Raw genomic sequence first — 230,686 nt, 5'->3', positions numbered from 1 at the left:
GACACGAAAGGATTAAATTCAACAGAATAAATGGATAAGGATCAGCAGGTCGTGTCACCATCACCACAGTATTTATCGTAATCCACAGGCCCAAGAAGATTGCAAAACAAATCAAAAAGGTCCAGCTTCCACCAAAAGTTGCAATTTTATCGGCAAGCCTTTCTCCTAAGGTCCACTTTTGCTCTAAAGTCGTTTCCACATTTTTGGTGATCAGTTCATGCTGATGCATGCTATCAATCACTTCAAACTCAAGATCAGTCACTTCACCCTTTTCCGAACTTAATAATGAATGTACATACTGCATGCGATAGCGGGTTAGATCTGTCTGACAAATATAATCTTGCGGCGTCCAGACTGGAATATCCTTGCCAATCTCTTCAGTAATGACTTTTCTGACCGTTCCCATCGGAGTAAGATCTTTCAGAAGAAAGTGCTTGCCGCACACCAAACATTTATGGCTCTCATTTTTTTCTTTCATGATAATTCTCTTTTTAAACCAGCTCACTCAGCTATAATTCTTATATAGTTGTTTTTATTAAATAAGTTTGATCCCTTGGATATCAATTATATATCAAGTCCGTCTGGTCTTTGGAATAAATGAATTTCACCTCGGTTTTATTTTGGGTTGATAAAATACTTAACCAAGCGCACTATGATCTGATCATTCAAGGTAATTTTCAGATCGATTCAATCCTACTATCTATACATGACTTAAATTTACTATAATCATAATGATAATAAAAAAGGGCTTCATTGTGCGCCATTCATACCATCTTGAAAAACATTATATTGAACGTGCGGGCTGGCTTCGTGCAGCTGTACTGGGGGCAAATGACGGGATTATTTCGGTCACCAGTCTGGTGGTGGGTATCGCAGCCAGTGGAGCATCCACTGAAATTTTACTGGTGACCTGTGTTGCCGGATTGATTTCTGGCGCCGCATCAATGGCGGCCGGTGAATATATTTCGGTTAAATCCCAGCAAGATATTGAAACCAATGATCTACTCATGGAAGAGCGCGAACTGCAACGCCATCCCACGCATGAATTAAATGAACTCAAAACGATTTATATACAACGAGGTCTGGAACCCGCTTTGGCACAACAGGTCGCTGAACAGCTGACCGACCATAATGCCTTGGATGCCCATGCCCGGGATGAAATTGGTATTTCAGCACATACCTCGGCTCAGCCCTTTCTCGCTGCATTTTCTTCGGCTATGGCATTTACGGTAGGTTCATTATTTCCTTTAATTTCAATCATGATTCTACCGGAACACTATCTGGATAAAGGCGTCATGCTGATTGGCGTTTTAAGTTTGGGGATGATGGGTGCACTGGCGAGCTATGCCGGTGGAGTAAGTGTCTGGAGAGGTGCAGTCCGGGTGATGCTCTGGGGAATTATCGCCATGTTATTCAGTGCGTGGATCGGATCATTATTTAATGTGTCTGTTGCCTAAACATCTGTTTATCGTTTAATAGGCATAGCATATGATTGAGCGACTATCATTTTAACGTTCATGAATAAAGTTTTTTCGAAAAACTGCTGTGCTAACAAAATTAGAGTTTATTTTAATTTACGTTCAGTTTTAATTTAGATGCTTAAACCCTAAGATCTATGTCTGAGAGGTATTGTTATGGAAACTACGATCATTCTTGCCATCTTGGCGATCATTATCGTATTGCTGATCATTTTTTATAACAAGAAAAAGTGAAATAGCGATGATTCATTTCTTGCTACTTTGAGGTTTTTTATCGAGCTTAAAATAAATTCCAGAGCTTTAAATCAATCAAATATTAATTCCCTGTCGGAAAACCATGAAATCCCCATTGGATCACATAAAGGATCCCAAGGATTAAAATCATCGAAACCACAATTTCCAATATTTTCATTTTTAAATGATTCCTAAAATCTACCTGAGCCATCTTATCTGAATTTTTCTTTTCATATAAAAACAAAAAACTGCATCATAAAAAAGCCTGATCTTGCTTGATCAGGCTGGTTAACCATTCGTACTAGATAAATTGTATTAGCAGAAAATCATGTGATTCGATTTAAATCAGCTGTTCAACTGTTGGGAAACTATGTGATCCATGTTCAAACATGGCATCATGCCAGATATCAAACATGGGCACTTTCACATCCAAAGCTAAAGGCAATTTTTTTTCATTCAACTGCATATGTCCAAGATCCGGGCCCCAGGCAATTAAATCAACATCCAAAGTAATCTGATGGGATGGACGTACTCGCCCTGATGCCTGTTCCAGCTGTTTGAGCAGCTCAATCATGTCTTCACTAGACACCGAACTTCGCAATAAACATGCTGCATTCCAGTAATCGGCGCCTATGCCATCCCGGCAAGGAATCATATAAATGGGAGAAAACTGAACTTCTCCCCATTCAGAAATACGTTGCTGTGCAGCTTGAAAATGTTGCTGAGGATGACAATTACTCGCTAATGCTAGGGCGAAAATCGTTTCGGTGGCGTTCAAGACGTATCCCTACAGAATTGGCTTGCGCGATAATGGCAGGCTTACGGATCGTAATATTAATCGATTCAATTGCTGTAAAGGTAGTAAAAAGTGCATTCAGCACTAACTTTGCTGCATGTTCAATCAATTCAGGCTTGGCGTCTTGAATGACTTTGCTGGAAATCTCACAAATTTCTGCATAATTCAGCGTATCTGCAAGTGCATCTGAGTTTGATGCCTGTTCTAAATCGGTTTGAATGGTCAAATCCAGCATTAGAGGCTGAATAATTTGACGCTCCCAGTTAAAGCAGCCCACGACTGTCTCAACTTTTAAACCTTCAATAATAATGGCGTCCATTGGATTGCTCGAGAATTTAATACTGACCACATCCCTCTCAAGCTCCTTTACAAAGGGAGGAGCTTTTAAAGTCCCCCTCTTTAAAGGGGGATTTAGGGGGATTTTTCCAAGTCTAGATGAGTTTAAGATTAATGCTTTAACAGCAGATTCGGATCCATGCTTTGCACCATTTGCAAACGCTGATCGGCATAGATATCGGTATACGGCGCCAGAATTCGCATGAAACGATCGAAATACAGCATTTGCTTGAACAGCAAGGCAAAGTCACGCGGGAACCGGATCCCGTGACGTTCACCCACAGCCACCATATCCATCATGATATCGTTCAGATCAGCAGGATTCGACGTTAACAATTCCTGTGGATCTGCCATCAACACGCCACTGAATAAACGCTCCAGATCAGCAGCCAAGATTTTGGTGTCTATCTGCACAGCGGTCATACCCATTTTCAGCATGTTTTGCGCCATCAGCTCATAATTGGTATGTTGCAATGAATCCATAAATGCCATACATGCCGTCCATACTTCAGGCTTGAGCTGACCAACAATACCAAAATCAATAAAACCGACACGGCCATCTTCGAGCAGCATCAGGTTGCCTGCATGCAGATCGGCATGGAAACTGTTACACATCATCAAGCTGCCAAACCAGGTATTCATCGCAGTGATGAGTACTTGAGATGGATCTTTGGATACTTTTTTGACCACTTCAAAATCTGTCAAAGGCACACCGTATAAACGCTGCATGGTGAGCACACGACGGGTCGAATATTGATGATACACCTTAGGTGCAGTTGCTGCCTGATTGTTGGTGATATTCAGGTAATTGACGAAATCATCCAGATTCTGGGCTTCTTCGATAAAATCGACTTCACGCACCATACGGGTTTTGATTTCTTCGACAATGTCAGCCAGTGAAGCAAACTTAACTTTCGGGACTGCTTTTTCCAGCAACTTGGTTGCCCAATGCAGCACATTCAAGTCAGTGTACAAAATGGTTTCTACGCCCGGTTTTTGTACTTTAATCACGACATCTTCGCCAGACACCAGTTTGGCCGCATGCACCTGTGCAATAGATGCAGAGGCTAATGGCGTTTCATCAATTGATGCAAAGATTTCATCTAGGTTACGTCCTGCAAATTCAGAAGCCAACACTTGCTGAATATAGCTAAACGGTAAGCGTGGAGTCTGATCCAGACAGCCCTGAAATTCTTCAACGTATTCACGTGGAAATAGCGACGGTGTGCTGGCAATAAACTGACCCAGCTTGATATAAGTTGAACCTAAGGATTCAAAAGTTTCACGCATCAGTTTGGCATTGCTCGGCTTTTCAGTGGCATATTTAAAGCCCGCCTTTGCCGCGACGACTGCTGTTTCTCCCATACGGGCAACTGAACGTATTCCATCTAACCAGATATTGTTTTTCATAATGTCTTAGGAAAAATTAATTCAATGCAGTGTAGCAAAAAAAATTCACTTTGCAGGCTTATCTTGCCTGACAGATTGGGCAATCTGTATCTTTTTCGAAAGCGAGAATCCGCTGCTTAAAGCTCATACCATCCCACAACAACAGCTTTTGTCGAAGTGGCATCTGGCCCAATCCCAGATATAACAAGGCATGATGTGCCTGCAAGCTGGCCATCACATTCGGTGTGGTCGCCAGTACACCGGAATCTGCACAGCGCAGACTTTCATCGGCCTGATTTTCTGGCGGGAACAGGCAGGCATAACAGGCGGAATCCCCTTCGACCATAAACAGCTGGCCTTGCAAGCCAATCGCAGAGGCACTCAATAAGGGCACATTCAGCTCCACGCAAATGTGATTGACCAGATAGCGTGTGGCAAACTGGTCACAACCATCTAGCACCAGATCCTGATGCTCGATCACACTTACTGCATTTTCAGCCGTTAAGGCCTGATTCACATATTCAACCTGTACGTTCGGATTAACCTGACTTAGTCTTTTGGCCAGAATTTCTGCCTTATAAAATCCAATATCCTGCAGCATAAATGCCAGTTGTCGCTGTAAATTACTCATCTCGATAGTATCTGGATCGATCAGGGTGATTTTTCCCACGCCTGCGCGTGCCAGAAGTTCTGCCAGTGCACAGCCAATCCCGCCACAACCAATAATGCAGATATTAGAAAATTTTAACCGTTCTTGAGCGTCAATATCCCAGCCATCCAGAAGAATCTGACGGCTATACAGATGCAGTTCAGCATCGGTGAGTTCGAATTCTGGGGATATGGTATCCATGTTAAATGTAGACAACGTCTTTCCTTGTTTCGAAAATTTTTAACAATGATCGCAAAAATTAGCTTTAGTGAAGTTTTTAAGGAGTGATAAATCTCTGGAATATCAATCTCACATTCAATTCACAGCACATCAATAAATGGTTCGGCAATCGTTGAGCCAAATAGCATATCAGCTAAATGCTCGGTATCAAGCTGCAGCCGCTATGGCTTGGCAAGATTTTTTGAATCACCTCAATTAAACAGTTCCAGTAAACAGCTCTTTCTCATTTATAAAAGGTGTCAGACCTGAAGTTTTTGAAATCTTTGTTATTGAATTCCCCTGTAAATCGAGCTGTCTTGTTTAGCAATTCTGTAGTCTCTGCCTGTATTTGAGTATGAAAATGTATGAGTTCAGTGAGACCTAAGGCATCTGTCTCTAAATATGATTAATCTGAAAATACCAAGCAATATTTTCAGCTTTCATAAAATCGTATGGAGAACATACATGACCGAGCATAACAATACTCAACATGATAATTGTGAAAAATTATGGGAATTGATCAAGGATGTTCGTTACACCATGATCAGCCATTTAACCGACACACATGAAATACACTCCCAGCCGATGACCATGCTGAACTCCGAGCAGATGAATGAACGCCAAAACTTATATTTCATCCTGCGTAATACCAATGATCTGGTCAAAGCAGCAGAAACAGGCCGTGGTCAAATTGGATTGTCTTTTGCAAAACCATCAGATGGTATTTATGTGTCAATCAGTGCCTATGCCCAGATCAGTACTGACCGCATTCTGATTGAACAGTTGTGGAATCCGTGGGCTGAAAACTGGTTTGAAGGCAAGGATGATCCGACCGTACGGGTATTGATCGCTGAAGCAGTGAGCGCAGAATATTGGAATGTCACAGATAACAAAGTCACACAACTTTTTAAAGCCTTGAAAGGCGGCGTTACTGGTGAAGCGGGCGAACCGCATGCAGAGCATCAAAAAGTGAATTTACAAGGCAATATCTGGTAAGTACCGAGATTTAGCCTCTTAAAATTAAGAGGCTAAATTTTTGATATATTTTATTTTAAATATTAATGTAATTTTACTGTAATTACATAAAAATTATAATTTTAGCTTACCCCAATCTGCTCTCTTAAAAATATAAGCTTAGGAAAATCAGCTCAATATCTGACTAAAATTTAAGTAAAAGATTTAATTCTTAAAAAACCAAAAGGCTGCTATGGCAGCCTTTTAGCATTCAATCAAACAATTAATTTGAAAAATTAGCTGACTCGTTTCATCTCTTGAAGTTTGGCAACTTCCTGCTGTTTGAGTAAATTGCGCTGAATCTTGCCACTCGATGTTTTAGGCAAAGATGCTACAAACTCAATCTCTTTCGGATAGGCATGTTTGGATAAACGTGAACGTACATAACTTTGCAATTTTAACATTAAATCTTCAGTGGCTGGATAAGCCGATTTAAGCACCACAAAGGCTTTCACTATTTCTGTTCGTTCTGGATCTGGCTTGCCGACTACGGCAGATTCAAGCACTTCCTCACATTCAAGCAAAGTACTTTCTACATCAAAAGGCCCAACCCGATAGCCCGAGGTTGTAATGACATCGTCTGCACGCCCAATAAAATCGATGCCACCATATTCATTCAGTTTCACAGTATCGCCAGTGAGATAATACTGCCCGACAAATGACTTGCGGTTATGACCAGCATAGCCTTCAAACCACATCAAAGGTGAAGCTGCACAGTCAATTGCCAAGGTTCCAATCCCGCCTTTTTCTACTTCTTGATACTCTTTGTTCAATACAGCAAAACGATGCCCAGGAATGGCAAAACCGGCTGAACCGACTTTTTTATGATGCTCCAGGCCATGATGATTAGCGATCACCATACCCAGTTCAGTCTGTCCATATTGATCGTAAATATTCACATTTAAATCATGATTGAACCACTGAATCACTTCAGGCGTGAGCGGCTCACCTGCACTGCTTACCACGCGTAAATGTGAGCTGATGCCTGCATTAAATTTTTCTTTAAAGCCAAAGAACATGCGAAATGCGGTTGGCGAACCGGTCAGGTTATTGACCTGATATTTTTGAATGATTTGTAAGGCATTATCGACACTAAAGCCACGTTCATCCATGATGATGCTGTGCCCTAAACTGAGCGGCCCTGCAATACCATAATACAGTCCATACGCCCAGCCCGGATCTGCCAGATTCCAGAAAGAATCTTCATCTCGCAGATCTACAGCGTGCAGCATATAACCCTTAAAGGCCAACAAGGCTTTTAAAGGCACAGGAACCGATTTTGCCAAGCCTGTGGTGCCTGAAGTAAACATCATCAGGAAAATATCATTAAACTGGCAATTTACCGGTTCAAACTCTTCCGGTTGTTGCTGTAAGGCTGTCCAGAAATCAGCATCTTGATAATCATCTGCTGCTGCCTGATGCACAGTCAGAATATTAGGAACATTGAGATCATGAAGTTTCAGTCGCTGCTCTTCATCAGTAACAATCAACTGGGTGCCAGCGGTACTGATGCGATGTTCAATGGCTTTACTTTCAAAGGCAGTAAATAAAGGTTGGTATATGGCACCGATCCGCCAGGTGGCCAATATGGTAATTAAGAGTGCTGGCGTTCTTGGCAGCAATCCTGCAATACAGTCACCGGCCTTTAAACCCAGAGAATGCATATAATTGGCCAGCTGTCCTGAAGCAACTGCCAACTGTTCAAAGGTCCACTGCTCTGCGTTTCCGTTTTTGCCTTCCCAGATCAGTGCAGTTCGGTTTTGACCCAGATAGCGACCACAGCATTCGGTATACGCATTGATGTTCTCTGCACTTCCAACCAGATGTTCCTGAACCATATTTTCAAAATTAAAATCAGCATATGCCTGTTCTAGTGTCTTCATGACGACAACCTCTTTCCTATTGTAGTTTTCAGGCGACCTTGCCTGAGTTTGTCCATTTGTATTTGTTGTTCCTGCTGATTCCATCAGCATACTTTTTTCAAATCTGCATTCATGCCCTAGGACTAGAACATGGATAAGGCTTATTTTTCGATTATTCGTACTGTATGTCTTTAGATCATCATGTTCAGTTGAATCCTGCAATTTCCATATCCATCAATGTAAGTGCAGGCCTTTAACATCAACTAAATTCTCTCTTTCAATCAAAAATAATCAGCGTTGACACACTTCACGTGCAATCACCAGTCGTTGAATATCTGATGCACCTTCATAAATCTGGCTCACTCGCACATCACGATAAATTCGCTCGACCGGAAAATCAGAGACATAACCGTAGCCACCATGAATCTGAATCGCATCTGAACAGACTCGCTCTGCAATGGTCGATGCAAACAGTTTTGCCATCGATGCTTCTTTTAGACACGCCAAGCCTGCATCTTTTAAGGTTGCAGCATGCAAGGTGAGCTGACGTGCAGCTTCAATTTGTGTTGCCATATCTGCGAGTCTGAATGCCACAGCCTGATGCTGCACAATTTCCACACCAAAGGCTTTGCGGTCATTGGCATATTCCACTGCAGCATCCAGTGCAGCCCGCGCCATACCAACAGATTGTGCTGCAATGCCGATCCGACCAGACTCAAGATTTGATAAAGCAATTTTATAGCCTTCACCTTCCTGCCCCAGCAGGTTGGCAGCAGGAATCCGGCAATTATCCAGAACGATGGTCGCGGTATCGGAACAATGTTGACCCATTTTCTCCTCTAGACGTGACACGATATAACCCGGTGCATCGGTCGGCACCAGAAAACATGAAATACCTTTTTTCCCTGCCGATTTATCGGTCACAGCAAAGACTAGTGCAATCTGTGCGTGTTTACCTGTCGTGATAAACTGCTTGGTGCCATTCAATACCCATTGATCACCATCACGTTCAGCTCTACATTCAAGTGCACTCGCATCTGAACCGGCCTGAGGTTCCGTCAAGCAGAAACAGCCAAGCCATTCACCTGTCGCCAGCTTTCTTAAATACTGCTGTTTTTGTGCTTCAGTACCATAACGCTGTGTAATGCCGCAAGGCAAAGAATTCTGCACACTAATAATCGTCGAGATTGCACCATCACCTGCGGCAATTTCCTCTAGCGCCAAGACCAGTGACACATAATCCAGACCTGCACCGCCCCATTCTTCAGCCACTGTCATACCCAATGCGCCAAGCTCACCGAGTTCTTTAAGTTCTTGTGCTGGGAATTGTGCCGTTTTGTCGCGTAAGGCCGCTGTCGGTTTCAGTTTCTGCTGCGAATAATTGCGCATCATGTCCTGAATCATTTTTTGTTCATCATTTAAAATCATTGAACTTCCCTTTCTATATCTATTTATTTACTTCAAGCTTTTTACTATTGAGATCATTGGCACGTCGGATAAAGCGGCAGGGATGTCGCCTGCGAAACTGAGATACAGGGATGTATCTTCAGTTTCGCAAAGGACTTTTGTTTCTTTTGATCCTTCAAAAGAAAATGCATGCTTAAACAAAGTCATTTGAATTCAATGAGAAATTGGTAGCTGTGCAAATCATCATGTCCTATATAAATCGAAGACTTATTTAGGCTGCATGCGAATCGCGCCATCCAGACGAATGACCTCACCATTTAAATAGCTATTTTCAAAGATATGCCCCACCAGTTGGGCGAATTCCTGTGGTTTTGCCAGACGTGGTGGAAACGGCACCATTTGCCCCAAAGCATCCTGGACATTTTGCGGCATGCCTTTCAGCATCGGAGTTTCCATAATGCCCGGCGCGATGGTCATGACACGGATCGCTTCACGAGCCAGTTCACGTGCCAAAGGTAAAGTCATGGCGACGACTGCACCTTTAGAAGCCGCATAGGCAGTCTGGCCAATTTGGCCGTCATAAGCGGCAACCGAAGCGGTGTTCACAATCACGCCACGTTCTTCTTCACCAGCTTGCAGCTCATATTTTGCAATTAAAGCCGCCGCATGACTCAGCATGTTAAAAGTCCCGTTTACATTAATATTCAGCACTTTTTGAAACATCGCCAACTCATGGATGCCGTTTCGTCCCAATACTTTGGCAGACGGTGCAATCCCGGCACAGTTGATCAAGCCATTCAGTTGACCATACGTGCTTTCAACATGAGCGAAGAAAGCTTCAACGGCCTGCTCATCGGTCACATCGAGCTGTACAAATTCAGACTGTGAACCCAGTTGCTGCTGTAATGCCTGACCCTGCTCCTGATTCATATCAACCAGAATTACTTTAGCGCCGTGTGCAACCAAATGAGTCGCTGTAGCTGCACCCAAACCTGAGGCACCACCGGTGATCACAATAACTTTTCCCTGAATGTTCATGTTTATTTCCTAGCGATTTTTCTATTTCAGATACGACTTAATATGCAGAGTAAATAGAGTTTTTATTCTGTACAATTTCCAAATATTGCATCTTGCATGATGTATTTGGACAATGAAAACAAGGATGTCAAACTGAATATGCATAAGCCTGCACTGGAATATAGCAAAGGCACCATCTCGATTGATCTGGTGAATGAAGCATTGCTGGATGCCAAACGGCTGCAATTTGATATCTCTGACATTCTGAAAAAAGCCAATATCCCAGCAGAAGTATTAAATGCTCCCAAGGCACGCGTGTCGGTCAGCCAATTTGCCCAATTATGGACTGTGCTTGCAGATAGCATGAATGACGAATTTTTTGGCATGGACAGCCATGCCATGCGTCGTGGCAGTTTTAAATTGCTTTCGAAAATGGTTATGCAGGCAGATACACTGGAAAAAGCGCTGCAAAACATTCTGCAATTTCTCAACTTGGTTTTGGACGACCTGCAAAGCACGCTCATGGTTGAGGAACACTATGCCTATATCGTGATTTATGATTTAAAAACAACCAAACGTATGTTTAGTTATGCGACTTATCTGATGCTGATTCATACCCTGATCTGCTGGTTAAGTGGACAACGGATTTTGCTTAATCAGATTCAATTGAAATGTGCAGCACCACTGAATGATTTTGATTACAAAGTTCGATTCTGTGAACAGATTGAATATCAGGCCAGCGAAAATTACGTGCAATTTGATGCCAGCTATCTGCAACTGCCGATTAAACAGGACACTCAGTCTTGGTATCAGTTTATTCAGCAAACACCACAAAATTTATTGGTGCGTTTTAAAAACCCCTATGCCTTGAGCACCCAGATTCGCCGAAAATTGCTACAGGTTTCGCCGGCAGAATGGCTGGAACTGAATGAACTAGCCTTAAAAATGAATATGTCTGAAGCCACCATGCAACGACGTTTAAAAAGTGAAGGTGTCAGCTATCAGCAATTAAAAAATGAGATACGCCGGGATACCGCAATTGAATTACTGACCCGTACTGAACAAAGTTTACAAGAGATCAGCGATCAGCTTAACTTTCAGGAATCCAGTGCATTTCATCGTGCATTCAAAAAGTGGACTGGCGTCAGTCCAGGTGCGTATCGGCAAAATAATATTAGATAATTTATATAAATTTAGACTTTAAAAATATCATTCAAAAATACTTACATTCTAAGCATTTATTTTTATTATGATTATATATTTCAAGCCCTGAAACATATATTAGCAGGACTACACAGTCACCCGAAAAGCTTTGCAATTTACCCGATAATAGATTATTTTTCATTCAATTTATAGCACTTTTGCTATTGGCTGTACTCTCCATTTTCCTTTCTAGTTGAAGGTATCTCCATGTTAAAGATGACTGATGTGCTTGGGCAAAATCTTGTCCAAAACTTCTCTAAAGCTTTATTTTCTTCGACTGATCTCATCACAGAACAGTTGAATCAAGGGATTTTAAATGCATCGGATGCAGAACTGAAAGATGCAATTCTGCACTTCTTTAACCAGGTAGATGCTGTGGAAGCGGCTCAGGCCCTTGAAATTCCGGCAGAACGTATCAATGAATTACAACAAGGTATTGCCTTGAAAGATGAAAAATCTCTGGCAGATACTTTAAAAGTTGTGGCACTTTGTCTGGCAATGGAAACTGGTAGTCTGGATCAGGTAGAAGTCTATGACTGTCTACAAGACTATCCAATGTAATTATTTTTAAAAATTCCTCGAAAGCGGTGCTCTGGCATCGCTTTTTTGTTTTTAGTTATGGCGTGATGTTATTAAAAATACTTAAGGTTTCAAATGCAGTCAGGAATTTATAAAGAAAAAATCCAATAAAAAAGCGACTAATGTAGTCGCTTTTTTATAGAAAAGAATTACAGATTAATGCGGCCATTGACCCAAAGTCACGCGATCATTCCCGCTATAATCTTTAACCGTGCGGACTTGCTTATAACCCGCCTGTTTAAATAGATGTTGTACGGCGTCTGCCTGATCATAACCATGTTCAAGCACCACCCAACCATTCACAGTCAAATGCTTCTTGGCTTGCAGAATAATCATTTCAATATCGGCCAGCCCCTTTTTATCTGCCACCAGCGCACGTTCCGGTTCAGTCGCCAGATTCTGCATATGCACATCATCAGCATCGATATAAGGTGGATTCGATACAATGGCATCAAAGAATTGACGGCCAAATGGTTTCAACCATGAACCCAGAACAAATTCCACATTCTCAATATCATGTTGTTCCGCATTATATTTCGCCACCTCAAGCGTAGGCTCGTAGATATCGGAAGCGGTTAGTGTCCAGTTAGAACGTTCAGATGCCAGTGATAAGGCAATTGCACCAGTACCTGTACCCAAATCCACCACACGGGCATCATCAGGCAAATCCAATTTCAACACAGTCTCAACCAGCACTTCAGTATCCGGACGTGGCACCAAGGTATCTTTGGTCACTTTGAGGTCTAAAGTCCAGAATGGCTGTGAACCAGTGACATAAGCCAAAGGCTCACCGGCAGCAATACGCGCCAATCCGTCTTTATACGCCTGTTCCTGTTCCGGCGTTAACTCCTGATCCTTTTTCATCAGCAGATCAAATGAATCAATCTTGGTGATGTGTTCCAGTAACCAGGCATTTTCCTGACGTTCGTAACTTTCAGCTTCGCCGCGTAAAGCCAAGGCTTGTAAAATATTCATTATCCACCATTCTGCTGTGCAAGCATGGCCAATTGATCCGCCTGATATTCGCGATGCAGGCTGTCCAGCAATTCAGTCAAATCACCTTCCATCACGGCATCCAGCTTGTATAAAGTCAGGTTAATGCGGTGATCTGTCATACGACCTTGCGGATAGTTATAGGTACGGATACGTTCTGAACGATCCCCCGAACCCACCAGGTCACGACGCATTTCCGAGGTTGCTGCATCTGCTGCTGCACGTTTGGCATTTTCTAAACGTGATACCAGCAGTGCCATCGCTTTGGCCTTGTTCTTATGCTGTGAACGCTCTTCCTGACACTCCACTACGGTGCCGGTTGGAATATGAGTAATACGTACTGCAGAATCGGTTTTGTTAACATGCTGACCACCTGCACCTGAAGCACGATAGGTATCAATGCGCAAATCAGATGAGTTGATTTCAACCGAGGTATCGACATCAATTTCAGGAAGAATCGCAACGGTACATGCTGAGGTATGCACACGGCCTTGTGATTCGGTCGCTGGTACACGCTGTACACGATGCGCACCACTTTCAAATTTTAGACGACCGTAAACCCCGTCACCATTAATCAGGCAGATGACTTCTTTATAGCCACCATGTTCGCCTTCATTTTCAGAGAGGATTTCAATACGCCAGCCTTGGTTTTCCGCATATTTACTATACATACGAAATAAATCGCCTGAGAAAATCGCAGCTTCATCGCCGCCGGTTCCGGCACGAATCTCAAGATAAGCCGAGTTGGCATCATTCGGATCTTTCGGAATCATCAAGATGTTCAGGTCTGCTTCAAGCGATTCAATTAAAGCTTTATTCTCTTTAATTTCTTCCTGCGCCATTTCCTTAAAGTCCGGATCTGACAGCATGGCCTGAGCTGTTTCAATGTCTTCTTCAGCCTGTCTGTACTTGGTCCAGACATTGGTGATTTCTGTTAAGTCATTATGCTCACGTGACAATTGACGGAAGCGCTTATTATCAGAAATGACTTCTACATCAGCCAGTAATGCGGTCAATTCTTCATGGCGGTCAGAGAGTTGGTCTAATCGTAAACGTAACGATTCTTTCATTTTCTAAAAAATCTCAAACATAGGCTGCGACTAAAAACCGATTTAGCACAGCGAAATCAAAAAATTGCGCCTAGTTTAACGACTCTGGCTTCTAATGAACATCATTATTGAGTAAGTCCGCGTTGCTATCATTCGTGCTCTACAGCATTTGTTAACAAATATGATTAAAAACAGTGGAATTGCTTTTTTTATAGTCGATCTTATTCTTATTTCTTGCTGATTTTACAATTCGCCAAATAAAGCAGGGAATTATGAAGAAACATCTTCATATTGTTTTGGGCATGATTTGTTACATTTTCCGCATCGAAATAACTACAGTCCTGTAGATGGACACGGAGTGATGACATGAAACTCAACGCACTTTTAATGAGTACAGTTTTAGCTGCTGGTTCAATGATGACCGTAAACGCACATGCCGACAGTACAGCGCGTGTTGCAGCAGCAAGTGCTTTAGGTAGTGTTGCAGGTACAGCATTAGGTAAAAACATGGGCGGTAATACTGGTGCAACCATTGGTGCTGCTTTAGGTGGTGCTGGCGGTGCAGCAGTTGCAAGCAGCAAGAAAAACCGTACTGAATCTGCCATTGGTGGTGCCCTAGGTGGCGGTGCAGGTTATACCGTAGGTAAAAATATGGGCGGCACTAACGGCGGTTATATCGGTTCAGCTTTGGGTGCTGCCGGTGGTGCTGCACTAGGTAACAAGATTGCCAAAGATAAAGCAGCTGAAAAACGCTCTAAACACTGGAAAAAACGTTACCGTTAATTTGCGCTCAGGCAGTTTAGACCAGACGCTACATTTAACATGAAAAGCACCTTTTGGTGCTTTTTTTATTGTGGCTTTAATACGTGAATTTTCAATTAATACATGAAATTACCCTGCCCACATCATGAATAAATTAAGGAGATAAAAATCACAATTCGCCAACATTGCCTCCATGCTGTTTGGCGCTTGCTAGATTAAATTTATCTCATCAACAAAATATAGCTAGATATATAAAAGGTGTCCTCATGAACTATAAATCTCTAATGATCGCTGTTGTAGCAACCTCAGCCATGGGTATGACAGCTGCCAATGCAGGCAATACAACCAATACAGCTTTAGCTTCTGCACTAGGTGGTGTTGTTGGTGCTGCAGTAGGTAATAAAATGGGCGGTACCACTGGTGCAACAATCGGTTCAGCGATTGGTGGCGGTGCGGGTGCCGCAGTAGCGGCAAATAAACGTGACCGTAATGGTGCGATTATCGGTGGTGCTTTAGGTGGCGGTGCAGGTTATGCAGTTGGCCGAAACATGGCAGGCACTAACGGTGGTTATATCGGTGCGGCACTGGGTTCAGCAGGTGGTTCAGCTTTAGGTAAAAAAGTTAGCGAAGACCGTCGTTATGATGACCGCAGCGAACGTCGCTATAACTCTTCTCGTAACTACCGTTATAACGATTATCGCTATAACAACCGTCGTCGTTAAGATTCTCTCCCCTTATTCTTTCCTCCTTTATAAGCATCTTCGGATGCTTATTTTTTTGCCTTTATTTTTTATCTTTATCTTTTGGTTTACACTTATATCGATTTTTTTCGATATACAAATACATTCTAAAGTCGTATGCTTTTAGAGATGTTTATTTAAGAGTAATACTATGCGTACGCTTAACGATACCCAGTTCTCTATACTCGAACTGGTTCCTGTTCGTGACGACAAGAGCATTCAATTCGCGCTGAACCATGCGCTGGAACTTGCCCAAACAGCAGAAAAATTGGGTTATCGCCGGATGTGGCTGGCAGAACATCATAATATGGATGGTATTGCCAGTTCAGCAACTGCAGTTCTCTTAGGCTATTTACTGGCGAATACCAAAACCTTAACTTTAGGCTCTGGCGGAATTATGTTGCCCAACCATGCACCGCTGGTCGTGGCTGAACAGTTCGGCACATTGGCGACGCTCTATCCGGACCGGATTGAACTGGGTCTGGGCCGTGCTCCAGGTACCGATCAAATGACCATGCGTGCCCTGCGTCGTGGCCGTCAGGAAACCGAAGATCAGTTTCCACAGGATGTTTTAGAAATTCTGCAATACTTTAAAGACCCGATTCCAGGTCAACGCATTGTGGCAACTCCAGGCCAAAGCACGCATGTACCTGTATGGTTATTAGGGTCCAGTCTGTTTAGCGCACAACTGGCAGCAAAACTTGGTCTACCTTATTCATTTGCTTCACATTTTGCCCCGCGTATGCTGGGTCAGGCCATTCAATTATATCGTGACAATTTCGAACCGTCTGAATATCTCGATCGTCCTTATGTGTCGATGGGCGTACCAACCTGTGTCGCAGATACCAATGAAGAAGCAGAATATCTAGCGACCAGTGCCTATCAGCGGGTTTTATCACTGATTCGTGGGCAAAGCCTAAAACTTAAAGCACCAATTGATTCGATGGAAGGTCTGTGGTCGCCGCCGGAAAAAATGTCAGTCGATAATTTCTTTGCCATGGCCCAGGTCGGTTCCAAAGAAACCGTTAAAGCCGGTCTGGCATCGCTTTTAGCCAAATATGACGTGGATGAGTTTATCTTTACTTGCGACATCTATGACACTGACAAACGCCTACATAACTTTGAGCTGTTGATGCAAATTAAAAATGGTCAGTAAATAAGAGTTGCATCTACCTATTCTCAGCAATGGGTAGATGTTTTTCATCTTTAAAGATAAATGACTAAAAGAAACATCCCAGTAAAATCATTTCTATCGACTACACCATTAAACTGCTTCTTCTTTGACAAATAACTCAACTTTATTTCCTTCGTCGATCTCGTCAAGTTAAAAGTCATTCCTTTTGGATTGCATATAAATCCATTCAGTCTTCAATAAAGTCAGATTTTATATTTTGGTCAAATAGATGACTGTCTAAGTTAAATTTTTCACTTTACCCTGGCTTGAGTTTTTGTTTATATCTCATACAAAGAAAATTAATTATTAAATAAATTCAAGGAATTCTAATGTCTACCAAGCAGGATCCACACGCTGGTATTTTTGAAAATCGCCCCGAACATTTTCAGCAGTTTACTGGAATTAAAGCACCCTCTTCCGAACTGCTAGAATTGGATTATGCAGATAAAGATATTGCTATTATTGGCACAGATCAGTTTACCGTGAGCCAGCTGGATAAAATCAGTCAACATGCCCGTTCGGTAAAAGTTTTCCAGATTAATCCTGCTTTTGTACTGCCCGGTTCCGACCGAATTCTGCAACGAATTATTAATCACCCATTGATTGGTAAAAATCGCCGCTTATTTAACAACCGCATTAAAAGCTTGCTTTCTCTGCGGTTTTTAGAAAATCAGGTGCAGAATTTGTGGCTAAGACGCCAGTTAATGCCAAATCTTGCATCTTCCCGTAAAATTTATCTGAAATCAGATCATTATTATGCTGCCCTACAACGTGAAAATTGCCGCCTGATTACCTGGCCGATTCTGAAAATTTCGGAAAATACAATTCATTGTATTAATGGTGAACAGCATCCGGTCGATATCATTATTCATACTTATTTAGCAGAAAAATAACTCACGCTGGCGAGTAAAAATGAAAAATTGGTAAGCTGATAATGAGATTTTTATTTACGTATCAAGAACCGACATGATGATTTATTCAACAAAATGAGCAAAGAAGACTCTAAGGTATTTTTAAAAATGATACCTGATATTTTATTTAAATTATAAAAATCATACATTATTTCGATTAATCAATGCTTACTTGTAATTTTTAGCTATAAATCAAAGCCAAACCGCAGTTTGGCTCTGGCTAATTTCTTAACCGATTCGACGTTTTAAACCGGTCATTTGCAACACACGTGTTGAGATTTCTTCAATCGACATTTCAGACACATTCAGGTACTTGATGCCTTCCGAAATATAAATGCCTTCAATCGCACGTAACTCCATCTGACACTGACTAAAGCTGGCATAACGGCTATTGGCCTTACGCTCAGAACGAATGGCCACAAGGCGTTCCGCATCAATCATCAGGCCAAACAGCTTGTTTTTATGCGGTCGCAGCACGGCTGGCAGTCGGTTATCATCCAAATCTTCTTCAGTCAGTGGATAGTTCGCCACGCGAATACCGAACTGCAAAGACAGATAAATAGAGGTCGGGGTTTTACCTGAACGCGATACACCAATCAGGATCAGGTCAGCTTTATCATAATGACGGGTACGTGCGCCGTCGTCGTTATCTAAAGCAAAATGAACAGCATCAATACGGGCCTTATAAGACTCAGAGTCGGTCACCGCGTGGGTCTGCCCGACTAAAGTTGTAGGAATCGTGCCTAATTCATCAGCCAACTTACTAATAAGCCCTTCAAATACATCGAGATTTACTGCATTTGCAGTATTAATAATGTCGCGCACATAGGGATCAACTAGGGTATCAAATACCAGCGGTTTTTCACCGTCGATTTGAGCTCTTGCATTGATCTCTGCCACCACATTTGTAGCCGCTTCTTCGGAACTAATGTAAGGGATAATATGAATGTCAAATTTCACATGCGGAAACTGCGCTAACAGCGAGTGTCCAAGGGTTTCAGCGGTGATGGCGGTACCATCTGAAATAAAGAAAACACTACGCTGAATTTGTTTACCTTCCGACATTAAAATTCTCCTCCAACATTTGTCTTAGTGCTATATAATCTTTATAGTAAACCGATCTTACATGACTGTCGCTTAGTAAAATCAAAAACCTAGATGATTTGCTATACTCTCATGCCGAGATAGTGATTAATACTGCAAAAGTGGAGTAACAACTTTGGAAGCGCGCGTAATTGGTCTGGAAAAATTAGGGAAGCACGACGTTGAGCTGGTCGGTGGGAAAAACTCATCACTAGGCGAAATGATCAGCCACTTATCAAATGCTGGTGTATCTGTGCCAGGTGGTTTCGCAACGACTGCCGATGCCTACCGTGAATTTCTCGAGCAAAGTGGCCTAAACGCTAAAATCAATGCAGAGCTTGCTGCACTCAATGTTGATGATGTAAATGCACTTGCTGAAACTGGCGCAAAAATTCGTCAATGGATTGTGGATACTCCACTTACGCCTGCATTAGAACAAGAAGTTCGTACAGCATTTGCAGAACTTTCTAACGGCAACCCTGACATCCCGGTTGCCGTTCGTTCTTCTGCAACTGCAGAAGATTTGCCGGATGCTTCTTTTGCCGGCCAGCAAGAAACTTTCTTGAACATTCGTGGTATCGATAACGTTCTGATCGCAATCAAAGAAGTGTTTGCATCTTTGTACAACGACCGCGCAATCTCTTACCGTGTACACCAAAACTTTGCCCATGATGTAGTTGCGCTGTCTGCTGGTGTACAACGCATGGTTCGTTCAGAAACTGGCGCTGCAGGTGTAATGTTTACGCTAGATACTGAATCAGGCTTCCGTGATGCAGTATTCATTACCGCATCTTATGGTTTGGGTGAAATGGTCGTTCAAGGTGCAGTTAACCCGGACGAATTCTATATTTCTAAACCGCTTTTAAATGCAGGCCGACACGCAATCCTTCGTCGCAACCTGGGTTCTAAGCACCAGAAAATGATTTATGGTGAAGAAGCATCTGCAGGTAAATCTGTTGTTGTCGTGGATGTTGAAAAAGCTGAACGCCAACAGTTCGCTTTAAACGACCAGGAATTACAAGAACTTGCTAAACAAGCGCTGATCATTGAAAACCACTACGGTGCACCAATGGACATCGAGTGGGCAAAAGATGGCGATGATGGCAAGATTTACATCGTTCAGGCGCGTCCTGAAACTGTAAAAAGCCGTGAAAATGTCGGCACCATGGAACGCTACCTGTTGAAACAACGCGGTACTGTGATCTGTGAAGGCCGTTCAATCGGTCAACGCATTGGTTCTGGTAAAGTCCGCATTGTGACGTCTATTAAAGAAATGGACAAAGTACAAGATGGTGATGTTCTTGTATCTGATATGACTGACCCGGATTGGGAACCAGTCATGAAACGTGCAGCTGCGATTGTAACAAACCGTGGTGGTCGTACTTGTCACGCTGCAATCATTGCACGTGAGCTTGGTGTTCCTGCAATCGTTGGTTGTGGTAATGCAACTGAAGTTCTTGTAGACGGTCAGGAAGTGACTGTGTCTTGTGCCGAAGGTGATACTGGCTTTATCTATGAAGGCGCACTAGATTTTGAAATTCAAAAGAATTCAATTGAGTCTATGCCTGCTCTTCCATTTAAAGTCATGATGAACGTGGGTAACCCGGACCGTGCATTTGACTTTGCTCAAATTCCAAACGCAGGTATTGGTCTGGCGCGTCTTGAATTCATTATTAACCGTATGATTGGTGTTCACCCGAAAGCATTGATCAATATTGACAGCCTTCCACGTGAAACACGTGCAGCAGTCATGGCGCGTACTGCAGGTTATGCATCTCCAATTGAATTCTATGTAGAGAAACTGGTTGAAGGTATCTCGACACTTGCTGCTGCATTTGCAGACAAGCCAGTCATTGTTCGTATGTCAGACTTCAAGTCTAACGAATATGCAAACTTGATCGGTGGTAAGTTATACGAGCCAGAAGAAGAAAACCCGATGCTAGGTTTCCGTGGTGCAAGTCGCTACGTTTCTGACAACTTCCGTGATTGCTTCGAACTTGAATGTCGTGCATTAAAAAAGGCACGTGATGAAATGGGTTTAACCAATATCCAGATCATGATTCCATTTGTTCGTACTGTTGCTGAAGCGAAACGTGTCATTGAACTTCTTGCATTAAATGGTCTTAAGCGCGGTGAAAATGGCCTTAAAGTGATCATGATGTGTGAACTTCCAACCAATGCTTTATTGGCAGATCAGTTCCTTGAACATTTCGATGGTTTCTCTATTGGTTCAAACGACTTGACACAATTAACACTTGGTCTTGACCGTGACTCTGGTATTGTCTCTCACCTATTTGATGAGCGCGACCCTGCGGTTAAAGCGTTGCTTTCTCTTGCAATTCAAGCATGCCGTAAAGCTGGCAAATATGTAGGCATTTGTGGTCAAGGTCCTTCTGATCACCCAGATCTTGCACAATGGTTAATGGAACAAGGTATCGACTCTGTGTCTTTAAACCCAGACTCGGTACTTGAAACCTGGTTCTTCCTGGCTGAAGAAAAAGTGCAAAAAGCATAAGCAATTGTGAATAAAAAAGACCCTTTTATAGGGTCTTTTTTATGAGATAGATATTATGATTTACTGTTTGAAAATTAATAATTAAAGGCCTAATCGCAAGATTAACGATTGAATTTATAAATATAATTAAATCAAAGCTTATCAACACATAAAGACTGTAATGACAAACAAATACCAACAGTAAAGTCATATCAAAATGGCAATAATAATGAATAACCATTGAGTGTTCGGGAAGATATTTTTAAGAGTAGAGATCCTTGCAATTTTGTATGGGCGCATTTTTAATGAGAAATATGATTGAAAATCCTCAATTAATCTATATCTTACGATAAGAGGATGTTTGTTTTCAAAATAGAATTCAATACAATCTTGATCAAAGCTATTATCAGTTCACATTTATATATTGAGATTCAGTCTATATGCAGATTTACTTGGCACGAAACAATCAACAAGCTGGTCCATATACGCTCGAGCAATTGAATCAGATGCTGGCGAATCAACAAGTCATGCTGACTGACCTGGCATGGCATCAAGGTATGACAGAATGGAAAGCCTTAGGTGAACTTACCCAAGGAAAATCGGTATATCAACCTGAAGGTTATGTCGCTCCGGCAGTCACACCTGAAACACCGATATTCCAGAACAGCCAGCCAACGACTTCGGCCTACTCACAGCCTCATACTCAAACAGCGACTCAAAAAAATGAACTCGCCAGTATTCCAAGCCGTATCCTGGCCAAAATTGTAGATGTGTTACTGTGGTTACCAGCAACCTTCATTTTGACTGCATTTTTTACGCCTGAACAGGAAACCCGATTTGCACAACTGAATGAAGAGTTCATGAATGTCGTGCTAAGTAGCGATGCAGATCCTGCACTGGCCCAACAATTACAGACTCAAATGTTTGAGATGTTTTCTCAGCAGGCGTGGCTTGCCACAGCGGTCTATTTGATTATCATGCTGGCCATTCAAGCCTTTCTGATTGCCAAATCAGGCCAAAGTATTGGTAAAAAGCTCACGAAAATCAAAATTGTAGATGCAGAATCAGGTGAAAAGCCCAGCCTGTTGCGCGCTTTTACTATTCGTAGCGTATTCTTCATATTTTTAAATATTGTATTTATGCCACTGAGTTTAATTATTGACTGGGCCTTCGGATTGGGCAAAAAACGTCAAACCTTGCACGATAAACTAGCAAAAACGAAAGTTGTGAAACAATAGCGCAGGAATACACAAAATGGGATGAATATCATCCCATTTTGATTACAGAACTTTGAAATTGAAATAAAATTCCCATAAATCCTCCCCAATCCAGACCAGCAAAATCGGTTTTTATTACAGGCATTTAAAGCGCCCTAGATATAGCTTAGTTCGTGAATCTCAGGCATAATGCCCTACAACGTAGCGGTGTATTGTGATTAATAGGATGTTTTGTAAAATTCAGCCTTTTTTGTCATATGCACTTTAATCGCTATCCCATATTAAATTAGGGAATGGGACTCTTCACCGAGGTTGTAAAATGAGACAAACGATTTTAGCTGTATTGTCTTTATCTGCGATGACTGCACTCTTGACCGGGTGTGGTGGTGATATGGTACTTCTGAACTCTAAAGGTCCAGTTGCAGCAGGTCAAAGTAACCTGATGATGACTGCGATTTACTTAATGCTTTTGGTGGTTATTCCATCAATCATCATGGCATTATGGTTCGGTTGGAAATATCGTGCATCGAATAAAGACGCAGACTATAAACCTACATGGACACACTCTACTGCGATTGAAATTGTAGTATGGGGTATCCCTGTCATTATTATTGGTATTTTAGCTTGGTTAACTTGGTGGGGCTCCCACAAGTATGACCCATACCGTCCAATTGAAGCAGATAAAGCGCCATTAACTGTTCAAGTTATTGCTGAGCAATTTAAATGGATCTTCATCTATCCTGAGCAAGGCATTGCAACTGTTAACGAATTGCGTTTCCCAGAGAAAACTCCGGTAAGCCTTCGTTTAACCTCTAACTTCACGATGAACTCGTTCTTCATCCCGGCGTTAAGTGGTCAGATTTATGCAATGGCAGGTATGCAAACTCACCTCAACCTATTAGCTGATGAAACTAGCCCAGCTGAAGGCTACCGTGGTTTCTCTTCAAACTATTCAGGTTACGGCTTCTCACAAATGCGCTTCCGTGCACATTCTGTGACTGATGCCCAGTTTGCCGAATGGGTTTCTGCTATTCAGGCAGGAAACGGTACTTCAGTTAACCCTAATGCAGTACAAAAAACTGTTCTAGACCAAGCTGAATTTGCAAGCTTACGTGACGGTAACCGCGGTGTTCACCAGATCGAAGCGATTATTGCAAGAGCTAAGACTCCTGAAGAGAAGGCTGCTGCTGAAGCAATGAAGCCTTACCCTACTAAGCCACATCCTGTGACTTACTACTCTTCTGTAGAGCAAGGTTTGTTTGAATCTGTGATTCACAAGTATATGAGTAACTACCACGGTGCTGACCATTCAGCTCCTGTAGAAGCTGCAGCGACTGATGCTGTTGCTCATGAAGCGTCTGCTTCTGAAGCTCATGTAGCTGGTGAACATGCGACTGCTTCTCAAGGAGAATAAGACATGAGCTTCTTAGGTAAGTTAGGTCCGGATGCAATTCCTTACGATCCAATCGTATTGGCAACTGTTGCAATGATGATCTTGGGTGGTATCGCAGTTGTTGCCGGTATTACCTACTTCAAAAAATGGGGCTACCTGTGGAACGAATGGTTCACATCTGTAGACCATAAAAAAATTGGTATCATGTACCTGTTCGTATCGATCATCATGCTGGTGCGTGGTTTCGCCGATGCGATCATGATGCGTCTTCAGCAGTTCCTTGCAAAAGGTGGCGGCGAAGGTTATTTACACCCTGAGCATTACGATCAGATCTTTACCGCGCATGGCGTGATCATGATCTTCTTCGTGGCAATGGGTCTTGTTGTTGGTTTGATGAACATCTCTGTACCGCTTCAAATCGGTGCACGTGACGTTGCATTTCCATTATTAAACTCACTCAGCTTCTGGTTATTCGCCGGTGCGGCGGGTCTAATGATGGTGTCACTCGCGTTAGGTGAGTTCGCTGCAACAGGCTGGATGGCATACCCTCCACTGTCTGGCATTGAATACTCTCCAGGCGTAGGTATGGACTACTATATCTGGGCACTGCAAATTTCAGGTCTGGGTACGCTATTAACGGGTGTTAACTTCTTCGTTACCATCATCAAAATGCGTGCGCCTGGCATGAAACTTATGGAAATGCCAATCTTTACCTGGACATCTTTATGTACAGCAGTATTGATTATTGCGGCTTTCCCAGTGTTGACTGCAACAATTGCAATGTTAACGCTTGACCGTTACTTCGGTTTCCACTTCTTTACTAACGACTTGGGTGGTAGCCCGATGTTGTACGTGAACTTGATTTGGACTTGGGGTCACCCGGAAGTATATATCTTGGTATTACCAGCATTTGGTATTTACTCTGAAGTTGTTGCGACTTTCTCGCGCAAAGCATTGTTCGGTTACAAATCAATGGTGTATGCAACAGTAGCAATCACAGTATTGTCATTCGTTGTATGGGTTCACCACTTCTTTACCATGGGTGCAGGTGCCAACGTTAACGCGTTCTTCGGTATCATGACCATGATTATTGCGATTCCTACAGGTGTGAAAATCTTCTCTTGGTTATTCACCATGTACAAGGGTCGTATTGTTTACACTACTCCAATGCTATGGACACTAGGCTTCCTGGTAACTTTCGGTATCGGTGGTTTAACAGGTGTATTGATGGCGGTTCCACCAGCGGACTTCCTGGTACATAACTCTTTATTCCTGATTGCTCACTTCCATAACGTAATTATTGGTGGTGTAGTATTTGCGATGTTCGCAGGTATCATCTTCTACTGGCCGAAAATGTTCGGTTGGAGACTGAATGAGACTTGGGGTAAAGCAGCGTTCTGGTTCTGGTTCTTCGGTTTCTACTTTGCGTTCATGCCACTTTATATCCTTGGTTTCATGGGTATGACACGTCGTTTGAATACATTTGACAACCCAGAATGGGACCCGTATGTAAATATCGCGATGTTCGGTGCAGTTCTGATTGCGCTTGGTATCGTATGTTTCATTCTGCAAATCGTGGTTGGTTTCTTACAACGTGACCAACGTCTGGATTTGACTGGCGATCCATGGGATGGTCGTACCCTTGAATGGGCGACATCTTCTCCTGCTCCGTTCTATAACTTTGCTCATCTTCCAAAGATCAATGGTATTGATACTTTCTGGATCGAGAAAGAAAATGGTGTTGCGTATGCAAAACCAACGAAGTACGAAGATGTTCATATGCCAACTAACCGTGCTGCCGGTTTCGTTATCGCGATGTTCATCACTGTTATGGGCTTCGGTTTAATCTGGCACATCTGGTGGTTAGTAGTTGTTACGTTCCTTGCTTCTATCATTAGCTTCATCGTGTCTTCTTTCACCAAGAAAGTGGATTACTATGTTCCAGCTGCTGAAGTTGAGCGTATTGAAAACGAACGCTATGCGATTCTTGAAAAACACTTGAAGAAGGACTAAGACAATGGCTGAAGTACTTCATCACGATAACCACGGACACGATGAGCATCATCATCACGATGATACTGACATCACCGTCTTTGGTTTCTGGACTTACTTGATGAGTGACCTTGTCCTGTTCGGTACACTCTTCATTGCGTTCGCTGTTTTGAGTAGCCACATTCCTGTGGGTACTCCAAGTGCGAGAGACCTGTTTGGCGACTCTTTAGGTTTCGTTCTTACTGAAACCTTCGCCCTCTTGATCTCTTCTGTAACCTTTGGTTTTGCAGTTCTTGCTGCATACAAAAAAGACGTTGCAAAAGTACTGACTTGGTTAGCGATTACTTGGGTATTCGGTGCTATCTTCATCGGCATGGAACTATATGAGTTCAATCATTTAGTTCATGCGGGTCACGGTCCAAGCACAAGTGCGTTCTTATCTGCGTTCTTTACTTTGGTAGGTACGCACGGTATTCACGTAACTTCTGGTCTGGTCTGGATGATCGTGCTTATGGTTCAAATCAAGAAATATGGTTTGACTCTTGCAAACACGCGTCGTCTAGCTTGCCTAAGCTTGTTCTGGCACTTCCTTGACATCGTTTGGATCTGTGTATTCAGCGTAGTTTACTTGATGGGAGTTCTGTAATGAGTCACGATCATAACGCTGCTGGCGAATCACACGGTAACGTTAAGCAATATACCGTCGGCTTCATCCTTTCTGTCATCCTTACCGTAATTCCATTCGGTATGGTGATGGCAGGCGGTTTTGGCCGTGGTATTTTGATTACTGTCATCGCGATTACTGCGGTTGCTCAGATTCTTGTGCAGTTAATTTACTTCCTGCATATGAACTCTTCTTCAGAGCAACGCTGGAACGTGATTGCATTCGTGTATACCATCTTAACTATCGCTATTCTTTTAGTGGGTTCTGTATGGATCATGAATTACCTACACTACAACATGATGATCTAAACTGGTCGTCATGCTGAAAAAGTATTTATTCCTGACTAAGCCAGGAATTCTCTTCGGTAACTTTGTTACCACTTTGGGTGGCTACTTCGTAGCCACTCAAGGTTCTGTAGATTTCCTTCTCCTGCTTATTACCCTTCTCGGTACTACGCTTGTCGTAGCATCAGGATGTGTGGTCAATAACGTGATTGACCAGGACATCGACCAAAAAATGCAGCGCACCCAAAACCGTGCTCTGGTCACCAAAACCATTTCCGAACCTGTTGCCCTGGCCTTTGCCCTGGTATTAGGCATCGCTGGTTTTAGTCTTTTATGGTTCTGGGTAAATGCGTACGCTTTCTTATTCGCGGTGATTGGTTTTGTCGTATATGTTGGTTTCTACAGCCTATGGACAAAACGAACCACAATTCATCAAACTGTTGTAGGCAGTATTTCTGGTGCAGCTCCGCCTGTCATTGGTTATACCGCAGTGGCCAATCAATTTGACCTCGGTGCGTTACTGATCTTTTTAGGTTATGCGCTATGGCAAATGCCTCACTCATGGGCGATTGCGATTTACCGCTTTGATGATTACAAAAATGCAGGCATTCCGATTTTGCCTGTAGCGCGTTCGATTCATCGTACCAAGATTGAATCACTGGTTTATGTGGTGTTATTTACGCTGACCATGAATGCGTTATTTGTCTTTGGTTATGCCAACTGGTTCTATGCAGTGATTTTAAACTTACTGTGCATTTACTGGTTATATATCGGTGTCATTGGATTTAAAGCTGAAAATGATCAACTTTGGGCAAAGAAATATTTCTTGTTCTCGGTGATCCTGATTACTGTCATCAGTATTATCTTTAGCTTTACCTCAACTGCGCCATCTACACAGATTGTGTTTTTTTAAAAAGATAGAGTTAGTCTCTATCTTTTTTTATTTTGATTTTCCTATCCCCCATTCCAAGTATCTGTAGAGCAGAATCAAAATCTCTGCTTTAGAACCTCCCTCTCTTTTCTTATCTCTGATAAATTTACCGTTTTTTGGTTTTAGCCTGACATTGATAATGTGTATGCAGATTTTAAGTTAGAGAAAGCCACTTGATATTCTCAATAGTACATTTGCTGAATTTAAGCAGTCGAACCCTGCTGTTTTAAAGTTAATGTGGTTTTCTATTAAAAGATCTGACTATAGATATAATTTCGCAAAAATGTCTTATTTGGTTGAAATTATCCCTAAAGATCACTACAATTCCCCCTTCGCAAACACTGCGACACAACTTTGGTTGTGACTCCTTGCTTCAATTTACTTAAATTGGGGCTGTCCAAACCGTAAGGAGCTGACAATGCGTCATTACGAAATCGTACTTTTAGTACACCCTGATCAAAGCGATCAAGTAGTTGGTATGGTAGAACGCTACCTAACTCACATCAAAGAAGCTGAAGGTCAAATTCACCGTCTTGAAGACTGGGGCCGTCGTCAATTGGCTTACCCAATCAACAAGATCCACAAAGCTCACTACATTCTTATGAATGTTGAGTGTGGTCAAACTACTCTTGATGAGCTTGAAGAATTGTTCCGTTATAACGACGCAATCATTCGTAGCCTTATCATCCGTCGTGAAAACGCTATCACTGAAGAGTCATTATTGGCGAAAAGTGCTGAAGAAAAACGTGCGCGTAAAGCTCAACGTGAAGAAGCACAACACGCTCAAGACTCTGCTGAAGCTTAAGGAGAACATAACATGGCACGTTTTTACCGTCGTCGCAAGTTCTGCCGCTTTACAGCTGAGAACGTTACGTACATCGACTACAAAGATATCGACACTTTAAAACAGTACATCACTGAAAACGGCAAAATTGTTCCTAGCCGTATTACAGGTACTAAAGCTCGTTACCAACGTCAATTAGCGTTAGCTATCAAACAAGCTCGCTACTTGTCTTTGATCCCTTACACTGACAATCATAAGTGAGGTTGAGCTGTGGATATTATCTTATTACAACGCATTAAAAACCTAGGTAAACTAGGCGATAAAGTTTCAGTTAAAGCTGGTTACGGCCGTAACTTCCTTATCCCTCAAGGTAAGGCTGTTGCTGCAACTGAAGCAAACACTGCTGCTTTTGAAGCTCGTCGTGCTGAACTTGAGAAAGAAGAAGCTGCTATCTTGGCTGCTGCTCAAGCACGTGCTGACCAATTGAACGAAGTGAACATCGTTATCACTGCGAAAGCTGGTGATGAAGGTAAACTATTCGGTTCTATCGGTACTCGTGACATCGCTGACGCGTTGACAAATGCTGGTCTAGAAGTAGACCGTGCTGAAGTACGTCTTCCAAATGGCGCGCTTCGTCACACTGGCGAATTTAACATCGCAATCCAATTGCACCATGATGTTACTGCAGAAGTTCTAGTTACTATCGTAGCTGAGTAATTTCTCGCCTCAAAAAGAGCATGCGAAAGCATGCTCTTTTTTTATCTCTAAAAAATATAATCTAGCCAACACTGTCAAATTCATTTTATTATTCGTGTTTACAAAAAATTGCACTTCGCATTTTTGATCAGAGCGCGTATCATTTCATTTCGTCGTGAATAAACGCTATTCATCTCCGACGAGATTTAACCATTGTATTTAAAATCAGGGATTTATATGTCACAGGCGAATGCCAGCAAAAAGGTAGCTCCTGCTAAACCAGAAATTGTTACTGAAAATAGCAATCTCAAGGAGTTCCGTACTCCGCCACACAATTTAGCAATTGAACAGGCTGTACTTGCTGCCCTTATGACTGTGGCTGAATCTTTTGAGCAGGTCGGTGATGTACTGACCGAAAATGATTTCTATGCCACCCGACATAAATATATCTTCCGTGCCATTGAGCAACTCTCTAAAGAAAACTCGCCTTATGATGCGGTTCTGGTGCATGACTGGCTCATCAAACAAAACTTGCTCGATGCAATTGGTGGCGAAGAATATCTGATGCAGTTAATGGCAGATTCGCCATCGAGTTTCTATAACCTGGAAACTTATGCAGGCAAAATTAAAGAATTCTCTACCCTGCGTAGTATGATTAAAGTCAGCTCTGAAATTTTACAAAATGCCTATGACACCAAAGGCCGTACTGTCAGTGAAATTCTGGATCTGGCTGAGACCAATATTTTCTCGATTGCCGAACAGCATAATAACAATGCCAAAGCGCAAGGGCCTAAGCCGATCAACTCGGTGGTCGCGGACGTATTCGACAAATTAAATGAACTGTCGCAAATGGAAGGCAGCATTACCGGTTTAACTACTGGTTTTGTGGAACTGGATAACAAAACTTCCGGCATGCAATCCGGTGACCTGATTATTGTCGCAGCGCGTCCTTCCATGGGTAAAACCACCTTTGCCATGAATCTGGTCGAAAGTGTTTTATTCAATAACAACCTGCCTGCTCTGGTCTATTCGATGGAGATGCCAGCCGACTCCATCGCCATGCGTTTGATTTCGTCATTTGGTCGCGTGCACCAAGGGCATTTACGTTCCGGTAAAATGGACAGTGATGAATGGTCAAAAGTCACCAGTACCATTGTGCATTTACAAGAAAAAAATCTGTATATCGATGATTCTTCTGCGCTACCACCAACAGAATTACGTGCCCGTGCGCGTCGTATTGCCAAAATGCATGGCGGAAAGCTGGGCTGTATCATGGTCGATTACTTGCAGCTGATGAAAGTACCCGGTATGGGCGATAACCGTGTCGGCGAGATCTCGGAAATCTCCCGAAGCTTAAAAGCTTTAGCGAAGGAAATGCAATGTCCGGTAATTGCCCTGTCACAGCTCAACCGATCGCTGGAAAACCGTCCAAACAAACGTCCGGTGATGTCCGACTTGCGTGAATCCGGTGCGATTGAGCAGGATGCCGACTTGATCATGTTTATTTACCGGGATGAGGTTTATAACAAGGAATCCAAGGAAGCTGGCACCGCCGAAATTATTATCGGTAAACAACGTAATGGCCCGATTGGTACCGTGCGTCTGGCATTCGAAGGTCAATATACCCGCTTTAGTAATCTCTCACCTGAGTTCTATGCTCAGTATGATGATGAAGAGTAATCAGACTCTCGTCATCACATTTCCATCGTCCCTCTAGGAGTAATTTAGGGTGCGTCAAGCTACAGTTTATATTGACAGCGCTGCGCTGCAATATAATTTAAACCGTGTCAAACAACTTGCCCCAACCGCGAAAATCGTCAGCATGGTCAAAGCCAATGCTTATGGACACGGAGTCAAAGACTGTTTAGCAGCCTTAAGTGAAACCGATGCCTTTGGTGTCGCCTGCCTGCAAGAAGCCTTGGAAATTCGTGAATTAGGCTATCTACAGCCGATCACGCTCATCGAAGGTGTTTTTTCTGCAGATGAGATGCCAATCGTAATCGAACAGAATATTGAAGTTGTGGTACATCATCAGGCCCAACTCGACTGGTTACTGGCTCATAAAGAGACCTATATCGCCAAAGATCTTAAAGTCTGGGTCAAACTGAACAGCGGCATGAACCGATTAGGTTTTAAGATTGATGTGATCAAAGATGTAATTCATACGCTAAAAGCTGAAGGCTTTAGTTGCGTGCTAGCCATGCATTTTGCCAATGCCGATGCCGAGCATCCACTGAATGATGAACAAATCCGTCAATTCTTGGAAATTAAAAATGACTGCGCTCCAATTTTAGCCTCTTGCTGTAACTCGGCTGCAATCTATAAATATCCAGAATTGCATTTTGACTATGTCCGTCCCGGGATCATGCTCTACGGCGCGACGCCTTTTGCAGACCGTGATGTACATGACCTGGATTTGAAACCGGTCATGACCTTTACTGCCGAGATTATTGCCTTGAATGAGATTCAAGCAGGTGAGCATGTCGGTTATGGTTCGACGTTCACCGCAGATCAAGACATGACTTTGGCCATTGTTTCAATTGGCTATGGTGATGGCTACCCTCGCGCTTTCCCTAAACAGAACTATGTCGCGATTAATGGCCAGCAAACTCGCGTGATTGGCCGCGTAGCGATGGATATGATCGCTATTGATGTCACAGGATTAGATGTGCAATTGGGCACAGAAGTTGAACTTTGGGGTAAAACCCGTCTGATTGACGATGTGGCAGAAGCGAATGGCACGATTGGTTATGAACTATTATGCCGACTGAGCAATCGTCCACTACGCAAAATGGTCTGATCTAGTCTTCACACTAAAAAAAGCCCAACTTATGTTGGGCTTTTTCTTTAGGCTGACTTTTGTTCTTCGCCCTGTTCTATGCATAATTGCATTAATAAGGCATCGACATGAGTTTGCTGAAAGGCAAAAGGATTAAAGTCATCAAATCCCATTTCCCGACAGAATTGCTGGATCTGACTGCGTTTGGAAATATATTTCATGGACCAGTCCGGGAAACTTGGATATTCAATTTCCTTGGTTTCAAATAGTTTAATGTCCTGATGGCGAGGATCTTTATTCAGTCGCTCCACCAGCAGACTTTTTAAAGTGGGACATTCACCTTCCAGACATTGAAAAAAATGACCATCTGCGAAATAAAGTACACCTGTCACTTGATGCTGGTAATTAAAATCACGGGCTTCTTTCAAAATATTCGCTAAATCTTCAAGCAAATCAGTTTTGGGAGAAGTACTTTTACTGGCGTAACAAAATTGGTACATGCGCTAACTTCTCTATTTATATTATGCTGGACTGCATAGAAGTTAACACTGTACGCGAAAAGCCTGAACCACGATAGGTTTTTATAAGAAATACTCATTAGAGGGAACAGGAAGTTCTGCCAGTCCTTTTTTTAAGGTCTCTGACCATTGCCGGCTGATTGACGTGAAATACTCATCATCTTCGGCAATACGCTTGCCTCTTGGCATGATCAGACTGTCTTTTTTATAGACCAGCACATCGAGGGGCATGCCGACCGATACATTGGAACGTAGGGTCGATGCAAATGAAATCAGGGAACAGCGCAAAGCTTCATCCAGCGGCATATCATAAGTCAGCGCACGATCCAAGATTGGCTTGCCATATTTACTTTCGCCAATCTGGAAATACGGCGTATCGCGTGTGGCACAGATAAAGTTCCCTTGCGGATAAACATGATAAAGCTGCATATCCTGATCTTTAAGTTGCCCCCCGACCAGCAGATTGCAATAATAATTACTTTGTTCCGAAATATCGCTCGTAACATTGGCAATCACTTTTTTCAGCATACTACCCACCAGCTCAGCGACATCAAACATGGTGTGCAGACTCAAGATATTGGGTTCCTGCTTCAGTTCGAGCTGATTTTTGATATGCCCAATCACGGCTTGTGTGGTTGCCAGATTTCCGGATGCCTGTATGACGATCATACGTTCACCAGGAATACCAAAGGTATACAACTTTCGAAATACAGAAATGTGATCTACTCCGGCATTGGTCCGGGTATCACTGATAAAAAGCATACCTTGCTCTAAACGTAGTGCACAACAATACGTCATTCATTCGTCCTTATTAACATCCTAGCACTTGAACGATGGAATGCATGGATTCCACACCGCCCTTTTCTCTGACACCGCGTACCGGCGCCACATCCCAATAATCCCGTCCAATCGCCACATAAACATGCGAACTTGGAGTAAACAACAGATTACTGACATCAAAACAATACCATGTCTGGTCTACAAACACCTCTACCCAAGCGTGACTGGCCAGATGCGAAGCATTTTGTGCATATAAATAACCAGAAACATAGCGTGCAGGCAAACCTAGATATTTGCACATGGCAATAAAAATATGACTATGGTCCTGACAGACGCCCTGTCTGGACTCAAAGGCATCTATTGCAGAGCCTTGCACTGAAGTACTGTTTGAAATATAAGGCACATGCTCCAGCAAGGCCTGTGCCAGTCCAATCAAATGCTGACGGGTTAATGCAGGAACATGACGTTGTGCAAAGTCTTTCATTGCTGCATTACATTGGGTTGATTCGGTCGGCTGTAGAAAAAGATTGGGATTGATTGAATCATTCAGTCCACTCTGATGCGCAGGATTTAGCTCGACTATTCCTTGCGCCATGATAGTCAGGGAATAATAAGGTTCCCGCTGGCTACAGGTCATCCACAGATTATGAAATGCATCTTTCCGGATTTCTTTATTACCCGGTACACTGATATCCCAAGAATGAACCCGCTGATGCGCATTGCTCGAAGGCATCATTTTAATGTACTGAATACTGTTCCTCACCTCGGCCGTGTACATATAGTGCGTTTGGTGATTCACCATCAATTTCATACATCTGCCTCAAACAGTTGATGAATATGGTCGCTAAACTGATAGAACTGGATCCGGTTCGGCTCTGTACGCAACTGCTCCCAGTACTGTTCCAGATCATTCCAGCCCATTTCCACCAGAATTCTGACCACATAATCAATCTTGCACAGTGTGGTACTGGTTTCTTCACCTAGGCGTAACTGGTGATCCAACTGTTCTACACATTGCCCTAAACTGAAAAACAGAAAGATATCGGAAGATTCTGCTTCCAGAATATCTTCACATTCCGTTACCACTTCACAGATATAACAGGCATTTTTATCAGCGGTTTTGATCAGTTTCATCAGTTCCGCATAGCCTGAAGCAGACAATACACCACGTAATTCCTGAATATTGTCTTTGGCCACTTTAAACTGCTGGCTAAAAGACGCCACTTGCGTAGGATCCAGTACCAGCTCATTTAAGGAACTGGCATCAAAGGCAGGTAAACAAAAGGCATGGGCATACGCTACTGCCGCTTCGTCTTCTAAAAATGGAAAGCGCGCACATAAAAAATGAGTGCGAGATAAATAACGCCCTAACCAAAAAATATGTTGTGCATTGCTATTCAGCAAAACCATGACATTTTCCTTCTTTGGAATCTTATGAATGTAAATTGTCGACTACCCAGGTATCTTTGATACCGCCACCTTGTGATGAATTCACCACCAGTGAGCCGGGCTGCATCGCCACACGGGTCAAGCCACCCTGTACGATTTCAGTACGATAAGGCGAGCTCAATACAAATGGGCGTAAGTCGATATGACGTTCAGCAATACCAAAATTGGTCAAAGTCGGACTAACCGATAAGTCCAAAGTTGGCTGCGCAATATATAAATGCGGCGCAGCTAAAATTTTCTCCCTGAAAGTTTCAATTTGCTGTTTAGACGCTTGTGGTCCAATGAGCATGCCATAACCGCCCGAACCCTGCGCTTCTTTCACCACCAGCTGATCCAAATGAGCCACGACATAGTCTAATTCTTCAGAATTACGACATTGATAAGTCGGAACATTTTTTAGAATTGACTGCTCGCCCAAATAAAAACGAATCATTTTGTCGACATATGGATAAACCGATTTGTCATCTGCCACACCGGTTCCCGGTGCATTGGCAATCACGACATTATTTTGCAAATAAGCTGACATCAAGCCAGCGACACCCAAAGTGCTATCCGGTTTAAAGCATAAGGGATCAAGAAACGCATCATCGACCCGTCTATAAATAACATCGACTCGTTGGCGACCACGTATGGTTTTTACATAAACCTTCGAGTCATCAACAAAAAGATCACGTGATGTTACCAATGGCACATCCATCTCTCTTGCAAGGAAAGCATGTTCATAGTAAGCGCTATTAAAACGTCCTGGAGTTAATACCACGACAAATGGCTTGTCGACGTAGGCATTTTCGATCAGGATTTCTTTCAATAATTGTGGATATTGCTCGATTCCGGCAATCTTGGACTGCTCGAATACTTTTGGCATGAGTTTTTCACTGATCTTGCGGCATTCCAGCATATAAGACACGCCAGATGGCGTTCTGAGATTATCTTCTAAGACATAAAACTCGCCCTTGGAATCACGGATCACATCGATCCCGCTAATCTGGCTATAAATCCCGCCTTTCAAGCTATGTTGATACATATGCGGCTGATAGGCTTCATGAGTTAAAATCTGCAACTCAGGAATGATATTGGCTTTTAAAATGTCTTGTTGATGATAAATATCATGTAAGAATAAATTTAGCGCCCGTACCCGTTGTGCCGAACCTAAAGCCACCATATTCCACTGTTTCCGGTCTATGACTCGCGGAATGATGTCGTAGGGAATGGTGCGCTCTACACCTTCTTCATCGCCATAAACGGTAAAGGTAATACCGTGATGTAAAAAATGTTCTTTTGCTACCTGATTCAGTGCATTGAGTTCATCCAGCGTATGTTGCGATAACCATTCTTCCAGCCTTTGACCTGCCTGACTGGACAGCACATGCTCATCCTGCATTTCATTAAAGAACTTTGAAGACAACTGCTGCAGTAAAAGTTGTGGGTTTGTTGTAGTAGATACCGCTATAGTTTTAGTGTCTATAAAATTTTTTCCAATATTCTGGGAACTAAATTTATCAATTGTTTCAATCACATTTGTATCCTGATTTCCTTTAAGCATACAAACCCCCGTATTATCATCTATTATAATTAAATCAAAGCAATATCCATGCCATGACATCTGTATTTCAATTACCATTAATCTAATAAATGCCCTTTGAACTCAATGCCATTTTCGACCAAGTTGTTTTAGAATTGTAGGACAAATGTTGCACAGAGGGACTTGCGAAAAAATCAGAGTTTTTTTATTGTGTTAAGCTAAGCCTAGATTCCCTCTTCTTTATTGCCAGCAAAATAAATTATGTCAGCACAAGAAAAAGAAACTTCAAACAGTCTGTATCGCCAATGGCAAATCTTGTCGCGCCTTTCTACCGGCAAATGGATGGGAACACGTGAATTACAGGAAATCCTGAATCGTGAAGGCATCGATATCAGTCTGCGCACCATTCAGCGCGACCTGAATCAGATTGCTCAACGCTTTCCGATTGAAAGCAGTAAAACCACGCCGCAAGGCTGGCGTTGGCGTTCAGATGCGCCGCTGCAAAGTTTGCCGCATATGACCAGCTCGCAAGCGGTCACTTTCATGATGGTCGAAGAACATTTAAAACATCTGCTGCCACCGAGCCTGATCGAGGAAATGAATCCGTGGTTTGATCTGGCACGACGCAGTCTTTCTTCCCAGAACAATGTCCGGCAATGGATTAACCGCGTACGCATTGTTCCGGCTACCCAACCCCTGATTCCACCTGTGGTAGATAAGGCTGCGCAGCAAGCGGTGTATGAAGGTCTGTTACAGGACAAACAGCTGGAATGTGTGTATCAGGGCCGCGGTCATAATAGCGAAGAAAAAACCTATATTCTCAATCCTCTGGCATTGGTACAAAAAGGGTCAATCATCTATCTGGTGTGTACCCGTCATGACAAGTCCGATATCCAGACCTTTGCCCTGCACCGCTTTAAATCGGCCGTCGTGCTGAATTCACGTGCCTTGCATCCGGTCAATTTCGATATTGATGAGTATATTGATTCTGGTGCGCTGGGCTTCCGGGTGGACTTCAACCACCCTACTGAAAATGTCACGCTAAAACTCAGGATGTCGGAATCGGATGCACATTATTTTGAGGAAAGCCAGCTCAGCAAAGACCAGAAGATTGAAAAAATGGACAATGGTATGTCGCTGATCATTTCTACCGTGCCATTTACTTCACAACTGGTCTGGTGGTTACGCAGCTTTGGTAAAAAGATTAAACATATTGAACCGAGTATTGTAGCCAATGCAGTCGCTCAACTGGATGAGGAAAACCCTTAACCACACAGGCTTCATCCAGATTCTTTTAGGTATTCCAGAATAAAAAAATCCCCAAATTGGGGACTGGAGAATTATGCTTATATTTTTGTTCTTGTTGTGGTGATCTGCCGCTGTGCCAAGCTGCTTTTCTTTGACACCCCGAAAAGCAGCTTGGATGAAACATCAATATTTAAAAATGACTGAGACATGAGCAAGCCAGCTCAGCATCATTAAAGCGAATGGATTTTTTGGTCATGGTTTAAGACTCCTATGTAGTGAATAAACCGACTATAAAGTCATCTGCCTTACTTGTGAAATAAATAGAATGCATGTCTTTTGCAGATTTTTTCTATAGAACTTTTTCCGTAAAATTTATCTGTAATCGCTGCCGATTCATTGTCTGGCTTAATAGCATTTTCGGCAAGTTTATAAAATCGAATAACAATTCTCTGCTTGTATAAGATACCTCGCTCTGCACATCATAAAGCCCTATAGAAGTAGAAATAGGGACTTAATTTTACAATGGCTAACCCTGCTCAATTAGTACGTCACAAGCTGCTCAATACTTTCTTTTCCCGCCATTCGGTCTGGTTTGCCTGCATTCTGATTGCAGTGATTTTTACTACATTTCATATCGGTTATTCACCGCGTTATATCTATTATTTTATGCCGCAAACGTTAGTGAATACCCTATGGATCCTGAGCATTCTGCTGAGTTTGCTGGGTTTGTATGATGTACTACAAAATAAGCATTCCATTCTGAAAAATTATCCCATTATGGGACATTTCCGCTTTATCTTTGAGGAATTCCGTCCCGAGATTCGTCAGTATTTTATTGAAGCCGACCGGGACGCACTGCCTTTTTCCCGTATGCAGCGCAGTCTGGTGTATCAGCGGGCAAAAAATGAAAATTCTGATAAACCTTTCGGCTCGATCCTGAATGTCTATGAAGATAATTACCGTTTTGTTAGTCATTCCATCACGCCCTGCAAAGTTGCCGATCCGCAGACTTTTCGCATCCTGATTGGAAATGAGCAATGTACCCAGCCCTTTTCAGCTTCTATTTTAAATATTTCAGCCATGAGCTTTGGCAGCATGAGTGCCAATGCAATAAGAGCCCTTAATCTCGGCGCTAAAAAAGGTGATTTTTTCCATGATACAGGCGAAGGCAGTATCAGCCCCTACCATCTGGAATATGGCGGTGATCTGGTCTGGGAAATTGGCAGTGGTTATTTTGGCTGCCGTACTTTAGATGGGCAATTTGATCCGGAACGTTTTGCTGCACAAGCCAAATTACCCCAAGTGAAGATGATTGAAATCAAGCTTTCGCAAGGCGCAAAACCTGGCCACGGCGGTATTTTACCTAAAAGTAAAATTTCGGAAGAAATTGCCCAAATTCGAGGCATCAGCCGTGATCATGATTGTGTTTCACCTTCGAGTCATCCGGCATTTAGCACACCGATTGAAATGATGCATTTCATACAAAAATTACGTGAACTTTCCAACGGAAAACCGGTCGGATTTAAGCTATGTCTGGGCCAGCCGTGGCAGTTTATGAGCATGGTCAAAGCCATGTTACATACCCAGATTTATCCGGATTTTATTGTGGTTGATGGCTCTGAAGGTGGAACCGGAGCTGCACCCATTGAATTAATTGACTATGTTGGCGCCCCTTTAAGAGAAGGTTTGCTGTTTGTACACAATACCCTGGTTGGTGCAGGATTGAGAGATAAGATCAAAATTGGTGCAAGTGGTAAAATTATTAGTGCATTCGATATTGCCAGTACGCTTGCCATTGGTGCGGATTGGGTGAACTCTGCCCGTGGTTTTATGTTTGCAGTAGGCTGTATTCAGGCACAAAGTTGTCATACCAACCAGTGCCCTGTCGGAGTCACCACCCAGGATAAAGATCGCCAGAAAGCTTTACATGTGCCGACCAAGGCAGAACGGGTGTTTCATTTCCATAAAAACACCTTGCATGCCCTATCTGAACTGATCGCTTCCGCAGGTTTAAAACACCCTTCAGCTATTAAGGCGCATCATCTGGCACAACGCGTGAATAATCACGAAATAAAGAACTTTGCGCAGATTCATTTCTGGCTGAAAGAAGGCGAATTATTGTCCTGTGAAAATAAAGATGAGGAGAACTTCTACTTCCGGATGTGGAATTTGGCCCAAATAGAAAAATTTTAATTTGATGCATTTAAAATCAAAAAAGGCGTTTAATTCAAATGCCTTTTTAAATATTCAATTTTCAATCTATCAATAATAAGTTTTGCTGCCATGTGCATGTAAAAAGGCAGGAATCAAACCCGTGAGTGCAGCACGAATATCAGCACGCTCATTGATTAACTGATGCGAACCTTCTTCTAGCATCAGCAAAGTTTGGAGCCGGAATTTACGCCGGATAAATTCGATATTATAACGCCAGTCGACAGTCTGATCCTGTGCACCCTGCGCCAGCCAGACTGGAATACGACAAGCCGGACGCGCTTCCATTTCCAGCATCCAGCGTGACATCGCTAAAATCCAGTCCATGCCCATTATTCGCGGTTGTAATGGATCTTTAAGCCGGATAAAACGCAAAAACTCCGGATTATGGTTATTGCGTCTGAAATGTCGGGGAACTTCACGTTTGATTCGGCTAATAATGCCCAATCCGACCGAATTATGCCACCAGGCAGTTTTAGCGGGACGAATCAATGGTGATAACAATAAGACTCGTTCAACAAAAGGATTTTCACGACGTTCCGCAAACTCCAGTAAATGGTGCATCCAGATCGCACCGCCGGTACTCTGCCCGATGCCGACCCAAGGTTTAGGTAATTGTGAAGCGTGCTGCACATAACGATGTACGGCATGTAAAACCTGCTGATAATGATCAAAATTCTGAATGCTGGCAGGTGAACCATCACTCAGACCATGTCCCGGCAGATCATAGGTTAATACGCTAAAACCCTGTTCCAAAAGCTCTTTGACAATGGGCTGATAAATGCCGCTATGTTCCAGATAACCATGCAGCAAAAAAGCGGTTCCCTGAATCTTATCAAAGCGGGTATTTTCCAGATTTGGCTCAAACACCTGTACATGTAACCTGAATAAAGGCATCTGTACATAGCCCTGCCAGTGTTTGCAGTCCAGTAAGTCAAAACCATAAAGCTTGCGATAGGACTGCAGATCAATCGGCGGTTCATCACTACGATTCAGGTTTAAAGGTGGCAAGAGTTGAGGCGTAACATCCCGACTCGGAATGGGTAAATCCAGCTGTTTCAGAATGGTGGGATTTAAAAATGGGATATCAGACATTATGGCACCTCCCGACAGTCACTGGATCCAAACCACATATCGCGCATGGTCGCCAACATTTCATAATTGGCACGACGACTGTGATCATAATTTTGTGCACTTGGACGCCACCGTGTCAATGGCGTTGGCATCGGTGCTTCTACCGGAATGGTTTGTATGCCATTTAACGCAAATAAACGGCGGGTACGCGGCATATGATAACGATCCGTAATCAGAATCACTGTAGGCGCTCCACCTTTCTTTTGTAATAATAATGAACTGAAACGGGTATTTTCACAGGTGTTCATGCTGCGATCTTCCAGTAATTTGGCATCGACACCATGATTTTTTAACCAGCGCTGCATATACGGTGCTTCGACCCCACTCAGAACAATCGGCAACTGGTAGTGTTTCTCTACTGCCAGCGTGGTTTCCAGACGTAGTCGCGTATAGTTATTGACTACAATTTCTTTGCTTTGTTCATCCAGAGTTAAGCCACCACCCAATACCACAATCGCATAAGGCTGAGAGCGATTCGCGGGTTTAGCCTGCTGTTGCTCTTGCAGTAAAGCCAAGTCTTGCTGGATCTCCTCTCCATCAGTTTCCTGTACCGAACTGGCTTCCCCTTGTTCCAGCGGATGCGTCATCAGAAACTCCATATATTGCTCAATGCGTTCCTTGTTTTCACTACTGTCCCACTCCAGCAACTCCCGGAGATTTGCTGTCGGATCGACTGGTTCTGCATCTTTCTGAGAGGACAATAACGGCACCTGAGCAGGTGGACTTTGCTCTGTTTTTTGATCTTGCTGCTCGCGTTGATATTCTTCAATTACTTGCTGCAGCGCTTTATAACGTGCCTGAATCAGCATCAGGTTGGCCGAGTTATTTTGCTGGATATCCTGTTCCATGACCTTTAAATATGCCTGACGGGCTATCCACAAATCAGATCCAGGTTCTAGATTTTCATGCTCGCTTAATGCTGCCATTTTCTGGCTTTGGGCCGCGACTTCATTTAGCTCTAAGGAGACAAACTGGTTTAAGCCCTTGACGATCATTTTTGAGTAAAAAGGCGTATAAACCAACACCAGTAGACAGCCGCATAGTACAAATAGTCCAGTGACAATTTGTAGCAAACGTACCATCCAATGGGTGTTTTTCATGTTATTCCTCTTCCTGATGAGAACGGATCAAGCCATTTTTATTGAACAATACAGGTTCAGGTTCCAGCATCAGACTAAATTTCTCCCAAACCGATTGCTGTACTGCACGATACGTTTTACGGACATCGGTGAGAGAGGCCTGACCATAATTCACCAACACCAGCGCCTGTTTATGAAACATGCCGACAGGCCCCAACTGTTTACCCTTCCAGCCCGCCTGATCAATCAACCAGCCTGCTGCCAGTTTAACTTGAGCATTCGTTTGCTGGTAATGGGGTAAATTCGGGAAAGATACAGCAATTTGGTCAAAGACCGCCTGATCAACCACCGGATTTTTAAAGAAGCTGCCCACGTTGGGAAATTCTTGTGGATCAGGCAATTTACTCTGGCGAATCTGGATGACCTGTTGCTGCAAGTTTTCTGCTGTGAGCTGATCACCGACCGCAGTCTTCAGATCACCATAATTCAGTTTCAAATCTGGCTGTTTAAGTAATCTAAAAGTCACATGGGTAATCACATAACGGTTGGGATCATCTTTAAAAATACTATGCCGGTAGGCAAACTGACAATCTGCTGCCTGAATCGAAGCAAACTGTTTCAATTGTCGGTCATAGACCTCAACAGAATCGATGAATTCTCCGACTTCGACACCATAAGCGCCAATATTCTGTACTGGCGAAGCACCGACACGTCCAGGAATCAGGGCCAAATTTTGTAAACCATACAGACCTTGTGCTGTAGTCCAGAGCACGAAGTCATGCCAGCCTTGTCCGCCGCCTACACGTAAACGTTGCGACTGATCATCAGCATCCAGCATTTCTATGCCTTGAATATCCATATGCAGAACCAGTGCATCAATCTGCTCCGGCAACAACATATTACTGCCGCCTGACAGGATCAGCAAATTGAGTTGCTGCTGTTCCGCAAAATCCAGTGCAGTTAGCAGATCAGCGGTGGATTGAATCTGAGCATAGTGCGAAGCAACTGCTTCTAAATTTAAGGTATTAAAAGGTTTAAGTTGAACCTGGGTTTGAATCTGCATCGCTTAAACCTTGTGTAAATTCTGTTTAAAAATCTCAATCCAGGCCTGGCTGCTGGACTCACACTGATCAAGCACCCGTTCAAAGCCATCCGCTTCGCCATAATAGGGATCCGGTAAGGCCTGTTTCGGATAGGTCTGATCATGTTCACTCATCAATGCCACACGTGCACGTACATGACCAAACTGAGTTTCTGCCAGACGCTGTATGTTCTGGATATTGGATAAATTCTCCAGATCCATCGCCAGAATCAGATCATAATCAATAAAATCATGCGGAATAAGTTGACGTGCGCGAAGTGCTGAAAGGTCATAGCCACGTTTCAGCGCATGCTGCTGGCTACGCAAGTCCGGTGCCTTGCCCGGATGATAATTACTGGTTCCGGCAGAATCGACCACAATATTCAGTTGCTGTTCATCACAATAATGTCTGAGTACAACTTCTGCCGTGGGAGAGCGGCAAATATTCCCCAAACAAACACATAACACCTTGTATGGCGTTCTGGATGACATAAACAACCTCAGAGCTACTTTATTTTAAGGATTCTTATGTTAAGTTATTTATATACTGATTCCTATCTTACAACCATAGAATAATCTCGTATTTGCAATAAAAAAATCAAGGATATCGCCATGAATCGTTTTCAGTTTCAAACCGTCCCCAATATCATTGCCGGACTAGGCACGATTCAGGAATTATTTAAAATTCTAAAAAATGGCCGTTATCAACGTCTTCTGCTAGTGACTGACCCGGGGATGCTGAAGCAGCAATTACATCTGCCGCTTCTTGATATTATTGAATCTGCCGGGCTGGAGTACGTGATTTACTCGGATGTTCAGGCCGATCCGCCCGATACAGTGGTGCTTGAAGCGGCGGCTTTTGCAAAACAGGAAAATATTGATGTGGTGCTGGGCTTTGGTGGTGGCAGCTCGATGGATGTGGCCAAACTCATTGCAATTTTGGCGCATCCCGAGCAGCATCAGACACTGTCCGATCTGTATGGCGTTGATAATGCTACCGGACCGCGTTTAGCTTTAATTCTGGTACCGACCACCGCTGGAACAGGTTCGGAAGTGACGCCGATTTCGATTGTCACCACAGGTGAAACGACCAAAACTGGCATTGTCGCGCCCATTCTCTATGCAGATATTGCCATTCTGGATGCAACCTTTACCCAAAATCTTCCGGCACAGATCACTGCCGCCACCGGCATTGATGCCATGGTACATGCCATTGAAGCCTATACCTCAAAACACAAGAAAAATCCTTATTCGGATATGCTGGCCAAACAGGCTTTAAGATTACTGAATGCCAATCTGCAACGTGTACTGCAAAACGGTCATGATTTAGATGCCCGCCAAAATATGCTGGTCGGTTCCATGCTGGCCGGACAAGCCTTTGCCAATGCACCAGTCGCTGCCGTACATGCGCTGGCTTATCCACTGGGTGGACATTTTCATCTTTCGCATGGGCATAGCAATGCACTGGTTCTAACTGAAGTATTAAAGTTTAATGCGCCAGCGGCCAAACAGCTCTATGCGGAATTGATGACCTGGCTGGATCCCCGTAGTAAAGGTTGCCATGATGGCCTGACCGATCTGTTTATTGATCATTTTAATAATCATCTGATGCAAAGCGGTTTGACTCTAAAACTAAATCAGTTGAATGTTCCAGAACATATGCTGCAGGTGATGGCAGAAGATGCGATGCAACAAAGCCGGCTGTTGCAGAATAATCCACGTGAACTCAAGGTGGAGGATGCTTATCAGATTTATCAGGCGATCTATTCCTAGATCAATTTCCACCTAAGCCTTATCTAGCTGAGGACTGAATAGTGATGAAAGCCACCATCAAACAGCGTGAACACTATACTTTTTTCCTGCCCATTCAAACCCGTTGGGCAGACAATGATCTGTACGGCCATGTCAACAATGTGACTTATTATAGTTATTTTGATACCGCAGCCAATGCCCTGCTGATTCAGGAAGCTGATTTTGATCCTAAATACTCCCCGATGATTGGCTTGGTAGTCAGCTCCAACTGTCAGTTTAATCAGGAACTGTCTTATCCGGAAATTATTGAAGTGGGCGTGGCCATTGAAAGCATGGGAAGCTCATCACTCAGCTATGATCTGGCTATTTTTAAACGCAACTCAGATACAGCCGCCGCGCAAGGCAATTTTGTCCATGTATTTGTCGATCGTGAGACACGAAAAAGCACCCCGATTCCAGTTGAAATGCGGGATGCTTTATCTCGATTTGTTGTGACTTAACATCCAGCCTATTTCAGCTGAATATTTTGCAGTTCACCGTCAAACTGCTGTAACAGATTGCGTACTGCCGGTTCAGCATGTAACAATTCTTCGGCACGTTTAAAGGCACGTGCCTTACGCTGATGCTGCATGGTATATGGCGTTAACTGGTCCACATTTTCAAATTTCACCTGGAAATTGGTTTGCGGCCATTGCTGTTGCAAAGCAGCTTCCAGATGATGTTGCAACTGGGTCAGCAACTGCTGGTACTGTTCAGGGATATGGAAAACGGATTCGCCATTCATCTGGCCAGTCATGATGCCATACTGTGCCAGTTCCTGTACTGCCGGAGAAAGCTGGCTGTTACGGAACCAGTATTCCCATTTTTCTACGCTCCACTCGCCTTCTAAGGTTTGCTCAGGTATCTTCAAAATATCCTGTGGCATCAGATTCTGCATATTTACATCTTGGGAAATGTCTTCCGGCAAAGCTGTCTGTGCGACTGGCTGAACCGGAGCTATATTTTTAAGAGCAGGCTGATCGGTTGTTTCCTGTGAAAGCTCTATTTCCGGTACAGCAAGACTAAATTCCTCATCAGCAGACATACTGTTTTGTGGTGGCTCACTAGGAATGACAGCATCTGCAGGAATAAACTCTTCAAGCAGCAAATCATCCGAACTGTTGCTGGTAGCAGGTGCTTCTGGCGTACTCTCGATTTCATCAAAACCAAATAAGCCTTTGTCATCATTTGGATCAAAAACAATCTGATCCGCAGACTGAATCTCTTCAATCACTGTTTGAGTTGCTACAGGCTGGACAGGTTCAGGTGCATTGATGTTGGTTGGCTCTTCCTCATCCAAAAAATCATCCGAAGAAGGTTCAGACGCTGATGCGACATCAATCTCCTCATCCGACTCATCGTCCAGAGAGAAATCATCAAATACCGGTTCTGCCTCCAATGATTGTGTTTCTACTGATTCAGATTGAAGTTGTGTCTGAACGGACTGCTGTAGACGTGTTGTACTGGTTGCTGCCTGTTGCGGTGCAGTCTCCTGCATCACCGGAATTTCGCTTGGCTGTAAGGGACAGAAAGCCAATAAACGTAGCACCGTCATCTCAAAACCTTGTTCCTGCGTAACTGCAAGCTGTAAATCGGCACGCCCCTTACAGGCAATCTGATAATAGAGTTGCAGGTCTTGTGCTGAAATTATAGCCGATAATTGCATGATCTTTTGATTGATCTCTGCACTATATTTCAGGCTTAAATCTGGTAAATATTGCAATAAGGCCAGTTCATGCAACGTCGAAATCAACTGGTCGAGCACCAGTGACACATCCAGAGCTTGCTGACGGAACTGCAGCAATAACTGACTGACCTGTGCTTTCTGGTTCTGGTGAATCGCCAGAATCAGGTCATAAATAATGGTGCGATCAATTAGCCCCAGCATGTCTTTGACGTCCTGATGCTGAATCGCACCCTGACCATAGGCAATCGCCTGATCAGTCAGAGACAAGGCATCACGCAGAGAACCTTGCGCAGATTCAGCAATCTGCCAGATGGCATCCTGATCAGACTGAATGCTTTCTTTGCTAAGAATATGGCCCAGATGATCAGTAATTTCATCGACTGCCAATGGACGCAAAGTAAATTGCAGACAGCGAGAAATTACGGTAATTGGCAGTTTTTGCGGATCAGTGGTTGCAAACAGAAATTTGACATGTTCTGGCGGTTCTTCCAGCGTCTTTAACAGCGCATTGAAAGAATGCGTGGACAGCATGTGCACTTCATCGATCAGGTAGACCTTAAAGCGGCCTTGAGTCGGTGCATAAGGAACATTGTCGAGCAGCTCGCGGGTATCTTCGACCTTGGTGCGTGATGCTGCATCGATTTCGATTAAATCAATAAAACGACCTTCATTGACTGCGGTACAGGTCGCACAGACCTCACAAGGCGTCGAGGTAATACCGGTCTCGCAGTTCAAGCACTTCGCCAAAATACGTGCAATCGTGGTTTTTCCGACACCACGCGTTCCCGTAAACAAATAGGCATGATGCAAACGGCCACGTTCGAGCGCGCTGGTTAAAGCACGTGATACATGGTTTTGCCCCACCAATTCATTAAAATTACGAGGACGGTATTTTCGCGCAAGTACTTGATACATGTATGCTCCTTTTTAAAGGTCTAAGCATACTGTTTTTTTATAAAATAGTGAAATGAATGCCGGTTTATAAAGAGTAAAAATCCCTTGATCAAAATCATTGAAAAAGGGATATAAAACAGATGCTTTTTTAAAATTAGACCGATTCAAACAGGATAAAGTCACTTTGCATCTGGTAGCGTTTGCCTGTTTGATCTTCACGAATTTCCAGAACATGCTTTTTCAGATCGACATAGAGCAGATTTCGGGTATCGACATTCAGCAGTTCAATCTTTTGTTGTGATTCATCCTGAAACCGAATCTGCCCGCTCATTGTTTCAATTTCATTATGACCACTTAAACTTTCACGCTGTAAAGTAAAGGTCTGATCTTCATTCAAGGTCAAGGCCACTGCCATGCCTGGACAGTCTTCACAACTTGAAAAACATCCCATACATGGTGTTGTGCCCTGATAACTCCCGACCCAGGCAGGAATCTGAGCTTTGGCTTCCATCACCGTTTTTGCAGCCGGCTGATTCGGCTCCTGACATCCGAACAACGCACTGCTTGCGACCAGAGGAATCACCAGCACTTTTTTCATTACTTCACACCACAGCCATGGACTGCGCGACAAAATAACATATTTAGCTAACGGGCTAAACTCCCAAATCAGGGATATTTAGCGCCAGCCTTTGCGACCGGTCAGTACCGCATCCGCACAGCGCAAGGTTTCTTGCGTCAGGCCCCAAAGACGGTAATCTCCAGTTAATGAACCTGTCGGGAAATTATGCGTATAGGCAAAACTCAAACCGCGCTCAGGATCGCACCAGGCACCAGAGCCATTAAACCCCATATGACCAAAACCTTTAGAGGCTTTTCCTAAAGTGAGAACACGGTGATAACCCAAGCGCCAGTGCATCGGTAAAGGCATGATCCGATCGCGTGTTTTGTACTGCACCTGACTCAGTCGCTGGAACACCTCAGGCGAAATCAGTTGCTGACCTTGCCATTCACCATGACTGGCCAGCATGGCATAGATTTTTGCCAGACTCTCTGCGGTAAAGACACCGTTAGCAGATGGGATAATGGCTTTTAGACCCTTTTCACTAAAGAAACTAAATTTCTTCATGCCTTTGGGAATCATTGCATCCTGAAAATCCTGTGGACTCTGACCGCTCCATACTAAGGCTCGTTCCATCAGGTTGGGTTTTCTTTGCATATTTTTTTTCACAGGCTGTGCTTGAGACTTGGCTACTTTAGGCTTTGAAATGGGTAAAGCCACCCGAGCTAACTCATTCGTCGGTACGCTAAAATAAGCACCATTTAATTGTAATGGTTGAACCAGATATTCCTGCATCAGTGCACCCAGTTTTTTACCAGTCGCTTTTTCTAATGCCCCACCCACCTGCCAGCCAAAAGTCAGCGGTTGATAAGCGGCATCTGTAGCAACCTGAAATCGTGGTTCAGCCGCCGCAATCCGGTCCAGCATCTGTGACCAGTCCGCCATTTCAGTGGCATCATCAATGATATTACGGATATCAAACAATCCGCTTTGATGACTCAGCATATGCGCCAGAGTAATATTTTCTTTACCCTTTTGCGCAAATTCAGGCCAGTATTCTGCAACTGATCTATCATAGTCCAAAAATCCCTGACTCACCAGAATATGCGCTAGGGTTGCTAATACACCTTTGCCAGTGGAATAGCATAGTGACATGGTATCGGGCTGCCAGCTTTCTGTGGCAGACTTCTTTCCGGTATAAATATCGACAACTTTTTGTCGCTGAAAATATACGACAAGTGCTGCACCACCCTGTTCAGTACGTGCATCCTGTAGGCGGCTAAACTGACGAGCAAGGTCGCGAAAACGCGCATCTACATTGCCCTGATAATTATGCTGATCAGCAAACAGATAATCTTTAATTGGCTGCATCATTCTATCCATAGAATATTGATCCCTTAAAATGAAAAAGCCTAAATCAGATTTAGGCTTTTGATTCAGATTTAAATTGCTTTGATATGACCGGTGACATGTGGTTTTTGATTCTTATTGTTTCGAATCAGGAAATCTGTATCATTCGCTGCCTGCGCGGTCAGGAACTCAACTTTAGATGGCAAATACATTGGCAACTTGAACCAGACATCAGCTTCATAAGCATCTGGCAATGACAGATTCGCCAGTGCTTTGGCCTTGCTCCACATGCCATGTGCAATTGCCTGTTTAAAGCCAAAGGCTTTCGCTGTGACTGCATGAATATGGATCAGGTTAAAATCACCTGAAGTCATAGCATAGCGACGACCAGTATTTTCCGAGATGTTCCATTCATTATTGAGTATATATTCTGGCGCTTGGCTTTCTGCAGGTTTGGCAGCAGCTTTAGCATTGGTCTTTTGACGTGACAGATAAGTCGTCAATGCTTCAACTACGACCTCACCTCCCACTTTGACTGTAGTCATGAAATCAAACTGCACACCTTTATCATGTGGCTGTAATTCACCAAATTTGCATGACAGGGTTAAGGTTTCATTGACGCCGATTTTACGGTATTGCTTGACCTGATTACGGATATGTACCAAGCCCAAGATCGGAAACGGAAATGCTTCTGAAGTCATCATGTGCATTTGCAGACTTTGTGAAAGTACCGTCAGATAGATTGCTGGAATATAACCATTATTTTTAAAACCACAAACTTCGTTATAGGCTTTCAGATGTTTCTGATCGACCTTGAATGAATCCACCACATATTCAACTTGCGGTAGAACTTTTTCAGCTTTCGGCTTTTTAAAAATCAAGCCCTGAATCACTTTTGGATAGGCTAAATAAGGTTTTGGAAGTTGACTAAAATGGCGCGTATTCATACTGAACCTTTAAAATATTCTTTTCATTTATATATGAGTGGAGTTCTCTCTCCCTTTGGGAGAGAGTTAGAGAGAGGGCTAAAAAAGGCCCCTAATCTCCCTCTCCTAAATCCTCTCCATGAGCTTTAATTAAACTGCAAGAAAGGACTTGAATGCTTTAAGCCCCTAACAGACTTTGACCACACACACGTACCACGTTGCCATTTAAACCTGTTGATGCAGTAGAAGCGAACATTGCAATCGTTTCTGCAACATCGACAGGTAGGCCACCTTGGCTCATCGAGTTCATACGGCGGCCCGCTTCACGGATCGCAAATGGAATCGCAGCCGTCATCTGTGTTTCGATAAAGCCCGGTGCAACGGCATTAATGGTTATACCATTTTTTAATGTCGGTGCTGTGAATTTCACCACGCCAATGACGCCAGCTTTAGATACTGCATAGTTGGTTTGACCCAGGTTACCTGCAATCCCTGAAATTGAGGATACACAGATAATACGACCATTGGCATTTAGACCATCGTTGGAGATCAAGTAATCATTCACGCGTTCAATTGCCGACAGGTTGATGTTAATCACCAGATCCCATAGTTCAGGCTTCATATTGGCCAATGTTTTATCACGAGTAATCCCGGCATTCTGCACAATGATATCCAGACCGCCATGCTCAGCTGCCGCTACCTTGATCTTTTCACCTGCATCTGCAGCTGTAATATCAATAGCCAAGGTAGAACCACCAATTTCACCAGCGACCCGATCAAGGTCCGCCTGCTGTTGTGGAACGTCCAGACAGATGACATGTGCCCCATCGCGCGCCAATACATGGGCAATCGCTTCACCAATACCTCGGCTTGCACCTGTCACAACCGCAGTTTTACCCGCTAATGGCTTGGTCCAGTCTACGTCTACTTTTTCAGCTGGTGAAACACGGATCACCTGACCAGAAACATAGGCAGAACGCGGAGAAACCGTAAAACGTAATGCAGATTCAAGATTTGCTTCAGCACCTGCATCGACATAGATCAGGTTTGCTGCAATACCTTTCTTGAATTCTTTAGCCACTGATTTCACGAAACCTTCCAGTGCACGTTGAGCAATTGCCTGGCTCACCGATTTTGCTGTTTCAGGTGTTGTACCGACAATTACAACACGACCAGAACTCTGGATCTGACGTGCAATCGGGTTAAAGAAATCATAAAGTGCTTTTAACTGTTCTGAATTTTCGATCCCTGAAGCATCAAAAATGATGACCTTGAATTTTGATTCTTTATCGCCCGGGTTAAACGCACCCAGATTCAGTCCAGATGCTGCAGCTGCCTGTTGCAGTTCAGCATTGTTACCTGCATAGCTGTTGGCATGGATATTTGCCAGAACCTGAGCAATAGCACCCGTCAATGGACTTGCTGGTGCTGCGCCCAATAATACTGCGCCTTTTACCACCGGCGTAGCAGACTCAAAACGGTCTAAAGAAGTTGGGGATGGCAGACCCAAATTTTTAATGACAAATTTACCAATAGGAGATTTTGCAAAAGTTTGGTACTGATCAGTCATGTTTATTATCTCTCATACAAATTAATTTTTGGTTGATCTAAAGTTATCCTTAAACTTCAATATGATGCCAGACACATATATTTCAATAGATCCGCCAGATTCCGCCCAATCATACTTGAGATAATAGGCAGATGACTTGACCTGAGCGCAGTCTGTAATGTCATTGTAGTCAATACAGCCTATCCTCTTCTATGCTAATGTAAGCGCCAAGAAGACGATCTATTTGCCTGGTAAAGCCTTATGAGCAAAACAACTCAAGAAAATCCAGCAGTCGAGAACTCTGCGACAGAAACTGTGTCAAAACCATCAACGCGCACCAAACGTAGCACTAAAAATACTGACACAGCCACTGGGACAGAAAAAAGTCCGACTAAAACCACGAGTACACGGAGCACACTTGCCCGTGCCAAAAATACGACTTCATCTGAAAAAGATTCAACCTCTACAACACAGACTTCTGTTCTACAGGAACCAAACATGAGCCAAAATACAGTTCGCCGCGTTGCGATTATCGGTGGTAACCGCATTCCATTTGCACGTTCTAATGGTGCTTACTTTACGGCATCCAATACTGACATGTTTACAGCAACCCTGAACGGCCTGGTTGAACGCTTTAATCTGCAAGGTCAACGCTTAGGTGAAGTGGTTGCGGGTGCAGTACTGAAACACAGCCGTGACTTCAATATGACCCGTGAATGTGTACTAAATACTGCCCTTGCACCTGAAACGCCTGCTTATGACATCCAGCAGGCATGTGGTACTGGTTTGCAAGCGGCATTTCTTGTTGCCAACAAGATTGCTTTAGGTCAAATCGAAGTAGGCATTGCAGGTGGTGTAGATACGACTTCTGATGCACCGATTGCTTTTGGTGACGGTTTACGTAAAGCATTACTTGAGCTAAACATTGCGAAAACTGCAAAAGACCGTCTGAAAGCACTGACCAAAATCAATGTGAAAGACCTTATGGATGCACCAAAAAATGGTGAGCCGCGTACAGGTCTGTCTATGGGTGATCATCAGGCGATTACTACACTGGAATGGGGAATTTCCCGTGAAGCACAGGATGAACTTGCTGCATCTTCACACCAGAAAATGGCTGCAGCGTATGAAGAAGGTTTCTTTGATGACCTGATCACACCATTCTTGGGTCTTCAACGTGACAATAACCTGCGTGCGGACTCAAGTGTTGAAAAACTGGCGAAATTAAAGCCGGCCTTTGGTAAGGGCGATGCCCGTACCATGACTGCGGGTAACTCTACGCCGCTAACAGATGGTGCTTCTTGCGTGCTCTTGGCTTCTGAAGAATGGGCGAAGGCAAATGGTCATGAAGTATTGGCTTACCTGACTTTCCAGGAAACTGCCGCAGTTGATTTTGTCGAGAAAAAAGAAGGCCTGTTGATGGCGCCTGCTTATGCCGTGCCGCGTATGCTGGAACGTGCAGGTCTGAAACTGCAAGACTTCGACTATTATGAAATTCATGAAGCTTTTGCATCTCAAGTATTGTCTACGCTGAAAGCTTGGGAGGATCCGAAATTCTGTAAAGAGCGTTTAGGTCTGGATGCACCATTAGGTTCAATTGACCGTGCAAAATTGAACGTAAAAGGCTCTTCACTTGCTGCCGGTCACCCGTTTGCAGCAACTGGCGGTCGTATCATTGCGACAGCAGCAAAACTGATTAACCAGAAAGGTTCAGGTCGCGTACTGGTATCGATCTGTGCAGCCGGTGGTCAAGGTGTAACGGCGATTATTGAAAAATAATCTGTTGACCGATCCAATTAAAAAGCCCCTCAAATGAGGGGCTTTTTTTATGTTTTAGGGATTTGGCATCGGGTTATTTTTAAAATATTCATCCACTTTGTTCCACGGTGCAGTCGATGCCACACCTTTCACCATATTCTGGTTCACACCCTGACAAAGCGCGCTGTCGGGTGTTAGGTGGAAAGCATTCACATTTGGGTCCATATAAGGAATTGAGCCTGGACGGCGCTGGAAATAGAAGTTTAACCAATCGACCATAGCTTCAAAGCCATAATTCGACATGGCCCAGGCACTATTATGCCCGCCCCAATGATGACCAAATTCATGTGCAATAATTCGATAACCAGATAATCTGTAATGGCCATAGAATAACCAAGTATCTACTCCTAATACTGCTCCACCACCTAAACCACCACCCATATTGGTAATGCCAAGATTAATTTCATTGCGATTAAGAATTTCCCGATAGATCCGGACATAATCTTCTGGCTGAAAGAAACCATTCGGCCCTTCTACCTGACCATCATTGCCAAAAAAATCGTGTCCCATGACCGCTTTATGGTTAAACCATAAGGTTTCAAATTCTGGAGTACTGAGCATGTAGGCCAGATTGGTCATCATCATGACCCGTTCCCGGGCATAGACCGGCGTAATACGACACCATTTATTCGGTTCATCATAGGTACCAAAATAAATTTTCCATTTGGCTTTAATCTGATTCAGCTTTTTGACGTGCTCATCGGTCTCAGAGCTAATTTTCAGATCAAAAACATTGATTGGGTTTTGCGTGGTCTGACTCAGACCTGCGAGCTGGATCGAGCCTGTGCCATCAAGCAACGGGAAACGGGATTGATCGGTCAACTTGAGACCAAAATTTGCCTTCGAAAATGGCGTCAACTGATCCAGCTTAGCCAGAATCACCCAGTCTTCTGAGTTTTTAATCTTGGCACAAATCTGCAAATCACGTACAGGCACAGCACTGTAGCTTTGCAAATGCAGGCGGTTGCCATTTAGAGTTGCCGATAAAATCTTGTCCATATAGACATGACGCTGGCTGCTATTGGTCAAGGTTTCCCATGATTCACCATCCTGCAAGACATGGCTTCTCTCGCGTGCTTTAGATTCGGTTAAAATCATAGCTTGGTTTAACTGGGTGGATTTATTCTGTTGCAGGGTCAGCATTGGCAGAATATGAATTTTATGATTGGCCATATGCAGCAGATTCTGACCATAAATATAAAGATCGCTGGCCTTGGCTAGTCGGCTGCTCTGGTTTTGCCCTTTTAAAATATAGTCTCGGAAGGTATCCACACTTTTATTGGGTAAGATAGACTCCAAGTTAAAGGATTTTTCCCGGTAGCTTTCTACAGTTCCATCATTTCGTGACACATAGACCAAACCATCATTATGGCGATGTATGACTGCCGACAAATTCGTTTCTGTTAAAATGGGCGCAATATTATTTCCATTTTCCTGAATCTGATTGATATCGTGAACATAAGTCATACCATTGGGCAGGCTGGTATACAGATAGTTGTCCATAACCTCCATACGTGCATTACAGTTGCGTGCACAGCCCGGCAGGCTGAGCCGTGCAAATTTCCGAGCTTTTAAATGGTTTTGCGCTGTCACATCACTTTGACGCCAAACATTGATCCGGCCTTCAATATCAGGTACATACACATAGCGGTCATCGGCAGTCACTGCATTGCTATGTACCAACGCATAATTAAGCGCATCGCCCAACCACACACCTGTACCAAGGGCCATAATGAAGCTCGGCTGCTCGCTATTAATGTCTAAAACATCAATTCGGTTTGAGCCATAGTTGGCCACATACAAACGCCCTGCATGAATTTCCAGATCATTCAGGCTATCCCATTTTTTGGCCAGACCCGAAATTTTCGTAGGATCAATCGCACTGAGTGCACGTTTTTGTTTTAAGTCATAACGCAAAATATTCGATTCGGCCTGACTATTGGCAATATAAAGGACATCGCCATTTACCACCATGACGGTGGGATTCCAGCTGGCCAGACCGAAATTCCCTGCTGTTAATTCTGAACCCACATCCAGAACCTTAAATTCCGCAATTTTGCTCAGTTGCTCACCCGAACCGGGGGGTGTCACTGGATCCGGCAGCGTCTGCTGTGGCGTACTGCTCTCACCTCCTCCACCCCCACATCAGCAACACGATGGACACTGATAAGATCGCGCGTCTAAATAGCATTGAATTCCCCAATAAATTTAAAAATTAAAATAAAAAATCAAAGTCTTATAGCTTAATTTTCAGCTAGGTTCGAGCATAAAAAATGAGGACTTGATCAAGTCCTCATCGCTGAATATTTCACCTTTCGCATTCTGAAAAGGGAGTCTGAACTGTGTGGTATTTTTTATGACGTATTTTATGATGAGATTTTCCGATAATCCGGCTGTAGCCCCAGTCTGGCTTCTAGATGATCATAAATCCACTGAAAAATAAAGGTATACACCAGAATACAGAGCGTTAAAGCCAAATCCAGCAGAAAGGCCTGAGCCAGACTCATGTGCAAAGCATAAGCCACCATCGGAATGGTCGCCAGCATCAAACCGCCTTCAAAGCCAATTGCATGAGCAATTCGCACTTTAATGGTTCTTTTCAAATGATGTCTGGCTTCAAACTTTTCAAAATAATGATTAAACAGCATGTTCCAGAGTACTGAAGTCACGGCCATAGCAATCCCGAGTGCACCGGTGACCTCAAGCGGCATATGCATCAATGTACTTAGCAGGACAGAGATCACGACCAGTAGAATGCCTTCATATAAGGCAGCATGAATCAGTCTTCTTTTGGAAATTAACATATCAAATCAGCTCAATTCATTACATGATGCAAGGATTTTATTTCTTTAAATCTGACTATTCGAGTTAGAATCTATCAATAAAAATGAAATATTAAAGATATGAATGTTAATCAAGAACAGCTGCTGATGTTTAAAACCGTGATGGAAACCGGTTCTTTCTCTGCGGCTGCACGTCAACTGGGCAAAGTACCTTCAGCAGTCAGCATGGCCATTGCCAATCTAGAAATTGACCTGAATCTAGAACTGTTTCAGCGTATAGGTCGTGAACCGAAACCAACTGCGCAAGCGCAGGTATTGTATGAAAAAACCCAGCAACTTCTGGTCGAAATGAATCAGTGGAAACAGCATGCTCAAGCCTTAAGTTCAGGCTTGGAATCTGAACTGAATATCGTAGTGGTCTCAGAATTGCTGCATACGCGCTGGACCGATTATATTGTGTTGCTAGAACAGGAATTTCCTGCACTGCAAGTCAATGTATTCAGTGCACCTCAGGAAGATGCACATCGTATGCTGTTTGAAGGTTCAGCGCAGCTAGCCTTGATGTTTGAACGCGAACAACTGGAAACACGGGAACAGTTTGTGGAATTGAAACGTGAGGTACTGGTGGCTGTAGTCGCCAAACAGCATCCCCTAAGTCAGTTCGATCAAGTCAGTTATGAACAGATTTTGCAAAATAGGCAGATTGTGGTGGCCAGTCGGGATCGCACCATCAAGCCGGAACTACTCTTTTCACGAAATTACTGGCGCACCGACAACCACCACTCGGCTTGCAGCATGATTCAGCAAGGACTGGGCTGGGGGGTTCTGCCACTCGAAATGCTGAATGAGCAGCCACATTTGCAAGATCAGTTACAGGTTCTCAACCTGCTCGATTTCACCCCAAAGTTTGAATATTTTGTTGATCTGGTCTGGAGCAGAGAAACCCGATTAGGCACAGCTGCTCATTTTTTGATTAATCACTTGCGCAAACAACGTAAAACCGGGCATTAATCACAGAAATTCAACGACAGTCTACTTGGTAAACCGGCCATTTATGATATATAAGAAAGCATAAGCAATAACCATAGAACTAGATCGTAATGACATTAACTGCATTAAACCAATTAAAAAACTTGACGACCATTGTGGCAGACAGCAGTGATTTGAGTGCCATTGAAAAATTTCGTCCGCTTGATGCAACCACCAATCCATCGCTGATTACTGCAGCAGCGAAACAACCTGAAAATCAGGCCTTGATTGAAGCTGCTTTTCAGCAAGCCCAGCAAGAAGGCTATACAGATGACGCCCTGATTGAACGTACCATTGATATTTTGACGGTCAAATTCGGTGTAGAAATCTTAAAACTCATTGAAGGCCGTGTTTCAACAGAAGTCGATGCTTCCCTGTCTTTTAATACTGAAGCCACGATTGCCAAAGCCAAAGAGTTGCTGGCACTTTATGCGCAATATGGAATTGATTCAGACCGCATCCTGATCAAGATCGCGTCTACCTGGGAAGGCATTCAAGCAGCAAAAGCACTGGAAGAAGAAGGGATTCATACCAACCTGACTTTATTATTTGGTCAGCATCAGGCCCATGCCTGTGCCGATGCCAAAGTGACTCTAATCTCGCCTTTTGTCGGCCGTATTCTGGACTGGTACAAAAAAGCTGAAGGCGTTGAGTCTTACCCGATTGAACAAGATCCGGGGGTCTTATCAGTTAAGCGTATTTATGAGTTCTATAAAGCACATGGTATTCAGACTGAAATCATGGGCGCCAGCTTCCGAAGTATTGATCAGGTACTGGGCTTAAGCGGCTGTGATCTGCTCACGGTAGCGCCAAATTTATTGGCCGAACTAGAAAATGATCAACGTGAAGTGCGAGCTCAACTCTCAGCCAAAGATATTCAAGTTCAAGGTGAACTCAGTCCAATCAGCCCTGCCGATTTTGAAGCACAACTGAAACAGGATCCGATGGCCAGTGAATTATTGCAAGGCGGCATTGACGGTTTCATTAAAGCCCGTGAGCAACTGGCTGCTTTATTACGTGAAACTTTCCTGAGTACCACTGAGATTTAAAGAAAATTTAGCAAATTTCTCCAAGCCGATGTTGCTATAATGCCGCATCGGCTTTTTTGTTCATGCGAGTTTTTCGTGTTTGGTATCACAGATCTAACGACCTTTATCATTGGAACCACGTTGATTGTGCTACTGCCCGGGCCGAATTCCCTGTATGTCATGTCGATTGCTTCGCGCTTTGGGATTAAGACGGGATATATGGGTGCCTTGGGGGTTTATACGGGCGATCTGATCCTGATTATATGTACAGCATTGGGAGCAGCTTCTTTACTGCATGCCTTTCCGGTACTGTTTATTGCACTGAAAGTTATTGGAGCGATCTATCTCAGTTACTTGGGTATCAAGCTAATCATTGCGGCCTACCAGACTTTCTTTCCGGAAAAGTCATCACAACGCGTCCAGATTAAAAAGACGACTCCAGATACGGTAGAATCTGTTCAGCCCTTTCGTACAGCGCTCACAATCAGTATTTTAAATCCCAAAGCGATTCTGTTTTATCTGTCTTTTTTTGTGCAGTTTGTAGATCCTGCCTATCCTTATCCAGCCCTGACATTCACGCTTCTGGCTGTAATCTTGCAATTGATCAGTATGACCTATCTGTCGATCCTGATTTTTTCTGGTGTAAAACTGGCCTCCTATTTCAATCAGAACTATAAAGTGACTGCCAGCTGTGTCGCGGCGGTTGGGATCCTGTTTTGCGGTTTTGGCCTTAAACTGGCGACTTCAACTTTCTAGCAATGACCGGCTTCAAGCCAGCAGACCTCTGGATAAAATTGTTAAAAACATTGTGTTGATACGTGAAAAGCGTATGATTTAAACGCATTTAAAAATAGTGTCATGGATGATGCCAAAACTTTTACAAGATCTCTCCTTTCCCGCCATCATGGCCGGTTTTATTACCTGCATGATTGGTATCAGTGTTTCTGCCGTACTGGTTATTGAAGCTGCGCAAAGCCTGGGTGCCAATCAGGCACAGATCAGTTCCTGGTTGTGGGCACTGGGTATCGGCATTGGAGTTTCCGGGTTTCTGCTTTCCTGGAAATATCGCTATCCGATTTCAACCGCCTGGTCGACTGCCGGTCTGGCGCTGGTCATTGCTTCTGCCGGTCACTATAGTCTGGGGGAAGCAATTGGCGCTTTTCTGATTTCTGGCATTCTGATCGCTTGTCTAGGATTTTTTGGAATTTTCGAGCGAATTTTCCAGTTTATTCCACAAAGTTTGACCAGTGCTATGCTGGCAGGTGTCTTGCTGAAATTTGGTATCTCTGTGTTTGGTAGTTTGCAACAGTCATGGGAATTTGTGCTTTGTGTACTGGCGATTTATCTGGTTTCCAAAAAACTGAGTACGCGCTATAGCATCGTGATTACCGTGTTAATGGCTATTGCCCTTTGTCCGTTCTTTATTAATTTTACTATTCCACAGCTGAACTGGAGTATTGCCCAGCCGGTATGGATTACACCTGAATTTAGTTTGCAGGCTGTTTTAGGATTAGCCTTACCGTTAATGGTGATTAATCTGGCATCGCAATACCTGCCTGGCTTGGCCGTCATCAAAAGTTATGGTTATCCCCCGAAAGTAAATTCTATTCTAGGCTGGACGGGTATTACACAGACGATGTTGGCACCATTTGGCTGTTTTAGTGTCAATCTTGCCGCAATCAGTGCGGCGGTCAGCCTGGATGTCCAAGCGCATCCTGATCCGGCCAAACGTTATATTGCCGGTATGAGCTGCGGCCTGTTTTATATCCTGATGGGTTTTTTTGCTGCGACCTTGACCAGTGTACTAATGGCTTTTCCGGGGATTCTGATTACAGTATTGGCAGGCATTGCCCTGTTTGGCACCATTGGCCACAATATCGCGCTGGCTTTTCAGGACAGTCATGACCGTGAAGCAGCACTGATGACATTCCTGTTTAGTGCCTCTAATATTCAGTTTTTCGGTATTGGTTCAGCTTTCTGGGGACTGCTACTTGGTTTGACGGTTTATTTGCTGTTTAAGCTTAAACCGCAAGTGGCGTAAGCTTATTGTAGAAATGAGGCAATTACTTTTGCTGCCTTTTTAATGCCCGGCAGTTTGGGAAAACAGGTTAATCACCACCACACCGGAAATGATCAGTGCAATCCCGATAAAAGCGGGCACATCCAGCGCCTGCTTAAAGATTACATAGCCTACGATTGCCGTAAGAACGATGCCTACTCCCGCCCAGATCGCATAGGCAATACCTAAAGGAATTACTTTAATGACCTGAGACAGCAAATAAAACGCAATACAGAATAAAATGACTACTGCCAGAGATGGCCATAATCGGGTAAAGCCTTCTGACTTCACCAGAAATGTTGATCCAGTCACTTCGGCAATAATAGCCAACGCTAACAACAAATATGCCCATGAGACAGGATTCATTTTTTAAACTCCAAACAATTTTTCAATGCTTGCTGTCGGGACGATCTGACATGATCAATCTTGAGAGATTCATTTTGCACCGTTTTCTCTTCAAGGGGAAAGCTGATGTAAAAAATCCAGGGTTCTGACAAAGGTTTGCTGACTTTCCTTTTTTCCCATAAAAAACTGATATTCATGAATGAGCCAGGCCTTAGACTCTGGATAAAATATTTCAGTCACAGGAACCTGCTGTTCCTTCAAAGCTTTTACAAATGGTAGCGACTGAGTATCGGTCAGAAAATCCTTGTTCCCGCCACTGATGAACACTGGCGGATAAGACGGCGTAATATACTGAATCGGAGAAATCTGCTTTAAAAACTCGGCATCATGTTTACGATCGCCGGTATAAGCCTGAATCAGGTTAAAGACACCCCATTCGATAATTTTCATTTCTTCAGGTGCTGTGCTGGCAAATGCTTCCAAGTCATAAATTCCACAATGCAAGATTAAACCTTTAAGCTGCGTAGGTTGCAGATGAGGCTGAATACCGGATTGGTCGGCAAATACAGGATTGGTCAAAAGCGCGGCGTAATGGCTGGCCATATTCGCCCCGGCAGAATCTCCGGCCAGATATAAGTTCTGGGCATCGATTTGGTAGGTGTCTGCATAGGTATCGAGAAATTCAAGTGCCTGATTGATCTGGTGTAACTGGCTTGGATAGGTCACTTGTGGCGCAAACTGATATTGCACGGATACCACGTTATAGCCCTGTGCCGCCAGCAGCTTGAAATAACCCCGTGCATGTTCTTTAGAACCTGAAATCCAGCCGCCGCCATGAATCCAGACAATGGTCGGTCGTGGGCCAATACTGGCAATATTCTGCGGCTGATACAGATCCAGAGATAATTTCTGTTGCGGCGCATAGGCAATATTCTGCTGCACGATAACCGCACTAGGTGCATAACGATCCATCACTTTTTGCTGCAAGCCTGTGGTCAGGTTAAAAGCACCGGCAATGACTTTACTGTTCTGTGCGGTCTGACAGCCGGAAAGAATAACTGAACTTATGAGCAAAAGATGAATGGCAAAAAACCTCAAAACAGTCCCCTATACATGATCTAAAAACAGGCTACGGCAGTTTAAACCATCCTGCTGCAAACGAGGACTATTCATCCTCTTATTTTTGATCATTAAAACTGTAAATCCGAGTTTTTTACTCTGTTTTTTTCATCACTTTTACATGAAAAATATTTGTAATTTAATAAGTTTTTTCAATTTTACCGCTTTTTTGCAATTGCACCCGCCACAGCACTGTGCTATCAATAAACCAAGCCTAAAAATCAGACAACCTGCGGAGAAAAGCCATGGCTTATCAACATATTTTAGTCCCAGTGGACGGTTCAGAAATTTCCTTTTCTGCAGTACGACATGCTGCCAAAATTGCCAAGGCATTCGGTAGTCAGCTTTCCCTAATCAGCCTGATCGCAGAAGATCCTTTTACCGAGGCTGATTTCTATTACAGCTCCTCCATCATGAAGGAATATTTTATCGAGGCACATGCCAATGCCAAAAAGGCCTTGAAAGAAGCCACTGCCATCGCAGCCGGTGAAGGTATTGAAGCGCAATCCCGCATTGTCACAGGTTTAGTCAATGCAGAGCATATTGCTGAAACCGCGGGTGAAGTGAAAGCAGACCTGATTGTTATGGGTTCTCATGGCCGTAAAGGCTTCCAGAAAATGATTCTGGGCAGCTTTGCACAAGATGTATTGGGTGCGAGTGAAATTCCCGTACTGATCGTGAAAAAATAATCCTGACGCTGCGCATCTTCAAGATGCGCAGTACTTGCTACTTTACATTTGAACCTCTAGCAAAACATGCTGTGGAGATTTACTCGCTCAAACCACCCCCCGCTTACTGCAATAATAAATATGAGGAAGCACCATGAATAACTATGATCATCTTCTCGTAGCACTCGATGAGTCCTCGATTTCCTATGCTGCCGCAGATCACGCCCTGGAACTGGCCAAAGTATTTCATAGCCATGTCACTTTACTCAGTGTGATTGCGGTAGATCCCTTTAAGGGCGTAGATTTTTACAAAGTTGCTCCAGCAGTCACAGATTACTTTATGCATGCAGAACAAAATGCACTTGATCGTTTAAATGAACTGAAACTGAACTTTGTTCGTGATGGCATCCAGGTGACGACAAAAATCCTGCATGGCATGGCACCGTCAGAAGGCATTATGCAGGCTGCAAATGAATCCCCGACCGATATGATCATTATGGGTTCACATGGTCGTAAAGGTCTGCAAAAACTTATGCTGGGCAGTGTCGCTCAAAATGTTCTGGCACTTTCCTCTATTCCAGTACTCATCGTCAGACAATAAGATGCTTGATCAAAGCCTGTATGATGCAGGCTTTTAGCGAAGTTTTTGATTTAACTCACTTAAGAAAATTTCAGCATCAAGCTGGCTTTGAAATACTTTTTTGTATTCTCCGACCTGCTGAATGGAATGCGGCGTATATTGAATGGAGATTTCAAGTAAGCCATTTTCAGGATTCTTGCTGACATGTACGGCAATAATATGCTGGCTATTTAAATAAAAACCATCTTCAATTTTCACTAACATATCTTGGACAACCTCTAGTAAGCGAATCTGTAGATCCCTTTACCTAGCTTACAGCTTAATAAACAAATACTCTTTTCCGTATAATCATACTGTAACACCCTTTAGTACTTACCTAAGCCTTTAGAGAAATTCAACTGTATTTAAAGCCAGCGTTTGAAATAAACAGGAAATAAAAAACCGGATCAGGTCGATCCGGTTTTTTATGAATATTGATGTTATACGCTGAGCATACTATTGAGTGTCTCAGACACATTTTTAGATTTAACCAGTGGCTTTAAGGTTTCAAGCTGTGCTTTCACTTCACTGCGTTGCGGTTCTGCCAAGGTATACCAGCGTGACAATACCTGTAGCAAACGTGAGCCTACAATCGGATTTTTCTCGTCCAGATATTTTGCCAGTCCAATAAAATGCTGCACGCCAAAGCTCCAGGTATTGACCGGATTAGCATTCAGCCCCCCGCTCACTGCACGGATACGGTTAGGCACAGCCAGATCATAATCCGGATGCTGGGTCAGATACGCAATCGTTGCATCCGTTGCTTTTGGATGTGCTGCCTGAACCATAAACCATTGGTCTAAAGACAAGGCTTCATCTTCAAAGCGGCTATAGAAATCTGCCAAAGCTTCTTCTGCTTGTGGTGCATCATTCCAGACCAAGACTTTCAGCGCACCCAAACGTTCAGACATATTCCCCGTGTGATATTGCTCATAGGCTAAATCAAAGGCAAATGCATCTCCCTGACGAGCCATCATCGTCAGCATAATATTTCTTAAAGCACGCACACCCATCGCTTGTGAGAATTCAGATTGCAGATCAGGATCCAGATTGAGATAAGTTTCTTTCGCTGTTTCTCCAAAAGCACGTGCCAAGGTATGCAGCAAAGCCTCACGCTTTTCCTGAATCATGACCGGATTATAATCCTGATCAATACGGCTACCTAAATAACCTTCCGACGGTACATCAAACAGACGTGATGCCAACAGCGGATCTTTCTCAATCACATCCGGCAAGGTATTGAGCATAGCCTCGATATAAATTTCTGCAGGCTGGTCATCCAGCAAGATACGCTCGAGTAAGGTCTGAGTTGCTTGCCACTGGTTAAAACCATTCGTTTCATATTGCAACAGGAAAGCCAGCTCTTTTTCTGAATAGTCAAAGTCCAGATTCACTGGTGCAGAGAAATTACGCAGCAAGGACACCACTGGTTTTGCTGTCACACCGCTAAATTCGATCGTTGCCTCATCCTGATCAAACAGATACACGCCATCTTTCACGCCATTTTCAAAGAGTGCCTCAGAGTTCAACGTTAGCTGCTCACCTGTTTCAGCATCAAACAATGCCAAAGCGACTGGAATGGGTACTGCTTTCAGATTCGGGTATTTGGCATGCGGTTTCAGGCTTTGCTTGAAGTGAAGACGATAGATTTGGGTCTCAACATCGTACTCAGCTTTTACTTGCAATTTAGGCGTACCTGGCTGGTTGTACCAGGTCAGGAAGTTTGAAAGATCCACACCTGAACCTGCTGTAAGCGCGGCCACCCAATCCTCAACTGTTACCGCCTGACCATCATGACGGCGGAAATATTCATCGGTTCCCTGACGGAATTTTTCCTTGCCAAGCAAGGTCGCCATCATGCGGTTAATTTCCGCACCTTTTTCATAAACAGTGGCAGTATAGAAGTTGTTAATTTCTACAAAATGATCCGGACGCGGTGGATGCGACAGCGGCCCTGAATCTTCCGGGAACTGATGCGCTTTGAGAACTGCTACATCATCAATACGTTGTACCGCAGCCGACTGTAAATCTTCCGAGAAAGACTGGTCACGGAATACAGTCAAGCCTTCTTTCAAACATAACTGGAACCAGTCACGACAGGTAATCCGGTTACCAGTCCAGTTATGGAAATATTCATGTGCAATGACTGACTGCACTCGCATGATTGCGGCATCAGTGGTGTACTCTTCATCGGCCAGCACGCATGAAGTATTGAAGATATTCAGACCTTTATTTTCCATGGCACCCATGTTGAATGCACTGGTCGCCACGATCATGTAGTTATCCAGATCATAAGGCAGACCATAATGCTCCTCATCCCAGCGCATGGAATGTTTGAGCGCTTCCATGGCGATTTTGCATTTTGGAATATCTTTTTCTTCTGCATAGATTTCCAGAGCTACATTGCGGCCTTCCGATGTGACATAAGAATCTTTCATCACTGCCAAATCACCAATGACACAGGCGAACAAATAGCTCGGTTTCTTGGTCGGATCCTGCCAGATGGCATAATGACGATTGGCATCGACTTCACCTGTTTCCAGCAGGTTACCATTTGCAAGCAAAACCGGATATTTCTTATCTGCTTCGACACGCGTCGTAAAGACCGACAACACATCTGGACGGTCTGGATAGAAAGTAATTTTACGGAACCCTTCTGGTTCATTTTGGGTCACAAACAGATCTGAACTGGCCTGATATAAACCTTCCAGCATCGTATTACTTTCAGGGTGGATTTTAACCACAATTTCAAGCAACACTTGATCAGGTGCATTGGCAATGACCAGCTGTTCAGCATCCAAGTGGTAGTCACTGGCATTCAGGGTTTGACCATTTAACTTAATCGATTGCAGCTCTAGATCGCGGCCAAGCAGAACCAGATCGCCAGCAGTTTGGCGCTGCATCTCCAGCTTGCTGCTGACCAGACTGTGGTCACTATAGACTTGAATATTCAGGTCGATGGAATCAACAATAAAGGAAGGTTTTTGATAGTCTTTTAAATAAATGGTTTGATCCGCTTCGATCACCGGGTTTGCCGCAATATTCATGTCCTGTCCTAATCTTTTATCGTGTTCGACATTGTTCATGTCAAAATCATACGCCAAGTTTTAAACGCTGTCTGTGCATTTGTATTGTTAGATCTAATATGGGCATTTCATGCACCACTTTCAATGCATTCTGCCTAAATGGGCAGCACTCGGCTCTACATAAGAAATATCTGTGCCATAAAAATAGTCAGGATCATAATTTCTGACATTTTCATAAATAACTGATTTAAAAATATATAATTTTATTTGCTGAGTACCGAATAAATTCTGATTAATAAATGAGCACACTTCTTGCTACAGTTAAACTGTGTTTTTCCACACTTCCAATGAAAGAATAATGATAACGATGATGAGGTGAGCCATGTATTTAAAACAGCATGTTGTACGGATCGAAAATATCAAAACTTTGCAGACCCTGGATCAGGCCAATATTGACCATAAAGTGATTGCCCTGTTGATGAGCTGTGAAGGCATTCCGCTTCAGGCCCATGAAGTGACTGCCATTCTCAACACCTACGATGCACTCGGTGCCAAAAAAGTGCCCTCTAAAAAGGTTCAGGCCTTAATTCATGCCAAACACCGCGGCGAGGAGGACGACACATTACCCTGCCCGGTTTAAAAAACGTCATTTCATGTTTTTAAAATCAGAGCTACTTCGGTAGCTCTTCTCTTGTTTGGGTGACTAATTTTGATTTAGAAAAATTGCACCAGTCCACTACGTTTGCATCTCATCAGCCGTGTATAATAAAATGCCCTTCCATTCTAGAGTTGCTCGCGACCATGGTATTCAGTGTTCTGCAAAAACAGCTTGATGAAAGTACTCACTGCCCATTGTGTAAGGCATCGATGTATTGGATTGAGGCAGAACAATATGATCAGGAGCTGAGCTATCATGAATGCAGCCATTGCCAGCATCAGCTTTACTCCGATCAAAAGCACAATTGTTATTGCGAACAATGTCTGGCGCAGCGTAAACGCATGCTCAAGGAAGTCCGTTTACAGGAAAACCGTCAATATCATAAAAAGCAGGATCGGCCGGTTCTTGAGCTGAATCAGCTCAGTTTTATCAATAAACTGTTTTTACTCGCGATTCTGGATGAACAGGTTCAGGAATATAGCCAGCACCGCGAATATATTGACTGGCATCAAATTCGATATTATTCCATCAGTCCCAACTATCTGTTCCAACATGGTCTGGTAAAAAGCCTGATCCGGGATCAGGTTCTGATTCCCAAAGATCTCCAGCAGGAAAATCAGCATTATTATATTAATGTGCGACTGGATGGTTATTCTGAACCGACCCTGTTCAGTATCACCCAGCAGCTGCGCAACTGGTTTTATCAAAACCTGAGCCAAGGTGTGCCCTTTAAAAGTGCAGATGAAGTCAAAGATGCACTCTATTGCCTGCTATATGAAGAAATCATTCAGTTTGCCCAATTCTATTGCCGTAGCTGGAATGTGCAAATTGCCGGAAATCAGAGCTTTCAGACCTTTTGCTATCGTCTTTTGGATGTACTGGCTGTGGGTCAGATTTATTATCTGGTGCAGACCGGGCTGGAATATCTATATAAACAAAAAGCCCTCAAGCCCCGCAATGAAAACTTTATTAATACCAATCTGCTGAAAAAAACCTTGCAGCAGTATCGCGAACGTTCAGTGACGGAAAAATGGGAAACCTCTACCCTGCCACGTCCACCGCAACTGGCATTCAGCAAGATGAGCGAAATCCTGTTTTATCGGTTTTTGGGCTATGATGAAAATATCTTCTTTCAGCCGGTGTGGCGTTCGTGGCACAAAATCGAACCTCGCCTGAAATTCTACTCCCAGAAACGTTGTATGCACTGTGGCTCACAGGAACTGTCGGTGGATTATGATGCCAGTGATTATGTCAGCCTATTCTGTCGTAGCTGCAAGCATCAAGACCACTATTTTACCCGCTGACCGAATACAACGAATCTTTCTCTTATTCTAAATGACCATGATGACCACTTCGATGCAAGCATTACAGCAAACACTTCTGGACCAGATCTGTGAAGCCTGGTTAAAACTTCAGCAACAGCAGCCTCTGGTACATATCATGACCAATACGGTGGCCAGCAACTATGTCGCCAATATTGTACTGGCTGCACATGCGTCTCCGGCCATGATCGACAATCCTTTTGAAGCTGAAAGTTTTGCCAAGATTGCAGCAGCGATCAGTCTGAATCTGGGTACACCAACCACCGAGCAAGTTCAGGCGATGCAGATTGCTGCGAAAACTGCACATCAATTGCAAAAACCGTGGGTGCTTGATCCGGTCGGTTATGGAACAGTTCTGCACTGGCGTTCTGGCATCGTAGATCAGTTGATGCATTCTCAACCTACGATTTTACGAGGCAATGCTTCTGAAATTGGTGCCTTGGCCGGTAAACAGATTGAGTCCAAGGGTGTAGACAGCACGGTAGACAGCGCAGATGTTTATTTACAGGCGCAAAGTTTGCTGGATTATTGTGAATGTATCGCGATCTCCGGTGAATCCGATTACATTATTTCTAGAGACTACCCTGTGATACAGGTGTCAGGCGGTTCTGCTTTACAGCCCCGAATCACGGCGATGGGATGTGCACTCGGTGCACTGATCGCTGCCTATAGTGCAGTAACGTCTCCAGCCCTTGCTGCATTAACGGCACATGTACATTTTGCCATTGCCGGTCAATTGGCATTTGAACGCGCACAACAGTTAGGCAGTTTTAATGTCGCCTTTCTGGATGAAATCCACCAACTCAATACTGAAACAATCCGAAAATACGCCAACTTTAAAATTCTGCCAGAATCCATTTAGTTTACTGGTCGCTTCACAGGGTGTTTATTCTCTTGAATAGATAAACGCCCCTATTTAGATTGATCCTGCTCATTTGCTCTATTGATCTCCTTAGAAATGTTCTGCCTAGCTCTTTCGGAGATCATTTTTGAGTAGTTTTATTCTGAACTGAGTAGGCTTCATGCAACTTATCTAGTGATTTCCACACAAACGGTTTCCATTTTACTTAAGATCTGTTTGCATCATGCAAATCTAGTTCATGTGAATTGTAGTTCAATTTTTTGTCAGTATTTAAATATGACTTTTAAGTTTTGATTAACAGGTTACATGAATCAATATTTGATGCTTGATCATGCTTATTTTCGATTGCTGACTTGACTTTTTCGGCTTCAAAATCTCACTGCAATATCCGGATATTCAGCTCAATCGGGAACATGACTAATAGTATGAATAAACTGATAAAAATCAGTTTAAACGAAGGCTCATATTATTTTAATGAGCCACATTCAACAGACATGCATTAAAAAAGCCAGCTGCCACTAAAGCAACTGACTTTTAGAATTTGAACAAATAACGTGTTTAAAACACCTGTTTAACCTACGTAATGAATGCTGACCGACTTGATACGATTGCTTTCAATTTCAGTGACTTTGAACTGCACACCTTGATAATTTAACTCGGTACCCACTTCAACCGTACTGTTGGTTTTATCCAGAATCAAACCCGCCACACTGATATAACCAGCATCTTCATCAATCAGATCAATCATGCCAAGTTCCAGCTCAAGCTGATACAAGTCTAACATGCCCGATGCGATCCAGTGCGTATCATCCACTTTCACCAGATCCAGCTGTTCGTCTGCATCCGGGAATTCACCAGCAATTGCTTCAAACACATCTAGCGGTGAAATCAGACCCTGCACATTACCAAACTCGTCACTCACCAACACCAAAGAACCTTTAGAAGTACGCAAGGTATTGATTGCATCAATAACTTTCATCTTTTCAAAGATATAAATTGGACGATGACGTTTGATCAGTGCTTTTAACTCTTCCGGCTCTTCCAGTACATCCAGTAATTCTTTGGCACGTACTACGCTAATTACCTTATCCAGGCTACCGCGACATACCGGAAACAGGCTGTGTGGAACAGACAGAATCTTTTCACGGATCTGTTCTGGGCTATCTTCCAGATCAACCCATGAAATCTGACCGCGCGGCGTCATGATCGAAGCGACTGAACGCTCTGCAAGGGTAAGCACCCCACCAATCATATAGCGTTCTTCATCTGCAAAGGTTTCTTGTGCCTGATTATTTTGACTGTCGGTCGTCTCTAGCTTGCCACCCATTAACTTCAGGATCGAGTCAGCCGTACGATGACGCAAAGGAATCTTGGATTCATGTTTAGCAGCATTACGCTGACCGAACTGGTTGAATGCTTCGATTATGATCGCAACACCAATACCTGAATAGATATAGCCTTTTGGAATATGGAAACCAAAACCTTCTGCAATCAGGCTGATACCAATCAAAAGTAGGAAGCTTAAACACAGAATCACCACGGTTGGATGGCGATTCACAAAGTTGGTCAATGGTTTCGATGCCAGTAGCATCACGCCCATTGCGACAATCATGGCAGCCATCATGACATAAATATTGTCGACCATACCAATGGCGGTAATCACTGAATCTAAAGAGAAAACAGCATCTAAAACAACAATCTGTGCAACAACAGCAGTGAAACTTGCATATACCACATTGGTAGACACTGTGACTTCAGGTTTACCTTCAATCTTTTCATGCAGCTCAGTAACGGCCTTATACACCAGGAACAAGCCACCAAATAACAAGATCAGGTCCCGACCGGAGAAGGTCCAGTCAAACACAGTAATCAATGGTTGTGTCAAAGTGACCAACCAGGCAATGGCAAATAACAGGCCTAGACGCATGAATAATGCGAGAGACAAACCAATAACACGTGCTTTATCGCGTTGTTCAGGAGGAAGTTTTTCAGCCAGAATGGCAATGAAGACTAGGTTATCAATACCTAAAACAATTTCAAGAATAATAAGAGTAATTAAACCTACCCAGATTCCGGGATCTAATAAAAATTCCATTAGAGAATGACCCCGTTCGAGTAAGCTAGAAATAGAGATGGAAGATCAACGCACGGCGAGGGATCCATTAAAATTTAACCTATGCAACTTAAGACTATTCCATTATGCATAAACTGAGTATTTTGTAATGTATTAATTTACAAAAAAATTACATGATCATGATTTTATTGAGACTTTTATGATCAACTGATTGATGCTGAAACTGATTAATTTTAATTTTTTCTACATCATTTATTCGAATTGAATTAAAAATAAACAGAATTTAGTTTGATTAGACCATTACTTTTAAGGTCACTTAAAGATTAGAGCATAAACTATTTTTTTATTGAAAGAACAATCACTTAAAAATATAGCTGTAAATAATCATTTACTATATTGACTAAAACCACTCAATCACCCTATATTTCTTAAATCGATTAATTTATTGAAATACAATTATTTGCATTAAAACCTATTCAGACAGGCTGCTTAAGAACAATAAAAAGTCTTGGAAAACATTTCTACTCACGAAATACATAATGAGGAATTAAATTTATACAAAATATTATCGCCTTTCATCCGATTTTAAAGAACAATCTTCGCGCCAGATAAGGCTCACATGCAGAACTGATCAACTCCTTGGGATGTTAAGCAAAACTAAAAAGTGTTAGCGCTTTAACATTTTTAAAATAAAGGTTGAAATATGCATAAACTTTTTCATAAAATGAACGGGCCCTAGAAAAATAAATACAAGGAACATTTCATGACTAAGAAATATGCAAAATTTTTGCCGTGTACGGAAGAATTTAATTTAGAAAACTTTCCATATTATTGGGTAACTCAGGTTCATGCTCAATACGTCGTTAATGTCGATCATGCACTAAAAAAGTATGGTGTTGACAATTCCCGCCGCCGCATCCTTCTTGCACTAAAAGCCAAACCGCATGCCAGTGTTTCTGATTTGTCAGAGATGGTTGTTTCTAAAATGTCGACCACGACTAAAATTGTCTACCGCTTAAAAGACGAAGGTCTGGTTGAAACCTATTCATGTGAGGATGACGCACGGATTACCCGAGTATTTTTGACTGACAAAGGCATGCAAATGACACATAAGATCAATGATCTGACCAATGTCGTACTGGAACAGTCATTTGAAGGCCTGACGCCTTTGCAAATTGAAAAAACCATGGAAAGTTTACGTCATATTTTCAAAAATTTAGCTCGTTAAAGACCTACTTTTTATTTTAAATAGACGCTGGCGAATTGGCGCATACTTTATAATAATAAATAATTCGCCAGAGCTTTCTAAAAATCAAAAAAGTTCAGTTGTGGACTGACTTTTTTGATTTTTTCTTTTGGTACATGTGAGCATTCAAAATCTTCTACCGGAAAGCCCTCTACAAAGCTACGAATATCCGGATGCCTTAGCGTTAGCCATTCTTGCAGTCGCTGCTGTGGAATCACAATAACCGAGCGTTTGATATTACCCGGCTCATGAAACTCCTTCATCATGGGATGGTCAATTGCATCCATGGTAATCATACTGGCAGAGCGTACAATTTCCCCTTGTACCCGAGCAATCTCATACACAGCTGCAATAAAAGTCGCCTGACCATCTTTACGTCTTACACCCCAACGCTGCGGTTTATTGTCAAAATATTTGGACTCATAAAATTCCGATACCGGAATGACGCCAAAATGACATTTGGCAGTGGCCTCAGCAAAAGTGGGCTTTTGCAGTAAGGTTTCATTTCTGGCGTTATAGGTCTTGGTGCCTATAGTTTTGTCTTCTGCCCATTTCGGAATGAGTCCAAAATTCACAGAACGCCATTCCAGTCCTTGAGCTGAATGAAATAAAAGCGGTGTAGCATAATTGGGATAGACCTCCTCTGGATATTCAAAAGGAATTTCTGGCAATCCCAGATTATGCAACTGCTCTAAGGTTAAAGGCTTAAAATTGGCGCACATGGTTCATATATGTAAATCATTCGACCATCAGATTATACCGTGATGCCAAGTCGAAGCCTGTCGTATTTCTATAGTTTTAGGCGCGTTGACTGTTATGAATTCGGGACAGTCAACCAATGTGTCCGGGTAAATTCCTCAAAAATCCAGCGGCCATTAAAACGACCCAATCCTGAATTTTTCTCGCCGCCAAAGGGTGCATTTGACTGATCTGCAACACTAATACCATTAATATGCGTCATACCAATATCCAGTTGTGCGGCAAAAGCAGTGCCTCGCTCGATGTTTGAAGTACATACTGCGCTGGATAAACCAAACTCGGTCGCATTGGCCAGATTTAAAGCATGTGCTTCATCCCGGGCTTTTAAGATAGGTAAAATTGGACCGAAGCTTTCTTGCTGCGCCAGATCGGAATCTTCCGCGACATCAATAAAAATATGTGGATAGACCAGATTCCCTTCAATTCCTCCTTCATACACCAGTTGCGCGCTCTGCTCACTGCCTGTTTGAATGATCTGTTGATGCTTTTCAACCTGACTCTGGTTAATGATCGGACCGATCACGGTATCTTCCAGATTTGGATCACCCACCGGAATCATTTTGATCCGATCCAGAAGCTTATCTACGTAAGCATCATGAATAGAGGTATCAACAATGACCCGGTTAGTACTCATGCAAATTTGTCCCTGATGCATAAAACGCCCCATCAGCGTTAGTTCAACCGCAAGATCAAGATCGGCATCATCCAGAATGACCAAAGGTGCATTGCCACCCAGTTCGAGTGCCAGACGCTTGATTCGGGAACTGGCCAAGGCTTTACTGCCTACACTTTTCCCCACTTCAGTCGAACCGGTAAATGAAATCATTTTCGGCACTGAATGCTCAACAAAATAATCCCCGATTTCACTGCCAGCACCGGCAACAATATTCAGTGCACCTGCAGGCAAACCTGCCTCTTCAAATAATTTACCGATTAAGGTGCCGCCAGTCACTGGTGTATCACTGGCTGGCTTCAGCACAACGGTATTACCACAGGCAATTGCAGTTGCCACTGAACGTAAGGATAAATGAAATGGAAAGTTCCATGGACTAATGACAGCAATCACGCCTAAAGGCTTACGCAAAACTAAACTTTTACGTGCTGGATCTTTGCTTTCCAGCTGTTCAGTTTGGATCTGATCTGGAAAAGCCAGACTTTCCTGAATGATGCCCAGAGCAGCATCCACCTCAACGCCGGCTTTAATGCGCGTACTGCCTGATTCAATAATGAGCCAGTCAATGATTTCGTCCCGACGCTGCTGAATAATTGTCATCACATTTTGCAGCACTGTTTTTCGTACTTCAGTGGGATTCAAAACACCCTGCTGAAAAGCCTGCTCTGCTGCGGTATAAGCACTGTCGACATCGACAGAACTGGCAGCTGGCATACTAAAAATTTCACTCTGGGTATAGGGATTAATATTTTTTATTATTCTGGTTGAAGTACCAGCTTGCCACTGACCATGAATAAACTGCTGGTCTAAATTTTGATATACCGTTGTCATTTTATTGTTTCCTCACATGCTTTGCCCCACTTTAAGAGTTCAACTGGAAAATTTCTAGTCAAAACAACGACGGCTTACCATTAGACAATAAAAAAGCCTCCGAAGAGGCTTTTTTAAGCTAGACAGGATTAGTCACCTGTATAACCTTTTAACTTTAAACGCGCTGCGTGCAGAAGCGGCTCGGTATAACCTGATGGCTGCTCACCACCTTTAAAAATCAGGTCAGATGCTGCCTGGAATGCAATATTGTTGGCAAAGTCAGCAGACATTGGTGTATACAGTGGATCATTGGCATTTTGCTCATCCACAATTTTCGCCATACGTTGCATGACTTCTTCTACCTGTTCACGACTTACGATACCGTGACGCAACCAGTTCGCAACATGTTGTGAAGAAATACGTAAAGTCGCACGGTCTTCCATTAAACCGACATCATTGATGTCTGGAACTTTAGAACAACCTACACCCAAATCTACCCAGCGAACCACATAACCTAAAATACCTTGACAGTTATTTTCGAGTTCTTTGGTTTTTTCTTCTTCAGACCAGTTAGTGTCTTTCGCCAATGGTGGTGTCAACAAATCATCTAGAGATAAAGGCTGAGTCGACAATAATTCTTGCTGACGGTCTGCAACATTAATCTGGTGATAGTGAATCGCGTGAATCACCGCACCTGTAGGTGATGGAACCCATGCACAGCTCGCACCCGCTTCAGGATGTTCAGTTTTGGTTTTGTACATGTCAAGCAGCATGTCTGGCTTTGGCCACATGCCTTTACCGATTTGTGCTTTACCACGTAAACCTGCTTGCAGACCAATCATCACGTTACGGTTTTCATAAGCCGGGAACCAGATTTGGCCTTTTACTTCGCCTTTACGAACGAATGGACCAGCTTCCATAAAGGTATGGATTTCATCGCCGGTACGGTCCATGAAACCTGTATTGATGAAGATCGTACGATCTTTGGCTTGTGCAATACAGTTCTTCAAGTTCACAGAAGTACGGCGTTCTTCATCCATAATCCCGATTTTTAAAGTTTTTGCAGGTAAGCCAAGTGCCTGTTCTGCACGTTCAAACAATTCAACGGCAAATGCCACTTCTTCAGGACCATGCATTTTCGGCTTAACGATATACATTGAACCTTGACGCGAGTTCTTGATCGTGTTTTCACCTTTGATGTCTGCAAAAGACAACAATGGCGTAACCAATGCATCCATGATGCCTTCATAGATTTCTGCGCCATCTACCAGAATCGCAGGGTTTGTCATTAAATGACCAACATTACGCAGCAACATCAATGAACGGCCGTGAACTTTAGTTTCACCACCTTCTACATTTTTGAAAGTACGGTCTTCATTCAGTTTACGGGTAACAGTTTTACCGTTTTTCTCAATAGACTCTTCTAAAGTACCTTTCATCAGGCCTAACCAGTTACGGTAGCCTTCTACTTTCTCTTCAGCATCAACAGCTGCAATCGAGTCTTCCAAGTCCTGAATGGTCGTAACCGCAGCTTCAAGAACTACATCTTTTACACCAGCGGCATCAGTTTGGCCAATCGGGCTGCTGGCATCAATTTGCACAATAGCGTGCAGGCCATTATTTTTAAATACGATTTCAGTCGGTGCTGAAGCTTCGCCATTGTAGCCAACGAATTTAGCTGCATCTGCCACAGTTGTTTTTGAACCGTCTTTTAGGGTAACAACCAGTGCATTAGCTTCAACTGCGTATTGAGTTGCATCTGCATGCGAACCTTGTGCCAATGGGAAAGTTTCGTCGAGGAAATTCTTTGCAAATGCGACAACTTTTTCACCACGTTTCGGGTTATAGCCTTTGCCTTTTTCCGCGCCATCTTCTTCAGAGATGACATCGAAGCCATAAAGTGCATCGTACAAAGAACCCCAACGTGCGTTTGCAGCGTTCAAGCAGTAACGTGCATTACGTACTGGTACCACCAACTGTGGACCTGCCAGTATTGCAATTTCTTCATCTACATTTTCAGTGCTGATTTGAAAATCTTCTACTTCTGGTAACAAGTAGCCAATTTCAGTCAAGAAAGCTTTGTAAGCTTGTAATTCAAATGTGTTATTGCGGTGCCATTCATCAATTTTCGCTTGAATGTCATCACGCTTAGCCAAAAGTGCTTTATTTTTAGGGCTAAGATCAACAACGACTTGTTCAAAGTTTTTCCAGTATGTTTCGCTGTCTAAACCAGAACCTAGTAGTGCTTCATTTTCGATGAAATCGTAAAGTTCTTTAGCAATCGCTAACTTGCCTTTTTGAATACGTGCAGTCATTGTCTTTCCTGATATTGCTACTTTTTATACAAGAGATTCTAGTATACCGATTAAAATCTAGCTGAATAGTATTATCACATTGCTAAATACTGAGCATTTTTTCTAATATGAATACCCTCATAAACATATTTGATCTTTCTCAGTTACAAATAGATATCATTCTGCTAAATACCCTAATGACAGTGTATAAAGTTTTCGAAATGTAGAAATTAGACTTAAGTTCAGATTTTCGAGTAAAAATTATGCATTCTAGTTATACACGATCACATTTAGACCAAGATTAAGCCATGTTTAATCAGGCTTGTCGATAATTTAAGTCCCTATTTTTATAAAAAAAGCGCTGGTAAATGACCAGCGCTTTTATTCTTAGTCTCCGTTCACGGAGGCGATTTTCTCAATCTGACGATGTTCAGAATTCAGGTATTCATCCGACTGCATTTCCAGCAAACGGGAACGGGTCCGTTCAATTTCAAAGGCCAGTTTTTCACCCTGGTAAATATCCACGATATTATCTTCTGAGGTTAAGAGTAACTTGACGCCACGGTCATAAAATTCATCGACCAGATAAATAAAACGGCGCGTTCCATCATTCAGGAAATCGGTCAGGTGTGGCACATTACTCACCAAAACCGTATTATAAATATTGGCGATTTCAATAAAATCAGCCGGACTGCGTGGCTTTAAACACAGTTCAGAAAATTCACACCACAATACATCTTCAGTATGTGACACGGTTTCAACAATACGGTTGTTGATAATAATCGGCTCTTCAGAACAGGTCTGAGTCTGGGTCAAAGCGCTAAAACGTTGAGCAATCCAGTTTTTATGATCATGCGTTAACGGAAATTTAAACAATTGTGCCTGTTTTAGAACCCGTAGACGGTAATCGACTCCGGCATCAACATTTAAGACCACACAGTTTTTCTTGACCAGTTCGATGGTAGGCATAAAACGGTCACGGTGAATGCCGTTCTTATATAAACCGTCCGGTGCGATATTCGAAGTAGCGACCAAGGTGATACCACGTTCAAACAGCTTCTGGAACAGATCGCTCAGGATCATTGCATCCGTCACGTTAGACACAAAAAATTCATCAAAACAGATGATGACCGCTTCTTTATAAATTCGATCCGCCACGATATCTAGCGGATTACGCTGTCCGGATAATTTGTTTAACTCACGATGCACATGCTGCATAAAATGGTGAAAATGCATCCGGGTTTTACGGCGAAACGGAATCGAATCGTAAAACTGATCCATTAACCAAGTTTTTCCACGCCCCACACCACCCCACATGTACACCCCTTTCGGAGATGTCTGACGGCGAAAGCGGCGAAATGCTTTTTTCGATGCCTTAAAACGCTGAATCAATTCCAGCCAGACACGATTCAGTTCATGTACTGCCATTGCCTGTGCTTCATCAGGCATAAACTGTCCCGAAGAGATCGCTTGTGCATAACGTTCTGCAGGAGAAATCGGACTAAAAGCGGTGCTGTGCTGTGAATTAAAATCGGACATAGAATTTCGTACTATTTGGGATCAATTTAATTATAGCGGAGTTTAATCAACACGCTATAACACTTTGGCATAAACTAACTTAGGCTATTTTATATATTGCCGAGGACTTTGCCCAAACCAGCGTTTAAAGGCATGGTTAAAAGCGGCCGGCTCGGAATAGCCTAATAATTCTGCAATCATTTCAATCGAATACTGTTTATATTCAATCAGTCGCAAAGCCTTATCTTTAATAATTTCTTCGCGAATCTGCTTATAACTGGTATCACACTGCTGTAACTGATGCCGCAAGGTTCGTTCCGGAATATTCAACGCCTGTGCCGTTTCAGCCATGCTCGGCATCAGGCCGCTTTGGATTTCCAGATAATCCTGCACACGCTGCACCACAGTCGGCGTCTGCTCATCCTGTTGCAAACGCTCCAGTTCAGCCAGACATTTGGCTTCATAGACAGCAAAAGTGACCGCATCTGCAGAAGGAATTTTAATATCCAACACTGCTTCATCAAACCAGAATGCTGCCCGAGATGCATCAAACTGTACCTGTGTTCCATAATAATCATGATAGACCTTTAAGGTATTCAGATCTTCTGGATAGGCAAATGGCAACTCGATCCGCAAATCAGGTTTGGATAAGCCCATCAATTTGTAGATTTCCCGGATAAACTTAAACGTTCCGGAAATCTCTGCCTGTGCCAGCAACATTCTCAAATGATCATCCTGCTGCTTGGCTCGATAACATAGCGCGCTATGATGCTCGCTTTGCTGCAAGGCCAACTGACCGGTCAAATGCGTCAACTGCTGAAAACGGATCACCTGATTCAATGCATCACGTACCGTAGGACTGGTCACCAGCAACATGAGTAAGGGACCATAACCTGCCAAAGCATAATGCTGGCCAATCAATAATCCCTGTTCAGGTTGGATTTCCTGTCCCACCACCTTAAGCACATCATGTTCCAGACTCGGATGGATCACCGAGCTTGGATCAAAGGCATCTACACGCAGCCCAATGTTTTGCAGTTTCTGATCGACCTCCATGCCAGCCTTGCGCATTCCTTGAATCAAATACATCAGACTGAGAACAGAACGTTTCATAACCATACAAATACAATGTGATTATTCTAGTTGTACTATAAAAATAATGTGTCGGCTATTGCCGTTTAGATCAATTTTCTATCTAATCATCAAGGAGCAAATTACGATAAATATCCAACATTAAAATAAGTAAGGAATGTACTGATGCTAGATTATGCCACCGCTACACGTTCCCATCCCCATACTAAAGTTGCCATTATTGGAGCTGGTTTCGGAGGGATTGCCATGGCAATACGTTTACAACAGCATGGTATTTATGACTTTATTATTCTGGAAAAAGGGAGCGATTTTGGCGGAACCTGGCGGGACAATCAGTACCCTGGAGCAGCCTGTGATGTGCAATCACATTTATATTCCTTGTCATTTGCACCGAAAAGCAATTGGTCCAAACGTTATGCGGAAGCACCCGAGATATTTTCTTACATTCAGGATCTGGTGACCGATTATAACCTGCGTGCTTTTTGCCGTTTAAATACCGAAGTAATGGCAGCACATTACCAGGCAGAACGCTGTCTATGGCAATTACAGCTACAGGATCAAAGTATCCTTGAAGCCCAGTTTGTTATATTCGCTTCCGGACCTTTACATATTCCGCAAATCCCAGATATTCTCGGTATTGAGAAATTCCAAGGCAAAGTCTTTCATTCTGCGCAATTGGATCACACTTATGACCCGACTGGCAAAAATGTCGCATCGATTGGGACAGGTGGCAGTGCCATTCAATATATTCCGGAAATTGCCCCGCAATGCAAACATCTGTATGTCATGCAACGTACTGCGGCCTGGGTCATTCCTCGTGATGAACGCGCCTACCCGAATCTTGAAAAGAAACTCTTTAAAAAATATGACTGGTTTCGAAAGTTACATCGCACGCGCCTATATTGGTCAAATGAATCGCGTGTCGTACCGATTGTCAAACCGGGCATTATGAAATTCACCCAAAAACTGGCAGAACTACTGATTAAATACGAGGTTAAAAATCCTGAATTAGCCAAAAAACTGACTCCCGATTACATCCTGGGCTGTAAACGCATTCTGGTTTCAAACCGCTACTTTCCGACTTTTAACCGCCACAATGTAGAACTAGTGACCGAGAAGATTCAGGAACTGACTGAACACAGTATCATTACACAAGATGGAAAAGAGCGGCCGATTGACTGTCTGATTTATGGCACCGGATTCATTACCGATCCACGTATCTATATGAAGAATTTTCAATGTACCGGGCTCGATGGCGTAGAACTGAATGAAGTCTGGAAACAAGGCGCTGAAAGTTATTATGGCATTTGCGTGAAAGACTTCCCAAACCTGTTTCAGTTATTGGGCCCAAATACCCTATTGGCACACAACTCTGTCATTTTTATGATTGAGGCACAAGTCGAATATATTTTGCAATTGATGCAACTGGTCGATCGATCCCAAAGCGATGCCATTATGGTTAAAGACCAGGCACAAGATACATTTAATCAGCAGGTGCAACATATGTTTGAAAAGACCGTGTGGCAATCTGGCTGTGTCAACTGGTATCAGCAGGAAGGTGGCAAGAACTTTGCCTTATGGCCAACTTATACCTGGAAATACTGGCTCAAAACTAAAAAGCCAAATGCCACAGATTATCGATTATTGAATAAAGTCGCCTAAAAGCTTTTACCATCTGACATCAAGCGGTGGCATAATTTATAGGTAATTTTTTCAATCCATTAAATTTATGCAATCGCTTTGGCTTATCTTTCAGCTTCTATTCTGTCTAGCACTCGGTTTTGCCATGGCAAAACAAATTCCGCTTTCGATTATTAAAATCTGTTTCAAGCTATTGCCCTATTTTAGCTATGTTTTATTGATTGCAATTGCCTTTGAATTTTCACAATTGGTAGATGAATTGCAGCATCCTCTCCAGATTTTGAGTACGTCGATCAGCATTGCCTTTCTGACCTCGCTCGGTGCTTTTGCATTTTGCTATCTACTATTTAAATGGGCAGGTTATCCTCCTAGTTCCGGTCGGGTATCCGTCGACCTGGTGCTTAAATCCCTACTGAACATGAGCTATGCCTTTTTGGCTCTCGCAGGCGGATATTGTTTACATACGGGCTTGAATCTATTTGATCTATCCGTGCAAATCAGCACCTGGCATTTGTTGCTGGTATTTATGTTCATGATTGGCCTGGATCTGGCTTATTCACCTTTAGATCGTTCCTGGTTAAATTTTAAAATTCTCTTAGTTCCGATTGGTTGTATTTTTGGTTCATTATTTGCAGTCATGCTTTATTCATTCTGGAATACAGACATCAGTCTAAAAGATTTGATCATGCTGTCACAAGGCTATGGATTTTACTCAATGTCAGGTGTTGTCGTAACAGAACTCAGAAATGCAGAACTCGGCAGTATCGCGCTAATGAATGACCTGTTTAGAGAAATTTTTGCCATCTTACTCATGTATTGTATGGGCTGGAGATACCCAAGATCCGCCATTTCCGCAGCGGGTGCAACTGCGATGGATGTGACTCTACCGATGGTTAAACAGGCCTGTGGGCATGATTTTATTCCACATGCCATGGTCAGTGGTTTTATTTTGTCACTGTTAGCACCAGTCATGGTGAGTGTACTGGCAGCGATTTAATTACTTTATCACTTTCTCAATCTCACTAAATTCCTCTTTTATAAAGAGGAACTCTCCTCCCTGATTCAGTTTAAAAGCAGAATTTTAAAACGAAGCACAAGCAAGTAGGCCGAGAGGGCTGACTAAAAACTTAAATCAATATCACTTAAGGCATCGCCTACTGTTTCAATAACATCCGAAGCAAGACTGATGGCATCAGATGCCAAACTGACCACATCGATCCCCGCTGTCCGATCTGCTGAGCTTGCCTGCTGTTGTTGCTATTCTTGTTGCTTAAGCTGTTCCGCCTGTTGAATATTTTGAATCACGTCATTCTGTACTTTTTCTAATTGTGGTTCAGATGAAGTCATCATTTTTCCTTTTTATTTTATAACCATTTTTTCAATATATAAAAAAAGCCTTTCGACCGAAAGGCTTTTTGTCATTCAAACCGTATTAAAGCGTTGCCAAAATATCTTTCAAAGTCTGACGCATATTTTTAGACTGGGTAATCGGGCGACCAATTACCAGATGTGTTGAGCCATCTAGCATTGCCTGTTTCGGTGTCACAATACGTTTCTGGTCATCTGCATTCGACCCTTCTGGACGAATGCCGGGTGTCACTAATGCAAAATCTTTTCCAATCGTTTCACGTAACATTTTCGCTTCTTGAGCTGAGCAAACCACCCCATCTAGACCACTGTCTTTTGTCAGTTGTGCCAGACGTTTTACATGCTCATTTGGCTCAATATCCAGACCAATATCTTTCAAGTCTTCACGGCCCATTGACGTCAATACAGTCACTGCAATCAACTGAGTTTTATAATTACCCGCTTGCAAACGCTCTACACAGGTTTCCATCATCTTGCGGCCACCTGAGGCATGCACATTGACCATCCACACACCCAAATCTGCTGCCGCGCATACTGCCTGTGCTGTTGTATTTGGAATATCATGAAATTTCAGATCCAGAAATACATCAAAGCCTTTATCTTGAAGTGCTTTGACAATGATTGGACCTTCATGGGTAAATAACTCTTTACCAACTTTTAGTCGACACAAGGCAGGATCTAGCTGTTCTGCAATAGCTAAGGCATCAAATTGGCTTTTGGCATCTAGTGCGACGATGATACTCAAGAGATTACCCCTTCATATAGGCAAAAAATAAGCCCATTATAATGGGCTTTGATTTTCATTGGTAATATCTAATACAGTTTTTTCATGCCGGGTATGGGCTGCTGCTTCAGCGGCCATTAACTTGGCTGTATTCAACTGTTCCTTACGTAGATGTTCAATGTCTTTACGCAGTCGTTTTATTTCCCAATTCGTCTGAAAAACCCGGAAGATCTGAACGCCCAATAACAGGCCCAAAACAACACCTAAAGATAACGTGAGGAGAAGTAATAATCCCAGGCGCATAGCAGGAACTTGAGTAAATAACAAGTCCACTGACAATTCGGTACCGTTTTGCAAAACCAAAGCTAATGAATAACCAAACAGTACCAATAAAAGAATGACCAGAACGTAACGCATGAACACCCCGCAAAATATTTACAATTATTTTTGTGCAGACTCGTTCACAGCGTCACGAAGTGCCTTGCCTGGTTTAAAGTGCGGAACTGCTTTTGCAGCCACTTCTACAGATTTACCAGTTTTAGGGTTACGACCTACGCGCGGTTCACGGTGATGCAATGCAAAACTACCAAATCCACGAATCTCGATACGATTGTCAGTTGATAATGCTTCTATCATTTGATCAATCATAATTTTAACTGCTTCTTCCACTAAAGGCTCAGCCAAATGCGGATTTTTTAACGCAATACGCTCTATTAAGTCAGACTTATTAAGTGCTTCAGTAGTCATCTGCGACCTCTTTAATTATCAAGCTACTTGGGATCTATTTCCCGATAATAACCTGTTTAAATACAAAACGGTAGCGCAATAATTAAATACTACGCTACCGTTTACAGTATTTGTATAAAAAGTATTAGTTAACTTACATTAACAATACAATTCAAACGCTTACTTAGTTACCCATTTGAGCTTTAATCAGGTCACCAATCGTCTTAGGACCATTGTCTTGACCAGCAGGAGCTGTTTTCAAGTTAGCAACTGCTTCTTTCTCTTCAGCTTCGTCTTTCGCTTTGATAGACAAGTTGATTGCGCGAGATTTACGATCTACGTTGATGATCTTCGCTTCAACTTCTTGACCAACTTCAAGGAACTTAGTTGCATCTTCAACGCGATCGCGGTTGATTTCAGATGCTTTCAAAGTCGCTTCAACTTCGTCAGCTAACTTAACAGTAGCGCCTTTAGCGTCAACTGCAATTACAGTACCTTTAACCAACGCACCGCGTTCGTTAGCAGCAAGGAAGTCATTGAACGGATCGTTGTTCATTTGCTTGATGCCAAGGCTGATACGGTTGCCTTCAGCGTCTACAGAAAGGATAACCGCTTCAACAGTGTCGCCTTTCTTGTAACGACGAATCGCTTCTTCGCCTTGTTCGTTCCAAGAAATATCAGACAAGTGAACTAGACCATCGATACCGCCTGGTAAACCGATGAAGATACCGAAGTCAGTGATAGATTTGATCGTACCAGAAACTTTTTCGCCTTTGTCGTGGTCTTTAGCAAACTCTTCCCATGGGTTAGCACGAGTTTGTTTGATACCAAGAGAAATACGACGACGTTCTTCGTCAACTTCAAGAACCATAACATCAACTTCGTCACCAATCTGAACAACTTTAGATGGGTGGATGTTTTTGTTCGTGTGATCCATTTCTGAAACGTGTACTAAACCTTCAACACCTTCAGCGATTTCAGCGAAACAACCGTAGTCAGTTAGGTTAGTTACGCGCGCTTTAACGATTGAACCTTTAGGGTAACGGTTCATGATCGCTAACCATGGATCTTCGCCAAGTTGTTTAAGACCTAGAGAAACACGGTTACGTTCGCGGTCGAATTTAAGTACTTTAACAGTAACTTCTTGACCAACTTCAACAACTTCTGAAGGGTGCTTGATGCGTTTCCAAGCCATATCAGTGATGTGAAGAAGACCATCAATACCGCCAAGGTCAACGAATGCGCCGTAGTCAGTAAGATTTTTGATAGTACCAGTAACTGTTTGACCTTCTTCAAGCTGAGCAAGAAGAGCTTCACGGTCAGCTGAAGATTCAGCTTCCATAACAGCACGACGTGAAACAACAACGTTGTTACGTTTAGCGTCAAGTTTGATTACTTTGAATTCTAACTCTTTGCCTTCTAGGTGAGTAGTATCACGAATAGGACGAGTATCAACTAAAGAACCTGGAAGGAACGCACGTACTGGACCGATGTCAACAGTGAAACCACCTTTAACTTTACCAGAGATAACACCAGTAACGATTTCGCCGTCTTCAAAGATTTTTTCAAGTTTAGTCCAAGTTTCTGCGCGTTTAGCTTTTTCGCGAGAAAGAACTGTTTGACCCATACCGTTGTCAAGTGCTTCAACAACTACGTCTACAGTGTCGCCAACTTGAACTTCAAGTTCGCGCTGTTCATTTAAGAACTCAGCACGGTCAACAACGCCTTCAGATTTAAGGCCAGTGTCAACAGTTACCCAATCAGAGTCAATGCTTACTACAACGCCTTGGATAACTGCACCCTTTTCAACGTTGAGGTTTAATTCGCTTGCTTCAAAGAGGGCTGCAAAAGATTCGGTCATGATATTTCCGATAAAGTCAGCGGTCTTGGATCAGACAAGGCCGGTTTAATTAAGCATCTACATAGTCCATATAAAACTGATCAAGCTATGCGTTTGCTGATAAAATTGGGTTAATTTGCTAACTGCTGATCCACATAAGTGGTCATCAGCTGGAATACTTCATCGATGTTCAAATCTGAACTATCGATAATGTAAGCATCATCCGCAGGCTTGAGTGGAGCGACAGTGCGTTCCGTATCTCGTTTATCGCGAGCGATGATATTAGCTAAAATGTCGCTTATTTTAACATCCAGCCCCATGCCCTGCAACTGCTTTACACGTCTTTGCGCGCGTGATTCAGCCGAGGCCGTCAAATATATTTTTGCCTGAGCATTCGGGAAGATACTTGTCGCCATATCACGTCCGTCTGCTACCAGACCAGGCGCCTGCGCGAAGGCATGTTGGCGTGAAACCATCGCTGTTCTAAGCTCAGGAATTGCTGCAACTTTTGAAGCAAACTCTCCTACTCGTTCAGTTCGAATAGTTTGGGATACATCTTCCCCATCCAGCCACACCTGCACCCCGGTGTCGGTACTGACAAACTGGATATCTAAATTTGTTGCGATTTGTACGCATTCTGGCAATTTCGTGTCTAGCGAATCCAGCAAATCATGGTGATGCAATGACAAACCCAAAAGGCGGTATAAAGCACCAGAATCCAATAAGTGAAACTGATAATGTGCAGCCAGTTTCGCTGCTAACGTGCCCTTGCCAGACCCACTTGGACCATCAATGGTAATAATTTGAACTGTCATTGCTTTCCCGTTGTTGTTTAAACAGATTTTGCGAGTTTTGTCAGACCTAGTTTAATCGCTACCTGTAACTGTGCAAGGATTAATTTACTCAGAAAAGGCGCACGTGCCTGCAATTCAATCGTATAAGTTACTAGCGTTTTGTTATCAGCCCGTGCTTCAAATTCAATAATGCCTAAATGATGCTTGATCAACGGATTTTTAATAATCTGATATTCAATGCGATTATTTGGCTCGAACAAGGTAATTTGTTCTTTCAGCGGCTTTATTGGACCCATACCCATTGCACGCACTGAACCGAGTCCATCAGGATATTCAGCATCCGCAGAATCCTTGATTCGTTCGACCTGCATCGGCGCGAAGGCAATATTATAGGTGGCATGCTTAGACATTAAATCAAAGACATCATCAAGCGCTGCCGGGAATTCTTTTTTTACTTGAATGCTGTTCATTATTGTTCCTGAAGATTGCAGATATTTGAAAGTAAGCAAATTTTAGCGGATAAAGCAGATTTATTTCTGCGTATTTAATAACTTTTCTTGTAACTTGAGTTCTCGTTTCTGCTCGCGGCGCAACTTAAAAAATGCACTCAGCTGTTCAGAGCATTGCTGCTGCATGCAGCCTGCCTCGAAAGAAAATACGTGATTATAATAACCGGTTTCAAACAGTTGACGCGCACTCACCAGTGAGCCTGCTTTCGCTTCAAATGCCCCAAATACTACCCGTGAAACCCGTGAATGAACCAGTGCTCCAACACACATAGTGCACGGCTCGAGGGTTACATAGAGCACAGCATCATCAGGTAAACGATAATTTTGAATGTTTTGACAGGCATCACGTAGTGCAACAATTTCAGCATGTGCAGTCGGATCATTTAATGTGATGGGCGCATTAAACCCTTTGCCAATGATCTGATCCTGACTAACGATAATTGCCCCGACAGGGATTTCTCCCTGTGCAGCAGCAAGTGCAGCCTGCTCGTAAGCACGCTGCATCCAGTATTCATCTGTAAATTGTATTTCGGACATTGAGGCTTAAATCACACCATAATGCTTGAGCAGCTCATTCCAGCTTTCGATAGTCGTAACTGGAGGATTCCCAGCCAGGATACCTTTTAAGCTCATATCTGCACCTTTTTTCCACTCAGGACTAAGGTCTTTATCGACCAGACGTGCGCGCACACCTTCGACAAAGTCATGATGACGGATTTTCCAGTCTGAGATCTGAACTTCCAGTTCGAAAACTTCATTCCAGGAATGTATCTGCTTACCCCATTGCCACAATAGCCAGGTCAAGGCTGCAGTAGTTGGCGAACCTTTTTTCAGGTTTTCACTGGCCTGACGCAACCAGTCACTGCGTGCGTCACTCAGGCCAATAATCGACTCATAATCATGCTCAAAGTTGATACCACGGCAAACACTATGAATCACATCCAAGGAGTTTTGCAGCGGTCCTGGGCCGACTGGACGGTGCATACTATTCAGGGTATCATCAATGGCACGAAAGTCACCTGCAGGATAATGCTCCCAGTCGATATTAATGACTTTATCCAAAACTGAATCACGCTGTGCATCACAAATATGCGTTGCCCAGCCAATCCCATAAGCGCCCGCAGCGGTCATGATCGAACCGGTCAAGCCAGTAAATAGACCAATCGCACCACGATCTGCTAAGAAGCGGGTTGCACCCACGTCTGGATACAAACCGATATTAATTTCAGGCATGGCCAAACGTGAATAGGGCGTCACTAAACGGAAAGGCGCCGCCATAAACAGCCCCAAGCCGCCGCCCATCACATAACCTTCACCCCAGACTAAAACGGGTTTGGCATAATTATGCAATAACAGATCAAGTGCATATTCTTGCTCAAAGAATTTATTGGCAGTCGCGGCTTCATCATTAATCACTAACTGACGCAGTTTACGTACATCCCCACCCGCACAGAACGCTTTCGGTGTGGTTGAATCCAGCCAGATGGCTTTTACACTGTCATCATGATGGAAATCCTGAAATACTTCCAGAAGTGCGGAAGCGATCGATTCATCCAGCGCATGCAAAGATTTCGGGCGATTTAAACGAACGATACGCCAACCATTGTGCGCTTCTTCAACAATCAAATCTGGATGATAATGTTTAGTAAGGGGAGAATATTTCATGCGTCCAGCTGCCAATCTATAGGCTCAATGCCATGTTGTTTGAGGTAATTATTCGATTTTGAAAATACTTTACAACCAAAAAAACCACCACGGTTTGCGGCCAAAGGCGATGGATGTGCTGCCTTTAACACGAGATGCTTGTCTTGATTAATGCGCTGTCCTTTACGCTGTGCGTATGCGCCCCAAAGAATAAAGACAATATGTTCACGCTGTTCATTTAATACATCAATGACGTGATCGGTAAATTCTTCCCAACCGCGCTTTTGATGCGAAGTCGGCTGACCTGCTTCTACGGTCAGTACTGCATTTAACAGAAGCACACCCTGCTCTGCCCAATGCGTCAAGTCACCATGCTTCGGTCTTTCAACCCCAACATCAGCATGTAACTCATGAAAAATATTACGCAAAGATGGTGGTAATGCAACCCCCTTTTGCACGGAAAAGCTTAATCCATGCGCCTGATTTGGGCCATGATAAGGATCTTGCCCTAAAATCACCACTTTTACCCGATCTAGCGGTGTGGTATTCAAAGCATTAAAAATCAGATGATTGGGAGGATAAATGATTTTATCTGCTTTTTTTTCTTCAACGAGAAACGCTTTTAATTCATCCATTTTCGGACTGAGCAAAAATTCACTCAATCCATATTTCCAGCTTTCATCCAACTGAACTTTATTCAGCTTGGCCAGTTGCTGTTCATTTAAAGACATTCTTCAATCCTAAATCTATGTCAATGGATTTAAAGTCACGCAGACTTTAAATCTGTACCTGTAAATCTACTGTAGGGTTATGAAATGGTATGCCCTGTTTGAGCTTGGCGAACATGTCCGGATCTGTCCATTCAGCTTGCACCTGTTCAGAAAACTCAAGTTGCTCCAGACTGAGGATGCCCATTTGTTCATTTTGAATATCTTCTAAAAAGCTTTGTGCATAGCCGGTATCGGTTTCATGCACAATCACAGAGTAGACTTCAACATCGCCTTCACCATTTTGCGTCACCGTCGATGCTAGCACCTGCTGTGCCAGAAAGAAGAAAATACGTGAAAACTGTTCTGCTGATGGCGATACCGGCAAAGACACCCAGCGCGCACTGAAATTCTTGCAGGCCTGAATATATTCCGGGTCGTCATTTTGCCAGAAGCAGATGGCATGATCGAAAGAATCAAAGAAATCCTTAATCACACCTTTAAGCAGCCCAAAGTCATAGACCATTTGACCATGATCTAGCTTCGAGGCTTTTAGCAATAACTCGACTTTATAACTATGGCCATGGATCGAACGCTTACAGCGATCTGACGTGCAGTTACGCACAATATGAGCATTCTCAAACTTAAATAACTTACGAATTAACATATGCCGTAATGTCGTCAAAAAATAGGTGAATTAATTTTGATTATAAAGCAAAAGTAAAGCTTTGAGGATTAATTTTGCTGTTTAGCATGATAGGGAAAAGGCATCAGTCCGGCATTTGCGCTTATACAGCCTGTACAATTCATGAGCTAAAATTAAAATGGCGCCATGCTACGGTAAGCGACATAAACCTGTTTGTCCTGACGAACCAGATCGCTGCTAAACTGGCGCTTACGCTCACTTAAAACCACTTCGATTCGGGCTTTAAAATAATTGGATTGCACCCCAAGCAGACTGTTAAACAAATTACGCCTGTCCGCATCGACCTGAGCGAAAGGCTCCAGTGACCACAGATCAATCACATTGGAAAAGTGCTCCAAATTGGCCTGACGCTGATCCAGCAATTGCTGCACTGCATTCACATCCAGCTTTTCATCCATACTAGCCAAAAGAAAAGCTGAAGCGGTATTAATATTGACCAGGCTCTCTTGCACCGGTGCAGTACTCAGATAAGGTGCTATCAGCTTATATTTATTCTCTTCAAAACCGCGTACCAGCTTTAATTCTTCTACGCTGTGAAATTTTGCATTCGGTGGCAAAGCAGCATTGGGCAAGCCCTGATAATAGTTAGATTCGGCGCCCATGCCCCCACTGACCAGCTCGTCTGCATCCTGCCAGTCAATGACTGCTTCACTGAGCTGTTCCGGCAAACTGGCACGTTTTAGAATCAGCTCGAACCATGCTTTGGCATTTTCATTGACTGCGCCTTCGGCAGTAATCAGGCTATTTAAATTAAACTTGCCTGATTCATCCTGTATTATTCCGGAGACATAACCGTCATCTACCGGAAAAGCTGGCATGGGCTGCGCCCAGGTTTCCTGCAGATGGTCGACCTCTGCGGCATTTTCAGCATCATCGACCAGCAATTCAGAAAAAAAGGCCTCGGCACTTTTGGCATACATGAGAGACTGGTTTTGTCGCATTAAATAAGCAGTGCTTTCAGCAGTTGCAGCCTGACGCTGGGCAATCGTGGCAGCCAAAATAGTCGCTAGCGCTACCATCACCAGAATGGTAATCAGTGCAATGCCCTGCTGCTGCTTGATCATGATCGCTTTATTCATTTTCATTTCTTATTATTCTGAGCTGGGTTGACCGGTGTTCTGAGTATCAAGCAAAAAGTCCGTATTTAATAAACTGAACATCCATTCATAGCTAACGCCATTCACGGTTAAATTGATTTTAATCCCTTTAGGCAAACGCTGTTTATGCTCTAACAGATTCAGATCAGCAGAAGCATCTGGCCATTGCGTGAGCTCATTCGGATTGAGTACGACGATCTGGAATTGTTCTACTTCCGACAATAAAACACTGGATTCTGGCTGATCTTGACCTGTCTGATTCAGATTCCGGTATTTCAGGCGATAAAGCTTCTGCTCATCGGCTCGATACTGATATTCAATGCGCTCATCTGGGGAAATCCCTTCTTCCAAAGGATCAGTTACCCCGGTTTTACTGAAATTAAAGCGTCCGTTCTGCAGCACTAGAGCCGGTTGAATATCCCCATTGATGTTGGCCGTTAAGGGGACTGTCTGTACGGTATCTCGCAGAATCTGCTGATAGGTTTGTTGTAACTGACCTAGACGCTGTTCATGAATCACATTCTGATCTTTAGTTTTGACAATATAATCAAAAACTTTCCAGCCCAAAGCAGACAGCACCGCAAAGATCGCAATTGCGACCATTAATTCAACTAGGGTAAATCCTTTAGGCTTCATGGGGTATTGTTCATGCGATGATTAAAGAACATCAGACTGCTGATGCCAGATTCAACCTGACCACTGTCCTGATTAATCAGACTCACCTGCAATTCGATCCGTTGTACATTCGGACTGACCGTCGGTTCGCTACGCTTGTCAATCTGCCAGGTTTCACCTTGCTGGATCAGCTGTTTGGAAGCCGTGCCTTCCATCCATTCCTGATTGATTTCCATTTGTGCCACTTCATTTAAGGCAACAAACTGTGCTTTGGTACGTAGAATGGCATTTGAGGTGGATTGGGTATATTGCATCGCGACTTTGGTCAGGGTTATGGCTGCGGTCGCAAAAATTGCCAAGGCGACCATAACTTCCAATAAGGTAAAACCTGAGGCACGATTAAGTCGAGTAACACTCGACCTGAGCGACATTGTCGCGCAAGAAAGTCCGATAGCAGCGCAAGACGAAGTCCTATGCTTGCAGCACACATGATCAAATCCATGAACACTCGCCTTAAACAACTTGATTACACCAGACCCAGCGCTCTGCTTGAAATATCTAGATTTCATTGATTTTACCCAGATGATCAATCTCAATCGCAGCACCCACTTCACGGTCTTCTAAAAAGAACTGAATCCGCACCGGTTTGACTTCACCATTGCCGAGCCAGATTAATTGAGGTGAATTTGCCTGAGTCAGGTCACGATTTTGTGCCCTGGCATAACGCTGCTGTTCCAGTGCCTGAATTTGAAAGGAAATATGATCAGGCAAACTACGCAATTTAAAATCTGCATAATTTTGCCATTTCTCATTTTGCAGGTTCGGTTCAGTCTGCGCTGCCGAACGATATTCTATAATTCCATAGCGAAATGGCGTGACATCTGTCGCTGATTGAACGTCAAGCGCGAGTATTCTGGATTGGTCATTAGCCTCGCGTAGCACCCGTTGCAAGTCCACCAATAAAATTTCCCGTGCCTGCATCGCTTTGCGCTGATCGACACCACTGGTATTCAGCAGCACTAGTGAAGCCATAATTCCCATAATCACAATCACCACCATCAATTCGATTAAGGTAAAGCCACGAACTGCACTGTGAGGTGATCTGATCATAGGACAACCTTAGGCAAACTGCTCGGCTGAATGTACCTGCTTAGGCAAAGCCAGTGCCTGATCGATATAGGCTACACGCAATGTATCGCGCGAACCCAAATAACGCTGATAGAAACTGGAATTAAGAATTGCAGCTGCACCATGGGTCAACGACCAGATCGAAGCCAGATAATCGCGTACTGACATGCGGCTATTAATAGAAGCCAGATAAGTTTCTGTCATACGGATAATCAGGCGTAAACGCTGTTTGCGCACCTGATAAAGTTCGCTAAAAAGGTGCTGGATTCCAACCCCAGTCGTCGACAGGCGTTCTTCAATCTGATGAAACAGCACGGTTCGTTCCGGATGATGTAAATGATGCAGCATAAAGAAGGCCAGATGTTCAGGAAAGGCTTTATCGCTATCCTGAATCATTTCCAGCAACATGCGCTCATTACGGATAATCAGCAGCATGTACAGCTCATCTTTACTCTGAAAATGTTTATAAAGTGTCCCTTTGGCCAGATCAAGCTCGGCAGCCAGCGCATCTAGCGTCATTCCTGCTTCACCATTTTCCAACAGGAGCTGTTCTGCAACTTGAAAAATCAAGGTTTCTCTTGCTCGAAACTGAGCCTGACGATCCATCTTCACCCTATAAACTCTCTTTGTACTTTATATAACTTTATTTACTTTAAATTCAGAAGATTTTCAAAGTTCTGCTTTGTGATAAAAGCCATTTCTTCTAGCGACTTATCATATACATCGCAAAGCGCTTTGGCTACATAAGGAACGTATTTAGGCTCATTAGATTTGCCACGATACGGCATTGGCGCAAGATAAGGACTATCGGTTTCAATCAGCACACGATCCAGCGGAACCTGTTTGGCGACATCACGCAGATCCTGCGCATTTTTAAATGAAACAATTCCGGAAAATGACACATAATAACCGCAATCCAGCACGGCTTTAGCGGTTTCCCAATCCTCGGTAAAGCAATGCAAAATACCGTGTGTAGATTTCTCTGCGCGGATAATATCCACAGTATCATGCTTAGCAGCACGGGTATGCACCACCACCGGTTTTTTAGTGATTTGTGAGGCATGAATATGTCGAGCGAAACAGGCTTTTTGTTCTTCGACAAAATCTGTGCTGTGATAATAATCCAGGCCGGTTTCACCGAGTGCCCAGACTTTTTCCGGTTGCGCCAGTTCGACCAGATATTCAGTCGTGGCACGTGCCATCGTGGCAGCATCTTCACAAGGATGTACACCGACAGTATAACCGACATCGGGATGACGCGCGGCAATTTTGGCCAGCTCGATATGATCATCCAGATCGACCGAGATACTCATGAATTTGGAAACACCGGCTTCACGAGCCTGAGCCAATGCCTGATCCAGATCACCATGATATGGTGTCAAATCAAGCAGGGTTAAATGACAATGAGTATCTACAAACACGATGCGTTCCTACCAAGGGTAAATTAACTACATAGTGTAACTTTTACGTCCTTCAGATTTAAGACCTGCAACCAGACGATCTGCTTCATTTTTAAAATAAACGCCTTTTTCACCGCTTAACTGGATGCCAAAGCCTTGTGGCTTGATGCCATTCTGCTTTTGCGAGACCCAGATGACTTTACCGGTTAAAGGAATTTTCTGGGTCTGGTCAGGCAAAGTCGTCAATACAAAAACCTCTTCGCCCAGTTTGACCGGCTGCTTGGAAGGAATAAAAAGCCCACCACCCACAACATAAGGCATATAGCTGGCAAACAGTGTTTCGATGTCAGGAATATTGGCCTGAATAATACCGCCCATACGTGGTTGCATGTGATTTCCCCTTAATTAAAGATTCATCAGCTTGATAAACAATTCATCAATAACCAGATTGCTTTGGACATTCTGCTCGAGGTATTGCTTGGCTTGCTGAAAATCCTCATAAATTTTAAAAAGTGCTTCTAATGAATATTGTTCGGCAAGCACATTGAATTCAAGGTCAATGTTTTTCACCGTCTGATTTAGCTTGACACAAATTAAATCGGACAACAAGTATTCAAACATTTGAGCAAATTCACCAAAACTCAGGCTTTTATTCCATTTGGTCGCAATTGCCAGTGGCATATTTTTTTGCATAACCAGTTTTTGCCAGTCTTGCAGGAATTCCTGACGCAGTGGCAGCCAGGCACTTTGTGCAACCTCTAGTGCCTGTAACGGCATCTGATTGGACAGGTTCATCAATAATTGTTGCTGGCTAGAACCTGCATCTGGGAGCTGATTCTGGACATAATCGCTAAATTGCTCGGCGGAAATCCGGTCCAAGGCAAAGTGCTGCAAACGACTGCGTATGGTCGCGGGTAATTTTAAATAATGATTTGCCAGTAAAATAATGACTGTATTATCACCGGGTTCTTCCAGTGTTTTGAGCAAGGCATTGGCAGAGGCAATATTCAAGGCTTCTGCCGGTTCAATCACTATCACGCGCCAGCCGTCTACAGTCTGTTGCACAAAAGGCAAAAGATCACGAATCTTCTCAATCTTGATTTTGGCATTCTGTTTTTTATTGTCGTCATCGGTACTGATATGCACATAGTTGGGATGGGTGTCTGCCTTTAACCATTGACAGCTACTGCATTCACCACATGGCCCGGCAGGCTGACGATTCAGGCATAACACCCAAGCCAGAAACTGTTGGGTAAACGCTTCTTTACCACAGCCTTTTTTTCCATAAAACAATAAACCATGTCCAAGCTTGGGAAAGCGCCCGGTCAGGGTTTCCCAAACCTGTTGCTGCCATGGATAGATATGTGCATTGACATCAAAAGGCATGTATTTGACTCTTCTTAGGCAAAATGGGAAAGATCCATCTGATTCAGGCGATCCAGATCTTCCTGAGTATCTACCCCTGGCGGCAAATTGGCTTCAGCCACCGCAATGGCAATACGGTGTCCATTTTCCAGTACCCGTAACTGTTCTAGAGATTCCAGTTTCTCCAGCACACCCATTTCCCAGGTCACATATTCTTGCAACAGTTTTACCCGATAGGCATATAGACCTAAATGACGATAGGCCTGATCATGCAGCTTCGGTTCAGCGAGTTTCGCGCCATCACGGTCATAAGGAATGGTAGCACGGCTAAAATACAGTGCCTGCTGCTGTTTTGACATGACGACTTTTACAATGCTGTCGCGTTTGAATTCATCCAGTTGATGGATCGGCTCACATAGCGTCGACATGGAAGATTCAGGCTGATCTTCCAAGAGTTGAGCAACCTGTTTTACCAGTTGCGCCGGCAGTAAAGGTTCATCCCCCTGTACATTGACAATGATGTCATCACTGGCCCAGCCTTTAGTTCGAGCCACTTCACTCAAGCGGTCTGTGCCTGAAGGATGATCCGCTGAGGTAATCACCACATCAATGCCTTCAGCACCGCAAACGGCTGCAATACGCTCATCATCAGTTGCCACACACAGATCGTCAAAACCTTGCACTTTTTTGGCTTGGTCCACTACCCGCAGAATCATGGGACGACCATGAATTTCCAGCAAAGGTTTACCCGGTAAACGTGAACTGGCGAAACGTGCAGGAATAACAATGTGTTTCATAATGAATGAGCCTTAAGAAATTTGAATACCGTATTGTTGTAACTGTTGCTGCAAGACTGTATAGCAGGCTGGCGATAGGACTGCATCGACTGGCACCACCCAGATATCCTGTTTAAAATCTGGATATTGTTTAAGTAGCGCCATAATTTTTATTGCGTCTTTTTCAGTGGTAATAATCGGATTGTTATCATCGAACTGTAAATCTTCAATGTCATAGTCATGATGGTCTGGAAACTCATGACACTGAAATTGTTCTATGCCTAAATTTTGCAAGGTCTGATAAAACCGCTTTGGAAAGCCAATGCCGACTACCGCATAAAAAGCCGCTTGAGGATCAAAGATTTTATTGTTGTCCTGATTAAGCAAATAAGGCTGTGATGCAGCCAGATGCATATGCAGTTCAGAGCTTGGGTTAGCCGAATGCTCAATTACGGTTCCCGTTTTCAAACGGGTCACTGGTTCACGTAGATAACCTTCTGGAAGCAGTTTCTGATTACCCAGACCGCGATTATTATCCAGCACAATCCACTCAATCTGGCGATTCAAGGCCCAATGCTGCAGGCCATCATCACAGATAATCAGATCCAGTTCATGTTTGTGCAGCAATAACTCGATACTTTTCTGCCGGTTGGGACCAACTGCCATCGGCACGCCTGTTGCCTGTACAATCAAGGCAGGCTCATCTCCGACAATCTCCGGCAAGGTATTAAAGTCGACATAGGCAGGAAATGGACCTTGGCCGCCATAGCCTCGACTGATCACGCCTACCCGAACATTTTTCTCGGTTAAATAATCCACCAGATGAATCAACAAAGGTGTTTTACCGCTACCACCGACTGTGATGTTACCAATTACCATAACGGGAATTGGTGCACTATAACTTTTTTTAATGCCTTTTTGATAAAGCCAGTGATTGCTGACAAAACCCAGGCGATACAACCATGACAAAGGACGCAGCACCACCAGCCACTTTGCCTGTGCATTCCAAGCATCCTGAATGATTTGTGCCAGTGCCATAAGTTACTGTTCCTCAAAGTTACGCTGATGCAACTGATAATAAGCACCATATAGCGCAATCAGTTCGGCATGACTGCCCTGCTCAACAATACGGCCCTGATCCATGACAACAATACGATCCGCGTTTTCAATCGTCGATAGACGATGTGCAATTACGATGGTGGTACGGTCCTGCATGGCTTTATCAAAGGCACGCTGAATAAAGTATTCCGACTCATTATCCAGCGCACTGGTCGCTTCATCCAGAATCAGAATAGAGGCATTTTTCAAAATTGCTCGCGCGATGGCGATGCGCTGACGCTGGCCACCAGACAGGTTTAAACCCTGAGCACCCAGCTGAGTATTATAACCTTGCGGTAGTGCCATAATAAAATCATGCGCATAGGCTGCCTTTGCTGCCGCGATAATATCTTCATCGGAAGCACCTTCGAGCTGACCATAAGCAATATTTTCCCGCACGGTACGATTAAACAGTACTACTTGCTGGTTCACCATAGCAATCTGGGTTCGCAAGGCGGTAATTTCAAAATCTTCAATCGGTTTCTGATCCAGCAAGATCTGCCCAGAAGTTGCATCCTGATAACGCACCAGCAGATTCACCAGAGAACTTTTTCCTGCACCAGAACGTCCTACCAGCGCTACTGTTTCACCGGCCTTGACCTGCAAATTAAAGTCATGAATAGCATGATGGCCATCATCATAAATCAAGTTAACATCTTTAAACTCGATATCGCCTTTTAGGCTATCAGTCAACGTCCCGGTATTTTTTTCCTCAGGCATATCCAGCAATTCAAATACTGAATGTGCTGCGGCCATACCCCGTTGAATCTTTTCATTGATATCCGTCAAGGCTTTGATCGGTCTTGCCAGCATACCCGCCGCAGTAATATAAGCGACAAATTCACCCGCAGAGGTATCACCCAGAATTTGCGGACGCAAGGCAATAAACATCACAATACTCAGTGAAATCGACATGATCAGCTGAACCACAGGACTATTCAACTGTTGTACAGCGACCATTTTCAAGCCACGACGCAAGTTTTCCAGCGAGTTCTGTTTAAAGCGTTCCTGCTCATAACTTTGCCCTCCAAAACCCTTGACGATCAGGTTGGCATTCACCGTTTCCTGCACCACATGGTTTACATCACCCATGGTGTCTTGCACTTGCTGCGATAATTTACGCATCCGTCTTGCAGCTTTACTGATAATAAAGCCAATGACGGGTGCAAAAATCAGGATACACATGGTCAGACGCCAGTTGGTATACAACAGGTAGCCTAATAATGCCAGAGTGATCAAACCTTGTTGCAACAAGGTTCTTAAAGCTTCAGTTGAAGCAGCGGTTAGCTGTTCGACGTTATACATGATTTTGGCAGTAATATGCCCGCTGGTATTATCCAGATAATACTGGGACGGTAAACGCAGCAATTTTGCAAAAACTTCCTGACGGATGTTGAATACCAGATTCCGGGAAATTACCGCAGTAAAATATCCACCCATGAACAAACCCAGGCCCCGGAAGAACATGAGTATGACCACTAAAAACGGGAAAAGTGATGTGAAACTCTGGTCTTTATTTTGAATCGCCTCAATAATATATTCCAGTAATTTAGCGACAGAGACTTCCGTAGCGGCATTAATAGAAAAACCCAGCAGGACAAGCAATGCAATGCCCCAAAACGGTTTTAAATAACTTAAAAGGCGAAGATAGACCTTAAAATCGTGCTTCACTAATAACCTCGGGTGGGTACTTTGGTACTGATATTAATATTTACAAAGCCGAGCTGCCCGGCCACATCCATGACACGAATCACGTCCTGATGGCTGGCTTTTGCGTCAGCTGCAATGACAAACATTAAATCACGGCGTTCATTAGAAATCTGTTTAATTGCAGTATTTAAATCCGCGACTTCCTTACTGGCCAAGGATTGACCATTGACTGCGTAATGACCATTGGCATCCACAATCACTTCGACTTTTTGATCATAGCTTTTAGGCGGTACACCCTGCGCATCAGGCAAGGTCAGATTCATTCGGCTCATTTGGCTAAAAGTCGTCGATAACAGCAAAAAGACCAGAATAAACAGCAGACAATCAATCATCGGTGTCAGATTAATATGTACATCTTCCACCTGGTTGCGTTTGAATTTCATCATCCACCTCCTAGCTGGCTTTTTGCATGTCTTGGTCTATGTCTGCATGATTGCGATAAAAAAGATCCGCATGAAACAAAGTCGCTTGCTGTTCAAGTTCAGCCACATATTCCTGAACCAGACGCTGAAAATAACGGTGCGCAAACAGTGCAGGAATTGCAATCAACATACCGGCTGCCGTGGTAATTAAAGCCTTGGAAATACCCGGCATCATCAATACCGGATCACTCCCGGTACCTACATCGATCATCAGGAAAGATTCAATAATCCCAAGTACAGTTCCCAATAAACCGAGTAAAGGCGCAACTGCACTCAAAGTTCCCAGAAAATTAATGTTTTTTTCCAGATAACCAATTTCCTGTGATGCCACCACTTCCATCTGTGCGCGAGCATACTGCTCACCTTGCTGCTTGCTGGCATAGCCTGCAGTAAATACCCGACCCAAAGTGCTTTGCTTTAAGGCCGCACTTTGATTCATTTTTTGCATGACTTGTGCTGTATTTTGCGAAGGCCCCATCAACAGTGTCAACGGAAGTACTGCATTCTTTTTCAGGCGAATCAGACGCTCGATCGAAATCGCCAGGATAAAGATAGAACACAAGACCAGGGGCAGCATAAGCCAGCCACCTGCTTTAACCAATTCCCACATCTAATTTATTCCCCAATAAAAAAAATATATAAATTATTCATCTTCTAAAATAGAAAGAATGCCATCCAGCTCTTCTAAAGAGTGATAGCTAATAACCAGTTTCCCTTTACCTTGCTTGTTATAGTCAATTTTAACATCTGCACTGAAACGCTCTGAAAGGCGCTGAGTCAATTGCTGAATATCCGGTGCTACAGCTTCTTTTACTTTTTCTTGTTTAGGTGTATTGAAATCACGGACTAACTGCTCGGTTTGACGAACAGACAGACTTTTTTCAATTACGATATCTGCAACTTTGAGCTGATCTTTAGCTTTTAAGGTTAAGATCGCACGTGCATGTCCCATATCCAGCAAACCCTGCTGCATAAAGTCTTTCACTTCTTCTGCCAGGCTAAGCAGGCGAAGTAGGTTACTCACTGTCGTACGCGCTTTACCCACGGTATCTGCAATTTCCTGATGGCTTAAGCCAAATTCTTCATGGAAACGTTGCAGAGCCATTGCCTGATCAATCGGATTCAGATCCTGACGCTGGATGTTTTCAATCAAGGCCAGTGCAATCGCAACCTGATCATTCAGATCACGTACAATCGCAGGAACCTCGGTCAAACCCGCCAGCTGTGCAGCACGCCATCGACGTTCACCCGCAATAATCTCGTATGGATAGCGTTCATCGTCAACCGGACGGATCACGATGGGCTGCATGATGCCATGCTTTTCAATCGATGCCGCCAGTTCCTGCAAATCCTGCTCGTTAATATAACGGCGTGGCTGATATTCACCACGCTTGAGCAAATTCACATCAATCTGTTTCAACTGACCATGATCAAGACCTTGGGCTTCGAGTTGTAATTTTTCTTTTTGAATTGAGCCTAGCAAGGCATCCAAGCCACGACCTTTGGCGAGTCCACGTTTCTTGACGGTCATGCTTTACTTCCTTTTTTCACTTTGCTTTTCTTTAATACTTCAGCTGCCAGATTTAAGTAAGCAACTGCACCCTTTGAGCTTTTTTCAAAATAAATCACCGGCAAACCGTGTGCTGGTGCTTCAGCCAGACGGATATTTCGTGGAATCACGGTTTCATACAGTTTTTTACCAAAATATTGTTCTAATTCTTCAGATACGTCACGGGTCAAGGCATTGCGTGCATCGTACATGGTGCGTAATACACCAACTATTTGCAGATCTGGATTCAAGGCCTGTTGAATTCGGTCGATGGTTTGGGTTAAATCAGCCAGACCTTCCAGTGCATAGTATTCACATTGCATTGGAATCAGCACACCATCCACTGCAGCCAAAGCATTGACAGTAATCAGGCTTAAACTTGGTGCACAGTCGACAATGATATAGTCGAACGAACCTTCAATTTCCTGCAATGCATCACGCAAAATGAACTCGCGCCCTTCCTGCTCTGCAATCGCAAGCTCAACCCCAGCCAGATCACGGTTTGCCCCAAGAACCTTGTAGCCGACTTCTGCTTTAGAGATCGCCGTTTCAATCGGTACTTCACCCAGCAGTACATCGGTAACCGAATAAAGCAGGTCATTCTTCTGAATGCCAGACCCCATGGTCGCATTGCCTTGCGAATCCATATCGACCAGCAAAACACGTTTTTTTAACACAGCTAAAGATGCCGCCAAATTTACTGCGGTTGTGGTTTTACCGACACCACCTTTTTGGTTTGCAATCGCAATAATTTGTGCCATGTTGCCCCCAATCCCTTTAAAAATCTTAAATACGTTTTAATAGAAGTAAATGACGCTGTTCGTCTAAGCGCGGAACTTTAAGTTCAATAATCTCACAACTAAATTCATTTTTTAAAGTAGCAACTTCATCTTCAGGAATTAAGCCTTTCATTGAGGCAATAATCGTTTGCTCATGCATATATGGCTTAGAAGCATCAACAAAGTCTGTTAATGATGCAAAGGCACGACTAGTAATCACATCAAATTGACCCAGCTCATTGATGCTGTCTTCATTTTCTACACGCGTTTGCACGGCAATGACATTTTTAAGTTTTAAGTCAGCAATAAACTGCTTGAGGAAACGAATTTTTTTACCGTTAGAATCCAGTAATACACATTCACGCTCAGGCTGACATAAAGCAATGATCATGCCCGGCATACCGCCACCTGTACCGATATCCAGCAGTCTGCCTACAGGCAAGTCCTTTAAAATACTTAAACTGTCGAGTAGATGCTTGACCAGCATTTCTTTAGGATCACGGATTGCAGTCAAATTGTATGCTTTGTTCCACAACACCAAAGCATCCTGATACTTGAGTAATAAATTTAAAGCTTCATCAGATAGCTCTAAACCCAAAGCCTGGCTACCCTGCTTTAGTTCTTGAAAAAACATGTGCATAAACAATCTACGCTCGAAAAAGTTAGGTGGAAGTATACCGTTTTCTCTATATTGGCACAGTAGGCAGTGCTTAGCGAATATTCACTTAAGCAAACTTCCCTTCACGGATCGCCGTATCCAGTGCCGTTAAACGCTCTGGGGTTCCTACGTCAACCCAAATGCCTGCCAGTTTAGAAGCTGCAACCTGCTGATTCTGCATTGCTGCTTTTAGCAACGGAGCCAAAGGACGTTTGCCAGTCTCTAAGACTTGGAACATCTTCGGATCAAGTACGGATACACCACTAAAAGTCAGGTTCTCACCTCCGACTTGCTGATCAAAGGTATAAGCTTTACCTTCTGCAAGCGTGAAATCACCCTCTGGGTGTTGTTCAGGGTTCTGCACAAGTACGAGATGCGCCAAATTATCCTTTAGATCAATATCCAGTAAAGGGGCAAAATCCATCGTGGTCCAGACATCACCATTTAACAGAATAAAAGGTTCATCACCGAGTAGCGGCAAGGCATTAATGATTCCACCAGCGGTTTCCAGACCTTCACCCTCATGTGACCAAAGGATGTTAATGCCAAATCGTGAACCATCGCCCAAAGCTTCTGCGAGTTTTTCACCGAGCCAAGCCGTATTGATGACAATTTCAGTAACACCGATCGCAGCCAGTTTCTCTATATGCCATACAATTAAGGGCTTGCCCCCAACTTCCAGCAAAGGCTTTGGCGTATGCAGCGTTAGCGGCCGCATACGATTACCGAGTCCTGCGGCCAAAATCATCGCTTTCATTCAGGCAGCCACCTCATATGAGCCATATTTAGCTTCAAATGCAGGCATCACTCTGTCACGCATAAACTGCATGAATGGCTCTAGTTCTGCATAAGCCTTAGATTCTTCAAGCAGATACCACATCACACGTGGTAAGTCCTTGAGATAACCTGACTTGCCATCACGCTCAAATAGGCGCACAAAAATACCGAGGATCTTGATATGACGCTGAATCGCCATCATGTCGGCATCTTTTTTAAACTGTTCAAAGTCACGGCCTTCTTTAGCAGATGTTGGCAACAAGTCATAAAAGTTTTTGAACCAGCGATACACACGGTCGGCATTCCACTGCACATAGGCATCGCGGGTAATCGAGATCAAGTCATAAGTATCTGCACCAATCACAGCATCCTGAAAATCAATCACACCGAGTTCGGTTTCATTGTCGATTTTCATCAGGTTACGGCTATGAAAATCCCGATGTACAATTACCTGTGGCTGTGCCAAAGCGGCATTGGCCAGAATCGCAAAAGTACGTTTGATCAAGGCGCTTTCTGATTCAGTCGGTTGAACCTTTAACGCTGGCAGCATCCAGTCAGTCAGCAATTCCATTTCTGAAATCAGTTTTTCATACGAGTACGCCGGGAAATGCCCTTCTCCAGCAATCGATTGCAGCTGAATGAGCTGTTTAAAACTTTGCTCATAATAAGCATCTACAGTCTCGTCATTGAGCAGATTCGACAGCAGCACATCACCAAAGTCTTCGAGCAGTAAAAAGCCATTTTCCAGGTCTTTTGCCACGATATGCGGAACGCGCACGCCATGTGCATCAAAAAACTCATCTATCGTCACAAAAGGCACACAATCTTCTTTTTCTGGTGGTGCATCCATCAGCATAAATGTTTTATTATTCAGTTTGATTCGTGCATAACGACGGAAGCTGGCATCACCTGCTAAAAAATGAGTTTCAAATTGATCTGAACCGAGTACAGAGGCAATCCAAGATTGTATCAATTGTTCGCGTTGTGTATTCATTTGCAATTAATTCTAATACAGGCTGAGTTTTTAAAGTGCTAAGTGTAGCTACTTATCAACTTTTTCTCTATGATGCGACAATAATTAATTGCGATAAAAGCATGATTGGTTAATGAGACAAATGAAGCATCACTTTAAAATAAATCCTCTAGCGACTGCGATCTTAACCCTTTTATGTGGCAGCTCAGCCTCCGGCTATGCTGCATCAAATGTCTCGTCCGATGTAAATGCAGAACAACTCAAACAGCGCATAAATGAGACCTATCCAGGTGAAGCATTCTTTTCACAATACTATGTCGACAAATCCTCAGCTGAAGCACAGCAGCGGCAGGAAAAATATTTAAGTTCGGCTTATTGTGAAGGCACCTGGGTGACCCCGATTGCCCCAGATGCAGCAACCGTTGCGCCAGATCAGGCTACATCCACCATTACTGCAGATTATGGACACTACAATCCAGCAGGTGACTCTTATTTAGAAGGCAATGTCATCATTGACCAGCAAGGTCGCCAGATTCGTGCTGAACGCGTAACGATCGATCAAACCCAAACCTATGCAAAAGCAGAAGGTCGGGTACAACTTGCTCAGGCTGGCCTGCTCTCGCAAAGTGATGATATTAATTATAATTTAAAGACCCAAGAAGGCGACCTAAATAACAGCTTCTATATTGCCGAGCAGCAACATGCGCATGGTCGGGCAGAAAAGATCGCCAGAACCTCGACCGAGACGGTAGAACTGGAAAATGCGACCTATACCACCTGTCCACCTGAGCAAAAACCAACCTGGAAAATCCAGGCAGAAAAGATCAAGCTGAACCAGGAAACTGGACGTGGTGAAACCCGCAATACCAAGCTATATGTTAAAGATGTTCCGGTCTTGGCAGTTCCCTATTTCAACTTCCCGATTGATGACCGCCGCACTACCGGTATTCTGACGCCGACATTTGGCTTTACCAATGATGGTGGTCTGGAACTAGGTGTTCCAGTTTACCTGAATTTAGCGCCGCAATATGATGCGACGATTACGCCGCGTTATATTGGCGATCGTGGTGTAATGCTGGATGGCGAGTTCCGTTATCTGACTGAGAATTATGGTGAAGGCCGTATTTGGGGAGGTTATTTACCTTCCGATGAAAGCTATAGCGACGAAGACCGTAAAAGCCTACATTTCTTACATAACTGGCAGATCAATAATCAGCTTTCCACCAACCTTGAATATAACTACGCTTCAGACAAAGATTACTTTGCCGATCTGGATAACAACCCGAACTCTAAAACTGACCTGAACTTACGCCGTGCCTGGGAAGTCAATTACAAAAATGGTATTCCTGGCTTAAAGGCACAATTCAAAGTCGAAGACTTCCAAACCCTAGATCCAACCGTACTGGATGAAGATCGTCCTTATGCACGTCTGCCGCAGCTTTTAGTCAATTACAAAACTGGCAATCCATTGGGATTACAGCTTGAGTTTAATAACGACACAGCATATTTCCAGAAGGATCTGAGAAATTTCGCTGATACTGATCCAACGGGTGAGAAGGTATATCAACCGAGTGGTACACGGATCTATAATGACTTTTCCGTGCGTTATAATCATTTTACCCCGTGGTCATTCTTCATTCCTCAGGCGACTGTACGCAACATCAATACTTTCTATGATGAAAAAACCCAAAGCCGTAGCGCGTCTAGTGAAAATAATTCAATTGTGGTGCCACAATTCACGCTGGACACCGGCTTAATTCTTGAAAAAGAAGGTACGTATCTACAGACCTTAACGCCTCGTCTGTTCTATGCGTATTCACCTTATGAGAACCAGCAGAATCAGCCAAACTTTGATTCAGTCGTCGCTTCGATTAATTATGATCAACTTTTCAGTGCGCGTCGCTTTTATGGTAATGACCGCCTGGAAGACAATAACTTTGCCTCCTTAGGTCTGAGCTATAGCCTATTTAATGAAGAAGGTCTGGAGCGCCTGCGTGCCAGCGTTGGACAGAGCTTTTTCTTTGAAGATCGCCGTGTAACGTTGGAAAATGATGCAGATGAATTCGACCGTGAAAGTCATACTGGCCCTGTAATTCAACTGACCAGCCAGCTGTCAAATAATGTTCACATTAATCTGAACTCAAGCTGGATGTCGAATGGATCGAATGCCCAACGAGATTTGCAGGTTTATTATACCGGTGAGCAAGGCAATCTTTATAACCTAGGCTATTTCTATCGCAAAGATATTCCGAACCGTCAAAAGAGCTATGATCATGTGGTGGGTTCATTTATCCAGCCGATTGCCAACAACTGGCGTCTGGTTGGACATGCCCAGTTTGACCTCGACAATAGTGTCGTACGGGAATATTTACTTGGCGTGAACTATGAGTCATGCTGTTGGGGAGTTTCTGTTTACGGTCGCTCATATTACAATGACTTAGACGACGTTAATGATTCAAGCGTCAAAGCCAAACGCGCCATTATGGCCGAAGTCAGCCTGAAAGGCTTAGGTGGGTTAAGCAGCAAACTCACCTCATTACTAGAAAATCGTATTCTAGGTTTTAACAATATCAATCAAACTTGGACAGAACGTTAATGAAGACAAAACAGTTAAAACAAATTTTTAAAGCAACCGCACTTGCGCTATGCCTTTCTTCAGCGATGACGACTTTTGCTGTTGCCCAACCTAAAGATGAAGTTGTAGCTGTAGTCGACAATAGTATCATTCTACTTAGTGACCTGGCTCAAGGTGTAGCCGAAATCTCACATCAGCTGCAAAAACAGAAAAAGGCAGTTCCACCACAACAATATCTTGAGCAACAAGCTTTAGAGCAACTGATTATTCGTCAGGCACAGCTTGAACAAGTTAAACGTTATAATATTCGTCCAGATGAAAAAGCTTTAAATGAAGCCGTCCTGAAAGTTGCCCGTGATTCTGGTTCACCGAGTCTGGAAGCATTCCAGCAGAAACTGGATGCCATGGCGCCCAATACCTATGCTTCTTTACGTAACCGTATCGCTGAAGATTTAGCACTGAATCGTTTACGTCAACAAATCGTGACTTCACGTATTCAAATTACAGATCAAGATGTTAAAAACTTCCTAAATACCCCGCAAGGTCAAGCTTTGCTTGGCAGTCAGGTCCATGTACTGCATTTACGGGTAAGCGGTGAAAATGCTGAACAAATTGCAACAAAGGTAAAGCAAGAATTAAATAGCAGCAATGACATTCAGGCGATCAGCAAAAAGTACAGCACTGGCGGCGTTAAAGTCGAAGCTGCTGATATGGGTGTGAGAAACCTGTCAGAAATTCCAGCAGAACTGGCTGCACGCGTGACCACCCTGCAACCAGGTCAAACTTCTGAACTGATTCCTGTCGCTGATGGTGTACATGTTCTGAAGCTCTTGGAACGTAAAGGTGGTGAACAGAAAGCCTTGGTTCCTCAATATTTAACACGACACATTCTGATTCAACCATCTGAAGTAGTCAGTCCTGAAAATGCCAAACAGATGATTGACAGTCTGTATAACCGCCTGCAACAAGGTGAAGATTTTACTGTTTTAGCTTCAACTTTCTCTAATGATACTGGCTCGGCTCGTGATGGCGGAAGTCTTGGTTGGGTTAGCCCAGGCGTGATGGTGCCTGAATTTGAACAGCAGATGAAAAGCACCCCAGTAGGTCAGTTCAGTAAACCGTTTCAATCCCAGTTTGGCTGGCATATTCTGCAAGTGAGCGAAACACGCCAACAAGATATGACACAGGAATATCAGGAACGTATGGCCCGTCAATTACTGGGTGAACGTCAATTTGATGCCGAATTAGATAGCTGGTTACGTGAAACGCGCAATAATGCTTATGTAGAAATCAAAGATCCTCAACTGGATCCTAAACGTAACCGTTAAGCCTTACCATAATCCTAAAAAGCCAACGACATCTCGTTGGCTTTTTATTTAAAAAACTTAAAACGTACAGATATAAAAAAACCTCTCATATAGAGAGGTTTTTTAATTTTCAAACTCGATTAACGATTGTTTTCATCGTCTGAAGAGTCTTCAAATTTAGTGTCGTTGTCAAAACCAGTGCCTTGACCACCAAAGCCAGCACCTTGACCACCGAAGCCACCTTGACCACCGAAGCCGGCACCTTGACCACCAAAGCCGCCTTGACCACCAAAGCCACCACCTTGACCGCCGAAGCCACCTTGACCACCGAAGCCGCCGCCTTGACCGCCAAAACCACCTTGACCACCGAAGCCGCCAGCACCTTGACCGCCACCAAAGCCACCTGCAGCACCTTGACCACCGAAGCCCGCACCTTGTGGACCAGCAGGCGCGCCAGCAGGACGTGGATTACGTGCAGGTACTACAGTTGAAATTGCATGCTTATAAACCATTTGGCTTACTGTATTTTTTAATAAAACCACGTATTGGTCAAAAGATTCGATATGACCTTGTAATTTAATACCGTTTACCAGGAAGATAGATACTGGGATACGTTCCTTACGGAGAGAATTCAAGAATGGATCTTGTAAAGTTTGACCTTTAGACATGTTATAACTCCAAAAAAAATTAAAAATCAGCGCAAAAACTATCTCTATTTTTCAATTAAAAATTATAAAAAAGATAGTTCCTAAATTTTGCTTTATCCGTGACAGTTTCGCAAGTCTTCTTGAGCCTGCTGTAGCGTAAAATATGTTGTAAATTTATGCTTTTCTTGCAAAGACCTTAACCACGTATATTGACGTTTTGCAAGTTGTCGTGTCGCAAATAAAGCTTTATCCTCCATTTCCCGTTGCTTTTCCTTGGTTTTATCAGCATTTTTTAAGAATTCCATAGCCTGACGATAACCCACTGAACGCATGGAAGGTAAATTTTCATTAAAATCGTATTTTTCAATTAAATTCACAACTTCATTTAAAAAACCGCTTTTCCACATAATTTCCAGACGTTGTTCAATACGCCCATGTAATTCTAACCGATCTGGCATCAGTGCATAATTATGGAAACTGTAACGATATGGTAAGTTTTTAGGTTGTTCTGCCTGTAGTTTTGTAATCGGCTCACCAGTCAATTTAAAAACTTCCAAGGCTCGAATAATGCGCTGCTTGTCGCTAACCTTGAATTTTTCACCGGCAATCGGATCGACTGCACATAATTCTGCATAAACCGCTTCCCAGCCCTCCTGCTCACCCTTGGCTTCAATCTCTGCCCGGATAGCATAGTCTGCACTTGGTAGGTTATCTGACAAACCTTCAAGCAAGGCCTTAAAATACAGCATGGTTCCGCCAACCAGAATCGGGGTTTTACCACGCACATGAATATCATCAATCAGGCGGCAAGCATCTTCGACAAAGTTGGCTGCAGAATACACTTCAAGTGGACTAATAATATCAATCAGATGATGCGGATAGCGCGCCAGTTCCTCTTTAGAAGGTTTGGCTGTACCAATGTCCATTTCCCGATAAACCAGTGCAGAATCGACCGAAATCAGCTCAAATCCCCCTTGCTCATACAGTTCACATGCCAAAGCGGTTTTACCACTTGCAGTTGGCCCCATTAAATTGATGACCGGCAATTGATTGGACATGTAAAACTACTCTCCTCGAGCAAAAAGTTTATCTAGTTGAGCCAATGGAAAGGCGCGCCAAGTCGGACGACCATGATTACATTGACTGGCAAATTCGGTTTGTTCCATCTGCCGTAATAAAGCATTCATTTCAGACAAACTTAGGATACGATGCGCTCGCACTGCACCATGACAGGCCATTCCCGCCAAAATTTGGTCACGCTTCTGCAATAGGCTTTGTGCTTGATCCCCCGGATCTAAATCATTCAATAATTCAGGAATCAGGGCATCGAAATCGGCCTTGTGTAGAATAGCCGGTACACCACGTACGATAACTTGCTCATCACCATACTGATCGATTTCCAGCCCCAAACGTGCCAACTGCTCTTTCAGCTCTTCGACACGCATGGCCTGCATCCGGCTAATATTCACGACTTTTGGAATGAGCAATTGCTGTGATGTCCAGAATTCAGGTTTATCCCAAGCCGATTTCATTTGCTGCAAGACAATACGCTCATGCGCCGCATGCATATCCACAATAATCAGACCTTCGGTATTTTGCGCCATAATATAAATGCCATGTAACTGGGCAATAGCAATGCCCAATGGATGCTCATCCACTTTAGTGTTTACATGTGTCTGAAAAGACTGCTCAGGGCTGAATATTTCGGTTTCCGAACTTTCTCTCAACGGAGCCAGATAACTTTTCAATGCATTATTCAGCTGCTGTGAACCTGCATAGGATGCATTGTAATCTCGGGCATAATTCACAACTTGCGGACGTGAAGATTCGAAATCGGTCAGTACATCCAAAGCTTCGTGAGCACTTGTAATAGATGTGGGTCTAGCCATCTGCTGTTGCGAATGCACATTCTGATGCAGGCTAAACTGCTCCTGATAGCGTGGTTGTGGCGCCACAAAATCAGGCTGCTCATCCTGTTTCATTGCCTCGGCTAAATCTGCAGCTGCGGTCTGGAATTGTGCCAACGTTTCTTTGGCATAATGCCGTACGAACTCATGTACTTCACGTTGATTCAGGAAGCGAATTTCATGCTTGGTCGGATGGACGTTTACATCCACATTTTCTGGATCAACTTCTAAAAACAGTAAATAAGCCGCATGCTGATGCCCATGCAGGATGCCGTCATAGGCCATCCGTAAGGCATGGGAAATGGTTTTGTCTTTGACAATCCGGCCATTTACATAGACATACTGCAAATCAGCCTGTGCACGTGCATCTGAAGGATGGCCAAGCCAGCCAGACAAACGCATGTTGATACTGTCTGCATCCATCCAGTAGGCATTTTCAGTAAACTGGCGGCCAAGCAATTGCTGTACCCGCTGAAAACGCAAAGCGCCGCTATCCGCCACGGGTAAATTCAGTTTGATGCTTTCATTATGTTCTAGCACAAAACGGATATCAAAATGCGTCAGTGCCATACGGCGCACAATTTCTTCGATATGACCAAATTCAGTGCCCGGTTTTTTCAGGAATTTACGCCGTGCAGGCACATTAAAAAACAAATCCTGAACCCGGATATGCGTCCCTTTTGAGGCCGCAACAGCCTGAATTTCCTGATGATCAAAAGCCGTACCATTGACTTCGACCTGATAACCGATGCCCTCGTCACTTTGACTACTGATCATGGTCAGGCGTGAAACTGCTGCTATCGACGCCAGTGCCTCGCCACGAAAGCCCAGACTGCTGATTGCATACAGCTCATCAGCACTCTGGATCTTGCTGGTGGCATGACGCATGACGGCCAAAGCCAGATCTTCAGCATGAATGCCGCGACCATTGTCGATGATTTCAATCAGCGTACTGCCGCCCTGTTCGACCCGAATGATCAGTTCTGTCGCACCCGCATCAATCGAGTTTTCCAGTAACTCCTTGACCACAGATGCAGGCCGCTCAATCACCTCACCTGCGGCAATCTGGTTCGCCAGCGCAGGATCAAGGGCACGAATACGGCGCAGACTTAAATCATTCGACATGTGAAAATTGACGCTCCAGAGCCTCTCGTAAAGCAAGATTCGATGAAATCAGGCTTGCAGTACGGGTCAGCTCATCTTCAGATTTTAAAATTTCAATAATCAGGTCAGCTTGCGGAATTTCATCACCACCTTTGGACGGCCATTCAAACAAAAATAGCGCATTCGGTGTTTCCAGATAATCCCTGATGCCCATTAATTCCAGTTCATAAGGGTCATTCAGACGATACAAGTCAAAATGAAAAATATCCTGACCATTAATTTGATAGGGTTCGACCAGTGTATAAGTTGGACTTTTCACTGAACCTTGATGACCCAACTGTTGCAAATAATAACGCGTTAACGTCGTTTTTCCTGCCCCCAGGTCACCAATCAGATACACGACCCCCGCAGGGAAATTTTCCGCCAGAACTTTGGCCAGTTTTTGGGTATCGTCTTCATGATTTAAAGTGACATTAAATGAATAAGGCATATTACTCACGACATGATGAAAAAGAATAATTATGATAGCATCGCCACGCTTTAAAAGCCTATTCACCTGTGTGAGAAACTGTATTTTTTCACAGCATCTGTTCCTTTAAGAGGTTAATCTGCCTGCCATGCAACCGACTGTTGAATTTAACCCACCCATGCTCAATGGGGTCAGTGCCAGTAAAGTGTTTTTGCCAACCAGTCCGGATGCGCCCCTGACAGTTTTTGCTTATTTATGCACGCAATTTGCGCATATCGCAGCAGATGAATGGCAATCTCGTTTCGCCGAGGGTTTAGTCTATGATGCCCAAGGCAACAGATTAAGCACAGAAAGTCCATTTCAGGCCAATAGCCATTGTTTCTATTATCGCTTTTTGGCACATGAAGTGCATGTGCCTTTTCAACATCAGATTTTATTTGAAAATGAGTATTTCATGGTGGTCGATAAACCGCATTTTTTGACCATGAGCCCGACCGGACAATATGTGCAGGAAACGCTATTGGTTCGTCTTAAAAAGCAGACCGGCAATGAACATTTAACGCCCATTCACCGGCTAGATCGTGAAACGGCAGGTGTAGTTCTGATTTCCAAATGCATGGAATCACGTGGCCTATATCAGCAGATGTTTGCCACACGTCAGGTTCAGAAAACCTATCATGCGATTGCGGCCTATCAACCTGATTTAAAATTTCCATTGATCACGCGATTAAGAATGGAAAAGGGACAGCCTTTTTATACCATGCACGTGCTAGACGGAACGCCGAATAGCGAGACGGCGATTGATCTGCTTGAACATAATACAGAATGGGCTAAATATGAGCTAAAACCACATACTGGCAAGCAGCATCAATTACGGGTGCACTTGAATCATCTGGGTATTCCGATCCGTCATGATCCCTTTTATCCGCAGGTAGCACACAAGGTGGAAGATGATTTTTCTACTCCTTTAAGTTTATTGGCCAAACATATTCAATTTGTCGATCCGATCACGCAGAAAAGCATGAATTTCAGCTCCCAACTTGAATTGACACTGTAAATCGCTTGTCATTACAGATTATTTTCTAAAATCGGTCGCTTTAAGATTGAATTTCAAACGTAATTGATTAGAATAAAGGCGAAAAGTTAAGTAATTTAAAGCTTTAAAAATATTATGAGAAAAACTGAAGTTTATCAAATTCGCTTGGACTCGCAAGAGAAGAAACAAGCCTTTGCGGTATTTAAGCAATTGGGGATTACGCCAGCTCAAGCAGTGCGTCTTTTTTTCAAGCAGGTGGTGATTACCAAATCGATCCCCTTCTCGATTGAAAACCAGAATATCAACCTAGAACAACTGATTCGCCTGCGCAAGCTAAAACAAAATGAAGCGAAAACCGAGCAAAATGCGCTTTCCAGTTCTGCCCTGAATCTGCTGGATGATCAGGATATCCAGTTGGATGATGATCATCTTGATTTATTTGAAGAACTGAATGCCATTTTGGGTGAAAGCGACAAAATTTAACATTGTTGCATTTCCGAACAATTTCTAAAGCCTGCCACTCCCAAACTTCGCTATGCTTGATGCTGATAATCAATAAAAAATTAGCTGGAGTATGCAATGCTCGTACGACGCGCCCAGTCAGCAGACCTGAATCAGCTGGCGGTATTATTTGATGAATATCGACAGTTTTATGGTACGTCTTCCAATCCTGAACTCTCTTACCAATTTTTAAAACAGCGTTTTGAAGATGGGCAAACCGTCATTTTCATTAATACCAAAGATGATACTTTTACCGGCTTTATTATCCTGTATCTGGGTTTTTCTTCAGTGGCCTGCTCGACCTATTATATTCTGGATGATGTCTATATCACCCCGGTTTTTCGGCGTCAGGGCGCAGCCAAACAACTGATTGATACCGCGATTTTATTTGCCAAACATGAACAGGCCTTAAGAATCACCCTGGAAACCCAAAAAAATAATTATCAATCGCATAAATTGTATGAATCTATGGGATTTATCAAGGATGATGAATTTCAGACTTATCACTGTTTCCTGAAGTAAGTCCTAATCTTTTCATCACATTTCAAGCGAATAAAAAATTTATTATTCTGAGCGGAATTTGGCCTGCGCCACCTGTTCTGCATTTAAATACAACCATTCTCCTTCAGCCAGTTCAGGCAAGGCCAAAGCACCAATCTGTGCACGATGTAGCTGTTCAACTTTATTACCTACGGCAGCCAGCATGCGCTTTACTTGATGATAGACCCCTTGATGAATGGTCATTTGCAGACGATTTTCAGCCAATCGAGTCACTTCAGTAGCCGCAAAAATACCTTTTTCATTTCTCAATTCGACACCTTGTTCTAGTTGCTGAATCTGTTCATCCGTGACTGGATCCGCAGTTTGCATCTGATAAACTTTGGCGACATGCTTTTTCGGATGGGTGAGCGCTTGCAGAAACTGTCCATCATCGGTCAGCAATAATAGTCCAGTGGTATCCTGATCCAGACGTCCCACACACTGAATCCCCCGATTCAGCAGAATGTCATCAAACAGGTCAAATACACTAAAATGATGTGTCGCCTGATGCGAACACTCATAGCCTTGTGGTTTATTTAAGGCGATATACACTTTTTCCCGATAGGTATGACTTTTCCCATAAACCTCGAAATTTAAGTGATTTAAATCCAGGTTATATTTAGGATTGTCAACCACTTCATCTTGAATTGAAACAGCACCATTTTTAATCAGTTGCTGACAATGCTTGCGGGAGCCGAAACCTTGTGACTGCAACATTTTTTCCAATAGCATCTGTTTATACCTGTATCGAGTGAAGACCTGTGCATTCTATCCTGAAACAGTCCTGAATTTGATTTCTTCCGCTGTTTTCTAGGTATCATGCGTTGAAAAGCTCTACAATAGCTTTATTTTTCACTCTATCTCTCCCCCTTATGTCGCAACTTGATTTGAATCTGATTGTTCTTTTGGTTTTACTGGCTTGCGGTATTTTCAGTCACAATAGTGCCGTCACCATTGCTGCAGCGGTATTAATTGTTTTAAAAATCACACCTCTCAGCAGTTTATTGCCTTATGTACAGGCGCACGGTTTAAATATCGGCATTATTATTCTGACCATTGGTGTTCTGACACCAATTGCCAGTGGCAAAATTTCAGGGGAAAGTATTCTCAAATCTTTCCTGAGCTGGAAGTCTTTGCTGGCAATCGCGATTGGGGTCTTTGTCGCTTGGCTGGGAGGACGTGGAGTGAAGCTGATGTCCAATCAGCCAGATGTAGTGGCCGGACTGTTATTAGGCACAGTAGCAGGTGTAGCAGTATTACGCGGTGTTCCAGTCGGTCCTTTAATTGCGGCTGGGATTTTATCCTTATTGATTAGTACACAATAATGTTCAAATCATCAGCACCCTTCACCAGTATGCAAAGATTTCTCAAAAATAATCATATAACGGGAAATATGCAGATCGCCCGATGATTATCTTGCGCTAATCTCTAACGCAGTACGTCAGGCTTGCTCAGAAGATACTATCAAATCAACGGAATATTTATTAATTCGATCTTTCAAAATTAAAGCAAAGGAAAGTGAATGATTTTTAAAAGCGGTGACCTGATAAAAATCAGAAATTCAATAAATGACACCTACCAGTCTAATCTTTCAAAGCATAGACCAAACTTTCTACCATCTGACCATTTTCCAAATATACTTTAACCGGAATACGTTGATATTCATCGCCTTCAAATACATCCAGCTCATTCCAATATTTAGGGAGATTCTCGGATATGAATACATAACCGGTAACAGTCTCTCCCGAATCACTGAGCTGAATACCCGGACTGCCCAGCTCAGCACCCCAACCGCGCTGCTGCAAATGCCCACGAATATAACCGGCTTTCCAGCTTCCCCCAATCCGTTCCATCACATGGGCATTGGGTTGCTGCGGACGAAGCGTGCCGTATACGAATAAACTGTGCATCTTAAGAACTCTTAAACATCATTTTGATGATTACTCTACAAATAGTAGTGCTAGACGCACCTGGTCATAAGCCATTTTAGGCGTAGTCAATTCCACAATCGGACGCAGCTTAATAGAACCGTCATCATTAAAATGTTCCGAATTTTGACGCTTGGTCAAGCGTTTATAAATCTTGCGCACCTGCTCCACGACCTCTTCACCCGGATGGGCAACTGAAATATCCAGTCCCTGCTCTTTATGCAAACGTCCCAAATGATTGATGATGGTTGCCGGAGTCAAACCACGTTCAGTCGCGATATCGGCAATTTCATAGCCTTCTTCAAACAGTTCACGCGTTTCATCTAACGTTGCAGTGGCATAGCTTTGTTTTCCAGCATTCTTGGCAATTTTCTTCTCATTGCGCTGGATTTCAACTTCATTCAAAGTCCCGCCACAATGTCGGATAAAGGCTTTGTGCTGCGCAGTCAAATCGACATTTTCGAAATTCGCTTCGGCTTCATCAGAAAGTTCCTGAAAACGGCGATCGGCTTTAATCGCCAGACTATCGAGCTCCAAAGCCTGTTCATTAAAGCCTTTTAAACGTAAGCCATTTAAGCTTTTTAAACGGGACAAGGCGACATAGCCCTGGCCTTTTTCAAAGGTATGACTCAGATCAATTTCAGCGGCTTCCAAAGTCATGCCTTGTGATTTATGAATGGTAATCGCCCAAGCCAGACGCAATGGAATCTGCTGGAAACTGGCAATGGTTTTACCGGCCTCATTGTCTACCGACCAGGTTTCAGGCTCAACCACCAATGTAGTGCCATCGGTCAGTTTGACTTTAGGCAGCACACCATATTCATCATCTTCTTCAAAACTGATCACTTCGCCCAGACTGCCGTTGATATAACCCATATCAAAGTTGTTTTTCACAAACATGACTTTGGCATGTTTTTTCAGGGTTAAGGCTTCAGGCGCTCGCACTGACGATTTTAAAGTCTCGATCAGCTTTTCATTGCCATCACACTGCGCATCAAACTGGCGCGGATCATTGTCAATTTCATTCAGATGTTTAAAGTTAATACTGTCCACATCCATATTATGCGTATACAGGCGCGTATAGGTATCACCAATTTCTTGATGTCGCGTGGCCTGTAAAGCAGTGCGGTGTTCATGGCTAATCGCCTGCGCACGGATCGCATTCAGAATGTCATTCAAATAATCATTGCCCTGACGATGCTGCTCAGTTAGGTAGCAAACGCGAAACTTGGCTTCGACCCAGGCATCCGACATAAAGCAGAATTTGTCGCGGTTGCGCTCATCATTTTTACCGACTGGCGGTAACTGGAAAAAGTCCCCTGCTACAATCACCTGAATACCACCGAAAGCTTCATCACTTTCCTTGAAATATTTCAATACCTGATTGACCAGATTCAGCTGCTTGGCATGCAGCATTGAAATTTCGTCAATAATCAGGACTTGCGCATTTTCCAGATGTTCTTTTAAGTATTTGCGCTCTTTCATCCGCTTTAAGTCTTCTTCAGACAAAAAGTCTTTAATGCCAATGCCTGCCCAGGTATGAATAGTCATACCATTCATGTGTGTGGCTGCAATACCGGTCGATGCGGTAATCGCGACGGCGACCTTACGTGCCTTTAAATAATTAATATATTGATTCAGCGTATAGGTTTTTCCTGCACCGGCAGAACCGGTTAAAAAGACATTTTCTCCTGCTTTGAGTAACTTAAGGGCAGTTTCCTGTTTCATAAGAGCAATACCGTAAAAGAACGGCTATAGCCTAACGATTTTTAGCGGAAAAGTTAAGCGTCATGGAGGAAAACAAGCTGTATTGAACTGTCAGGCCTGCAAGTTGAGCCAGTTAATAAAATGCATGGCGATATTACTGTATTCAGCTTCTGCTTTCTGGTTATTCGGATATTCCAGCTGATCAAAAATCACCTGTCCATTCACCAATTGACACCCCAAGATCAAGGGTAGACGCACAGCCGGATGAGACATACGAAAGGCCACATACTGCCCTTCCACAATTTGCTGAGCATAGCTTGCCGCCAGACAGTTCCTGAAAATTTTAGATTCCTCTAAAATCCGCTCCAAAGTTTTAAGCTCTTCAAAACGCCAGTTGAAATACAGTAAAAATGAAACCTGAGTGATTGGTGTCCAGTTCACCAGTGCAAACTGTTTTTTCAGCTTGGCGATCATTTCCTGCTTTTGAATCTGATCATGCCAGACGACCGCCTGATTAAACAAACTGGTCCAGCTCAGGTTTTTCGGTATTTCTGTATGACTGGAAAAATACTCTACTAGATAGTCACGCACATAACTGTCAAAAAGCGACTCACGTACATGCCCGCTTTGCAAATAAAACAGCTGCCTGAACTCAGTAAAAGGAATGCGATAGCGGTGCAGAACATTATAGAAATCACGGTTCTGCTGGCTTTGAGGCTGAATATACACCAGAACCTCATCGGGTAAATGCGCCGTAATTTTATATAAATGCTGCATATAAGCCTGCATCATCCGGCTCAAGTTCAGGTAAACCTTTTTAGTCAGCTGATCATCCATTTTAACCACATTGCGCAGCAGCTCCATCCATTCGTCCAGATACAGAATTGAAGGGCTAATCGCAATCCGCTGATCCTCAATCGATTGGCGTGTGCCTTTTAATACCACCGCCTGATTATACTGATGCTGAAACCAGTCATGCTGGATTGCATATTCATGCATGCTATGAATAAACAGTCGCGCCGAGACATATTGAAAATATTGCAAAGTCGCCAAAATAATCTGGGGATGAATATGATGGCTGTCTACAAAACTTAAGGCAGTTACTGCAACGCGTACACTGCTATGCTGGATATTATTACTGATCCAGTCCAGTACCTCGGCCGGTTGCTTGAAGATCCAGTTCACGGCACGATGACAATCAAATAGTGGCAATCGGGCTACTTTTTTCTGCCATAAATACGGATGATTTTCCAGGAAATTCCGTTTGGATAATAAATCATCCCGATGCCACACGTCCCGGTTCATCAATCGGACAAAACCGAGCAAATTACTTTGCTCCTCAGCATGCCGATATAGCAAACAGATATCATCAGTATGATCATTCAATTCATGCAGATTAAAGCGCTCTTCAAAAGACAGCGACATAATCCGGAACAGTGCCGGAGGCAAAAACTGTGCGGCGCTAAAACAGAACTCATCCAGACTGTCCATCAATGACTGGATCGACAGGAATTCATCCTGCTGTAGACACTCCAAAGAAAAAGCCTGTTGCAAGCTTTCAAGAATCTGCTGTGGAATCTCTTGTTCATCCTGAATAAAGTTTTGCATGACAGGTGCTGTATACAACCCGGCCTTGATCAGCTGCTGGTCGATAATCTCAGCTTGAACAATCGACATTTGCTGCAGAAATTCGGACACCCGTTCCAGGCCATTAACCCACGCATAAACCTGAGCCAGGATAAGCTGACGTAACTGTTTGGCTTTGTCGCGTAAATACAGCGAATGCTGTGGTTTTAAATCGCCAGTCAGGAAATAGATATCCTGTAAAAAGAATTCCTCCAGGGCTTCTGCCTTACATTGCTGAAAATAAAAATGACTGTCAACCAAAGCAGGTGCAGCTCCAGAGTCTAGTACATAGGGAGTATGAAACTGGATATAAAACAGACCATCCAGCAATTCAATCCGGCACTGATCCTGCTGAATTTTTATTAAATTTTGTGCATTCAGATGACCAATTATTGCCATCTGATCAAGATAAAGCTGGTTCAGCTCTGGAGAAATCCGTAAACATTGTTGTGCCAATAACCTTAAAGATGCTACCAAGCTTTCCTGTTCCATACGTACACCTCGGTCATCTTAGAATCATCTTATTTTTATATTGGATCATGCTGAGTCCTTGATCGCCAATCAGTGAACACTTAAAAATACATTATGGCATCACTTGCACTATAAAACCGTCCATGCATCCTCATTGCTAAAAATAGAACATTTCAATAGATCATAGCCTAGATTTTACAGGAAGAATTTTTCTTTTTTAGTCTTGCTGACGTAGCGCCTTAAGCTCGGCCAAGCCGGTATAAATATGTTGCTGCAAGCTGTGTCGAAATGCAATCAGCTCTTCCTGAGTCTGAACCTGAGCAATCGATTGTCGCGGCATAAACTGAAAATAAAATGGCAGGCGTTTTGGGAATAATCGTTTAGGCAAAGATGGAATCACATCGCCCTGACGTAATAATTTATTGAGTTGTGGTACTTTGAGGAGTTTTTGAAAATATTTATGCTGGATGATCTTATTGGCATCAAAGCCAATCTCATAGACTTCATCCCCACCAAGCGCAGCAAAAGGGACAATATCATAGTTGAATTCCTGAGCCAGCTTTAAAAATCCGTAGCGTTGCTTCCAGATCAGTTGATACTGTTCACCCTGACGTTTGAGTACTTCGCGTCCACCTCCCGGAAAGACCAGAATGGAATAACCCTGCTGCATCACAGCACGTACATAATGCTGGATGCCATCGACTGCCCCAAACTTCTTCACGGCTTCACGCCATAACGGTACATAAAAATGGCTATGATCCGCAATACTGACCACAGCCACTTTATGTTCGTTATAGAGATAATCAATCAGCATCGGCGAATCAAAGATGCCGTACATGGAATGATTACCGACATACATTGCAGGCCGACTGGCATCAATATATTCAGCCCCTAAAAAGGTAGGGGTAAAATATAATTTGGATAAGGCACTTAAGCGTCTAATCCATTGCCCATCATGTTTGACCTGCAAGCTGTCTGCTCCCTATCTACTCCGGATTATGCCACGCGTTTTTGGACCAGAATCGAACCTACTGAATAACCCGCACCAAATGAACACAACACGCCGTATTCACCATCTTCAACTTCATGTGCAGTACGATGCAAGGCAATGATCACCCCGGCAGAAGAAGTGTTGGCAAACTCGTTCAGAATGATCGGTACCAGACCAGGTTTGGCATTTTCTTTACCAACCACCAGTTTCAGGATCAGTTCATTCATGCTGGCATTGGCCTGGTGTAACCAGAAGCGTTTAACACCTGTCGGCTCAATCTGATTCTTTTCCAGTTGCGCAGTAATCATTTTCGCAACCAGTGGACAGACTTCTTTAAATACCTTACGACCATCCTGACGGAAACGTTTGTCGTCAATGTCAGCATTTTCAGAGGTATTCAAGAAACCAAAGTTATTGCGGATGTTATTCGAGAACTGGGTAAACAACTCAGAATCCAGAATTTCAAAACCGGTTTTGCTGTCGGTATTTTCAATAATTGAAGCGGTTGCCACATCACCAAAAATAAAGTGACAGTCACGTGAACGGAAATCGGTATGTGCAGAGGTAATTTCCACATTCACCAATAACACACGGCGCGCGCCTGCTTTGATCGCATCATAAGCCTGTTTCAGACCAAATGTTGCTGCAGAACACGCCACGTTCATGTCATAGGCATAGCCTTTGATACCTAGAGCGGTTTGAATCTCGATCGCTACGGCAGGATAAGCACGTTGCAAATTCGAGCATGACAAGATCACGATATCAATGTCTTCGGCAGTCACACCGGCATTTTCCATCGCCTGTTTGGCTGCGATTACGCCCCATTCTGCTTGCAGTGAAATTTCATCATCTGCACGTTCACGTAAATTAGGACGTAAGCGTTTTGGATCAAGAATACCTGATTTTTCTACGACATAACGGCGTTGTACGCCAGATGCTTTTTCAATAAAGTCTGCGCTAGAACCACGACGCGCTTCAACTTCGCCTGCAGCGATTTTGTCAGCATTTTCGTGATTAAACAGTTCCACATAAGCATTTAAACTTTCAACTAATTCTTCATTGGTGATGACATGTTCCGGATGGAATAAGCCAGTACCCGTAATGCGGATGCCCATGTAAAATTCCTTATCTGAATTACCTATATCTTAACTGATTCCAAGACGATCCCATACTTTTTGCAAGCGAGTTGGAGACACAGGTGCTTTTGTTTTCATCGGTTGTGAAAACAATGAGATTCTTAACTCCTCGACCATGAAATACAATTCTTTCAGGCGAGGGTCATCTTTAAACTTGAATAATTTTTCCATCCATTGATCAATTTGGTCAATGGCGGAATTGTCCCTTTGTAGATTATTGGGCAAGCGCTCCAAACGCAAGATCAAGGCTTTCAAATAACGTGGAAATTCGATCCATACATCGGAAGGTTTACGATACACAAAGTCAGAAAGGCTCATTAAATCAAGTTGATCTTCAATATCATTGATATTTTTTTCAAACACAGAATGATCTAAAACCAATAATTTCCGGCGGATTTCCTGCCACTGGATATAAATATCCGTGATCTCTTTCAGGGCAACTTGGCCATAAGTCAAGAAAGATTTTTTTACATCTTCAACCAGTTTTTGGAACTCTTGCGCATTGACAGGTAATTCATTAATAGACATGTGCAGTGTGGCATAAACTAACATTTGTTCCAGTTGTGCCTTATCACCGAGTGGTGAATAAGCCAGCGCCAGAGGTTTGGAAATCTGTTTTTTCAACTGGCGGGTCAAGTCTCCGAGTTGCATATGCACCAGTCGGATCACTCCTTCACGATGTTTTTTGATCGCTTCAGCCTGATCATTAAAAGTCTGAATCACCACACCCGATTCATCTTTCTGCTCCAGGGCAGAAAAAGCTTTAGTCGGAACCAGCGCCTGGTACTGCTTGACCACGACACCGGTGACTTTTTGTGAGGCTTCAAATACAAAGCTTTCCGGGAAGGTTTTAAATTCACCTTTAAGCTGTTTGACCGGACTATGCGTTTCAGTCCGACAGCGCGCTTTCAGCTCAGCAAGATCACGCCCTTGTTCAATGACACGGCCTTTTTCATCAGTAACTTTAATAAAAGGCAACAGATACTGATCGACCCGGTCAAAGCTGAAATCTTTCTCCGTGATTTGATCGCCTCGCAACTGGAATGCCAAGAAACTAAAAATATGTTTCTGTAAATCCTGCGCATCTACTTTTGCTATGAGTTTTTGTGCAGTATCCGGAATCGGCACCAGATTACGGCGCTTATCCTTCGGCAAAGCTTTTAGCAATGCTTCAATCAGATCCAGACGCCAACCCGGAATCCCCCATGACCAGATACCTTCATCGACCTGGGCTAAGGCTTGCAGGGGAATTTTAACTGTCGCGCCATCTTCATCATGACTCGGGTCAAAACGATAGGTTGCAGCCAGACGCAGGCTACCATTGTGCAAATAGTCCGGAAATTGTTGTGTCGTCGGCCGGTCATTCAGCCATAGCGCATCATCATCGACAAATAAATAACGCGGATTCTGAGGCTCAACCGTGGCACGCCAGTCTTCAAAAGTACGACGGCTGGCCACTTCAGGCGGCACTTTCGAGGCATAGAACTGGTAAATGGTTTCTTCATCAACCACCAGATCACGACGGCGCAATTTATCTTCAACCCGCTCTACTTCTTCCAGTTTGAGCAGGTTATGCTTTAAAAATGGCGGACTAATACCCAGATGACCAGTAGTTAAAGCATCGCGTAAGAAAATTTCATGTGCAGCTTCTTGATCCACTTTTTCATAATTAATCGGGCGTTTCGGCTCAATAATCAGACCGAACAAGGAAATCTGGTCATAAGCATTCACCACACCGGCTTTTTTCGACCAGTGCGGTTCAAAATAATGATGCTTGAGCAAGTCACGTGCCGCCAGCAGAATCCATTCTGGTTCAATCTTGGCCAGGGTGCGTAAATATACCTGAGAAGTTTCCACCATCTCAAAGGCCATGACCCACGGGGTATTGGTCTTGTGCAAAGTCGATGCCGGGAAAATCCGTGCTTTTTGCTGACGCACCGCCATAAAAACATTACGCTCATCGGTCTTGTTGGCGATAAACGATAAGAGACCGGTCAACAAGGCACGGTGCAGATTTTCATAACTGGCTTTCTTTTCATTAAATGACAGTTTTAAACCCTTAGCCAACTCCACCAGCTGCTCATGAGTTTTCTTCCATTCACGCAGACGCAGCCAGCTCAGGAAGTGATTACGCGCAAAAGTACGGCGCTTATTTTCACTCATGCTTTCGCGGTTATTGTGCAGCGTCTCCCAGAGCTTGATATAGAACAGGAAATCAGAATCAGCTTCACGGAACAAGGCATGTTTCTGATCTGCCTGCATCTGTTTATCCGCAGGACGTTCACGTGGATCTTGCACCGCAAGTGCTGCCACAATCACCAGAACCTCATTCAGCACGCCAAAATGTGCCCCACCGAGAATCATACGGGCTAAACGCGGGTCAATTGGCATTTTCGCCATTTGATAACCGATTTTGGTAAGCTCAAGTTTTTTCTCGGATAAAGCCCCCAGCTCAATGAGCAACTTACGTCCATCATTCACCAGACGGTGATCTGGTGGCTCAATGAAGTCGAAGTCTTCGAGTGAACCCAGCCCCAGACTTTGCATCTGCAAAATTACAGATGCCAGGTTGGTTCGCTTGATTTCCGGTTCGGTAAACTCTGGACGGCTGAGGAAATCATCTTCAGAATACAGGCGTATACAGACACCCGGCGCAATACGACCACAACGACCTTTACGCTGGTTCGCGGCTGCCTGAGAAACGGCTTCAATTGGTAGACGTTGCACCCGTGAACGATAGTTATAACGCGAAATACGGGCAAAACCGCTATCAATCACATACCGGATATTCGGAACGGTTAAAGCTGTTTCTGCTACGTTGGTGGCAATAATAATGCGTCGCCCGCCACCAGAAGGATTAAAGATTTTCTGCTGTTCGGCCAGCGCCAGACGCGCATATAAAGTTAATACTTCCGTGTGGCGTGGCCCATGTTTGATCAGGGTTTCCTGTAACTCGCGAATTTCCTGCTCGGTACTGGCAAAAATCAGGATATCGGCATGTTCGGGATGACCTTTTTCCTGTGCATCCTGAAAGCATTCTTCGACTGCTTTGACCACAGCGCGAGGCAGGTTTTCTTCAAAATCATCAAACTCATCATCATCACTACCGCCAATGCTCATTTCCGAGATCGGGCGATAACGCAGCTCTACCGGGAAGCTGCGGCCTTCCACTTCAAAAATTGGTGCACCATTAAAGTAACTGCTAAAACGGTTTACATCCAGGGTTGCTGAAGTAATGATGACTTTCAGATCGGGACGACGCGGCAACAGTTGCTTCAGATAACCCATAATGAAGTCGATATTCAGTGAACGTTCATGCGCTTCATCAATAATAATCGTGTCATATTTGGTCAGGTATCGGTCATGCGTCAGTTCGGCCAGTAAAATACCGTCTGTCATCAAACGCACAATTGAGTCTTGTGAACCCTGTTCCGTAAAACGTACTTTAAAGGAAATTGATTCACCGAGTTTTTCGCCAACTTCTTCGGCAATACGCTGTGATACGCTGCGGGCTGCCAGTCGACGCGGCTGGGTATGTCCGATCATTCCGGTCAGGCCACGTCCAGCCAGCATAGCAATTTGCGGTAACTGGGTGGTTTTACCAGAACCGGTTTCACCAGCTACAATAATAACCTGATGCTTTTGAATCGCGGTAATCAGCTTGTCAGCATACTGGGTTACCGGCAGATCCTGATTTAGCTTGATGTTCGGAAGACGTTCAAGCTGTTGCCGTACTTTCAGATTGGATTTTTCAAATAATTCCTGATACTGCTTGGCATCTGCGTCTTTCCCCTTTTTCAGTCGATTTAAACGGTGACGGTCACGCGCCATTATCCATTGATCTACATTTAAATGACTCTGCACAGAGAAAACACCCACATCAAAAAACAGGAAAGGTTTATTTTACTTGGTTCATTAGATTTCAGATAGTCGTAGTTCTGTTAAGTGCCGGACAAATTGGCTTTGGCTGCCTGATTTCCCTCAATTCAGCGCCATAAACCTATCAAAATATCTATATGACACGCTTGAATTTTCCTGAGTAGATTTAATCATCAGTTTAATTTTGAAATTGATATTTAAATTATTTTGCGGAAAACATGCTTTTTTCCTGATTCACCCTTGAATTTTTTGGTTTCAACATCATGTTTGCTAGCACGAGGAAAAAGAGATAATTTTGTCATCAGGCCATCATCTTGATGCTGCTCAATGAACAAAGCGATTTTGCCGAAGTGGCGCGTTTTTACTTAATTCGGTTTTTCCGATGTTTGTAATGTAAAAATACCATTTTAGCATCAACCAAAATTTCGATACTCTTATTCAAAATCAAAGACTACTTCAATCATGGAGACAATGATGAGCTTAATTAATACTGAAGTTAAACCATTTAAAGCAACTGCATTCCAAAACGGCAAATTCATTGAAGTTACTGAAGCTGACCTGAAAGGCAAATGGTCTGTTGTATTCTTCTACCCAGCTGACTTCACTTTCGTTTGCCCGACTGAACTTGGTGACCTTGCTGACAACTACGCTGAATTCCAAAAACTAGGCGTTGAAATCTACTCAGTTTCTACTGACACGCATTTCACTCACAAAGCTTGGCACGATTCTTCAGAAGAAATCAAAAAAATCCAGTATGTAATGGTTGGTGATGCAAACTGGACACTTGCTAAAAACTTTGACGTATTAATCGAAGCTGATGGCCTTGCTGATCGTGGTACTTTCGTGATCGATCCAGAAGGTAAAATCCAAATCGTTGAAATCAACGCTGGTGGTATCGGCCGTGATGCTCAAGAACTTCTTCGTAAAGTTAAAGCAGCTCAGTACGTACATGCTCACCCAGGCGAAGTTTGCCCAGCTAAATGGAAAGAAGGCGATGCAACTCTTGCTCCTTCAATCGACCTAGTAGGTAAAATCTAATTTTAATTAGATTGAACTGATTCAAAAAACCACGCTTTTTAGCGTGGTTTTTTATGGTTTAAGCTTTTATGTCAGCGCAATACGGGATTTTATTTTTTAAAATGATTTTGTTAGGACTTTAAATATTGCAGTCCTATTTTTTTCTTGATCAATCATATAAAAATTCAGGTATATCTTTTGCTTCGCTTTCTCATAATCCTTACCGATTCTTACAATTGAGCTATACATCTGCAGAGCCATATGGCATAAGTTCAAATGATAAGATAAGAAATATTCAGTGGAGGAACGCATATGCAAAAACTGCTTACCGTGATTTCTTGGAAATACAATCCCTCAAGCCGCCACCTGAAAATTGTATACAGTAATGGTCATACCGAGCTGTATCATCCCGTACCTGAATTTATTTATGACAACCTGCTAAGACGCCAAGACAAAGCCGCATTCGTGGAAAAGTATCTCGAATATAATTTACATTTTAATAAAATTTGCATGGATTAGAGCCAATCGAATTAACGCAATCCCACCATCAGCAAACCTGCGCCTATGAGTACAATACTCATGATAAAACGTGGGTCTTGCTGAATTAAGGCAATAAACTCTTCGACTTCTGCTGCATGTGAAATGACATTATCAACTACCAGTAACCCGCCCTTTGCTTTAAGTAATCGACTCAAATGTGGCCAGTAACTGACATAAGCATCTCGTTCAGCATCTAACAGGATAAAATCAAATAATTCCTGTTCTGCCTCCAGATAAACTTGTGCATCAATTACTTTAAAATTGATTAAATCTGCAAAATCTATTTCTGTCGCATATTGCTTTGCCTGAGTAACCCGTTCTGCATCAACTTCAAGTGTTGTAATCATGGCTTGAGTCTGCCGAGCCGCTTCTGCCAGCCATAAAGTGGAATAACCAGTAGAAGTCCCAATTTCCAGAATACTTTTCGATTGTTGCGTACGAATCAGCATAGATAAAAATCGACCGGATTCTGGTTCTATATTGCGATATCGGTGCCGGCGATCTGCCTGCTTAAGATCATGCCTATGAAACTTTTCATATAATTCCTGCATGAATCTTTCAAATTCATCTGAGTTTTGCATCACTCTTCCCTGAGTCTGTTTGGCTTAAAGTGCCTGAATCAATTTAAAACGCTCCACTTCACGATCATCGTTAGTGGTAATGGTTTCAGTGAACATCGTTAAAGGACGTACCCAAATTGAATAATCCCCGTAGAGACATTGATAAACCACCAGCTTTTCTTCAGTTTCACTGTGCGTGGCAACATGAAACACCTGATAAAGCTGTCCCTTATAATGTTGATAAATACCGCGTTGTAATTCCATCATTCAAGTCTCAAATATCTTGTTTTAATCTTAGCTGAAAATCCTTATTCTTGCTCTAAACTACTTGAAGATTAATCTTTCGACCCCATATAGAACTTTGAAATTAATAATGAATTTTTCAACAAATCTGTAAATCCGATCAATAAAATAAAAACAACCTGTTTTACCTATTCAGTCGATTGTCCTATCATGGCTGTATCAAATAAACATTTACTCCTTTGGAGACGTTAGCAATGTTAGATCAAAATACTTCAGCCCAACTTAAAACCTTATTAGAACGCCTAGAAGGCCCGATTGAACTGGTGGCGACTTTGGATGGCTCTGACAAATCAGCCAAAATCCAGGAACTGGTGTCCGAAGTGGCTGCACTGTCTGACCTGGTGACTGCACGCTTTGACGGGACCAATGCACGTGCGCCAAGTTTCGGGATTGCAAAAGCTGGTGAGGAACCACGTGTATTCTTTGCAGGCTTGCCAATGGGCCATGAGTTCACCTCACTGATCCTGGCATTGTTGCAAACCTCAGGTTATGCACCGAAAGTCTCTGATGAAGTTCTGGCGAATATCAAGAGTCTGGGTGTTCAATCTAATTTCGATGTATTTGTATCCTTAAGCTGCCATAACTGTCCGGATGTGGTTCAGGCACTTAACCTGATCGCCATCTATAACCCAGGCACTACAGCGACCATGATTGATGGGGCTTTCTTCCAGGAAGAAGTAGAAGAACGCAAAATCATGGCGGTTCCGATGGTGTTCCAGGACAACCAGCATATAGGTCAGGGTCGTATGACGCTGGAAGAAATCATTGCCAAGTTGGACAGCAATGCCGCTACCAAAGATGCGGAAAAGCTGAATGCCAAAGATGCCTTTGATGTCCTGGTGATCGGTGGTGGTCCTGCAGGGAATACTTCTGCGATCTATGCAGCACGTAAAGGCATTAAAACCGGGATCGTGGCTGAACGCATGGGCGGTCAGGTCATGGATACCATGGACATTGAAAACTTCACGTCAGTACAAAAAACCCAAGGTCCTAAATTTGCAGCGGAAATGGAAGCCCACGTGCGTGAATACGGGGTCGACATCATGAACCTGCAACGCGTGTCTGATATCAAAGGGGCAGACGAAACGGCCAATGGTCTGGTGGAAGTGACTTTAGAGAATGGTGCCAAACTGGAATCTAAAACCGTGATTCTGTCGACCGGCGCACACTGGAGAGAGATGAACGTTCCAGGTGAGCAGGAATACAAAACTCGTGGTGTGGCCTACTGTCCGCACTGTGATGGCCCACTGTTTAAGGGTAAACGTGTCGCCGTGATTGGCGGTGGTAACTCGGGGGTGGAAGCTGCGATCGACCTGGCAGGGATTGTAGAGCATGTAACTTTGGTGGAATTTGATACCAAATTGCGTGCGGATCAGGTGCTGCAAGACAAACTGAACAGCTTGCCGAACACCACCGTGATCAAGAATGCCTTGTCGACTGAAGTGCTGGGTGACGGTTCACAGGTGACGGGTCTGAAATACAAAGACCGTGCCACAGATGAAGAGCATACAGTAGAACTTGCAGGGATCTTCGTGCAGATCGGTTTGTTGCCAAATACGGACTTCCTGAAAGAAACGGCTGTTGAATTAACTAACCGTGGCGAGATTGTGATTAACGACCGCAACGAAACCAATGTCAAAGGTGTATTTGCAGCAGGTGACTGTACCACAGTGCCTTACAAGCAGATCATCATTGCGACCGGTGAAGGTGCCAAGGCATCACTGTCTGCTTTTGATTACATCATCCGTTCTGGGCAGTAAGTTTTAGACTAGCTCAAATAAAGCCCGCTTGATGCGGGCTTTATTATGTATATTTTCAAGAGAATTAACTCTTAATTCATTGATTATCATTTGATTAATGAAAATATTTCTTACATTTTAAGAAAATCCTACTGCTTGTGTAATGAATTTTTATACTCTATTGTCTCTATGTAATTATCAGCAATTGCTTATTGCAAGCTGATGCTGCTCTACCTATGATAAAAAACCAATTGAATCATCTTTCATGATCGAAGAATAAAAAGGATAACATCCTGGGAGAAGAACAATGCAGTATCAATATCATTGTGCTTGCTGCGAAAAAGTAGTCGACTCTACAGAAAAATCATGCTCAAACTGTGGCTCACATCATATTCGCAGCCCTTTTGGTTTCTGGATTTTTTGTCTTGTGGCCTGCCTCGTTACAGCAATCGTATTTAAAGTCGTGCATTTGTATGTGCAATCACAACAAGAAGTTCCTATACAACACTCTATACTGGATGTTTTAAAAGAAGAAGATAAAAGACTTCGCTAATTTCATGCATCTCACAGCAAAGACCTGTTAGTTCAAACAAGTCTTTTTATTACTCTTGAATAATTCAAATAGTGATGCGGAAAATAACCTCATCAAATCCAGCTTTGATTTACAATAGCTGTGGATTTGAATGAGAGATGTGCCATGGTTCAGTTAATTAAAAAAGGTGGATTGCGTGAGCGCGCTAACCGTAGTCGCAGTTATCAAGGCTCTGAAAATACTGAAACCACCTTAAAGCCTAATCGTTATCAAACGGCGGTTAAAACACCAGACAATTTAGCCTCTCCTTCCCCGACCTCACCAATATCTCCAGCATTAAATGAAGATACCCTCCTTAATTCATCAGAATAAGTGCGTCATACCATAACCACAATGCAAATAGCAGAAATAGTCCGCCTGACATCATATCAATATAACTCCCCGAACGCTGGTACAAGATTTTAATTTTTGGTTGGGAAATCAACAGCATCAATAAAGCAAAGGTGATAAAGGTCTGCAAAGGAATAATCACTGCCAGCTGTGCTTTCAAATAATCGGAAGCAGATGAACTCAAAGCCAGTGAAAATACGCTACTAAAATAGATCAGTGTTTTGGGATTAGAAAGGTTGGTCCATAAGCCCAACATAAAATAGTTTTTAGCTTGCACCTGTCCATTTGTATCGTCGTCGGTCTGATGTCTATTTTTAAAGCTATGCACACCACCCTTTAACATGGTCCATCCCATTTTAGCCAGGAACACACCACCGAGCACCATCAATACCTGTTGAATCCATGGAAACTGGTCAATTAACACGGTAAAACCCGCAAGTGTCAGTATTACCCAAACCACGATACCGGCAGAGATCCCTGCAATAATTTTCAAGGCATTCTGGCGTGTGGTAGATGCGGCACTTTTGGCAATGAGCAAAATATCGGGACCGGGACTGAGTTGAGCAACAAAATGCAGGAGACAGATCGTAAAAAGCAGAGACATTAAAATAAGGTAAATTTATAAAAATATATTATAACGTTTGTTCAAAGAGATTAGAAAGCTCCAATAAAAAACCGAATCATCAGATTCGGCTTAAATAGAATTTTTTAAATAAAACATTTATTTTGGATTGATATCTTTCATTTCAATTTTTTTCGCCTCAGGTCTCACTTCACGTGCTTCACCATCAATAATGTTGGAATCACCGCGACCTGATTGCTGATTTTGCATATCCTGCATTTGACGCATCATCTCGGCAAATGGGTTCTGGCCTTGTGCACCACCCATATCGCCCATCATGCCACCCATCATTTTTTCCATCATGAGTTGCTGACGTTTCATCATCGCTTTCATTATAGCAGCCTTAAAAACCTGCTGAACCGCTGGAATGAGCATCAATACTGCCAATACGTCGGTAATCAATCCAGGAATAAGCAGAAAGAAACCTGCCAGAATTTTAGGTAAATTTCCTGTTAATGCAGGATCTGCACTCATCTGTCCCATCTGCATTTGCTGCATTTGTGGCATTACACCGGCCGAGTATTTACGGATCAGATTCATACCAATAAAAAATGCGGCCACAAACCAGAAAAATACGTACCACATGCTCCCGACGAGGTCACCCACGCCAATCCAGACAAATACTTCTAGGATTAAGCCTGCAAGGATAATAAGAAATAATTTCATGAAAATTAATCTAATCTCAGTAAAATAAATAATAGGATGCTGGAATCAACTGCTTCATCAGGATCAAGCTTTTTTGATACGCTTATGTAACAATATGGGCATTATTCTATTTTTAAAGTGCGGGCATGTCATTAATTATTGGGATTGACCCCGGTTCTCGTTTAACCGGTTACGGAATTATCGAAAAAGACGGCTCCAAACTGACTTTTGTTGATGCCGGCACCATCAGAACAGAAACGACAGAAATGCCTGAACGTTTAAAACGGATCTTTGCCGGCGTGGAGCGCATTGTAAAATTTTATGGTCCCACTGAAGCTGCGGTAGAACAGGTCTTTATGGCACAAAATCCGGATTCTGCCTTAAAACTCGGTCAGGCCCGTGGTGCTGCTGTTGCGGCACTGGTCAATCTGGATTTGAAAGTCGCTGAATATACTGCGCGCCAGATCAAGCAGTCGGTAGTGGGTTATGGCGCTGCGGATAAAGAACAGGTGCAGATGATGGTAATGAATATTCTAAAACTCAGCATCAAACCGCAGCAGGATGCCGCCGATGCTTTAGCTGCTGCTATTTGTCATGCCCACGCCTCAGGCAGTATGAGTAAAATGGCGGTATTGAATGCGTTGGGTGGTATGGCACGCGGCCGGAGTCGCGTCAGTAGCCGTCGTCGATAAGGTTTAACGCAATATTATAAAGTCTTGAGCATCTAGCTCAGATTCCAGATACTCTTGAATAACCGCTTGTACGATTGCACGAGCAGGCCCTTTCCAACTTCGTGTAATCATTTCCTGAAGTTGGGAGTCTGTTCCAGCAATAACGGCCTCCACCTCACCTGTGCTCAAGTTCTTCACATATCCTTTCAGTCCAAGCGCCTGAGCCTGCTCGGCAAACCAGTAACGGTATCCGACTCCTTGAACTTGGCCTGAAATATTCAGTTTGATGACTGGCACACTATTCTCCTTAGCGATTCACGACCTGATAAATCGCATGTTTCATATCCTGTGCCTGCAAGCCACGTTCGCCATTTTTGGCCAGTTCATCACCTGCAAGTGCATGCAGCGTCACAATTTCATGCAAATAAATTTTTTGCGCAAATTGCGCCTTTAGACTGGCAATCATGCCGGCCAGCACATCCCCCATTCCGCCAGTGCCCATACCGGCATTCCCGGCATCACAGATGTAAAGCTTTTCTTCCAGAATCAGACTGCCTGAACCTTTTAGCACCCACTGTCCCTGATATTTTTGTTGCAGTGCATGAATGGCTGCAATCCGATCCATTTCAACTTCCGCAGTGCTACATGCCAGTAATGTGGCTGCTTCCCCAGGATGCGGAGTCGCATAAGTCTGGGAATTCAAAACTTGAGGCTGCTTGGCCAGAAACCATAAGGCATCCGCATCCAAAACAACCTCCAGATCAGATTGCTGAATCAGTTCAAACCAGATTTCGTATTGCGCTTTTGCCCAAGGATCACGACCTAACCCCATGCCAAAACAGACTGCATCGACCTGCTGAATCAGTGCTTGGCGTTGCTCCTGAGTTAAGAGATTGATATCACGCAGCATGATATTCGGTGCACGTGACAAAATCGCAGTATGATGTTTTGCATCACAGATGATCGTCACTTTACCTGCTCCTGCAGCAAATGCTGCTTCTGCCGCCATGATCACTGCACCGCCCATATCAGCATGTCCACCAATCACCAGAACATGACCATAACTGCCTTTATGACCAAAGGCTTCACGCTTGGGCAATTGAATCTGATGTGAGGCAAGCTGGGCAATCGGTTGAAGCTCTGTATCTGTCGGAATAGCAGAAATCAGTTCGATCTTGCCCGCATATTCTTTGCCTTGTCCAGTAAACAATCCTGCCTTGAGCCCCAAACCCGTGAAAGTATAGTCAGCTTTGATCGCAACAGGCAAAGGCTGGCCGGTATTGGCATCCAGTCCACTCGGAATATCGATCGAGATTTTGAGCCCATTTTGCCGGTTAATGCCGTGAATAACATTTTGCCAGTCAGAAGCCAGCTGACGGTTTAGACCAATTCCGAATAAGGCATCGATATAAACCTCATATTCGGATTGAAAATCAAAATGCGAATAAAACTGCACACCAACCCGCTGGGCTTCCAGCACAGCCGATGCCAAATCTTTAGAATTACCTAACTCAGCCGCATAAATATGAGCTTGAAAACCAGCCTGTTTTAAATATTTAGCCACCATATAACCATCGCCGGCATTATTACCCTGACCACAACAGACCGCGATTTTTTTTATTTTTTGCTGGGAAAATAAAGTGATCAGCCGCTGGCTAATCCCCCAGGCAACTTGTTGCATTAAACCGTAGGAACTATTTTGCTGCTGAAACCAGCGCTGCTCCCATGCTTGTAGATCGCGGCTATGGTAAACTTGTTGCTGCATTTCTTATTCCCTGTCTTTGGTTTATGACAACTCCCGATTCTCACGCGCAAATTCAAGTTTATCAACAAGATCCAGCTGAGCTAAAAGCATGGATTAAAGCGCAGGCTTTAGAATTGGGTTTTTCTGATTGTGTCATTGCCAAACCGGATGCTCAAGCAGAATTAGCACGCTTACAGGAATATCTGGATCGTGGTTATCATGGTGACATGAAGTTTCTGGAAGAGAATTTGGAAAAACGTGCCAATCCCACTTTGCTAGTTCCCGGCACACGCAGCATTATCTGTGTGCGTATGGATTATCTGGTCGAGGTACCAGAACCACGTTATATCTCTTATGCACCCAACTCTGCCATTATCGCGCGTTATGCCCGTGGCCGAGATTATCACAAAACCATGCGGGGTCGCCTGAAAACTCTGGCGACAAAAATCCGGGAAAAAGTCGGAGATTTTGAATCACGCCCATTTGCCGATTCTGCGCCAATTTTTGAAAAATCGCTGGCTGAAAGTGCCGGTATGGGCTGGACAGGTAAACACACCCTTCTGATTCATAAAACATCAGGCTCATTCTTTGTTTTGGGTGAATTGTTTACTTCACTGGAACTGCCCTTTGATGAACCTGCGACGAAACATTGTGGCTCCTGTACTGCGTGTATCGACATCTGTCCGACTCAAGCGATTGTCGAACCGTACATGCTGGATGCACGACGCTGTATCGCCTATCTGACGATCGAATATAAAGGCATTATTCCAGAAGATTTACGACGCGGAATTGGCAACCGTGTTTTTGGTTGTGATGACTGCCAACTGATTTGTCCCTGGAACAGTTTTGCCCAAGTCACCTCGATAGAGGATTTTCATCCGCGTCATGGTCTGGATCAGATGAGTTTACTGGATTTATGGCAATGGGATGAAGCCACCTTTTTAAGTGCGACTGAAGGCAGTCCGATGCGTCGTACGGGTTATCAAAGCTTTATGCGCAATATCGCCATTGGTTTGGGCAATGCGCCCTTTGATGGGCATATTATTCAGGCACTCCAACAACAGCGTGATCAGCATGATGAAATTGTGCAGGTACATATCGATTGGGCCATTCAAGAACAACTGGCAAAATCCAGCTAATTTTTTATCGCCCTTAAAAATATATTTCAACTTTACCTAGATTCACAGTTTCACTTAAAAGCCTTACACACCCGTGTTTCAGACTATGGCATAAATAAAAATAGTCAGAAATGAAGTGGAGGAAAGATGATGTCATCAAAAAATCCAAATCAAGAACTGTTGGAGCAGCTTCAGCATGACCAGCAGAAGCAACAACAGCAGCAGCCGCAACATGGCCCGATTAATTCCCCAAAAAATAATCAGCATGAACAGGATCAGCGTGTGTTTAACAAGCAGCACCGTAGTGATCTGCATGGCCAGGATATTCATGGAAATCACAGTAATAAATAATCTGGTAACTGAAAAACAAAGCTCACCTCGTGTGGGCTTTGTCATTTATATAAGGTCATATTTTGCTAGTGAAGCAAGGTCGAATTTTTATTAAGATGAACCGAATGATAAATAAGCATAGATAGGGAAAGAGATGAACAGTAGTGATGCGGTACGTAATGATTGGTCACGTGAAGAAATACAAGCACTTTATCAGCAGCCTTTAATGGATTTAGTATTTCAGGCGCAACAGGTTCATCGTGAACATTTTACCATCAATACCATTCAGGTCAGCACCCTGCTCTCGATTAAAACCGGTAAATGCCCTGAAGACTGTAAATACTGTTCACAATCAGCCCATTATGATTCCAAACTGGAAGCTGAAAAACGCATTGCGGTCGATAAAGTGATTCAGGAAGCCAAACAGGCGCTGGCATCAGGAAGTTCACGTTTCTGTATGGGGGCTGCATGGCGCAACCCGCATGAACGCGATATGCCTTATGTGCTAGAAATGGTACGTGAAGTTAAAGCACTCGGTCTGGAAACCTGCATGACACTGGGGATGCTAAATGGATCTCAGGCTGAACGCTTGAAAGATGCAGGACTGGATTATTACAACCATAATCTGGACACTTCTCGTGAATACTATTCACATATCATCAGCACGCGTAGCTTTGATGATCGTCTGGATACATTGGATCATGTACGTCAGGCTGGTATGAAAGTCTGTAGTGGCGGTATTGTGGGTCTGGGTGAAAATCGTGATGACCGAATTGGTTTGTTATATGAACTTGCAACTCTGGCGATTCATCCGGAATCTGTGCCGATCAATATGTTGGTTCCGATTGAAGGAACACCGATGGCAGATGTAGAAAAGCTGGATGTGATTGAGTGGATTCGTACCATTGCCGTAGCACGCTTGCTGATGCCTAAAAGCTATATTCGCCTTTCTGCAGGGCGTGAATCCTTAAGCGATTCAGATCAGGCTTTGGCATTTATGGCTGGTGCCAATTCTATTTTCTCTGGTGAAAAACTGCTGACGACCCCTAATACATCCCAAGGCCGGGATCAGCAACTTTTTGCAAAATTAGGTTTAGTTGCAGAACAGCCAAAACCGAGTGTTCGCAGTCTGGCTACAGATGCAATGGCAAGTTAATCACTGTTTAAGTTGATGAACTCGCAGAAAAGTTATGTGCAGTAATTAAAATGCCATAACGGGCATTCAGATAATCTCCGACTCGGATTTGATCTACTCCATTGGCATGATGCACCATCAGCGCTTGCGTGACTGCATCATAGCTAAAGGAGTCATAACTATCTTGATGCAGGCTGAGCCAGTGCAGCGTATCTGCCAGGTTGCTGTCGACGATATAGGTATCTGCATGAAAATCTTTGCTCATATTCCTGTTTATCGTGTTGAAATTTCCCTTTAATTTTAACGGAAATTAGCCCATGACAAGCATAAAAAAAGTGAGCCATTGCTCACTTTTCTTGTAAAAACTTTAGTCCTTATTCGTACCGCACTTACGACACTCCCTGTGTTCCCCGATTTCTTGCATTTGCTCATATTCATAAATATGCAAACAAAACAATTTTCTTAAAAGCTGAAGCATCATTGAAACTCCTGTTTAATCATTTTTTTAATACGCTTCTTAAGATATTCCGTCCTGAAACATCATGATTTTTGACTAAAAAATCATCTCATATTAATTAGCATAATTTTTTCAGTTGTAAAATGCATTTCATCTACTTTTCACTTTTTTTGCAGATATTCTTTGAACTACATCACAATTATTTCATAAATATGAACTTTTTTTTTGATTAAAGAAGATGTTTATGGAATTTAGATAACAAAAGTAATATCTGAGGGAGATGCTTTTTTATTAAGCTGGGAACGAAGAGTATTTATTGAAAGGTAAACCAGAAAAGTTAATTATCAGTAGAGGCAACCATTTTAAGTCCTTCGAGATAAGAGCAACGATCAATTAAGTGAATTGCTTACTTCAAGATTTCATAATATCCAAAAACAAAAAACCACCTAGGATTAATACACCTAAGTGGTTGTTTTATATGGTGGGCCCACACAGACTTGAACTGTGGACCAACGGATTATGAGTCCGCTGCTCTAACCAACTGAGCTATAGGCCCTATATGCTGAAAACTTTATTTATCAATAAGTTCAGGCGTCATGAATACTAGCTAAGATTTTTTGGAAAGACAAGTGCTTTTATAACTGCTTGAACATTTAGGCAGCAATCATGGGCGACTTGTCTTAGTCAAAATTCAGTTACTTAAGACTTCAGTATAGGAGGCATATAGAAAAATGAGATACATGCTGCATCATTTAAGATAAATGAGCCTGTATCTTGAATTTAATCCGGTCTACTAAGCGTAAAACTGATAGATTTAAGGTCTTAGTATATCTATAAGGTATCAAAATTCTTTATTACTCAGGCAGCAATGTTAAAGGAATAGCCTAGAACTAAAGAAGATAGAATGACTAGAATTCAGACTTCATTTCTTCGTCTTTATGTAAATCCTGCTTAATTTCGATCAAAGACCATACAATTATAAGCGCAAAAATCAATAGGGAGACTACGAAGGCTGTCATGTACGTCATACTTTTCAATCTCAGAGTAGAAAGAATAAGAAAATAGAAAAGACCTGTATCAGTCTTCTTCTTCGACAAAAGTCTAATAACTAAAGTGTGCTCTGGATAGTCATTTTTTCATCATTTTAAGACTTTTTTGTATATACTGATATTTTTAAGATCATAATATTATTTTATTTATATATTTTAACTCTTAATCTTGCAGCTTAAAAAGATGAATGAATTATAGATTTTTACATTATTTACTGATTTTATTTAAAAGCCTATTGACTGTATAGACGAACAAGATGAAATTATGCAGTTCTCTACATACAGCTTTTACTTCTCCGTACTTATGCTAAATAAATTCCTTGGCGAATCTGCATTTAAACTTGCAGGTTGGCAATATCACGTCGAACCCGATGTGCTTGAAGATAAACAGGTCATTATTGGATTTGAACATACCTCAATGATGGATGCAGTACTGTCAATTGCTTTGTTCCAGATTTACGACCTCAAGGTTCATACCTTGATCAAAAAAGAATTATTTAAAGGACCGTTCAAACCGCTATTGAATGCTGTGGGCGGTATTCCGGTTGACCGCAAGGCCAGTAAAGATATCGTGACCCAGATGGTGGAACATTTTCAGAACAATGAAAAGTTCAATCTGGTCATTGCTCCCGAAGCGACACGTGCTAAACAAGGTGAAGCACGCAAACCGATCCGTACCGGTTTCTGGCATATTGCCAAGGCTGCCAATGTACCGATCGTGTTGTTATATGCCAACTCCAAAACCAAGCAAGGTGGCATTCTGGGCAAGATCTATCCGACAGACCTTGCGCATGACCTGGCTTTGATCAAACAACTGTATAAAGACAAGGTTGGTCTGGATATCGTTATTCCAGAATAAGCTTTTAAAAAAGAAAAGCACGGACATAATCAGCGATTTTGCTTTTTATATCCAAGTCATCTGCCTATATCAATGTATAAATAGAATTATAAATCTCCCTATCCTCTTTCTATTTTTCCTCGATATTGCACTTTTTTTGTTTTTATCCTGAAATCTCAAATCCAGGCACTTTTTTTTAAAAAAACGCTTATGGTAGAATTTCGGCATTCTGATAGGCATACAGCCAATCTACAAGGAGCATAGTTCGCATGGCGGGTCATTCCAAGTGGGCCAATATTAAGCATCGCAAAGCAAAACAAGATGCGAGTCGTGGTAAAGTTTTTACCAAATACATTCGTGAATTAACCACTGCTGCAAAGCTTGGTGGTCCAGATACTGCAAGCAACCCTCGTCTACGTGCTGTGGTTGAAAAAGCATTATCAGTGAATATGACACGTGACGTGATCAACCGTGCCATTCAACGTGGTGCTGGTGGCGAAGATAACGACGACCTGAAAGAAGTGACCTACGAAGGTTATGGTGTAGGTGGTGTTGCGGTTATTGTTGAAACCATGACTGACAACTTGAACCGTACTGTGCCTGACGTACGTCATTGCTTCTCTAAAACTGATGGTAACTTAGGCACCAATGGTTCGGTGGCATTCCTGTTCACGAAACGTGGTGAGATCACTTTTGAAGATGTGTCTTTGGAAGATCAAATCATGGAAGTGGCATTAGAAGCAGGTGCTGAAGACATCGAAGTCACTGAAGATGATATCTTGGTCATTACCACACCTGAAGCCTTCGGTGAAGTTCAAGATGCTTTAACTGCTGCAGGTTTAAAATCTGACAATGCTGAAGTAGTGATGAGTCCTTCAACCAAAGCAGAAATCACAGACATCGATCAAGCGAAAAAAATCATGAAAATGATTGATATGCTTGAAGATCTGGATGATGTACAAAATGTTTATACCAACGTTGAATTCTCAGACGCAGTTTTAGCAGAACTTGATGCTTAAATATGTCTGATTCAAAAAACGCACCTTAGGGTCACTGCTGTCCCATAGTTTGCTTTAAATAAAAAAACCTGAGTCCTAACAGTTAAAATATGAGTGCAAACAAACACTTTAACGACCAGGATTCAGGTTTTGTCACATCAGAATACCGTATTTCATGAGCTAATTAAACCTGTTGTGCGACAGGATTTTGAACAACTTGCTAAAGTACACCATGTTGGACAGAAATTTAGAGCGGCTTCCCGGTGGGATCAGTTTATTGCCATATTGATGTCTCAATTCTCTTGTAGGCAAAGTCTGAGAGATATTCAATCCAATTTGGAGTGCCAACAGGAAAAGCTAAGTCATCTCGGAGCAAAGTCTATTCCCCGAAGCACGCTGGCACGAATCAATGAGCAGCAGCCTGCTGCCTTGTATCAACAGCTATTTTACAAGTTGCTTAAATACTATGAACACTCGAAAGTAGCTCATAAATTTCGCTTTAAGAATCCCTTGTATTCCTTGGATGCCAGTCATATTGACCTGTCGCTTTCCTTATGTGAATGGGCCAAAGTTCACGACTCAAAAGCCAGCATGAAACTCAGCATAGGATTGAATCACAGCAATGATATTCCTGAGTTTGTTGCAGTTGAAAATGGCAAAGAAAATGACATGGTACAAGGCCGCAAATTCCAGTTTCCTGCTGGCAGCATTGTAGTTTTTGATAAAGGCTATGTCGATTACCAATGGTATGCAAATCTGACTGCTCAAAACATTGGATTTGTCACACGTTTTAGGCCTAAATCTGTGTATCAGGTGATCCGGCAACATCCAGTGCTTGAATCCAAAGGTATTCTAAAAGATGAAACCATTCAGCTGAATAGCGCACATGCCCTAAAAAGAAAAGCCCCAGTGTTAAGAAGAATTGAATATAGAGATCAGCAAAGTGGCAAGCACTTTAGCTTTCTCAGCAATAACTTTCATTTAGCCGCCTCCACCATTGCGGCGATTTATAAAGATCGTTGGAAAGTTGAGCTGTTCTTTAAGGCGATTAAGCAGAATCTCAAATTAAAAGCGTTTCTAGGCCGCAGCAGGAACGCAATTCAGACACAAATCTGGATTGCGATGATCGCCTATTTATTGGTGAGTTTCGCTCAACATTTAGGGAAAACAGGTTGGACAGTTCAACGTTTACTCAGAATAATTCAAGTGAATTTGTTTGAAAGAAGAACTTTAAAAGCTTTATTTTCACCCGATAAAATACCCATAAAACAAGAGGAAGCTCAAATGAGCTTCCTCTTGTGAAAAATTGTGGGACAGCAATGACCTTAGGGTGCGTTTTTTTATGGCTGTCCACCAACCTAGCTTTGATTAAACTTTATTGAGTAATCCGCTACAGTTAAAGACATTATATTCTTTAATCACAAAGCTGGAATGCAGTGCCACCACATGCTCAATTTTTCCAATCCGCTTAAGCAGGATTTCACTATAATTTTCCATATCTCTTGCCACGACTTCAACAATAAAGTCTGCCGACTGACCGGTGACCAAAAAGGCATTAATTACTTCGGGAATACTTTCCAGTTCTTCCAGAAATTTGGCAAAAGTATCGCTATCATGTTTGCTTAAGGATACCTGCAACAGCACATGCAGACTGAAACCTAATTTTTGGTAATTGATTTCACGTTTTAAGCCACTGATGATATTATGATCGATTAAGTGTTTGATCCTACGATGCACCGAACTGACAGATAAATTCACCCGCTCGGACAGTTCATTCAGATTGACATCTTCATGGGTCAATATTTCTAGAATATGTTTATCGAAACGATCCAGTTCCATTTTTATACTCTTATATCAATAATCAATAGATGCAGAAAATTTTGCGCCATCTCTGTTATACAATATTTATTTATTTTTCACAAAATTTTCATATTCTGAAATTTTTTCCCAAATGGGATTTCATTTTATAAATACGGTTTTCAGGAGGGTTTAAATGACCGTTAATCGCATAAATTAAAAATATGAACAATGGTATTTTTGATTAAATCTTTATTTTTAAATTATTTAAATTGGGTAAACATGGCAACAGATAGGCTATTCCTGTCAGCCCCTACACGACTTAACCGCCCATCTTTTACAAGTGTATAGAAATAGATTAAAACAAAGGCGCTTTAAAAACAAAAATAGCGCATTTCAAAAATATTACACAAGGAACGGTCATGGCTTCTAAACTTTTAAGCTTGATAAAAACAAAAGTGAGTCCTGTTTTAACCGTCGAAACCCAAACGAAGAGCTTATTGGGCGGCTTATTCGGTGGAACGACATCAGGCACCCTCACCAATCTTATTGGCAATCTCACCGGATCCAATACTCAACCTTCAGTCAGTTCATTATTAAATAATCTCCTTTCTGGAAGCAGCCTGAGTACGACAAATCTCAGCAATTTATTAACTCAGTTTTCTGGTTCGAATGCCTCAAATTTAAATATTCAAAGCCTGATCAGTAGCTTAACTCAATCCAATGGCGGTAGCTTTAATATTACCCAGGTCACCAACTTATTAAAGAGCTTAATGGGGGAGCAATAGCAGCAGCCTGGATCTTGGGGCTATTTCTAAACTGGTGGGCGGCTTATTGAGCGGCAGTACAGGCAATATTGATATTGGTAAAATTTCTCAACTGGTCGGTGGCTTGATCGGCGGTTCAAGCAATATTGATATCGGTGCGATCGCGGGTCTGGTCGGCAAGCTGATTGGCGGTAATGGTGATATCGATATTGCGCAAATTGCTCAACTGGTTGGTGGCTTAATCGGTGGTTCAAGCAATATTGATATCGGTGCGATCGCAGGTCTGGTCGGCAACCTGATCGGCGGTAATGGCGATATCGATATCGCACAAATCGCTCAGCTCGTTGGTGGTCTGATTGGTGGGTCTGGCGGTTTAAGTGACGTAGACATTGGTGCCATCGCAGGTCTGGTCAGCAACCTGATTGGTGGTAATGGCGAGATTGATATCGCACAAATTGCTGAATTGGTCGGTGGTTCTGGCGGTTTAGGTGATATAGATATTGGAGCAATTGCAGGTCTGGTGGGTGGCTTAATCGGTGGCAATGGCGAGATTGATATTGCGCAAATCGCTCAACTGGTTAGTGGCCTGATCGGCGGTTCTGGCGGATTGGGCGGTGTAGATATTGGTGCCATCGCAGGTCTGGTCGGCAACCTGATTGGCGGTAATGGTGAAATTGATATCGCACAAATTGCTGAATTGGTCGGTAGTCTGATCGGTGGTTCTGACGGTTTAGGTGATATAGATATTGGAGCAATTGCAGGTCTGGTGGGTGGCTTAATCGGTGGCAATGCAGGCGGTGATTTTGATCTTGGTGCTATTACCGATTTAATTAGCGGCTTTGTAGGCGGAAATGCAACAGGTGGTTTTGATGTCGGTGGCTTCACTGACTTACTGAGCGGTCTGATTGCGAATGGTTCAAATGGCATAGATTTAGGTGGATTATTAGGCAATCTCAATCTCGGTAGCGATCTGGATCTGGGTGGTATGATCGAAGGTATTTCCTCTGCTTCAAACGGCTTTGACTTAGGCAGTATTGCCGAAGGTGTTGGTCAGTTGGTTGGTAGTGGCTCTTCGATTGAATTGCCTGACCTCGGTGATCTTGTCCAAGGTGTGGGTACGACTGATTCCAATATTGATCTGTCTGCTATCCTGCCGGGCATTAAAGATACAATTCAGAATATCAGCAGTGGCGGTTCTTCATCCGGATTTGATTTTGGTTCACTCCTCAATAATTTTACTAAAAATATTGATATCGATCAGACTAATCCTTGGGGTTAATCATAATCTCATCAAAAAAACGCGCTTCATGCGCGTTTTTTTAATTCTTGGATTGGCATTTAAACTTATACACCACGCCAGTCTACCCGGGCATTACGTTCGGTTCGGTAAATACGGCAAATATATTCACCCAGTGGAAGCTCATTCAAATACTGCTGATAGTCGCGATATTCTTCGGACAAGGTTTCGAAATTTTCTTTTTCCCATGGCGTACCTGGAATCGCCAGAAGCGGTGCCAACATGGAACAGACTGCAATATCCGCCAGACCTAAACGATTTCCGACAAAATAATGCCCACCTTGGCTGACCAGCATCTGATTGAGCTGCTGTACCGCAACATCGATGTGTTGTTTAGATTCCGCCACGGTTTCCTCATTCAATGCATAACCCTTGGCCACCATCGCTTTCAATAAAGGTTTAGAAAATTTTTCAAACTGGCGCAGATAGCCCTGCTCACCAATTAAAATATCCAGAGATTCATGATCAGAAGTCAGTGCTTGAGAGAGCATCCAGCGACGAACATGACGACCCAATTCCAAAGTAATTTCATTAATTTCTAAAGCTTTATTTCGAAAATACCCTTCTGCGTGCAGTAAACGATGTTCTGGATAAGTATCATCCAAATACAGAGCAATCTGGGTGGAATCTGCGATCCATCGATCCTGATCACGCAAAATAGGCAGACGATTCTGTCCTGTTTTCAGGCGGGCAAAAGCGCGGTGTACCCCGGGTATCAGATTGTGAGCAACATAATACAGCTCTTTATGGTCCAGCATCCAACGTGCTTTTTCGCAAAAGTGAGATAAAGGAAACTGGTATAAAGTTCGCATGTATGCTCCATGTTTATCGTTATTGGATCAGGGCGTGTAGGCCGCTGTTTTATTCAGATACTTTAGTCACTCACTTTTAGAAAAACAATGTGATTTTTATTCAAAAGTAAAATACTGGCTGATTATTCCTCTATGGTTGGTGGACTCACTACACATCCCGGAAAGCTCAGCGAGTCATTTTAAGTCGCCAGAAGCATTTGATTGCAATAAACCACAAGCACATGACCTGACTTTAGTCATGCTTTCATGTAAAATCGGGGGCAATTTTTATATAACGCTTTTGTGAGTTATTTCATGGGTTTTAATTGCGGTATTGTCGGCTTGCCGAACGTTGGTAAATCTACACTTTTCAATGCCTTAACCAAAGCTGCTATTGCTGCAGAAAACTTCCCTTTCTGTACGATCGAACCAAACACCGGGATTGTACCTGTTCCTGATCCACGTTTAGACAAATTGACTGCAATTGTTAAACCGCAACGTGTTATTCCGACTTCTATGGAATTTGTAGACATCGCAGGTCTGGTAGCGGGTGCTTCTAAGGGCGAAGGCTTGGGTAACCAGTTCCTGGCCAACATTCGTGAAACTGATGCAATTGCTCACGTTGTGCGTTGTTTTGAAGATGAAAACGTCATTCATGTGAATGGTCGTATTGATCCACTGGATGACATCGCTACGATTAATACCGAACTTGCGCTCGCAGACTTAGATGCTGTAGCCAAAGCAATTACGCGTTTGACTAAATCTGCTAAAGGTGGTGACAAAGAAGCGCTAGCCACTAAAGCTGTTCTGGAAAAAATCCAGCCTTTACTGGATGAAGGTAAACCGGCTCGCGCAGCAGACCTAGATGATGACGAACGCAAGCTGGTACGTGGCTTTGGTTTAATGACGCTTAAACCAACGATGTATATTGCCAACGTTGCTGAAGACGGTTTTGAAAACAACCCGCATTTAGATGCAGTGAGAAAATTGGCTGCTGAAGAAAATGCGATTGTAGTTCCACTGTGCAACCAGATTGAAGCTGAAATTTCATTGCTTGAAGATGAAGACCGTGCTGAATTCCTTGAAGCAATGGGCATGGAAGAACCTGGCTTAAACGTGGTGATTCGCGCGGGTTATTCACTGCTTGGCCTACAAACTTACTTCACCGCGGGTGTACAAGAAGTTCGTGCCTGGACCGTAAAAGTTGGCGCAACTGCACCACAGGCAGCAGGCGTGATTCATACCGACTTTGAAAAAGGCTTTATCCGTGCAGAATGTATCGCTTATGATGATTTCGTGCAGTACAACGGCGAAGCCGGTGCGAAAGAAGCAGGCAAATGGCGTCTAGAAGGTAAAACTTACATCGTTCAGGATGGCGATGTTTTACACTTCCGTTTTAACGTTTAAGTCGTTGCTGTTTGAAAAAGCCCCCTTCTTGGGGGCTTTTTTTATTACTTTTAAAAAGAGGATTCATACGTATAACAACCTTTCTGAAAGCGCATAAGATCAACACATATTAACAATAATGATAACTATTCTCATATATAAATATTAAATTAGGGCGTATCTTAAATCTAATGAAAAATAACCTAACTCCATTCTCTCAAGGAATCCTGCCAATGAGCTACACCTTGCCTGCACTACCTTATGCTTATGATGCGCTAGAGCCTCATATCGATAGCAAGACTATGGAAATTCATCATAGCAAGCATCATCAAACCTATATCAATAATATCAATGCAGGAATAGCGGGCACAGAATGGGAAGATTTATCGGTCGAAGCCTTAATTAGCAAATTCAATGAAGTGCCCGAGCAACTCAGACAGAACGTGATCAACAATGCTGGTGGACATGCCAATCATTCCCTGTTCTGGACAGTGATGAGTCCAGACTGCGGTGGTCATCCCGAAGCTGAAATTGCCAAGGCAATCGAACATGAATTAGGAGGATTCGAGGCATTTAAAGAAGCGTTTACCCAAGCAGCGCTTAGCCGTTTTGGTAGTGGGTGGGCCTGGTTAAGTATGGTGCCAGATCAAACGCTTATTGTGGAAAGCAGTGCCAATCAGGATTCTCCGCTGATGCATGGCAATATTCCCCTTTTAGGTCTGGATGTCTGGGAACATGCTTATTATTTACAATATCAAAACCGTCGTCCGGAATACATCTCGGCTTTTTTCAATGTTGTGAACTGGAAAGAAGTAAATCGTCGTTATTTGGAAGCATTAAACACGCTTTAAATCTTTGAGGAGATCGACCATGTCTACACGTACAATGATTCAACGCATGATTGGCAGCACACTCCTGATCTGCGGTGTAATGGTACTTTTATTAGAACATATGTGGATGCCCTATTTTTAAAGCTTATTTTGCTAAAAAAGCCAGTCATTCAGACTGGCTTTTTATAAGTACATTTAAATGGGCAAAGGTTTATTGCATATTGGCAATTGCAGTACCTTTTTGCTTAGGATCGGTATTTCCGAGTGCAGGATGGGCAATGGCATTCTGACATTGCAGTTTATCCCGCTCATAATCCGCCTGTTTTTGTTGCAGGCTGTTGCCATTTTCCATGGTCGTCCGCGCCCAGATTTCCAGACTGGTCAAGGCTTTACGACACAGGGCATATTTCCCTTCAGTAACCGAATCGGTCATTTTGACATTAATGCGCCAATCTGTACTCAATTTACGGGTCGGTTGACGCACTTGTGTTTCCAGCTGATCCAATTCTTTATTATAGACCAGTGGATCCACTTCATTGATCAGTTGCCATGCGGCATTGGCATAAGTCGTCGCATCATTAGTCAGTTTAGGTGCCGGTTTAATTTCTGGCTTATCAGTCGATTGACTGTCATTCCCACACGCTTGTAACAATATTGCCGTGCTTATTAAAGCAGCAGTCAGCATCGCACGTGTCTTGAACATCCACATATCAGGCTCGCCAATTTAAACATTTCGGCACTATGCTATTAAATTCACGTAGAATACACAATCTTCATTTGACCCATCGTTCAACTCTCCTTCAAGGTGTGTCGTGTCTGAACCGAATCAACTCGCTACGCAACCTGCTGGCTTCTGGCAAGGTGCAAAAGATAGTCAAGCGATTATCTTCACTTATTTACCAGTGTCGTTTGCTTTTGGTGTTTCAGCCACCCAGTTTGGCTTTACCGCCTGGGAAGCACTGTTCCTGTCCTGCTCGATGTATGCAGGTGCCAGCCAGTTCCTGGTGGTCGCTCTCTTAGGCAGTGGTACATCCATCTGGATGACGGCATTAACCGTGATTGCCTTGGACATTCGCCATCTGCTCTATGGCCCTGCATTACAAAATCTGATTCAAGACCGGCTGAATTTAAAGAAAACGGCAATCTGGTCTTGGGGTCTGACCGATGAAGTCTTTGCCTCCGGTATGATCAAGCTCTCGCAACGGCGACAGGAATGGTCAGAATCCTGGATGCTGGGTTTAAGTCTGTTTAGCTGGATGTCGTGGGCACTCGGATCTTTCCTCGGTGGCTTATTTGCCGATCAGGTCAGTAACTTGCCACAGTTCTTGCAGGCAGCACTGGATTTCTTGTTACCTGCGCTGTTCCTGAGCTTCTTGTTAGCCGCTTTTGAGAAAAAACATACTTTTGTTGTAGCTGTCACGATTCTGGTTTCTGCTGTGGCCTGTTATTTTATCGACCTGTCCGCCGCGATCTTTATCGGTATCAGTTCTGGTATTTTCGCCGGCTTGTTTAAGCACTATATTTTGAAGCAGCCATATCCTGAACACGCAGGAGATCAAGCATGAATCTAGAGATTATTCTGGTCGGGATTTTAGTCGGGATTGCCAATTTCGCCTCGCGCTTTGGTCCTTTTTTTGTCATTCAGAAATTTCAGCAAGGTTCGCAAAAACGCGGAGCATTATGGCTAAAAATTGCCTTGGGTTCAATTGGCATTGCTGCGATCAGCTCTATGCTGGTGGTCGCCACCCTGCCACCTTTATTAGAAACACCGAATAAAAGTTTTGCGATGCTGATTGGCTTTATTGTGCTCATGGCTTTGTACTTTAAGTTTAAACGGATTGTGATGGCGACACTGACCGCAGCACTGACCTATGGCCTGGTTTACACCTATGTTCCGGTACCCTTTTAAGCTTTAACTCGTTGATCAATTGAAACAAAGACTTATGCTAAACTCATAGTATAGGTCTTTTTTTATATAACAATAAAAACAAGGAAGGATGCGCATGTTTGAAGTCAAACAGGTGATTGAAGGCAAAATCTTTATTCATCATCGGCGCGATGAAATGTTAACCGTATTCCATCGACATGAAGTGCCGGCACAATATTTTGAATGTTTTATCAATGCTCAGAATTTTACCGGACATTTTGTTGAAGTACATGTGCAGCCGGCGGATCAAGTTCGTGTGGTTTATATTAAAAAGAATAGCACCCATCAAATTATTGCTATGCTTAATCAGAGCCAATACGTGCTGCATCTTCATCCTTTGACATTGATTTTGGGTAAATGGAGCTTCAGACATCGTGTCCTGCCGAATACTCTAAAAATTTTTGCTGGTTTATTTGCGCTCCTTTTTATTCTTTTTTCAGCTACCGCCTTTTCAGCAGATCAGTTCCAGCTCACCACCATCTTGCGAGACTGCATTCAATTCACAGTTTTTGGACTACTGTTATTTTTGCTGTGCTTTGTACTGCCTTTTGTATTGCCCTATGCGTATTTCCTGCATGTTCGTACATTACGTCTGTTAAAGATGCTAAATATCAATACTGAACAAGTTGCACAAATAGAAAAGCTCAAGTCTCAAAGCGAGATTTATCTTCTGCAAACGCAGTCTGACAGCGATGTGAAAATGACAGCGCCTCCTTATTAAAATCTAGAAAAACTTTATAAATAAAACTGTTGGTCAATATCACAATTTTGTATGAATCTTGGCTTAACTGTCGGCTCAGTTCTGCTATGCTAAAAGTCCATAAAATCAAGCATGGATGATCCACATGAGCGTGACTATTGGTACTCCCCTTCAATCTTCTGCCTATAAAGTTCTATTATTGGGTTCTGGTGAACTGGGCAAGGAAGTGGTGATTTCACTACAACGCCTTGGAGTCGAAGTTCATGCTGCTGACCGTTATGATCATGCCCCTGCCATGCAGGTTGCGCATTATTCCTATACCTTGAATATGGCAGATGCTGTAGAACTCAAACAACTCATCAATCAAATCCAGCCACATTTAATTGTTCCTGAAATTGAAGCGATTGCGACCGAAGTTCTGCTTGAAATAGAAGCCCAGAACATTGCTACAGTCATTCCTTCTGCTAAAGCCGTCAATCTGACCATGAACCGTGAAGGTATTCGTCGTCTGGCTGCGGAAGAACTCGGTCTGCCAACTTCAGCTTACCGTTTTGCCGACAGTTTAGAATCCTTCCGCGCGGCCTGTGACGATGTCGGCTATCCAAACTTTGTGAAACCGGTGATGTCATCTTCAGGCAAAGGTCAGTCTCGTGTTACCCGTTTTGATGAAGTCGATGCTGCCTGGGAATATGCGCAAACCGGTGGCCGGGTCAATCAGGGTACTGTGATTGTAGAATCACAAATTGACTTTGATTTTGAAATTACCTTATTGACTGTTCGTGCAAAAAATCCAGAAACCGGCGAAATCGAAACGTCTTATTGCGACCCGATCGGACATCGTCAGGACTCAGGTGATTATGTGGAAAGCTGGCAGCCTCAACCGATGACTCCAGCCGCGCTGGAAGAATCCAAGCGCATTGCCAACAAGGTCACTACAGCACTTGGTGGCTGCGGAATCTTTGGAGTGGAACTCTTTGTAAAAGGCGAAAAAGTATGGTTTAGTGAGGTTTCCCCACGTCCACACGATACTGGACTGGTGACTTTAGCCTCCCAATTTCAAAGTGAATTTGAGCTGCATGCACGTGCTATTTTAGGCTTGCCGGTGAATACTGCACGACATAGTGTGGCTGCCAGTGCGGTAATTTATGCTGGGGTAGATGATCGCAATCTTTCCTTTTCTGGCCTGAATCTTGCTTTAGCAGACGGCAATACCGATTTGCGCCTGTTTGGCAAACCTGAAGGTTTTAAACGTCGTCGTATGGGCGTTGCCACAGCACGTGCGGAAAACATTGAACAGGCACGTGAACTGGCCCTCCAGGTCGCCAACCAAGTTAGCGTCAACCAAAACTAAGCTGAAATACCAACGGACGACTGTACATGATCAACACCCATCCACTGCTGAATTACGCTAAAAGCAACCATGACATTAAAGCCATCAATCAATGGCGCAGTGATGTCGAAAATCAGCTTCAGGAAAGTTTTGAAAATGGACAGTCGATTCGGGATATTATTCTGGCGCGTTCCAATCTAATTGATGAAGCATTACAGTTTCTCTGGCAACATGCCGAACTGGATCAAACTGATTTGGCCCTGTTTGCAGTCGGAGGCTATGGCCGTCGTGAAATGCTGCCTTATTCTGATGTTGACATCATGATCTTGTCGGAAGACGAGATTAACCCGGAACAGGAACAGCTGATTTCTACATTTATTTCATCGCTTTGGGATGTCGGGAATTTCAAACCCGGTATCAGTGTCCGCACCATCAATGAATGTGTCAATCAGGCCAGTAGTGATCTGACTGTCGCTACCACCCTGATTGAAGCCCGCCTGATTATTGGTAATGAGAACCTGTGCAAATGGCCACGTCGCATTGTGTCACGTACCTGGACCGATAAAACCTTTTTTGATGCCAAGATGGATGAGCAGCACAAGCGTTATGCTCAGCACAACAATACTGAAAGCAATCTGGAACCAGATATTAAAAATGCGCCGGGTGGCATCCGTGACATCAACCAGATTGGCTGGATCGCCAAACGGCATTTCCGCGTCAATCGCATTTATGATCTGGTGCATCTCGGTTTTATTTCAGAATTTGAACTCGGTGTGCTTGAGGAAGCAGAGAGTTTCCTCTGGGAAATCCGTCATCATTTGCACCGCCTGACCAAGCGCGATGAAAACCGCTTATTGTTCGATTATCAGCGCGATATAGCCGCCAAATTCGGCTATGTACGTGAAGAGGCGCATCATCCGAACTATCCAATTGAACAGTTCATGAAGCGCTATTATCGCAGTGCACAGCAGGTGTCGACGCTAAACGAAATGCTGCTGGCCTATTTTAATGAATCGGTCATTACGCCACGTTTACCGCAATATGAACGCCAAATTGAAGAAATTAATGAAAATTTCAAACTGGTCGACGGCAAACTGGCCGTGCAGCATCACAAGATTTTTTCGGAAAATCCAAGTGCAATTCTGGAAATTTTCTATCTGCTGGCCAATCGTCCCGAGATCGAAGGCATTCGTGCGCGTACCTTACGCCTGCTGACCTTGGCTGGAAAACGCATTGATCAGGATTTCCGTGATAATCCGGTGCATCAGGCACTGTTTATGGCGATTATCCGTTCACCGCATCGACTCTATGACACCATGGTCGCGATGAAGCGGTATGGTGTGCTTGGAAATTACATTCCGGCCTTTGGACAAATTCTGGGACTGATGCAATATGACCTGTTCCATATCTATACGGTCGATGCGCATACCTTATTACTATTGCGCAACTTAAACCGCTTTAAAGAACCTGAATTTGCCAAAGAATTTCCGGTGGTCAGTTCAGTGTTCCAGCGTTTGACCCGTCGTGACATCGTTTATCTGGCGGCAATTTTCCATGATATTGCCAAAGGCCGTGGCGGTGATCACAGTGAACTCGGCGCCAGCGATGCGATTAAATTCTGCCGGAGCCATGGCTTTACTGAACGCGAAAGCAACCTGGTGGCCTGGCTGATCCAGAATCATCTGGTAATGTCTGTCACTGCCCAGAAAAAAGATATTTCTGATCCGGATGTGGTCAAAGAATTCGCCGAAAAAATGGGTGATATGGAGCATCTGGATTATTTATACACTCTGACGGTAGCCGATATTAATGCCACCAATCCGAAGCTGTGGAATACCTGGCGCGCTTCGCTGATGCGTCAACTATATACTCAAGCACGTGACGTGATCCGTTCCGGTCTGGGCCGTCCGGTTGATTATCAGATGCTGATTGAAGATACCAAATTTGCAGCCAGTGAACTTCTGGTTCAGGACTTCTCACTGGATGAAGTAGAAAAAGTCTGGCAGGAACTTGGTGATGACTATTTCCTCAAAGAGACAGCAGATGAAATCGCCTGGCATACCCGTGCCATTTTACAGCACGGCGACAATCCTGCCCCACTGGTGCTGATGCGGGCACACCGTAAATATGCGCAGGATGCGGTACAGATCTTTATTTATACGCAGGATCAACCCAACCTGTTTGCCACCACGGTAGCTATTCTGGATCGTATGAATCTGGATGTACAAGATGCTCGAATTATTACAGCGACTAAAGCCTTCAGTCTGGACACCTACGTGGTACTCGACCGTTTTGGTACCTTATTGACCGATCCGGAACGCGAAGCCACAGTCATTGAAGCCCTAAAAGATGCCTTAAGTCATTCAGATGAATATCCGGGCCTGATGCAGCGCCGGATTCCACGTCAATTACGTCATTTCGATATTGAAAATACAGTCGATATCAGTATCAATCCTGCCTTGAATCAGAATATGGTTGAAATTGCCACTCTCGATCATCCCGGTTTACTTGCCAAAATCGGTGGTTTATTTATGATGCAAGGGCTGGATATACACTCTGCCAAAATTGCCACACTTGGCGAACGTGCCGAAGATATATTCTTTGTCACCAAAAAAGATGGCAACCCTATGACACCTGGAGAATCTGCCGAATTTGCAGCTGCACTTAAAACTGCGCTGGATGAAGCCTCTCATCAGGTTTGTAGTCAACACTCACATTAAAACGCGGTTACTTATTCATGAACTCTAGCTTGTCTCTACTGCATCCTTATCCGTTTGAAAAGTTAAATCAGCTTTTTGCGGATATCCAGCCTGCAAATATGCCTTTAATTCCCCTGTCGATTGGTGAACCGAAGCATCCTGCACCGGAGTTTGTGAAACAAGCGATTATCGATAACTTCAAACATTTGTCGACATATCCAAACAGTAAAGGCCTGCTGGAGCTACGTGAAAGTATTGCCCAATGGCTGACGCGCCGTTTTAAGCTAAATAGCATCAGTGCAGACAGCAATATCCTGCCTGTTTCTGGTACACGTGAAGCGATTTTCTCGTTTGTACAGGCTTTGGTGAATCGTGAAGATGCACCTTATGTAGTAATGCCGAATCCGTTTTATCAGATTTATGAAGGTGCAACGCTGCTCGCAGGTGCCAAACCTTATTTCATCAACTGTACTGAGGAAAATAACTACCTTGGTGATTTTGATGCGGTTCCGGCAGAAGTCTGGGAAAAAACGGCATTGCTATTTGTCTGCACCCCGGGCAATCCAACAGGTGCAGTGCTATCCAAAGAACAGTTCAAAAAACTGATTGCCCTGTCGGATCAATACAACTTTGTGATTGCTTCAGACGAATGCTATTCGGAACTGTGGTTTGACCAAGCACCCGTAGGTTTACTGGAAGTTTGTGCTGAAATTGGCCGGGATGACTATAAAAACTGTGTGGTGTTCCATTCACTGTCTAAGCGCTCTAACCTTCCGGGCATGCGTTCAGGTTTTGTTGCCGGTGATGCCAGCCTGTTAAAACCTTATTTGCAGTACCGTACTTACCACGGCGCAGCGATGCCGGTTCAGCACCAGTTAGCTTCAATTGCTGCCTGGGATGATGAAGCACATGTGGAAGAAAACCGGGTGCAATACCGTGCCAAGTTTGATTTATTCCAGAAAGAACTCGGTCATCTGCTGCCACTCAAAAAACCGGATGCAGGTTTCTATTACTGGTTAAAAGTCGACAATGATGAAGCCTTTGCCAAACATTTGATGGAAGAAGCACATATTAAAGTTCTTCCGGGTCGTTATTTATCCCGCGATACCGAACAAGGTAATCCGGGTGAAAATCATGTACGTCTGGCACTCGTAGCCGATCTGGCGCAATGTGAAGAGGTTATTCGACGCCTGAAAACCATCCTCTAAGTTTTAATCATGACTAAAAACCCACTTTAGATAAGTGGGTTTTTTAATTAACATTAGATGAGCTCTATTTTTATCACATACTGAGAAAATAATGCTGATTCTTACAACACTTTGGCAATTTCATCTTCAATATCTTCAGGCTTGGTGGTCGGAGCAAAACGGTTCAATACCTTGCCATCACGCCCGATCAGGAATTTGGTAAAATTCCATTTAATTCCATTGCCTAAAATACCTTTGGAATTGTTAGTCAAATAGCGAAAAATGGCGTGCGCTTCAGGGCCTTTGACATCCACCTTGGAAAACATCGGGAAAGATACCCCGTAATTCTTCTGGCAAAATTCACCAATCTGTTCATTGGAACCTGGATCTTGACCACCAAACTGATTGCATGGAAATCCCAAAATTTCCAGACCTTGATCTTTATATTTTTCGTAAAGTTTTTCTAATCCTGAAAATTGTGGGGTAAAACCACACTTACTCGCTGTATTGACGATCAAAAGTACCTTGCCTTCGTAATCTGCAAGTGGCTTGCTTTTGCCATCTAACAATTCAGCTTCAAACTGATAAATGTTAGTCATGGATAGGTTTCCTCATCATTTTTTTCTTGTGTTTCTAAGTCCAAAGAAGCCGAGTTGACACAATAACGCAAACCGGTCGGTTCTGGGCCATCCGGGAAAACATGCCCTAAGTGTGCGTCACAATGATGACAAACAATCTCAGTTCTGACCATTCCGTGTGAAGTATCAGGTAATTCTTCTACCACCGAACTGCTGACAGGACGGTAGAAACTTGGCCAGCCACAGCCGCTGTCATACTTGGTCTCAGAAGAGAACAGTGGCGTGCCGCAGCAACGACATACATAAGTGCCATCTTGCTTGGTATTCCAGTATTTTCCAGTAAATGCCGGCTCGGTTCCCTTCTCGCGCGTAATGCGAAACTCCTCAGGTGATAACTCTCTTTGCCATTCCCGGTCTGATTTATTGAGTTTTCCCATGATCACATACCTTTTTATCTTGCTATTTAAAATAGGATAATCCTATATTTACGTGATTCATTTTAAAAATTCTAGTCTTTATTCAACATTTTACAAAAGACATATAATGTTCAAAAAAGCAAAAAGAAAGCAAATATAAAAATAAAAGTAAGCAATTTTTACATTAAATGTTTTTTAGTGAGCAAATTTAATGGTATTCTTAGCTCTAAATTTGCTCAGGATTAAAAAATGTCGCAAAAAAAGAGCGTAATTTTTAAAAATCTGCTGCCTGTGATCAAACAATATCAGCAGCTTGGATTTACGCATGAAAAAATTGTTGCACTACTTCGAGATGAACATGATCTCGATCTAGTCACAACTGAGACATTTAAAAGTTATTTATATCGTTATGCAAAAGTGACCTCCACTCCTTCCGAGAACATCAAAATGCCGAACACTTTCCAAACCCCTCGCGAGATCAAGAAATCATCTAAGCTCGAGCATGTATGCTACGACATTCGCGGACCTGTGTTACGAGCGGCCATCGAGATGGAAGAAGCCGGTCACAAAATTATCAAATTAAATATTGGCAATCCTGCCCCATTCGGTTTTGAAGCGCCGCAGGAAATTATCAACGATGTGGCTTTAAACCTGCCGAATGCGATTGGCTACACGGATTCCAAAGGGATTTTCCCGGCGCGTAAGGCGATCTGTCAGTATTATCAGCAAAAAGGCATTCTAGATATGCACGTCAATGACGTCTATATCGGTAATGGTGTGTCTGAACTGATCGTGATGGCCATGCAGGGTCTGCTGGATGATGGCGATGAAATGCTGATTCCAATGCCAGATTATCCACTCTGGACGGCGGCAGTGAATCTATCTGGCGGTACAGCGATTCACTATAAATGTGATGAAGAAAATCACTGGTATCCAGATATTGCTGATATGGAAAGCAAAATCACGCCGAATACGCGTGGTATTGTGATTATCAACCCGAATAACCCGACCGGTTCGGTTTACCCACGTCATGTGTTGCAACAAATCGTCGACTTGGCGAAGAAATATGACCTGATTTTATTTGCTGACGAAATCTACGACAAAATTATTTACGATGGGATTGAGCATGTTGCTGTAGCAGCTCTGGCTGGCGATCAGCTCTGTGTTTCGTTTAACGGTTTATCTAAAGCCTATCGTATTGCTGGTTTCCGTTCCGGCTGGATGGCCATTACCGGCAATAAAGCACGTGCAGCAGACTATATCGAAGGTCTGGATATGCTGGCATCGATGCGTCTGTGTGCCAACCATCAGGCACAATATGCAATTCAGACTGCACTGGGCGGTTATCAGTCAATTAACGACCTGATTCGTCCGGGTGGGCGTTTATATGAACAGCGCAATATTGCCTGGGAAATGCTGAACGAGATTCCAGGTGTGTCTTGTGTCAAACCTGAAGGCGCAATGTATTGCTTCCCGAAACTGGATCCGAATGTGTATCCAATTCAGGACGATGAAAAACTGATGCTGGATTTGTTACGTGCAGAGAAAGTACTTCTGGTTCAAGGGACAGGCTTTAACTGGCCGACACCGGATCATTTCCGTGTAGTATTCCTGCCGGCTGAAAATGAACTGCGTGAAGCCATTACCCGTGTTGGCCGTTTCCTGGCCAAGATGCGTTAATTCTTGAAATAGACAATATAAAAAACCGCGTTGATACGCGGTTTTTTATTTCTCTGAAAAAATTCAGGCTTTTGACTGATGAAATCTTAAAAATCATACCGGTTTCTTTGAGCAAATTTCTGCACTCAATGGTTTCTTCTCAGGCAATTTCCCCTCAATCATGAAGATTCATGTTATTTTTTGACCAAATATAAAATTCTATGAGTGCACGGATGTCCTCAAACACAATCAAGCTCAGCCTTTTTCTTTGTCTTAGTATGTGCTTGGGCATTGGCATTCTTCGTTTTTCTTATACTGCACTGTTACCTGGCACACGAGAAGCCTTTGGCTGGAGTACAGATTTTGCCAGCCTCTTGAGCAGTGCCAATTTGCTGGGTTATTTAATCGGTGCATTTACGGCCATGCGTCTGCCTCAAGACCGCAGCATGAGTACCTATATTCAAATTTCAGCCTTTGCCGGTATGCTCAGCCTGATGTGCTGTGCATTTTCTGGTTTTTCTGAAGTATGGTATATCGCTTGGCGGATTATTTCCGGCATCAGCGGTGGACTGATAATGATCTTATCGCCGAGTGTGGTTGCACAGTGCTGTGAACTTCAAGACCGTCTTAAAATCAACTTTATTGGTTTTAGCGGAATTGGACTAGGCGTTTTAATTGCGACCCTGTTTCTGCCTTATCTGGATCAAATTTCCATACAGACGGCCTGGCTAATCTTATGTGGTTTTGCTTTGCTTATCTGTATCGTTTTAAGTTTACTGATTCAGAAATTTAAGCCATATTTGTCGGCACAAGCTCCTGCGGTTACCTCTCATCTATCTCTGAATAGCGTCTTTTATAGTTTACTTACAGTTTATGCTTGTAGTGCTTTCGCTTATATACCGCATTCACTCTTCTGGATTGATTATTTAAGCCAGCAGTTGGGATTGAGCTTGTTCTGGATTAATTTCAACTGGATTCTGTATGGACTAGGTAGTGCTTTAGGCGCCTTGAGTGCTTATGCACTGGCCAGAAAATGGGGTAATTTTGTTGCCCTGAAAATTCTTTATAGTCTTTATATTGTGGCTATTTTTATTGCAACCCTAGATGCCAGCCCATTGCTTACTTTTAGCTCTTCCTTTTTTACCGGGATGCTAAATCCGGCTGTGGTGTTCCTGACCTCCTATACCATTTTGCAACTGTATGGACTGGCTTATAAAAAGCTCTGGAGTATTGCCACCTTGTGTTTTGCCTCGATTCAGCTAATCGGTGGGCTCAGTTTTAGTGCGCTGCAATATTTTGGATTGAGCTATCATCAACAGTTCATACTGGCCACATTTGTTCTTTTATTAGGAACGTTACAATTGTTCTGGTACACACGTCCTGTCAGACTCAAATCTGAACAACAAACTCTGCCAATTTCTGCTCATGGAGAAGGGACTAAATAAGGATAAGGATTGGTTGCTCCTTGCCCACCTAAATAAATCCCATAATGTAAATGCGGCGGGGTATTTTTGGCATTACCTGTATTCCCCACATAAGCGATGACTTCACCTGCCTCAACCCAGTCGCCTTCCTGAATATGTTCTGCATAGTCATCCAGATGTGCATAATAATGTTGGCTCATATTTGGACCGGTCACCCAGATGATTTTTCCACCCAGATTGTTGGTGCCAATCCTACGCACAATACCTGGGGTCGCGCTAAATACTGGCGTACCGCGTTTGGCAAAAATATCCGTACCTTCGTGTTTACGACCGTCACTACGCGCTGCTCCCCAAGTATCATTAATCTGACCAACTCTGACGCCTTCAACCGGAATCTGTAGCGGAGCTTCTAACTGGGCTCTCTGTAATTGCCAATACAGATAAGGGCTTTTCCAACCTGCTGCTTCACCTGAAGGCGGTGGCTGACAGGCAGTTAGTAGAAAACCTATAGATAACAGTAAGCTTATAATCCGAAGAAATTTCACCAATATTCGCATTAAATTAAATAGATGACTTTTATCTTAATCACAACCGCCTAATTTAAAGTCACAATCCTGTTATTTTTAGTGATGATTTTATACAAGCGTTCAAATAACAAAACCCTCAAATGAGGGTTTTGTTATTTTAGGTGGATAGGAGATTATCTACGTTTTTTAGCACGAGATGGTTTCGATGGTTGTTGCTGTTGTTGCTGTTGCTGCTCTTCATTCTGAGCATTGTCCTGCTTGTCTTTTTGTTGGACCTGCTTATGTCTCGCTTTAGCTTTAGCCATGATTTACTCCTTTGGAGAAACATCTCTATATCACTGGAAGTTCCATTCATCACTGTAACGTTTATACAAAATAAGCCAATCGCTGAGCTGTATCCAAATACGTCAATGTAATACAGTGTTTACTAAGTTATTCAGCTTAGAACGAATCATTTCTAGGCTCATTACACTTCTTACATGATCTTGCAGCCTGATACTTATTTTAACGTTTAACCTTAAACCGTTCAGCCTTTGCTTCCCAATAAAGTGATAAAAAACCCGCCGTAATTGCGGGTTTTTTTATTCATAAATTGCATCGCAATTTCAGGCATCCATATTGGCAATAATCGCTTCACCAAACTCGGAACAACGCAGCAAGGTCGCCCCTGGCATTAAGCGCTCAAAATCGTAGGTCACCGTTTTTGCCGCAATCGCACCCGAAATCCCCTTGATGATCAGGTCGGCAGCTTCTATCCAGCCCATATCACGCAGCATCATTTCTGCTGACAGAATAATCGAACCCGGATTTACTTTATCTTGTCCAGCATATTTAGGCGCTGTACCGTGGGTTGCTTCATAAACTGCAATCGAACCGCCGATATTGGCACCCGGTGCAATCCCGATCCCGCCGACTTCCGCAGCTAGCGCATCAGAAATATAGTCACCATTTAAGTTGAGTGTCGCAATCACAGAATAATCCGCCGGGCGCATCAGGATTTGCTGCAAGAAGGCATCTGCAATAACATCTTTAATAATAATGTCTTTGCCTGTTCTTGGATTTTTGATTTTAACCCACGGACCACCATCTAAAAGCTCACCGCCGAAACGTTCCAATGCGACCTCATAGCCCCACTCTTTAAATGCTCCTTCGGTGTATTTCATGATATTGCCTTTGTGCACCAAGGTCACACTCGGCTTGTCATTTTCAATGGCGAACTGAATCGCTTTACGCACCAGACGCTGGCTACCTTCTTTGGAGACAGGTTTGATCCCGATCCCACAATTGTCTTCAAAGCGGATGTTGGTTACACCCATTTCTTCTTTCAAAAACTTGATAACCTTTTTCGCTTCCTGAGAATCTGCTTTCCATTCAATACCGGCATAAATATCTTCTGAATTCTCACGGAAGATCACCATATCGGTTAGTTCCGGATTATGCACCGGTGAAGGCACCCCTTCAAACCAGCGTACCGGACGTACACAGACATATAAATCCAGTTCCTGACGTAAGGCTACATTCAGGGAACGAATACCGCCACCAACTGGTGTGGTCAGTGGACCTTTGATTGATATTACATAATCACGCAGCGCTTCCAAGGTTTCTTCAGGCATGTAGGTGCCGTAAATTTTCTCAGCTTTTTCACCGCAGTAGACTTCCATCCATTCGATGGAACGCTTTCCAGCGTATGCTTTTTGCACAGCAGCATCTACCACAGTTCGCATTGTTGGTGTAATATCTGCACCAATTCCATCCCCTTCGATAAATGGGATAATTGGATTATTTGGTACGTTGAGTGACAGGTCTGCATTAACGGTAATTTTGGTACCATCCACAGGTACTACGATTTTTTGATATCCCATTATTAGTATTCTCCCGGATGCCGCTGACAAATCTAAAATAATTGCCGATTAGGCAATACTTTCAACTGTTCTTAACGCATAATATTCTAATCCAGATTTGTTATTTTTGAGATTTATACGGGAAATAACTCAATTTCCCTTTTAAATAAACCTCTACATTTTTTAAATTAATGTAATTATAGAAGTTATTTCCTATGAAAATCGTCATTCTAAACAAACCTTATGACGTCCTCTCCCAATTCCGTGCGGATGAAAAGCACCCAACCATGGCTGATTTTGTCAACGACAAAGATTTACGTCTTGCGGGTCGTTTGGACATGGACTCAGAAGGTCTGGTTTTCCTCACCGATCACGGTGGTCTCAACCAATATATCACCAATCCTGCCAATAAAAAGTTTAAAACTTATATGGTGCAAGTGGAAGGTGATGTGACCGAAGAAGCACTTGAACAGCTTCGTAAAGGCGTTGAACTGAAAGATGGCATGACGCTTCCTGCACGTGCTGAAAAAGTGTCTGAACCGGAATGGTTGTGGGAGCGTAATCCTCCTGTACGTTTCCGTGCCTCTGTTCCGACGTCTTGGGTTGAGATTTCAATCTGTGAAGGTCGTAACCGTCAGGTTCGTCGTATGACATCTGCTGTCGGCTTCCCTACACTGCGTTTGATCCGTACCAAAATTGGTGAGATTGATTTGGTTCGTATGGGATTGCAACCGGGTGAAACCAGAGAAATTGAACCATTACTTTATCCAGACTTCCAGAATGTTCCTGCGGAAGAACCATACCGTTCACGCTCTTATGTGAAAAAGCCGGGTGGTACGGGTGGTAAGCCAATGGTTCGCAAGAACAAAGATGGTTCTGTGAAAAAGTCTGGCACCAAACGTATCTGGCAAATGGATGAAAGTGAAAAGCCGCGTCGTAAGACCAATGGCACAACTCGTCCAAATACCAAAGCACCACGTGGTCGCGGCCGCGGTCGTGGCTAAGTTTGAATAGATTCAATCAAGCTCACTTCGGTGGGCTTTTTTTATTACATAACTTAAATATTTTTTATTTTTCAATCTATTAGAATTAATTAAAGTATTCATTTTAATGTGAGTCTCATGAAAAAAATAATTTTCGCTTTAGCTGCGACGTCCCTCTCAACTTTTAGCTTTGCCAATCCGCTGAGTGTGCATGTACTTAATCAAGAAACTAGCCTACCCTCTGCTAATGTCACGGTCACCCTAGAAGCTCAACAAGGTGAGAAATGGGTCAAGCTCAATGAAACCAAGACAGACAGTAATGGTCGTATTAAAGAATTTTATCCTAAAGACACCGCGTTACAAAAAGGCGTTTATAAAGTAACGTTTAAAAGGAGTGATTGGTTTAAGACCAATAATCAACGGATGTTCTTCCCTGAAGTACCGGTGGTTTTTGTGATTGATGGTGCTTTAGAGCACTACCATATTCCACTACTGTTAAGTTCTTATGGGTATTCGACGTATCGGGGGAATTAAACTTTTATCGACTCTTGAGATATTTGAAATCCTACACGAGGATTTTTTCTAGGTGTAGTGATGGTGAATTTGACTTTAAAATCATATAAATTCCCATATTTATCTTCGTAGCCTATTTTACCCTTTATCATTAATACCTTTTCTGCAAATAACTTTGTATATTGTTCTTTGAGCAAATTAATTTGAACTCTCTGTTCTTCATTTTTACTAAGACTTATTAAAAGTGATTCATATCTTTTAAAATCCTCATCAAAAAAATATATATTTTTAGCTTCTTCACCATAATTTTTTAAATTTAAATAAATACAAACAATATAAATATCAAAAACATCAATAATATTTCCATCATTATCACAATCTTCGTACCTATCTTCGTGTTCAAAAAAAGTAGTTCTACTTAAATTTAACTGAGGTCGCACTGCTTTTCTTGCTGATTTTAGCTGTTGTTCTTGTAAAGAAACTAAATTCGTCTGGTTGTTTAACACTTTCCCGCATCTCATCAATCTGAAGTTGTAATGCTTTTTCCTGTTGCTCTAATGCTTTTGTATTTTGCTCTAGCTGCTTACCTTGCTGCACATAGCCTAAAATCAGCCATAAGAAAGCGATAGGTGCAACTATACCTGCAAGAAAATCCCCTAATTCATTTAAAGATGTTGGATTTTTCAAATCACCAAAAAACCAAAATAGAAAAATTACAGCTAGCCATACAACTGTAATTCTAATCCCCCAATTTAAACTATTTTGATTCATCTTCTAATAATAAAAAAGCCATTCCTAAATATGGGTTTTACCTGCTTTTTCTTATGTGTGCAAACAAGATTTCTAACTCTTCCATCTTGTCATTCTGACTATCCGATGTTATTTATGATTCATATATTTAATAATTTAAAATAAAACATATCTAAATAAGGAGTTTTGCAATGGATCAGCAAGTCAACCAGATGTTTAATCAGGACCGGTTAATTCAGCATCTTGGTGCTCATCTGGTTTCTTATAATCACAATTATGCAAAGATCGAATTAAAGGTGACTGAACAACATTTACAAGGTCATCAGACCTGTAACGGTGCCGTGATTTTCGCACTGGCAGATGCAGCTTTTGCAATTGCCTGCAATACCGGTGAACATCCGGCAGTTGGTCAACATTGCGGTATTCATTATTTAAAACCGGGATTGCTTGGGGATACACTGACTGCTGTAGCAGAACATAAAGCCAGCAGTGGCCGTAGTGGCATTTATGATATTCAGGTGATGAATCAACATAATCAAATCGTGGCAGAATTCCGTGGCACATCACGACTGATCATTAAATAGATTTGCTTTCAACATGCACTTCAATAAAAAACCGGTGACGATGCACCGGTTTTTAAAATTAAGAATAATTATGGATTTAAGCTTTAAGCCATTTCTCAGCTTTAGCCTGATCTTCCACTTTCAATTCCACTTCGGTCAGTTCAGAACCCGCGGCTTGAACGTCGAAGATCATCATTTCATCACGACGGAATGCATACACTGTAAAAGTACCTTGCTGTTTTGCATAGCTTTCAACAAGCTTAGTCGTTGCCTTTAAACCATCAATTGCAATAATGACATCATTGGCAGAAAGGCCAGCGAGCACAGCAGCACCCTCACGACGCGCAGATTGAACCAGCACACCTTCCGGCTTATCTGCTAGTTTTAAACCGAATGGCAAAGACTTGTCATTTTTCAGGCTATAAGCCATACCAAACTCAGGGAAAAGCTGATCCAATGGTAATTCGTCTGTGGTATTGATCAAGTGATTGATCTGTTCTGACCAATCATCTCCTGTCAGTTCTTTACACAATTCAAAGATTGTCCGCTCATGCACCTGAACACCCTTCTGGGCATTTTCATACAAACGGCGCATCACGGCATCCAGACTTGAACCGCGTAAACGCAAACCTAAATCTAAGCACAAAGCAACTAAACAGCCTTTGTTGTAATAGCTGGTACCCGCATTATTCGAGTTTTCATCCTGACGGTAGAATTTCACCCAGGCATCAAAACTGGATTCAGACACTGACTGAATCACACGTCCCGGATTTTGCAAATAACGGTCAATCTGTGCTTTTAACAAAGCAATATACGATTCCTGATTAATCACGCCACTGCGCAGCAAAATCAAATCATCGTAATAAGAGGTAAAACCTTCAAAGATCCATAACAGAGAGGTATAGCCTTCTCTGTTTAAATCATAGTTAACAAAGTTTTCAGGGCGAATGAATTTCACCAACCAGGAATGGAAATATTCATGGCTACATAAGCCGAGGAAACGCTGATAATCTTTCGATGGTTCTTCAGGTTCATTGGCTTTCGGCAAGTCATCACGTGGTGAAATCAGGCTGGTAGAATTTGGATGCTCCAGACCGCCATAGCTATTGCCGGTTGCCATGGTCATAAAGGTATAGTCTGTAAACGGCGCCGAACCAAACATTGAAATTTCTGTAGCACAGATTTTTTCAATGTCCTGCTGCATACGCGCCGCATTCATCGCGTGTTTGCCTGACACCACAAACTCATGCGGAATACCATTTGCTTCAAAACTGAAACGGGTTTGTTCTGCTAGCTCAAATGGCGCATCAATCAGTTCGGCATAGTTTTTAGCTTTCAGGGTGAAACGGCCTTTGACCAGACTTTTAGCCTGCATTCCTGTTGCCAATTGAAAATGCTTCAATTCATCTGGCAGGAAGATTTCCAGTTCAATTTCTTTATTTTCCTGACCTTCCAGCCCCAGACATGCACAAGCCGGGTTCACGTAGAGACGATTTTGATCCACATATGCACCACGAACGGACAGGTCATAGGCATAGACATCATATTCAACTGTAATCAGTTCATGATCAGTATTGAATAAACGCCATTTATTTTTTTCAAATTTCTGGATCTGTAACTGGCGCCCATCTTCATCATAGGCTTTGACCGCTTCAATGTGCTTGGAAAACTCTCGAATCAGATAGCTGCCCGGAATCCAAGTCGGCAATGACAGGACTTGTGTCGGGTCCGCAAGAAAACGAACAGTCACGTGAATAAGATGCTGACGATAATCGTCAAATTCAATTTGATAATGCAACATAATGAACGATATAAAATTAAAATAAATGAGATATAGCTTAGCTTAGCATTTTTTAAGCCAGTATGGTTTAGCTGTCTTATTTGTCTACATTTACGACTAGCTATCTGTATAAAAAAGGCATAGCATGCGTGAAAATTAAATCGTTCAACACCCAGCGGGTTATCAAGGAACACCATTGAAATACATCATCTCACTGATTGCGGTTTTCAGTTTATTTATTTCTGCATTTTCACATGCTGCCCTACTCAATATTGTGCCTGAAAGCGTTGAAGCTGAAGCCTGGACCATTCTGGATTCACAGTCTGGTCAAGTCATTGCAGAGCACAATGCCGACGTTCAGCGTGCTCCGGCTTCGCTGACCAAAATGATGGTGGCTTATATTGCCTTAAAGGAAATTGAGGCCGGAAAATTAAATAAAAATGAAGTGTTAACCGCGACCTCTGTGGTTAAAACCGTGATGTGGGATGAGTCACAAATGTACCTGAAAGAAGGTGATCAGATTTCAGTCGATCAGCTTCTGGCGGGCTTAATTATCATGTCTGCTAATGATGCCGCAGTCACGCTGGCTGAGAAAATTTCGGGTGGTATTCCGCAGTTTGTTGAACGTATGAATCAGGAAGCCAAAGCGCTGGGCATGCAGCATACCAATTTCCAGAATCCGGCCGGTATTACCATGCCTGAGCATTATTCGACTACCGCCGATTTGGCCAGACTGTCTATGGCGGTGGTGAATGAAACCCCGGATTATCTGTATTATTCCAAACAGCCAAGCTTTACTTATAACCAGCATTTTCATCGTGCGACCAACCGTGTGCTTCAGGTCGATCCTACAGTAGATGGTTTAAAAACCGGTTTTACCCGTGCAGCGGGCTATAATCTGGCACTAACCGCCAATCGCGTCACCGCAGATTTTGAAATGCCAAATCGCCGTCTGATTGTGGTGGTGCTGGGTACTAAAAGTGCAGCAAAACGCGCTGAAGTATCACATAAGCTGATGAATCTGGCTTATACCTATACTCGCAATGAAGTAGCGATCAAAGATCAACAGCTACTGGCTGAGTTGCCTGTAATTAAATCCACCTTAAAAATGTTTAAGGTGCAAACCAAGCAACCGCAGATTATTACCACTTCTTTATATGATCAGGGCTACAGTATTGACCTGAATCAGTTTGACCAGGCAAATCAGCGTGTCATGCTGAATACTGGTGATGGCGTTTTAAAAAGTATCGAGCCATTACAGGAAACTCAGACTCATATCAATGTTGAAGTGAAAGCATCTGAACTCATTGCACCTTTGGCGACCATGATGCCTTTGGCGACCATTCAGGTTTATCAGAATAATCAGTTGATTCGCACCATTCAAATTGAAGATCATGTCGAAATTGAAGAAGCCAATCTGTTTCAGAAGTTCTTTAGCTGGCTACAAGGCTTATTCGGTTTATTTTCAGACAATACACCAAGCGTAAAGCTTTATCCTTTAGATAGATAATAGCGCTACATCTCAAGTCACTTTTCTTTAAGCTAGAAGATCTCCTCTCTGATCTTCTAGCAGATTCCCTTTATCAATCTCGCTCTCCCCTTGCTTCCTCAAAGCAGCGATACTTACCTGCTCTCACAGAATTGCTACGTTTTGTAATTTGTATAACAATTTTAATCAAGACGCGTTTTAGTGCATGCCATAGTATATTTTCTCTCTATTTCTCTTATTTTTATTAAAAAAATAAACAGGTTAATCATATATGACAGCACATAAAATCGTGATTGTGGGTGGTGGTGCCGGTGGTCTGGAACTGGCGACTCAGCTGGGTGAGAGCTTGGGTAAAAGCGGTAAAGCCCAGATTATTCTGGTCGATCAAAAACTGACACACATTTGGAAACCGCTGCTGCATGAAGTTGCCGCAGGCACCTTAAATCCACATGAAGAAGAAACTAATTATTTTGCCCATTCAGCCGCACATCATTATGAATTTGTCTTGGGGACATTTACCGGTCTGGATCGTGAAGCGAAACAGATTGTGGTAGAAACAGAATATTTCTCCAAAAAAGCCCAAGCCAAGAAGAACCAGCGCATCGACTATGACACCCTGGTACTGGCCTTGGGTTCTACCTCGAATGACTTTAATACCGAAGGCGTCAAACAGTTCTGTCATTTTCTCGACAGCCGTCCACAAGCTGATATCTTTCAGCAGGATCTGTTGCATCTCTACTTGAATGCTCAACATGAAGCTTCGAGCCGTGAACTGAATATCGCGATTATTGGCGCCGGTGCGACTGGAGTAGAATTGGCTGCCGAGTTGGTGGAGGCCAAACACAATTTCTTTAAATATGGCTTAAACAAGGTCGATCCAAATAAAGTCAAAATTACCTTAATTGAAGCGGCGGATCGTATTTTGACTGCGCTCTCGCCGAAAGTTGCTGAACATACCATGCAACAGCTGGAAAAATTCGGTATTGAAGTCCTTACCAGTCATCGTGTGGCCAAGGTAGATGAAGACAAAATTTATTTTGCAGATGGCTCAAGTCTGGATGCCGAGATTAAAGTCTGGGCCGCAGGTATCAAAGCACCTGAAGTCTTGGCACAACTGCAAGATATGGAAAAGGACAATATTCACCGCTTGAAAGTCTTCTCCACCCTGCAAACCAAATCTGATCCAGACATTTTTGCTTTTGGTGATTGTGCTCACTGCCAGCCTGCTGCAGATGAACCGGTCTTGGGTCCACGCGCACAAGTGGCTAGCCAACAGGCCAATTTCCTGGCCAATGCCTTAAAAGCACGGATCAATGAGGAAAACTATTTACCGATGTTTAAATTTTCCGACAAAGGCTCACTGATTTCCTTAAGCCAGAATAAAGCTGTCGGTGAATTACTCGGTCAGGTCAATGTGCAAGGCTTTGTTGCCAAATCGATGTATGTTTCTTTATATCGAATTCATCAGGCGACCATTCATGGTTATGCGCATGCTGGCATTCTCACCGCAAAAGGTTTTGTTACACGAAAAATTTCTCCAAAGCTGAAATTGCATTGAAATTCCAGAATTTGGCCCAATCAATGAAAAAATCGTCAACAAAATTGTCAAATTGCGTTTTTTTGCTAATTTTAGTCTACAAAAATGCAATTTCACTTTATGATGTACCCTTAAAAAATTGAATGGATCAATTAACATGACTGCTATTGCAAATAACCTCGTGGTTTCTTTCCACTACACATTGACTAACGCAGAGGGTGAAACTCTCGACCAATCTCAAGGTGAACCACTTGCCTATTTGCACGGTGCAGGTAACATCATCCCAGGTTTAGAAAATGCGTTAGAAGGCAAAACTGTAGGTGAAAAATTCACTGTAAATGTTCCTGCTGCTGAAGGTTATGGCGAATACAACCCTGACCTAGTTCAAGAAGTTCCTGCGCAAATGTTCCAAGGCGTAGACAACATTCAAGCAGGTATGCAGTTCCAAGCTCAAACTGATGACGGCGTGCAAATCGTAACTGTTAAAGCAGTTGAAGGCGACAATGTTGTTGTTGATGCTAACTTCCCACTTGCTGGTCAAGACCTGACTTTCGAAGTTGAAATCGTATCTGTTCGTGAAGCTTCTCAAGAAGAATTAGATCACGGTCACGTACATGGTGTAGGCGGTCACCAGCACTAAGATCTTCTGATCTTGAGTGAAAAAAGGCAAAGTCAGACTTTGCCTTTTTTATTGCCTGAAAATAGCCCGTAGAATATTAACCATCCGATCAGCTATAAAAAAAGCAGAGCCATTGCCCTGCCTTTCCAATCCGATCAAGATCTCCTTTTACAGGATGATCAGTGGATTATTTTTTTTGGTTATAAATCTGCATCGCTGCTGGCAATTGTTGACGCATTTGCCCAATACGCTGACTATTCGATGGATGCGTAGACAGGAAGGTTGCACCACTGCCGCCACCAAGTTTGTTCATTTTTTCCCACAGGGTAATGGCTGCATTCGGGTTATAACCTGCGCGCGCCATCAACATTAAACCACCTTGGTCAGCACGGCTTTCCAGATTACGCGAGTATGGCAAGCCAATACCGATCTGACTACCCAATTGTGCGGCTGCAGCGCCACCTTGACCTACACCTGCTGCATTTAAGCCAATACCCAAAGCCAGATCAGTCAGGGCTTGAGCACCGATTTTCTGCTTAGAATGCTCTTCTAAGGCATGCACCATTTCATGACCCATAATCGCTGCAATTTCAGCATCGGTCAGATTCAGTTTATTCACAATACCGGTATAGAATACAACCTTACCACCTGGTGCAACAAAGGCGTTGACCTGGTCAGATTTGAGCACAGCCAATTGCCACTGGAATGCTGTACCGGTTTGATTCATCTGGTTAGCAACCGGTTTCAAACGGTTAAATACATTATTAATCCGCTTATAGGTCGCTGAACTGGTATCCAGTTGACCTTTGTTTTTCGCATCATTGACCATGGCATTATAGCTTTGGCTCGCAGATGCATTTAAGGTCGCAGTATCTGCCCCTGCCATATCGGCAATGGTGGTACAACCTGATAATGTGACGACTGTAGCAGCCGCCATACTCAATAAAAGTTTATTCTTCATTATAATTTACTCCGCCTTGGCTTAAGGGCAATTTACATTGTAAAAATTATAAGTGAAAGCGCGTAGCAGCTAAACGCTTAATTCATTCATCTTCTTATAAATTATGTAATTTTTAAGCCAAATACTGTATCGCCAACCAATAAATCAGACAAATAATATTGAGGCCTAGGTAAACCTGACTAAGTGGTTTGATTTTCTGTTCAAGCATTTCGTCTTTACGTTTGAAATATAAAAAAGCATTTTGCAATAAAATAATAGGTACTAATACACAGGCGATAATGACACTCAGACCAATCAGCGCCGCATAAATCACCTCAGGATTTTGAGTTTGCGCACGAATAATCATCATGGCCAATGTTGGCGCCCCACCCATCGCGAATAACAATGAATAAAACATGGTCGCCGATATATTTTTTTGCATCCTGCTGCTCATTTTTCTTTCTTTATATGCTGCTATGTTAAAGCACATCACGCCACATTACCGATGCAACTTTAGTCTTGAAATACCTGCATAAATTCAGCATATAAAAAACCCATCCGAAGATGGGTTTTTATCATTCAAGCTTTAATCAGATGAAGATTAAGCATCAAACGGGTGACGAAGAACGATGGTTTCTTCACGGTCTGGACCTGTTGAAATAATGTCGATAGGACATTCAATCAATTGCTCAAGACGTTTTACATAGTTCAGTGCAGCTTCTGGTAACTGATCCAGTGATTTCGCACCGAAAGTTGACTCAGACCAGCCTGGCATAGTTTCGTAAATCGGTTTTAAAGTTTCGAATGCAAGCGCATCAGAAGAACCGACACAACCAGAATCTGCAGCTTCATAACCCACACAGATTTTCACTTCTTCTAAACCGTCAAGAACGTCAAGTTTAGTCAGGCAAATACCAGAAAGTGAGTTTACGTCAACTGAACGGCGTAGAATTTCAGCATCGAACCACCCACAACGACGTTGACGGCCAGTAGAGGCACCAAATTCATTACCAATCGTACCGAGGTGTTTACCAATCGCATCACCTGTGTCATTTGCAGCGTCATACACCAACTCAGTTGGGAATGGGCCAGCACCTACACGCGTTGTGTACGCTTTAGTAATACCCAGTACATAGTCAAGGTGCAAAGGACCCAGACCTGAACCAGAGCTTACGCCACCAGCAGTGGTATTCGAAGAAGTTACATACGGATATGTACCGTGGTCAACGTCAAGAAGTGAACCTTGCGCGCCTTCGAACATGATGTTGTCACCGTTTTTACGGTAGTTGTGCAATTCAGTGGTCACGTCCACAACCAGTGGCGCAACAACTTTACGCCATTCGTCGCAAAGTGCCAGCACGTCTTCCAGTTTAACTGCTTCAACACCGTAGTATTCAGTCAGCTGGAAGTTATGGTAGTCCAGAAGTTCAGTTAACTGAGCAGTAAGATGTTCACCACCACGTACCAGGTCAGCAACACGTACTGCGCGACGCGCTACTTTGTCTTCGTATGCAGGACCGATACCACGACCTGTCGTACCAATCTTCGCATTACCACGTTTTTTCTCACGCGCTTGGTCAAGTGCGATGTGGTTCGGAAGAATCAATGGACAGTTTGGAGAAATGCGTAAACGTTCTTTAACAGGAACGCCTTCTTTTTCAAGAATGTCCATCTCTTTGATGAGCGCTTCAGGAGAAAGAACAACACCGTTACCAATTAAGCACAATACGTTTTCACGTAAAATACCTGATGGAATGAGGTGTAAGACCGTTTTCTTACCACCAACCACAAGAGTGTGACCTGCGTTATGTCCGCCTTGATAACGAACTACCGCTGCCGCTTGATCTGTGAGCAGGTCGACGATTTTACCTTTACCTTCGTCGCCCCATTGGGTACCAAGTACCACAACATTCTTGCCCATAATAGCCTCATTACATCATGCTGTTAAAGTTGAAAGCCCCGCTCAGCGACATGAACACTGAGCCAAGCAGTTAAATCGTTTTGACTGTCCACTCACCATTCGCATTCACCAGCTGGTGCGTCGCATATGGAATCGAGTTTAAATCATCATTACCCAGTAACTGAATTACACTTAAGCCTTGTGCACGAATATTCTGAATTGCATTCAGAAGTTCTGCATCAGTGCCTTTAGGTGCAACCACGACCTGTACCGCATCAAACTGGCCTGCGCTTAAAGCATATAAGTCACAAGAGAAACCGGTTGCCGGACGCGCACGGCCAAAATGTTCACCAATACCATCATAACGGCCGCCTTGTGCCAGTGCAGCTGCACGGTTCGGTGCATAGACCGCATACATCAGGCCAGTATGATAATGGTATGAACGTAATTCAACCACATCAATACCAATACTCAAGTTTGGCCAACGGGTTTGAACTTCATCTTTGGTGGTTTGCAAGACATTAAAAGCCTGAGTGAATGCTGGATTTGCCAACACTTCAGCACTTAAATTCGCTTGTAATGCATCCAGGTCGCTGGCATAACGTCCAAGGGCATAAAAATCCTGACCAAATTTCAGGTCTGCCGTGAATTCTTCTAATTCTGGCAGCGCCTTACGTTGGTATAAGTCAGATAATTGCTGTTCAGCGACTTTGTTTAAGCCGGCTTGAGCCACCAGACTGCGGAATAAACCCACATGACCTAAGTCCAGATGAATACCATCTGCCAGACCTGTTTCCTGAATCAGACTGATCATCAAGTCGACCATTTCTACATCGGCATCGATGCTGTCTGAACCAAATAGCTCCGCACCTAACTGTAGTGGCGCACGCGAAGTGTTAAAACCGCGAGGCTTGGTATGCAGAACGGTTCCTGCATAGCAGTAACGTGCTACACCTTCCACTGGATGTACATGCGCATCAATACGAGCCACTTGTGGTGTCATATCGGCACGCACACCAAGCAAACGACCAGAAAGCTGATCGATTACTTTAAAAGTGGCTAAGTCTAAATCTTGATTCGATTCTGAGAGAGAAGATAGAGATTCGATGTATTCAATGAATGGCGTGTACACCAGCTGATAACCTCGAGATGCAAGGAAATCCAGTGATTTACGGCGCAGACTTTCAATAACTTGCGCTTGTTCTGGTAATACATCAGCTACACCATCAGGTAATAACCATGTCTCTGAAATGGGCATGTTGTAAACCTAAATTCTTGTCAGCGCGGAACGAATCCGCATAAAAAAATCGGGAGCACACCCGATTTCTCCTAGTCTAGCACGATAGTTTTGGCTGTGCATCGCAAATTTTATAATTTTCGCTACCTGATGAAATCAACAACAATTGTGTCAACTATCAGCGTTTTAATGCACATTTAAAACAAATAGCATGACAAAATCCGGCATTAAACCAAAGGCAATGCAGTCGTGCTTTTAACCGTTTGCAATGGAATTTCAGTTTTTACACTTTGAATGCAGGGAATTTGGGTTAAATGATGAATCTGAAATTTACGATAGGCATCCAGATCAGCCACCACAATTCTTAAAAAGAAATCACAATCGCCTGCCATTAACTGGCACTCGACCACCTCTGGCATTTCCTTGATCGCTTCGACAAATTGATCGACCACAGCAGCTTCTTGAGACTTGAGCCAGACGCGTGCAAACACGCTCATCGCCAAATTGACCTTTTGTGGATTCAGCAGTGCGACATATTGCTCAATCACGCCATCATCTTCAAGCTGTTTTACCCGTCTTAAACAGGGTGACGGTGACAAGCCAATTAATTGAGCCAGTTCATTATTTTGCAGTTTTCCATTCTTTTGCAGCTCATGCAAAATGCGTTTATCTATTTGATCCATGTCTATGCCTTGGCATTTAAAACCCCTTAAATTTAATTTAGCGCAATTTAATTTCAAATAAAACTCAAATCTCTTTCACTACAACAGCAAATAGCCTGAATATCGCCATAAAATATGGTCTAGTTTTGCAGTACCCAGGTCATTTCCATGCTTTTGTTCAGACAAAGCACCGCAGCAATAGTTGCCCCTACCGATTTCAGTGAATTTCAACGTGGCATGAAAGATTCTATTCCCATGCTTTTAGGGATTATCCCCTTTGCATTAGTACTGGGTGCGACGGCAGTACAGAAGAATTTCAGCTTGCTCGAAGTGCCTTTACTGACAGGTTTGAACTTTGCCGGCGGTTCTGAATTTGCCATTCTGGAGGTCTGGAGCAGTCCACCAAATTTACTCATGCTGATGTTCATTGCCTTTCTGGTAAATAGCCGGCATCTGTTGATGGGCGCCAGTTTGGTGCCGTATTTAAAGCATCTTCCGAATCGTAAAGTTTTTCCGGCGCTGTTTTTTATGGTCGATGAGAGTTGGGCACTCGGTCTGGCTGATGCACAAAGGAAACAGGCGCAACTGGGTTATCGTGCTGCGTTTAGCATGCCTTATTATGCCGGCCTGTGTTTTTGCCTGTACTTGATGTGGGTCGGATTTACCACACTCGGCACCATGCTTGGACCTGTATTAGGCGATATCAACCGTTTTGGTTTCGATATGGCCTTTCCTGCTGTATTTCTGGTGTTACTGAGAACTATGTGGAAAGGTTTTGAGGCTGCCCGGCCATGGCTGGTCAGTTTAGTCTGTGCGGCTTTGGCTTATTTATATTTACCTGCGGGCTGGTATGTACCGGTTGGCGCCTTGTCTGGAATCGCTTCGGCATTTTTCATGATTCAAGAGGATCAAACATGATCCAGATGAATACCTTGGTGGCTATTATTCTGATTGCTGCGACCACCTATTTAACCCGGATCTTGGGCTACGTCTTATTAAAAAATAAAACGCTGACACAGCGTCAGCGAAAAATTCTGGAAGTAGTCCCTGGCTGCGTGCTGATTTCAGTAATTGCACCCTATTTTGTTCGAGACCATCCTGCAGACCTGATCGCCTTGGCTTTAACGCTATTTGCCGCTACGCGTTTTGGATTATTACCAACCGTCGCCATCAGTATGGTTTCTGCCGCAGTTTTAAGAATTTTAATCGTCTAATACTCAAACAAAATCCCTTTAAATAATTTCTAAAGGGGTTTGGATTATTTCTGTGGATCGACCACTTTGGTCAGCAAACTGACCAGTTCGGCATTTTGCAATTCAACCTGCTGAAGTTTGGCTGTGGTCTGATCCAGCACTTCCTGCTGCACATGCATTTTTTTGGCTAGATCCTGCATAATTTCCAGGGTCTTTTTCAAATTTTCTTCCAGATGCACGATTTTTTCTTCGACTGGCACGCCTTCCACGCTATGTGGTTCATCATTCTGATTAAACTGCAGCCAGATCAGAAAAATCACCGCCAAAGTCAGCAATATAATAAATCCCCAAACCACCATCATGTGCTTGCTCTTATTTCATTTTATTGTCTTTATCTTAACGAAAAATGCTTCAGATAACGTAAATAATTCAGCCTCAATTCCTGATTTTCGATCAATTACCGGCAAATTCTCTTAAAACATGGCTTGCAGAATATTTACAGGCAAGAAAAAAGCACCGTGTCTTGGTGCTTTTGAGGTTTAGATAACCCGAACTTAATGAAATGATTCACATAAATCCAGTAGACGGTTGGCATAGCCCCACTCGTTATCGTACCAGGCAAAAACCTTAGCTTGATGCCCGACCACCAGAGTCTGGGTCAAATCAACAATCAGTGAATACGGGGAATGATTAAAATCACTCGATACCAAGGGCTCGTCCGTTACCGACATAATTTCGGCAAAATCCTGCCGGGCAGCCTTAATCAGAACTTCATTTAACTTGTGATCGGTAATCGGCGACTGGGAGACAAAGGTCAAATCAATCGCGGCCACATTAATGGTTGGCACCCGAATCGAATAACCATCAATACGATCTTCCATTTTTGGCATGACACGCTTTAAGGCACCGAGTGCGCTCGAAGTGGTCGGAATGATGTTATGGCCCGAGGCACGTGCACGTCGCAAATCACGATGTGCATGATCCAGTACCGACTGATCCGCCGTAACAGCATGGATTTCGGTCATCAGGGCGCTACTGATGCCAAATGCATCATCAATAATTTTGACCAGTGGCACCAAAGCCTGCGTAGTACAAGAAACACTGGAAATGATCTGGTCCGATGCTTTGACTTCATGATGATTGACACCATAGACAATTGCGGCATCGACCGTATCAAAAGGTGCCGCGCCAATAATCACACGTTTCGCCCCTGCGCCAATATGCTGGGTCGCGGCTTCACGAGAACGGAATAGCCCAGTACATTCAAGCACTACATCTACCGTCAAGTTTTGCCAAGGCAACTTAGCCGGATGCGACTCACACAAAACCTGTACTTTTAATGCAGTATCTTGATAGCTGATATGCATATAGATATGTTCAGCATCATAGCTGAGATCCACCTGCCCCGGAAAACGGCCATGGGTCGAGTCATATTTAAATAGATGGATCAGGGTTTCAACATCGGCAATATCGTTAATGGCAACGATTTCAAAATTAAAATCTTTCGGATTTTCAAACCATGCGCGCAGTACATTCCGTCCAATACGCCCAAATCCATTGATTGCCACTCGTTGCATGACTCGACCTTTTATATGCCTATTTTAAAACTCTTCTATGTTAAAGGATTTCTGGCGCCGTACATTAAAAAACTTCAGAGAAAATACTGATTTTCGATTATTTTATTTCTGATCCATCCGTCTGTATCTGGGTCATTTAAAATTCCAGTTATTTTTAATGTGATGGATATCCACGAATTCTACTGTGGGAAAATTCAATTTAATTATTCAGCGAAAAACCTGAGTAAATAAATCCTTCGCAATTGGTTTTAAAATGATTGGTGCCTACTGCTTTTTCCGTTATAATTTGGCGTTTTAAATTTTTAAGCCCCGCATTGCAGCAGAGCTCTTGTATGCTTGTCAGACTGTGGTGTTTTAGCCAAATCGGAAATTATGGAGTGACTTGGTTGTGAGTACTCGTTTTATGACATCAGCTGAAATTCGTGAAGCATTTTTGCGTTACTTTGAATCGCAAGGGCATACACGTGTCGCGTCGAGTTCTCTAGTACCTGCCAATGACCCAACTTTGCTGTTCACCAATGCTGGTATGAACCAGTTTAAAGATTGCTTCTTAGGTCTAGAAAAACGCGATTATGTACGTGCAGTGTCATCACAAAAATGCGTGCGCGCAGGTGGTAAGCACAACGACTTGGACAATGTAGGTTATACAGCACGTCACCACACTTTCTTTGAAATGTTGGGTAACTTCTCCTTTGGTGATTACTTCAAACGTGATGCGATCAAATTTGCCTGGGACTTTTTGACTAACGAAGAATGGCTTGGTCTTCCTAAAGATAAACTCTATGCAACCGTTTACCACACCGATGATGAAGCCTTTGACATCTGGAACAAAGAAATCGGTCTAGACGCTTCACGCATTATTCGTATTGGTGACAACAAAGGCGGTCAATACGCATCAGATAACTTCTGGGCAATGGGCGATACCGGTCCATGTGGTCCATGTTCTGAAATCTTCTTTGACCACGGTGAGCATATCTGGGGTGGCCTACCGGGTTCTCCTGAAGAAGATGGCGACCGTTTCATTGAAATCTGGAACAACGTTTTCATGCAGTTCAACCGTACTGCGGATGGCGTACTGCACCCTCTTCCAGCACCTTCTGTAGATACAGGTATGGGCTTGGAGCGTATTTCTGCTGTTTTACAGCACGTCAACTCAAACTACGAAATTGACTTATTCCAGCATTTACTTAAAGCTGCGGCTGAAATTATTGGTCTGGATACTACAGCGCTTGAAGCTGAAGCTGCTGAGAAAGGCACACCAGTTCAGTATCCTGCTTCATTGAAAGTCGTTGCTGACCATGCACGTTCATGTTCATTCCTGATTGCTGATGGCGTAAACCCATCGAATGAAGGTCGTGGTTATGTACTGCGTCGTATTATCCGTCGTGCAGTACGTCATGGTAACAAATTAGGCGCAACAGGTTCGTTCTTCCACAAAATGTTGAAGCCACTGATCGAAGTGATGGGCGATGCATACCCTGAACTTGCTGCTCAACAAGCACGTATCGAAGCACAACTTCTTAAAGAAGAAGAACAATTTGCCAAAACACTTGAGCAAGGTTTGAAATTGCTTGAAGGCGAATTGGCACAGTTAAAAGGTTCTGTGATTCCGGGCGAAGTGGTATTTAAACTTTACGACACTTATGGTTTCCCGACTGACTTGACTGCTGACATCGCACGTGAACGTGACTTAACCATTGATGAAGCTGGTTTCGAAACTGAAATGGCTGCACAGCGTCAACGCGCACGTGATGCAGGTAAATTCGCGATCGACTACAACAGCGTAGTTAAAGTTGAAGGCGAAACTCAGTTTGATGGTTATGACGCAACTGCAGGTGAAGGTCAAATCATCGCAATCTACAAAGATGGCGAGCAAGTTGATGAAGTGTTTGAAGGCGATGAAGCACTGATCGTACTCAACCAAACACCTTTCTACGCAGAAAGCGGCGGTCAAATCGGTGATACAGGACTCTTCAAAAACGATACTGGTATTTTCGAAGTTCAAGATACCAAAAAATCTGGTGGCGCATTTGTACACCAAGGTATCGTGACGATGGGTAACTTGAAAGTTACTCAAAATGTAGAAGCAACAGTAAAAGCAGATATTCGTGCAGCAACTGCGCGCAACCACTCTGCGACTCACCTGCTACATGCTGCGTTACGTCAAATTTTAGGTTCACATGTACAGCAAAAAGGTTCATTGGTTGCATCTGATGTGTTACGTTTTGACTTTGCCAATGACCAACCTGTAAGCTTTGAACAGCTGCAAGAAATTGAACGTTTGGTCAATGCTGAAGTGATTGCCAATACTGCGGTGTCTACTGAACTTCTGGATATCGAGTCTGCGAAGGCTAAAGGTGCGATGATGCTGTTTGGTGAGAAATATGGTGACGAAGTACGTGTACTGTCTATGGGTTCAGTGATTGAAGAGAAAAACTTCTCAATCGAACTTTGCGGTGGTATTCACGTAAAACGTACCGGTGATATCGGTCTGTTCAAAATCACCTCTGAAGGTGGTGTGGCAGCCGGTGTACGTCGTATTGAAGCAGTAACAGGCACTAAAGCAGTTGAAGTTGCGCAAAAAGCCGATCGCGATATCAATACGATTAACGGTTTGCTCAAAGCACAAAAAGACCAGACTTTAGAAAAAGTTGAAGCGTTGGTTGATACTGCATCGAGCTTGCAGAAACAGATCGAACAACTCAATCAAAAACTTGCTAGCCTGCAAGCCGGTGAACTTCTAAGCCAAGTTCAAAGCATTGCAGGTCGTGCAACCTTGATTACAACTGTTGAAAACATGGATGCGAAAGCACTTCGCAACCTGCACGACGGTGTGAAATCAAAATTAGAAAATGCAGTGATTGTTCTTGCAGGTGTAGAGGGTGACAAGGTGAGCTTGATCGCATCTGTGGCAAAAGACTTTACTGCTTCTATTAAAGCAGGTGACATCATCAAACATTTAGCGACTGAGCTAGGTGGTAAAGGTGGTGGTAAACCTGACTTGGCACAAGGTGGCGCGCCACTTAACGAGAAGTTTGCTCCAGTGATGGCAGATTTAACTGCCTGGCTTGCAGCAAAATAAAACTTCAATTTTGTGTAACTGAGCCTGATAGGTACATCAGGGTCATGGCTTATATGGAACAACTATGGCATTAATCGTTCAAAAATATGGCGGTACCTCTATGGGTACTCCCGAGCGCATTTTAAATGTTGCTCGTCGTGTAAAGCGCTGGCATGACCACGGCCACAAGGTAGTGGTAGTGGTATCAGCAATGAGTGGCGAAACCAATCGTCTACTTGCTTTAGCGAAGGCCATTACCGAAACCCCTGACCCACGTGAACTAGACCAAATGGTATCTACGGGTGAACAGGTTACGATTTCTATGTTAGCAATGGCGCTGAACTCAATTGGAGTTGAAGCAAAATCACTAACAGGTCGCCAGGTTGGCATGAAAACCGACAGCTCATTCAATAAGGCACGTATCGAATCCATTGATACTGAAGTCCTGAACTCAAATCTGGATGCAGGCCGCGTACTTGTCGTTGCCGGTTTCCAGGGTTTTGATGAACATGGCAATACCACCACTTTAGGGCGTGGCGGTTCTGATACTTCAGGTGTTGCAATTGCTGCCGCACTCAAAGCAGATGAATGCCAGATTTATACCGACGTTGACGGTGTATATACCACCGATCCACGTGTTGCACCAAAAGCAAAAAAAGTTGATCGTATTTCATTTGAAGAAATGCTTGAGATGGCGTCACTCGGTTCTAAAGTCCTGCAAATTCGTTCAGTTGAATTTGCTGGTAAATACCAGGTGCCTTTACGCGTATTATCAAGCTTCGACAATGACAACGATGGCGCATTCGACGAAGAGTTTAAGCAAAACGTTGGTACACTTATTACGACTGAATTGGAAGACAACATGGAACAGCCAATTATCTCCGGTATCGCATTTAACCGTGACGAAGCAAAATTAACTATTTTAGGTGTGCCTGACGAACCGGGTATTGCTTCTAAAATTTTGTGCCCGATTGGTGATGCCAATGTTGAAGTGGATATGATTATCCAGAACGTTGAAGAAGATGGTACAACTGATTTCACTTTTACTGTGAACCGTGGCGAATTAAATAAAGCCAAAGCCATTCTTGAAGCAACTGCTCAAGAAATTGGTGCGCGTGAAGTTGCGACCCGTTCAGATATCGTAAAAGTATCAATTGTAGGTGTAGGCATGCGTTCACATGCCGGCGTGGCAAGCAAAATGTTCACAGCTTTGGCAGACGAAGGCATCAACATCCTGATGATCTCGACGTCTGAAATCAAGATTTCTGTGATCATTGAAGAAAATTATCTTGAACTTGCGGTTCGTTCATTGCATACCGCATTCGGTTTAGACCGTGAACAAGGCGAATCTAGCGCACGTGCTTAAGCGTTAAGACAGAATATTGTCATTGTTTGACAGTATTTTATAAAAGTCTACAAAAATGCAGAGCCACTATAGTTTTTTTTATAGTGGCTCTGTTATATTAAGCCTGAGGATTTTTAACCAGCTGAGATAGATTAAAATCTTTCACCCAGATGACAGAATTTCTATCCAGATCTTATTTTGTAATTTTTGGTTGTGCTTTTTGTTTTACATTCAATAGATTGCAGGTTTTGCATTTTGCAAGGAGAAAAACATGCTGATTCTGACTCGACGCGTCGGGGAAACTTTAATGATTGGTGATCAAGTCAGTGTGACTGTGCTTGGTGTAAAAGGTAACCAGGTTCGTATCGGGGTAAATGCTCCGAAAGAAGTCTCTGTGCACCGTGAAGAGATTTACCAGCGTATCCAGCATGAACGTGCAATGCATGAACATCTTCAACATATCGATCAAGATTACCAACCTTCTTATGAAGACGATAGCCAGACACAAAATAACTTTAACCGTTAATGTTTGTGCGAAGAATAAAGCGGCTTTTAAGCCGCTTTAAATTTGTCTGAATTTTATATAAAAATATTAAATACTTAGATAATTTAAATAAAACTTAAAGTTCCACACCCTGCTGTAATGCTGCAATCACTTTTTTCACCGGCCCAAAACTGCGACGATGCTCATCAATCACGCCATGTAAGGCAATCGCTTCGAAATGTGCCTTGGTCGGATAACCCTTGTGCTTGGCAAAGCCAAATTGCGGATGTTTCTGATCCATCTCGATCATCTGATGATCACGGGTTACTTTCGCCAGAATACTGGCTGCTGAAATTTCAGCATGTAGCGCATCACCACCCACCACGGTATCACAACTCATGCAAAGGCCTTGAGGGACTTTATTACCATCGACCAGCACATGCTCTGGCTGAATCAGCAAAGCTTCTACAGCACGACGCATGGCCAGCAAAGAGGCCTGCAAAATATTATGTTCATCAATCTCTGCCGCAGAAGCCTCAGCAATGGCCCATGCCAGCGCTTTTTCCTGAATTTCGATAAAAAGTTTTTCACGCTTCTTTTCAGTGAGTTTTTTAGAATCATTTAAACCCTCAATCGGGTTGTTCGGATCCAAAATAACTGCCGCAGCGACCACCGAACCCACTAATGGCCCACGCCCTGCTTCATCTACACCAGCAATCTTCATGTCTATTTTTCCATAAAAAATAGGCTGAACCAGTCAGCCTATTTCAATTTAATCTTGGCTTAGTTTACAGCTTCAGCTACACAAGCGTTAATGGTTTTTGCAACCACATTGCCGACAATCGTCGCACGTGCTGCCGGGTCAATCGCTGCAGTCGCCAAATCTACCGCTGTTACGCTTTGGGGTGCTTTTTCGCTGACACAGCCACAAATTTCAGTCTGGATATTCTGCTTTTGGGTCGTAGTCATTAGACGTGTAGCTGTTTGCCATGCTGGAATATTATTCAGCTCAGTCGTACATTTTGCATTGATCGCGATTTTAAGCGCAGCCCCACCCAGCTGTTGAGTCGTGGTTTGCGTTTCAGGGCTGCCTGTTGTTGCACAAGCCGATAAAACCAAAGTAAGCGGAGCAAGTGCAGCCAATAATTTTTTCACAGATCTGTTCCTTGTTTATTCATATATGAAGCGTGACGCTATTGTGCCGAAATTCACCTGAATAAGAAATCTATAAATCATCCTGAATGTTTAATCTGCACCCAGCAATTTCAATAGATGTTACATGAAAGCCACCATAGCGTTGCAGATTTGGAATTGCTGAGTTGATTCGCCCTTTGCTAAGGTGCATTCATCTTTGAGGGCAATCGAAAATCACATGGAAAAAGTACAATATTACACGCGCACGGCACAATGGCTGCACTGGATCATGGCAGTTATCTTTATTGCGGCCTGGCTGATTGGTTTTTATAGTGGGAATTTTTTAAGTTATGAAGTCGATGGCAGCTTTAAAGGCGATGTCATCACCCTGCATAAAAATATCGCCACCACCATTATTTTCCTGTTGGTTGTGCGAATTTTCTGGCGTTATACCCACCCTGCCCCTGAACTATCGGACACTATGTCACCCCGGATGAAAACTTTGGCACATGCAGGTCATCTGGCTTTGTATTTTATGCTGATTGCTCTACCTGTCACCGGCTGTTTATATAGCTGGAGTCTGGGCTATCCAGCACCAGTGCTATATTTATTTAACCTGCCGGCACTGATTGCAGAAAATCCGGCTGTAACCGCGATCGTAAAACCCCTGCATATCTGGCTTTCCTGGGCAGTTGGCTTACTTTTAGTTGGACATATTTTCGCAGCACTGAAACATCATTTTATCGATAAAGATCATGTACTCAACAGCATGACCCGACAATCCAAATCTTCTAAAAAATAATCTGCAAAACCACACTCAATCAGCTTTCATTGCAAAGCTGATTTTATTTTAAGAACTCGGTCATGCAGCCTTTCAGACTGTTTGCAATAGCCTGTTGCGTGAGTTTTGACTTTACTTCTTCATCCAGAGTCGCTTTCAGTAAAGTGCTTGCCGGAATATCCTTGAGTGCATGCTCACCTACACATGAACAGACATTCTGTTCAAGTTCAGCTTTATTTTTGTCCTGCATAAAATAGGTCGAGGCAGTCCAGAATTTAGATGCTTTCAATTCTTTTGCACATTGGTATTCAATCACGGGTTTTAAAGTACGCTGTGTCAAAGTCATATCCGCATTTGAGCAAGCAGATATCAACACGCTACTGATGAGCAGAATTATATTTTTCAATTTCATATCCATCTATAAAAACAAAGGCAGAGCGAACCCTGCCTTTTATTTAAAAACTTAAACCAGGGCACGGATCTGGTTGATCCATTGCTCTTTTTCAGTATCGGTAATAAAAGAGGCTTCAAATGAGTTAATGGCCAACTGCTTGAGTTCCTCATTGCTTAAATCCAGTGCTTCAGCAATGGCAATAAAATTGTCATTCATATAACCACCAAAATAAGATGGATCATCTGAATTGACTGTAACGTGCACGCCTTGTTGCAAGAGGCGACGGATATTATGCTGCTGCATATCATCCACGACGCAGAGTTTCAGGTTTGACAATGGGCAAACTGTCAGTGGCATCTTCTCTGCAATCAGGCGCTGCATTAACTCCGGATCTTCTTCCGAACGAACCCCATGATCAATACGATTCACTTTCAGCAAATCTAAAGCTTCCCAGACATAAGCTGCCGGACCTTCCTCACCTGCATGTGCTACAACCAAGAAACCTGCTTCACGCGCTTTAGCAAAGACACGTTCAAACTTTGAAGGTGGATGCCCGACTTCACTTGAATCCAGACCGACCGCAATAATCTGGTCTTTATAAGGTAAGGCCTGTTCCAGTGTTGCAAAAGCAGCCTCTTCACTTAAATGACGCAAGAAACACATAATCAGATGTGAACTGATGCCAAGTTTAGCTTTGGCATCATCACAGGCTTTTTGCAAGCCGTTGATCACGGTTGAAAAAGCAACGCCACGGTCGGTATGGGTTTGTGGATCAAAGAACATTTCAGTATGCACGACCCGGTCTTCAGCACATTTTTCAAAATACGCCCAAGCCAGATCATAAAAATCCTGTTCATGAATCAATACAGCTGCACCAGCATAATAAATATCCAGGAACGACTGAAGATTATGAAAGTTATACGCCTGTTTAACTTCTTCAACAGATTTATACGGGATGGCAATTTTATTACGCTGAGCGATCGCAAACATTAGCTCAGGCTCAAAAGTGCCCTCAATATGAACATGAAGCTCAGCTTTTGGCAAAGCTCGAATCAACTCAAGACGGTTCATCGCTTCTCCTCATGAAACCTAAAATAATAAAAAAAGGGTGCAAACTGAGTTTACACCCTTTCCAAATCTAGAAAAATTAGCCGCCAAATAGTGCGAATTTAAGCGTCCATAGTACTGCAATAATCCAGACCATATACGGTACAGTTGATGCCTTACCGGTTAACAATTTGATCAGTGCATAGCTAATGAAGCCCATCGCAATACCATCCGCAATCGAATAGGTAAATGGCATAAATACAATGGTTAAAAATGCAGGGACTGCTTCTGTAATATCTTCCCAGTCAATATGCACGATACCTTGAATCATTAAGACACCGACAAATAACAGCGCTGGCGCTGTTGCAAAGCTTGGTACAGACTGTGCCAATGGTGCAAGGAACAAACAGGCAACAAACAGGATACCGACTACAACAGCAGTTAGACCTGTACGGCCACCGGCTGCTACGCCCGCAGAAGATTCAATGTATGGCGTAGTCGAAGATGTACCCAGCGCTGCACCTGCAACAATTGCAGAAGAGTCCGCAAAAAGTGCTTTTTTCAAACGCGGCAGTTTGCCATCTTTCAACAAGCCTGCACGGTGTGAAACACCTACAAGCGTACCGGTTGAGTCGAATAAATCGACCAGGAAGAAGACAAAAATCACGCCAATTAAACTGGCAGTGAACAGACCTTCAAAGCTCATTTGCATAAATGTTGGTGCAATCGATGGCACTGCGCCAACCACACCTTTAAACTCACTCAGCCCCAGTGCTGCTGAAATACCGGTTAACACCAAAATACTGATGATGATCGCACCACGCACTTTAAAGTGATGCATTACAACGACTAGAAGGAAACCAAATAATGCAAGCAAAACCGATGGTTGCTTTAAATCACCCAAACCTACCAACGTAGCGGGATTATCGACAATCAGGCCGGCATTTTTCAAAGCAATCAGCGCCAGGAATAAGCCAATACCACCACCGATGGCCAGTTTCAGCGACATTGGAATCGCATTGACAATGGCTTCACGGATTTTGAACATGCTGATCGCAATAAACACAAGACCCGAGATAAACACAGCCCCAAGTGCTGTTTGCCAAGGCACACCCATTCCCAAACATACGGAATAGGTAAAGAAGGCATTCAAGCCCATGCCTGGTGCAAGTGCAATTGGATAATTTGCAATCAAGCCCATGACTAAACAGCCAATCGCGGCTGCAAGACAGGTTGCTACAAAGACAGCCCCATGATCCATCCCCGTTTCGGACAAAATCATTGGATTGACAATAATGATGTAACACATCGTTAAGAATGTAGTTACACCGGCAAGAACTTCTGTACGGAAACTGGTTTTGTTTTCACTCAGTTTAAACAGACGTTCAAGCATACTTTCTGAAGATGGATTAGGAGTCGTCATGACCTAGCCCCTATTGAGTAAACTTAATGCTTTAAGCAAGCCGTCAAATAAATGAAACTTTATAAAAAAATTCATCAATTTTAAGGATGTGTTAGCAACGAATATGCCAGCATAGCCATTTGACGGGTTAAAATGTTGGAACAGCTTACAGCCCCGGGGCTATGCTATAAAAACCCAAAAAAATCTAAACAAAAAAGCTGCATAACTTTTATGCAGCTTTATTTTCTTGATTTAAATCAAATGCTTAACAAGATGAATTTTGCTTCATCCTGATCGTTGGCAAATTATAACACATTGATTTCTTATTGCTTATTTGATTTTACACTTTATTAGAAATTAATATATTCAAGATGAATATTTAAAAAATTTTATTATATTTATTATTGATTTAATTTTATTAATTCGACCCAATTGGCGGGAGGAAGATAGTACAACCTGCTTAATGTCGATGTCGATGTCGATTGGATTCCAGCAATTTGCTTGAATCACGTCCATCGTTCAAGACATGACGGATCTTTTCATATTTTCTGATTTCGGACTGTTTATGGACACAAAATCCTAATAAACTGATCATTAAGGCAAAAACAGGGATAGCATATATTTTCATTTTTATTATGCTGCTTTGTAACACTATGCAATTATGCTAACAAAAAACCTAACAAACTTGTGACATAGTTTACATTTAACCCGATAGAAGGCATTTATTTATCCTCTAAATATTAATTTTATGTCGTTTTATTTATTAATACTTAATTAATTTATAATTCTTTTTTCAAAAAATCGACACTATTAAAAATTCTTTTAAACAAAAACTAAATAATTGAATTTAATATATTTTTCAAAATATCTAAAAGAAGTTTATTCAACATTAAAATATGTAGATAAATGAAATCTAACCTATTCAATAGAACTTATTTCGATTTATTTTATCTTCCTTTTCCAAGAATGCTCAACTTTAATTTTTAGAATAAAATGATCTAAATAAAGGAGATTTTGCGAGGGATTTCAAAGCTTTTGGCGATATTTTTATTTTTAATTATCTTGAAGTTTTCATTATGCAGTTCATCCACACTTCACTCATCATAGAGTCAAATCGTTGAACACTATTTAAGAACCTAACCATGATAAAGACATCCCAATATCCGGCATACATATCCTCATGCTGGATACTGGGAATCATCTCATTTATGCACTCAGTTGTTCATCACGCTTAAACACCAGTTCTCCTTTGAGTGAACTGTCTGCATCAAAATAATAGCCATCAGTATTAAAAGCTTTTAGCCCCTCTATACGATCAATTTTATTTTCAATCATAAAACGCGCCATGAGACCGCGTGCTTTTTTGGCATAGAAACTAATCACTTTATATTTGCCATTTTTCTGATCCAGAAATACCGGCTTGATAATGTCTGCCTGAATTTTGCACTCGTTGACTGATTTGTAATATTCATCAGAGGCGATATTCACCAGGATTTCAGAATTTGCTGCTGCTAGATCCTGATTAATCAGATCAGTAATGTGGTGAGCCCAGAAGTCATATAGGTTATGCCCGCGGGAATTGGCCAATTTAGTTCCCATTTCCAGACGGTACGGCATCATCAGATCCAAGGGACGTAAGAGTCCATATAATCCAGACAACATACGTAAACGGTCTTGTGCATAGTGCAGATCTTCATGTTTCAAACTATAGGCATCCAGACCGGTATAGACATCGCCTTTAAATGCAAAAATCGCCTGACGGGCATTGGCTAAATTAAAATCCGGTTGCCAGTCATTAAAACGTGCGGTATTTAAAGTGGCAATTTTTTCACTAACACTCATTAAGCTGGAAATTTCTGTTGCAGAAAGTGTGCGACAAACGTTGATCAAGTCCTGTGAATGTTCTAATAATCTCGCTTGAGTAAATTGGTCAGTCGGTAATGGAGTATCGTAATCGAGAGTTTTGGCTGGAGAAATTAAAGCGAGCATGGCAACCTGGTCAAAAAATGATTAATCAAACTATATCAGTCTGCTTATTTTAATTCCAATTCATGTTTTTATTCACCATAATCGTTAAAATGCACGATTCTCCTGTTAATCATCGGTTTTTATATGCCCGAGCAAATTTTTCTTCAAGGGCCTGCGGGTCAGATTGAAGTTTTTGTGGATTATCCTCAGGGTGAAGTGAAAGGATTCGCGGTAGTTTGTCACCCCCATCCATTGCAAGGCGGTACACCACAACATAAGGTTCCGGTTTTACTGGCACAAATGTATCTGGAACGTGGCTGTATTGTGTATCGTCCAAGTTTCCGTGGTTCTGGTCAAAGTGAAGGTATACACGACGAGGGCTTCGGTGAAACGGATGATGTATTAGAAGTCATTCGGTTCGCTCGCAACCAGCATATTGCCCTGCCTTTTTATGCAGGCGGTTTTAGTTTTGGTGCGCATGTCATGGCAAAAAGCTATGCAGCCTTACCCGTAGAACTGCAACCAAAGCAAACCATTTTATGTGGTCTGCCGACTGCAACAGTTGCCGGTATTCGTCATTATGTGACGCCTGCCATTAAAGGCGACATTCTGTTCATTCATGGCGAAGCCGATGAAGTGACTTTGCTCTCAGATATGATTGAATGGGCAAAACCACAACGCCATTTAGTGACCGTATTACCTGGTGCCAACCATTTCTTTACCGGCTATTTAAAGCAATTACGGATCGCAATGACCCGGTACTTAGCGCTTGGCTAAATAAAAAACCCATCATCTGATGGGTTTTTTTATTAAAAGACAAAATCTTCTGCAAAAATTTCATACATCACAGCCCGATATTTAAGCTTATCGATGTAACGGAGAATTTTTCCGCCCAAGCGGTCTGCAATTTTACGGCTAGCCCAGTTTTCTTCTGCTACCGGGTAGCTTAAGACTTGAATCCCGAATGTATTGAAAGCATAAGCCACAACACAATGCACTGCCTCATGTCCATAATGATGACCATGTGCAGTTTCACGAATCCAGATACCGACTTCAGGTATTTCATCATGAAGTCGATGCAAACCACATAGTCCAATAAATTCTTGTGTTTCAATATGGCGGATCACAAATACATATTCTTTATGATCGGTCATATTTTCCAGCCAATTTTGCCAGACTGTTGCAAATCCCTGTTCAGATTGTGGTGGGTCCCACGCCATAAAACGTGTCAAACTCGGCGTAATTGAAACATAAGTTTCTTTGGCATCGGCTGATTTAAAACAATTTAGGATCAAGCGTTTAGTTTGCAGTATGGGCAAAGCTGATTGAGTCTGTTGAATTAGCTCTTCCATTCAAACTCGCTAAAGCTTTCCTGCTCTTTTAGAGAGGTTTCCACTGCCTGCGCAAGCTGATTAAGCAGGCTTCTTTCAGTGATACGATCCAGCCAGTCCTGCTCTTCTTCAGGATATGAGGCAATTTCACAGACCAGATGCCCTTGTTCATCTCTGGTTTCGCAACTCACCGATAAAGGCAGCGCATGTTCTTCCACGCTGACAGCAACCTGAGCTCCACTTTGGCTTAAGGTCTGAAAACCGTATTTGCCTAATTTTTCAGCAAGTAAATGTGCTACATATTCCTGGGTCTCTTGACCATCCCGTGGTGTTTGGCTCTGGGTATTGGCCATGAATTTTAATTTTCGCATCGCTACTTCCAAATGGCTTTTTTCTTATATGGGTTTAGCATAAGCAATATAAACAAAACAGCCAAGCAAAAGCTTGGCTGTTTCACATAATTTTAAAAATTATTCTGACACTTGAATTGGCAATCCTGCGATTGAGGTCAATTCCGTGAAGGTCGGGAAACTGGTTGCGACCGTTTCAGTACCGGCAATCTTGATCTGCTCCGAATTACGCAAACCGGCAATCGAAAAACTCATCGCGATACGGTGATCGTGATGCGATTCAATTTCACCACCCGTAAAGATTGGCAACCAGTCACCGGACTTACCCTTACCTTCAATGATGATGCCATCTTCAGTTGGGGTACAGTCGATGCCCATGGTTTGAAGACCATCTGCCATGACCTGAATACGATCCGATTCTTTCACGCGAAGCTCGGCAGCACCGGTCAAAATTGTCTGACCTTCAGCACATGCAGCGGCAATGAATAGCGCCGGGAATTCATCAATTGCTAATGGCACCTGATCTTCCGGCATATGAATCCCTTTTAATGTACGTGTACCACGAATACGGATATCAGCAATCGGTTCACCGCCTGCAATACGCTCGTTTTCAACTGTAATGTCCGCACCCATTTGCTTGAGGATTTCAATCACACCAGTACGGGTCGGGTTAATGCCTACCGCTTCAAGGGTGACGTCCGAATTTTCAGTAATGGCCGCACCCACCATAAAGAAGGCTGCTGAAGAAATATCTGAAGGCACTTGAATGTTGGTACCCACTAACTTGCCGCCACCTTGCAGGGAAATTCGGTTGCTTTCTGTTTTCACTTCATAACCAAATGCACGCAGCATACGTTCAGTATGGTCGCGTGTTGGTTCTGGTTCAGTCACCGAAGTTTCACCTTCCGCCCATAGACCTGCAAGTAGAATCCCTGATTTCACCTGAGCAGAGGCCATTGGCAAATCGTACTGAATCCCTTTAAGGTTTTGATTGCCGGTGATGGATACAGGTGGTGTACCGCGTTCACCTGTGGTCTGAATTTGCGCACCCATTTCACGTAAAGGCTTGGCAATACGCTCCATTGGACGCTTGGATAAAGATGCGTCACCAGTCATGACTGAATCAAATTTTTGTGCTGCTAGCATACCCGACAGCAAACGCATTGAAGTGCCTGAGTTGCCCATATAAATGGCAGACTGCGGCGCTTTTAAGCCTTGCATGCCAACACCATGAATGGTGACTTCACCATTTTTAGGGCCTTCAATGCTGACTCCCATATCACGGAAAGCTTGCAGTGTCGCTAGAGCATCCTCACCTTCCAAAAAGCCGGTCACATGTGTGGTACCTTCTGCAATCGCACCAAACATGATCGAGCGATGTGACACAGATTTGTCACCTGGCACGGTAAATTTACCCTGAAATTTCTTGGCACCCGGCTGAATGGTAAATTGTTGTGTCACTTTATTTTTCTCCATGAAAGGTTTCTTGGCGAGCATATGGTTGAAATGCTGGCGAGCTGCCTGCGCATGACCCAATAAGCCCATCAATGCGTGGGAATCTTCATCTTCAATCAATTTGCGAATAATCGCGAGCTGCTGTTCAAAGCCATCAACAGCATTCAGAACTGCTTTTTTGTTGGCAAAAAAGATGTCATGCCACATTTGTGGATCGCTGGCGGCAATTCGCGAGAAATCCCGGAAGCCACCGGCAGCATAACGAAATATATCTAAATTGTCTTCACGCTTGGCCAGTTGCTCAACCAGGTTAAAGGCCATGAGATGCGGAAGATGACTGGTATGCGCTAGCACTTCATCGTGCTTGTCGACATCCATACAAATCACTTCGGCTTTCGCCGCTTGCCACAGCTGAATCAGTTTATCGACGGCCCAGCCTGCACTACTTGGCAGTGGCGTCAAAATCACCTTATGATTGGCAAATAAATCGACTTTTCCTGCATGTACACCAGTATGTTCTGCACCTGCAATCGGATGGCCCGGTACAAAACCCTCAGGTAGTGCATCGCCAAAGACTGCTTTCGCTGCATCGACTACATTGCCTTTAGTACTACCGACATCAGTGATAATGGTATTGGCAGATAAATAAGGCTTGATGGCTTCCAGCACCTTTTGCGTGGCACGCACCGGTAATGCAAGCACTACCAGATCAGCACCTTTGACCGCTTCCACAGGATCTGCATAGCCTTCGGAAATCAGGCCAAGAGATTTAGCATCTTCCAAAGTCTTTTGTGAACGTGTCGATGCAACGATGTCATTGGCCAAATGCTCGGCTCGAATGACACGCGCCAGACTTGAACCAATCAGTCCAAGCCCGATAAATGCAACTTTTTCAAACAGTGGCTGCGACATGGTTTAAGCTTTTGCCTCTAAACCGAGTACTTTAGCCAATGCGCTTAAGAATTTCGCATTTTCTGCTTCAGTACCAATCGATACGCGAATGTGATTTGAAATACCAACCGGACGCACAATCACCCCTTGTTTGAGCAAACCATTGAAGGTTGCTGATGGGTCTGCCTGTACATCTACCAGAATAAAGTTGGCACGTGAAGGCACATAGTTAAGACCCAAAGCCTTAAAGCCAGCTTCAAGTTGCGCCATACCGGCTTTATTCACTTCACGAGAACGCGCGATAAAGTCTTCATCTTTCAGTGCAGCCACCGCAGCGACCATCGCTAAATGGTTGACATTAAATGGTTGACGAATACGGTTCAGGTAATCTGTCACTTCAACTGAAGCCAGAGCAAAACCAACACGTAGTGCAGCCAAACCATAACACTTCGACAAAGTACGGCTAACGATCAGGTTTGGATATTGCGCAAGGAATTTCAAGCTGTTGAAGTTTTCCGGGAAATATTCCACATAGGCTTCATCCAGAACCACGATGACATTAGCAGGAACTTTTTGCATGAAAGCTTCAAATTCAGCTTCTTCGAACCAGGTTCCCGTCGGATTATTCGGGTTTGCAATGAAAACGAGTTTGGTGTTGTCCTGAATGGCAGCCGCCATTGCTTCCAAGTCATGCGAAAAGCCTTTAGCTGGTACTTCAATCGCTTGCGCATTAATGGCTTGAGTTACCAATGCATAAACCGCAAAAGCATGCTGGCTATACACCACCGAATCATTTTCTGAAACGAATGCACGGGCAAACATTTCCAGTAAGTCGTTTGAACCATTCCCCAAGGTAATCTGATCATGATTAAAACCAAACTGGTTTTTGATCTGATCTTTCAGGATAAAACCACCACCATCTGGATAACGGCCAATTTCAGCAATTTCCGCAGCGACCGCTTCTTTGACTTTATCTGAACAACCCAGCGGATTTTCATTTGAAGCCAGTTTGACGATATCGGTAAGACCCAACTCGCGCTCAAGTTCACTGATCGGTTTACCCGGTTGATATGGCTTTAATTTTGAGATGCCTGAATTGGCTGGAACAAACGACATTTTAGACTTCCAATTTTAGGTATAAAACAGTGGTCAGCACCCTCGCCCTGACCATGTATAGCTGACTTAAAGTACAGCTGCAGGATATGAACCGAGCACGCGAACTTCTTTAACCAAAGGACGAATTTCTTCAATGGCTGCTTTCACGTGTTCCTGCTCAATATGGCCTTCAAGATCAATGAAGAACACATAAGCCCATTTTTCAGGAAGTGCAGGACGGGTTTCAATGCTGGTCAGACTGATATTATGCTTGGCAAATGGCGCCAGAATTTCCAGCAAAGCCCCGGCACGATCATGTGCTGAAATCAGTAATGAAGTCTTGTCATTACCGCTTTGTGGCACTTTTTCACGGCCAATCACCAGGAAGCGTGTGGTATTTTCCGGATTATCCTCGATATTGCTATGCATGATTTCGAGATCATAAATGCTCGCAGCAATTTCAGAGGCAATCGCGGCAGAATGCCATTCATTACGAATACGGCGCGCTGCTTCTGCGTTGGAGCTTAAAGCGACACGTTCCACGCCTGGATAATGCGCATCCAGCCACTTACGGCACTGTGCCAAAGTCTGCTGATGCGCATAAATCTGTTTGATGCTGTCTTTACGGGTATTTTCAGAAATCAGGAACTGATGGTGAATCGGTAATTCAACTTCGCCAATCACATTCAGGTTCGATGTTTTAAAACAGTCCAAAGTATGGTTAACCACGCCTTCAGAGGAATTTTCTACCGGCACCAGACCATAATGGGCACTGCCCGCTTCCACGTCACGGAAAACTTCATCAATGGTCGGTAAAGGACGAACCACAGCATCATGGCCAAAGTGCTTGAGTACCGCAGAATGAGTATAGGTCCCGACTGGTCCCAAGAAAGCAATGCTTTGCGGAGCTTCAAGTGCCAGACAGGCCGACATGATTTCACGGAACAGACGTGCCATGGTGGTATCAGACAATGGCCCTTCATTACGTTCCATGACATTACGCAAAACCTGAGCTTCACGTTCTGGACGGTAAAACAGCGGATTCTCTTCTGAAGCAAACTTTGCTTTTGCCACAGCTTCAGCCAAACGTGCCCGACGGTTAATCAATTGCTGAATTTGCTGATCAACAGAATCGATATCTTCACGAATTTTTGCCAAATCAAGAGAAGTCGTGGTGTTTTGATCGTCGTTGATCATTGTTCTGTCGCCCTTCATAAACCTTATCTGTTCAGTATAACAATAGTGAGCTTTCAAATGTTACGCAATATGACATTGGTAGATTAAGTCTTAAAAACATACAGTTGATTTTAACCATTTATTGCTTTTGGTCATATCTGGTAACATTTACTTCAGCTTTTCTGCTTGATTTACATTATTAAATTGTAAACTTTGCCTGTCCATATTAACTGATTTTAAGGAAGATGAAATATCACTATTTCTTAATCTATATAGCGGTTTTAAGCATAAGAAAATTAAAATAATTGCTTCGCAAACGTCATTTTTGAACCATTCATATCTAAGATAGATTTCACAATAAAATGCACACTCTGCAACCCCATTTTTATCGACTTCTCTTTGATTTAACTTATTTTTTTACATTAAATCACTACTCAATTACAAAGCAGAGACGATTTTTTAACCAATCATAGATAGTCTAACTTAAAACAAGCGTTTGGGTGTCAGTCATGCCAAAAAGAATAGCTGTACTTTTGACGAATAATTTTGAAGATCAGGAATATCTTGAACCCGTTGCGGCCTTGCTGGAAGCAAAGCATATCATCTGTAATATTGAGTTTAATGCAGGAAAAGTGGTCTATGGTCTGCATGGCTGTTCTGCAGTGACGATTGACCGGGACATCGAACAAATCAGTATTGATGATTTTGATGCCTTGCTGATTCCTGGCGGTGAATCTGCAGTTTCTTTATCTACCGATATGCGGGTGCTGCAATTTATCCAGGCTTTTAATCAAGCCAAGAAAACCATCTTTAGTTTATGTGATGCATCATTATTACTGTGTGAAGCAGATGTGCTGAAAAATCGAATTATTACCAGTATTCGCGCGCATGCCAGTCGCGTACAACGTGCCGGTGGAACGTATTATGATGCAGAACTGGTGAATGACAATAATCAGTTGATTTCATCGCGTCTACCCAATGATTTACCCATTTTTATTCATGAATGTTTGGATGTCTTAAAATCATAAAGTCTTAAAAAATATTTCCCATCTTGGCTATGTTCTCCCCCTATAAAAAAGAGTCCTTCGGGACTCTTTTTTTATGAGTGAGCTATTAACGTCCTAACAGACCACGTGCCACTATCTCTTTCATGATTTCATTAGTACCACCATAAATCCGCTGAATCCGCGCATCAACGAAGAAACGTGAAATTGGATATTCAGTCATATAGCCATAACCCCCAAATAATTGCAGGAGATTGTCCGCGATTTTCATCTGCATATCGGTAGAAAAGCTCTTTAGTGCCGCTGCAGTTTCTACATCCAGCTTCCCTTGCATATAAAGCTCAAGATTCTGGTTATAAAATGCTGCGGTCGCCAATTCATCAATTTTCGCTTGCGCAAGCACAAAACGAGTATTCTGGAATTGACCGATCGCCTGACCAAAAGCCTGACGCTCTTTCACATATTGTGTGGTCACATCGATCGAGCCACGAATGGCGCCTAGAGCGGTGGCAGCGATGGCGGTACGCTCACGTGGCAATTCCTGCATCAGGTAAGCAAATCCCTGTCCCGGCTGACCCAGTAATTGGTCCTTTGGCACTTTGACATTGTCGAAGAACAGTTCAGACGTATCCTGAGCATGCAGACCAATCTTGTCCAGATTAGTGCCTTTTTTAAAGCCTTCCAGATGGGTATCGACCAGCAGCAATGAAACGCCTTTAGCTCGGGCTTGAGGATCGGTTTTGACGGCAAGCACCACCAAGTCAGCATGCTGACCATTGGAAATGAAGGTTTTTGAGCCATTTAACAGATAATATTCATCCTGCAAGATGGCACTAGTACGCATGGCTTGCAAATCTGAACCTGCACCTGGCTCGGTCATGCCAATCGCACCGACCACTTCACCGGTGACCATTTTTGGTAACCAGTATTTTTTCTGTTCTTCAGTACCAATATGCAGGATATACGGTGCTGCAATATCGGAATGACAAGACAGACCTGTGGCAATGGCACTGTATCCGGCACGTGCAGATTCTTCGATCAGCATCAAGGAATAATCGGTCGGCACCCCATAGCCACCATATTCTTCTGGAACATCGACACACAAGAAGCCATTTTCACCGAGTGCATTCCAGACTGAACGCGGCATCAGACCTTCACGTTCCCACTGGTCGTAGTACGGTGCGACATGTTCGTTCATAAAGCGTTTAAAATTATCGCGGAATAATTCTAGATCGGCATCGTAGGCAAGCATTCTATTGTCCTTGTTGTTTATCATTTTAGTTTCCTTTTCACAGACTATCGACTTTCATGATCCCTGTCATGTGCCGGCATTCATCTTTTTACTAACTTCACAGTCAATAAAAAAGGGAAGCCGAAGCTCATTGCTGTCCCACAATTTTTCACAAGAGGAAGCTCATTTGAGCTTCCTCTTGTTTTATGGGTATTTTATCGGGTGAAAATAAAGCTTTTAAAGTTCTTCTTTCAAACAAATTCACTTGAATTATTCTGAGTAAACGTTGAACTGTCCAACCTGTTTTCCCTAAATGTTGAGCGAAACTCACCAATAAATAGGCGATCATCGCAATCCAGATTTGTGTCTGAATTGCGTTCCTGCTGCGGCCTAGAAACGCTTTTAATTTGAGATTCTGCTTAATCGCCTTAAAGAACAGCTCAACTTTCCAACGATCTTTATAAATCGCCGCAATGGTGGAGGCGGCTAAATGAAAGTTATTGCTGAGAAAGCTAAAGTGCTTGCCACTTTGCTGATCTCTATATTCAATTCTTCTTAACACTGGGGCTTTTCTTTTTAGGGCATGTGCGCTATTCAGCTGAATGGTTTCATCTTTTAGAATACCTTTGGATTCAAGCACTGGATGTTGCCGGATCACCTGATACACAGATTTAGGCCTAAAACGTGTGACAAATCCAATGTTTTGAGCAGTCAGATTTGCATACCATTGGTAATCGACATAGCCTTTATCAAAAACTACAATGCTGCCAGCAGGAAACTGGAATTTGCGGCCTTGTACCATGTCATTTTCTTTGCCATTTTCAACTGCAACAAACTCAGGAATATCATTGCTGTGATTCAATCCTATGCTGAGTTTCATGCTGGCTTTTGAGTCATGAACTTTGGCCCATTCACATAAGGAAAGCGACAGGTCAATATGACTGGCATCCAAGGAATACAAGGGATTCTTAAAGCGAAATTTATGAGCTACTTTTGAGTGTTCATAGTATTTAAGCAACTTGTAAAATAGCTGTTGATACAAGGCAGCAGGCTGCTGCTCATTGATTCGTGCCAGCGTGCTTCGGGGAATAGACTTTGCTCCGAGATGACTTAGCTTTTCCTGTTGGCACTCCAAATTGGATTGAATATCTCTCAGACTTTGCCTACAAGAGAATTGAGACATCAATATGGCAATAAACTGATCCCACCGGGAAGCCGCTCTAAATTTCTGTCCAACATGGTGTACTTTAGCAAGTTGTTCAAAATCCTGTCGCACAACAGGTTTAATTAGCTCATGAAATACGGTATTCTGATGTGACAAAACCTGAATCCTGGTCGTTAAAGTGTTTGTTTGCACTCATATTTTAACTGTTAGGACTCAGGTTTTTTTATTTAAAGCAAACTATGGGACAGCAGTGAGCCGAAGCTTCCCTTTTAGACACGAAAGACAGACTCAAACTTAGTGAGCGTTATTGCCTTCTTGCGCCATTTTTTCATCAATTTCTGCAGGATTCGCTAAAGCGTAGTTCAGCTTGTCCATATCTAACTGGCCCACCCATTTCGCAACCACTAAAGTCGCCAAAGAGTTGCCGACCAGATTGGTCAAGGCACGAGCTTCAGACATGAAACGATCGATACCGAGAATCAATGCCAGACCTGCAACAGGAATATTCCCTACAGCAGCCAAAGTTGCCGCCATCACAATAAAGCCTGAACCAGTCACGCCTGCCGCACCCTTAGATGAGATCAGAAGTACCAGAAGCAGGGTAATTTGATGAGACAAGTCAAGTTGCGTATTGGTTGCTTGCGCAATAAAGATTGCAGCCATCGTCAAGTAAATCGACGTACCATCCAGGTTAAATGAATAACCAGTTGGAATCACCAGACCTACCACCGACTTCTCTGCACCGGCAAGTTCCAGTTTCTTCAACATACGTGGCAGTACTGATTCTGAAGATGACGTCCCCAGTACAATCAGAAGTTCTTCGCGAATCAGGCGGATCATCTTCATGATGCTGAACCCTGCGAAACGCGCAATTGAGCCCAATACGATGAAAATAAACAGTACGCAGGTAACATAGAAACAAATGATCAACTGTGCCAGCTGAGCAAGAGAACCAATACCATATTTACCAATTGTAAACGCCATTGCACCAAATGCACCAATTGGAGCAAGTTTCATCACCATGTTCACGATGTTGAAAAACACATGTGAAATCTGGTCGATGAGTTTCAGGACTGGCTTGCCTTGATCACCGAGCTTATGCAGTGCAAAACCAAAGATGATCGCGAACAATAGAACTTGCAGGATTTCGCCTTCTGCAAATGCGCCCACAACCGTATTTGGAATAATGTTCATCAGGAAATCGATAGTCGATTGTGACTCACCTGAAGCAACATATTTACTAATACCACTGGTATCCAGTGAAGCAGGATCAACGTTCATGCCTACACCAGGCTTCACGATGTTAATCACGACCAGACCGATGACCAAAGCAATCGTGGATACGATCTCGAAGTAAAGTAAAGCCACACCACCAGTTTTACCGACTGATTTCATGCTTTCCATACCTGCAATACCGCTCACTACGGTACAGAAAATTACAGGTGCGATAATCATTTTAATCAGACGGATAAATGCATCACCAAGCGGTTTAAGCTGTTCGCCCAAGCCAGGGACATGCTGTTCTACACCATTGATAATTTGCGTACCACTAGGCGAAAAATGCCCGACCAGAATACCTGCGATAATGGCCACAATCACTTGAAAATACAGTGACTTATAAATTGGTTGTTTCGCCATAATAAATCTACTTGAACGATATCAAAAATAAGAAAGACCATTTTGAGAAATATACTGACCTCTTCATCCCTTCTCAGGATGAACCGGATCAAGTCTCAAAAGGCTCAAGAGAATGTTCAAAAATGATAATCAGCCATGCATTGAATCTGACACTCAAGTATCAGACCAAAGTATTAAATGGGAGAAAGAGATTAAGAAAAATTAAACAGACTCTAAAAATTGCCTAAATTTTACCGAATATTCAGACTAAATGTGCATAACTTATTATGCGCTTGTTTATGTTTTAACCAGAATAGATTAGACATTAGTCGATAATCAGATTTAACTGATTGTTTTACGTATACTGAAATGTTTATGGATTTTCACCCTCTCCCTTGACATTAATATTTTCTGCAAGCTGTAAAAAGTTATGAATACCAAAAGAAATATTTATAAAGATTTCGAACATCCCTTTGCCCAATATGTACGCATTGTGGGTAAAGGGAAAAATGGCGCCCGCTCTCTCTGCTATGATGAAGCCTATCAAGCCTTCAGTATGATTTTGAAAAATGAAGTGCTGGATGTGCAGTTAGGTGCATTCTTGATGTTATTGCGGGTCAAGGAAGAATCTGTAGATGAGTTGGCCGGTTTTGTACAGGCGACACGTGACCAGCTGAGTTTCAAAAAACTGGATGTCGATCTGGACTGGTCTTCATATGCGGGCAAGCGCAAGCATTATCCATGGTTTATTCTGGCAGCCCTGACACTGGCCAAGCATGGTTATAATATTGTGATGCATGGTGCCTCGGGCCATACCATGAACCGCGTTTACACCGAACAGGTGCTGACTTACTTAGGCTATCCAATCTGTCAAAATGATGCCGAGGTTGAACAGCAACTTCTACAACAGCATTTTGCTTACATACCGTTAGAAGTAATTTCTCCGATTCTTGCAGACTTGATTGCGCTGCGTAATGTCATGGGCTTACGCTCCCCAATTCATACCTTGGCGCGTCTGATCAATCCCTTTAATGCCAAAGCGACCCTGCAAGCCATTTTCCATCCAGCATATCGTGGTTCGCATCAGCAAGCAGCTTTCCGCTTGGGCTATAAAAATAGTGCCGTGATTAAAGGTGAAGGGGGCGAATTCGAGCGTAATCCGGATGCCAAAACGCTCATCTGTGGCATTAAAGATGGCCTGCTCTATGAGCATGAATTGCCAAAGCTCACTGACAACCGCAGTCCAATTGAAGAAGAACTGGATCTGGCGCTATTTAAGGCTGTCTGGGACGGTCAGCAAAGCCATGATTATGGCGAGATTGCAGTGATAGAAACTATGGGCATTGCGCTATATACCATGGGCGTGTGTGACAGCTTTGAAGCTGCGATGCAAAAAGCCAAAATCTTATGGGCGAATCGCCACACGGTTTAATCTTGTGCAAAAGAAAAAAGCATTGTTCAGTGAATGAACAATGCTTTTTTTAATTGTATTGCTATTGGCTGGGAATTAAGCCTTAAACAAAACGAATCGGCTTGAATTCAGGTTCATTCTTGTGATGATCATCATCACACTCTTCACCCTCTTCTTTAGTACCGCGATCGATATAACCGCTGCGCTCATTTTCAGGCAGGTTTTTCATTTCCCAGGCATACACTGCCTGCATACAGGTCTGACGTTGTTCTGGTGTCAAGGCTACACCGTTTGGCCACTTTCCAATTTCGACTGCTGTTCTTAGGCGTTCAACAATCTCAGGATTGAGTACGGCAAGCATTTGTTCAATATTCATGATTTAATCCTGCTTAAAATAATCAAAGTCCTGATTCCACCCCAGTTTGGTTCGACAGGCATTATAAAAGTCATAACCCGGTGGATGCAGAAGATTCAGTTTAAAGGGATGCTTGCGAATATGGACGCTATCACCCACATTCAAAGACACACTGTGTTGTCCATCCGCACTAACCATCGGCAGTACGCGATTTTCACGAATCAGTAATTTAATTTCACTATGTCCACCGACCACAATCGGGCGTGAAGACAAGGTATGCGGATGCATCGGTACCAAGGCAATCGCATCCATACTTGGATGTACAATCGGGCCACCACCAGAAAGCGCATAAGCCGTAGAACCAGTCGGCGTAGAGACTATCAGGCCATCGCTGTGCTGACGATAGACATATTGTCCATCAATATTCAGTTCAAAATCGATCATATGTACTGATTTCCCTGAATGTAGCACCACATCATTTAGAGCAATGGCATCGTAAATCACTTCACCTTTGGAGCGAATTTCGACTTCGAGTAAAAAGCGTCGCTCAGTCTGAAAGTCACCCTTTAATACCTGATCCAGCTTGAATATCACTTCAGTCGGCTTGATATCCGTTAAAAAACCCAGACGACCACGGTTAACCCCGATCACCGGGGTATTGTACTTGACCAAGGCGCGTGCTGCATGTAATAGCGAGCCGTCACCGCCCACGACAATCACCAGATCCACCACCTCACCCAATAAGGCACGACTGACGGTTTGGGTATTTTGATAGGGAACAAGTTCAGCTGTCGCTGCATCAAAAACTGGGTGTAGGCCTAAATTGAGAAGATGATCGTGAATAAGGCATAAGGTTTCAACCACCGACGATTTATCAGGACGTCCTATTAACCCGATATTTCGAAAGGTCTTATGGGAAATTTGCACCAGTGTCGTCGCTCCGCTACGAATCCTGCTTATCATAACATTAAGCTATACCTGGATGACAATTTATAACAGTGCTTCATAGGTAGGAAATTATTTGAAATATATTCGAATTAAGGAGAAATTGTGGGGTTTCATTTTAATTTTAAGCGCATTTCTTGATTAAATATTGCAAAATAATGAAAAGCTTCGCATGATTAGCACAATTTCACAGGATCTTATAAGTATTTATGAAATCTGAACGTGGCATGGGGTTTCTTGCCTTAATTTTTTCTATTATTGTCATTTCTATCTTTGTAGCATTTAGTATCTATTTGATTAGATTAGACAATATTGTACGCGACAAGTTTGAAGGTCAGCGCTGGGATATTCCGGCCAAGGTCTTCGCACGTCCGATGGAAGTGTACGTGAATGCCCCAGTCAGCCTGCAGGATTTCCAACAAGAATTAAAATTACTCGGTTATAAAAATTCGGATAGTTATACTAAATCAGGCAACATTGTCACCACGGGTAATACCCTGTATGTGCATACACGCGGCTTTGATTTTGGTGACCGGGTTGAACCGGAACAAATATTGAAAGTCAGTTTCAGCGGTGAACAGATTGCAGAAGTCAGCGCAACCAAACCGTCTTCAAGCGGGATTGCGCGTTTAGAACCTTTATTAATTGGTGGGATTTATCCGCAGCATAACGAAGACCGTGTGCTGATCAAGCTAAATAAAGTGCCTAAGCCCTTGATCGAAGCGCTGATCGCGACCGAAGACCGTAAGTTCTATGAGCATCATGGGGTTTCACCGCGTGGTATTGCACGTGCCGTAGTCAGCAATATTACCGGTGGTAAACGTCAGGGTGGCTCAACCTTGACCCAGCAGCTGGTCAAAAATTTCTATTTAACCCCTGAGCGCACCTTAAAACGTAAAGTGAATGAAGCCTTTATGGCGATGCTGATTGAATTGCATTATGACAAGAATGAAATTCTAGAAGCTTATCTGAATGAGGTAAATCTCGGCCAGAATGGTAACTACTCCATTAATGGTTATGGTCTGGCATCGCAGTTTTATTTTGGCCTGCCACTGCGTGAACTGAATATTTCCCAGCAAGCATTTTTGGTGGGTTTAGTCCAAGGCCCGAGTCTATACAATCCATGGCGCAATCCTGAAAGTGCGAAAAAACGCCGTGATATCGTCCTGAATAATATGCTGGTAATGGGCTATCTGACTCAGGAACAATATGAAAAAGAAACCGCACGTCCGTTAAATGTCATTTCAAAACCGACTTTAGGCCCTGCCCGCTTCCCGGATTTTCTGGATATCGTACGTCGTCAATTACGCACAGATTATCAGGAAACCGATCTGACCAATCAGGGTCTGCGCATTTTCACCACTTTAGACCCTCTGGCCCAAACCCGAATTCAGGACAGTTTTAAAGAAACGGTGGCGCGTTTAAGCAAATCCAATCCGGGTCGCCTGAAAGATTTACAGGGCGCAGTATTAGTATCGCATCCGGAAAATGGCGAACTGGTGGCCGCAGTGGGTTCTACTCAAGATTTTACCGGCTTTAACCGTGCAGTCGATGCCAAACGTCAAGTCGGATCCCTGTTAAAGCCTGTGATCTACCTGAGTGCACTGGAATCAAACCGTTATCACTGGGCGAGCCCGATTGAAGACAGTGAAATCAGCATCAAAAGTGACGGCAAAACCTGGACACCGAAAAACTATAGTGGTCGTGGACATGGTGTCATTCCAATGTCGCAGGCATTATCGCAATCTTATAACCTGTCCACTGTGCGTTTAGCACAAGAATTTGGCCTGTCTACCTTTATTAATCATCTGAAAAAATTTGGTGTAACTTCAGATATTCCATCTTATCCGTCGATTTACTTGGGTGCGGTAGATATGTCCCCGATGGAAGTGATGAACATTTACGGCAACTTTGCTACAGGCGGCTTTAAATATCCAACCAAAGCCATCCGCTCTGTGGTGGATGCCAACGGCCGCTCTCTGGATCGTTATAGCCTGAGTGTACAACCGACTATTGATCCTGCTTCCGCTTATGCCCTGAATTATGGCTTACAACAGGTCATGTCGAATGGTACAGGCCGTGCAGCCTATAACAGCTTGCCACGCAGTCTGAATCTTGCCGGTAAGTCCGGTACCACGAATGACAGCCGTGACTCATGGTTTGCCGGATATTCAGGTAATTATATGACCGTGGTCTGGCTCGGTCTGGATGACAACAAAGTCACTGGCTTGACCGGTTCATCGGGTGCCCTGCCCGTTTGGACCAATGTCATGAAACAGTTGCGCCAGAAACCGGTGAATCTGCCACAGCCGAATGAAATCGAATGGCATTGGCTAGATCGTCATACGGGTTTGTTGTCTGCACAAGGCTGTGAAGGCGCCATGTATATCCCGATTTCGCGTCATGCCCTGCCAAATCAGGCGACTGCCTGCGGCATCTCGCACTATGCGACGGAACCTTATGATATTGATTCAGAACCTGTGCCATCTGATGCTGAACAGGATGATATGAGTCGCTACATACAAGAAAGTGAAACAGAAATAGAACGCGATCTTGAGAGCGAAACCCGTATTATCGCCAGTGGAAGTTATAGCCATTAATTGAGTCTATGTTTATGTTAAGAAAAATCCTCCCTGGTTTGCTCATCCTCAGTCTGGTGGGCTGCCAAAGTATCTCCGAGCCAAAAAAGCCAGTTAGCCCCGCCAAGCCTGCGACGGAAAAACCTAAGGCAAAAACACCAGACGGCGTCGTGATTACGCCTTATGACCGTCCTGACATCAAACGTCAGAAAATTGTCATTCCTGAACAGAAGCCGAAAAGCCAAAAGTTTGATGATGGCCGTAATTTGCCGGCCTTCAAGAGTCTGATGCAGCAAACCCAGCAGGCCTATACCAAGCAGCAATTTGCTCAAGCTGAAGCTGCTGCAACTCAGGCACAGCGACTGGCCCCTCAGGCACCAGAAACCTATTTATACTTGGGCATGATCGCCAACCGTAAAAATCAGCCAGCAAGCGCCGATGCTTTTGCCTTACGTGGCCTGAGTTATGCACAATCTAGTGTCATGAAAAAGCAGCTTTGGCAAGTGCGCCTTAAATCTGCTCAGTTGCGGAAAAACGCTAAAGCGATTCAGCAAGCTCAAGAGGCACTGAAAAAGCTTTAAGATCTTTTTTATAGAAACTGACTTACCAAAAGAAAGCTTGTGTTGAAATATAGCATTTACACATAACGAATGCCGGCAACGCCATAAGCATGCTGGCTTTTTGCATAATCGAGTTCTTCAGCTTTCATTCCGCCTAAAGCAAAAACCGGAATCTGTACCTGCTCTGCCATTTGCTTGAATTGCTCCCAGCCTAACGCAGGTGTTTCTGGATGAGTCGCTGTCGCCAGTACCGGACTGAGTAAAGCCGCTTCACAGCCGATCTGTTCTGCATGCATTAAAGCGGTCAGGTCATGACAAGCTGCCAGATAACGATAGCCAGGTTTCAATTCACTTTGTTTCAAGTTTATCAGTTGATTCTGTTTTAGATGAATCGTGCGAATTGTCTGCTGCTGCAATTCATTCAGTTGTGACCAAAGCTGCTGATTAATGATTAACTTGGAGAGCTGATCTACCGGATATTGCTGTACTTGCATGATCCGTTCAGGCGTTGCTTCCACGCGCCAATACAACATTTGATCTGTATCCAGACTTGATAAAATATCCAGATCTTCAGCTATCTTGATGCGCTGCGGCCATTGCAGCTTTTGGATCATGGACTGATTGGCTTTCGGAAAATTCAGTTGTCCAAGTTCTTCCCGGTCGTACCAGCGCCAAGGCTGTTTGATTTCAGCCAGTTGAGCAAACTGTACTGAAGCATGGAAAATATGCAAATTGACGATGAGATCTTCATATTCATGGGAGATAAAATCAGAGGCATGCCAGCGTTCGATATTAACACCGACCTCTTCCATCACTTCGCGTCGGCAGGCTTCGACTGATAATTCGCCCTGTTCAACTTTTCCGCCTGGAAATTCATATTTATTGCCCTGATGCTGCTTGGCCTCACGCCAGCCGACGAGAACCTGATTTTGATAAAATAAAAGCGCAATTGCGACATGAATCGTAGCTTTAGTCATGATGTACAGAACCGTTAAAGTTTTACAGATTGTAAGCAAATTAGAGTTTTTTATAAATTGCTCAATATTTCGTTGACAGACCTATTCGATAATGATTATCATTTAAATCAATCCAAAACACACCACGGAGTCGACAGAATGAACGCCCCATTTAGCCTATTTACCCGTAACAATGATACTCACCATGCCTTGCCAATGCTGCACTCCAACAATCTTTTTGCACTGGGTCGTGAAATCCGGATCATGCATGCCGGCGAAGAATACCGCTTGCGTCTGACCCGCAATAACCGTCTTATTCTGACCAAATAATTAAATCAGTTCTAATAATAACAAACGTGGGAAGCAGCAGTATGAATCAGCGCATACTGCTTTTTAATCTTCTGATCATGAGATTTGCTATTCAAGCTTAAAACTCAATAACACTTTAAGTCCGCCCAGATCCGACGGCGCATAGTCAATTTTAGCTGCATGCAGTGCCATAATTTTCTGGCAAATGGACAGACCTAGACCTGAACCCTGAGTTCGCGTACCCAAAGCCCGATAAAAACGTTCACCTAAACGTTCCAGCACATCATCAGTAATCCTCTCTCCTGAGTTTTCAATCAATAGTTGTATCTGATGCTGCTCAACAACCGTTCGGATCTCGACCTGTCCCTGCGGCGGCGTATAACGAATAGCATTGTCGACCAGATTGCGAATACAACTAAAAATCAGCTCTGGATTCGCTTCGATCACAGCATCCTCAAGGTTTAGATTCCAATGAATGTCTTTTTCTTCTGCAAAAGGCTGCAATGCCTGCAAAGCCTCCTGAACCAGATTTTTAAGATTAATCGTTTGCGTTGGTAATTGCTCTGTGCGCTCCGGATCGAGTCGTGCCAGCAAGAGTAAATTTTCCAGCACCTGCGTACCGCGGTTGACATCATTTTGAATCAGCTGCAATGCTTGAGGGAGCTGTGCATCACCTTGATATTTGCGTTTTAAAACCTGTAGACGCATTTGAATTGCAGACAGTGGAGAACGCAGCTCATGTGAAGCATCTGCAGTAAAACGCTGTTCGGCAGCCAGTGACTTTTCCAGCCGGCCGAGCATGGCATTCAACTGACGAATAATCGGTTGCAGTTCAGTGATTTCAGGATCAGGCGTTTTGAGAGGGCTTAGATCCTGAGCAGTTTTGGAACCAATCGCCCGGGAAATCTTGTTTAATGGCCGTAACTGGCGTCTGATCGCAACACGCAAAATCAGCCATTGCACTAGCCATAAAATCAATAAGATCCCGGCAAAGCCCAAAGTAGTTTGCCAGAGTTCATCGAAACGTACTGAAAGTGGCTGTACGATTTTGACCTGAAGGTCGTCATCTTCCGCAGTCAGTATCCGGATAAAATGACCATTTTCATAAGCAAACTGAAAGCCGTTGTTCTGTGCTTTTGGAATGGTATTAATTAATTCATCATCAATCGAAGTAGTCAGTATCTGCTGATCTAGCAACAAGGCATACTGGATATCGAACTGTTCACTGAGTTCATCGACCTGGGCGTCTTTGGCCTGGGTCACATCGCCAAGCAGCAACTCAGAAATCTGCTCCATTAATTCATCATGCAGCTGACTGGCTTGATAACTGGAAATTCCCAATAACAGCAGCCAGGCCAATATTCCAGCCAATATCGAACTGAACAGCGCATGTTTGATCAGTTTAGTTTGCAAGGAAATAGCAGCTGACATAGGTTTATACCTCAGCCTTATGCATGCGATAGCCCAGACCGCGAATAGTCTTGATCATCTGGCTGCCGATTTTTTTACGCAGCTGATAGATAAATACTTCAATGGCATTACTTTCAATTTCATCACCCCAAGCGTACAGCGATTCTTCCAGCTGTTCACGGGTGACAATATGTTCAGGCTGCTGCATCAGCTTGTATAGAATTTGAAATTCCTTCGCAGTCAGATTCACAGCTTGACCTTCTTTAGTTAGGGTCTTGGCTTGAGTGTCCAGACTGAGATCCTGCCATTGCAGGATATGATTCGGTGTTTGCTGTTTCTGTCTGAGTTGGGCACGAACTCGGGCCGAAAGTTCTTCCAGACTAAAAGGTTTGACCAGATAATCATTCGCGCCTAAATCCAGACCTTCAACCCGGTCATCAATACTGTCTTTGGCCGTAATAAAAATCACCGGCGTATCTTGATGTTGGCTGCGCAAAATTTTCAGAATGTCATCTCCATTGGCATTCGGCAGGCCACGATCCAGCAGAATGCAGTCATATTGATGCTGCTCAATCGCTAGGATCGCATGATCACCACGCTCTACCCGATCAATCACATAACCGTCCATTTCCAGCCAAGTCTGGATACTGTCTGCCTGAGACTGATCATCTTCCGCCAAAAGAATACGCATATTCTGCTCCGTTTGCTTCCTTGTTCTATCTTGCCTTGAAAAAGTTCCAGACTCAAAAAAACCACATGCTTTTTGGTAACTTGCATGTGGTTTTTTGTCGCTGTGTTCAAATTGATTTCAGCAAATCAGGCGATATTAGAAACGAACCTGATCAACCTCAACTTCAACACGTTTTGCCGGTTTATAATCAATGTCGATTTCACCTGTGATGATCACCGGTGTTTTGGCTGAAATCGGCTTGCCTTGCCAAAGTTCATCATCAATCTCAACAGTTATAGTACCTGTGCTGTCGCGGAACTGGTATTTTTCATCACCCACTGCTTTCACGACATAACCTTTAAGCTGAACTTTGCTGTCATCTTTCATGGCCAGCGCCTGTTTGACTGTGGTCGATTTAGCAAAAGCAGCCTGATTCACAGCAGTGTCACTACTTGCTATCGTAGCTGTCGCGATAGAACCCATCAATGCAGCTGCCAAAACCGTATTTATCATCATTTTCATCGCAGTTACCTCTTTAAAGTCTTGCCTTGTTTCGATGATGCTATTAAAACAGCCGAAGATGAATTGAATCTTAAGATTGCTTCATTTTCAAAATTAATTTAAGGGCACAACTCTCAGGACTTCTTCAAGCGTGGTCACACCTTCCAGAATCTTGCGTGCCCCGGCAATTCTGAGCGGCTCTACCCCTTCTTTTTTAGCCTGCTGACGCAGCTGGTTCAGGTTGGCATCGGCACCAATCAGCTGTTTGGTGGTCAGACTCAATGGCATAAACTCATAAATCCCGATACGGCCTTTATAGCCGGTATGCCGGCATTCTTCGCAGCCCACCGCCTTAAAGACAAATTCCGGTCGCGGCAAAGGATAATCCGTAGCTAGATGCTGCCATTCCTGTTCATTCAGGAAGCTTTCCTGTTTGCAGTGCGGACACAGCTTACGTACCAGACGTTGAGCCAGAACACCCAAGATGGTTGCTGCTGTCAAAAATGGCTGTAGGCCCAGATCATGCAGACGGGTCAGACTCGACGGCGCATCGTTGGTATGTAAAGTTGAGAGAACCAGGTGACCGGTCAATGCGGCCTGAATCGCCATATTGGCAGTGTCCTGATCACGGATCTCCCCGACCATGATAATGTCCGGGTCCTGACGCATCAATGCACGCACGCCGTCAGCAAAACCAAGATCGATACCATTATTGACCTGCATCTGGTTAAAGCTGGGTTCCAGCATCTCGATTGGATCTTCAATGGTACAGACGTTGACCTGTTCAGTCGCCAGCTGTTTCAAGGTTGAATAAAGCGTAGTAGTTTTACCGGAACCAGTCGGACCGGTCACCAGAATAATGCCGTGACTGTGACTGGTCAGATTGTTCCAGTCGTTGAGCAGATGACCTTCAAAACCGAGTTGCTGGAAGCTTCTCACCAGCACTTCCGGATCGAAAATACGCATCACCAGTTTTTCACCGAATGCCGTTGGCAAGGTCGACAAACGCAATTCGGTTTCCTGTCCTTTTGGTGTACGGGTTTTCAGGCGGCCATCCTGTGGTTTACGTTTTTCCGCGACGTTCATCCGGCCCAGAATCTTGATCCGGGAAATGACAGCGGTCAATGTATTGGCCGGCATGTTGTAAATCGTATGCAGCACCCCATCAATCCGGAAACGGATCTTGCCGGTGTCTTTACGTGGTTCCATATGAATATCACTGGCACCTTGTTCAAAGGCAAATTGCAGCACCCAGTCCACCAGTTTGACAATATGCTGGTCATTGGCATCCGGATTCTGTGAATCACCCAATTGTAATAAGGCTTCTACACCTTTATTTTCTCGGTCATAAGCAGACGATTTTTGTGAACCACTGACTGCGCGACTGACCTGATAATATTCAGTAATATAACGTTGTAACTGTTCCGGATTGAGTAATACCCGTTGTATTTTTTTCGGGGAAATATTTTGCTCAAGATTCGACACCCATTCGGTTTTATAAGGCTGATCCGTAGCGATCAGAACTTTGTCTGCCTGAATTTCTACTGCCAAAATATGGTTGCGCAGTGCATATTCTTGCGACATGACATGGGTCAATGCCTGTACATCAGCTTTAAGCGGATCAATGATATAGAACATCAATCCGGTTTTTTCTGCCAGCCATTGACATAAACGGTTCAGGGTCAGCGTTGTTTGAGGATGAGATTGATCGACCAGATTAAAATTGGCAATCCACTGTAAAGGGTGCCATTTTAATTGTTCACGTTGCCGATGAGTGGTTTGTACCAGCATTCGGTCGCGTTCACTGATTTTACCGTCTTTAAAGAGTTGGTCTAGACACCATGCCGTATCAATTTCAAAGTCAAATTTCATTATTATCAGTCCCCAAACTTGCCTCCACTATAACAAGTTTTTGCAGTTTTTCGCATACTCCCCACCTGTTGAATGTACGTTTCTATTTCAATCTCAAAAAGAAAGTAAATAATGGATTTGATTACTACCGCAACATTTTTGATCTATGCAAACTCTATCTCGTCGCATATATTTTTAAATAATCAACTCTTAGCTTGCTGAGGTCACAGATGAATTTGACTGCGGTTCCCCTGCATGCGCATTCTTTTCATGAACTGCTCACGATACTCACCTCGGCATTAGGCTGCGGCCTATTGATTGGTCTGGAGCGGGAACGACATAAACAACGTGAGCAGCAACCGAGTTTTGCCGGCTTACGTTCCTTTGCGATCTGTGCTTTATTGGGCGCACTGTGTTTCCTGTTTGGAATCGTGATTGCTGTAATAGGTGCTTTGATCGTGGGTGGTATGGTCATTTTATCTATCAAAAATCAACCAGATGATCCGGGCATTACCACAGAGCTTGCATTTGTGATGACCTATTTTATTGGCGCCATGTGTTTATGGAATATTCCTCTGGCAGCCGGTCTTTCTGTGCTCTTAACCGGTATTTTGATGGCCAAACATACCATGCACAATATTGCCGGAAAATGGATTAAAGAAGCCGAATTTAGGGATGGACTATTATTACTGGCCTTAATTTTGATTGGTCTGCCGCTGACCCCTGACCGGCCTTTTTGGGGCGAAGTGCTTAACCCTTATCTTATTTTAAAATTACTGACCTTAATTTTAGTGGTACAAGCTTTGGCGCATATTGCGAAACGCTTTTTCTCGACTAAAAATGCCCTGATGCTGTCCTCCATCGCTTCCGGTTTTGTTTCCAGTACAGCCACCATCGCACAGTTGGGCTTACAGGTCCGTAAAGGTGAAATGGATGCACGATCGAATGCCGGCGCCGCGCTGATGTCCTGTATCTCGACTATTGTGCTGCTATTGATTGTGGTTGGAGGCGTATCATGGAGCTGGTTGAAAATCCTGCTCTTGCCCTCTTTAGTTGCCGTAATCCTTCTGGCAGCCTGTGCATTTTTATTATTGCGCAAGGCAAAACCTGCTCCGAGCATGGAATCATCAGACAGCCAGATGTTCAGCTTAAAAGAAGCCGTGATTATTGCAGTCACATTAACATTGATTCAGGCTGGAGTTTACGGACTGGAGGTCTGGCTCGGGGATGCCGGCTTACTGGCCGGGACCTTGCTCGCCTCTCTGTTTGAGATTCATGCCGCGATGGCCAGTGTTGTCGTTCAAGGCGATCCCTCTAATCTACGTTTGATTTATGCCCTGCTTTTAGGTTTGGGTGCTCACGCCTTGGCCAAGTCAGCCAATGCCGCTTTGACTGGTGGCTGGAAGTTTGTCCTTTATTTTGCGCCTGTGCAGATTTTGCATATGGCAGTTTTGATTGGCTTGTTGTGGTGGAACCTATAATCTAGGAAGGAGTATGCTGGATAGCAACAATTAGCACTTGCTGAGCATGAATTTTGAAATGAAGATCAACGTTTGCGAACTTCATTCCATATACCCGCTCCTCATCTTCCTGATATGCAGGTCTTGGATCTAGAGATAAGACAGCTTCCAGTTCCTGAATAGTCTGCACAGAAATTTTTCCATTTCCTAGTAATTGTTGCTTTTGCTGCTCCGCTTCATCGCTCCAAATGACGGTTTTACGTGGTGGTTCATCCTGTGCATAACCGCTTTGTGCTTCAATGATGGCATCCGAATATTGAATATAAGGTTTGATATCCATAATTGGCGTGCCATCGAGCAAGTCACTCCCTGTCACATACACTCGAACATGTTTGCCCACTTTTCTCACTTCTTTGAGTTTGACCACAGATAAACCAATCGGTGATGGACGATACATGCTGCGCGTAGCAAACACGCCTATTTTCTTGTTACCACCCAAACGCGGCGGACGCACTTGTGGACGAAACTGGCTGTTGTGCTGGTTTTTATTGTCATGAAATTGCCAGACCAGCCACAAATGACTGAATTCTTCAATTCCCTCAAAGGCGAGCAGGTCATTATAGGGCCCGACCATTTCAATATAGCTTTCGACCTGAACCAGATTCGGCTGACGAGGAATACCAAATTTTTCTTTATAGGGAGAACGCATATAACCAATAATCGGCAGCGTCAGTTCAGTCATCATCACTTTTTTTGATAAGCTCAATTAAATATATTCAGTTTATCGAGAATGAATTTAGATTAGAATAGCAAGCTGTTCTAATTTGATAATTTATTGAGACCTTTAATGGCTGCTTTTAACGTCGAAAAGATTACTCACGTCCACCACTGGAATGATACTTTATTCTCTTTTAAAACGACTCGTGACACTGCTTTGCGTTTTAAAAACGGTCAGTTTGTAATGATCGGCCTTGAAGTCAATGGCAAGCCGTTAATGCGCGCATATTCAATTGCAAGCGCCAACTACGAAGAAGAGTTAGAGTTTTTCTCAATTAAAGTGCCTGATGGTCCACTGACTTCGATTTTACAGAAAGTCAAAGTCGGTGATGACATTTTGGTTTCTAAAAAGCCGACAGGTACATTGGTACTTGATGACTTGAACCCAGGTAAAAATCTTTACCTGCTTTCTTCTGGTACTGGTCTTGCACCGTTCCTGTCGACTATTCGCGATCCTGAAACTTATGAGCGTTTTGAAAAAATCATCGTAGTTCACGGTACCCGTTTCATTTCAGAACTGGCTTATCAAGATTTGATCCTGAATGAAGTGCCAAATCATGAATTCTTCTCTGAACTCGGCGCGAAAGAAAAATTGGTATATTACCCAACCGTCACCCGTGAAGAATATCCAAACCAAGGTCGTGTAACCACCGCGATTGAAACCGGTGAACTGTTTGAAAAAATCGGTCTGCCACGTTTCAACCCGGAAACTGACCGTGCCATGTTATGCGGTAGCCCTGCATTCCTAGATGACGTTGCTGCGCTTCTTGATCAACACGGTCTGAAAGAATCTCCGAAAATGGGCGTTTTAGGCGATTACGTGATTGAACGTGCATTCGTTGAAAAATAAGATTTTCTAAACTAAAAAACCGGACTTAAAAGTCCGGTTTTTTATTGGAACCATCACTAAATAATTAACGATCGCGACCTTCCTGGTTTGCAGAACCTGAACAGCCTGCGCCACCTGCAATGATGAAACCCGTTTGCGCTTTACATGAACCAATCATACGGCCATGAGAGTCAAATGTAGTTACTGACGATGCACAGCCCGTCAATACAACAGTCGCTACAAGTGCAATAAGTGCTGATAATTTCATGATATTCCCCTTTATTATTTACGGTTTTAAATTAATCTGATTTTGGCTTGGTGGCGTTGGTAATAGGCCTGTATTCGCATCTGGCGTATTGTAATTCACACCTAAGGCATCGCCTGAACCACTACAATGTGCACTTGCGGTCGAAAGTAGGCCACGCGTCGCCATACATGAACCGATGATTTTTCCTGTTGCATCATAAGTCACGACTTTGGAACTACAAGCGGCTAGCCCCGATATTGCCAATATTGAAAAAATTTTAATTAAATTCACATTAACCCTCGCACGATGCAAAAAACTAAATTATTAAAATTTATGTATATTTTCTGAATTTCGCCAGAGATTCTAATTTAATTTGTTTATTTGTAAAGCTTTATTTTTCAAATATTATAAAAATGGAAATAAATAAAAAGCTGCCCTGCAGGACAGCTTTAAATATAAAAATTAGCTGGATTTATGTTTTAGTGATCTTTCTTCAAGAGACTGCTTAATCACTTGATAACCTGATGTGATGCCGAGTGTTGCGATAATTACAGCCACAATAATATCTGGCCAAAGACTGCCTGTACCAAATACGCCTACGGCTGCCAAAATGACCGCAAAGTTGCCAATTGCATCATTGCGACTACAGAGCCAGACCGACCGCATATTGGAATCCCCCTCACGAAAAGCATAAAGAATGGCTGCTGTAAAAACATTTGCCACTAGGGCCAGCACGCCAATCAGGCCCATTGTCAGTGCTTCAGGTGGAATGCCTTGCAGATAGGCGTAAATCACTTTGCCAATAACCACCAGACCAAACAATGCCATGGTCATTCCCTTCACCAAAGCGACTGTTGCCCGCCAATACAGACTCGCACCGAGTACAGCCAAAGAAATTCCGTAATTGACCGCATCTCCAAAGAAATCTAGCGCGTCTGCCCACAAGGCCGATGAATGTGCATATGCACCACCGATCAGCTCCACTACAAATAAAGTCAAGTTCACCAGCAAGGCAATCCATAGCGCTGTTCTAAATTTGCTGTTGGGCTTGATGGGTGCCGGTTCAGGACTACAACTACAAGCCATATCATTCCCCCGATGATTTTTTATCTAAAATACGATAAATTGATTAGAAACTATGGACTAACTCCAAGGTCAAGCATGAGGGTGATATGTCAGTTTATTTGATTTCAGAAATGGCCAAAAAAACTGGTCTAAGCACCGATACCCTACGTTTTTATGAGAAAAAAGGCTTTATCCAGCCGAATTTTCGAGCAAGTAATCAGTATCGTTATTATGGTGAAGACGCATTAAAAAGACTGCTTTTTATCAAGCGTTGCCGTGCCTTGGACATATCGTTAAAAGAGATTGAAACCCTGATTCAACTTGAACAAAATCCGGAGCAAGACTGCTGTGCCGTCAACCAATTGATTGATCAGCATCTTTCGGATATTTCAAATAAAATTAAAGAATTACAAATATTTGAACAGCAACTGATTACACTGAGAGAAAGTTGCAATACCCCGACCACGATTGATCATTGCCAGATTTTAAAAACGCTTGAAAACCCTGAAAATGACTGAATATTGAAGAAATTTTATGGACGCTCCCTACTTAAAATAAAACCTTGTTTTACCTCCAAATCGCGTATTTCCGAGTGATTTACTAGGTTGAATCCAAATTCCAGATGATTAGAATAAAGCCGTACTTTTTATATGTCTTTCGATTTGATCATGAGCATTACCACTATTACCGAACTTCTCTCACCAGCTGGCTCACTCAAAAATATGCGCTACGCTTTTGCTTATGGTGCAGATGCAGTCTATGCCGGCCAGCCGCGCTATAGCCTGCGGGTTCGTAATAATGAATTTGACCATGACAATTTAGCGATTGGCATTAAAGAAGCACATGAACTCGGCAAAAAATTCTATATGGTGGTCAATATCCAGCCACATAACTCCAAGCTGAAAAATTTTATTCGTGACTTGGAACCTGTGGTCGCGATGCAGCCAGATGCCCTGATCATGTCCGATCCAGGTCTGATCATGCTGGTGCGTGAACATTTTCCAGAGATAGATATTCACCTGTCGGTTCAGGCCAACGCCGTGAACTGGGCAACCGTGAAATTCTGGAAAAATATGGGCCTGACCCGTGTCATTCTGTCACGTGAACTATCCATTGAAGAAATTGCAGAAATCAAACAGCAAGTGCCTGATATGGAGATTGAAGTCTTTGTTCATGGTGCATTATGTATGGCCTACTCTGGCCGTTGCATGCTGTCTGGCTATATGAACAAACGTGATGCTAATCAGGGTGCCTGCACCAATGCCTGCCGCTGGGAATATAAAGTTCTGGAAGCCAATGAAGATGAAACCGGTGATGTCATTCCGGTAAAAAATCTGGATTCAAGCTGCTGCTCTAAAGATGCTGATGAACAGCACATGCAAGAACAACATCAGTTTGATGAGCCTGTGCTATTGCAGCGGAATGATGAAGACATGTTTGCCGCAGAAGAAGATGAACACGGCACTTATTTCATGAATTCTAAAGATCTACGTGCAGTCCAACATATAGAGCGCTTAACTAAAGTGGGTGTGCATTCACTGAAAATCGAAGGCCGTACCAAGTCTTATTTCTATTGCGCCCGTACTGCTCAAATTTACCGTAAAGCGATTGATGATGCGCTTGCGGGTAAACCTTTTGATCCGTCACTGATGACACAATTGGAAGGCTTAGCGAATCGTGGTTATACCGAAGGTTTTCTACGCCGCCATGTGCATAGTGAATATCAGAATTATGAACATGGTTCTTCCAGTTTTGATCATCAAATTTTCTGCGGTGAAGTACTGGAGCGCAATGGAGATTACATCAAGATCGATGTGAAAAACCGTTTTATCGTCGGTGACTCACTCGAACTGATGACGACTAAAGGCAATATCACTTTCAATTTAACCGAAATGAAAGACAAAAAAGGTAATCTGATCGAAGACGCCAAAGGTTCAGGTCATATCGTTGAGATTCCAGTTCCGGCAGATGTTGATATGCAATATGCCCTGCTCATCCGTAATCTGCCAAGCTCGACTATGGATATTTCGGCATCTTCACTGGCTTATCAAGCGAGTTAAATATGGCACTACTAATTACCGACAAATGCATCAATTGCGATATGTGTTTACCGGAATGCCCAAATGACGCGATTTATGAGGGTGCGAAAGTTTATGAAATTGATGTGAACCGTTGTACAGAATGCGTCGGTTTTTATGAGCATCAGACCTGTGTAGATGTCTGTCCGATTGAATGCATTGTTCCACATCCGGAGTATCGGGAAACACAAGAACAATTACTGGAAAAATTTAAGGGTTTGAACTTATTTAAATCTTAAAAATGAAGCGATGGAATAAACATTGCTTTATATAAAAACAACCTTGGGGAAAGTATAAAAATAAGGGTTGAAAACAAAAACTGTGCAGAGGAAAGGAACAGCTGAAAGTGCGTGGGGACACTTTTGGCTGTTCCAATAATAAATATAAAAAAAGGAACTCGGGTGTTAGCGTCCTGAGTTCCTATAAAGCGATAATAATGTATTTATAAGATATAGCACCTCGGTTTTGGGGAACCCAGGTGCTATTTTTTTATTGTCCTGAACGGATGATGTAATCAAAAGCAGACAGTGACGCCTTGGCACCTTCACCGGTGGCAATGATGATCTGCTTGTACGGCACTGTGGTACAGTCACCTGCTGCAAATACACCTTTGACATTGGTTTCGTTGCGGTCGTTAATCACAATCTCGCCACGGTTAGTTAATTCAACAGCCGTTTCTTTCAGGAAGTCCGTATTTGGCAACAAACCGATCTGCACGAAGATCCCTGCAAGTTCTACTGTATGCTCTTCATCTGTGGCACGGTCTTTGTATTTCAGACCCGTCACCTGTGAACCGTCACCCAGCACTTCAGTCGACAAGGCATTCTTGATCACGGTGGTGTTCGGCAAGCTGTTCAGTTTGTCTTGCAGCACCTGATCCGCACGCAATTTGGTATCAAATTCCACCAAAGTTACATGCTCTACAATCCCTGCCAGGTCGATCGCAGCTTCCACCCCCGAGTTACCACCGCCAATCACGGCGACACGTTTACCCTTAAACAGTGGGCCATCACAGTGCGGACAGTAGGCCACACCACGAGTTTTGTATTCCTGCTCACCTGGAACGTTCATCTCTCTCCAGTGTGCGCCGGTCGACAGAATCACGGTTTTAGATTCCAGTTTGGCACCATTCTCTAAAGTCACTTCCACCAGACCATTGGCCGTTTCGTCTGCCCCTTTGATATCAGACACGCGTTGCAGGTTCATGATGTCGACCCCGTATTCACGCACGTGGGCTTCCATTTCCGCTGCAAATTTAGGACCTTGGGTTTTTTGTACTGACGTGAAGTTTTCAATGTCCATGGTATCCATGACCTGACCGCCCATGCGTTCAGCCACGATCCCGGTTTTAATGCCTTTACGTGCTGCATAGATCGCAGAAGTATTCCCTGCAGGACCACCACCGATCACCAGGACATCAAAGGCATCTTTGGCATTCAGCTTTTCCGCATCTTTGGTAGCGGCATTGCTGTCCAACTTGGCAATGATTTCTTCCAGCGTCATACGACCCTGACCTATATGCTGGTTGTCCTGGAACACCATCGGAACCGCCATGATTTTGCGTTCTTCTACTTCTTCCTGGAAGAAAGCCCCATCAATCATGGTCGCTGTAGTGCCTGGGTTATAGATGGCGATCAGGTTAAGTGCCTGAACCACATCCGGACAGTTATGGCAGCTTAAGGATACAAATACATCGAAATTAGATTGAACACCCAGGCTCTTGATATTCGCCAGAACTTCATCAGAGACTTTCGGTGCATAACCTGAGGTTTGCAACAATGCCAGGATCAGTGAGGTGAACTCATGGCCCATTGGCAAGCCTGCAAAGAATACACGTGGTTCCTCACCAGCTTTTGCAATCCCGAAACTTGGCGCACGTGCATTGGTCCCGTCAAAGCGTGCAGTCACCAGGTCAGACAGTGCAGCCACTTCGGACACCAGTTCCTGGATTTTGGCTGATTTGTCAGAGCCATCCAAAGTCGCCACCAGTTCAATCGGGCCTTCTAGGCGTTCTAATAAGGTTTTAAGTTGGGCTGAAGTATTTTGATCTAACATTGCTAACGTCTCCAAAGGAGTAAATGTTTATTTGATACAGCCATGATAGGACAATCGACTGAATAGGTAAAACAGGTTGTTTTTATTTTATTGATCGATATTTTAGATTATTAAGCTAAACCTAGTTTTTTTTACTGCCTTATTTAAATTTTTGAGCTGTGTTAAGCAAGTTGAATAGGTTATCTTAAAAATAGCATTGAAATTTTATCAAAAAAATGCTCCCTATTCAGGAGCATTTTGGGAAATTAATGAATCCGCTGTTCGATACGGAGTGATCGACCCTTGATTGAGTTGGCCAAGAAAAACAAGATTAGGCTAAGTAGTGCCGATAAAATAGCAACACCAATAATAACCAGATTCGTGATCTGATTTAACTGATCCGCCTGTTGCACCTGTGTATTTACACTCTTGGCGACTGGTGTCATGGCTTGACCATAGACCTGTTGCTGCATGGTCCAGATTTGTTCAGGCTTGAAACCATATTGTTCAAATTTAGGATCCTGTTTTTCTGCTTCAACCAGGTTTAAAACATAAGGTTTTGCGGCAGATAAATCCTGCGGCTTATGCAGCAATGCCGTTTGCGCCAGTAAATAAGATTTCACCGGTGCTGCAATCTCTGAATCGGCCAGATAACGGGCAATTTCACTGTCATTAATATTGCTGTCGTAATACACCACTTGCTGATAAGCATCATCCCGATCATTACGTAGATCATGCTGCCAGTAAGTTAATCCTGACCAGATCACGATAAAAGCGATCAGCCAGGCGACAAATTTCAGTACAAAAGACTGAAAGCGAACATAAAAGAAACGCAACTTTTTCAGTAAGCCAATCACAAAGAATGCGCCGATAAAAGAGGCAAAAATTTTAATAATCAGCCAGCCAAACCAGCTCAGCAAACTAAAAAAATAATCCGGACTATCACCAATGCTGGCCAGTGTGGCATCTACACTGACCGGTAAATGCAATTGCTGTACTTGGGTACTCAGGCCAAAAAAGCCATAGACCAGTTCCTGCTGGAAAAATAGGCTGATCAATGAGGCTATAAATATGGTAGAACTAGTCAAACCCAATAGCATCAAATTGCGTTGACGTTTCTTGAGTGCAACTACCCCCTGCTTGATGTCCTGAGGCTTAACGGCATATTCATCTAAGGGCGGCAATCTCTACTCCTTCTTTCAGATTTTGGCCCTACCTGATTTAGTTGGGCTTGGATCCACTGGTACTTGATTCAATCACCAAATGATTTAGATTATCTTGCAAAGCTTTCAAACGCACGGTTGCTTCTGTGCGTTTTTGTACACCTTCTTTCTGGATCTGAATCACATCATTTACAGTTTTAATGAGGGTATTTTGCACATGTTCAAGCGTTTCGATGTCAATCACCGAGCGCTGGTTGGCTTTAGCAGTATCGACCGAGTTCTGATGTAACAGGTCAGCATTACGGCGCAGCAGCTCATTGGTAGCATCATCAATGGTATTGGCCAGCTGCACACTGTTCTTCTGTTCGCTCAATGAAATCGCCAGACTGATCTGGTTTTTCCACGCTGGTAAAGTAATATTTTTGATCGCATAAAACTTGTCGACTAGCATCAGGTTATTTGACTGAATAATCCGGATCATTGGCAAGGTCTGCATGGCAGACTGCTGCAGTACCTGTAAATCACTGACACGTTTTTCCAGATTATTGGCCAGATGGTTCAGGTCATAAATTTTCTGGGTGGTGCTCTGATCTTGCGGTAAGGCGGTTAAAGTGGAAATTTCCTGCTGCAGCTCCTGTTCGCGTAAACGGCCTGCGGCGATATGTACCCCGAGCTGTTTATATTCATCCTGTACCCCGTCAAACATTTTATCCAGGGTATCAACACGTGCTTTCAAACCGGATTGCGAGGTTTCAATCTCTTTCACCAGTACATCTAGCTGCTCTTTAGTGGTATTGAAATGCGCATCAAAGTTATCTTTCGCACCTTTGAATTTGCTAATGATATTGCCAAAAAAACCCGAACTTTTCTTTTTATTGAGAATACTGCTGGTATTCAGCTGCTGAGCCACCTGTACCACCTGATTCAGCTTCTGTCCTGTCGCATCCAGATCTCTATTTTGCACCAGATTCAGTAATTCATCGGTATAGGTCGAAGTTTTGGTCGCAATATTTTTGCCATATTCAGCCACGCTGTTATGACTCATGTTCTGCAACTCTTTACGTGCAGCCAGCACCTCCTGAAAGTCAGCAGGCTGTAAGCCCAGTTCTTTCAGGTCCATTTGCTGGAATTTTTGTTCGACCAGTTCATTCGAGCTTTCAACAGGCAAATTTACTAAATCAGACTTGGTCATAGTTCACCTTATATTGTTATGTTTTCGAGGGTTTCTCGAGGGATTTTTTTAACGTTTTAATCAGACTCTCACGGCTATTATCAAGTTTTTCCAGATCACTTGTCGAGTGTTTCGTCTGGCTTTGTTTGACATGATATTGCCAGGCCGGAATCAAGACCTGCTGTGCTTCCTTAAAGCGATCCAGCAGGCTAAAGGAAAGCTGCTGCGAAAGCTGCATCTGGGTAATGGCGATGTCATTACTGCTTTGCAAGGTACGTAAGGTATTAATTTTCTTGGAGAGGCGTTCTGAAAAATTATCCAAGGGATGCTGGTTTTTGACGAATAGCGGATATTCAGACAGAAACTCGTCTGCTGCGACAATGTGCTTGGCCATCTGTTCGCGCAACCCCAAAAGCTGCTGAAAACGTGACTGCGATTTCTGAATTTCAATCTGCAATTTACGGCTTAAGTGATCGGCCTGATCGAGCAAACGGTCTAGCCGTTGATAATATTCCACCTGACTTGAGCCATAATCCAGATCGATGCCTAGCCATTTCTGTAGGGCATTAAATTTACGTTTTTTCAGATATTTTTTAGATTCTGCCAAAGCCTGAATCAATTGCTCAATGGTATGGCTTAACTGTTGGGTCAAGTGCGGATCTACACCATTCAGTAGAACGGACTGTGCCTGAATCAAAGCATCTGCATAATGATTCAGCCCATATTGATTATCCAGTACAGGCACAAGCTCATTACGCTTAATCGCCAGAATTTCCTCACGATCAAGCATCATGTCAGTCAAGGCAGGTAGAGCTTCAAAGCGCGACATGGTTGAGGCGATATCCTTTAAAAAAGTGAAACAAAGAAGTCTAGAACATCTTCGAATGTAGCAAAAAAACAGACTGCGTTGTGTATATTTATCCAGAAATTCGTTACATCACTTTAACTAAATCCATGTTTTATCTTTATTTTAATTATGATTTTGGCAAGACAATCCAATTACAGAGATAAATGGCTACGTAGCATCTTGAGAATTGTTTAACTTTAAGCATTTAGAACTTTAAAATGTATTCAATCTGATCTAAATGCTTACAACACCAGGTTTTACTTAAAATCCATATACAAAAAAAGCCATATTACTATGGCTTTCAAGGATGATCCAACGCTGGCTTAAAGATAATCCCCTTCGCTCTCCGGCTGAAACAGCACTTTTTCAATGGTTACTTTCATGGTATGACCATCCGGTTGTGGCCATTCAATGGTTTGACCTTCTGCTAAGCCCAAAATGGCTGCACCTATCGGTGCGATGACATTGACCTGCCCCTTTTCACCTTTAAATTCGTGTGGGTAAACTAGTGTCACCTCAACAGCTTCCGTAGAAGGTGCAATGGTCAGCGACACACGTGAATGCATGGTCACGATATTGCTTGCGATCGCTTGCGGCTCGACCACTTCGGCACGTGCCAATTCATCCTCTAAGCGGATCATGGTTTCACTCAGTTTGCTCTGGTTCTCCAGCATCGTTTCCAGACGATGTAAATCTTGCTCAGATAAAATAATGTTGGGTTTAGTCATCCTTATTACCTTGTTTAATGCATAAATGAAAAATTAATCAATCAACCGCCAGCAGCATTTTTAAATACAGGATTTACCCATATTCAAATGATACCGATCCATATAACGTTTAAATAAAAAGAATGATGTCATTCACAGCGCTTATATCAGTATCACCTTACAGTAACATGGGATTTACTCAAGCGCTTCATCTACCATGATCTTCAGCTCAATAACCTATTAGTTTTAAAGTGTCAGGTTCTGAAAATAATTCCTGTAAATAATTTCAAGCAAAGCGTGCAACGAATGCATCCATTCTTTTAAAGCATTTTAAAATACAAATAGTTGATAAAAGACTTTAAGCCAGATTGAGAAAAACTCAATATGATTTTATTGATGACTCAATCTATTACGGCAAGGAAATCGATCTATGTAAGTCCGATCAAGGCCAAACATCTTTTATATCGTTATTTTTACAGTTATAAAAAAAGCTCCCGGTTGGGAGCTCCTTTCCGTTTATAAGCGATTATGCATAAACTGGGAATTTAGCACATACCGCTGCAACTTTCTCTTTCACCGCGTTAATAACAGCTTCGTCGCCTTTAGCATCTAGGATATCAGCGATCCAGCCTGCAAGTTCACGAACTTCAGCTTCACCGAAACCGCGAGTTGTTACTGCAGGTGTACCGATACGGATACCTGAAGTCACGAACGGAGAACGTGGATCGTTTGGTACAGAGTTTTTATTCACAGTAATGTGAGCAGCACCTAACCAAGCGTCAGCTTCTTTACCTGTGATGTCTTGCTTGATTAAAGACAGCAAGAACAAGTGGTTTTCAGTACCACCAGAAACTACATCATAACCACGAGCGATTAATACTTCAGCCATTGCTTTCGCATTAACAACGACTTGTTGTTGATACGCTTTATATTCAGGTGCCATTGCTTCTTTGAAGCAGATTGCTTTCGCAGCAATCGCGTGAACCAAAGGACCACCCTGGTTGCCTGGGAATACAGCCGATTGAAGTTTCTTCTCGATTTCTTCGTTTGCTTTCGCAAGGATCAGACCTGAACGTGGACCACGAAGTGTTTTGTGAGTCGTAGTCGTAGTAACGTCAGCGATTTGCACCGGGCTTGGGTAAACGCCAGCGGCAACCAGACCTGCAACGTGAGCCATATCAACAAATAGGTAAGCGCCAACTTTGTCCGCGATGTCACGGAAACGCTGCCAGTCAACGATTTGGCTGTATGCAGAGAAACCAGCAACGATCATGCGTGGCTTGTGCTCAAGCGCCAAACGCTCAACTTCTTCGTAATCGATCTCGCCAGTTTCAGGGTTTAAACCGTACTGAATCGCATTATATGTTTTACCAGAGAAACTTACTTTTGCACCGTGCGTCAAGTGACCACCGTGAGCAAGGCTCATACCCAGAACTGTATCGCCCGGGTTCAGAAGCGCTAAGTAAACTGCTGAGTTTGCTTGTGAACCAGCATGTGGCTGAACGTTAGCATAATCAGCACCAAAGAGTTCTTTAGCACGGTCAATCGCCAATTGTTCGATAACGTCTACATACTCGCAACCGCCATAGTAGCGTTTACCTGGGTAGCCTTCCGCATATTTGTTAGTAAGTTTTGAACCTTGAGCTTCCATAACTGCTGGTGAGCAGTAGTTTTCAGAAGCGATTAGCTCAATATGAGCTTCTTGACGAGCATCTTCATTCGAGATTGCTTGAGCTAATTCTGGATCAAATTCAGCGATAGAGATATTGGCAAACATTAGCGAGGTCCTATTGATTTAGGGCTTTTAAGCCGTGCTAAGATTGGCGCGTATTGTAGCATGAAGTTTTAAATTTTCGATCATGAACTTTATTCAGTTTGCAATAAAAATGGCTCATATCTAAAAAAACATGAGCCATTCAGATAAAAATAAGTTATTGAATTGGCATTAGAGATTTTACATCTGAAATAATATTAGGAATATTCAGTGCATAGACGCTACCATGATCCCATTTAGTCGCATTTGACTCATCCGTAATATAACGTACTGAAGTTTGTTTCTGATTGGCGAGTGCAACCAAAACATCTGTTGCTGCTTTCGGAACGGTACTATCTGCTGAACCCTGATAAATAATCACTGGCGTAGAAACTTTAACAAGTAAAGGCTGAGAATCTTTTTCTAAGAAGCTCTTTACGACTGGAATACTCATAAAGTTAGTTTGAGTACGAGGATAATTATTTACCGAGTTATTATTTGATTGTGCATAAGCATACATTGCAGTACCAAATTTCTGGCCTAATACATCATAGCAATCAGTTTCTGCATTTTTCGCGATTTCATCGGTTGGCGTTTTAAAAATCTGACTATATTGCAGATTCGGGTTCGGGTTACGCAAACCAGCAACAATCAGGGCAGTAAAGGTATCTAAAGATGCTAAAGTTCCAATTTTTTTATCCAGATTTGTTTCTTGTCCCGCCTGTTGTTCACCTCCTGTCAAAATCAGATTGAAATTTGAAGCCGGTGCTAAAGCTACCGTACCTTTATAGGTCATCTTAGAAGCACGTGCTGCATATTGCGCAGCGCCTAAAGCTGCCTGGCCACCTTGAGAATGCCCTACTGCCACCCATTGATTGGATGCTTGTGAACCTAAATAATTTCGTGCAGCTACGACTGCATCAGTAATAGAATAAGCTTCACTTTTCAAATTCAAGAAAGGATGAAGTTCTTTTCCACTCGGCTCTCCCAAACCTTCATAGTCAGGTGCCACTACAATATAGCCAGTTTGAAGAAACCCGCCAATCATGGCTTTGATATAATCATTCAGCGCTTTTCGACTCGGCGCACACTGATCAGCTACACCGGTAGTTCCATGTGCCCATGCCACAATTGGCCAGCCTGTAGCTGGAGGCGTTCCTTCGGGTGTGAAAACTAATGCAGTAGCTTGTGTTTCCTTACCATTAATTCCTAACATCTTATAAGTCATGATCACACTTTCGTCAGCGATCCCAGAAAAATCCGTTTGCGTATAGGCTACAGGTGTTGCCACGACTGGATTATCGATATTATTTACTGGAATGGCAGGTTTGGACTCGTAAAAACGATCATTATCACTATCATCGTTACAAGCAGTTAAGGCTACACTTAATGTGAGAAGAGCACAGGTCAATACTTGACGTTTCATCGATCTTATCCTTATCTTATTTATTATCATCTCTAATGAGTTTTTCTGGTTTTATCTTTAACAAACGATAAAACTACATGTAATTTCCCAATTTATCTAAACAATATCAAGAAAAGAATGCGTTATTTTTTCTATTAAATTCGCACCAGTTTAGATTTATTATGAAATCAGCAAACTTTAAAATAGAGAATTTCCCCTCTCCAGAACTATATAAATAGTCGTCATACGTTAAAAAGCCTGCAATTCATACAGAAATAAAGCAATTCAATTGTCAGTTGCAAAATAATAATGTTAGATTTTACTCTTCTCTCTTTTTCAGGCACATTTCCGACATGCAGGCCATTATTCTTGATACCGAAACGCATACTTTAAATGGTCAACCCATCGAAATTGCTTATGCGCCTGTCGAAATTGTAGAGCATAAAATCAGTCTGGATAAAAGCCGCCTGTTTGATCAGCTTTATTCATGTGACGAAGCCATTTCTTTTGCTGCCATGGCCGTGCATCATATTCTGGAATCGGATCTGGAAGGTCAACCGCATTACAGTACCTTTCGCCTGCCTGATGAAACCATCTACATGATCGGCCATAATATTGATTATGACGTCCGTGCCATCGAAAAATGTGGTGTAGATACTTCAAAAATCAAGGCGATTTGTACACTGGCTTTAGCACGTCGGGTCTGGCCAGATGCAGAAGCACACAATATTTCTGCACTGATTTATATGATCACCAAAGGCAGCGAAAGAGCGCGTGAAATGATCCGTAAAGCGCATCGTGCCGATATGGATATTATTTTAACTGCCAATATTTTGATGCATATTGTGCATCATTTAAAAATCAACAGCATGCAGGAATTATTCGACGCTTCTGAAGATGCCCGAATTCCACGTACGATTAATTTTGGTAAACATCGCGGCACTGCTATTGCAGAACTACCTGCTGACTATGTGCAATGGTTGCTGCGTCAGGATGAACTCGATCCTTATTTACGCAAGGCACTTGAAAATACGGCGATCACGACATTATAGGTCTTATCAAAATAAACCTCTGTATTTTAATAAATACTTCATATTAATGTAATTTTCACAGACTATGCTCTAGCTGAATTTAAGCAACCATCTATTCAGCTATGATGCATTTTTATAAAACTCAACGTGGGATCGAGGTGCTACAGGATCGCTCCATCCCACTGACCGCACGCCAACGCCGCTTATTGGTTCTGATCGGCAGCCAGGATTTCAACTTATTAAATGATGGCTTAAAGCAGCAGCTTGCTCCTACCGAACTCTTAGATCAACTTTATGCCATGGATTTAATCGTTCCAGCTGAAACGGGCGAGGTAGCCATCAGTCAAAAGCAGGCTGATGCAAGAACAGATACAAAAGTTGACCTGGCACACTCCGAGATTCACCGATCGTTGGACTCATCGATAGCAGCAGCTTCTGCGACAAAAGAACTCCATCCTGAGATGGAATCCATTAAAGTAGCGCAGGACATTCCATCTGCTGAAACGGATTCAAGCCATGCAAAAAAGCTGCCTGAACTGCAACCTATGTCTTTTGAAGACCTTAAATATATGATGATGGAAAGCTTACAAAAATATTGTGGCTTGATGGCCAAGCAGCAAATTCATCAGATTTTACAGGCGCCGGATACGCGCAGTTTAAAACTGTGCCAAATGCAATGGATCACGTCCCTTCAGGAAAGCCGTATTGCTCCCCAAGAATTGAATCACATTCTGAAGCAGATCAATTTTGCTTTAGATCAATTACAGCAAAATAAAGCTGAAGACTAATAAGATCTTAGTCTTTAAAACTCTTAAATGAGCAAGTTTAACAATAAGCTAGCTTTGATTTTTTAAGACAACTGATTGATTATTTGAAATATTTATATTCAAGCGAAATTTAAAGCTCGGAATATCCGACTTAAGCGTGATAGAAAAAATAATTACAATCCCGCCATATAGGTGAGCATAGATATCCGATTGGATCATGTATATGTCACATTATTTAGAATTCGATGCGTTCGATAATCCCATGCAACTGAGTAAAATTGGCAACTGGGTGATCACCTTTTTAAGTCCGGTTGAAGAACTGCAATTTGTGCAACTGGCGATTACCTATGTGCTTCCCCGCCAGATCAGTGACAGCTTGCAACCGCGCCGTGTGTTGATTCAAAAAAGTCCCATTGAGCATCATTGGCTGATCCAGGCCATTGAATGTTTTGACAGCACGACTCGTCGGGAAATTTCTTTAAGCCCTGAGCATACAATCGCACAGCAAACTTTAGTGCAGATTCTAAAAGATTTTGAAAAATATGATGTGAATGTGCAGCTTAAACAGATTTAAATATTTGCTCACTCCAGCGAGCTTTTTTATTGTTATGGGATATTTCTTCGGCCAATCAAGGCTCACTACCACGTTGTCTTCTCTTAGAGATTGAATCAGCTTCTGATTATAGCTGCATACAGTAGTATCCAAGCTAGCAAACACCAAAGTATAAAAAACTCACCTAAATGGTGA

General features: G+C 43.1%; 221 protein-coding genes, 1 tRNA gene and 3 pseudogenes (1 of these 225 running past the window's edge). 92 read left to right on the top strand and 133 right to left on the bottom strand.

Annotated features, from left to right (window positions below; all coding sequences use genetic code 11):
- Window positions 1–478, bottom strand: partial view of a DUF1003 domain-containing protein gene (locus tag H0S56_RS06075; RefSeq protein WP_195725898.1) — the 5' portion only. The gene continues 224 nt to the left of window position 1, outside the view; the window shows 478 of its 702 coding nt (coding positions 1–478); it begins with the start codon at window positions 476–478; the stop codon falls past the left edge of the window.
- A gap of 277 nt (window positions 479–755) precedes the next feature.
- On the opposite strand from H0S56_RS06075, the gene H0S56_RS06070 reads away from it, so the two are divergent.
- Window positions 756–1,457, top strand: a complete 702-nt coding sequence (locus tag H0S56_RS06070; protein ID WP_005097209.1) for a VIT1/CCC1 transporter family protein — start codon at window positions 756–758, stop codon at window positions 1,455–1,457.
- A 595-nt stretch (window positions 1,458–2,052) separates the two neighbouring features.
- On the opposite strand, the gene H0S56_RS06065 is transcribed toward H0S56_RS06070, so the two are convergent.
- The 4 genes from H0S56_RS06065 to H0S56_RS06050 form a co-directional block, all read right to left on the bottom strand.
- Window positions 2,053–2,490: a 2-amino-4-hydroxy-6-hydroxymethyldihydropteridine diphosphokinase gene (locus tag H0S56_RS06065; RefSeq protein WP_195725897.1), complete on the bottom strand. Its 438-nt coding sequence runs from the start codon at window positions 2,488–2,490 to the stop codon at window positions 2,053–2,055.
- Window positions 2,447–2,827 carry a dihydroneopterin aldolase gene (gene folB, locus H0S56_RS06060; RefSeq protein ID WP_004645388.1) on the bottom strand — a complete coding sequence of 127 codons (381 nt, stop codon included), beginning with the start codon at window positions 2,825–2,827 and terminating at the stop codon, window positions 2,447–2,449. The genes H0S56_RS06065 and folB overlap by 44 nt, the downstream gene beginning before the upstream one ends.
- Before the next feature lie 128 nt (window positions 2,828–2,955).
- Window positions 2,956–4,254: an ABC1 kinase family protein gene (locus tag H0S56_RS06055; protein ID WP_195725896.1), complete on the bottom strand. Its 1,299-nt coding sequence runs from the start codon at window positions 4,252–4,254 to the stop codon at window positions 2,956–2,958.
- Between the two features lie 58 nt (window positions 4,255–4,312).
- Window positions 4,313–5,083, bottom strand: coding sequence for a HesA/MoeB/ThiF family protein (locus H0S56_RS06050; RefSeq protein WP_195725895.1), 771 nt, complete (start codon window positions 5,081–5,083; stop codon window positions 4,313–4,315).
- Window positions 5,084–5,566: 483 nt separating this feature from the next.
- Here H0S56_RS06050 and H0S56_RS06045 point away from each other — a divergent pair, with 483 nt between their 5' ends.
- Window positions 5,567–6,097, top strand: a complete 531-nt coding sequence (locus H0S56_RS06045) for a pyridoxamine 5'-phosphate oxidase family protein (RefSeq protein WP_195725894.1) — start codon at window positions 5,567–5,569, stop codon at window positions 6,095–6,097.
- A gap of 254 nt (window positions 6,098–6,351) precedes the next feature.
- On the opposite strand, the gene H0S56_RS06040 is transcribed toward H0S56_RS06045, so the two are convergent.
- From H0S56_RS06040 to H0S56_RS06030, 3 genes are all read right to left on the bottom strand, one after another.
- Window positions 6,352–7,998 (bottom strand): AMP-binding protein, encoded by a 1,647-nt coding sequence (locus H0S56_RS06040; RefSeq protein ID WP_195725893.1) that lies wholly within the window; start codon window positions 7,996–7,998, stop codon window positions 6,352–6,354.
- 270 nt (window positions 7,999–8,268) lie between these two features.
- Entirely contained in the window at window positions 8,269–9,405 is a 1,137-nt protein-coding gene (locus H0S56_RS06035; protein ID WP_195725892.1) for an acyl-CoA dehydrogenase family protein, read from the bottom strand.
- A 246-nt stretch (window positions 9,406–9,651) separates the two neighbouring features.
- The gene (locus H0S56_RS06030; protein WP_195725891.1) at window positions 9,652–10,422 is read right to left on the bottom strand and encodes an SDR family NAD(P)-dependent oxidoreductase; all 771 of its coding nucleotides are present in this window, start codon (window positions 10,420–10,422) and stop codon (window positions 9,652–9,654) included.
- A gap of 138 nt (window positions 10,423–10,560) precedes the next feature.
- Between H0S56_RS06030 and H0S56_RS06025 the strand changes: the two genes are divergently transcribed.
- Both H0S56_RS06025 and H0S56_RS06020 read left to right on the top strand, forming a co-directional pair.
- Window positions 10,561–11,583 carry an AraC family transcriptional regulator gene (locus tag H0S56_RS06025; RefSeq protein WP_195726059.1) on the top strand — a complete coding sequence of 341 codons (1,023 nt, stop codon included), beginning with the start codon at window positions 10,561–10,563 and terminating at the stop codon, window positions 11,581–11,583.
- 228 nt (window positions 11,584–11,811) lie between these two features.
- Complete coding sequence (locus H0S56_RS06020) at window positions 11,812–12,165, top strand: hypothetical protein (RefSeq protein ID WP_004278774.1); 354 nt, start codon at window positions 11,812–11,814, stop codon at window positions 12,163–12,165.
- 174 nt (window positions 12,166–12,339) lie between these two features.
- On the opposite strand, the gene prmC is transcribed toward H0S56_RS06020, so the two are convergent.
- Both prmC and prfA read right to left on the bottom strand, forming a co-directional pair.
- A complete protein-coding gene (gene prmC / locus H0S56_RS06015; protein WP_195725890.1) occupies window positions 12,340–13,158 on the bottom strand; it encodes a peptide chain release factor N(5)-glutamine methyltransferase in 819 nt (272 codons plus the stop codon).
- Window positions 13,158–14,246 (bottom strand): peptide chain release factor 1, encoded by a 1,089-nt coding sequence (prfA, locus tag H0S56_RS06010; RefSeq protein ID WP_004645400.1) that lies wholly within the window; start codon window positions 14,244–14,246, stop codon window positions 13,158–13,160. The genes prmC and prfA overlap by 1 nt, the downstream gene beginning before the upstream one ends.
- A gap of 345 nt (window positions 14,247–14,591) precedes the next feature.
- Here prfA and H0S56_RS06005 point away from each other — a divergent pair, with 345 nt between their 5' ends.
- From H0S56_RS06005 to H0S56_RS05990, 4 genes are all read left to right on the top strand, one after another.
- Entirely contained in the window at window positions 14,592–15,008 is a 417-nt protein-coding gene (locus H0S56_RS06005; protein WP_004645401.1) for a glycine zipper domain-containing protein, read from the top strand.
- Between the two features lie 245 nt (window positions 15,009–15,253).
- Complete coding sequence (locus H0S56_RS06000; RefSeq protein WP_004278778.1) at window positions 15,254–15,709, top strand: hypothetical protein; 456 nt, start codon at window positions 15,254–15,256, stop codon at window positions 15,707–15,709.
- Window positions 15,710–15,878: 169 nt separating this feature from the next.
- On the top strand, window positions 15,879–16,883 hold the full coding sequence (locus H0S56_RS05995) for an LLM class flavin-dependent oxidoreductase (protein ID WP_195725889.1): 1,005 nt from the start codon (window positions 15,879–15,881) through the stop codon (window positions 16,881–16,883).
- A 347-nt stretch (window positions 16,884–17,230) separates the two neighbouring features.
- On the top strand, window positions 17,231–17,794 hold the full coding sequence (locus H0S56_RS05990; protein ID WP_044108869.1) for an NAD(P)/FAD-dependent oxidoreductase: 564 nt from the start codon (window positions 17,231–17,233) through the stop codon (window positions 17,792–17,794).
- Between the two features lie 246 nt (window positions 17,795–18,040).
- On the opposite strand, the gene ppsR is transcribed toward H0S56_RS05990, so the two are convergent.
- The gene (gene ppsR, locus H0S56_RS05985; protein ID WP_004278781.1) at window positions 18,041–18,877 is read right to left on the bottom strand and encodes a posphoenolpyruvate synthetase regulatory kinase/phosphorylase PpsR; all 837 of its coding nucleotides are present in this window, start codon (window positions 18,875–18,877) and stop codon (window positions 18,041–18,043) included.
- 154 nt (window positions 18,878–19,031) lie between these two features.
- On the opposite strand from ppsR, the gene ppsA reads away from it, so the two are divergent.
- The 12 genes from ppsA to alr all read left to right on the top strand — a co-directional run bounded on the left by ppsA (window position 19,032) and on the right by alr (window position 32,150).
- Window positions 19,032–21,410 carry a phosphoenolpyruvate synthase gene (gene ppsA, locus H0S56_RS05980; RefSeq protein ID WP_195725888.1) on the top strand — a complete coding sequence of 793 codons (2,379 nt, stop codon included), beginning with the start codon at window positions 19,032–19,034 and terminating at the stop codon, window positions 21,408–21,410.
- 419 nt (window positions 21,411–21,829) lie between these two features.
- Complete coding sequence (locus H0S56_RS05975; RefSeq protein ID WP_195725887.1) at window positions 21,830–22,627, top strand: RDD family protein; 798 nt, start codon at window positions 21,830–21,832, stop codon at window positions 22,625–22,627.
- A 298-nt stretch (window positions 22,628–22,925) separates the two neighbouring features.
- Complete coding sequence (cyoA, locus tag H0S56_RS05970; RefSeq protein WP_044108868.1) at window positions 22,926–24,020, top strand: ubiquinol oxidase subunit II; 1,095 nt, start codon at window positions 22,926–22,928, stop codon at window positions 24,018–24,020.
- A gap of 3 nt (window positions 24,021–24,023) precedes the next feature.
- Window positions 24,024–26,012 carry a cytochrome o ubiquinol oxidase subunit I gene (gene cyoB / locus H0S56_RS05965; RefSeq protein WP_005252153.1) on the top strand — a complete coding sequence of 663 codons (1,989 nt, stop codon included), beginning with the start codon at window positions 24,024–24,026 and terminating at the stop codon, window positions 26,010–26,012.
- A gap of 4 nt (window positions 26,013–26,016) precedes the next feature.
- The gene (cyoC, locus tag H0S56_RS05960; RefSeq protein ID WP_004278786.1) at window positions 26,017–26,637 is read left to right on the top strand and encodes a cytochrome o ubiquinol oxidase subunit III; all 621 of its coding nucleotides are present in this window, start codon (window positions 26,017–26,019) and stop codon (window positions 26,635–26,637) included.
- Window positions 26,637–26,963, top strand: coding sequence for a cytochrome o ubiquinol oxidase subunit IV (locus H0S56_RS05955; protein WP_004645410.1), 327 nt, complete (start codon window positions 26,637–26,639; stop codon window positions 26,961–26,963). The genes cyoC and H0S56_RS05955 overlap by 1 nt, the downstream gene beginning before the upstream one ends.
- A gap of 10 nt (window positions 26,964–26,973) precedes the next feature.
- Window positions 26,974–27,852: a heme o synthase gene (gene cyoE / locus H0S56_RS05950; RefSeq protein WP_004645412.1), complete on the top strand. Its 879-nt coding sequence runs from the start codon at window positions 26,974–26,976 to the stop codon at window positions 27,850–27,852.
- 436 nt (window positions 27,853–28,288) lie between these two features.
- A complete protein-coding gene (gene rpsF, locus H0S56_RS05945; RefSeq protein ID WP_004278789.1) occupies window positions 28,289–28,675 on the top strand; it encodes a 30S ribosomal protein S6 in 387 nt (128 codons plus the stop codon).
- A gap of 12 nt (window positions 28,676–28,687) precedes the next feature.
- Window positions 28,688–28,915, top strand: a complete 228-nt coding sequence (gene rpsR / locus H0S56_RS05940) for a 30S ribosomal protein S18 (protein ID WP_004278792.1) — start codon at window positions 28,688–28,690, stop codon at window positions 28,913–28,915.
- Between the two features lie 9 nt (window positions 28,916–28,924).
- On the top strand, window positions 28,925–29,371 hold the full coding sequence (gene rplI, locus H0S56_RS05935) for a 50S ribosomal protein L9 (RefSeq protein WP_004278793.1): 447 nt from the start codon (window positions 28,925–28,927) through the stop codon (window positions 29,369–29,371).
- Between the two features lie 216 nt (window positions 29,372–29,587).
- A complete protein-coding gene (gene dnaB, locus H0S56_RS05930; RefSeq protein WP_044108866.1) occupies window positions 29,588–31,030 on the top strand; it encodes a replicative DNA helicase in 1,443 nt (480 codons plus the stop codon).
- A gap of 49 nt (window positions 31,031–31,079) precedes the next feature.
- A complete protein-coding gene (gene alr, locus H0S56_RS05925; protein ID WP_195725886.1) occupies window positions 31,080–32,150 on the top strand; it encodes an alanine racemase in 1,071 nt (356 codons plus the stop codon).
- Between the two features lie 47 nt (window positions 32,151–32,197).
- Here the strand turns inward: alr and H0S56_RS05920 are convergent, their stop codons facing one another.
- The 5 genes and pseudogenes from H0S56_RS05920 to H0S56_RS05900 form a co-directional block, all read right to left on the bottom strand.
- Window positions 32,198–32,629 (bottom strand): BLUF domain-containing protein, encoded by a 432-nt coding sequence (locus H0S56_RS05920; RefSeq protein WP_004278796.1) that lies wholly within the window; start codon window positions 32,627–32,629, stop codon window positions 32,198–32,200.
- Between the two features lie 81 nt (window positions 32,630–32,710).
- Window positions 32,711–33,445: a proteasome-type protease gene (locus H0S56_RS05915; protein ID WP_004278798.1), complete on the bottom strand. Its 735-nt coding sequence runs from the start codon at window positions 33,443–33,445 to the stop codon at window positions 32,711–32,713.
- Window positions 33,446–33,458: 13 nt separating this feature from the next.
- The gene (locus tag H0S56_RS05910; RefSeq protein WP_005252164.1) at window positions 33,459–34,238 is read right to left on the bottom strand and encodes a transglutaminase family protein; all 780 of its coding nucleotides are present in this window, start codon (window positions 34,236–34,238) and stop codon (window positions 33,459–33,461) included.
- Window positions 34,235–34,837, bottom strand: coding sequence for an alpha-E domain-containing protein (locus tag H0S56_RS05905; protein WP_195725885.1), 603 nt, complete (start codon window positions 34,835–34,837; stop codon window positions 34,235–34,237). The genes H0S56_RS05910 and H0S56_RS05905 overlap by 4 nt, the downstream gene beginning before the upstream one ends.
- 22 nt (window positions 34,838–34,859) lie before the next feature.
- Window positions 34,860–36,305 (bottom strand): annotated as a pseudogene (locus H0S56_RS05900) (circularly permuted type 2 ATP-grasp protein); the annotation flags it as partial.
- Window positions 36,306–36,659: 354 nt separating this feature from the next.
- Here H0S56_RS05900 and H0S56_RS05895 point away from each other — a divergent pair.
- Together H0S56_RS05895 and H0S56_RS05890 are read left to right on the top strand one after the other, a co-directional pair.
- Entirely contained in the window at window positions 36,660–37,667 is a 1,008-nt protein-coding gene (locus H0S56_RS05895) for a helix-turn-helix transcriptional regulator (RefSeq protein WP_195725883.1), read from the top strand.
- Window positions 37,668–38,168: 501 nt separating this feature from the next.
- A complete protein-coding gene (locus H0S56_RS05890; RefSeq protein WP_195725882.1) occupies window positions 38,169–39,839 on the top strand; it encodes an FMN-binding glutamate synthase family protein in 1,671 nt (556 codons plus the stop codon).
- A 69-nt stretch (window positions 39,840–39,908) separates the two neighbouring features.
- On the opposite strand, the gene H0S56_RS05885 is transcribed toward H0S56_RS05890, so the two are convergent.
- From H0S56_RS05885 to H0S56_RS05870, 4 genes are read right to left on the bottom strand one after another with little or no spacing between them, the layout of a single operon-like run.
- A complete protein-coding gene (locus H0S56_RS05885; RefSeq protein ID WP_195725881.1) occupies window positions 39,909–40,952 on the bottom strand; it encodes an alpha/beta hydrolase in 1,044 nt (347 codons plus the stop codon).
- Window positions 40,952–42,091, bottom strand: a complete 1,140-nt coding sequence (locus H0S56_RS05880) for a YdcF family protein (RefSeq protein ID WP_195725880.1) — start codon at window positions 42,089–42,091, stop codon at window positions 40,952–40,954. Before H0S56_RS05880 ends, H0S56_RS05885 begins: the two co-directional genes overlap by 1 nt.
- Before the next feature lies 1 nt (window position 42,092).
- Window positions 42,093–43,133, bottom strand: coding sequence for a UDP-N-acetylmuramate dehydrogenase (gene murB, locus H0S56_RS05875; RefSeq protein WP_195725879.1), 1,041 nt, complete (start codon window positions 43,131–43,133; stop codon window positions 42,093–42,095).
- Window positions 43,134–43,136: 3 nt separating this feature from the next.
- Window positions 43,137–43,643, bottom strand: a complete 507-nt coding sequence (locus H0S56_RS05870) for a low molecular weight protein-tyrosine-phosphatase (RefSeq protein WP_004278810.1) — start codon at window positions 43,641–43,643, stop codon at window positions 43,137–43,139.
- 120 nt (window positions 43,644–43,763) lie between these two features.
- Here H0S56_RS05870 and H0S56_RS05865 point away from each other — a divergent pair, with 120 nt between their 5' ends.
- Both H0S56_RS05865 and H0S56_RS05860 read left to right on the top strand, forming a co-directional pair.
- Window positions 43,764–44,924, top strand: a complete 1,161-nt coding sequence (locus H0S56_RS05865; protein ID WP_195725878.1) for an iron-containing alcohol dehydrogenase — start codon at window positions 43,764–43,766, stop codon at window positions 44,922–44,924.
- Between the two features lie 44 nt (window positions 44,925–44,968).
- The gene (locus tag H0S56_RS05860; protein ID WP_005252181.1) at window positions 44,969–45,403 is read left to right on the top strand and encodes an acyl-CoA thioesterase; all 435 of its coding nucleotides are present in this window, start codon (window positions 44,969–44,971) and stop codon (window positions 45,401–45,403) included.
- A gap of 8 nt (window positions 45,404–45,411) precedes the next feature.
- On the opposite strand, the gene dnaX is transcribed toward H0S56_RS05860, so the two are convergent.
- The 5 genes from dnaX to H0S56_RS05835 all read right to left on the bottom strand — a co-directional run bounded on the left by dnaX (window position 45,412) and on the right by H0S56_RS05835 (window position 51,928).
- The gene (gene dnaX, locus H0S56_RS05855; RefSeq protein ID WP_195725877.1) at window positions 45,412–47,544 is read right to left on the bottom strand and encodes a DNA polymerase III subunit gamma/tau; all 2,133 of its coding nucleotides are present in this window, start codon (window positions 47,542–47,544) and stop codon (window positions 45,412–45,414) included.
- Between the two features lie 133 nt (window positions 47,545–47,677).
- Complete coding sequence (locus H0S56_RS05850; RefSeq protein WP_195725876.1) at window positions 47,678–48,121, bottom strand: copper resistance protein NlpE N-terminal domain-containing protein; 444 nt, start codon at window positions 48,119–48,121, stop codon at window positions 47,678–47,680.
- A 78-nt stretch (window positions 48,122–48,199) separates the two neighbouring features.
- Entirely contained in the window at window positions 48,200–49,465 is a 1,266-nt protein-coding gene (locus H0S56_RS05845; RefSeq protein ID WP_195725875.1) for a serine hydrolase domain-containing protein, read from the bottom strand.
- 59 nt (window positions 49,466–49,524) lie between these two features.
- Entirely contained in the window at window positions 49,525–50,379 is an 855-nt protein-coding gene (locus tag H0S56_RS05840; RefSeq protein ID WP_195725874.1) for a MaoC family dehydratase, read from the bottom strand.
- A gap of 157 nt (window positions 50,380–50,536) precedes the next feature.
- Window positions 50,537–51,928: a 3-oxoacyl-ACP reductase gene (locus H0S56_RS05835; RefSeq protein WP_195725873.1), complete on the bottom strand. Its 1,392-nt coding sequence runs from the start codon at window positions 51,926–51,928 to the stop codon at window positions 50,537–50,539.
- A 240-nt stretch (window positions 51,929–52,168) separates the two neighbouring features.
- Between H0S56_RS05835 and H0S56_RS05830 the strand changes: the two genes are divergently transcribed.
- Window positions 52,169–53,686: an acetyl-CoA C-acetyltransferase gene (locus H0S56_RS05830; RefSeq protein WP_195725872.1), complete on the top strand. Its 1,518-nt coding sequence runs from the start codon at window positions 52,169–52,171 to the stop codon at window positions 53,684–53,686.
- Between the two features lie 54 nt (window positions 53,687–53,740).
- On the opposite strand, the gene H0S56_RS05825 is transcribed toward H0S56_RS05830, so the two are convergent.
- Together H0S56_RS05825 and aceI are read right to left on the bottom strand one after the other, a co-directional pair.
- Complete coding sequence (locus H0S56_RS05825; protein ID WP_227554932.1) at window positions 53,741–55,816, bottom strand: beta-propeller fold lactonase family protein; 2,076 nt, start codon at window positions 55,814–55,816, stop codon at window positions 53,741–53,743.
- A 275-nt stretch (window positions 55,817–56,091) separates the two neighbouring features.
- A complete protein-coding gene (gene aceI, locus H0S56_RS05820; protein WP_195725871.1) occupies window positions 56,092–56,529 on the bottom strand; it encodes a chlorhexidine efflux PACE transporter AceI in 438 nt (145 codons plus the stop codon).
- A gap of 99 nt (window positions 56,530–56,628) precedes the next feature.
- Here aceI and aceR point away from each other — a divergent pair, with 99 nt between their 5' ends.
- From aceR to H0S56_RS05800, 4 genes are all read left to right on the top strand, one after another.
- Window positions 56,629–57,519, top strand: a complete 891-nt coding sequence (gene aceR, locus H0S56_RS05815; protein ID WP_005263303.1) for an HTH-type transcriptional regulator AceR — start codon at window positions 56,629–56,631, stop codon at window positions 57,517–57,519.
- A gap of 89 nt (window positions 57,520–57,608) precedes the next feature.
- Entirely contained in the window at window positions 57,609–58,586 is a 978-nt protein-coding gene (gene tal / locus H0S56_RS05810; protein WP_195725870.1) for a transaldolase, read from the top strand.
- 75 nt (window positions 58,587–58,661) lie between these two features.
- Window positions 58,662–59,321 carry a leucine efflux protein LeuE gene (gene leuE, locus H0S56_RS05805; protein ID WP_004278829.1) on the top strand — a complete coding sequence of 220 codons (660 nt, stop codon included), beginning with the start codon at window positions 58,662–58,664 and terminating at the stop codon, window positions 59,319–59,321.
- Window positions 59,322–59,430: 109 nt separating this feature from the next.
- Window positions 59,431–60,606 (top strand): benzoate/H(+) symporter BenE family transporter, encoded by a 1,176-nt coding sequence (locus H0S56_RS05800; RefSeq protein WP_195726057.1) that lies wholly within the window; start codon window positions 59,431–59,433, stop codon window positions 60,604–60,606.
- Between the two features lie 39 nt (window positions 60,607–60,645).
- Here H0S56_RS05800 and H0S56_RS05795 read toward each other — a convergent pair whose 3' ends face one another.
- Both H0S56_RS05795 and H0S56_RS05790 read right to left on the bottom strand, forming a co-directional pair.
- On the bottom strand, window positions 60,646–60,990 hold the full coding sequence (locus H0S56_RS05795; protein WP_195725869.1) for an SMR family transporter: 345 nt from the start codon (window positions 60,988–60,990) through the stop codon (window positions 60,646–60,648).
- 90 nt (window positions 60,991–61,080) lie between these two features.
- Window positions 61,081–62,067, bottom strand: a complete 987-nt coding sequence (locus H0S56_RS05790) for an alpha/beta hydrolase (RefSeq protein ID WP_195725868.1) — start codon at window positions 62,065–62,067, stop codon at window positions 61,081–61,083.
- Between the two features lie 266 nt (window positions 62,068–62,333).
- On the opposite strand from H0S56_RS05790, the gene H0S56_RS05785 reads away from it, so the two are divergent.
- Together H0S56_RS05785 and H0S56_RS05780 are read left to right on the top strand one after the other, a co-directional pair.
- Window positions 62,334–62,777: a universal stress protein gene (locus H0S56_RS05785; protein WP_004278834.1), complete on the top strand. Its 444-nt coding sequence runs from the start codon at window positions 62,334–62,336 to the stop codon at window positions 62,775–62,777.
- Between the two features lie 133 nt (window positions 62,778–62,910).
- Window positions 62,911–63,357, top strand: a complete 447-nt coding sequence (locus H0S56_RS05780) for a universal stress protein (RefSeq protein ID WP_004278835.1) — start codon at window positions 62,911–62,913, stop codon at window positions 63,355–63,357.
- Between the two features lie 33 nt (window positions 63,358–63,390).
- Here H0S56_RS05780 and H0S56_RS05775 read toward each other — a convergent pair whose 3' ends face one another.
- On the bottom strand, window positions 63,391–63,600 hold the full coding sequence (locus tag H0S56_RS05775; protein WP_004278836.1) for a hypothetical protein: 210 nt from the start codon (window positions 63,598–63,600) through the stop codon (window positions 63,391–63,393).
- Between the two features lie 215 nt (window positions 63,601–63,815).
- Window positions 63,816–66,422, bottom strand: coding sequence for an aminopeptidase N (pepN, locus tag H0S56_RS05770; protein WP_195726056.1), 2,607 nt, complete (start codon window positions 66,420–66,422; stop codon window positions 63,816–63,818).
- Window positions 66,423–66,783: 361 nt separating this feature from the next.
- Between pepN and H0S56_RS05765 the strand changes: the two genes are divergently transcribed.
- The 3 genes from H0S56_RS05765 to thiM all read left to right on the top strand — a co-directional run bounded on the left by H0S56_RS05765 (window position 66,784) and on the right by thiM (window position 69,243).
- On the top strand, window positions 66,784–67,041 hold the full coding sequence (locus H0S56_RS05765; RefSeq protein ID WP_004278839.1) for a hypothetical protein: 258 nt from the start codon (window positions 66,784–66,786) through the stop codon (window positions 67,039–67,041).
- A 161-nt stretch (window positions 67,042–67,202) separates the two neighbouring features.
- Window positions 67,203–68,363 (top strand): hypothetical protein, encoded by a 1,161-nt coding sequence (locus H0S56_RS05760; RefSeq protein WP_005106588.1) that lies wholly within the window; start codon window positions 67,203–67,205, stop codon window positions 68,361–68,363.
- A gap of 31 nt (window positions 68,364–68,394) precedes the next feature.
- Window positions 68,395–69,243 carry a hydroxyethylthiazole kinase gene (gene thiM, locus H0S56_RS05755; RefSeq protein ID WP_195725867.1) on the top strand — a complete coding sequence of 283 codons (849 nt, stop codon included), beginning with the start codon at window positions 68,395–68,397 and terminating at the stop codon, window positions 69,241–69,243.
- A 571-nt stretch (window positions 69,244–69,814) separates the two neighbouring features.
- Here the strand turns inward: thiM and H0S56_RS05750 are convergent.
- Window positions 69,815–71,338 carry a TerC family protein gene (locus H0S56_RS05750; protein WP_195725866.1) on the bottom strand — a complete coding sequence of 508 codons (1,524 nt, stop codon included), beginning with the start codon at window positions 71,336–71,338 and terminating at the stop codon, window positions 69,815–69,817.
- A gap of 742 nt (window positions 71,339–72,080) precedes the next feature.
- Between H0S56_RS05750 and H0S56_RS05745 the strand changes: the two genes are divergently transcribed.
- On the top strand, window positions 72,081–72,545 hold the full coding sequence (locus H0S56_RS05745; RefSeq protein WP_004278843.1) for a MarR family winged helix-turn-helix transcriptional regulator: 465 nt from the start codon (window positions 72,081–72,083) through the stop codon (window positions 72,543–72,545).
- A 77-nt stretch (window positions 72,546–72,622) separates the two neighbouring features.
- Here the strand turns inward: H0S56_RS05745 and H0S56_RS05740 are convergent, their stop codons facing one another.
- The 5 genes from H0S56_RS05740 to H0S56_RS05720 form a co-directional block, all read right to left on the bottom strand.
- On the bottom strand, window positions 72,623–73,285 hold the full coding sequence (locus H0S56_RS05740; RefSeq protein WP_005247305.1) for an SOS response-associated peptidase family protein: 663 nt from the start codon (window positions 73,283–73,285) through the stop codon (window positions 72,623–72,625).
- 92 nt (window positions 73,286–73,377) lie between these two features.
- Window positions 73,378–74,826, bottom strand: a complete 1,449-nt coding sequence (locus tag H0S56_RS05735; RefSeq protein ID WP_195725865.1) for an aldehyde dehydrogenase family protein — start codon at window positions 74,824–74,826, stop codon at window positions 73,378–73,380.
- 128 nt (window positions 74,827–74,954) lie between these two features.
- Window positions 74,955–77,120 carry a malate synthase G gene (locus tag H0S56_RS05730; RefSeq protein WP_195725864.1) on the bottom strand — a complete coding sequence of 722 codons (2,166 nt, stop codon included), beginning with the start codon at window positions 77,118–77,120 and terminating at the stop codon, window positions 74,955–74,957.
- A 366-nt stretch (window positions 77,121–77,486) separates the two neighbouring features.
- Window positions 77,487–78,638 (bottom strand): cell division protein ZapE, encoded by a 1,152-nt coding sequence (gene zapE / locus H0S56_RS05725; RefSeq protein WP_005247309.1) that lies wholly within the window; start codon window positions 78,636–78,638, stop codon window positions 77,487–77,489.
- An 84-nt stretch (window positions 78,639–78,722) separates the two neighbouring features.
- Window positions 78,723–79,730 carry a helix-turn-helix domain-containing protein gene (locus H0S56_RS05720; protein WP_004645451.1) on the bottom strand — a complete coding sequence of 336 codons (1,008 nt, stop codon included), beginning with the start codon at window positions 79,728–79,730 and terminating at the stop codon, window positions 78,723–78,725.
- A 144-nt stretch (window positions 79,731–79,874) separates the two neighbouring features.
- Between H0S56_RS05720 and H0S56_RS05715 the strand changes: the two genes are divergently transcribed.
- Together H0S56_RS05715 and H0S56_RS05710 are read left to right on the top strand one after the other, a co-directional pair.
- Window positions 79,875–81,371 carry a flavin-containing monooxygenase gene (locus H0S56_RS05715; RefSeq protein ID WP_195725863.1) on the top strand — a complete coding sequence of 499 codons (1,497 nt, stop codon included), beginning with the start codon at window positions 79,875–79,877 and terminating at the stop codon, window positions 81,369–81,371.
- Between the two features lie 67 nt (window positions 81,372–81,438).
- A complete protein-coding gene (locus tag H0S56_RS05710; protein WP_004278850.1) occupies window positions 81,439–82,347 on the top strand; it encodes a lysine exporter LysO family protein in 909 nt (302 codons plus the stop codon).
- A 435-nt stretch (window positions 82,348–82,782) separates the two neighbouring features.
- Here H0S56_RS05710 and pyrF read toward each other — a convergent pair whose 3' ends face one another.
- The 28 genes from pyrF to H0S56_RS05565 all read right to left on the bottom strand — a co-directional run bounded on the left by pyrF (window position 82,783) and on the right by H0S56_RS05565 (window position 104,736).
- A complete protein-coding gene (gene pyrF / locus H0S56_RS05700) occupies window positions 82,783–83,463 on the bottom strand; it encodes an orotidine-5'-phosphate decarboxylase (RefSeq protein ID WP_004645455.1) in 681 nt (226 codons plus the stop codon).
- A 36-nt stretch (window positions 83,464–83,499) separates the two neighbouring features.
- Window positions 83,500–83,859 carry a lipopolysaccharide assembly protein LapA domain-containing protein gene (locus H0S56_RS05695; protein ID WP_004278852.1) on the bottom strand — a complete coding sequence of 120 codons (360 nt, stop codon included), beginning with the start codon at window positions 83,857–83,859 and terminating at the stop codon, window positions 83,500–83,502.
- A 24-nt stretch (window positions 83,860–83,883) separates the two neighbouring features.
- The gene (locus H0S56_RS05690) at window positions 83,884–84,189 is read right to left on the bottom strand and encodes an integration host factor subunit beta (RefSeq protein ID WP_004278853.1); all 306 of its coding nucleotides are present in this window, start codon (window positions 84,187–84,189) and stop codon (window positions 83,884–83,886) included.
- Window positions 84,190–84,352: 163 nt separating this feature from the next.
- A complete protein-coding gene (gene rpsA, locus H0S56_RS05685) occupies window positions 84,353–86,029 on the bottom strand; it encodes a 30S ribosomal protein S1 (protein ID WP_195725862.1) in 1,677 nt (558 codons plus the stop codon).
- 110 nt (window positions 86,030–86,139) lie between these two features.
- A complete protein-coding gene (cmk, locus tag H0S56_RS05680) occupies window positions 86,140–86,823 on the bottom strand; it encodes a (d)CMP kinase (protein WP_195725861.1) in 684 nt (227 codons plus the stop codon).
- A 17-nt stretch (window positions 86,824–86,840) separates the two neighbouring features.
- Entirely contained in the window at window positions 86,841–87,272 is a 432-nt protein-coding gene (locus tag H0S56_RS05675) for an SRPBCC family protein (protein WP_195725860.1), read from the bottom strand.
- A gap of 60 nt (window positions 87,273–87,332) precedes the next feature.
- Complete coding sequence (tadA, locus tag H0S56_RS05670) at window positions 87,333–87,848, bottom strand: tRNA adenosine(34) deaminase TadA (protein WP_195725859.1); 516 nt, start codon at window positions 87,846–87,848, stop codon at window positions 87,333–87,335.
- Between the two features lie 6 nt (window positions 87,849–87,854).
- Window positions 87,855–88,976, bottom strand: coding sequence for an enoyl-CoA hydratase/isomerase family protein (locus H0S56_RS05665; RefSeq protein WP_195725858.1), 1,122 nt, complete (start codon window positions 88,974–88,976; stop codon window positions 87,855–87,857).
- Window positions 88,973–89,686 carry a uracil-DNA glycosylase gene (gene ung, locus H0S56_RS05660; RefSeq protein WP_005247316.1) on the bottom strand — a complete coding sequence of 238 codons (714 nt, stop codon included), beginning with the start codon at window positions 89,684–89,686 and terminating at the stop codon, window positions 88,973–88,975. The genes H0S56_RS05665 and ung overlap by 4 nt, the downstream gene beginning before the upstream one ends.
- Before the next feature lie 46 nt (window positions 89,687–89,732).
- Window positions 89,733–90,329 (bottom strand): 6-pyruvoyl trahydropterin synthase family protein, encoded by a 597-nt coding sequence (locus tag H0S56_RS05655; protein WP_180037416.1) that lies wholly within the window; start codon window positions 90,327–90,329, stop codon window positions 89,733–89,735.
- Between the two features lie 152 nt (window positions 90,330–90,481).
- Entirely contained in the window at window positions 90,482–91,453 is a 972-nt protein-coding gene (gene gspK / locus H0S56_RS05650) for a type II secretion system minor pseudopilin GspK (RefSeq protein ID WP_195725857.1), read from the bottom strand.
- 6 nt (window positions 91,454–91,459) lie between these two features.
- The gene (gspJ, locus tag H0S56_RS05645; RefSeq protein ID WP_180180889.1) at window positions 91,460–92,101 is read right to left on the bottom strand and encodes a type II secretion system minor pseudopilin GspJ; all 642 of its coding nucleotides are present in this window, start codon (window positions 92,099–92,101) and stop codon (window positions 91,460–91,462) included.
- The gene (gene gspI, locus H0S56_RS05640; protein ID WP_406935372.1) at window positions 92,098–92,649 is read right to left on the bottom strand and encodes a type II secretion system minor pseudopilin GspI; all 552 of its coding nucleotides are present in this window, start codon (window positions 92,647–92,649) and stop codon (window positions 92,098–92,100) included. Before gspI ends, gspJ begins: the two co-directional genes overlap by 4 nt.
- Window positions 92,639–93,190, bottom strand: coding sequence for a type II secretion system protein (locus H0S56_RS05635; protein WP_005106567.1), 552 nt, complete (start codon window positions 93,188–93,190; stop codon window positions 92,639–92,641). The genes gspI and H0S56_RS05635 overlap by 11 nt, the downstream gene beginning before the upstream one ends.
- Before the next feature lie 9 nt (window positions 93,191–93,199).
- A complete protein-coding gene (locus H0S56_RS05630) occupies window positions 93,200–93,814 on the bottom strand; it encodes a TetR/AcrR family transcriptional regulator (RefSeq protein ID WP_005252237.1) in 615 nt (204 codons plus the stop codon).
- 41 nt (window positions 93,815–93,855) lie between these two features.
- Window positions 93,856–94,629 (bottom strand): TatD family hydrolase, encoded by a 774-nt coding sequence (locus H0S56_RS05625; RefSeq protein WP_195725855.1) that lies wholly within the window; start codon window positions 94,627–94,629, stop codon window positions 93,856–93,858.
- A 27-nt stretch (window positions 94,630–94,656) separates the two neighbouring features.
- Window positions 94,657–94,998, bottom strand: coding sequence for a PilZ domain-containing protein (locus H0S56_RS05620; protein ID WP_004278877.1), 342 nt, complete (start codon window positions 94,996–94,998; stop codon window positions 94,657–94,659).
- Between the two features lie 15 nt (window positions 94,999–95,013).
- A complete protein-coding gene (locus H0S56_RS05615) occupies window positions 95,014–95,994 on the bottom strand; it encodes a DNA polymerase III subunit delta' C-terminal domain-containing protein (RefSeq protein ID WP_195725854.1) in 981 nt (326 codons plus the stop codon).
- Window positions 95,995–96,008: 14 nt separating this feature from the next.
- On the bottom strand, window positions 96,009–96,770 hold the full coding sequence (kdsB, locus tag H0S56_RS05610) for a 3-deoxy-manno-octulosonate cytidylyltransferase (RefSeq protein WP_195725853.1): 762 nt from the start codon (window positions 96,768–96,770) through the stop codon (window positions 96,009–96,011).
- Between the two features lie 12 nt (window positions 96,771–96,782).
- Complete coding sequence (gene lpxK / locus H0S56_RS05605; protein ID WP_195725852.1) at window positions 96,783–97,787, bottom strand: tetraacyldisaccharide 4'-kinase; 1,005 nt, start codon at window positions 97,785–97,787, stop codon at window positions 96,783–96,785.
- A gap of 3 nt (window positions 97,788–97,790) precedes the next feature.
- Window positions 97,791–99,518, bottom strand: coding sequence for a lipid A export permease/ATP-binding protein MsbA (msbA, locus tag H0S56_RS05600; protein ID WP_195725851.1), 1,728 nt, complete (start codon window positions 99,516–99,518; stop codon window positions 97,791–97,793).
- A complete protein-coding gene (locus H0S56_RS05595) occupies window positions 99,518–99,940 on the bottom strand; it encodes an ExbD/TolR family protein (RefSeq protein WP_004278885.1) in 423 nt (140 codons plus the stop codon). The genes msbA and H0S56_RS05595 overlap by 1 nt, the downstream gene beginning before the upstream one ends.
- Window positions 99,941–99,950: 10 nt before the next feature.
- Complete coding sequence (locus tag H0S56_RS05590) at window positions 99,951–100,589, bottom strand: MotA/TolQ/ExbB proton channel family protein (protein ID WP_195725850.1); 639 nt, start codon at window positions 100,587–100,589, stop codon at window positions 99,951–99,953.
- 33 nt (window positions 100,590–100,622) lie between these two features.
- Entirely contained in the window at window positions 100,623–101,510 is an 888-nt protein-coding gene (locus H0S56_RS05585) for a ParB/RepB/Spo0J family partition protein (protein ID WP_004731487.1), read from the bottom strand.
- Window positions 101,507–102,289, bottom strand: coding sequence for a ParA family protein (locus tag H0S56_RS05580; protein ID WP_004645476.1), 783 nt, complete (start codon window positions 102,287–102,289; stop codon window positions 101,507–101,509). The genes H0S56_RS05585 and H0S56_RS05580 overlap by 4 nt, the downstream gene beginning before the upstream one ends.
- Before the next feature lie 25 nt (window positions 102,290–102,314).
- A complete protein-coding gene (rsmG, locus tag H0S56_RS05575) occupies window positions 102,315–102,947 on the bottom strand; it encodes a 16S rRNA (guanine(527)-N(7))-methyltransferase RsmG (protein WP_004278890.1) in 633 nt (210 codons plus the stop codon).
- An 85-nt stretch (window positions 102,948–103,032) separates the two neighbouring features.
- Complete coding sequence (gene murU, locus H0S56_RS05570) at window positions 103,033–103,722, bottom strand: N-acetylmuramate alpha-1-phosphate uridylyltransferase MurU (RefSeq protein ID WP_005247326.1); 690 nt, start codon at window positions 103,720–103,722, stop codon at window positions 103,033–103,035.
- Window positions 103,723–104,736 (bottom strand): aminoglycoside phosphotransferase family protein, encoded by a 1,014-nt coding sequence (locus H0S56_RS05565; RefSeq protein ID WP_195725849.1) that lies wholly within the window; start codon window positions 104,734–104,736, stop codon window positions 103,723–103,725.
- Between the two features lie 121 nt (window positions 104,737–104,857).
- On the opposite strand from H0S56_RS05565, the gene H0S56_RS05560 reads away from it, so the two are divergent.
- Window positions 104,858–107,311: an LPS-assembly protein LptD gene (locus H0S56_RS05560; RefSeq protein ID WP_195725848.1), complete on the top strand. Its 2,454-nt coding sequence runs from the start codon at window positions 104,858–104,860 to the stop codon at window positions 107,309–107,311.
- Window positions 107,311–108,618, top strand: coding sequence for a peptidylprolyl isomerase (locus H0S56_RS05555; RefSeq protein WP_195725847.1), 1,308 nt, complete (start codon window positions 107,311–107,313; stop codon window positions 108,616–108,618). The genes H0S56_RS05560 and H0S56_RS05555 overlap by 1 nt, the downstream gene beginning before the upstream one ends.
- 119 nt (window positions 108,619–108,737) lie before the next feature.
- On the opposite strand, the gene hfq is transcribed toward H0S56_RS05555, so the two are convergent.
- From hfq to tsaE, 4 genes are all read right to left on the bottom strand, one after another.
- Window positions 108,738–109,265 (bottom strand): RNA chaperone Hfq, encoded by a 528-nt coding sequence (gene hfq, locus H0S56_RS05550; RefSeq protein WP_004278899.1) that lies wholly within the window; start codon window positions 109,263–109,265, stop codon window positions 108,738–108,740.
- A 92-nt stretch (window positions 109,266–109,357) separates the two neighbouring features.
- Complete coding sequence (miaA, locus tag H0S56_RS05545) at window positions 109,358–110,302, bottom strand: tRNA (adenosine(37)-N6)-dimethylallyltransferase MiaA (protein WP_004645483.1); 945 nt, start codon at window positions 110,300–110,302, stop codon at window positions 109,358–109,360.
- A 6-nt stretch (window positions 110,303–110,308) separates the two neighbouring features.
- The gene (gene mutL / locus H0S56_RS05540) at window positions 110,309–112,276 is read right to left on the bottom strand and encodes a DNA mismatch repair endonuclease MutL (protein WP_195725846.1); all 1,968 of its coding nucleotides are present in this window, start codon (window positions 112,274–112,276) and stop codon (window positions 110,309–110,311) included.
- A complete protein-coding gene (gene tsaE, locus H0S56_RS05535; protein WP_005097351.1) occupies window positions 112,266–112,745 on the bottom strand; it encodes a tRNA (adenosine(37)-N6)-threonylcarbamoyltransferase complex ATPase subunit type 1 TsaE in 480 nt (159 codons plus the stop codon). Before tsaE ends, mutL begins: the two co-directional genes overlap by 11 nt.
- A gap of 127 nt (window positions 112,746–112,872) precedes the next feature.
- Here tsaE and H0S56_RS05530 point away from each other — a divergent pair, with 127 nt between their 5' ends.
- The 3 genes from H0S56_RS05530 (at window position 112,873) to H0S56_RS05520 (ending at window position 114,783) form a co-directional block, all read left to right on the top strand.
- Entirely contained in the window at window positions 112,873–113,781 is a 909-nt protein-coding gene (locus H0S56_RS05530; protein ID WP_195725845.1) for a pseudouridine synthase, read from the top strand.
- A gap of 114 nt (window positions 113,782–113,895) precedes the next feature.
- Window positions 113,896–114,243, top strand: coding sequence for a type II toxin-antitoxin system RelB/DinJ family antitoxin (locus H0S56_RS05525; protein WP_114542513.1), 348 nt, complete (start codon window positions 113,896–113,898; stop codon window positions 114,241–114,243).
- Window positions 114,244–114,339: 96 nt separating this feature from the next.
- The gene (locus H0S56_RS05520; protein ID WP_004278907.1) at window positions 114,340–114,783 is read left to right on the top strand and encodes a GNAT family N-acetyltransferase; all 444 of its coding nucleotides are present in this window, start codon (window positions 114,340–114,342) and stop codon (window positions 114,781–114,783) included.
- A 42-nt stretch (window positions 114,784–114,825) separates the two neighbouring features.
- On the opposite strand, the gene H0S56_RS05515 is transcribed toward H0S56_RS05520, so the two are convergent.
- Window positions 114,826–115,533: a pseudouridine synthase gene (locus H0S56_RS05515; RefSeq protein WP_005247338.1), complete on the bottom strand. Its 708-nt coding sequence runs from the start codon at window positions 115,531–115,533 to the stop codon at window positions 114,826–114,828.
- 140 nt (window positions 115,534–115,673) lie between these two features.
- Here H0S56_RS05515 and H0S56_RS05510 point away from each other — a divergent pair, with 140 nt between their 5' ends.
- The gene (locus tag H0S56_RS05510; RefSeq protein ID WP_004645490.1) at window positions 115,674–116,126 is read left to right on the top strand and encodes a DUF441 domain-containing protein; all 453 of its coding nucleotides are present in this window, start codon (window positions 115,674–115,676) and stop codon (window positions 116,124–116,126) included.
- A 258-nt stretch (window positions 116,127–116,384) separates the two neighbouring features.
- Here H0S56_RS05510 and H0S56_RS05505 read toward each other — a convergent pair whose 3' ends face one another.
- From H0S56_RS05505 to hrpA, 6 genes are all read right to left on the bottom strand, one after another.
- On the bottom strand, window positions 116,385–116,711 hold the full coding sequence (locus H0S56_RS05505; RefSeq protein WP_071851983.1) for a gamma-glutamylcyclotransferase family protein: 327 nt from the start codon (window positions 116,709–116,711) through the stop codon (window positions 116,385–116,387).
- A gap of 30 nt (window positions 116,712–116,741) precedes the next feature.
- On the bottom strand, window positions 116,742–118,457 hold the full coding sequence (locus H0S56_RS05500) for an AAA family ATPase (protein ID WP_004278911.1): 1,716 nt from the start codon (window positions 118,455–118,457) through the stop codon (window positions 116,742–116,744).
- Window positions 118,458–118,547: 90 nt separating this feature from the next.
- Entirely contained in the window at window positions 118,548–120,554 is a 2,007-nt protein-coding gene (locus tag H0S56_RS05495) for a hypothetical protein (protein WP_195725844.1), read from the bottom strand.
- Window positions 120,555–120,750: 196 nt separating this feature from the next.
- The gene (locus tag H0S56_RS05490) at window positions 120,751–121,503 is read right to left on the bottom strand and encodes a 1-acyl-sn-glycerol-3-phosphate acyltransferase (RefSeq protein ID WP_004278913.1); all 753 of its coding nucleotides are present in this window, start codon (window positions 121,501–121,503) and stop codon (window positions 120,751–120,753) included.
- A 26-nt stretch (window positions 121,504–121,529) separates the two neighbouring features.
- Window positions 121,530–122,639 carry a beta-ketoacyl-ACP synthase III gene (locus H0S56_RS05485; protein WP_004278914.1) on the bottom strand — a complete coding sequence of 370 codons (1,110 nt, stop codon included), beginning with the start codon at window positions 122,637–122,639 and terminating at the stop codon, window positions 121,530–121,532.
- A 30-nt stretch (window positions 122,640–122,669) separates the two neighbouring features.
- The gene (hrpA, locus tag H0S56_RS05480) at window positions 122,670–126,524 is read right to left on the bottom strand and encodes an ATP-dependent RNA helicase HrpA (protein WP_195725843.1); all 3,855 of its coding nucleotides are present in this window, start codon (window positions 126,522–126,524) and stop codon (window positions 122,670–122,672) included.
- A gap of 489 nt (window positions 126,525–127,013) precedes the next feature.
- Between hrpA and ahpC the strand changes: the two genes are divergently transcribed.
- A complete protein-coding gene (gene ahpC, locus H0S56_RS05475) occupies window positions 127,014–127,577 on the top strand; it encodes an alkyl hydroperoxide reductase subunit C (RefSeq protein WP_004278916.1) in 564 nt (187 codons plus the stop codon).
- 291 nt (window positions 127,578–127,868) lie between these two features.
- Window positions 127,869–128,075 carry a KTSC domain-containing protein gene (locus tag H0S56_RS05470; RefSeq protein ID WP_004278917.1) on the top strand — a complete coding sequence of 69 codons (207 nt, stop codon included), beginning with the start codon at window positions 127,869–127,871 and terminating at the stop codon, window positions 128,073–128,075.
- Window positions 128,076–128,086: 11 nt separating this feature from the next.
- Here the strand turns inward: H0S56_RS05470 and H0S56_RS05465 are convergent, their stop codons facing one another.
- Window positions 128,087–128,677 carry an O-methyltransferase gene (locus H0S56_RS05465; RefSeq protein ID WP_195725842.1) on the bottom strand — a complete coding sequence of 197 codons (591 nt, stop codon included), beginning with the start codon at window positions 128,675–128,677 and terminating at the stop codon, window positions 128,087–128,089.
- Window positions 128,678–128,701: 24 nt separating this feature from the next.
- Window positions 128,702–128,920, bottom strand: a complete 219-nt coding sequence (locus H0S56_RS05460) for a DUF1653 domain-containing protein (RefSeq protein ID WP_034436473.1) — start codon at window positions 128,918–128,920, stop codon at window positions 128,702–128,704.
- 233 nt (window positions 128,921–129,153) lie between these two features.
- Between H0S56_RS05460 and ahpF (H0S56_RS05455) the strand changes: the two genes are divergently transcribed.
- The 3 genes from ahpF (H0S56_RS05455) to H0S56_RS05445 all read left to right on the top strand — a co-directional run bounded on the left by ahpF (H0S56_RS05455) (window position 129,154) and on the right by H0S56_RS05445 (window position 131,602).
- Entirely contained in the window at window positions 129,154–130,719 is a 1,566-nt protein-coding gene (gene ahpF / locus H0S56_RS05455) for an alkyl hydroperoxide reductase subunit F (RefSeq protein ID WP_195725806.1), read from the top strand.
- 286 nt (window positions 130,720–131,005) lie between these two features.
- On the top strand, window positions 131,006–131,251 hold the full coding sequence (locus tag H0S56_RS05450) for a hypothetical protein (protein ID WP_004278921.1): 246 nt from the start codon (window positions 131,006–131,008) through the stop codon (window positions 131,249–131,251).
- Window positions 131,252–131,395: 144 nt separating this feature from the next.
- Window positions 131,396–131,602, top strand: a complete 207-nt coding sequence (locus tag H0S56_RS05445) for a hypothetical protein (RefSeq protein WP_005106537.1) — start codon at window positions 131,396–131,398, stop codon at window positions 131,600–131,602.
- Here H0S56_RS05445 and H0S56_RS05440 read toward each other — a convergent pair.
- Together H0S56_RS05440 and H0S56_RS05435 are read right to left on the bottom strand one after the other, a co-directional pair.
- A complete protein-coding gene (locus H0S56_RS05440) occupies window positions 131,586–132,224 on the bottom strand; it encodes a LysE family transporter (RefSeq protein WP_195725841.1) in 639 nt (212 codons plus the stop codon). The genes H0S56_RS05445 and H0S56_RS05440 overlap by 17 nt on opposite strands.
- Before the next feature lie 117 nt (window positions 132,225–132,341).
- The gene (locus H0S56_RS05435; RefSeq protein ID WP_005247360.1) at window positions 132,342–132,908 is read right to left on the bottom strand and encodes an FxsA family protein; all 567 of its coding nucleotides are present in this window, start codon (window positions 132,906–132,908) and stop codon (window positions 132,342–132,344) included.
- Between the two features lie 125 nt (window positions 132,909–133,033).
- Here H0S56_RS05435 and ruvC point away from each other — a divergent pair, with 125 nt between their 5' ends.
- Complete coding sequence (gene ruvC / locus H0S56_RS05430) at window positions 133,034–133,579, top strand: crossover junction endodeoxyribonuclease RuvC (RefSeq protein WP_004278925.1); 546 nt, start codon at window positions 133,034–133,036, stop codon at window positions 133,577–133,579.
- Window positions 133,580–133,582: 3 nt separating this feature from the next.
- Here the strand turns inward: ruvC and H0S56_RS05425 are convergent, their stop codons facing one another.
- Window positions 133,583–133,855, bottom strand: coding sequence for an acylphosphatase (locus H0S56_RS05425; RefSeq protein ID WP_004278926.1), 273 nt, complete (start codon window positions 133,853–133,855; stop codon window positions 133,583–133,585).
- Between the two features lie 10 nt (window positions 133,856–133,865).
- The gene (locus H0S56_RS05420) at window positions 133,866–135,323 is read right to left on the bottom strand and encodes an NAD(P)H-hydrate dehydratase (protein WP_195725840.1); all 1,458 of its coding nucleotides are present in this window, start codon (window positions 135,321–135,323) and stop codon (window positions 133,866–133,868) included.
- A gap of 23 nt (window positions 135,324–135,346) precedes the next feature.
- Between H0S56_RS05420 and queG the strand changes: the two genes are divergently transcribed.
- From queG to bioB, 3 genes are all read left to right on the top strand, one after another.
- The gene (queG, locus tag H0S56_RS05415; RefSeq protein ID WP_071851791.1) at window positions 135,347–136,441 is read left to right on the top strand and encodes a tRNA epoxyqueuosine(34) reductase QueG; all 1,095 of its coding nucleotides are present in this window, start codon (window positions 135,347–135,349) and stop codon (window positions 136,439–136,441) included.
- Between the two features lie 126 nt (window positions 136,442–136,567).
- A complete protein-coding gene (locus tag H0S56_RS05410; RefSeq protein ID WP_004278929.1) occupies window positions 136,568–136,771 on the top strand; it encodes a hypothetical protein in 204 nt (67 codons plus the stop codon).
- Between the two features lie 133 nt (window positions 136,772–136,904).
- Entirely contained in the window at window positions 136,905–137,906 is a 1,002-nt protein-coding gene (gene bioB / locus H0S56_RS05405) for a biotin synthase BioB (RefSeq protein ID WP_195725839.1), read from the top strand.
- A 7-nt stretch (window positions 137,907–137,913) separates the two neighbouring features.
- On the opposite strand, the gene H0S56_RS05400 is transcribed toward bioB, so the two are convergent.
- The gene (locus tag H0S56_RS05400; RefSeq protein ID WP_034438286.1) at window positions 137,914–138,150 is read right to left on the bottom strand and encodes a hypothetical protein; all 237 of its coding nucleotides are present in this window, start codon (window positions 138,148–138,150) and stop codon (window positions 137,914–137,916) included.
- 671 nt (window positions 138,151–138,821) lie between these two features.
- Window positions 138,822–138,898: transfer RNA gene (locus H0S56_RS05395), tRNA-Ile, on the bottom strand.
- Between the two features lie 797 nt (window positions 138,899–139,695).
- On the opposite strand from H0S56_RS05395, the gene H0S56_RS05390 reads away from it, so the two are divergent.
- The 3 genes from H0S56_RS05390 (at window position 139,696) to H0S56_RS05380 (ending at window position 142,529) form a co-directional block, all read left to right on the top strand.
- Window positions 139,696–140,250: a 1-acyl-sn-glycerol-3-phosphate acyltransferase gene (locus H0S56_RS05390; protein WP_004278932.1), complete on the top strand. Its 555-nt coding sequence runs from the start codon at window positions 139,696–139,698 to the stop codon at window positions 140,248–140,250.
- 248 nt (window positions 140,251–140,498) lie between these two features.
- Window positions 140,499–141,248, top strand: a complete 750-nt coding sequence (locus H0S56_RS05385; RefSeq protein WP_004645516.1) for a YebC/PmpR family DNA-binding transcriptional regulator — start codon at window positions 140,499–140,501, stop codon at window positions 141,246–141,248.
- Between the two features lie 129 nt (window positions 141,249–141,377).
- Window positions 141,378–142,529 (top strand): IS4-like element ISAbe18 family transposase, encoded by a 1,152-nt coding sequence (locus H0S56_RS05380; RefSeq protein WP_195726034.1) that lies wholly within the window; start codon window positions 141,378–141,380, stop codon window positions 142,527–142,529.
- A 66-nt stretch (window positions 142,530–142,595) separates the two neighbouring features.
- Here the strand turns inward: H0S56_RS05380 and H0S56_RS05375 are convergent, their stop codons facing one another.
- Window positions 142,596–143,066: an Lrp/AsnC family transcriptional regulator gene (locus tag H0S56_RS05375; RefSeq protein ID WP_004645518.1), complete on the bottom strand. Its 471-nt coding sequence runs from the start codon at window positions 143,064–143,066 to the stop codon at window positions 142,596–142,598.
- Between the two features lie 380 nt (window positions 143,067–143,446).
- On the opposite strand from H0S56_RS05375, the pseudogene H0S56_RS05370 reads away from it, so the two are divergent.
- Window positions 143,447–145,070, top strand: a pseudogene (locus H0S56_RS05370) (beta strand repeat-containing protein).
- Window positions 145,071–145,135: 65 nt separating this feature from the next.
- Here H0S56_RS05370 and H0S56_RS05365 read toward each other — a convergent pair.
- Window positions 145,136–145,900 (bottom strand): glutathione S-transferase family protein, encoded by a 765-nt coding sequence (locus H0S56_RS05365; protein WP_004645522.1) that lies wholly within the window; start codon window positions 145,898–145,900, stop codon window positions 145,136–145,138.
- Window positions 145,901–146,194: 294 nt separating this feature from the next.
- On the opposite strand from H0S56_RS05365, the gene ychF reads away from it, so the two are divergent.
- Both ychF and H0S56_RS05355 read left to right on the top strand, forming a co-directional pair.
- Window positions 146,195–147,286: a redox-regulated ATPase YchF gene (gene ychF / locus H0S56_RS05360; protein WP_004645523.1), complete on the top strand. Its 1,092-nt coding sequence runs from the start codon at window positions 146,195–146,197 to the stop codon at window positions 147,284–147,286.
- A gap of 212 nt (window positions 147,287–147,498) precedes the next feature.
- Entirely contained in the window at window positions 147,499–148,116 is a 618-nt protein-coding gene (locus tag H0S56_RS05355) for a superoxide dismutase (protein WP_085064148.1), read from the top strand.
- A 190-nt stretch (window positions 148,117–148,306) separates the two neighbouring features.
- Here H0S56_RS05355 and H0S56_RS05350 read toward each other — a convergent pair whose 3' ends face one another.
- A complete protein-coding gene (locus H0S56_RS05350) occupies window positions 148,307–148,804 on the bottom strand; it encodes a hypothetical protein (protein WP_195725838.1) in 498 nt (165 codons plus the stop codon).
- A 103-nt stretch (window positions 148,805–148,907) separates the two neighbouring features.
- On the opposite strand from H0S56_RS05350, the gene H0S56_RS05345 reads away from it, so the two are divergent.
- The 6 genes from H0S56_RS05345 to dapC all read left to right on the top strand — a co-directional run bounded on the left by H0S56_RS05345 (window position 148,908) and on the right by dapC (window position 155,959).
- Window positions 148,908–149,660: an AzlC family ABC transporter permease gene (locus H0S56_RS05345; protein ID WP_195725837.1), complete on the top strand. Its 753-nt coding sequence runs from the start codon at window positions 148,908–148,910 to the stop codon at window positions 149,658–149,660.
- The gene (ygaH, locus tag H0S56_RS05340; RefSeq protein ID WP_195725836.1) at window positions 149,657–150,004 is read left to right on the top strand and encodes an L-valine transporter subunit YgaH; all 348 of its coding nucleotides are present in this window, start codon (window positions 149,657–149,659) and stop codon (window positions 150,002–150,004) included. Before H0S56_RS05345 ends, ygaH begins: the two co-directional genes overlap by 4 nt.
- A gap of 94 nt (window positions 150,005–150,098) precedes the next feature.
- Window positions 150,099–150,743 carry a hypothetical protein gene (locus tag H0S56_RS05335; RefSeq protein ID WP_195725835.1) on the top strand — a complete coding sequence of 215 codons (645 nt, stop codon included), beginning with the start codon at window positions 150,099–150,101 and terminating at the stop codon, window positions 150,741–150,743.
- A gap of 115 nt (window positions 150,744–150,858) precedes the next feature.
- The gene (gene purT / locus H0S56_RS05330; protein WP_171066343.1) at window positions 150,859–152,073 is read left to right on the top strand and encodes a formate-dependent phosphoribosylglycinamide formyltransferase; all 1,215 of its coding nucleotides are present in this window, start codon (window positions 150,859–150,861) and stop codon (window positions 152,071–152,073) included.
- 26 nt (window positions 152,074–152,099) lie between these two features.
- Window positions 152,100–154,772 (top strand): [protein-PII] uridylyltransferase, encoded by a 2,673-nt coding sequence (gene glnD / locus H0S56_RS05325; protein ID WP_195725834.1) that lies wholly within the window; start codon window positions 152,100–152,102, stop codon window positions 154,770–154,772.
- 17 nt (window positions 154,773–154,789) lie between these two features.
- Window positions 154,790–155,959, top strand: coding sequence for a succinyldiaminopimelate transaminase (gene dapC, locus H0S56_RS05320; RefSeq protein ID WP_195725833.1), 1,170 nt, complete (start codon window positions 154,790–154,792; stop codon window positions 155,957–155,959).
- A gap of 101 nt (window positions 155,960–156,060) precedes the next feature.
- Here dapC and H0S56_RS05315 read toward each other — a convergent pair whose 3' ends face one another.
- Together H0S56_RS05315 and msrB are read right to left on the bottom strand one after the other, a co-directional pair.
- Window positions 156,061–156,537, bottom strand: a complete 477-nt coding sequence (locus H0S56_RS05315) for a glutathione peroxidase (protein WP_114541885.1) — start codon at window positions 156,535–156,537, stop codon at window positions 156,061–156,063.
- Window positions 156,534–156,953, bottom strand: coding sequence for a peptide-methionine (R)-S-oxide reductase MsrB (gene msrB / locus H0S56_RS05310; protein WP_004645533.1), 420 nt, complete (start codon window positions 156,951–156,953; stop codon window positions 156,534–156,536). The genes H0S56_RS05315 and msrB overlap by 4 nt, the downstream gene beginning before the upstream one ends.
- Window positions 156,954–157,181: 228 nt before the next feature.
- On the opposite strand from msrB, the gene H0S56_RS05305 reads away from it, so the two are divergent.
- Complete coding sequence (locus tag H0S56_RS05305; RefSeq protein ID WP_004278948.1) at window positions 157,182–158,612, top strand: pyridoxal phosphate-dependent aminotransferase; 1,431 nt, start codon at window positions 157,182–157,184, stop codon at window positions 158,610–158,612.
- A 212-nt stretch (window positions 158,613–158,824) separates the two neighbouring features.
- Window positions 158,825–160,036 (top strand): YbfB/YjiJ family MFS transporter, encoded by a 1,212-nt coding sequence (locus H0S56_RS05300; RefSeq protein ID WP_195725832.1) that lies wholly within the window; start codon window positions 158,825–158,827, stop codon window positions 160,034–160,036.
- Here H0S56_RS05300 and H0S56_RS05295 read toward each other — a convergent pair.
- The 3 genes from H0S56_RS05295 to icd all read right to left on the bottom strand — a co-directional run bounded on the left by H0S56_RS05295 (window position 160,015) and on the right by icd (window position 162,404).
- Window positions 160,015–160,572, bottom strand: a complete 558-nt coding sequence (locus H0S56_RS05295) for a M23 family metallopeptidase (protein WP_004278950.1) — start codon at window positions 160,570–160,572, stop codon at window positions 160,015–160,017. The two genes, H0S56_RS05300 and H0S56_RS05295, sit on opposite strands and share 22 nt — an antisense overlap.
- A gap of 143 nt (window positions 160,573–160,715) precedes the next feature.
- Complete coding sequence (locus tag H0S56_RS14420; protein WP_004645538.1) at window positions 160,716–160,847, bottom strand: hypothetical protein; 132 nt, start codon at window positions 160,845–160,847, stop codon at window positions 160,716–160,718.
- Between the two features lie 300 nt (window positions 160,848–161,147).
- Window positions 161,148–162,404 (bottom strand): NADP-dependent isocitrate dehydrogenase, encoded by a 1,257-nt coding sequence (gene icd, locus H0S56_RS05290; protein ID WP_195725831.1) that lies wholly within the window; start codon window positions 162,402–162,404, stop codon window positions 161,148–161,150.
- A 194-nt stretch (window positions 162,405–162,598) separates the two neighbouring features.
- Here icd and H0S56_RS05285 point away from each other — a divergent pair, with 194 nt between their 5' ends.
- A complete protein-coding gene (locus tag H0S56_RS05285) occupies window positions 162,599–163,387 on the top strand; it encodes an rRNA large subunit pseudouridine synthase E (protein WP_004731551.1) in 789 nt (262 codons plus the stop codon).
- Between the two features lie 117 nt (window positions 163,388–163,504).
- Entirely contained in the window at window positions 163,505–163,900 is a 396-nt protein-coding gene (gene uraH, locus H0S56_RS05280; RefSeq protein WP_195725830.1) for a hydroxyisourate hydrolase, read from the top strand.
- Here the strand turns inward: uraH and H0S56_RS14530 are convergent.
- Window positions 163,897–164,650: pseudogene (locus H0S56_RS14530) on the bottom strand (hypothetical protein). The gene uraH and the pseudogene H0S56_RS14530 overlap by 4 nt on opposite strands.
- A gap of 170 nt (window positions 164,651–164,820) precedes the next feature.
- Here H0S56_RS14530 and paaI point away from each other — a divergent pair.
- The gene (paaI, locus tag H0S56_RS05270; RefSeq protein WP_005103578.1) at window positions 164,821–165,213 is read left to right on the top strand and encodes a hydroxyphenylacetyl-CoA thioesterase PaaI; all 393 of its coding nucleotides are present in this window, start codon (window positions 164,821–164,823) and stop codon (window positions 165,211–165,213) included.
- A 76-nt stretch (window positions 165,214–165,289) separates the two neighbouring features.
- Here the strand turns inward: paaI and H0S56_RS05265 are convergent, their stop codons facing one another.
- Complete coding sequence (locus H0S56_RS05265; protein WP_195725829.1) at window positions 165,290–166,993, bottom strand: M61 family metallopeptidase; 1,704 nt, start codon at window positions 166,991–166,993, stop codon at window positions 165,290–165,292.
- Between the two features lie 175 nt (window positions 166,994–167,168).
- Between H0S56_RS05265 and H0S56_RS05260 the strand changes: the two genes are divergently transcribed.
- The 3 genes from H0S56_RS05260 (at window position 167,169) to slyD (ending at window position 170,638) form a co-directional block, all read left to right on the top strand.
- Window positions 167,169–168,482: a D-alanyl-D-alanine carboxypeptidase PBP6B gene (locus H0S56_RS05260; protein WP_195725828.1), complete on the top strand. Its 1,314-nt coding sequence runs from the start codon at window positions 167,169–167,171 to the stop codon at window positions 168,480–168,482.
- A 250-nt stretch (window positions 168,483–168,732) separates the two neighbouring features.
- Window positions 168,733–170,019, top strand: coding sequence for an NAD(P)/FAD-dependent oxidoreductase (locus tag H0S56_RS05255; protein WP_195725827.1), 1,287 nt, complete (start codon window positions 168,733–168,735; stop codon window positions 170,017–170,019).
- A 136-nt stretch (window positions 170,020–170,155) separates the two neighbouring features.
- Window positions 170,156–170,638, top strand: a complete 483-nt coding sequence (slyD, locus tag H0S56_RS05250) for a peptidylprolyl isomerase (protein ID WP_004278960.1) — start codon at window positions 170,156–170,158, stop codon at window positions 170,636–170,638.
- A gap of 166 nt (window positions 170,639–170,804) precedes the next feature.
- Here the strand turns inward: slyD and H0S56_RS05245 are convergent, their stop codons facing one another.
- From H0S56_RS05245 to H0S56_RS05225, 5 genes are all read right to left on the bottom strand, one after another.
- The gene (locus H0S56_RS05245; protein ID WP_004645549.1) at window positions 170,805–171,578 is read right to left on the bottom strand and encodes a M48 family metallopeptidase; all 774 of its coding nucleotides are present in this window, start codon (window positions 171,576–171,578) and stop codon (window positions 170,805–170,807) included.
- A gap of 112 nt (window positions 171,579–171,690) precedes the next feature.
- On the bottom strand, window positions 171,691–171,999 hold the full coding sequence (locus H0S56_RS05240; protein ID WP_180086952.1) for a hypothetical protein: 309 nt from the start codon (window positions 171,997–171,999) through the stop codon (window positions 171,691–171,693).
- 159 nt (window positions 172,000–172,158) lie between these two features.
- A complete protein-coding gene (locus tag H0S56_RS05235; protein ID WP_004278963.1) occupies window positions 172,159–173,478 on the bottom strand; it encodes an adenylosuccinate synthase in 1,320 nt (439 codons plus the stop codon).
- Window positions 173,479–173,548: 70 nt separating this feature from the next.
- Window positions 173,549–174,715 (bottom strand): ATP phosphoribosyltransferase regulatory subunit, encoded by a 1,167-nt coding sequence (locus H0S56_RS05230; RefSeq protein ID WP_195725826.1) that lies wholly within the window; start codon window positions 174,713–174,715, stop codon window positions 173,549–173,551.
- A 206-nt stretch (window positions 174,716–174,921) separates the two neighbouring features.
- Window positions 174,922–175,377, bottom strand: coding sequence for an Lrp/AsnC family transcriptional regulator (locus tag H0S56_RS05225; RefSeq protein ID WP_004645552.1), 456 nt, complete (start codon window positions 175,375–175,377; stop codon window positions 174,922–174,924).
- 147 nt (window positions 175,378–175,524) lie between these two features.
- On the opposite strand from H0S56_RS05225, the gene H0S56_RS05220 reads away from it, so the two are divergent.
- On the top strand, window positions 175,525–176,274 hold the full coding sequence (locus H0S56_RS05220) for an AzlC family ABC transporter permease (RefSeq protein WP_195725825.1): 750 nt from the start codon (window positions 175,525–175,527) through the stop codon (window positions 176,272–176,274).
- A complete protein-coding gene (locus tag H0S56_RS05215) occupies window positions 176,271–176,570 on the top strand; it encodes an AzlD family protein (protein WP_129716517.1) in 300 nt (99 codons plus the stop codon). The genes H0S56_RS05220 and H0S56_RS05215 overlap by 4 nt, the downstream gene beginning before the upstream one ends.
- 44 nt (window positions 176,571–176,614) lie before the next feature.
- On the opposite strand, the gene H0S56_RS05210 is transcribed toward H0S56_RS05215, so the two are convergent.
- Window positions 176,615–176,911, bottom strand: a complete 297-nt coding sequence (locus H0S56_RS05210) for a hypothetical protein (RefSeq protein ID WP_195725824.1) — start codon at window positions 176,909–176,911, stop codon at window positions 176,615–176,617.
- Between the two features lie 192 nt (window positions 176,912–177,103).
- Complete coding sequence (locus tag H0S56_RS05205; protein ID WP_005106504.1) at window positions 177,104–178,126, bottom strand: type I glyceraldehyde-3-phosphate dehydrogenase; 1,023 nt, start codon at window positions 178,124–178,126, stop codon at window positions 177,104–177,106.
- A gap of 388 nt (window positions 178,127–178,514) precedes the next feature.
- Here H0S56_RS05205 and alaS point away from each other — a divergent pair, with 388 nt between their 5' ends.
- From alaS to csrA, 3 genes are all read left to right on the top strand, one after another.
- Window positions 178,515–181,208 (top strand): alanine--tRNA ligase, encoded by a 2,694-nt coding sequence (gene alaS / locus H0S56_RS05200; RefSeq protein ID WP_195725823.1) that lies wholly within the window; start codon window positions 178,515–178,517, stop codon window positions 181,206–181,208.
- 64 nt (window positions 181,209–181,272) lie between these two features.
- A complete protein-coding gene (locus H0S56_RS05195) occupies window positions 181,273–182,553 on the top strand; it encodes an aspartate kinase (protein WP_004278971.1) in 1,281 nt (426 codons plus the stop codon).
- 250 nt (window positions 182,554–182,803) lie between these two features.
- Complete coding sequence (gene csrA / locus H0S56_RS05190; RefSeq protein ID WP_004278972.1) at window positions 182,804–183,058, top strand: carbon storage regulator CsrA; 255 nt, start codon at window positions 182,804–182,806, stop codon at window positions 183,056–183,058.
- Window positions 183,059–183,152: 94 nt separating this feature from the next.
- Here the strand turns inward: csrA and rnhB are convergent, their stop codons facing one another.
- Together rnhB and H0S56_RS05180 are read right to left on the bottom strand one after the other, a co-directional pair.
- Window positions 183,153–183,740 (bottom strand): ribonuclease HII, encoded by a 588-nt coding sequence (gene rnhB / locus H0S56_RS05185; RefSeq protein WP_195725822.1) that lies wholly within the window; start codon window positions 183,738–183,740, stop codon window positions 183,153–183,155.
- 59 nt (window positions 183,741–183,799) lie between these two features.
- Window positions 183,800–184,171 carry a hypothetical protein gene (locus tag H0S56_RS05180; RefSeq protein ID WP_004278974.1) on the bottom strand — a complete coding sequence of 124 codons (372 nt, stop codon included), beginning with the start codon at window positions 184,169–184,171 and terminating at the stop codon, window positions 183,800–183,802.
- A gap of 217 nt (window positions 184,172–184,388) precedes the next feature.
- On the opposite strand from H0S56_RS05180, the gene H0S56_RS05175 reads away from it, so the two are divergent.
- Window positions 184,389–184,952: a cytochrome b gene (locus tag H0S56_RS05175; protein WP_195725821.1), complete on the top strand. Its 564-nt coding sequence runs from the start codon at window positions 184,389–184,391 to the stop codon at window positions 184,950–184,952.
- Window positions 184,953–184,995: 43 nt separating this feature from the next.
- Here the strand turns inward: H0S56_RS05175 and H0S56_RS05170 are convergent, their stop codons facing one another.
- The 4 genes from H0S56_RS05170 to yaaA all read right to left on the bottom strand — a co-directional run bounded on the left by H0S56_RS05170 (window position 184,996) and on the right by yaaA (window position 189,763).
- Entirely contained in the window at window positions 184,996–185,349 is a 354-nt protein-coding gene (locus H0S56_RS05170) for a hypothetical protein (protein WP_004645560.1), read from the bottom strand.
- A gap of 45 nt (window positions 185,350–185,394) precedes the next feature.
- A complete protein-coding gene (locus H0S56_RS05165; RefSeq protein ID WP_180038742.1) occupies window positions 185,395–186,396 on the bottom strand; it encodes an adenosine deaminase in 1,002 nt (333 codons plus the stop codon).
- A gap of 76 nt (window positions 186,397–186,472) precedes the next feature.
- Complete coding sequence (locus tag H0S56_RS05160; protein ID WP_004645563.1) at window positions 186,473–187,795, bottom strand: NCS2 family permease; 1,323 nt, start codon at window positions 187,793–187,795, stop codon at window positions 186,473–186,475.
- 1,185 nt (window positions 187,796–188,980) lie between these two features.
- Window positions 188,981–189,763 carry a peroxide stress protein YaaA gene (gene yaaA, locus H0S56_RS05155; protein ID WP_005247421.1) on the bottom strand — a complete coding sequence of 261 codons (783 nt, stop codon included), beginning with the start codon at window positions 189,761–189,763 and terminating at the stop codon, window positions 188,981–188,983.
- A gap of 123 nt (window positions 189,764–189,886) precedes the next feature.
- Between yaaA and H0S56_RS05150 the strand changes: the two genes are divergently transcribed.
- Entirely contained in the window at window positions 189,887–190,519 is a 633-nt protein-coding gene (locus H0S56_RS05150; protein ID WP_004645565.1) for an alpha/beta hydrolase, read from the top strand.
- Between the two features lie 32 nt (window positions 190,520–190,551).
- Here the strand turns inward: H0S56_RS05150 and H0S56_RS05145 are convergent, their stop codons facing one another.
- The 5 genes from H0S56_RS05145 to pheA form a co-directional block, all read right to left on the bottom strand.
- Entirely contained in the window at window positions 190,552–191,094 is a 543-nt protein-coding gene (locus H0S56_RS05145) for a GNAT family N-acetyltransferase (RefSeq protein WP_195725820.1), read from the bottom strand.
- Window positions 191,082–191,444: a hypothetical protein gene (locus H0S56_RS05140; protein WP_071851704.1), complete on the bottom strand. Its 363-nt coding sequence runs from the start codon at window positions 191,442–191,444 to the stop codon at window positions 191,082–191,084. The genes H0S56_RS05145 and H0S56_RS05140 overlap by 13 nt, the downstream gene beginning before the upstream one ends.
- A gap of 99 nt (window positions 191,445–191,543) precedes the next feature.
- Window positions 191,544–193,790, bottom strand: coding sequence for a bifunctional prephenate dehydrogenase/3-phosphoshikimate 1-carboxyvinyltransferase (locus tag H0S56_RS05135; RefSeq protein WP_195725819.1), 2,247 nt, complete (start codon window positions 193,788–193,790; stop codon window positions 191,544–191,546).
- Window positions 193,791–193,793: 3 nt separating this feature from the next.
- A complete protein-coding gene (gene hisC, locus H0S56_RS05130; RefSeq protein ID WP_195725818.1) occupies window positions 193,794–194,885 on the bottom strand; it encodes a histidinol-phosphate transaminase in 1,092 nt (363 codons plus the stop codon).
- A 66-nt stretch (window positions 194,886–194,951) separates the two neighbouring features.
- Window positions 194,952–196,061 carry a prephenate dehydratase gene (gene pheA / locus H0S56_RS05125; protein WP_004645570.1) on the bottom strand — a complete coding sequence of 370 codons (1,110 nt, stop codon included), beginning with the start codon at window positions 196,059–196,061 and terminating at the stop codon, window positions 194,952–194,954.
- Between the two features lie 488 nt (window positions 196,062–196,549).
- On the opposite strand from pheA, the gene H0S56_RS05120 reads away from it, so the two are divergent.
- A complete protein-coding gene (locus H0S56_RS05120; protein ID WP_129716505.1) occupies window positions 196,550–197,068 on the top strand; it encodes a DJ-1/PfpI family protein in 519 nt (172 codons plus the stop codon).
- Between the two features lie 85 nt (window positions 197,069–197,153).
- On the opposite strand, the gene H0S56_RS05115 is transcribed toward H0S56_RS05120, so the two are convergent.
- The 3 genes from H0S56_RS05115 to H0S56_RS05105 all read right to left on the bottom strand — a co-directional run bounded on the left by H0S56_RS05115 (window position 197,154) and on the right by H0S56_RS05105 (window position 201,078).
- On the bottom strand, window positions 197,154–198,296 hold the full coding sequence (locus H0S56_RS05115) for an acyl-CoA dehydrogenase family protein (protein ID WP_114541957.1): 1,143 nt from the start codon (window positions 198,294–198,296) through the stop codon (window positions 197,154–197,156).
- A gap of 148 nt (window positions 198,297–198,444) precedes the next feature.
- Window positions 198,445–199,596: an IS4-like element ISAbe18 family transposase gene (locus H0S56_RS05110; RefSeq protein ID WP_195726034.1), complete on the bottom strand. Its 1,152-nt coding sequence runs from the start codon at window positions 199,594–199,596 to the stop codon at window positions 198,445–198,447.
- Window positions 199,597–199,734: 138 nt separating this feature from the next.
- On the bottom strand, window positions 199,735–201,078 hold the full coding sequence (locus tag H0S56_RS05105) for a dicarboxylate/amino acid:cation symporter (RefSeq protein ID WP_195725817.1): 1,344 nt from the start codon (window positions 201,076–201,078) through the stop codon (window positions 199,735–199,737).
- A 409-nt stretch (window positions 201,079–201,487) separates the two neighbouring features.
- Between H0S56_RS05105 and H0S56_RS05100 the strand changes: the two genes are divergently transcribed.
- On the top strand, window positions 201,488–202,489 hold the full coding sequence (locus H0S56_RS05100; RefSeq protein WP_005106493.1) for a glycosyl transferase family protein: 1,002 nt from the start codon (window positions 201,488–201,490) through the stop codon (window positions 202,487–202,489).
- Window positions 202,490–202,571: 82 nt separating this feature from the next.
- On the opposite strand, the gene H0S56_RS05095 is transcribed toward H0S56_RS05100, so the two are convergent.
- Window positions 202,572–202,844 carry a YeaC family protein gene (locus tag H0S56_RS05095; protein ID WP_004278992.1) on the bottom strand — a complete coding sequence of 91 codons (273 nt, stop codon included), beginning with the start codon at window positions 202,842–202,844 and terminating at the stop codon, window positions 202,572–202,574.
- Window positions 202,845–202,847: 3 nt separating this feature from the next.
- On the bottom strand, window positions 202,848–203,786 hold the full coding sequence (locus H0S56_RS05090; RefSeq protein ID WP_004645573.1) for an NAD(+) kinase: 939 nt from the start codon (window positions 203,784–203,786) through the stop codon (window positions 202,848–202,850).
- A gap of 191 nt (window positions 203,787–203,977) precedes the next feature.
- Here H0S56_RS05090 and mrcB point away from each other — a divergent pair, with 191 nt between their 5' ends.
- Together mrcB and H0S56_RS05080 are read left to right on the top strand one after the other, a co-directional pair.
- A complete protein-coding gene (mrcB, locus tag H0S56_RS05085; protein WP_195725816.1) occupies window positions 203,978–206,368 on the top strand; it encodes a penicillin-binding protein 1B in 2,391 nt (796 codons plus the stop codon).
- A 14-nt stretch (window positions 206,369–206,382) separates the two neighbouring features.
- A complete protein-coding gene (locus tag H0S56_RS05080) occupies window positions 206,383–206,928 on the top strand; it encodes a tetratricopeptide repeat protein (RefSeq protein ID WP_195725815.1) in 546 nt (181 codons plus the stop codon).
- Window positions 206,929–206,984: 56 nt separating this feature from the next.
- Here the strand turns inward: H0S56_RS05080 and H0S56_RS05075 are convergent, their stop codons facing one another.
- Window positions 206,985–207,884, bottom strand: a complete 900-nt coding sequence (locus H0S56_RS05075; RefSeq protein WP_195725814.1) for an NUDIX domain-containing protein — start codon at window positions 207,882–207,884, stop codon at window positions 206,985–206,987.
- Window positions 207,885–208,022: 138 nt separating this feature from the next.
- On the opposite strand from H0S56_RS05075, the gene hemP reads away from it, so the two are divergent.
- Window positions 208,023–208,193 (top strand): hemin uptake protein HemP, encoded by a 171-nt coding sequence (hemP, locus tag H0S56_RS05070; RefSeq protein WP_004645578.1) that lies wholly within the window; start codon window positions 208,023–208,025, stop codon window positions 208,191–208,193.
- 87 nt (window positions 208,194–208,280) lie between these two features.
- On the opposite strand, the gene H0S56_RS05065 is transcribed toward hemP, so the two are convergent.
- The 4 genes from H0S56_RS05065 to H0S56_RS05050 form a co-directional block, all read right to left on the bottom strand.
- The gene (locus H0S56_RS05065; RefSeq protein ID WP_195725813.1) at window positions 208,281–209,603 is read right to left on the bottom strand and encodes a sensor histidine kinase; all 1,323 of its coding nucleotides are present in this window, start codon (window positions 209,601–209,603) and stop codon (window positions 208,281–208,283) included.
- Window positions 209,604–209,607: 4 nt separating this feature from the next.
- Entirely contained in the window at window positions 209,608–210,273 is a 666-nt protein-coding gene (locus H0S56_RS05060; protein WP_195725812.1) for a response regulator transcription factor, read from the bottom strand.
- Between the two features lie 135 nt (window positions 210,274–210,408).
- A complete protein-coding gene (locus tag H0S56_RS05055; RefSeq protein WP_195725811.1) occupies window positions 210,409–210,774 on the bottom strand; it encodes a NirD/YgiW/YdeI family stress tolerance protein in 366 nt (121 codons plus the stop codon).
- A 93-nt stretch (window positions 210,775–210,867) separates the two neighbouring features.
- The gene (locus H0S56_RS05050; RefSeq protein WP_195725810.1) at window positions 210,868–212,625 is read right to left on the bottom strand and encodes a GspE/PulE family protein; all 1,758 of its coding nucleotides are present in this window, start codon (window positions 212,623–212,625) and stop codon (window positions 210,868–210,870) included.
- 209 nt (window positions 212,626–212,834) lie between these two features.
- Here H0S56_RS05050 and H0S56_RS05045 point away from each other — a divergent pair, with 209 nt between their 5' ends.
- Window positions 212,835–214,085, top strand: coding sequence for an MgtC/SapB family protein (locus H0S56_RS05045; protein ID WP_195725809.1), 1,251 nt, complete (start codon window positions 212,835–212,837; stop codon window positions 214,083–214,085).
- Window position 214,086: 1 nt separating this feature from the next.
- Here H0S56_RS05045 and tsaA read toward each other — a convergent pair whose 3' ends face one another.
- Entirely contained in the window at window positions 214,087–214,806 is a 720-nt protein-coding gene (gene tsaA, locus H0S56_RS05040; RefSeq protein ID WP_195726055.1) for a tRNA (N6-threonylcarbamoyladenosine(37)-N6)-methyltransferase TrmO, read from the bottom strand.
- Between the two features lie 105 nt (window positions 214,807–214,911).
- Here tsaA and H0S56_RS05035 point away from each other — a divergent pair, with 105 nt between their 5' ends.
- Window positions 214,912–215,691: a ferredoxin--NADP reductase gene (locus H0S56_RS05035; protein ID WP_004279005.1), complete on the top strand. Its 780-nt coding sequence runs from the start codon at window positions 214,912–214,914 to the stop codon at window positions 215,689–215,691.
- A 64-nt stretch (window positions 215,692–215,755) separates the two neighbouring features.
- On the opposite strand, the gene H0S56_RS05030 is transcribed toward H0S56_RS05035, so the two are convergent.
- The 3 genes from H0S56_RS05030 to H0S56_RS05020 form a co-directional block, all read right to left on the bottom strand.
- Window positions 215,756–215,938, bottom strand: a complete 183-nt coding sequence (locus H0S56_RS05030; protein WP_004279008.1) for a YgdI/YgdR family lipoprotein — start codon at window positions 215,936–215,938, stop codon at window positions 215,756–215,758.
- A gap of 18 nt (window positions 215,939–215,956) precedes the next feature.
- Window positions 215,957–216,208 (bottom strand): hypothetical protein, encoded by a 252-nt coding sequence (locus tag H0S56_RS05025; RefSeq protein ID WP_004279009.1) that lies wholly within the window; start codon window positions 216,206–216,208, stop codon window positions 215,957–215,959.
- A 171-nt stretch (window positions 216,209–216,379) separates the two neighbouring features.
- Window positions 216,380–217,003 carry a cation transporter gene (locus H0S56_RS05020; protein WP_005106481.1) on the bottom strand — a complete coding sequence of 208 codons (624 nt, stop codon included), beginning with the start codon at window positions 217,001–217,003 and terminating at the stop codon, window positions 216,380–216,382.
- Window positions 217,004–217,089: 86 nt separating this feature from the next.
- Here H0S56_RS05020 and H0S56_RS05015 point away from each other — a divergent pair, with 86 nt between their 5' ends.
- The 3 genes from H0S56_RS05015 to H0S56_RS05005 all read left to right on the top strand — a co-directional run bounded on the left by H0S56_RS05015 (window position 217,090) and on the right by H0S56_RS05005 (window position 219,299).
- Complete coding sequence (locus H0S56_RS05015) at window positions 217,090–217,500, top strand: Cd(II)/Pb(II)-responsive transcriptional regulator (RefSeq protein ID WP_195725808.1); 411 nt, start codon at window positions 217,090–217,092, stop codon at window positions 217,498–217,500.
- A 132-nt stretch (window positions 217,501–217,632) separates the two neighbouring features.
- Entirely contained in the window at window positions 217,633–219,042 is a 1,410-nt protein-coding gene (gene trhP, locus H0S56_RS05010) for a prephenate-dependent tRNA uridine(34) hydroxylase TrhP (protein WP_195725807.1), read from the top strand.
- A gap of 2 nt (window positions 219,043–219,044) precedes the next feature.
- Window positions 219,045–219,299 (top strand): YfhL family 4Fe-4S dicluster ferredoxin, encoded by a 255-nt coding sequence (locus tag H0S56_RS05005; protein ID WP_004645588.1) that lies wholly within the window; start codon window positions 219,045–219,047, stop codon window positions 219,297–219,299.
- 250 nt (window positions 219,300–219,549) lie between these two features.
- On the opposite strand, the gene ahpF (H0S56_RS05000) is transcribed toward H0S56_RS05005, so the two are convergent.
- From ahpF (H0S56_RS05000) to H0S56_RS04970, 7 genes are all read right to left on the bottom strand, one after another.
- Complete coding sequence (gene ahpF, locus H0S56_RS05000; protein ID WP_195725806.1) at window positions 219,550–221,115, bottom strand: alkyl hydroperoxide reductase subunit F; 1,566 nt, start codon at window positions 221,113–221,115, stop codon at window positions 219,550–219,552.
- 245 nt (window positions 221,116–221,360) lie between these two features.
- The gene (locus H0S56_RS04995; protein ID WP_195725805.1) at window positions 221,361–222,278 is read right to left on the bottom strand and encodes a hypothetical protein; all 918 of its coding nucleotides are present in this window, start codon (window positions 222,276–222,278) and stop codon (window positions 221,361–221,363) included.
- A gap of 37 nt (window positions 222,279–222,315) precedes the next feature.
- Window positions 222,316–223,449 carry a toxic anion resistance protein gene (locus tag H0S56_RS04990; protein WP_005106475.1) on the bottom strand — a complete coding sequence of 378 codons (1,134 nt, stop codon included), beginning with the start codon at window positions 223,447–223,449 and terminating at the stop codon, window positions 222,316–222,318.
- Between the two features lie 16 nt (window positions 223,450–223,465).
- A complete protein-coding gene (locus tag H0S56_RS04985; protein WP_004279021.1) occupies window positions 223,466–224,257 on the bottom strand; it encodes a hypothetical protein in 792 nt (263 codons plus the stop codon).
- A 341-nt stretch (window positions 224,258–224,598) separates the two neighbouring features.
- Window positions 224,599–225,003, bottom strand: a complete 405-nt coding sequence (gene rnk, locus H0S56_RS04980) for a nucleoside diphosphate kinase regulator (protein ID WP_195725804.1) — start codon at window positions 225,001–225,003, stop codon at window positions 224,599–224,601.
- 505 nt (window positions 225,004–225,508) lie between these two features.
- The gene (gene glyA / locus H0S56_RS04975) at window positions 225,509–226,759 is read right to left on the bottom strand and encodes a serine hydroxymethyltransferase (RefSeq protein WP_005103619.1); all 1,251 of its coding nucleotides are present in this window, start codon (window positions 226,757–226,759) and stop codon (window positions 225,509–225,511) included.
- 154 nt (window positions 226,760–226,913) lie between these two features.
- Window positions 226,914–228,161, bottom strand: a complete 1,248-nt coding sequence (locus H0S56_RS04970; RefSeq protein WP_195725803.1) for an alpha/beta hydrolase — start codon at window positions 228,159–228,161, stop codon at window positions 226,914–226,916.
- Between the two features lie 332 nt (window positions 228,162–228,493).
- Here H0S56_RS04970 and H0S56_RS04965 point away from each other — a divergent pair, with 332 nt between their 5' ends.
- The 3 genes from H0S56_RS04965 (at window position 228,494) to H0S56_RS04955 (ending at window position 230,512) form a co-directional block, all read left to right on the top strand.
- Window positions 228,494–229,192: a DUF3820 family protein gene (locus tag H0S56_RS04965; RefSeq protein WP_005247474.1), complete on the top strand. Its 699-nt coding sequence runs from the start codon at window positions 228,494–228,496 to the stop codon at window positions 229,190–229,192.
- 101 nt (window positions 229,193–229,293) lie between these two features.
- On the top strand, window positions 229,294–229,959 hold the full coding sequence (locus H0S56_RS04960; RefSeq protein WP_195725802.1) for a hypothetical protein: 666 nt from the start codon (window positions 229,294–229,296) through the stop codon (window positions 229,957–229,959).
- A gap of 202 nt (window positions 229,960–230,161) precedes the next feature.
- Window positions 230,162–230,512, top strand: a complete 351-nt coding sequence (locus H0S56_RS04955; protein WP_195725801.1) for a hypothetical protein — start codon at window positions 230,162–230,164, stop codon at window positions 230,510–230,512.
- The last annotated feature ends 174 nt before the right edge of the window (window positions 230,513–230,686 follow it).

The sequence above is a fragment of the Acinetobacter lwoffii genome (assembly GCF_015602705.1).
Taxonomy (GTDB): domain Bacteria; phylum Pseudomonadota; class Gammaproteobacteria; order Pseudomonadales; family Moraxellaceae; genus Acinetobacter; species Acinetobacter lwoffii_E.
Note: the sequence above shows the minus strand (reverse complement) of the source record. Positions and strands in the feature narration are given on the sequence as shown.

Excerpts from the sequence above, each read along its gene's own strand:
- folB (WP_004645388.1), bottom strand. The coding sequence starts at position 2,827 with ATGGACGCCATTATTATTGAAGGTTTAAAAGTTGAGACAGTCGTGGGC.
- H0S56_RS06055 (WP_195725896.1), bottom strand. The coding sequence starts at position 4,254 with ATGAAAAACAATATCTGGTTAGATGGAATACGTTCAGTTGCCCGTATG.
- H0S56_RS06050 (WP_195725895.1), bottom strand. The coding sequence starts at position 5,083 with ATGGATACCATATCCCCAGAATTCGAACTCACCGATGCTGAACTGCAT.
- H0S56_RS06045 (WP_195725894.1), top strand. The coding sequence starts at position 5,567 with ATGACCGAGCATAACAATACTCAACATGATAATTGTGAAAAATTATGG.
- H0S56_RS06040 (WP_195725893.1), bottom strand. The coding sequence starts at position 7,998 with ATGAAGACACTAGAACAGGCATATGCTGATTTTAATTTTGAAAATATG.
- H0S56_RS06035 (WP_195725892.1), bottom strand. The coding sequence starts at position 9,405 with ATGATTTTAAATGATGAACAAAAAATGATTCAGGACATGATGCGCAAT.
- H0S56_RS06030 (WP_195725891.1), bottom strand. The coding sequence starts at position 10,422 with ATGAACATTCAGGGAAAAGTTATTGTGATCACCGGTGGTGCCTCAGGT.
- H0S56_RS06025 (WP_195726059.1), top strand. The coding sequence starts at position 10,561 with ATGCATAAGCCTGCACTGGAATATAGCAAAGGCACCATCTCGATTGAT.
- H0S56_RS06020 (WP_004278774.1), top strand. The coding sequence starts at position 11,812 with ATGTTAAAGATGACTGATGTGCTTGGGCAAAATCTTGTCCAAAACTTC.
- prmC (WP_195725890.1), bottom strand. The coding sequence starts at position 13,158 with ATGAATATTTTACAAGCCTTGGCTTTACGCGGCGAAGCTGAAAGTTAC.
- prfA (WP_004645400.1), bottom strand. The coding sequence starts at position 14,246 with ATGAAAGAATCGTTACGTTTACGATTAGACCAACTCTCTGACCGCCAT.
- H0S56_RS06005 (WP_004645401.1), top strand. The coding sequence starts at position 14,592 with ATGAAACTCAACGCACTTTTAATGAGTACAGTTTTAGCTGCTGGTTCA.
- H0S56_RS06000 (WP_004278778.1), top strand. The coding sequence starts at position 15,254 with ATGAACTATAAATCTCTAATGATCGCTGTTGTAGCAACCTCAGCCATG.
- H0S56_RS05995 (WP_195725889.1), top strand. The coding sequence starts at position 15,879 with ATGCGTACGCTTAACGATACCCAGTTCTCTATACTCGAACTGGTTCCT.
- H0S56_RS05990 (WP_044108869.1), top strand. The coding sequence starts at position 17,231 with ATGTCTACCAAGCAGGATCCACACGCTGGTATTTTTGAAAATCGCCCC.
- ppsR (WP_004278781.1), bottom strand. The coding sequence starts at position 18,877 with ATGTCGGAAGGTAAACAAATTCAGCGTAGTGTTTTCTTTATTTCAGAT.
- H0S56_RS05975 (WP_195725887.1), top strand. The coding sequence starts at position 21,830 with ATGCAGATTTACTTGGCACGAAACAATCAACAAGCTGGTCCATATACG.
- cyoA (WP_044108868.1), top strand. The coding sequence starts at position 22,926 with ATGAGACAAACGATTTTAGCTGTATTGTCTTTATCTGCGATGACTGCA.
- cyoB (WP_005252153.1), top strand. The coding sequence starts at position 24,024 with ATGAGCTTCTTAGGTAAGTTAGGTCCGGATGCAATTCCTTACGATCCA.
- cyoC (WP_004278786.1), top strand. The coding sequence starts at position 26,017 with ATGGCTGAAGTACTTCATCACGATAACCACGGACACGATGAGCATCAT.
- H0S56_RS05955 (WP_004645410.1), top strand. The coding sequence starts at position 26,637 with ATGAGTCACGATCATAACGCTGCTGGCGAATCACACGGTAACGTTAAG.
- cyoE (WP_004645412.1), top strand. The coding sequence starts at position 26,974 with ATGCTGAAAAAGTATTTATTCCTGACTAAGCCAGGAATTCTCTTCGGT.
- rpsF (WP_004278789.1), top strand. The coding sequence starts at position 28,289 with ATGCGTCATTACGAAATCGTACTTTTAGTACACCCTGATCAAAGCGAT.
- rpsR (WP_004278792.1), top strand. The coding sequence starts at position 28,688 with ATGGCACGTTTTTACCGTCGTCGCAAGTTCTGCCGCTTTACAGCTGAG.
- dnaB (WP_044108866.1), top strand. The coding sequence starts at position 29,588 with ATGTCACAGGCGAATGCCAGCAAAAAGGTAGCTCCTGCTAAACCAGAA.
- H0S56_RS05920 (WP_004278796.1), bottom strand. The coding sequence starts at position 32,629 with ATGTACCAATTTTGTTACGCCAGTAAAAGTACTTCTCCCAAAACTGAT.
- H0S56_RS05915 (WP_004278798.1), bottom strand. The coding sequence starts at position 33,445 with ATGACGTATTGTTGTGCACTACGTTTAGAGCAAGGTATGCTTTTTATC.
- H0S56_RS05910 (WP_005252164.1), bottom strand. The coding sequence starts at position 34,238 with ATGAAATTGATGGTGAATCACCAAACGCACTATATGTACACGGCCGAG.
- H0S56_RS05905 (WP_195725885.1), bottom strand. The coding sequence starts at position 34,837 with ATGGTTTTGCTGAATAGCAATGCACAACATATTTTTTGGTTAGGGCGT.
- H0S56_RS05895 (WP_195725883.1), top strand. The coding sequence starts at position 36,660 with ATGTCAGCACAAGAAAAAGAAACTTCAAACAGTCTGTATCGCCAATGG.
- H0S56_RS05890 (WP_195725882.1), top strand. The coding sequence starts at position 38,169 with ATGGCTAACCCTGCTCAATTAGTACGTCACAAGCTGCTCAATACTTTC.
- H0S56_RS05885 (WP_195725881.1), bottom strand. The coding sequence starts at position 40,952 with ATGTCTGATATCCCATTTTTAAATCCCACCATTCTGAAACAGCTGGAT.
- H0S56_RS05880 (WP_195725880.1), bottom strand. The coding sequence starts at position 42,091 with ATGAAAAACACCCATTGGATGGTACGTTTGCTACAAATTGTCACTGGA.
- murB (WP_195725879.1), bottom strand. The coding sequence starts at position 43,133 with ATGCAGATTCAAACCCAGGTTCAACTTAAACCTTTTAATACCTTAAAT.
- H0S56_RS05870 (WP_004278810.1), bottom strand. The coding sequence starts at position 43,643 with ATGTCATCCAGAACGCCATACAAGGTGTTATGTGTTTGTTTGGGGAAT.
- H0S56_RS05865 (WP_195725878.1), top strand. The coding sequence starts at position 43,764 with ATGAATCGTTTTCAGTTTCAAACCGTCCCCAATATCATTGCCGGACTA.
- H0S56_RS05860 (WP_005252181.1), top strand. The coding sequence starts at position 44,969 with ATGAAAGCCACCATCAAACAGCGTGAACACTATACTTTTTTCCTGCCC.
- dnaX (WP_195725877.1), bottom strand. The coding sequence starts at position 47,544 with ATGTATCAAGTACTTGCGCGAAAATACCGTCCTCGTAATTTTAATGAA.
- H0S56_RS05850 (WP_195725876.1), bottom strand. The coding sequence starts at position 48,121 with ATGAAAAAAGTGCTGGTGATTCCTCTGGTCGCAAGCAGTGCGTTGTTC.
- H0S56_RS05845 (WP_195725875.1), bottom strand. The coding sequence starts at position 49,465 with ATGGATAGAATGATGCAGCCAATTAAAGATTATCTGTTTGCTGATCAG.
- H0S56_RS05840 (WP_195725874.1), bottom strand. The coding sequence starts at position 50,379 with ATGAATACGCGCCATTTTAGTCAACTTCCAAAACCTTATTTAGCCTAT.
- H0S56_RS05835 (WP_195725873.1), bottom strand. The coding sequence starts at position 51,928 with ATGACTGATCAGTACCAAACTTTTGCAAAATCTCCTATTGGTAAATTT.
- H0S56_RS05830 (WP_195725872.1), top strand. The coding sequence starts at position 52,169 with ATGAGCAAAACAACTCAAGAAAATCCAGCAGTCGAGAACTCTGCGACA.
- aceI (WP_195725871.1), bottom strand. The coding sequence starts at position 56,529 with ATGTTAATTTCCAAAAGAAGACTGATTCATGCTGCCTTATATGAAGGC.
- aceR (WP_005263303.1), top strand. The coding sequence starts at position 56,629 with ATGAATGTTAATCAAGAACAGCTGCTGATGTTTAAAACCGTGATGGAA.
- tal (WP_195725870.1), top strand. The coding sequence starts at position 57,609 with ATGACATTAACTGCATTAAACCAATTAAAAAACTTGACGACCATTGTG.
- H0S56_RS05800 (WP_195726057.1), top strand. The coding sequence starts at position 59,431 with ATGCCAAAACTTTTACAAGATCTCTCCTTTCCCGCCATCATGGCCGGT.
- H0S56_RS05795 (WP_195725869.1), bottom strand. The coding sequence starts at position 60,990 with ATGAATCCTGTCTCATGGGCATATTTGTTGTTAGCGTTGGCTATTATT.
- H0S56_RS05785 (WP_004278834.1), top strand. The coding sequence starts at position 62,334 with ATGGCTTATCAACATATTTTAGTCCCAGTGGACGGTTCAGAAATTTCC.
- H0S56_RS05780 (WP_004278835.1), top strand. The coding sequence starts at position 62,911 with ATGAATAACTATGATCATCTTCTCGTAGCACTCGATGAGTCCTCGATT.
- H0S56_RS05775 (WP_004278836.1), bottom strand. The coding sequence starts at position 63,600 with ATGTTAGTGAAAATTGAAGATGGTTTTTATTTAAATAGCCAGCATATT.
- pepN (WP_195726056.1), bottom strand. The coding sequence starts at position 66,422 with ATGAATATTGCGGCAAACCCGGTGATCGAAGCGGATCAAACCATTTAT.
- H0S56_RS05765 (WP_004278839.1), top strand. The coding sequence starts at position 66,784 with ATGTATTTAAAACAGCATGTTGTACGGATCGAAAATATCAAAACTTTG.
- H0S56_RS05760 (WP_005106588.1), top strand. The coding sequence starts at position 67,203 with ATGGTATTCAGTGTTCTGCAAAAACAGCTTGATGAAAGTACTCACTGC.
- thiM (WP_195725867.1), top strand. The coding sequence starts at position 68,395 with ATGACCATGATGACCACTTCGATGCAAGCATTACAGCAAACACTTCTG.
- H0S56_RS05750 (WP_195725866.1), bottom strand. The coding sequence starts at position 71,338 with ATGGAATTTTTATTAGATCCCGGAATCTGGGTAGGTTTAATTACTCTT.
- H0S56_RS05745 (WP_004278843.1), top strand. The coding sequence starts at position 72,081 with ATGACTAAGAAATATGCAAAATTTTTGCCGTGTACGGAAGAATTTAAT.
- H0S56_RS05740 (WP_005247305.1), bottom strand. The coding sequence starts at position 73,285 with ATGTGCGCCAATTTTAAGCCTTTAACCTTAGAGCAGTTGCATAATCTG.
- H0S56_RS05735 (WP_195725865.1), bottom strand. The coding sequence starts at position 74,826 with ATGACAACGGTATATCAAAATTTAGACCAGCAGTTTATTCATGGTCAG.
- H0S56_RS05730 (WP_195725864.1), bottom strand. The coding sequence starts at position 77,120 with ATGACTGCACGTATTCAAAAAGGCAAGTTAGCGATTGCTAAAGAACTT.
- zapE (WP_005247309.1), bottom strand. The coding sequence starts at position 78,638 with ATGTCCGATTTTAATTCACAGCACAGCACCGCTTTTAGTCCGATTTCT.
- H0S56_RS05720 (WP_004645451.1), bottom strand. The coding sequence starts at position 79,730 with ATGAAACGTTCTGTTCTCAGTCTGATGTATTTGATTCAAGGAATGCGC.
- H0S56_RS05715 (WP_195725863.1), top strand. The coding sequence starts at position 79,875 with ATGCTAGATTATGCCACCGCTACACGTTCCCATCCCCATACTAAAGTT.
- H0S56_RS05710 (WP_004278850.1), top strand. The coding sequence starts at position 81,439 with ATGCAATCGCTTTGGCTTATCTTTCAGCTTCTATTCTGTCTAGCACTC.
- H0S56_RS05695 (WP_004278852.1), bottom strand. The coding sequence starts at position 83,859 with ATGCGTTACGTTCTGGTCATTCTTTTATTGGTACTGTTTGGTTATTCA.
- H0S56_RS05690 (WP_004278853.1), bottom strand. The coding sequence starts at position 84,189 with ATGACTACTGAAGCACTTAATAAGTCTGACTTAATAGAGCGTATTGCG.
- rpsA (WP_195725862.1), bottom strand. The coding sequence starts at position 86,029 with ATGACCGAATCTTTTGCAGCCCTCTTTGAAGCAAGCGAATTAAACCTC.
- cmk (WP_195725861.1), bottom strand. The coding sequence starts at position 86,823 with ATGACAGTTCAAATTATTACCATTGATGGTCCAAGTGGGTCTGGCAAG.
- H0S56_RS05675 (WP_195725860.1), bottom strand. The coding sequence starts at position 87,272 with ATGAACAGCATTCAAGTAAAAAAAGAATTCCCGGCAGCGCTTGATGAT.
- tadA (WP_195725859.1), bottom strand. The coding sequence starts at position 87,848 with ATGTCCGAAATACAATTTACAGATGAATACTGGATGCAGCGTGCTTAC.
- H0S56_RS05665 (WP_195725858.1), bottom strand. The coding sequence starts at position 88,976 with ATGAAATATTCTCCCCTTACTAAACATTATCATCCAGATTTGATTGTT.
- ung (WP_005247316.1), bottom strand. The coding sequence starts at position 89,686 with ATGTCTTTAAATGAACAGCAACTGGCCAAGCTGAATAAAGTTCAGTTG.
- H0S56_RS05655 (WP_180037416.1), bottom strand. The coding sequence starts at position 90,329 with ATGTTAATTCGTAAGTTATTTAAGTTTGAGAATGCTCATATTGTGCGT.
- gspK (WP_195725857.1), bottom strand. The coding sequence starts at position 91,453 with ATGAAAATGAATAAAGCGATCATGATCAAGCAGCAGCAGGGCATTGCA.
- gspJ (WP_180180889.1), bottom strand. The coding sequence starts at position 92,101 with ATGAAGCCTAAAGGATTTACCCTAGTTGAATTAATGGTCGCAATTGCG.
- gspI (WP_406935372.1), bottom strand. The coding sequence starts at position 92,649 with ATGAAATCTAGATATTTCAAGCAGAGCGCTGGGTCTGGTGTAATCAAG.
- H0S56_RS05635 (WP_005106567.1), bottom strand. The coding sequence starts at position 93,190 with ATGATCAGATCACCTCACAGTGCAGTTCGTGGCTTTACCTTAATCGAA.
- H0S56_RS05630 (WP_005252237.1), bottom strand. The coding sequence starts at position 93,814 with ATGGATCGTCAGGCTCAGTTTCGAGCAAGAGAAACCTTGATTTTTCAA.
- H0S56_RS05620 (WP_004278877.1), bottom strand. The coding sequence starts at position 94,998 with ATGCAACCACGTATGGGCGGTATTATTCAGGCCAATATTCCTGACATC.
- H0S56_RS05615 (WP_195725854.1), bottom strand. The coding sequence starts at position 95,994 with ATGCCTTTTGATGTCAATGCACATATCTATCCATGGCAGCAACAGGTT.
- kdsB (WP_195725853.1), bottom strand. The coding sequence starts at position 96,770 with ATGAAACACATTGTTATTCCTGCACGTTTCGCCAGTTCACGTTTACCG.
- lpxK (WP_195725852.1), bottom strand. The coding sequence starts at position 97,787 with ATGGCACTGGCACAAATCATTCAGGATGCTTGGAATGCACAGGCAAAG.
- H0S56_RS05595 (WP_004278885.1), bottom strand. The coding sequence starts at position 99,940 with ATGAAATTCAAACGCAACCAGGTGGAAGATGTACATATTAATCTGACA.
- H0S56_RS05590 (WP_195725850.1), bottom strand. The coding sequence starts at position 100,589 with ATGTGGGAATTGGTTAAAGCAGGTGGCTGGCTTATGCTGCCCCTGGTC.
- H0S56_RS05585 (WP_004731487.1), bottom strand. The coding sequence starts at position 101,510 with ATGACCGTCAAGAAACGTGGACTCGCCAAAGGTCGTGGCTTGGATGCC.
- H0S56_RS05580 (WP_004645476.1), bottom strand. The coding sequence starts at position 102,289 with ATGGCACAAATTATTGCGATTGCAAACCAAAAAGGTGGTGTCGGTAAA.
- rsmG (WP_004278890.1), bottom strand. The coding sequence starts at position 102,947 with ATGCACATGTTTTTTCAAGAACTAAAGCAGGGTAGCCAGGCTTTGGGT.
- murU (WP_005247326.1), bottom strand. The coding sequence starts at position 103,722 with ATGAAAGCGATGATTTTGGCCGCAGGACTCGGTAATCGTATGCGGCCG.
- H0S56_RS05565 (WP_195725849.1), bottom strand. The coding sequence starts at position 104,736 with ATGAATACACAACGCGAACAATTGATACAATCTTGGATTGCCTCTGTA.
- H0S56_RS05560 (WP_195725848.1), top strand. The coding sequence starts at position 104,858 with ATGAAGCATCACTTTAAAATAAATCCTCTAGCGACTGCGATCTTAACC.
- H0S56_RS05555 (WP_195725847.1), top strand. The coding sequence starts at position 107,311 with ATGAAGACAAAACAGTTAAAACAAATTTTTAAAGCAACCGCACTTGCG.
- hfq (WP_004278899.1), bottom strand. The coding sequence starts at position 109,265 with ATGTCTAAAGGTCAAACTTTACAAGATCCATTCTTGAATTCTCTCCGT.
- miaA (WP_004645483.1), bottom strand. The coding sequence starts at position 110,302 with ATGTCCAATCAATTGCCGGTCATCAATTTAATGGGGCCAACTGCAAGT.
- mutL (WP_195725846.1), bottom strand. The coding sequence starts at position 112,276 with ATGTCGAATGATTTAAGTCTGCGCCGTATTCGTGCCCTTGATCCTGCG.
- tsaE (WP_005097351.1), bottom strand. The coding sequence starts at position 112,745 with ATGCCTTATTCATTTAATGTCACTTTAAATCATGAAGACGATACCCAA.
- H0S56_RS05530 (WP_195725845.1), top strand. The coding sequence starts at position 112,873 with ATGCAACCGACTGTTGAATTTAACCCACCCATGCTCAATGGGGTCAGT.
- H0S56_RS05525 (WP_114542513.1), top strand. The coding sequence starts at position 113,896 with ATGAGAAAAACTGAAGTTTATCAAATTCGCTTGGACTCGCAAGAGAAG.
- H0S56_RS05520 (WP_004278907.1), top strand. The coding sequence starts at position 114,340 with ATGCTCGTACGACGCGCCCAGTCAGCAGACCTGAATCAGCTGGCGGTA.
- H0S56_RS05515 (WP_005247338.1), bottom strand. The coding sequence starts at position 115,533 with ATGCTATTGGAAAAAATGTTGCAGTCACAAGGTTTCGGCTCCCGCAAG.
- H0S56_RS05510 (WP_004645490.1), top strand. The coding sequence starts at position 115,674 with ATGTCGCAACTTGATTTGAATCTGATTGTTCTTTTGGTTTTACTGGCT.
- H0S56_RS05505 (WP_071851983.1), bottom strand. The coding sequence starts at position 116,711 with ATGCACAGTTTATTCGTATACGGCACGCTTCGTCCGCAGCAACCCAAT.
- H0S56_RS05500 (WP_004278911.1), bottom strand. The coding sequence starts at position 118,457 with ATGAAACAGGAAACTGCCCTTAAGTTACTCAAAGCAGGAGAAAATGTC.
- H0S56_RS05495 (WP_195725844.1), bottom strand. The coding sequence starts at position 120,554 with ATGGAACAGGAAAGCTTGGTAGCATCTTTAAGGTTATTGGCACAACAA.
- H0S56_RS05485 (WP_004278914.1), bottom strand. The coding sequence starts at position 122,639 with ATGGGCATCCGCATTACGGGTACTGGCTTATTCCATCCGGAACATGTC.
- ahpC (WP_004278916.1), top strand. The coding sequence starts at position 127,014 with ATGAGCTTAATTAATACTGAAGTTAAACCATTTAAAGCAACTGCATTC.
- H0S56_RS05470 (WP_004278917.1), top strand. The coding sequence starts at position 127,869 with ATGCAAAAACTGCTTACCGTGATTTCTTGGAAATACAATCCCTCAAGC.
- H0S56_RS05465 (WP_195725842.1), bottom strand. The coding sequence starts at position 128,677 with ATGCAAAACTCAGATGAATTTGAAAGATTCATGCAGGAATTATATGAA.
- H0S56_RS05460 (WP_034436473.1), bottom strand. The coding sequence starts at position 128,920 with ATGGAATTACAACGCGGTATTTATCAACATTATAAGGGACAGCTTTAT.
- ahpF (WP_195725806.1), top strand. The coding sequence starts at position 129,154 with ATGTTAGATCAAAATACTTCAGCCCAACTTAAAACCTTATTAGAACGC.
- H0S56_RS05450 (WP_004278921.1), top strand. The coding sequence starts at position 131,006 with ATGCAGTATCAATATCATTGTGCTTGCTGCGAAAAAGTAGTCGACTCT.
- H0S56_RS05445 (WP_005106537.1), top strand. The coding sequence starts at position 131,396 with ATGGTTCAGTTAATTAAAAAAGGTGGATTGCGTGAGCGCGCTAACCGT.
- H0S56_RS05440 (WP_195725841.1), bottom strand. The coding sequence starts at position 132,224 with ATGTCTCTGCTTTTTACGATCTGTCTCCTGCATTTTGTTGCTCAACTC.
- H0S56_RS05435 (WP_005247360.1), bottom strand. The coding sequence starts at position 132,908 with ATGAAATTATTTCTTATTATCCTTGCAGGCTTAATCCTAGAAGTATTT.
- ruvC (WP_004278925.1), top strand. The coding sequence starts at position 133,034 with ATGTCATTAATTATTGGGATTGACCCCGGTTCTCGTTTAACCGGTTAC.
- H0S56_RS05420 (WP_195725840.1), bottom strand. The coding sequence starts at position 135,323 with ATGCAGCAACAAGTTTACCATAGCCGCGATCTACAAGCATGGGAGCAG.
- queG (WP_071851791.1), top strand. The coding sequence starts at position 135,347 with ATGACAACTCCCGATTCTCACGCGCAAATTCAAGTTTATCAACAAGAT.
- H0S56_RS05410 (WP_004278929.1), top strand. The coding sequence starts at position 136,568 with ATGATGTCATCAAAAAATCCAAATCAAGAACTGTTGGAGCAGCTTCAG.
- bioB (WP_195725839.1), top strand. The coding sequence starts at position 136,905 with ATGAACAGTAGTGATGCGGTACGTAATGATTGGTCACGTGAAGAAATA.
- H0S56_RS05400 (WP_034438286.1), bottom strand. The coding sequence starts at position 138,150 with ATGAGCAAAGATTTTCATGCAGATACCTATATCGTCGACAGCAACCTG.
- H0S56_RS05390 (WP_004278932.1), top strand. The coding sequence starts at position 139,696 with ATGCTAAATAAATTCCTTGGCGAATCTGCATTTAAACTTGCAGGTTGG.
- H0S56_RS05385 (WP_004645516.1), top strand. The coding sequence starts at position 140,499 with ATGGCGGGTCATTCCAAGTGGGCCAATATTAAGCATCGCAAAGCAAAA.
- H0S56_RS05375 (WP_004645518.1), bottom strand. The coding sequence starts at position 143,066 with ATGGAACTGGATCGTTTCGATAAACATATTCTAGAAATATTGACCCAT.
- H0S56_RS05365 (WP_004645522.1), bottom strand. The coding sequence starts at position 145,900 with ATGCGAACTTTATACCAGTTTCCTTTATCTCACTTTTGCGAAAAAGCA.
- ychF (WP_004645523.1), top strand. The coding sequence starts at position 146,195 with ATGGGTTTTAATTGCGGTATTGTCGGCTTGCCGAACGTTGGTAAATCT.
- H0S56_RS05355 (WP_085064148.1), top strand. The coding sequence starts at position 147,499 with ATGAGCTACACCTTGCCTGCACTACCTTATGCTTATGATGCGCTAGAG.
- H0S56_RS05350 (WP_195725838.1), bottom strand. The coding sequence starts at position 148,804 with ATGTGGATGTTCAAGACACGTGCGATGCTGACTGCTGCTTTAATAAGC.
- ygaH (WP_195725836.1), top strand. The coding sequence starts at position 149,657 with ATGAATCTAGAGATTATTCTGGTCGGGATTTTAGTCGGGATTGCCAAT.
- H0S56_RS05335 (WP_195725835.1), top strand. The coding sequence starts at position 150,099 with ATGTTTGAAGTCAAACAGGTGATTGAAGGCAAAATCTTTATTCATCAT.
- purT (WP_171066343.1), top strand. The coding sequence starts at position 150,859 with ATGATCCACATGAGCGTGACTATTGGTACTCCCCTTCAATCTTCTGCC.
- glnD (WP_195725834.1), top strand. The coding sequence starts at position 152,100 with ATGATCAACACCCATCCACTGCTGAATTACGCTAAAAGCAACCATGAC.
- dapC (WP_195725833.1), top strand. The coding sequence starts at position 154,790 with ATGAACTCTAGCTTGTCTCTACTGCATCCTTATCCGTTTGAAAAGTTA.
- H0S56_RS05315 (WP_114541885.1), bottom strand. The coding sequence starts at position 156,537 with ATGACTAACATTTATCAGTTTGAAGCTGAATTGTTAGATGGCAAAAGC.
- msrB (WP_004645533.1), bottom strand. The coding sequence starts at position 156,953 with ATGGGAAAACTCAATAAATCAGACCGGGAATGGCAAAGAGAGTTATCA.
- H0S56_RS05305 (WP_004278948.1), top strand. The coding sequence starts at position 157,182 with ATGTCGCAAAAAAAGAGCGTAATTTTTAAAAATCTGCTGCCTGTGATC.
- H0S56_RS05300 (WP_195725832.1), top strand. The coding sequence starts at position 158,825 with ATGTCCTCAAACACAATCAAGCTCAGCCTTTTTCTTTGTCTTAGTATG.
- H0S56_RS05295 (WP_004278950.1), bottom strand. The coding sequence starts at position 160,572 with ATGCGAATATTGGTGAAATTTCTTCGGATTATAAGCTTACTGTTATCT.
- H0S56_RS14420 (WP_004645538.1), bottom strand. The coding sequence starts at position 160,847 with ATGGCTAAAGCTAAAGCGAGACATAAGCAGGTCCAACAAAAAGACAAG.
- icd (WP_195725831.1), bottom strand. The coding sequence starts at position 162,404 with ATGGGATATCAAAAAATCGTAGTACCTGTGGATGGTACCAAAATTACC.
- H0S56_RS05285 (WP_004731551.1), top strand. The coding sequence starts at position 162,599 with ATGAAAATCGTCATTCTAAACAAACCTTATGACGTCCTCTCCCAATTC.
- uraH (WP_195725830.1), top strand. The coding sequence starts at position 163,505 with ATGAAAAAAATAATTTTCGCTTTAGCTGCGACGTCCCTCTCAACTTTT.
- paaI (WP_005103578.1), top strand. The coding sequence starts at position 164,821 with ATGGATCAGCAAGTCAACCAGATGTTTAATCAGGACCGGTTAATTCAG.
- H0S56_RS05265 (WP_195725829.1), bottom strand. The coding sequence starts at position 166,993 with ATGTTGCATTATCAAATTGAATTTGACGATTATCGTCAGCATCTTATT.
- H0S56_RS05255 (WP_195725827.1), top strand. The coding sequence starts at position 168,733 with ATGACAGCACATAAAATCGTGATTGTGGGTGGTGGTGCCGGTGGTCTG.
- slyD (WP_004278960.1), top strand. The coding sequence starts at position 170,156 with ATGACTGCTATTGCAAATAACCTCGTGGTTTCTTTCCACTACACATTG.
- H0S56_RS05245 (WP_004645549.1), bottom strand. The coding sequence starts at position 171,578 with ATGAAGAATAAACTTTTATTGAGTATGGCGGCTGCTACAGTCGTCACA.
- H0S56_RS05240 (WP_180086952.1), bottom strand. The coding sequence starts at position 171,999 with ATGCAAAAAAATATATCGGCGACCATGTTTTATTCATTGTTATTCGCG.
- H0S56_RS05235 (WP_004278963.1), bottom strand. The coding sequence starts at position 173,478 with ATGGGCAAGAATGTTGTGGTACTTGGTACCCAATGGGGCGACGAAGGT.
- H0S56_RS05230 (WP_195725826.1), bottom strand. The coding sequence starts at position 174,715 with ATGCCCATTTCAGAGACATGGTTATTACCTGATGGTGTAGCTGATGTA.
- H0S56_RS05225 (WP_004645552.1), bottom strand. The coding sequence starts at position 175,377 with ATGGATCAAATAGATAAACGCATTTTGCATGAGCTGCAAAAGAATGGA.
- H0S56_RS05220 (WP_195725825.1), top strand. The coding sequence starts at position 175,525 with ATGCTTTTGTTCAGACAAAGCACCGCAGCAATAGTTGCCCCTACCGAT.
- H0S56_RS05215 (WP_129716517.1), top strand. The coding sequence starts at position 176,271 with ATGATCCAGATGAATACCTTGGTGGCTATTATTCTGATTGCTGCGACC.
- H0S56_RS05210 (WP_195725824.1), bottom strand. The coding sequence starts at position 176,911 with ATGATGGTGGTTTGGGGATTTATTATATTGCTGACTTTGGCGGTGATT.
- H0S56_RS05205 (WP_005106504.1), bottom strand. The coding sequence starts at position 178,126 with ATGCAACGAGTGGCAATCAATGGATTTGGGCGTATTGGACGGAATGTA.
- H0S56_RS05195 (WP_004278971.1), top strand. The coding sequence starts at position 181,273 with ATGGCATTAATCGTTCAAAAATATGGCGGTACCTCTATGGGTACTCCC.
- csrA (WP_004278972.1), top strand. The coding sequence starts at position 182,804 with ATGCTGATTCTGACTCGACGCGTCGGGGAAACTTTAATGATTGGTGAT.
- rnhB (WP_195725822.1), bottom strand. The coding sequence starts at position 183,740 with ATGAAGATTGCTGGTGTAGATGAAGCAGGGCGTGGGCCATTAGTGGGT.
- H0S56_RS05175 (WP_195725821.1), top strand. The coding sequence starts at position 184,389 with ATGGAAAAAGTACAATATTACACGCGCACGGCACAATGGCTGCACTGG.
- H0S56_RS05170 (WP_004645560.1), bottom strand. The coding sequence starts at position 185,349 with ATGGATATGAAATTGAAAAATATAATTCTGCTCATCAGTAGCGTGTTG.
- H0S56_RS05165 (WP_180038742.1), bottom strand. The coding sequence starts at position 186,396 with ATGAACCGTCTTGAGTTGATTCGAGCTTTGCCAAAAGCTGAGCTTCAT.
- H0S56_RS05160 (WP_004645563.1), bottom strand. The coding sequence starts at position 187,795 with ATGACGACTCCTAATCCATCTTCAGAAAGTATGCTTGAACGTCTGTTT.
- yaaA (WP_005247421.1), bottom strand. The coding sequence starts at position 189,763 with ATGCTCGCTTTAATTTCTCCAGCCAAAACTCTCGATTACGATACTCCA.
- H0S56_RS05150 (WP_004645565.1), top strand. The coding sequence starts at position 189,887 with ATGCCCGAGCAAATTTTTCTTCAAGGGCCTGCGGGTCAGATTGAAGTT.
- H0S56_RS05145 (WP_195725820.1), bottom strand. The coding sequence starts at position 191,094 with ATGGAAGAGCTAATTCAACAGACTCAATCAGCTTTGCCCATACTGCAA.
- H0S56_RS05140 (WP_071851704.1), bottom strand. The coding sequence starts at position 191,444 with ATGCGAAAATTAAAATTCATGGCCAATACCCAGAGCCAAACACCACGG.
- H0S56_RS05135 (WP_195725819.1), bottom strand. The coding sequence starts at position 193,790 with ATGTCGCAGCCACTGTTTGAAAAAGTTGCATTTATCGGGCTTGGACTG.
- hisC (WP_195725818.1), bottom strand. The coding sequence starts at position 194,885 with ATGTCGTTTGTTCCAGCCAATTCAGGCATCTCAAAATTAAAGCCATAT.
- pheA (WP_004645570.1), bottom strand. The coding sequence starts at position 196,061 with ATGATCAACGACGATCAAAACACCACGACTTCTCTTGATTTGGCAAAA.
- H0S56_RS05120 (WP_129716505.1), top strand. The coding sequence starts at position 196,550 with ATGCCAAAAAGAATAGCTGTACTTTTGACGAATAATTTTGAAGATCAG.
- H0S56_RS05115 (WP_114541957.1), bottom strand. The coding sequence starts at position 198,296 with ATGCTTGCCTACGATGCCGATCTAGAATTATTCCGCGATAATTTTAAA.
- H0S56_RS05105 (WP_195725817.1), bottom strand. The coding sequence starts at position 201,078 with ATGGCGAAACAACCAATTTATAAGTCACTGTATTTTCAAGTGATTGTG.
- H0S56_RS05100 (WP_005106493.1), top strand. The coding sequence starts at position 201,488 with ATGAATACCAAAAGAAATATTTATAAAGATTTCGAACATCCCTTTGCC.
- H0S56_RS05095 (WP_004278992.1), bottom strand. The coding sequence starts at position 202,844 with ATGAATATTGAACAAATGCTTGCCGTACTCAATCCTGAGATTGTTGAA.
- H0S56_RS05090 (WP_004645573.1), bottom strand. The coding sequence starts at position 203,786 with ATGATAAGCAGGATTCGTAGCGGAGCGACGACACTGGTGCAAATTTCC.
- mrcB (WP_195725816.1), top strand. The coding sequence starts at position 203,978 with ATGAAATCTGAACGTGGCATGGGGTTTCTTGCCTTAATTTTTTCTATT.
- H0S56_RS05080 (WP_195725815.1), top strand. The coding sequence starts at position 206,383 with ATGTTAAGAAAAATCCTCCCTGGTTTGCTCATCCTCAGTCTGGTGGGC.
- H0S56_RS05075 (WP_195725814.1), bottom strand. The coding sequence starts at position 207,884 with ATGACTAAAGCTACGATTCATGTCGCAATTGCGCTTTTATTTTATCAA.
- hemP (WP_004645578.1), top strand. The coding sequence starts at position 208,023 with ATGAACGCCCCATTTAGCCTATTTACCCGTAACAATGATACTCACCAT.
- H0S56_RS05065 (WP_195725813.1), bottom strand. The coding sequence starts at position 209,603 with ATGTCAGCTGCTATTTCCTTGCAAACTAAACTGATCAAACATGCGCTG.
- H0S56_RS05060 (WP_195725812.1), bottom strand. The coding sequence starts at position 210,273 with ATGCGTATTCTTTTGGCGGAAGATGATCAGTCTCAGGCAGACAGTATC.
- H0S56_RS05055 (WP_195725811.1), bottom strand. The coding sequence starts at position 210,774 with ATGAAAATGATGATAAATACGGTTTTGGCAGCTGCATTGATGGGTTCT.
- H0S56_RS05050 (WP_195725810.1), bottom strand. The coding sequence starts at position 212,625 with ATGAAATTTGACTTTGAAATTGATACGGCATGGTGTCTAGACCAACTC.
- H0S56_RS05045 (WP_195725809.1), top strand. The coding sequence starts at position 212,835 with ATGAATTTGACTGCGGTTCCCCTGCATGCGCATTCTTTTCATGAACTG.
- tsaA (WP_195726055.1), bottom strand. The coding sequence starts at position 214,806 with ATGACTGAACTGACGCTGCCGATTATTGGTTATATGCGTTCTCCCTAT.
- H0S56_RS05035 (WP_004279005.1), top strand. The coding sequence starts at position 214,912 with ATGGCTGCTTTTAACGTCGAAAAGATTACTCACGTCCACCACTGGAAT.
- H0S56_RS05030 (WP_004279008.1), bottom strand. The coding sequence starts at position 215,938 with ATGAAATTATCAGCACTTATTGCACTTGTAGCGACTGTTGTATTGACG.
- H0S56_RS05020 (WP_005106481.1), bottom strand. The coding sequence starts at position 217,003 with ATGGCTTGTAGTTGTAGTCCTGAACCGGCACCCATCAAGCCCAACAGC.
- H0S56_RS05015 (WP_195725808.1), top strand. The coding sequence starts at position 217,090 with ATGTCAGTTTATTTGATTTCAGAAATGGCCAAAAAAACTGGTCTAAGC.
- trhP (WP_195725807.1), top strand. The coding sequence starts at position 217,633 with ATGTCTTTCGATTTGATCATGAGCATTACCACTATTACCGAACTTCTC.
- H0S56_RS05005 (WP_004645588.1), top strand. The coding sequence starts at position 219,045 with ATGGCACTACTAATTACCGACAAATGCATCAATTGCGATATGTGTTTA.
- ahpF (WP_195725806.1), bottom strand. The coding sequence starts at position 221,115 with ATGTTAGATCAAAATACTTCAGCCCAACTTAAAACCTTATTAGAACGC.
- H0S56_RS04990 (WP_005106475.1), bottom strand. The coding sequence starts at position 223,449 with ATGACCAAGTCTGATTTAGTAAATTTGCCTGTTGAAAGCTCGAATGAA.
- H0S56_RS04985 (WP_004279021.1), bottom strand. The coding sequence starts at position 224,257 with ATGTCGCGCTTTGAAGCTCTACCTGCCTTGACTGACATGATGCTTGAT.
- rnk (WP_195725804.1), bottom strand. The coding sequence starts at position 225,003 with ATGACTAAACCCAACATTATTTTATCTGAGCAAGATTTACATCGTCTG.
- glyA (WP_005103619.1), bottom strand. The coding sequence starts at position 226,759 with ATGTTTGCCAATATCTCTATCGCTGAATTTGATCCAGAATTAGCTCAA.
- H0S56_RS04970 (WP_195725803.1), bottom strand. The coding sequence starts at position 228,161 with ATGAAACGTCAAGTATTGACCTGTGCTCTTCTCACATTAAGTGTAGCC.
- H0S56_RS04965 (WP_005247474.1), top strand. The coding sequence starts at position 228,494 with ATGCAGGCCATTATTCTTGATACCGAAACGCATACTTTAAATGGTCAA.
- H0S56_RS04960 (WP_195725802.1), top strand. The coding sequence starts at position 229,294 with ATGATGCATTTTTATAAAACTCAACGTGGGATCGAGGTGCTACAGGAT.
- H0S56_RS04955 (WP_195725801.1), top strand. The coding sequence starts at position 230,162 with ATGTCACATTATTTAGAATTCGATGCGTTCGATAATCCCATGCAACTG.